The sequence below is a fragment of the Paenibacillus camelliae genome (assembly GCF_023715345.1).
GTDB lineage: Bacteria > Bacillota > Bacilli > Paenibacillales > Paenibacillaceae > Pristimantibacillus > Pristimantibacillus camelliae.
This window is the reverse complement of sequence record NZ_JAMBNY010000004.1, coordinates 1-225,900: the sequence shown is the minus strand read 5'-3', so window position 1 is coordinate 225,900 and position 225,900 is coordinate 1. Positions and strand designations below refer to the sequence as shown.

At 40.0% G+C, this 225,900-nt stretch carries 283 protein-coding genes and 1 pseudogene (1 of these 284 only partly in view); 26 read left to right on the top strand and 258 right to left on the bottom strand.

All coding sequences use genetic code 11. The features are described 5' to 3' along the window. On the top strand, positions 1–227 hold the end of the coding sequence (locus M3180_RS10585) for an exodeoxyribonuclease III (RefSeq protein ID WP_251667417.1). Its footprint begins 553 nt before the window's first position; the window shows 227 of its 780 coding nt (coding positions 554–780); its start codon lies beyond the left edge, outside the window; it ends in the stop codon at positions 225–227. Positions 228–297: 70 nt separating this feature from the next. On the opposite strand, the gene M3180_RS10580 is transcribed toward M3180_RS10585, so the two are convergent. The 3 genes from M3180_RS10580 to M3180_RS10570 are packed head-to-tail and all read right to left on the bottom strand — an operon-like array spanning position 298 to position 4,324. Next, complete coding sequence (locus M3180_RS10580) at positions 298–666, bottom strand: hypothetical protein (RefSeq protein WP_251667416.1); 369 nt, start codon at positions 664–666, stop codon at positions 298–300. 20 nt (positions 667–686) lie between these two features. Continuing rightward, positions 687–2,591, bottom strand: coding sequence for an ABC transporter ATP-binding protein (locus M3180_RS10575; RefSeq protein WP_251667415.1), 1,905 nt, complete (start codon positions 2,589–2,591; stop codon positions 687–689). After that, positions 2,588–4,324: an ABC transporter ATP-binding protein gene (locus M3180_RS10570; RefSeq protein ID WP_251667414.1), complete on the bottom strand. Its 1,737-nt coding sequence runs from the start codon at positions 4,322–4,324 to the stop codon at positions 2,588–2,590. The genes M3180_RS10575 and M3180_RS10570 overlap by 4 nt, the downstream gene beginning before the upstream one ends. A 254-nt stretch (positions 4,325–4,578) precedes the next feature. Here M3180_RS10570 and M3180_RS10565 point away from each other — a divergent pair, with 254 nt between their 5' ends. Both M3180_RS10565 and M3180_RS10560 read left to right on the top strand, forming a co-directional pair. Beyond that, positions 4,579–6,054, top strand: a complete 1,476-nt coding sequence (locus M3180_RS10565) for an ABC transporter substrate-binding protein/permease (RefSeq protein WP_251667413.1) — start codon at positions 4,579–4,581, stop codon at positions 6,052–6,054. After that, positions 6,047–6,769, top strand: a complete 723-nt coding sequence (locus M3180_RS10560) for an amino acid ABC transporter ATP-binding protein (protein WP_251667412.1) — start codon at positions 6,047–6,049, stop codon at positions 6,767–6,769. The genes M3180_RS10565 and M3180_RS10560 overlap by 8 nt, the downstream gene beginning before the upstream one ends. 382 nt (positions 6,770–7,151) lie before the next feature. Here M3180_RS10560 and M3180_RS10555 read toward each other — a convergent pair whose 3' ends face one another. Beyond that, a complete protein-coding gene (locus M3180_RS10555) occupies positions 7,152–7,409 on the bottom strand; it encodes a hypothetical protein (protein ID WP_251667411.1) in 258 nt (85 codons plus the stop codon). 171 nt (positions 7,410–7,580) lie between these two features. Here M3180_RS10555 and M3180_RS10550 point away from each other — a divergent pair, with 171 nt between their 5' ends. From M3180_RS10550 to M3180_RS10535, 4 genes are all read left to right on the top strand, one after another. After that, the gene (locus M3180_RS10550; protein WP_251667410.1) at positions 7,581–9,887 is read left to right on the top strand and encodes a helix-turn-helix domain-containing protein; all 2,307 of its coding nucleotides are present in this window, start codon (positions 7,581–7,583) and stop codon (positions 9,885–9,887) included. A gap of 358 nt (positions 9,888–10,245) precedes the next feature. Next, positions 10,246–11,859, top strand: coding sequence for an extracellular solute-binding protein (locus M3180_RS10545; RefSeq protein WP_251667409.1), 1,614 nt, complete (start codon positions 10,246–10,248; stop codon positions 11,857–11,859). A gap of 61 nt (positions 11,860–11,920) precedes the next feature. Next, positions 11,921–12,832, top strand: a complete 912-nt coding sequence (locus tag M3180_RS10540; RefSeq protein ID WP_251667408.1) for an ABC transporter permease — start codon at positions 11,921–11,923, stop codon at positions 12,830–12,832. 49 nt (positions 12,833–12,881) lie between these two features. Continuing rightward, a complete protein-coding gene (locus tag M3180_RS10535) occupies positions 12,882–13,775 on the top strand; it encodes a carbohydrate ABC transporter permease (protein WP_251667407.1) in 894 nt (297 codons plus the stop codon). Between the two features lie 190 nt (positions 13,776–13,965). Here the strand turns inward: M3180_RS10535 and cysI are convergent, their stop codons facing one another. From cysI to M3180_RS10510, 5 genes are all read right to left on the bottom strand, one after another. Next, positions 13,966–15,705: an assimilatory sulfite reductase (NADPH) hemoprotein subunit gene (cysI, locus tag M3180_RS10530; protein ID WP_251667406.1), complete on the bottom strand. Its 1,740-nt coding sequence runs from the start codon at positions 15,703–15,705 to the stop codon at positions 13,966–13,968. A gap of 69 nt (positions 15,706–15,774) precedes the next feature. Further along, positions 15,775–17,607: an assimilatory sulfite reductase (NADPH) flavoprotein subunit gene (locus M3180_RS10525; RefSeq protein WP_251667405.1), complete on the bottom strand. Its 1,833-nt coding sequence runs from the start codon at positions 17,605–17,607 to the stop codon at positions 15,775–15,777. Between the two features lie 642 nt (positions 17,608–18,249). Continuing rightward, positions 18,250–18,921: an SOS response-associated peptidase family protein gene (locus tag M3180_RS10520; protein ID WP_251667404.1), complete on the bottom strand. Its 672-nt coding sequence runs from the start codon at positions 18,919–18,921 to the stop codon at positions 18,250–18,252. Between the two features lie 67 nt (positions 18,922–18,988). Next, entirely contained in the window at positions 18,989–19,840 is an 852-nt protein-coding gene (locus M3180_RS10515; protein ID WP_251667403.1) for a helix-turn-helix transcriptional regulator, read from the bottom strand. A 68-nt stretch (positions 19,841–19,908) separates the two neighbouring features. After that, entirely contained in the window at positions 19,909–20,445 is a 537-nt protein-coding gene (locus M3180_RS10510) for a hypothetical protein (protein WP_251667402.1), read from the bottom strand. Between the two features lie 95 nt (positions 20,446–20,540). On the opposite strand from M3180_RS10510, the gene ilvA reads away from it, so the two are divergent. The 5 genes from ilvA (at position 20,541) to M3180_RS10485 (ending at position 24,644) form a co-directional block, all read left to right on the top strand. Next, the gene (gene ilvA, locus M3180_RS10505; RefSeq protein ID WP_251667401.1) at positions 20,541–21,806 is read left to right on the top strand and encodes a threonine ammonia-lyase IlvA; all 1,266 of its coding nucleotides are present in this window, start codon (positions 20,541–20,543) and stop codon (positions 21,804–21,806) included. A 525-nt stretch (positions 21,807–22,331) separates the two neighbouring features. Next, positions 22,332–22,895, top strand: a complete 564-nt coding sequence (locus tag M3180_RS10500; protein WP_251667400.1) for a TVP38/TMEM64 family protein — start codon at positions 22,332–22,334, stop codon at positions 22,893–22,895. Between the two features lie 133 nt (positions 22,896–23,028). Then, positions 23,029–23,496, top strand: coding sequence for a large-conductance mechanosensitive channel protein MscL (mscL, locus tag M3180_RS10495; RefSeq protein WP_251667399.1), 468 nt, complete (start codon positions 23,029–23,031; stop codon positions 23,494–23,496). Positions 23,497–23,691: 195 nt separating this feature from the next. Further along, the gene (locus M3180_RS10490) at positions 23,692–24,312 is read left to right on the top strand and encodes a TraX family protein (protein ID WP_251667397.1); all 621 of its coding nucleotides are present in this window, start codon (positions 23,692–23,694) and stop codon (positions 24,310–24,312) included. Positions 24,313–24,425: 113 nt separating this feature from the next. Further along, positions 24,426–24,644 carry a hypothetical protein gene (locus M3180_RS10485; protein WP_251667395.1) on the top strand — a complete coding sequence of 73 codons (219 nt, stop codon included), beginning with the start codon at positions 24,426–24,428 and terminating at the stop codon, positions 24,642–24,644. 162 nt (positions 24,645–24,806) lie between these two features. On the opposite strand, the gene M3180_RS10480 is transcribed toward M3180_RS10485, so the two are convergent. The 5 genes from M3180_RS10480 to M3180_RS10460 form a co-directional block, all read right to left on the bottom strand. Continuing rightward, positions 24,807–26,000, bottom strand: a complete 1,194-nt coding sequence (locus tag M3180_RS10480; protein WP_251667393.1) for a putative bifunctional diguanylate cyclase/phosphodiesterase — start codon at positions 25,998–26,000, stop codon at positions 24,807–24,809. 112 nt (positions 26,001–26,112) lie between these two features. Beyond that, positions 26,113–26,814, bottom strand: coding sequence for a response regulator transcription factor (locus M3180_RS10475; RefSeq protein WP_251667392.1), 702 nt, complete (start codon positions 26,812–26,814; stop codon positions 26,113–26,115). A 128-nt stretch (positions 26,815–26,942) separates the two neighbouring features. Next, positions 26,943–30,809, bottom strand: a complete 3,867-nt coding sequence (locus M3180_RS10470; protein WP_251667390.1) for a response regulator — start codon at positions 30,807–30,809, stop codon at positions 26,943–26,945. A 22-nt stretch (positions 30,810–30,831) separates the two neighbouring features. Continuing rightward, positions 30,832–32,268: an HD-GYP domain-containing protein gene (locus tag M3180_RS10465; protein WP_251667387.1), complete on the bottom strand. Its 1,437-nt coding sequence runs from the start codon at positions 32,266–32,268 to the stop codon at positions 30,832–30,834. A 38-nt stretch (positions 32,269–32,306) separates the two neighbouring features. Beyond that, positions 32,307–34,310 (bottom strand): bifunctional diguanylate cyclase/phosphodiesterase, encoded by a 2,004-nt coding sequence (locus M3180_RS10460; protein ID WP_251667379.1) that lies wholly within the window; start codon positions 34,308–34,310, stop codon positions 32,307–32,309. Positions 34,311–34,551: 241 nt separating this feature from the next. On the opposite strand from M3180_RS10460, the gene M3180_RS10455 reads away from it, so the two are divergent. After that, on the top strand, positions 34,552–35,616 hold the full coding sequence (locus M3180_RS10455; RefSeq protein WP_251667377.1) for a peptidylprolyl isomerase: 1,065 nt from the start codon (positions 34,552–34,554) through the stop codon (positions 35,614–35,616). 99 nt (positions 35,617–35,715) lie between these two features. Here the strand turns inward: M3180_RS10455 and deoC are convergent, their stop codons facing one another. The 9 genes from deoC to M3180_RS10410 all read right to left on the bottom strand — a co-directional run bounded on the left by deoC (position 35,716) and on the right by M3180_RS10410 (position 46,800). Then, complete coding sequence (gene deoC, locus M3180_RS10450; RefSeq protein WP_251667373.1) at positions 35,716–36,396, bottom strand: deoxyribose-phosphate aldolase; 681 nt, start codon at positions 36,394–36,396, stop codon at positions 35,716–35,718. A 658-nt stretch (positions 36,397–37,054) separates the two neighbouring features. Then, complete coding sequence (locus M3180_RS10445) at positions 37,055–38,032, bottom strand: diaminopimelate dehydrogenase (protein WP_251667372.1); 978 nt, start codon at positions 38,030–38,032, stop codon at positions 37,055–37,057. A gap of 32 nt (positions 38,033–38,064) precedes the next feature. After that, positions 38,065–39,342, bottom strand: coding sequence for a Glu/Leu/Phe/Val family dehydrogenase (locus M3180_RS10440; protein ID WP_432806926.1), 1,278 nt, complete (start codon positions 39,340–39,342; stop codon positions 38,065–38,067). A 530-nt stretch (positions 39,343–39,872) separates the two neighbouring features. Next, entirely contained in the window at positions 39,873–40,946 is a 1,074-nt protein-coding gene (locus M3180_RS10435; RefSeq protein ID WP_251667371.1) for an ABC transporter substrate-binding protein, read from the bottom strand. Beyond that, positions 40,943–41,746: an ABC transporter permease gene (locus M3180_RS10430; RefSeq protein WP_285855684.1), complete on the bottom strand. Its 804-nt coding sequence runs from the start codon at positions 41,744–41,746 to the stop codon at positions 40,943–40,945. Before M3180_RS10430 ends, M3180_RS10435 begins: the two co-directional genes overlap by 4 nt. Beyond that, on the bottom strand, positions 41,733–42,548 hold the full coding sequence (locus tag M3180_RS10425) for an ABC transporter permease (protein ID WP_251667370.1): 816 nt from the start codon (positions 42,546–42,548) through the stop codon (positions 41,733–41,735). The genes M3180_RS10430 and M3180_RS10425 overlap by 14 nt, the downstream gene beginning before the upstream one ends. Further along, positions 42,538–43,674: an ABC transporter ATP-binding protein gene (locus tag M3180_RS10420; protein WP_251667368.1), complete on the bottom strand. Its 1,137-nt coding sequence runs from the start codon at positions 43,672–43,674 to the stop codon at positions 42,538–42,540. Before M3180_RS10420 ends, M3180_RS10425 begins: the two co-directional genes overlap by 11 nt. 477 nt (positions 43,675–44,151) lie before the next feature. Then, the gene (locus tag M3180_RS10415; protein WP_251667367.1) at positions 44,152–46,152 is read right to left on the bottom strand and encodes a YhgE/Pip domain-containing protein; all 2,001 of its coding nucleotides are present in this window, start codon (positions 46,150–46,152) and stop codon (positions 44,152–44,154) included. Between the two features lie 72 nt (positions 46,153–46,224). Beyond that, positions 46,225–46,800 carry a TetR/AcrR family transcriptional regulator gene (locus tag M3180_RS10410; protein WP_251667366.1) on the bottom strand — a complete coding sequence of 192 codons (576 nt, stop codon included), beginning with the start codon at positions 46,798–46,800 and terminating at the stop codon, positions 46,225–46,227. Between the two features lie 169 nt (positions 46,801–46,969). Here M3180_RS10410 and ytxJ point away from each other — a divergent pair, with 169 nt between their 5' ends. Continuing rightward, complete coding sequence (gene ytxJ / locus M3180_RS10405) at positions 46,970–47,308, top strand: bacillithiol system redox-active protein YtxJ (RefSeq protein WP_251667363.1); 339 nt, start codon at positions 46,970–46,972, stop codon at positions 47,306–47,308. Between the two features lie 66 nt (positions 47,309–47,374). Here ytxJ and M3180_RS10400 read toward each other — a convergent pair whose 3' ends face one another. Beyond that, positions 47,375–48,157 (bottom strand): YheC/YheD family protein, encoded by a 783-nt coding sequence (locus M3180_RS10400; protein WP_251667362.1) that lies wholly within the window; start codon positions 48,155–48,157, stop codon positions 47,375–47,377. Between the two features lie 514 nt (positions 48,158–48,671). Between M3180_RS10400 and M3180_RS10395 the strand changes: the two genes are divergently transcribed. Together M3180_RS10395 and M3180_RS10390 are read left to right on the top strand one after the other, a co-directional pair. Continuing rightward, positions 48,672–49,325: a peptidylprolyl isomerase gene (locus M3180_RS10395; RefSeq protein WP_251667361.1), complete on the top strand. Its 654-nt coding sequence runs from the start codon at positions 48,672–48,674 to the stop codon at positions 49,323–49,325. A gap of 27 nt (positions 49,326–49,352) precedes the next feature. Beyond that, positions 49,353–49,811, top strand: a complete 459-nt coding sequence (locus M3180_RS10390; protein ID WP_251667360.1) for a DUF4395 family protein — start codon at positions 49,353–49,355, stop codon at positions 49,809–49,811. Between the two features lie 982 nt (positions 49,812–50,793). Here the strand turns inward: M3180_RS10390 and M3180_RS10385 are convergent. The 4 genes from M3180_RS10385 to modA all read right to left on the bottom strand — a co-directional run bounded on the left by M3180_RS10385 (position 50,794) and on the right by modA (position 54,053). Beyond that, entirely contained in the window at positions 50,794–51,609 is an 816-nt protein-coding gene (locus M3180_RS10385; protein WP_251667358.1) for a protein-glutamine gamma-glutamyltransferase, read from the bottom strand. Between the two features lie 77 nt (positions 51,610–51,686). Next, positions 51,687–52,466, bottom strand: coding sequence for a Cof-type HAD-IIB family hydrolase (locus M3180_RS10380; RefSeq protein ID WP_251667357.1), 780 nt, complete (start codon positions 52,464–52,466; stop codon positions 51,687–51,689). A 124-nt stretch (positions 52,467–52,590) separates the two neighbouring features. After that, the gene (gene modB / locus M3180_RS10375; protein ID WP_251667356.1) at positions 52,591–53,265 is read right to left on the bottom strand and encodes a molybdate ABC transporter permease subunit; all 675 of its coding nucleotides are present in this window, start codon (positions 53,263–53,265) and stop codon (positions 52,591–52,593) included. Beyond that, complete coding sequence (modA, locus tag M3180_RS10370) at positions 53,262–54,053, bottom strand: molybdate ABC transporter substrate-binding protein (protein WP_251667354.1); 792 nt, start codon at positions 54,051–54,053, stop codon at positions 53,262–53,264. Before modA ends, modB begins: the two co-directional genes overlap by 4 nt. Before the next feature lie 170 nt (positions 54,054–54,223). Between modA and hflX the strand changes: the two genes are divergently transcribed. Continuing rightward, on the top strand, positions 54,224–55,510 hold the full coding sequence (gene hflX, locus M3180_RS10365) for a GTPase HflX (RefSeq protein ID WP_251667353.1): 1,287 nt from the start codon (positions 54,224–54,226) through the stop codon (positions 55,508–55,510). A 306-nt stretch (positions 55,511–55,816) separates the two neighbouring features. Here hflX and M3180_RS10360 read toward each other — a convergent pair whose 3' ends face one another. Together M3180_RS10360 and M3180_RS10355 are read right to left on the bottom strand one after the other, a co-directional pair. After that, positions 55,817–56,242: a DUF3237 domain-containing protein gene (locus tag M3180_RS10360; protein WP_251667351.1), complete on the bottom strand. Its 426-nt coding sequence runs from the start codon at positions 56,240–56,242 to the stop codon at positions 55,817–55,819. Between the two features lie 88 nt (positions 56,243–56,330). Then, complete coding sequence (locus tag M3180_RS10355; protein ID WP_251667349.1) at positions 56,331–57,272, bottom strand: alpha/beta hydrolase; 942 nt, start codon at positions 57,270–57,272, stop codon at positions 56,331–56,333. 130 nt (positions 57,273–57,402) lie between these two features. Between M3180_RS10355 and M3180_RS10350 the strand changes: the two genes are divergently transcribed. After that, complete coding sequence (locus M3180_RS10350) at positions 57,403–58,158, top strand: helix-turn-helix transcriptional regulator (RefSeq protein ID WP_251667348.1); 756 nt, start codon at positions 57,403–57,405, stop codon at positions 58,156–58,158. Between the two features lie 24 nt (positions 58,159–58,182). Here M3180_RS10350 and M3180_RS10345 read toward each other — a convergent pair whose 3' ends face one another. From M3180_RS10345 to M3180_RS10285, 13 genes are all read right to left on the bottom strand, one after another. Next, a complete protein-coding gene (locus tag M3180_RS10345) occupies positions 58,183–59,709 on the bottom strand; it encodes a carboxylesterase/lipase family protein (protein WP_251667346.1) in 1,527 nt (508 codons plus the stop codon). 420 nt (positions 59,710–60,129) lie between these two features. Further along, complete coding sequence (locus tag M3180_RS10340) at positions 60,130–61,116, bottom strand: ABC transporter permease (protein ID WP_251667344.1); 987 nt, start codon at positions 61,114–61,116, stop codon at positions 60,130–60,132. Next, positions 61,113–62,633: a sugar ABC transporter ATP-binding protein gene (locus tag M3180_RS10335; RefSeq protein WP_349774477.1), complete on the bottom strand. Its 1,521-nt coding sequence runs from the start codon at positions 62,631–62,633 to the stop codon at positions 61,113–61,115. The genes M3180_RS10340 and M3180_RS10335 overlap by 4 nt, the downstream gene beginning before the upstream one ends. A gap of 178 nt (positions 62,634–62,811) precedes the next feature. Then, positions 62,812–63,927, bottom strand: a complete 1,116-nt coding sequence (locus M3180_RS10330) for a sugar ABC transporter substrate-binding protein (protein ID WP_251667343.1) — start codon at positions 63,925–63,927, stop codon at positions 62,812–62,814. Positions 63,928–64,251: 324 nt separating this feature from the next. Next, positions 64,252–65,940, bottom strand: a complete 1,689-nt coding sequence (locus tag M3180_RS10325) for a glycerol-3-phosphate dehydrogenase/oxidase (protein WP_285855683.1) — start codon at positions 65,938–65,940, stop codon at positions 64,252–64,254. Positions 65,941–66,086: 146 nt separating this feature from the next. Continuing rightward, positions 66,087–67,577: a glycerol kinase GlpK gene (glpK, locus tag M3180_RS10320; RefSeq protein WP_251667342.1), complete on the bottom strand. Its 1,491-nt coding sequence runs from the start codon at positions 67,575–67,577 to the stop codon at positions 66,087–66,089. Positions 67,578–67,600: 23 nt separating this feature from the next. After that, the gene (locus M3180_RS10315; protein WP_251667341.1) at positions 67,601–68,155 is read right to left on the bottom strand and encodes a glycerol-3-phosphate responsive antiterminator; all 555 of its coding nucleotides are present in this window, start codon (positions 68,153–68,155) and stop codon (positions 67,601–67,603) included. A 397-nt stretch (positions 68,156–68,552) separates the two neighbouring features. After that, the gene (locus M3180_RS10310; protein WP_251667340.1) at positions 68,553–69,689 is read right to left on the bottom strand and encodes a family 8 glycosyl hydrolase; all 1,137 of its coding nucleotides are present in this window, start codon (positions 69,687–69,689) and stop codon (positions 68,553–68,555) included. Positions 69,690–69,803: 114 nt separating this feature from the next. After that, positions 69,804–70,709: a carbohydrate ABC transporter permease gene (locus M3180_RS10305; RefSeq protein WP_251667339.1), complete on the bottom strand. Its 906-nt coding sequence runs from the start codon at positions 70,707–70,709 to the stop codon at positions 69,804–69,806. Between the two features lie 12 nt (positions 70,710–70,721). Next, positions 70,722–71,687: an ABC transporter permease gene (locus M3180_RS10300; RefSeq protein ID WP_251667337.1), complete on the bottom strand. Its 966-nt coding sequence runs from the start codon at positions 71,685–71,687 to the stop codon at positions 70,722–70,724. 98 nt (positions 71,688–71,785) lie between these two features. Further along, complete coding sequence (locus tag M3180_RS10295) at positions 71,786–73,501, bottom strand: extracellular solute-binding protein (protein WP_251667335.1); 1,716 nt, start codon at positions 73,499–73,501, stop codon at positions 71,786–71,788. A 106-nt stretch (positions 73,502–73,607) separates the two neighbouring features. Then, entirely contained in the window at positions 73,608–75,401 is a 1,794-nt protein-coding gene (locus M3180_RS10290; RefSeq protein ID WP_251667334.1) for a sensor histidine kinase, read from the bottom strand. Continuing rightward, a complete protein-coding gene (locus M3180_RS10285; RefSeq protein ID WP_251667332.1) occupies positions 75,401–76,972 on the bottom strand; it encodes a response regulator transcription factor in 1,572 nt (523 codons plus the stop codon). Before M3180_RS10285 ends, M3180_RS10290 begins: the two co-directional genes overlap by 1 nt. Positions 76,973–77,670: 698 nt before the next feature. Here M3180_RS10285 and M3180_RS10280 point away from each other — a divergent pair. Continuing rightward, a complete protein-coding gene (locus M3180_RS10280) occupies positions 77,671–78,108 on the top strand; it encodes a hypothetical protein (protein ID WP_251667330.1) in 438 nt (145 codons plus the stop codon). Between the two features lie 462 nt (positions 78,109–78,570). On the opposite strand, the gene M3180_RS10275 is transcribed toward M3180_RS10280, so the two are convergent. The 6 genes from M3180_RS10275 to M3180_RS10250 form a co-directional block, all read right to left on the bottom strand. After that, positions 78,571–79,653, bottom strand: coding sequence for a Gfo/Idh/MocA family protein (locus M3180_RS10275; protein ID WP_251667329.1), 1,083 nt, complete (start codon positions 79,651–79,653; stop codon positions 78,571–78,573). Between the two features lie 38 nt (positions 79,654–79,691). Beyond that, positions 79,692–80,912 carry a peptidase T gene (pepT, locus tag M3180_RS10270; protein WP_251667328.1) on the bottom strand — a complete coding sequence of 407 codons (1,221 nt, stop codon included), beginning with the start codon at positions 80,910–80,912 and terminating at the stop codon, positions 79,692–79,694. Between the two features lie 127 nt (positions 80,913–81,039). Beyond that, positions 81,040–81,918 (bottom strand): SMP-30/gluconolactonase/LRE family protein, encoded by an 879-nt coding sequence (locus M3180_RS10265; protein WP_251667326.1) that lies wholly within the window; start codon positions 81,916–81,918, stop codon positions 81,040–81,042. A gap of 56 nt (positions 81,919–81,974) precedes the next feature. Further along, the gene (locus M3180_RS10260) at positions 81,975–84,398 is read right to left on the bottom strand and encodes a sensor domain-containing protein (protein ID WP_251667325.1); all 2,424 of its coding nucleotides are present in this window, start codon (positions 84,396–84,398) and stop codon (positions 81,975–81,977) included. 527 nt (positions 84,399–84,925) lie between these two features. Continuing rightward, positions 84,926–85,267, bottom strand: a complete 342-nt coding sequence (locus M3180_RS10255) for a DUF1516 family protein (RefSeq protein WP_251667324.1) — start codon at positions 85,265–85,267, stop codon at positions 84,926–84,928. A 116-nt stretch (positions 85,268–85,383) separates the two neighbouring features. Beyond that, the gene (locus M3180_RS10250) at positions 85,384–86,748 is read right to left on the bottom strand and encodes an MFS transporter (protein ID WP_251667322.1); all 1,365 of its coding nucleotides are present in this window, start codon (positions 86,746–86,748) and stop codon (positions 85,384–85,386) included. 214 nt (positions 86,749–86,962) lie between these two features. Here M3180_RS10250 and M3180_RS10245 point away from each other — a divergent pair, with 214 nt between their 5' ends. Both M3180_RS10245 and M3180_RS10240 read left to right on the top strand, forming a co-directional pair. Beyond that, on the top strand, positions 86,963–87,622 hold the full coding sequence (locus M3180_RS10245; protein ID WP_251667320.1) for a response regulator: 660 nt from the start codon (positions 86,963–86,965) through the stop codon (positions 87,620–87,622). 37 nt (positions 87,623–87,659) lie between these two features. Then, entirely contained in the window at positions 87,660–88,133 is a 474-nt protein-coding gene (locus M3180_RS10240) for a glutathione peroxidase (RefSeq protein ID WP_251667318.1), read from the top strand. Positions 88,134–88,268: 135 nt separating this feature from the next. On the opposite strand, the gene M3180_RS10235 is transcribed toward M3180_RS10240, so the two are convergent. The 5 genes from M3180_RS10235 to M3180_RS10215 all read right to left on the bottom strand — a co-directional run bounded on the left by M3180_RS10235 (position 88,269) and on the right by M3180_RS10215 (position 93,338). After that, positions 88,269–89,987 carry an ABC transporter ATP-binding protein gene (locus M3180_RS10235; protein WP_251667316.1) on the bottom strand — a complete coding sequence of 573 codons (1,719 nt, stop codon included), beginning with the start codon at positions 89,985–89,987 and terminating at the stop codon, positions 88,269–88,271. Between the two features lie 208 nt (positions 89,988–90,195). Further along, the gene (locus M3180_RS10230; RefSeq protein ID WP_251667314.1) at positions 90,196–91,515 is read right to left on the bottom strand and encodes a sensor histidine kinase; all 1,320 of its coding nucleotides are present in this window, start codon (positions 91,513–91,515) and stop codon (positions 90,196–90,198) included. Positions 91,516–91,640: 125 nt separating this feature from the next. After that, a complete protein-coding gene (locus tag M3180_RS10225) occupies positions 91,641–91,823 on the bottom strand; it encodes a hypothetical protein (protein ID WP_251667313.1) in 183 nt (60 codons plus the stop codon). 195 nt (positions 91,824–92,018) lie between these two features. After that, complete coding sequence (locus M3180_RS10220; protein WP_340838517.1) at positions 92,019–92,399, bottom strand: VOC family protein; 381 nt, start codon at positions 92,397–92,399, stop codon at positions 92,019–92,021. Positions 92,400–92,570: 171 nt separating this feature from the next. Then, positions 92,571–93,338: a DUF4184 family protein gene (locus M3180_RS10215; protein ID WP_251667312.1), complete on the bottom strand. Its 768-nt coding sequence runs from the start codon at positions 93,336–93,338 to the stop codon at positions 92,571–92,573. A gap of 164 nt (positions 93,339–93,502) precedes the next feature. Between M3180_RS10215 and M3180_RS10210 the strand changes: the two genes are divergently transcribed. Further along, entirely contained in the window at positions 93,503–93,967 is a 465-nt protein-coding gene (locus M3180_RS10210; protein WP_251667311.1) for a cupin domain-containing protein, read from the top strand. 93 nt (positions 93,968–94,060) lie between these two features. Here M3180_RS10210 and M3180_RS10205 read toward each other — a convergent pair whose 3' ends face one another. From M3180_RS10205 to M3180_RS10190, 4 genes are all read right to left on the bottom strand, one after another. Further along, positions 94,061–94,381: a hypothetical protein gene (locus M3180_RS10205; protein WP_251667310.1), complete on the bottom strand. Its 321-nt coding sequence runs from the start codon at positions 94,379–94,381 to the stop codon at positions 94,061–94,063. A 53-nt stretch (positions 94,382–94,434) separates the two neighbouring features. Next, on the bottom strand, positions 94,435–94,590 hold the full coding sequence (locus tag M3180_RS10200; protein ID WP_251667309.1) for a hypothetical protein: 156 nt from the start codon (positions 94,588–94,590) through the stop codon (positions 94,435–94,437). A gap of 209 nt (positions 94,591–94,799) precedes the next feature. Beyond that, complete coding sequence (locus M3180_RS10195; RefSeq protein WP_251667308.1) at positions 94,800–95,342, bottom strand: AAA family ATPase; 543 nt, start codon at positions 95,340–95,342, stop codon at positions 94,800–94,802. Positions 95,343–95,837: 495 nt separating this feature from the next. Then, positions 95,838–95,984, bottom strand: coding sequence for a hypothetical protein (locus M3180_RS10190; protein ID WP_251667307.1), 147 nt, complete (start codon positions 95,982–95,984; stop codon positions 95,838–95,840). 211 nt (positions 95,985–96,195) lie between these two features. Here M3180_RS10190 and M3180_RS10185 point away from each other — a divergent pair, with 211 nt between their 5' ends. Next, positions 96,196–97,245 (top strand): flavin-containing monooxygenase, encoded by a 1,050-nt coding sequence (locus M3180_RS10185; RefSeq protein ID WP_251667305.1) that lies wholly within the window; start codon positions 96,196–96,198, stop codon positions 97,243–97,245. A gap of 59 nt (positions 97,246–97,304) precedes the next feature. Here M3180_RS10185 and M3180_RS10180 read toward each other — a convergent pair whose 3' ends face one another. The 21 genes from M3180_RS10180 to M3180_RS10080 form a co-directional block, all read right to left on the bottom strand. Next, positions 97,305–97,748 carry a VOC family protein gene (locus M3180_RS10180; RefSeq protein ID WP_251667303.1) on the bottom strand — a complete coding sequence of 148 codons (444 nt, stop codon included), beginning with the start codon at positions 97,746–97,748 and terminating at the stop codon, positions 97,305–97,307. A gap of 118 nt (positions 97,749–97,866) precedes the next feature. Then, positions 97,867–98,814 (bottom strand): aminoglycoside phosphotransferase family protein, encoded by a 948-nt coding sequence (locus M3180_RS10175; protein ID WP_251667302.1) that lies wholly within the window; start codon positions 98,812–98,814, stop codon positions 97,867–97,869. Between the two features lie 18 nt (positions 98,815–98,832). Beyond that, positions 98,833–99,198 carry an aromatic acid exporter family protein gene (locus M3180_RS10170; RefSeq protein ID WP_251667300.1) on the bottom strand — a complete coding sequence of 122 codons (366 nt, stop codon included), beginning with the start codon at positions 99,196–99,198 and terminating at the stop codon, positions 98,833–98,835. 175 nt (positions 99,199–99,373) lie between these two features. Then, on the bottom strand, positions 99,374–100,165 hold the full coding sequence (locus tag M3180_RS10165) for a GNAT family N-acetyltransferase (RefSeq protein ID WP_251667477.1): 792 nt from the start codon (positions 100,163–100,165) through the stop codon (positions 99,374–99,376). Positions 100,166–100,395: 230 nt separating this feature from the next. Continuing rightward, on the bottom strand, positions 100,396–100,902 hold the full coding sequence (locus M3180_RS10160; RefSeq protein WP_251667298.1) for a DinB family protein: 507 nt from the start codon (positions 100,900–100,902) through the stop codon (positions 100,396–100,398). 88 nt (positions 100,903–100,990) lie between these two features. Further along, the gene (locus M3180_RS10155) at positions 100,991–101,272 is read right to left on the bottom strand and encodes a hypothetical protein (RefSeq protein WP_251667297.1); all 282 of its coding nucleotides are present in this window, start codon (positions 101,270–101,272) and stop codon (positions 100,991–100,993) included. 19 nt (positions 101,273–101,291) lie between these two features. Beyond that, on the bottom strand, positions 101,292–101,954 hold the full coding sequence (locus M3180_RS10150; protein WP_251667291.1) for an HAD family hydrolase: 663 nt from the start codon (positions 101,952–101,954) through the stop codon (positions 101,292–101,294). A gap of 31 nt (positions 101,955–101,985) precedes the next feature. Next, complete coding sequence (locus M3180_RS10145) at positions 101,986–102,438, bottom strand: VanZ family protein (RefSeq protein ID WP_251667289.1); 453 nt, start codon at positions 102,436–102,438, stop codon at positions 101,986–101,988. 7 nt (positions 102,439–102,445) lie between these two features. Next, entirely contained in the window at positions 102,446–102,991 is a 546-nt protein-coding gene (locus M3180_RS10140; protein ID WP_251667288.1) for a hypothetical protein, read from the bottom strand. Continuing rightward, entirely contained in the window at positions 102,988–103,203 is a 216-nt protein-coding gene (locus tag M3180_RS10135) for a DUF4083 family protein (protein WP_285855689.1), read from the bottom strand. The genes M3180_RS10140 and M3180_RS10135 overlap by 4 nt, the downstream gene beginning before the upstream one ends. Positions 103,204–103,229: 26 nt before the next feature. Further along, positions 103,230–103,550, bottom strand: a complete 321-nt coding sequence (locus M3180_RS10130; protein WP_251667286.1) for an antibiotic biosynthesis monooxygenase family protein — start codon at positions 103,548–103,550, stop codon at positions 103,230–103,232. A 41-nt stretch (positions 103,551–103,591) separates the two neighbouring features. Continuing rightward, entirely contained in the window at positions 103,592–104,206 is a 615-nt protein-coding gene (locus M3180_RS10125; RefSeq protein ID WP_251667284.1) for a hypothetical protein, read from the bottom strand. Between the two features lie 90 nt (positions 104,207–104,296). Beyond that, positions 104,297–104,764, bottom strand: a complete 468-nt coding sequence (locus tag M3180_RS10120) for a GNAT family N-acetyltransferase (protein ID WP_251667283.1) — start codon at positions 104,762–104,764, stop codon at positions 104,297–104,299. Next, positions 104,761–105,252, bottom strand: a complete 492-nt coding sequence (locus tag M3180_RS10115; protein WP_251667282.1) for a GNAT family N-acetyltransferase — start codon at positions 105,250–105,252, stop codon at positions 104,761–104,763. Before M3180_RS10115 ends, M3180_RS10120 begins: the two co-directional genes overlap by 4 nt. Before the next feature lie 134 nt (positions 105,253–105,386). Next, complete coding sequence (locus M3180_RS10110) at positions 105,387–106,271, bottom strand: PhzF family phenazine biosynthesis protein (protein ID WP_251667280.1); 885 nt, start codon at positions 106,269–106,271, stop codon at positions 105,387–105,389. Between the two features lie 19 nt (positions 106,272–106,290). Next, entirely contained in the window at positions 106,291–106,569 is a 279-nt protein-coding gene (locus tag M3180_RS10105; protein ID WP_251667275.1) for a hypothetical protein, read from the bottom strand. Between the two features lie 43 nt (positions 106,570–106,612). After that, positions 106,613–106,870: a DUF2164 domain-containing protein gene (locus M3180_RS10100; RefSeq protein WP_251667274.1), complete on the bottom strand. Its 258-nt coding sequence runs from the start codon at positions 106,868–106,870 to the stop codon at positions 106,613–106,615. A gap of 21 nt (positions 106,871–106,891) precedes the next feature. Continuing rightward, on the bottom strand, positions 106,892–107,749 hold the full coding sequence (locus tag M3180_RS10095) for a pentapeptide repeat-containing protein (RefSeq protein WP_251667273.1): 858 nt from the start codon (positions 107,747–107,749) through the stop codon (positions 106,892–106,894). Between the two features lie 63 nt (positions 107,750–107,812). Continuing rightward, positions 107,813–108,457: a pyridoxamine 5'-phosphate oxidase family protein gene (locus tag M3180_RS10090; protein ID WP_251667272.1), complete on the bottom strand. Its 645-nt coding sequence runs from the start codon at positions 108,455–108,457 to the stop codon at positions 107,813–107,815. Positions 108,458–108,543: 86 nt separating this feature from the next. Then, the gene (locus M3180_RS10085; protein WP_251667271.1) at positions 108,544–108,738 is read right to left on the bottom strand and encodes a hypothetical protein; all 195 of its coding nucleotides are present in this window, start codon (positions 108,736–108,738) and stop codon (positions 108,544–108,546) included. Between the two features lie 23 nt (positions 108,739–108,761). After that, complete coding sequence (locus tag M3180_RS10080; protein ID WP_251667270.1) at positions 108,762–109,247, bottom strand: NUDIX hydrolase; 486 nt, start codon at positions 109,245–109,247, stop codon at positions 108,762–108,764. Positions 109,248–109,381: 134 nt separating this feature from the next. Here M3180_RS10080 and M3180_RS10075 point away from each other — a divergent pair, with 134 nt between their 5' ends. After that, complete coding sequence (locus M3180_RS10075; RefSeq protein ID WP_251667269.1) at positions 109,382–110,128, top strand: YqjF family protein; 747 nt, start codon at positions 109,382–109,384, stop codon at positions 110,126–110,128. A 22-nt stretch (positions 110,129–110,150) separates the two neighbouring features. On the opposite strand, the gene M3180_RS10070 is transcribed toward M3180_RS10075, so the two are convergent. From M3180_RS10070 to M3180_RS10050, 5 genes are all read right to left on the bottom strand, one after another. Next, the gene (locus M3180_RS10070) at positions 110,151–110,549 is read right to left on the bottom strand and encodes a hypothetical protein (protein ID WP_251667268.1); all 399 of its coding nucleotides are present in this window, start codon (positions 110,547–110,549) and stop codon (positions 110,151–110,153) included. 32 nt (positions 110,550–110,581) lie between these two features. Then, the gene (locus M3180_RS10065) at positions 110,582–111,334 is read right to left on the bottom strand and encodes a class I SAM-dependent methyltransferase (protein ID WP_251667267.1); all 753 of its coding nucleotides are present in this window, start codon (positions 111,332–111,334) and stop codon (positions 110,582–110,584) included. A 151-nt stretch (positions 111,335–111,485) separates the two neighbouring features. Further along, on the bottom strand, positions 111,486–111,869 hold the full coding sequence (locus M3180_RS10060) for a glyoxalase superfamily protein (protein WP_251667266.1): 384 nt from the start codon (positions 111,867–111,869) through the stop codon (positions 111,486–111,488). Positions 111,870–111,896: 27 nt separating this feature from the next. Continuing rightward, positions 111,897–112,544, bottom strand: a complete 648-nt coding sequence (locus M3180_RS10055; protein ID WP_251667265.1) for a hypothetical protein — start codon at positions 112,542–112,544, stop codon at positions 111,897–111,899. Between the two features lie 7 nt (positions 112,545–112,551). Then, on the bottom strand, positions 112,552–113,172 hold the full coding sequence (locus M3180_RS10050; protein WP_251667264.1) for an NUDIX hydrolase: 621 nt from the start codon (positions 113,170–113,172) through the stop codon (positions 112,552–112,554). Positions 113,173–113,303: 131 nt separating this feature from the next. On the opposite strand from M3180_RS10050, the gene M3180_RS10045 reads away from it, so the two are divergent. Continuing rightward, positions 113,304–113,987 carry a class I SAM-dependent methyltransferase gene (locus M3180_RS10045; protein ID WP_251667263.1) on the top strand — a complete coding sequence of 228 codons (684 nt, stop codon included), beginning with the start codon at positions 113,304–113,306 and terminating at the stop codon, positions 113,985–113,987. A gap of 61 nt (positions 113,988–114,048) precedes the next feature. Here M3180_RS10045 and M3180_RS10040 read toward each other — a convergent pair whose 3' ends face one another. The 15 genes from M3180_RS10040 to M3180_RS09970 all read right to left on the bottom strand — a co-directional run bounded on the left by M3180_RS10040 (position 114,049) and on the right by M3180_RS09970 (position 124,212). Then, on the bottom strand, positions 114,049–114,861 hold the full coding sequence (locus M3180_RS10040) for a hypothetical protein (RefSeq protein ID WP_251667262.1): 813 nt from the start codon (positions 114,859–114,861) through the stop codon (positions 114,049–114,051). A gap of 47 nt (positions 114,862–114,908) precedes the next feature. Beyond that, a complete protein-coding gene (locus tag M3180_RS10035; protein ID WP_251667261.1) occupies positions 114,909–115,784 on the bottom strand; it encodes an alpha/beta fold hydrolase in 876 nt (291 codons plus the stop codon). A 135-nt stretch (positions 115,785–115,919) separates the two neighbouring features. Continuing rightward, complete coding sequence (locus M3180_RS10030; RefSeq protein WP_251667260.1) at positions 115,920–116,378, bottom strand: GNAT family N-acetyltransferase; 459 nt, start codon at positions 116,376–116,378, stop codon at positions 115,920–115,922. Positions 116,379–116,399: 21 nt separating this feature from the next. After that, positions 116,400–116,864 (bottom strand): RidA family protein, encoded by a 465-nt coding sequence (locus M3180_RS10025; RefSeq protein ID WP_251667259.1) that lies wholly within the window; start codon positions 116,862–116,864, stop codon positions 116,400–116,402. Beyond that, positions 116,809–117,411: a histidine phosphatase family protein gene (locus M3180_RS10020; protein ID WP_251667258.1), complete on the bottom strand. Its 603-nt coding sequence runs from the start codon at positions 117,409–117,411 to the stop codon at positions 116,809–116,811. The genes M3180_RS10025 and M3180_RS10020 overlap by 56 nt, the downstream gene beginning before the upstream one ends. An 11-nt stretch (positions 117,412–117,422) precedes the next feature. Next, a complete protein-coding gene (locus M3180_RS10015; protein WP_251667475.1) occupies positions 117,423–118,259 on the bottom strand; it encodes an inositol monophosphatase family protein in 837 nt (278 codons plus the stop codon). 2 nt (positions 118,260–118,261) lie between these two features. After that, positions 118,262–118,900 (bottom strand): CPBP family intramembrane glutamic endopeptidase, encoded by a 639-nt coding sequence (locus tag M3180_RS10010; protein ID WP_251667257.1) that lies wholly within the window; start codon positions 118,898–118,900, stop codon positions 118,262–118,264. Positions 118,901–118,949: 49 nt separating this feature from the next. Further along, entirely contained in the window at positions 118,950–119,621 is a 672-nt protein-coding gene (locus tag M3180_RS10005; RefSeq protein ID WP_251667256.1) for an AlkZ-related protein, read from the bottom strand. Positions 119,622–119,646: 25 nt separating this feature from the next. After that, positions 119,647–120,333, bottom strand: a complete 687-nt coding sequence (uppS, locus tag M3180_RS10000) for a polyprenyl diphosphate synthase (RefSeq protein WP_251667255.1) — start codon at positions 120,331–120,333, stop codon at positions 119,647–119,649. A 123-nt stretch (positions 120,334–120,456) separates the two neighbouring features. Next, a complete protein-coding gene (locus M3180_RS09995; RefSeq protein ID WP_251667254.1) occupies positions 120,457–121,161 on the bottom strand; it encodes an HAD family hydrolase in 705 nt (234 codons plus the stop codon). Between the two features lie 9 nt (positions 121,162–121,170). Beyond that, complete coding sequence (locus M3180_RS09990) at positions 121,171–121,716, bottom strand: nucleotidyltransferase family protein (protein WP_251667253.1); 546 nt, start codon at positions 121,714–121,716, stop codon at positions 121,171–121,173. Positions 121,717–121,720: 4 nt separating this feature from the next. Continuing rightward, entirely contained in the window at positions 121,721–122,113 is a 393-nt protein-coding gene (locus tag M3180_RS22900; RefSeq protein ID WP_349774476.1) for a zinc ribbon domain-containing protein, read from the bottom strand. 5 nt (positions 122,114–122,118) lie between these two features. Beyond that, positions 122,119–122,523, bottom strand: a complete 405-nt coding sequence (locus tag M3180_RS09980; RefSeq protein ID WP_251667252.1) for a hypothetical protein — start codon at positions 122,521–122,523, stop codon at positions 122,119–122,121. 12 nt (positions 122,524–122,535) lie between these two features. Continuing rightward, entirely contained in the window at positions 122,536–123,234 is a 699-nt protein-coding gene (locus tag M3180_RS09975; protein WP_251667251.1) for a metallophosphoesterase, read from the bottom strand. Between the two features lie 33 nt (positions 123,235–123,267). After that, positions 123,268–124,212: an acetamidase/formamidase family protein gene (locus M3180_RS09970; RefSeq protein WP_349774475.1), complete on the bottom strand. Its 945-nt coding sequence runs from the start codon at positions 124,210–124,212 to the stop codon at positions 123,268–123,270. A 104-nt stretch (positions 124,213–124,316) separates the two neighbouring features. Here M3180_RS09970 and M3180_RS09965 point away from each other — a divergent pair, with 104 nt between their 5' ends. After that, positions 124,317–124,724 (top strand): hypothetical protein, encoded by a 408-nt coding sequence (locus M3180_RS09965; RefSeq protein ID WP_251667250.1) that lies wholly within the window; start codon positions 124,317–124,319, stop codon positions 124,722–124,724. Between the two features lie 201 nt (positions 124,725–124,925). Here the strand turns inward: M3180_RS09965 and M3180_RS09960 are convergent, their stop codons facing one another. The 159 genes and pseudogenes from M3180_RS09960 to M3180_RS23035 form a co-directional block, all read right to left on the bottom strand. Continuing rightward, positions 124,926–125,384 (bottom strand): hypothetical protein, encoded by a 459-nt coding sequence (locus tag M3180_RS09960; RefSeq protein ID WP_251667249.1) that lies wholly within the window; start codon positions 125,382–125,384, stop codon positions 124,926–124,928. Between the two features lie 33 nt (positions 125,385–125,417). Then, positions 125,418–125,876 (bottom strand): GNAT family N-acetyltransferase, encoded by a 459-nt coding sequence (locus tag M3180_RS09955; RefSeq protein ID WP_251667248.1) that lies wholly within the window; start codon positions 125,874–125,876, stop codon positions 125,418–125,420. 58 nt (positions 125,877–125,934) lie between these two features. After that, positions 125,935–126,105, bottom strand: a complete 171-nt coding sequence (locus tag M3180_RS09950; RefSeq protein WP_251667247.1) for a hypothetical protein — start codon at positions 126,103–126,105, stop codon at positions 125,935–125,937. 32 nt (positions 126,106–126,137) lie between these two features. After that, positions 126,138–126,683 carry a GrpB family protein gene (locus M3180_RS09945; protein ID WP_251667246.1) on the bottom strand — a complete coding sequence of 182 codons (546 nt, stop codon included), beginning with the start codon at positions 126,681–126,683 and terminating at the stop codon, positions 126,138–126,140. After that, on the bottom strand, positions 126,683–127,405 hold the full coding sequence (locus M3180_RS09940; RefSeq protein ID WP_251667245.1) for a class I SAM-dependent methyltransferase: 723 nt from the start codon (positions 127,403–127,405) through the stop codon (positions 126,683–126,685). The genes M3180_RS09945 and M3180_RS09940 overlap by 1 nt, the downstream gene beginning before the upstream one ends. 14 nt (positions 127,406–127,419) lie before the next feature. Next, complete coding sequence (locus M3180_RS09935; protein WP_251667244.1) at positions 127,420–127,785, bottom strand: VOC family protein; 366 nt, start codon at positions 127,783–127,785, stop codon at positions 127,420–127,422. A gap of 13 nt (positions 127,786–127,798) precedes the next feature. Beyond that, on the bottom strand, positions 127,799–128,587 hold the full coding sequence (locus tag M3180_RS09930; RefSeq protein ID WP_251667243.1) for a class I SAM-dependent methyltransferase: 789 nt from the start codon (positions 128,585–128,587) through the stop codon (positions 127,799–127,801). 83 nt (positions 128,588–128,670) lie between these two features. Beyond that, positions 128,671–129,174 carry an HIT family protein gene (locus M3180_RS09925; protein ID WP_251667242.1) on the bottom strand — a complete coding sequence of 168 codons (504 nt, stop codon included), beginning with the start codon at positions 129,172–129,174 and terminating at the stop codon, positions 128,671–128,673. 165 nt (positions 129,175–129,339) lie between these two features. After that, positions 129,340–129,984: an HAD family hydrolase gene (locus M3180_RS09920; RefSeq protein WP_251667241.1), complete on the bottom strand. Its 645-nt coding sequence runs from the start codon at positions 129,982–129,984 to the stop codon at positions 129,340–129,342. A gap of 68 nt (positions 129,985–130,052) precedes the next feature. Continuing rightward, positions 130,053–130,481: a GNAT family N-acetyltransferase gene (locus tag M3180_RS09915; RefSeq protein ID WP_251667240.1), complete on the bottom strand. Its 429-nt coding sequence runs from the start codon at positions 130,479–130,481 to the stop codon at positions 130,053–130,055. Between the two features lie 45 nt (positions 130,482–130,526). Beyond that, positions 130,527–131,162, bottom strand: a complete 636-nt coding sequence (locus M3180_RS09910; protein ID WP_251667239.1) for a histidine phosphatase family protein — start codon at positions 131,160–131,162, stop codon at positions 130,527–130,529. Between the two features lie 17 nt (positions 131,163–131,179). Next, on the bottom strand, positions 131,180–131,791 hold the full coding sequence (locus M3180_RS09905; protein ID WP_251667237.1) for a hypothetical protein: 612 nt from the start codon (positions 131,789–131,791) through the stop codon (positions 131,180–131,182). 71 nt (positions 131,792–131,862) lie between these two features. Further along, the gene (locus M3180_RS09900) at positions 131,863–132,339 is read right to left on the bottom strand and encodes a DinB family protein (protein ID WP_251667236.1); all 477 of its coding nucleotides are present in this window, start codon (positions 132,337–132,339) and stop codon (positions 131,863–131,865) included. Further along, positions 132,332–132,823, bottom strand: coding sequence for an NUDIX hydrolase (locus M3180_RS09895; RefSeq protein WP_251667235.1), 492 nt, complete (start codon positions 132,821–132,823; stop codon positions 132,332–132,334). Before M3180_RS09895 ends, M3180_RS09900 begins: the two co-directional genes overlap by 8 nt. 255 nt (positions 132,824–133,078) lie before the next feature. Beyond that, a complete protein-coding gene (locus tag M3180_RS09890) occupies positions 133,079–133,339 on the bottom strand; it encodes a hypothetical protein (RefSeq protein WP_251667234.1) in 261 nt (86 codons plus the stop codon). A gap of 23 nt (positions 133,340–133,362) precedes the next feature. Beyond that, the gene (locus M3180_RS09885; protein WP_251667233.1) at positions 133,363–133,845 is read right to left on the bottom strand and encodes a hypothetical protein; all 483 of its coding nucleotides are present in this window, start codon (positions 133,843–133,845) and stop codon (positions 133,363–133,365) included. A gap of 23 nt (positions 133,846–133,868) precedes the next feature. Next, positions 133,869–134,384: a GNAT family N-acetyltransferase gene (locus M3180_RS09880; protein WP_251667232.1), complete on the bottom strand. Its 516-nt coding sequence runs from the start codon at positions 134,382–134,384 to the stop codon at positions 133,869–133,871. Between the two features lie 13 nt (positions 134,385–134,397). Further along, positions 134,398–135,198, bottom strand: a complete 801-nt coding sequence (locus M3180_RS09875) for an aminoglycoside adenylyltransferase domain-containing protein (RefSeq protein WP_251667231.1) — start codon at positions 135,196–135,198, stop codon at positions 134,398–134,400. Between the two features lie 16 nt (positions 135,199–135,214). After that, complete coding sequence (locus M3180_RS09870) at positions 135,215–135,757, bottom strand: AAA family ATPase (protein ID WP_251667230.1); 543 nt, start codon at positions 135,755–135,757, stop codon at positions 135,215–135,217. Positions 135,758–135,791: 34 nt separating this feature from the next. Continuing rightward, positions 135,792–136,307 carry a DinB family protein gene (locus M3180_RS09865; protein ID WP_251667229.1) on the bottom strand — a complete coding sequence of 172 codons (516 nt, stop codon included), beginning with the start codon at positions 136,305–136,307 and terminating at the stop codon, positions 135,792–135,794. 69 nt (positions 136,308–136,376) lie between these two features. After that, entirely contained in the window at positions 136,377–136,901 is a 525-nt protein-coding gene (locus M3180_RS09860; RefSeq protein ID WP_251667228.1) for a GNAT family N-acetyltransferase, read from the bottom strand. 6 nt (positions 136,902–136,907) lie between these two features. Then, the gene (locus tag M3180_RS09855; RefSeq protein WP_251667472.1) at positions 136,908–137,471 is read right to left on the bottom strand and encodes a YdcF family protein; all 564 of its coding nucleotides are present in this window, start codon (positions 137,469–137,471) and stop codon (positions 136,908–136,910) included. Between the two features lie 43 nt (positions 137,472–137,514). After that, the gene (locus tag M3180_RS09850) at positions 137,515–137,946 is read right to left on the bottom strand and encodes an NUDIX hydrolase (protein WP_251667227.1); all 432 of its coding nucleotides are present in this window, start codon (positions 137,944–137,946) and stop codon (positions 137,515–137,517) included. Positions 137,947–137,988: 42 nt separating this feature from the next. Next, entirely contained in the window at positions 137,989–138,729 is a 741-nt protein-coding gene (locus M3180_RS09845; protein WP_251667226.1) for a class I SAM-dependent methyltransferase, read from the bottom strand. A gap of 271 nt (positions 138,730–139,000) precedes the next feature. After that, positions 139,001–139,861 carry an aminoglycoside phosphotransferase family protein gene (locus M3180_RS09840; RefSeq protein ID WP_251667225.1) on the bottom strand — a complete coding sequence of 287 codons (861 nt, stop codon included), beginning with the start codon at positions 139,859–139,861 and terminating at the stop codon, positions 139,001–139,003. A 61-nt stretch (positions 139,862–139,922) separates the two neighbouring features. Further along, positions 139,923–140,540, bottom strand: a complete 618-nt coding sequence (gene yqeK / locus M3180_RS09835) for a bis(5'-nucleosyl)-tetraphosphatase (symmetrical) YqeK (protein ID WP_251667224.1) — start codon at positions 140,538–140,540, stop codon at positions 139,923–139,925. 61 nt (positions 140,541–140,601) lie between these two features. After that, positions 140,602–141,270 (bottom strand): hypothetical protein, encoded by a 669-nt coding sequence (locus M3180_RS09830; RefSeq protein ID WP_251667223.1) that lies wholly within the window; start codon positions 141,268–141,270, stop codon positions 140,602–140,604. Positions 141,271–141,305: 35 nt separating this feature from the next. Next, complete coding sequence (locus tag M3180_RS09825) at positions 141,306–141,581, bottom strand: hypothetical protein (RefSeq protein ID WP_251667222.1); 276 nt, start codon at positions 141,579–141,581, stop codon at positions 141,306–141,308. Positions 141,582–141,627: 46 nt separating this feature from the next. Continuing rightward, entirely contained in the window at positions 141,628–142,086 is a 459-nt protein-coding gene (locus M3180_RS09820) for a hypothetical protein (RefSeq protein ID WP_251667221.1), read from the bottom strand. A gap of 52 nt (positions 142,087–142,138) precedes the next feature. Further along, positions 142,139–142,975, bottom strand: a complete 837-nt coding sequence (locus tag M3180_RS09815) for a YwqG family protein (protein WP_251667471.1) — start codon at positions 142,973–142,975, stop codon at positions 142,139–142,141. 268 nt (positions 142,976–143,243) lie between these two features. Continuing rightward, positions 143,244–143,675 (bottom strand): NUDIX domain-containing protein, encoded by a 432-nt coding sequence (locus tag M3180_RS09810; protein WP_251667220.1) that lies wholly within the window; start codon positions 143,673–143,675, stop codon positions 143,244–143,246. A gap of 2 nt (positions 143,676–143,677) precedes the next feature. Then, positions 143,678–144,205, bottom strand: coding sequence for a DUF4275 family protein (locus M3180_RS09805; RefSeq protein ID WP_251667219.1), 528 nt, complete (start codon positions 144,203–144,205; stop codon positions 143,678–143,680). 34 nt (positions 144,206–144,239) lie between these two features. Continuing rightward, positions 144,240–144,518 (bottom strand): hypothetical protein, encoded by a 279-nt coding sequence (locus M3180_RS09800; RefSeq protein ID WP_251667218.1) that lies wholly within the window; start codon positions 144,516–144,518, stop codon positions 144,240–144,242. Positions 144,519–144,532: 14 nt separating this feature from the next. Then, positions 144,533–145,051, bottom strand: a complete 519-nt coding sequence (locus M3180_RS09795; protein WP_251667217.1) for an HXXEE domain-containing protein — start codon at positions 145,049–145,051, stop codon at positions 144,533–144,535. Positions 145,052–145,104: 53 nt separating this feature from the next. Further along, positions 145,105–145,695 carry an AAA family ATPase gene (locus M3180_RS09790; RefSeq protein ID WP_251667216.1) on the bottom strand — a complete coding sequence of 197 codons (591 nt, stop codon included), beginning with the start codon at positions 145,693–145,695 and terminating at the stop codon, positions 145,105–145,107. A 114-nt stretch (positions 145,696–145,809) separates the two neighbouring features. Then, entirely contained in the window at positions 145,810–146,589 is a 780-nt protein-coding gene (locus M3180_RS09785; protein WP_251667215.1) for a class I SAM-dependent methyltransferase, read from the bottom strand. Between the two features lie 252 nt (positions 146,590–146,841). Further along, positions 146,842–147,036 (bottom strand): hypothetical protein, encoded by a 195-nt coding sequence (locus M3180_RS09780; RefSeq protein ID WP_251667214.1) that lies wholly within the window; start codon positions 147,034–147,036, stop codon positions 146,842–146,844. 54 nt (positions 147,037–147,090) lie between these two features. After that, positions 147,091–147,849 (bottom strand): class I SAM-dependent methyltransferase, encoded by a 759-nt coding sequence (locus tag M3180_RS09775; protein WP_251667213.1) that lies wholly within the window; start codon positions 147,847–147,849, stop codon positions 147,091–147,093. Positions 147,850–147,930: 81 nt separating this feature from the next. Then, the gene (locus M3180_RS09770; RefSeq protein WP_432806925.1) at positions 147,931–148,155 is read right to left on the bottom strand and encodes a DNA-directed RNA polymerase subunit alpha C-terminal domain-containing protein; all 225 of its coding nucleotides are present in this window, start codon (positions 148,153–148,155) and stop codon (positions 147,931–147,933) included. Between the two features lie 35 nt (positions 148,156–148,190). Continuing rightward, positions 148,191–148,580 (bottom strand): hypothetical protein, encoded by a 390-nt coding sequence (locus M3180_RS09765; RefSeq protein WP_251667212.1) that lies wholly within the window; start codon positions 148,578–148,580, stop codon positions 148,191–148,193. Between the two features lie 46 nt (positions 148,581–148,626). Continuing rightward, positions 148,627–148,992, bottom strand: a complete 366-nt coding sequence (locus M3180_RS09760; protein WP_251667211.1) for a DUF4180 domain-containing protein — start codon at positions 148,990–148,992, stop codon at positions 148,627–148,629. Between the two features lie 25 nt (positions 148,993–149,017). Next, positions 149,018–149,455 carry an oxidoreductase gene (locus tag M3180_RS09755; RefSeq protein ID WP_251667210.1) on the bottom strand — a complete coding sequence of 146 codons (438 nt, stop codon included), beginning with the start codon at positions 149,453–149,455 and terminating at the stop codon, positions 149,018–149,020. Position 149,456: 1 nt separating this feature from the next. Then, positions 149,457–149,819, bottom strand: coding sequence for an avidin-fold protein (locus M3180_RS09750; protein ID WP_251667209.1), 363 nt, complete (start codon positions 149,817–149,819; stop codon positions 149,457–149,459). A gap of 487 nt (positions 149,820–150,306) precedes the next feature. Further along, complete coding sequence (locus tag M3180_RS09745) at positions 150,307–150,843, bottom strand: hypothetical protein (protein ID WP_251667208.1); 537 nt, start codon at positions 150,841–150,843, stop codon at positions 150,307–150,309. A 72-nt stretch (positions 150,844–150,915) separates the two neighbouring features. After that, positions 150,916–151,299 (bottom strand): VOC family protein, encoded by a 384-nt coding sequence (locus M3180_RS09740; protein ID WP_251667207.1) that lies wholly within the window; start codon positions 151,297–151,299, stop codon positions 150,916–150,918. 58 nt (positions 151,300–151,357) lie between these two features. Then, positions 151,358–151,813, bottom strand: a complete 456-nt coding sequence (locus M3180_RS09735) for a GNAT family N-acetyltransferase (RefSeq protein WP_251667206.1) — start codon at positions 151,811–151,813, stop codon at positions 151,358–151,360. 147 nt (positions 151,814–151,960) lie between these two features. After that, on the bottom strand, positions 151,961–152,401 hold the full coding sequence (gene aac(6') / locus M3180_RS09730; RefSeq protein ID WP_251667205.1) for an aminoglycoside 6'-N-acetyltransferase: 441 nt from the start codon (positions 152,399–152,401) through the stop codon (positions 151,961–151,963). Positions 152,402–152,452: 51 nt separating this feature from the next. Next, a complete protein-coding gene (gene rpiA / locus M3180_RS09725; protein WP_349774473.1) occupies positions 152,453–153,130 on the bottom strand; it encodes a ribose-5-phosphate isomerase RpiA in 678 nt (225 codons plus the stop codon). An 86-nt stretch (positions 153,131–153,216) separates the two neighbouring features. Beyond that, positions 153,217–153,372 (bottom strand): hypothetical protein, encoded by a 156-nt coding sequence (locus tag M3180_RS09720; RefSeq protein ID WP_251667204.1) that lies wholly within the window; start codon positions 153,370–153,372, stop codon positions 153,217–153,219. After that, entirely contained in the window at positions 153,372–153,773 is a 402-nt protein-coding gene (locus M3180_RS09715; protein WP_251667203.1) for a hypothetical protein, read from the bottom strand. Before M3180_RS09715 ends, M3180_RS09720 begins: the two co-directional genes overlap by 1 nt. Before the next feature lie 79 nt (positions 153,774–153,852). Further along, entirely contained in the window at positions 153,853–154,323 is a 471-nt protein-coding gene (locus M3180_RS09710) for an NUDIX hydrolase (protein WP_251667202.1), read from the bottom strand. A gap of 80 nt (positions 154,324–154,403) precedes the next feature. Beyond that, entirely contained in the window at positions 154,404–155,000 is a 597-nt protein-coding gene (locus tag M3180_RS09705; RefSeq protein ID WP_251667201.1) for a chloramphenicol phosphotransferase CPT family protein, read from the bottom strand. Between the two features lie 239 nt (positions 155,001–155,239). Beyond that, positions 155,240–155,995, bottom strand: a complete 756-nt coding sequence (locus tag M3180_RS09700) for a class I SAM-dependent methyltransferase (protein WP_251667200.1) — start codon at positions 155,993–155,995, stop codon at positions 155,240–155,242. A gap of 15 nt (positions 155,996–156,010) precedes the next feature. After that, complete coding sequence (locus tag M3180_RS09695; protein WP_251667199.1) at positions 156,011–156,493, bottom strand: NUDIX domain-containing protein; 483 nt, start codon at positions 156,491–156,493, stop codon at positions 156,011–156,013. An 89-nt stretch (positions 156,494–156,582) separates the two neighbouring features. Beyond that, positions 156,583–157,002 (bottom strand): GNAT family N-acetyltransferase, encoded by a 420-nt coding sequence (locus M3180_RS09690; RefSeq protein ID WP_251667198.1) that lies wholly within the window; start codon positions 157,000–157,002, stop codon positions 156,583–156,585. A gap of 42 nt (positions 157,003–157,044) precedes the next feature. Then, on the bottom strand, positions 157,045–157,512 hold the full coding sequence (locus M3180_RS09685) for a VOC family protein (RefSeq protein ID WP_251667197.1): 468 nt from the start codon (positions 157,510–157,512) through the stop codon (positions 157,045–157,047). A gap of 31 nt (positions 157,513–157,543) precedes the next feature. After that, complete coding sequence (locus M3180_RS09680; protein WP_251667196.1) at positions 157,544–158,032, bottom strand: DUF6886 family protein; 489 nt, start codon at positions 158,030–158,032, stop codon at positions 157,544–157,546. Next, positions 158,001–159,125 (bottom strand): phosphotransferase, encoded by a 1,125-nt coding sequence (locus tag M3180_RS09675; protein ID WP_251667195.1) that lies wholly within the window; start codon positions 159,123–159,125, stop codon positions 158,001–158,003. Before M3180_RS09675 ends, M3180_RS09680 begins: the two co-directional genes overlap by 32 nt. 48 nt (positions 159,126–159,173) lie before the next feature. Beyond that, positions 159,174–159,920 carry a class I SAM-dependent methyltransferase gene (locus M3180_RS09670; RefSeq protein WP_251667194.1) on the bottom strand — a complete coding sequence of 249 codons (747 nt, stop codon included), beginning with the start codon at positions 159,918–159,920 and terminating at the stop codon, positions 159,174–159,176. A 16-nt stretch (positions 159,921–159,936) separates the two neighbouring features. After that, the gene (locus M3180_RS09665; RefSeq protein WP_251667193.1) at positions 159,937–160,290 is read right to left on the bottom strand and encodes a VOC family protein; all 354 of its coding nucleotides are present in this window, start codon (positions 160,288–160,290) and stop codon (positions 159,937–159,939) included. Between the two features lie 40 nt (positions 160,291–160,330). Further along, on the bottom strand, positions 160,331–161,188 hold the full coding sequence (locus tag M3180_RS09660; RefSeq protein ID WP_251667192.1) for a GNAT family N-acetyltransferase: 858 nt from the start codon (positions 161,186–161,188) through the stop codon (positions 160,331–160,333). Positions 161,189–161,261: 73 nt separating this feature from the next. After that, on the bottom strand, positions 161,262–162,236 hold the full coding sequence (locus tag M3180_RS09655; protein WP_251667191.1) for a serine hydrolase domain-containing protein: 975 nt from the start codon (positions 162,234–162,236) through the stop codon (positions 161,262–161,264). Positions 162,237–162,283: 47 nt separating this feature from the next. Next, positions 162,284–162,889 carry a class I SAM-dependent methyltransferase gene (locus M3180_RS09650; protein ID WP_251667190.1) on the bottom strand — a complete coding sequence of 202 codons (606 nt, stop codon included), beginning with the start codon at positions 162,887–162,889 and terminating at the stop codon, positions 162,284–162,286. A 338-nt stretch (positions 162,890–163,227) separates the two neighbouring features. Further along, a complete protein-coding gene (locus M3180_RS09645) occupies positions 163,228–163,626 on the bottom strand; it encodes an HIT family protein (protein ID WP_285855682.1) in 399 nt (132 codons plus the stop codon). Between the two features lie 29 nt (positions 163,627–163,655). After that, on the bottom strand, positions 163,656–164,195 hold the full coding sequence (locus tag M3180_RS09640) for an AAA family ATPase (RefSeq protein ID WP_251667469.1): 540 nt from the start codon (positions 164,193–164,195) through the stop codon (positions 163,656–163,658). Positions 164,196–164,222: 27 nt separating this feature from the next. Next, positions 164,223–164,747 (bottom strand): GNAT family N-acetyltransferase, encoded by a 525-nt coding sequence (locus M3180_RS09635; RefSeq protein WP_251667188.1) that lies wholly within the window; start codon positions 164,745–164,747, stop codon positions 164,223–164,225. A 33-nt stretch (positions 164,748–164,780) separates the two neighbouring features. Then, entirely contained in the window at positions 164,781–165,263 is a 483-nt protein-coding gene (locus M3180_RS09630) for an RNA polymerase subunit sigma (protein ID WP_251667187.1), read from the bottom strand. A 65-nt stretch (positions 165,264–165,328) separates the two neighbouring features. Next, on the bottom strand, positions 165,329–166,099 hold the full coding sequence (locus M3180_RS09625; RefSeq protein WP_251667186.1) for a nucleotidyltransferase domain-containing protein: 771 nt from the start codon (positions 166,097–166,099) through the stop codon (positions 165,329–165,331). Positions 166,100–166,879: 780 nt separating this feature from the next. Next, positions 166,880–167,380 carry an AAA family ATPase gene (locus M3180_RS09620; protein ID WP_251667185.1) on the bottom strand — a complete coding sequence of 167 codons (501 nt, stop codon included), beginning with the start codon at positions 167,378–167,380 and terminating at the stop codon, positions 166,880–166,882. Positions 167,381–167,412: 32 nt separating this feature from the next. Next, a complete protein-coding gene (locus M3180_RS09615; protein WP_251667184.1) occupies positions 167,413–167,859 on the bottom strand; it encodes a DUF1569 domain-containing protein in 447 nt (148 codons plus the stop codon). Between the two features lie 31 nt (positions 167,860–167,890). Then, entirely contained in the window at positions 167,891–168,307 is a 417-nt protein-coding gene (locus M3180_RS09610; RefSeq protein ID WP_251667183.1) for an NUDIX hydrolase, read from the bottom strand. Positions 168,308–168,347: 40 nt separating this feature from the next. Next, positions 168,348–168,785, bottom strand: a complete 438-nt coding sequence (locus tag M3180_RS09605; RefSeq protein WP_251667182.1) for a GNAT family N-acetyltransferase — start codon at positions 168,783–168,785, stop codon at positions 168,348–168,350. Positions 168,786–168,954: 169 nt separating this feature from the next. Beyond that, entirely contained in the window at positions 168,955–169,455 is a 501-nt protein-coding gene (locus M3180_RS09600) for a hypothetical protein (protein ID WP_251667181.1), read from the bottom strand. Continuing rightward, positions 169,452–169,733: a hypothetical protein gene (locus M3180_RS09595; protein WP_251667180.1), complete on the bottom strand. Its 282-nt coding sequence runs from the start codon at positions 169,731–169,733 to the stop codon at positions 169,452–169,454. The genes M3180_RS09600 and M3180_RS09595 overlap by 4 nt, the downstream gene beginning before the upstream one ends. Before the next feature lie 44 nt (positions 169,734–169,777). Further along, positions 169,778–170,209: a VOC family protein gene (locus M3180_RS09590; protein WP_251667179.1), complete on the bottom strand. Its 432-nt coding sequence runs from the start codon at positions 170,207–170,209 to the stop codon at positions 169,778–169,780. A 43-nt stretch (positions 170,210–170,252) separates the two neighbouring features. Continuing rightward, a complete protein-coding gene (locus M3180_RS09585; RefSeq protein WP_251667178.1) occupies positions 170,253–170,651 on the bottom strand; it encodes a DUF2500 domain-containing protein in 399 nt (132 codons plus the stop codon). A gap of 393 nt (positions 170,652–171,044) precedes the next feature. Then, positions 171,045–171,623, bottom strand: coding sequence for a hypothetical protein (locus M3180_RS09580; protein WP_251667177.1), 579 nt, complete (start codon positions 171,621–171,623; stop codon positions 171,045–171,047). A gap of 7 nt (positions 171,624–171,630) precedes the next feature. Beyond that, positions 171,631–172,443 (bottom strand): aminoglycoside phosphotransferase family protein, encoded by an 813-nt coding sequence (locus M3180_RS09575; protein ID WP_251667176.1) that lies wholly within the window; start codon positions 172,441–172,443, stop codon positions 171,631–171,633. Between the two features lie 108 nt (positions 172,444–172,551). Beyond that, positions 172,552–173,367 carry a GNAT family N-acetyltransferase gene (locus M3180_RS09570; RefSeq protein ID WP_251667175.1) on the bottom strand — a complete coding sequence of 272 codons (816 nt, stop codon included), beginning with the start codon at positions 173,365–173,367 and terminating at the stop codon, positions 172,552–172,554. 37 nt (positions 173,368–173,404) lie between these two features. After that, a complete protein-coding gene (locus M3180_RS09565) occupies positions 173,405–173,848 on the bottom strand; it encodes a hypothetical protein (RefSeq protein ID WP_251667174.1) in 444 nt (147 codons plus the stop codon). A 27-nt stretch (positions 173,849–173,875) separates the two neighbouring features. Then, entirely contained in the window at positions 173,876–174,358 is a 483-nt protein-coding gene (locus tag M3180_RS09560; RefSeq protein WP_251667173.1) for a hypothetical protein, read from the bottom strand. A 29-nt stretch (positions 174,359–174,387) separates the two neighbouring features. Beyond that, the gene (locus M3180_RS09555) at positions 174,388–174,912 is read right to left on the bottom strand and encodes a hypothetical protein (protein ID WP_251667172.1); all 525 of its coding nucleotides are present in this window, start codon (positions 174,910–174,912) and stop codon (positions 174,388–174,390) included. Between the two features lie 52 nt (positions 174,913–174,964). Continuing rightward, the gene (locus M3180_RS09550; RefSeq protein ID WP_251667171.1) at positions 174,965–175,975 is read right to left on the bottom strand and encodes a hypothetical protein; all 1,011 of its coding nucleotides are present in this window, start codon (positions 175,973–175,975) and stop codon (positions 174,965–174,967) included. Between the two features lie 82 nt (positions 175,976–176,057). Then, on the bottom strand, positions 176,058–176,966 hold the full coding sequence (locus M3180_RS09545; RefSeq protein WP_251667170.1) for a serine hydrolase domain-containing protein: 909 nt from the start codon (positions 176,964–176,966) through the stop codon (positions 176,058–176,060). A gap of 16 nt (positions 176,967–176,982) precedes the next feature. After that, positions 176,983–177,459, bottom strand: a complete 477-nt coding sequence (locus M3180_RS09540) for an NUDIX hydrolase (RefSeq protein WP_251667169.1) — start codon at positions 177,457–177,459, stop codon at positions 176,983–176,985. A gap of 58 nt (positions 177,460–177,517) precedes the next feature. Then, on the bottom strand, positions 177,518–177,898 hold the full coding sequence (locus M3180_RS09535; RefSeq protein ID WP_251667168.1) for a VOC family protein: 381 nt from the start codon (positions 177,896–177,898) through the stop codon (positions 177,518–177,520). A 132-nt stretch (positions 177,899–178,030) separates the two neighbouring features. Beyond that, positions 178,031–178,888 carry a transglutaminase domain-containing protein gene (locus M3180_RS09530; RefSeq protein WP_251667167.1) on the bottom strand — a complete coding sequence of 286 codons (858 nt, stop codon included), beginning with the start codon at positions 178,886–178,888 and terminating at the stop codon, positions 178,031–178,033. Between the two features lie 26 nt (positions 178,889–178,914). After that, positions 178,915–179,103, bottom strand: coding sequence for a hypothetical protein (locus M3180_RS09525; RefSeq protein ID WP_251667166.1), 189 nt, complete (start codon positions 179,101–179,103; stop codon positions 178,915–178,917). Then, positions 179,104–179,622: a DNA topology modulation protein gene (locus M3180_RS09520; RefSeq protein ID WP_251667165.1), complete on the bottom strand. Its 519-nt coding sequence runs from the start codon at positions 179,620–179,622 to the stop codon at positions 179,104–179,106. Continuing rightward, positions 179,619–180,122, bottom strand: a complete 504-nt coding sequence (locus tag M3180_RS09515) for a hypothetical protein (RefSeq protein WP_251667164.1) — start codon at positions 180,120–180,122, stop codon at positions 179,619–179,621. The genes M3180_RS09520 and M3180_RS09515 overlap by 4 nt, the downstream gene beginning before the upstream one ends. Then, positions 180,122–180,682, bottom strand: a complete 561-nt coding sequence (locus M3180_RS09510) for a 2'-5' RNA ligase family protein (protein ID WP_251667163.1) — start codon at positions 180,680–180,682, stop codon at positions 180,122–180,124. The genes M3180_RS09515 and M3180_RS09510 overlap by 1 nt, the downstream gene beginning before the upstream one ends. A gap of 39 nt (positions 180,683–180,721) precedes the next feature. Beyond that, on the bottom strand, positions 180,722–181,630 hold the full coding sequence (locus tag M3180_RS09505) for an MORN repeat-containing protein (RefSeq protein ID WP_251667162.1): 909 nt from the start codon (positions 181,628–181,630) through the stop codon (positions 180,722–180,724). Between the two features lie 39 nt (positions 181,631–181,669). Beyond that, complete coding sequence (locus M3180_RS09500; protein WP_251667161.1) at positions 181,670–182,578, bottom strand: alpha/beta fold hydrolase; 909 nt, start codon at positions 182,576–182,578, stop codon at positions 181,670–181,672. A 48-nt stretch (positions 182,579–182,626) separates the two neighbouring features. Then, positions 182,627–183,412, bottom strand: coding sequence for a Cof-type HAD-IIB family hydrolase (locus tag M3180_RS09495; RefSeq protein ID WP_251667160.1), 786 nt, complete (start codon positions 183,410–183,412; stop codon positions 182,627–182,629). A 26-nt stretch (positions 183,413–183,438) separates the two neighbouring features. After that, positions 183,439–184,002 carry a hypothetical protein gene (locus tag M3180_RS09490; RefSeq protein WP_251667159.1) on the bottom strand — a complete coding sequence of 188 codons (564 nt, stop codon included), beginning with the start codon at positions 184,000–184,002 and terminating at the stop codon, positions 183,439–183,441. Between the two features lie 20 nt (positions 184,003–184,022). Then, a complete protein-coding gene (locus M3180_RS09485; protein WP_251667158.1) occupies positions 184,023–184,433 on the bottom strand; it encodes a hypothetical protein in 411 nt (136 codons plus the stop codon). A 55-nt stretch (positions 184,434–184,488) separates the two neighbouring features. Further along, positions 184,489–185,262: a nucleotidyltransferase domain-containing protein gene (locus M3180_RS09480; RefSeq protein WP_251667157.1), complete on the bottom strand. Its 774-nt coding sequence runs from the start codon at positions 185,260–185,262 to the stop codon at positions 184,489–184,491. A gap of 38 nt (positions 185,263–185,300) precedes the next feature. Beyond that, positions 185,301–185,858 (bottom strand): HAD-IIIA family hydrolase, encoded by a 558-nt coding sequence (locus tag M3180_RS09475; RefSeq protein WP_251667156.1) that lies wholly within the window; start codon positions 185,856–185,858, stop codon positions 185,301–185,303. A 6-nt stretch (positions 185,859–185,864) separates the two neighbouring features. Further along, entirely contained in the window at positions 185,865–186,014 is a 150-nt protein-coding gene (locus tag M3180_RS09470; RefSeq protein WP_251667155.1) for a hypothetical protein, read from the bottom strand. A gap of 36 nt (positions 186,015–186,050) precedes the next feature. Next, positions 186,051–186,575, bottom strand: coding sequence for a phosphotransferase-like protein (locus M3180_RS09465; RefSeq protein WP_251667154.1), 525 nt, complete (start codon positions 186,573–186,575; stop codon positions 186,051–186,053). Between the two features lie 118 nt (positions 186,576–186,693). Further along, a complete protein-coding gene (locus M3180_RS09460) occupies positions 186,694–187,257 on the bottom strand; it encodes a histidine phosphatase family protein (protein ID WP_251667153.1) in 564 nt (187 codons plus the stop codon). Positions 187,258–187,304: 47 nt separating this feature from the next. Next, the gene (locus M3180_RS09455; protein WP_251667152.1) at positions 187,305–187,694 is read right to left on the bottom strand and encodes a tautomerase family protein; all 390 of its coding nucleotides are present in this window, start codon (positions 187,692–187,694) and stop codon (positions 187,305–187,307) included. Positions 187,695–187,794: 100 nt separating this feature from the next. After that, positions 187,795–188,283, bottom strand: coding sequence for a GNAT family N-acetyltransferase (locus M3180_RS09450; protein WP_251667151.1), 489 nt, complete (start codon positions 188,281–188,283; stop codon positions 187,795–187,797). A 28-nt stretch (positions 188,284–188,311) separates the two neighbouring features. Beyond that, positions 188,312–188,770, bottom strand: a complete 459-nt coding sequence (locus tag M3180_RS09445) for a GNAT family N-acetyltransferase (protein WP_251667150.1) — start codon at positions 188,768–188,770, stop codon at positions 188,312–188,314. Between the two features lie 229 nt (positions 188,771–188,999). Then, complete coding sequence (locus M3180_RS09440) at positions 189,000–189,182, bottom strand: PspC domain-containing protein (RefSeq protein ID WP_251667149.1); 183 nt, start codon at positions 189,180–189,182, stop codon at positions 189,000–189,002. 150 nt (positions 189,183–189,332) lie between these two features. Further along, positions 189,333–189,821 carry an NUDIX domain-containing protein gene (locus tag M3180_RS09435; RefSeq protein WP_251667148.1) on the bottom strand — a complete coding sequence of 163 codons (489 nt, stop codon included), beginning with the start codon at positions 189,819–189,821 and terminating at the stop codon, positions 189,333–189,335. Positions 189,822–189,972: 151 nt separating this feature from the next. After that, complete coding sequence (locus M3180_RS09430; RefSeq protein ID WP_251667147.1) at positions 189,973–190,758, bottom strand: sugar phosphate isomerase/epimerase family protein; 786 nt, start codon at positions 190,756–190,758, stop codon at positions 189,973–189,975. Positions 190,759–191,028: 270 nt separating this feature from the next. Further along, complete coding sequence (locus tag M3180_RS09425; protein ID WP_251667146.1) at positions 191,029–191,784, bottom strand: class I SAM-dependent methyltransferase; 756 nt, start codon at positions 191,782–191,784, stop codon at positions 191,029–191,031. A gap of 90 nt (positions 191,785–191,874) precedes the next feature. After that, the gene (locus M3180_RS09420) at positions 191,875–192,210 is read right to left on the bottom strand and encodes an NIPSNAP family protein (protein ID WP_251667145.1); all 336 of its coding nucleotides are present in this window, start codon (positions 192,208–192,210) and stop codon (positions 191,875–191,877) included. Positions 192,211–192,308: 98 nt separating this feature from the next. Then, entirely contained in the window at positions 192,309–192,692 is a 384-nt protein-coding gene (locus M3180_RS09415; protein ID WP_251667144.1) for a nuclear transport factor 2 family protein, read from the bottom strand. A 58-nt stretch (positions 192,693–192,750) separates the two neighbouring features. Continuing rightward, positions 192,751–193,509, bottom strand: a complete 759-nt coding sequence (locus M3180_RS09410) for a class I SAM-dependent methyltransferase (RefSeq protein ID WP_251667143.1) — start codon at positions 193,507–193,509, stop codon at positions 192,751–192,753. Positions 193,510–193,620: 111 nt separating this feature from the next. Next, on the bottom strand, positions 193,621–194,067 hold the full coding sequence (locus tag M3180_RS09405; RefSeq protein WP_251667142.1) for a hypothetical protein: 447 nt from the start codon (positions 194,065–194,067) through the stop codon (positions 193,621–193,623). 43 nt (positions 194,068–194,110) lie between these two features. Beyond that, positions 194,111–194,524 carry an NUDIX hydrolase gene (locus M3180_RS09400; RefSeq protein ID WP_251667141.1) on the bottom strand — a complete coding sequence of 138 codons (414 nt, stop codon included), beginning with the start codon at positions 194,522–194,524 and terminating at the stop codon, positions 194,111–194,113. A 580-nt stretch (positions 194,525–195,104) separates the two neighbouring features. Then, the gene (locus M3180_RS09395; protein WP_251667140.1) at positions 195,105–195,398 is read right to left on the bottom strand and encodes a hypothetical protein; all 294 of its coding nucleotides are present in this window, start codon (positions 195,396–195,398) and stop codon (positions 195,105–195,107) included. 199 nt (positions 195,399–195,597) lie between these two features. Further along, complete coding sequence (locus tag M3180_RS09390; protein ID WP_251667139.1) at positions 195,598–195,945, bottom strand: hypothetical protein; 348 nt, start codon at positions 195,943–195,945, stop codon at positions 195,598–195,600. A gap of 638 nt (positions 195,946–196,583) precedes the next feature. Then, positions 196,584–197,162, bottom strand: a complete 579-nt coding sequence (locus M3180_RS09385; RefSeq protein WP_251667138.1) for a hypothetical protein — start codon at positions 197,160–197,162, stop codon at positions 196,584–196,586. Positions 197,163–197,208: 46 nt separating this feature from the next. After that, positions 197,209–197,658, bottom strand: coding sequence for a GNAT family N-acetyltransferase (locus M3180_RS09380; RefSeq protein WP_251667137.1), 450 nt, complete (start codon positions 197,656–197,658; stop codon positions 197,209–197,211). Between the two features lie 24 nt (positions 197,659–197,682). Further along, on the bottom strand, positions 197,683–198,144 hold the full coding sequence (locus tag M3180_RS09375) for a hypothetical protein (protein WP_251667136.1): 462 nt from the start codon (positions 198,142–198,144) through the stop codon (positions 197,683–197,685). A gap of 100 nt (positions 198,145–198,244) precedes the next feature. Further along, positions 198,245–199,093, bottom strand: a complete 849-nt coding sequence (locus tag M3180_RS09370; RefSeq protein WP_251667135.1) for an AraC family transcriptional regulator — start codon at positions 199,091–199,093, stop codon at positions 198,245–198,247. 168 nt (positions 199,094–199,261) lie between these two features. Continuing rightward, positions 199,262–199,696, bottom strand: a complete 435-nt coding sequence (locus M3180_RS09365) for a hypothetical protein (RefSeq protein WP_251667134.1) — start codon at positions 199,694–199,696, stop codon at positions 199,262–199,264. Between the two features lie 118 nt (positions 199,697–199,814). Beyond that, positions 199,815–200,267: an NUDIX hydrolase gene (locus M3180_RS09360; protein WP_251667133.1), complete on the bottom strand. Its 453-nt coding sequence runs from the start codon at positions 200,265–200,267 to the stop codon at positions 199,815–199,817. A gap of 126 nt (positions 200,268–200,393) precedes the next feature. Further along, entirely contained in the window at positions 200,394–200,963 is a 570-nt protein-coding gene (locus M3180_RS09355) for a histidine phosphatase family protein (protein ID WP_251667132.1), read from the bottom strand. A gap of 450 nt (positions 200,964–201,413) precedes the next feature. Next, entirely contained in the window at positions 201,414–201,875 is a 462-nt protein-coding gene (locus M3180_RS09350) for a hypothetical protein (protein WP_251667131.1), read from the bottom strand. A gap of 107 nt (positions 201,876–201,982) precedes the next feature. After that, positions 201,983–202,486, bottom strand: coding sequence for a hypothetical protein (locus M3180_RS09345; protein WP_251667130.1), 504 nt, complete (start codon positions 202,484–202,486; stop codon positions 201,983–201,985). 182 nt (positions 202,487–202,668) lie between these two features. Further along, positions 202,669–203,376: a class I SAM-dependent methyltransferase gene (locus tag M3180_RS09340; protein ID WP_251667129.1), complete on the bottom strand. Its 708-nt coding sequence runs from the start codon at positions 203,374–203,376 to the stop codon at positions 202,669–202,671. A gap of 484 nt (positions 203,377–203,860) precedes the next feature. Then, on the bottom strand, positions 203,861–204,070 hold the full coding sequence (locus tag M3180_RS09335) for a DUF6366 family protein (RefSeq protein ID WP_251667128.1): 210 nt from the start codon (positions 204,068–204,070) through the stop codon (positions 203,861–203,863). Positions 204,071–204,205: 135 nt separating this feature from the next. Then, a complete protein-coding gene (locus M3180_RS09330) occupies positions 204,206–204,637 on the bottom strand; it encodes a DMP19 family protein (RefSeq protein ID WP_251667127.1) in 432 nt (143 codons plus the stop codon). 228 nt (positions 204,638–204,865) lie between these two features. Next, on the bottom strand, positions 204,866–205,459 hold the full coding sequence (locus tag M3180_RS09325) for a hypothetical protein (RefSeq protein ID WP_251667126.1): 594 nt from the start codon (positions 205,457–205,459) through the stop codon (positions 204,866–204,868). Positions 205,460–205,630: 171 nt separating this feature from the next. Then, positions 205,631–206,158 (bottom strand): GrpB family protein, encoded by a 528-nt coding sequence (locus M3180_RS09320; RefSeq protein ID WP_251667125.1) that lies wholly within the window; start codon positions 206,156–206,158, stop codon positions 205,631–205,633. A 256-nt stretch (positions 206,159–206,414) separates the two neighbouring features. Then, a complete protein-coding gene (locus M3180_RS09315) occupies positions 206,415–206,564 on the bottom strand; it encodes a hypothetical protein (protein WP_251667124.1) in 150 nt (49 codons plus the stop codon). A 103-nt stretch (positions 206,565–206,667) separates the two neighbouring features. Then, positions 206,668–206,904: a hypothetical protein gene (locus M3180_RS09310; RefSeq protein ID WP_251667123.1), complete on the bottom strand. Its 237-nt coding sequence runs from the start codon at positions 206,902–206,904 to the stop codon at positions 206,668–206,670. Positions 206,905–206,921: 17 nt separating this feature from the next. Further along, positions 206,922–207,227, bottom strand: a complete 306-nt coding sequence (locus M3180_RS09305; RefSeq protein WP_251667122.1) for a hypothetical protein — start codon at positions 207,225–207,227, stop codon at positions 206,922–206,924. 227 nt (positions 207,228–207,454) lie between these two features. Beyond that, complete coding sequence (locus M3180_RS09300) at positions 207,455–207,823, bottom strand: hypothetical protein (RefSeq protein ID WP_251667121.1); 369 nt, start codon at positions 207,821–207,823, stop codon at positions 207,455–207,457. 777 nt (positions 207,824–208,600) lie between these two features. Continuing rightward, a complete protein-coding gene (locus tag M3180_RS09295) occupies positions 208,601–209,176 on the bottom strand; it encodes a hypothetical protein (protein ID WP_251667120.1) in 576 nt (191 codons plus the stop codon). Positions 209,177–209,236: 60 nt separating this feature from the next. Beyond that, positions 209,237–209,662: an immunity 26/phosphotriesterase HocA family protein gene (locus M3180_RS09290; protein ID WP_251667119.1), complete on the bottom strand. Its 426-nt coding sequence runs from the start codon at positions 209,660–209,662 to the stop codon at positions 209,237–209,239. An 85-nt stretch (positions 209,663–209,747) separates the two neighbouring features. After that, a complete protein-coding gene (locus M3180_RS09285; protein WP_251667118.1) occupies positions 209,748–210,515 on the bottom strand; it encodes a nucleotidyltransferase domain-containing protein in 768 nt (255 codons plus the stop codon). Between the two features lie 207 nt (positions 210,516–210,722). Then, entirely contained in the window at positions 210,723–211,052 is a 330-nt protein-coding gene (locus tag M3180_RS09280; RefSeq protein WP_251667117.1) for a hypothetical protein, read from the bottom strand. Between the two features lie 358 nt (positions 211,053–211,410). Continuing rightward, a complete protein-coding gene (locus tag M3180_RS09275; RefSeq protein WP_251667116.1) occupies positions 211,411–211,605 on the bottom strand; it encodes a hypothetical protein in 195 nt (64 codons plus the stop codon). A 143-nt stretch (positions 211,606–211,748) separates the two neighbouring features. Next, entirely contained in the window at positions 211,749–212,258 is a 510-nt protein-coding gene (locus tag M3180_RS09270; protein ID WP_251667115.1) for a hypothetical protein, read from the bottom strand. A 241-nt stretch (positions 212,259–212,499) separates the two neighbouring features. After that, positions 212,500–212,667, bottom strand: coding sequence for a hypothetical protein (locus tag M3180_RS09265; RefSeq protein WP_251667114.1), 168 nt, complete (start codon positions 212,665–212,667; stop codon positions 212,500–212,502). Positions 212,668–212,908: 241 nt separating this feature from the next. After that, complete coding sequence (locus M3180_RS09260; RefSeq protein ID WP_251667113.1) at positions 212,909–213,334, bottom strand: hypothetical protein; 426 nt, start codon at positions 213,332–213,334, stop codon at positions 212,909–212,911. Positions 213,335–213,347: 13 nt separating this feature from the next. After that, the gene (locus tag M3180_RS09255) at positions 213,348–213,872 is read right to left on the bottom strand and encodes a GNAT family N-acetyltransferase (RefSeq protein WP_251667112.1); all 525 of its coding nucleotides are present in this window, start codon (positions 213,870–213,872) and stop codon (positions 213,348–213,350) included. 203 nt (positions 213,873–214,075) lie between these two features. After that, positions 214,076–214,591, bottom strand: coding sequence for a P-loop NTPase family protein (locus tag M3180_RS09250; RefSeq protein ID WP_251667111.1), 516 nt, complete (start codon positions 214,589–214,591; stop codon positions 214,076–214,078). Between the two features lie 20 nt (positions 214,592–214,611). Then, positions 214,612–215,568: a phosphotransferase gene (locus tag M3180_RS09245; protein WP_251667110.1), complete on the bottom strand. Its 957-nt coding sequence runs from the start codon at positions 215,566–215,568 to the stop codon at positions 214,612–214,614. A gap of 261 nt (positions 215,569–215,829) precedes the next feature. Next, entirely contained in the window at positions 215,830–216,285 is a 456-nt protein-coding gene (locus M3180_RS09240; RefSeq protein WP_251667109.1) for a GNAT family N-acetyltransferase, read from the bottom strand. A gap of 219 nt (positions 216,286–216,504) precedes the next feature. Next, positions 216,505–217,011 carry a DUF2569 domain-containing protein gene (locus M3180_RS09235; RefSeq protein ID WP_251667108.1) on the bottom strand — a complete coding sequence of 169 codons (507 nt, stop codon included), beginning with the start codon at positions 217,009–217,011 and terminating at the stop codon, positions 216,505–216,507. 205 nt (positions 217,012–217,216) lie between these two features. After that, a complete protein-coding gene (locus M3180_RS09230; protein WP_251667107.1) occupies positions 217,217–217,873 on the bottom strand; it encodes a 3'-5' exonuclease in 657 nt (218 codons plus the stop codon). Between the two features lie 25 nt (positions 217,874–217,898). Next, positions 217,899–218,396, bottom strand: coding sequence for a GNAT family N-acetyltransferase (locus M3180_RS09225; RefSeq protein WP_251667106.1), 498 nt, complete (start codon positions 218,394–218,396; stop codon positions 217,899–217,901). Positions 218,397–218,627: 231 nt separating this feature from the next. Beyond that, a complete protein-coding gene (locus M3180_RS09220) occupies positions 218,628–219,179 on the bottom strand; it encodes a GNAT family N-acetyltransferase (RefSeq protein ID WP_251667105.1) in 552 nt (183 codons plus the stop codon). Between the two features lie 219 nt (positions 219,180–219,398). Beyond that, positions 219,399–219,947, bottom strand: coding sequence for a GNAT family N-acetyltransferase (locus tag M3180_RS09215; protein WP_251667104.1), 549 nt, complete (start codon positions 219,945–219,947; stop codon positions 219,399–219,401). 199 nt (positions 219,948–220,146) lie between these two features. Then, positions 220,147–220,608: pseudogene (locus tag M3180_RS09210) on the bottom strand (YgaN family protein); the annotation flags it as partial. Positions 220,609–220,619: 11 nt separating this feature from the next. Next, entirely contained in the window at positions 220,620–220,766 is a 147-nt protein-coding gene (locus M3180_RS09205; RefSeq protein WP_251667102.1) for a hypothetical protein, read from the bottom strand. A 327-nt stretch (positions 220,767–221,093) separates the two neighbouring features. After that, complete coding sequence (locus M3180_RS09200; protein ID WP_251667101.1) at positions 221,094–221,372, bottom strand: hypothetical protein; 279 nt, start codon at positions 221,370–221,372, stop codon at positions 221,094–221,096. 215 nt (positions 221,373–221,587) lie between these two features. After that, positions 221,588–221,875: a type II toxin-antitoxin system death-on-curing family toxin gene (locus M3180_RS09195; protein WP_251667100.1), complete on the bottom strand. Its 288-nt coding sequence runs from the start codon at positions 221,873–221,875 to the stop codon at positions 221,588–221,590. Positions 221,876–221,967: 92 nt separating this feature from the next. Continuing rightward, positions 221,968–222,141, bottom strand: a complete 174-nt coding sequence (locus M3180_RS09190; RefSeq protein WP_251667099.1) for a hypothetical protein — start codon at positions 222,139–222,141, stop codon at positions 221,968–221,970. A gap of 821 nt (positions 222,142–222,962) precedes the next feature. Further along, entirely contained in the window at positions 222,963–223,457 is a 495-nt protein-coding gene (locus M3180_RS09185) for a DUF6933 domain-containing protein (RefSeq protein ID WP_251667098.1), read from the bottom strand. Positions 223,458–223,633: 176 nt separating this feature from the next. Next, on the bottom strand, positions 223,634–224,158 hold the full coding sequence (locus tag M3180_RS09180; protein ID WP_251667097.1) for a hypothetical protein: 525 nt from the start codon (positions 224,156–224,158) through the stop codon (positions 223,634–223,636). A gap of 222 nt (positions 224,159–224,380) precedes the next feature. After that, entirely contained in the window at positions 224,381–224,743 is a 363-nt protein-coding gene (locus M3180_RS09175; RefSeq protein ID WP_251667096.1) for a hypothetical protein, read from the bottom strand. A 665-nt stretch (positions 224,744–225,408) separates the two neighbouring features. Next, positions 225,409–225,762: a DUF3885 domain-containing protein gene (locus M3180_RS23035; protein WP_432806927.1), complete on the bottom strand. Its 354-nt coding sequence runs from the start codon at positions 225,760–225,762 to the stop codon at positions 225,409–225,411. Between the last annotated feature and the right edge of the window lie 138 nt (positions 225,763–225,900).

Sequence of the window (225,900 nt, the reverse complement as noted above, 5' to 3'; positions counted from 1 at the left end):
GATTTGTCGATAGCTTCCGCCATCTCTACCCAGAGGTGGAGGACCGTTTCACCTGGTGGTCCTTTATGGCTAAAGTTCGCGAGCGAAATATTGGATGGCGCATCGACTATTTCCTCGTATCAGAGCAGCTGAAAAGTGGGATTGTCGAGGCCACGATCGAAGATCATGTGATGGGCAGTGATCATTGTCCGGTAACATTAAAGCTTCAGCTCGATGAGCAAGCATAGCAGTAATAAAATAGGCGTCTCCTTTGACCATTGGAAGAATGGCTGGGAGACGCCTACTTTTATGATTAAACTACTCGCTTTGCTGGGGCTCCTGTGTTAACGGAATCCTGTACTCGGAATAGGTCTCAACGATATGCTCGCCTTGATCGAATACCCAGCTAAAGTGGAATGTATCACCTTCGTAGCCTGTACGATTACGAATATCAGGCACGATGACTTCATCCATGTTAGCTGCAATGATCTGCTCCATCTCCTTCAGTCGCTTCAGCGTTTCATGAGCAAGAGAGACAGCCTCCTCCTCAGGCAGCGATTGCGCGAAATATATTTCTGCTATATCCTCTGTCGTTAACCCATCCTCTAGCACGATGCCGCTTCCGCGAAAAACTTCCTTCACAATACTGACCCAATCTGCCACCAGGTCTATTTCGATGTTATACATTAGTCGTTTCCGTCTCCAATCTAACTTTGATACTCTTCCATTTCAACTTCACCAGCTCCACCATTGGCGAATTGGCTTTGGTACAAATCAGCATAAAAGCCCCCTGCAGCTAACAGCTCTTCATGCGTTCCCTGCTCGATGACCGATCCCTGATTCATGACCAGTATACGGTCTGCATCTTTAATTGTCGATAGTCGATGAGCAATAACAAAACTCGTTCTTCCCTGCATTAGATTATGCATCGCTTGCTGAATAAACAGCTCTGTTCGTGTATCGACACTGCTTGTTGCTTCATCTAGAATGAGCATCGGTGGATCAGCCAATATCGCTCGTGCGATCGTAAGCAGCTGCTTTTGTCCTGAGGAGATGTTGGATGCTTCCTCATTTAACACGGTATCATACCCCTCTGGCAGCGTACGAATAAAATGATCCGCATGCGCTGCCTTAGCAGCAGCGATAATTTCGTCCTCCGTAGCACCCGCTCGGCCATAGGCAATATTGTCTCGTATCGTGCCATTAAACAGCCACGTATCCTGCAGCACCATACCGAACAATGAACGTACGTACGAACGATTGAAGCTTTCGATCCGCTCCCCATCAATCGTAATCTTACCGCCTTGAATATTGTAGAAGCGCATAAGCAAATTAACAAGTGTAGTTTTCCCTGCACCCGTTGGACCGACAATAGCGATCATCTGACCGCTCTTCACATCAAGTGATAAATCCTTCATGAGCAGCTTATCGTCGCTGTATCCAAACTGCACATGCTCAAACGAAACATTTCCCTTCGGATTCGAGATTTTTTTCGTCGGTTGCGCTTGCTCCTGCTCCTCCTCTTCATCAAGAAGCTCGAATACACGTTCAGCAGAAGCAATGGTAGATTGAATAATGTTAGCGATATTAGCCGTCTGCATAATCGGCTGCGTAAATTGTCTTGCATATTGTATAAAGGCTTGAATGTTACCTACCGAAATATTTCCTTTTGTCATCTGGATACCGCCGACTACACAAATCAGCACGTAGCCGATATTACCGATAAAGCCCATTAACGGCCACATAATGCCAGAGATAAACTGAGCCTTCCAGCTTGAATGATACAGCACCTCGTTCATTTGGCGGAATTTCTCGACCGATTGTTTCTCTCGACCAAACGCCTTGATGATCGTGTGTCCTGTATACATCTCTTCAACATGTCCATTCAGCTGTCCAAGCTGGTCCTGTTGGCTTTTGAAGTGTTTTTGTGACTGCTTGGCAATTAGCGCAATGACGACAAAGCTAAGCGGTAGCGTAAGAACAAGGATCAATGTTAACAATGGACTAATCGTTAGCATCATAATAATAATACCGAGCAGCGTTACGACTGAGGTGATCATTTGCGTTAAGCTTTGCTGAAGGGTATTGGCGATGTTATCCACATCATTGACCATTCGGCTTAATATATCACCATTAGATCTTGCATCAAAAAACCTTAATGGAAGTCGTCCAAGCTTCGAATTTACATCTTCGCGCAGGTCGTAAACTACCTTCTGCGCAACTCTAGCCATTAAATACTGCTGTAGAAATGCAAAGAGTGAGCTGATGACGTAAAGGGCAGCAAGGATTGCTAATATATAAGCAATACGCTGAAAATCAATTGCTGCGCCTGGCTCATTATTGAATTTAGCCAACCATCCGTCCAGTAGTACGTCCGTCGCTTCCCCTAAAATCTTTGGGCTTATAATAGCGAAAAGAGTGCTTAGTATTGCCGTTATCAAAACGATAAAGAGTCTGAGGCGGAATGGTTTAAGATATCCCAACAGTCGCTTCAATGTTCCTTTAAAGTTTTTAGCCTTTACCCCAGGCATCATCATGCCAGGAGGACCACCTGGACCTCCCGGTCCTGGCGGGCGACTTGCTCCGCCACGTGCATTATGGCTTTTACTCATGCGCTCTCCTCCTCTGACAGCTGCGATTGAACGATCTCTCGATAGACATCGCTAGTTTCTAGCAGCTCTTGATGCGTGCCTTTGCCAACGATTTCTCCTTCGTTCAACACGATAATTTGTTCAGCATGCATAACTGTGCTAACACGCTGAGCAACGATAATCATTGCAGCATCCGTAACATGCTCCTTCAGCGCACTGCGCAGTGCAGCATCCGTCTTGTAATCAAGCGCGGAGAAGCTATCATCGAATAAATATAGAGAAGGCTTACGAACAAGGGCACGAGCAATGGATAGGCGCTGCTTCTGACCACCGGAAATATTGGTTCCACCTTGCGATAGCACCGTGTCGAAGCCATGCTCCATTCTTTCAATAAATGGGAGCGCCTGAGCAATGGCAGCTGCCTCACGCACCTCTTCCTCCGTCGCATCTTCCTTGCCATAACGGATGTTATCCGTAATGGTACCACTATAAATCATATTTTTCTGTGGAACTAAAGCCATCTGATTGCGAAGCTCCTCAAGTCCCCAGCGCTTCACATCCACTCCATTCAACATGACCTCACCCTCATCACAGTCGAAGAAGCGCTCAATTAAATTGATCAATGTTGTTTTGCCTGAGCCTGTTCCCCCGATAATCGCTGTCACTTCGCCTGGTTTACTCTCGAAGGATATGTTGTGTACGGCTGGTTTTTCAGCGCCAGGATAAGTATAGCTTACGTTACGAAAGGTTATCGTTCCTTTCATAGCAGGATTAGCAGCAATTCTATTGTGCTCATGGCTGTCTACAACAGAAGGCTCCGTATGGAGGACCTCATTAATCCTTACAGCAGATGCTTGTGCTCTTGGCAGCATGACAAACATCATGGACATCATCACTAATGAGAACATAATTTGCATCGCGTATTGAATAAATGCCATTAAATCTCCAATCATCATCTGTCCCATATCAATACGTTTACTGCCAAACCACACAATAGCAATAATACATACGTTCATAATCAGCATCATGACCGGCATCATAAAGGCCATAATCTGATTTACTTTAACGGCAGTATTCATTAGATCTTTGTTGGCATCGGTAAAGCGTCCTGCCTCGAACGAGGTACGATTGAAGGCGCGAATAACGCGTATACCCGTTAATCCTTCACGAAGCACTAGATTAATGCGATCTAGCTTTTTCTGCATAATCTTAAAGTGAGGCATGCCAAAGCGTACAATAATAAAGATGGCAAGCGCCAGCACTGGCAGAACAACTAATAATACCATCGACAGCTGTACATCCTTGTACAGTGCCATAATGATTCCGCCGATACACATAAGCGGCGCCATTACCATCATGCGCAAAATCATTAAAATAACCTGCTGCACCTGATTAATATCATTCGTTGTACGCGTAATTAATGATGCAGTACCGAGCTTGTCGAACTCCTGAAGAGAAAAACTCTCTACCTTGTCAAACACATCATGTCGGACTATCTTACCGAATGATGATGAAACCTTTGAGGCATACAGGCTTGCAAGCACGGATACAATCGTCCCGATGATAGACACTCCGAGCATAAAGCCACCCATTTTCCATATGTAGCCCGTATCGCCTGTGAGTATCCCATTGTTCACGATATCTGACATTAATGTAGGTAAATATAAATCCGCTAATGATTGCATTAATATCAAAATAATAATTGCGATAATCGTAAAAAGATACGGCCTCAAATAACGCATCAATTGAAGCATCGATCCATCCTTCTTTCTATGTATGGCACTTTGTCCATATATAATAGTAGACTTACGATGAACTGGATATAATAGGTTTCGTTAAGCCTAACGATCAAATTATATCAATACCAGCTCCTAGCATTCAACTTTTTAACTTTTTTTCTTTTTCCTTGCAGTCAGTCAAGCTAAAGCGCGCTTGCTAGACCATTTACAATCCTATCGTTTGCACCTATAATTGATTAGTTATATTAACAATGAAAGAAGAGGTCATCATGAATAAGCAGAAATTGTTTTATGTACCTATGATCGCTTTGGTGCTACTGTTCGCTTTGTTCAGCCCGATGTTCAGCGTATATGCACAAGAAGCGGCTGAGACGCCAAAGAAGACATTAATTATGGGTACCTCACCGGATTTCCCACCATATGAAAGCGTAGATGCAAAAAATAACGGTGAAATTATTGGGCTTGATATCGATATAGCTAAGACGATATTAAGCGAGCTTGGCTATGAGCTGCAAATCCAAAGCATGGACTTTAGCGGGCTAATTGCAGCAATGCAAACGGGTCGAGTTGACTTTGTTATGTCAGGCATGTCCGCAACAGAGGAACGCAAAAAAAGCGTAGATTTCTCTGATCCGTATTATTTCGCAAGAAATACGATTGTCTCTAAAGCTGACAATAATTACGAAACCCTCGAGTCATTAGAAGGTCTCGTTGTCGGTGCACAGCTTGGCTCTGTGCAGGAAGCTGTAGCTAATCAAGTGCCTAACGCTTCTGAGGTTCGCAAGCTAAACAAAATTGCTGACCTTATACTAGAAATTAACTCTAACCGTATAGCTGCTGCTATCGTAGAGGATGCAGTCGCTGTAGAAATGACGAATGCCAATCCTTCGCTGGTAATGAATTTTCTTCCTGCCGATGCCAATGACGGTGGTTATGCTATTGCCTTTCCTAAAGGCTCACCGTATGTCGAGGAATTCAATACAGTCATTGCTGACATGAAGGAAAGCGGCAAATTGGACGAGCTGCTTCAGCAGTGGTTTCCCGAGCCAGAGCCTAAAAAAGTTGATAGCGTTGAAAGCAGCAAAGCATTAATCGACTTTAGCGTGCTTCAAGGGTATGTCCCTTACATCCTGAAGGGTGTTGGCGTAACGCTGCTATTCACACTTGTTTCAGCGCTGCTTGGTCTAATTCTCGGCAGCATCCTATCGTTATTTAAAATTTCCGGCATTAAGCCGCTTAAGTGGTTCGCAACCGGCTATACTTCGATATTCCGTGGTACGCCGCTGCTTGTCCAGCTTACATTAATTTATTATGCTACACCACAGCTAACAGGCTATGATATACCACCTTTGCTTGCTGCAGGACTTGCCTTCGGTCTGAACTCAGCCGCTTACTTGTCTGAAACGATTCGTGCTGGAATTATGGCTGTGGACAAGGGTCAACAGGAAGCAGCAATGGCGCTAGGCATTCCTTACCGTAAAATGATGATCTCCATCATCTTCCCGCAGGCGCTGCGCAACATATTGCCTGCCTTAGTTAACGAATGTGTGGCTCTAATTAAGGAATCGTCACTTGTATCGATTATCGGGGTCGCTGATCTCATGCGTCGTGCTGATATCGTACGAGCGGATACCTTCCGTGCCTTCGAAGCACTTCTGCTTGTAGCAGCGATCTACTACGTGCTCGTGCTCATTCTTACATCATTGGCTCACATGCTCGAAAGGAGACTTCGTCGCGGTGATTAAAGTACAACAACTCACAAAATCATACGGAAAACAACAAGTACTTAAAGGGATCTCTACTTCAGTGAATAAAGGTGAAGTTGTCGCGATTATCGGCCCTTCCGGCTCTGGTAAATCAACCTTTTTACGTTGTTTGAATTTATTAGAGGTGCCGACAAGCGGTACGATCCTCATTGGTGATCAAGAGCTTACCTCGCCTAAGGCAGATGTCGCAAGTATTCGCCAGCATATCGGAATGGTGTTTCAACACTTTCACTTATTCCCGCATATGACGGTTTTAGAGAACATCACCTTTGCACCAACACAGGTGAAGGGCATCTCTCAAGAGGAAGCTAAGCGTAAGGCTATGGAGCTGCTAACGAAGGTTGGGCTTGCAGATAAGGCTGACAGCTATCCGTCCAAGCTTTCAGGTGGTCAAAAGCAGCGCGTTGCCATTGCTCGCTCCCTCGCGATGGAGCCTGAAATTATGCTGTTTGATGAACCAACCTCTGCACTCGATCCAGAGATGGTTAAGGAAGTGCTGAACGTTATTAAAGACCTTGCCGATTCTGGCATGACGATGCTTATCGTTACACATGAGATGAAATTCGCACGAGAGGCTGCAGATACGATCTATTTCCTAGATCAAGGCCAGCTTATAGAATCAGCTACACCGGATCAGTTCTTTACAAATCCGCAAAGCGAGCGTGCGATTCGTTTCCTTGAGCAAGTGCTTTAATTAAATCTAATTAAGGTTCAATAAGCTCGGCATTCAGCGCTCCGCTAACCATCTCTACGCTCGAACCTTCCTTCGTCAGGAGGTCGTTTTAGAGATGGTTAGCTCCGCTGGAGTTTTTCAAGTTCAAACCTTGGAGAGGTTCCTTCGTTTGTTCTTCATATTCAGCGCTCCGCTTACCTTCTCTACGCTCGAACCTTCCTTCGTCAGGAGGTCGCTTTAGAGATGGTTAGCTCCGCTGGAGTTTTTTCAAGATCAAACCTTGGGAGGGTTCCTTCGTTTGTTCTCCATATTCAGCGCTCCGCTTACCTTCTCTACGCTCGAACCTTCCTTCGTCAGGAGGGTCGCTTTAGAGATGGTTAGCTCCGCTGGAGTCTTTTCAAGATCAAACCGTGGAGAGGTTCCTTCGTTTGTTCTCCATATTCAGCGCTCCGCTTACCTTCTCTACGCTCGAACCTTCCTTCGTCAGGAGGGTCGCTTTAGAGATGGTAAGCTCCGCTGGAGTCTTACTAGAAAACGAGTAGCGCAGCGTACGTTCTTGGTACGTGAGCAACGTAGTTTTCGGTTGAACCTCATATTCGACGCCGAATAAACTTCCTGAAATTGCTTCGTCATCAAAGCCGAGAAGGGCTATCTCTCGCATTATCCTAAACGCCAGAGACAGCCCTTTCTATATGCGCTGTGTGTATGTATATTGGACTAGATATACTATATAATAGTAAGACACTCCCACTGATTTATTCATAATAATTCAACCAGTTCAGCGGTTTATGAAGTATTGCAATCCACTTAACCAACGATATGGAGAATGAATATGAGAATAAATATAAGGCTTCTTCATAAATTACTTGTCTCCTATGTCATGTTAGTCGTGCTGCCTCTGCTTATCATACTCGCCTTCTTCTATCCGTTTACGACAAACATTATTAAGGAAAAGTCTAGCGATTGGAACGAGCATTCTACGGAGCAGCTCATGCATTCGATGGATATTTTTACAAAGTATGTGTACAACCTTCCCTCTGAGATTTTACACAATCGCGACATTAAGCCCTATATGGTTGCAGACAACCCCTACCAGCACATCATCATTATGAATGAAATGAAAAAATACAATGTAACGGACGCTTTTATTGAAAATGCGCTTCTCTATCTAAAGGATGCGCAATATTTTTTCAGCAATAAAGGAAGCGCATACACGCTGAACGATTTTGATCGAAGAGGCGTTGGCTACTATTATGCACAGTGGCCTGTTTCGCAAATGGATGAGGAGCTGCAGCAGCTGACAAGCCCGATGGTTCGACCTGTTGAATCTGTCATTGTGCCTGGTGGCCATAGCGTGAAGCTTCTAAGCTTTGTTCTCCCACTTCCACTTGGCGGTGAGCAATCTCCTGGCTCGCTCCTCATATTAGTTAGAGAGCGTACGATTTTGGATATGATGAACTCTAGCGGCGAGGATTCTAATGGAATCTTCATTATTACAGATCACGATAAACGCTGCTTAGTTGCCTCCATCGGCTGTGAGGAGGTCGAAGCTACCGATTTTCATACGGTGCTGCAATCGGAGCAAGCACAGCTTCAAGGCACGATAGAAAAAACGATCCATGCCGACAAATACTTAATCTCTGAGCAAGTCTCAGAAAGCACGGGCTGGCATTATATTCGCTTGCTGCCTGTGACGGAGACCATTCAGGATGTTAGAAATATTCAATATATGACCTTACTGCTGCTGCTCATTATTGTCGTCATTACATCCGGCATCGTATATCTATCATTGCGTCATAATTACGAGCCGATTAAGCGCTTGGTTGATGCAGCTTCAACCCTGTTCGAGCCAACGAACAACGACAAGCTAAATGAAATTGATACGATTCATTACGCGCTCAATCAGCTGACCATAACGAGAGATACACTTGACGAGAAGATCAAATTAACAGAACCGAAAATTCGTGATCAAATAATACTAGAGCTGCTGCTAGGTCAGTACGACGATTGGGATAGCTTCTGCATCGACTCAAGTCCATACGATATTCACTTTCCATATCCGTATGTTACGGTAAGCACAGTGTTACTTGAGCAAGAGCTAGACAACGGTATGCTGCAATACTGTAGAGAGCAGCTAGAAGCAGCCTCCTCTAACGATGAATTGATGAGTATCCATATTGTCAGAAGCACATACAATCGTGAATTTATCATTATATTCAATCATCATAAGCAAGCTTCCCTCTTCCAAAGTGTTGAGGAGCTACAAAAGCAGCTCAAGCAGCAATACGATGTAGATTGCTTGATTGGCATTAGTAATAAGCATAAGTTGAACCATGAGCAGCCACAGTCCTTTTACGTTGCCTATCTTCAAGCTTCGCGCTGCCTAGAGCAAATACGCTTCCAGCGGACAACGATGATTATGGAATATTCTGATGCGCTTCAATCTTCACAAGGTGTGATCTCATATCAAACGGAGCTGATGCAATCGTTAGAGCTCGCTATTATTAAAACCGATGTCGAGCAGATCGAACAGCTAACCAAGCAAATACAAAGCTATATGAGCAATGATGGAATGCTGCCGCATATTAGACGAACGATTTATCTAAATACGATGAGCATTTTGTTCAATGCACTTGAAAAGCATCAGCAGGATAACAGCTCTATCCTCAATCATATTGAATTCGTGTTTCAGCATCGCTATACCCTTGATCAAATGCTCAATATTATGTCGGACACCTCGCGCAAGCTTTGTGAGCTTACGTTAGCGGCGTTGCCTAATACAGCAAGACGCACACCATCTGAGCAAATTATCGCCTTAATGGAGGAGCACTGGGCAGATCCAAATTTGTCTCTACAATTTATGGCTGACCAATTTCAAATGTCCCCTTCCAACTTTAGCTATCACTTTAAAAAGTCGATGGGGCAAAATTTTAAAGAGTATACAGATCAGCTAAGAATTCAGCAATCGATCCAATTGCTGAAAAGCACTGAGGAATCTATTGAAGCGATCGCACTTCAGGTTGGCTATATTAATGCTTCTAGCTTCATCCGCTCCTTCAAAAAAATTATCGGAATGCCACCCGGTCAATATCGTGAGCAAGCAAAATCGTCGGAACAATCCATGTACCACGAACAATAAAATAGTCGTTCAGAATCGATCGGCATCGTAACATCGATGTTTTGAACGATCAAAAAAGCAGGAGCTGTTTGCCAACGTTCATCATCGAACGCATACAGCTCCCTATTTTTTCTATGCTTATAAAGTAGAATATACAAAAATTAAAGCGATCTACATTTTTTGAAACGCACATACTGGAATGAAGCTGTAAAGCGATGGATTAGCTCTTAAGTTAAGCGCTTTCAATTTTTGTGGATCACTCAAATCTTGCTCGTTTACGAAGCGTATCGCGCTGCACTACACTGATATCGCCAGGCCGAATCCACTTCCAGCGAAAAAATAAAACGCTTGGCTTCCATTATGATTAGGGGGGTCGACTATGAAAAAGATGATGTACGTTTTACTTGTCTTCACACTTCTTGGAACACTGCTCGCTGCGTGCAGCAATGACAGCAGTAACCAGCCAAGCAACGGATCTGCAGCACCAAGCGGTAAGAAGGAGAAGCTCACTGCTATTGTGGTGAAGCATGCACTCACTAAACCTTTAGCCGAGATGGAATGGCTGCAAGAAATTGAAGAAAAAGCGAATGTTGATATCGAATGGCAGGAAATTACGGCAGATTGGGGACAGAAAAAAGGTCCGATGCTAGCAAGCGGCGATATTCCAGATTTATTTGTTGGACCAAACGTTATTACCGATGCTGATTTTGCTCAGTTTAATGGATTATTCCAGGATCTGAACGAGCTGCTCGATCAAGCGCCTAACGTACAGCAGATGTTCGAGGACAATCCTGCTACCCAGGTCATTGCTACACAAACGGATGGCCGGATATTAGGCTTGCCTAAATATCAACGCTTTTGGCCCGACTCTGTCAATCGTCAATACATTAACCAAACTTGGCTCGATCATTTGAACTTAGAGATGCCTACCAATTGGGATGAGCTGTACGATGTACTGCTAGCCTTCAAAGAACAGGATGCAAACGGCAATGGCGATCCTAACGATGAGATTCCTGTCGACTGGCCCGGTGGCATTGGCGGTTTTTTCAATCCAGCCGTAATGCTTGGTGGCATGGGCATCAACCTGTCCTCCGATGTTAGCGGTCAAGGCTACTTCGTGGAGGATGGTCAGGTCAAAAATTTCCTAGTGGATGAGCGCTATAAAGAGCTTGTGAAGTTTCTCAACAAGCTTTATGCAGCTGGACTCATTAACACGGAAGTATTCACACATGACTATACGAAATTCCAATCCGTTGCTCGCGGTGAAGGAGATATCGCTAAGGTCGGCTTTACATGGGGCTGGGTGGCATCTGACCGCTTCGGGGAGCAGCTAGCGCCGCAGTATACGTCGATGGCTCCGTTAAAATGGAGCGCCTCTTACAACGGTGATGTGTCGTGGAGCTATGACTTTAACACACTGAATTATGGTGCCAATGCGATTGTCATGTCCGCCAAGTCAAAAAAGAAGGATGCTGCGATGCGCTTCATTAATGAGCTGTATGCTCCTGAGGTTGGTATTCAAGTGCTGTTCGGATCAATTGGTCCTAACATCGCAGACAATGGTGACGGCTCGTATTCGGTACTCCCACCGAAGGATCCTCAGATGGACCCAGGTACATGGAAATGGACATCAACTTGGGCCGATAACGGTGCCTTCTATATCTCCGATGACATTAAGCTAACTCTCGGAACTGATATGCAGGAGGTGCTAGATCACTCTGAATCTCTGCAGGAAGCGCTGAGTCGTATTAACCCTGAGGAGGACATCTATCCGAGCGTCTTTATAAAGTACTCCAGCCAAGACAATAATACGATGAGCTTAAACAACACAAACCTAATGAATCTTGCCGATACAAGCTTTGCCAAATGGGTAACGTCTGGCGGGATCGAGCAAGAATGGGACAGCTATGTGCAGGAAGCTGAGAAAGCAGGCCTGCCGCAAAACCTAGAAATTATGCAGCGTTACTTCGAAGAATATAAGGCTAGAAAGTAAGCAAATGAACGTTAGGATGCTAGTACTGACCTACTAGCATCTTCCTTTTAGGAGGCTGCCTATGAAACCATCTATTATTCGCAACACCTTTATCCGTGATTATCAGCTATGGCTCATGGTGCTCCCTGCCATTGCTGCGATCTTTATATTCAACTACATTCCGATGTATGGCATTCAGCTTGCCTTTAAAGATTTTGACTTTAGTAAAGGGCTGACAGGAGGAGAATTTCGAGGCTTCGCTTACTTTCAGCAATTTATTGAAAACTATCAATTCGGCAGCTTGATGCGAAACACATTTTTCATCAGCTTCGCAACGATCGTAATTGGCTTTCCTGCTCCAATTATATTAGCGCTGCTGCTTAACCAAATCAGGATAAAACGTGCAAAGCAGCTGATGCAAACGACGGTTTACTTGCCGCATTTTATATCGGTGATCGTCCTAGTTGGTATGCTTAATGTCCTTCTCTCTTCAGAAACTGGAATCGTGGGACATTTTATGAAAGCGATTGGTCTTGGTCATATCAATCTACTCGCTTCAACCAATACGTTTATCCCTGTATACGTCCTGTCCGATATATGGCAGCATTGCGGCTGGAACAGCATCATCTACTTAGCTGCTCTGTCTACCGTTGATCCGCAGCTATATGATTCTGCCAAGATGGACGGTGCAAGTCGCTGGCAAATGGTCCGCTATATCGATCTGCCTGCACTGAAGCCAACGATCATTATTCTGTTCATCTTAAGCATGGGGAATATTTTAAGCACTGGCTTTGAGAAAATATTTCTGATGCAAAACTCATTAAACTTGCCTGTATCCGAGGTTATTGCAACGTATGTCTATAAGATTGGGATCGTGTCGAGTCAATTCAGCTATGCTTCCGCGATCGGACTGTTCAACACGATTATCAACTTTATTTTTCTAATTAGCATGAACGCAATCTCGAAAAAAATGTCTGAAACGAGCCTGTATTAGCCAGCGTTATCGGCTGCTGGTTGCACCATATATAGAAAGGAGCAGCGCGATGTCACTTCGATCAAAATCTATACCAGAGATCAGCTTCACCATCGTACTTGGACTGATCTGTGCCGCTATATTTTTGTTGATTGCGTACCCGCTGTATTTTATCGTCATCGCTTCGATCAGCGATTCTGTGCTTGTCTCGACAGGTAAAGTATTGCTGTTTCCCAAAGGCATTAGCTTTTTCGGATATTCTGAAATTTTTCAGGATAGCCGCATATGGACCGGCTATCGTAACACGATCTTCTATACTGCTGCGGGCACACTCGTAAATTTGCTTGTAACCTTGCCAGCTGCTTATGTATTGTCTCGTAAGGAGTTTAAGTATGGAAAGTACATCATGTTTGCTTTCGTGTTTACGATGTTTTTCAATGGCGGCTTAATTCCGACCTATCTGCTTATGAAGGATCTTCATCTGATTAATACGGTGTGGGTGTTCATTATTCCGTTTTGCGTTAATGTGTTTTATCTCATTATTGCACTTACGTTTTTTGAAAACTCACTGCCTAAGGAGCTGTATGAAGCCGCTGCGATGGATGGCTGCTCGCACTTTAAGTATTTTATGACGGTTGCTCTTCCGCTATCGAAGGCATTAATCTCTGTTATCGGCCTATATTATCTGGTTGGACACTGGAATAACTTCTTCACTGGTCTGATCTATATTCGCAGCAATGAGCTGCAGCCGCTTCAAATCGTGCTGCGTGATATTCTGCTATCTAATCAGGTATTCTCAGGAGGTGCAGGCACCGGAGGAAGTGCGGGCGGCTATGCACAGCGCTACGCCGATCAGATTAAATATGGCGTCATTATTATTTCTACGCTGCCAGTTCTGCTCGTCTATCCGTTTATTCAGAAGTACTTTGATAAGGGTGTGATGATCGGATCGGTGAAGGGGTAAATCTTACACCTATTCTGTTATGGTGATTCATCGCTTCGGAAGCAAAGCATTCCTCCAGTCGCTTTACGGAGCGAATGAAGGAAAACAAAAGAAGCTGAATGGAGAAACACCGTTTCTCTATCCAGCTTCTTTTCAATTTCGGACAGGACTATCGAGTCAAACTCATCACTTCACATTCCATTGCAAGCAATTATGCGCTATGGAAGTTTGTACCGTCCGTTGTTGCTTTAATGTAGCCTGCACGGATAACGAAATCTCCAAAATGCTCGCCCTTTTTGCGCTCTTTCGCATAGTGCGCAATGATTGGCTCAAGCGTTTCGAGTATTTCTGCTTCTCCAATGTTTTCCTTGTACATTTTGTTTAAGCGCTCACCTGCAAAGCCAGCACCCAAATACATATTGTATTTCCCCGGAGATTTACCGATAAAAGAGATCTCGCCAAGCGCAGGACGAGCACATCCATTCGGGCAGCCTGTTATACGAATATTAATCTCGGTATCAAGCAAGCCGTTCTTCTCAATGATCGGCTCTAGCTTATCAAGCAAGGATGGCAGATAACGCTCTGCTTCAGCCATGGCTAAGCCGCAAGTCGGCAATGCAACACAGGATAGTGCATTACGACGGAAGCCTGATAATTCCTCTCCGATAGAAATATTGTATTTTTTCAACAGCTTAGTAATCGCAGCCTTTTGCTTAGACGGTATGTTGCCAATCATTACATTTTGGTTAGCAGTAAGACGGAAATCGCCTTTAAGTACTTTGGCGATTTCACGCAGGCCTGTTTTAACCTGGCTCTGTTCTGTATCGTCAATACGTCCGCCACGTATGAACAGCGTCACGTTCCATGTACCATCATAGTTTTTCGACCAGCCATAACGATCGCCCGTGTTCTCAAAGTGAATCTCACGTGCAGGAGCAAGCTCCCAGCCAAGACGTTCATGCAGCTCTTCCTTGAACCAGTCTAAACCATGGCGATCAATCGTATATTTAAAGCGGGCATTTTTACGCACAGAGCGGTTACCATAATCGCGCTGGATCGTTACAACCTTCTCCGCTACCTCAAGCACCTGATCTGGTGTAATGTAGCCAATTACCTTGCCAAGCTGAGGATACGTATTTGTGTCACCATGGGTCATCCCCATACCGCCGCCTACCGTCACATTGAAGCCAACAAGCTTGTCGTCCTCAACGATCGCAATATACCCGAGATCCTGTGAGTATACATCAATATCATTCGACGGTGGAACAGCGATACCGATTTTGAATTTACGAGGCAAATACACATGCCCATAGATGGGCTCTACCGGATCAACCGCTTCGCCGTATGGCTTATATGGATTTTCAAGCTTCTCGCCATCCAGCCAAATTTCATGATAGGCTGGTGTGCGCGGAGCAAGGTGACGAGTCAATTCATTGGAAATATGATGAATCTCCTCATGCACCTTTGATTGTAACGGATTCGGATTACACATAACGTTACGACTAACGTCACCGCACGCTGCTAGTGTCGATAATAGCGTATCATTAATGCTCTTTATCGTTTTCTTTAGATTCCACTTCAGCACGCCATGCAATTGAAAGGCTTGTCGTGTTGTTGCTTTAATCGTTCCATTTCCGTACTTATCAGCAAGCTCATCAATCGTAAGCCATTGCTCTGGTGTTGCAACGCCGCCTGGAGTTACTACACGAAGCATAAACTGATACGCCGGCTCCAGCTTTTGCTTTTCACGTTCTTGACGTAAATCACGATCATCCTGCATATAGCTGCCGTGGAACTTTAACAGTCGATTGTCAAGCTCCGTCAATCCACCAGTTACGCGATTGTTTAGCTGCTCTGCTAATGAGCCACGCAAATACTTACTTGCTACCTTCAGATCCTCTACATCACTTGGTGTGCCGCCTATTGGCTCTACCTTCTTCTTGCTTGTCATCACGTTACCTCCCCCATAGCTCTATGAAACGACCTCGATCAGTTGTAATAACTGCTATTCTATTATCTATTAGTACACGTCACGTTGGTATCGCCCTGCATCCTGCAGCTCACTTAGATAAGCTGCTGCTGCTTCGGCACTTACGCCACGCTGCTCTTGAATAATTTGAAGCAATGCCTCATGTACATCATGGGCCATATGCTTTTCATCGCCGCAAATATATAGGTGCGCGCCTTCTTCTAGCCATGCATATAGTTCAGCTGCATGCTCGAGTAAACGATGCTGTACATATACCTTTTGCTCCGTATCGCGAGAGAATGCGACCTCTAAATTCGTCAATGCGCCCTCGTTTAGCATGCGCTGCCAATCTGTCTGATAGAGGAAATCCGTCACGTAATGGCGATCCCCGAAGAACAGCCAAGACTTACCGCTTGCTCCCGCTTCCTCACGCTCTTCCATAAATGCGCGGAATGGTGCAACACCAGTACCCGGACCAATCATAATGATCGGCGTTTCATGGCTTGCCGGAAGCTTAAAGTTTGGATTGGATTGAACGAATACGGAGACATGATCGCCAACCTCTAAACGCTCTGATACGTATACCGAGCACACCCCATTGCGCTGTCTGCCGTGTGCATCATATTGTACCTTGCGAATCGTCAAATGCACCTCATCCGGATGAGCGGCAAGACTGCTAGCGATTGAGTATAGACGCGCTGGAATTTTGCGAAGCACGCTAACCACATCGCTTGGCTGCCATGTAAATGGACCATAGTCTTGAATTAAGTCAAGTAAGTCACGGCCCTTCACATAAGCTTTAAGCTCAGCAGCATTACCCAATAGCTTTTTGAATTTATCATTTTTAGCAAATGGTTCAAACTTCTCTAGCAATGTTTTTGATAGAGTCGTAATTTCATATTCCTTCGTTAACGCTTCTTCAACAGACAGCGTAACACCATCTTTAGTCGTTACTTGCTCTGATGGCTTCCAGCCAAGCTCTTCAATAAGCTCCTTCACGAGCTCAGGATCGTTATGCGGCACAATACCGACCGCATCACCTGGCTCATATATAATACCCGAGCCTTCAAGCGATAGCTCAAGATGACGTGTCTCACGATCTGAGCCGCGTCCGTTCAAGTTTATGCTCTCAATCACTTCAGCCTGGAATGGTTTATTGCGAGTATATTCAACAGATGCGGGTGCAGCAGCTTCCGTTGCAACAGCTGCTTGAACAGCTGGCGCTGCTTGCGCGCTGTTAAGCTTCTCTGCGATAGCATTGATCCAGCCGCTTGCTGTCTCCTCGTAGTCTACATCACAATCTGCTCGCTCAACGAGCTGCTCTGCTCCTAGCTCCTTCAAGCGTGCATCAAAGTCCTGACCTGTCTTACAGAAAAATTCGTACGATGTATCGCCAAGCGCTAGCACGGAGTATTTTACATGTTTAAGCTCCGGTGCACGTTTGCCATGCAAAAACTCATAGAAAGAAACTGCATTGTCTGGCGGATCGCCTTCCCCATGCGTGCTTACAAGTACAAATAGGTTAACAACCTTCTTTAGATCGTTCGGTTTAAACTTATTCATAGCAGACACCGTAACGTCATAGCCGTCTGCTTTTAAGCGATCTGCTAATCTTCCTGCAAGTCGTTGAGCATTTCCAGTTTGTGAACCGAAAATAATCGTTGCTTCCTTAGGCAATTGAACAGCCTCTACGACAGGAGCAACTGCAAAAGCCGATCCTTGTGGTGCAGCAGCCTGTAATGCCCCCTGCACATTATTGCTACGATAAAAGGCTAAATATCCGCTCAGCCAATGGATTTGGGTTTCAGTTAAAGTCGGAAGCAGTGCATTAATATGCTGTAGCTGCTCTTCCGAAAACGGACTATTCGTGACTAATAATTGCAAGCTTTACACCCCGCATAATGATATATTTAATTCCTATCATATTACTCTGAATTATTCTATCATTAAAATTACCATATTCGGTCGTAGAGGGTCAATGTAAAGCGAAGGATTCGGTCTATAAGAAATATTGAAGAGATTTTAAGAGTTTTCTTATAGGTAATATATGGACATTTATAGGTAGGTTTTATTGTAATTTTTATTGATGTTTTTCTTGGAATTCTTGAAGTGAATTTTAGAAATCGGCTGGATTCAGTTGAGCGCAAGAATGGGAATGAATTTTGTATGTTTTTTCATACAAACGCGACTACTTTGCCCGCTGTGTGGGGGTTTTGTATGCTTTTTCATACAAACGCGACTGCTTTGCCCGCTGTATGGGGACTTTTGTATGCTTTTTCATACAAACACGACTGCTTCACCTGCTATGTAGGGGGTTTTGTATGCTTTTTCATACAAGACGACTATATATAACTGGTATACCAATGTGTTGTTCGATTTCTTCCTCCAATAAAAAGAAAGCTGTCAAAAAAGTCAGTTCATACTAACTTTTATGACAGCTAAATTTTTCACTTGCATATTTTCAAAACCATAGCTTGCAATAGATATGCTATCTTTTACAGCAATACATCAAGCCTGATTGCTTAATCACGCATAATCAATCTTCAGCTCACGGATGCAGTCTGGCGCGTCATATTGTTCATTGTGTACATCATTGGTTACAGGGTATGCCTTCAGCTGATAGCTTTCTAAGCGCGGTAAATATACTTGCAGCAAATCGATATTGCGTTCATGTGGATTAAGCCACGCTTCTACACCCTCTTCATCAAGCACGACTGGCAAGGTTGGCTGCCAATCACTCATATGACCTAGCGTTTCTTCCGTCAGCATTGTAAATACACGGTATTCCTTGCCTTGTGCATTGCGAAAGCAATCCATAATTCCAGCAATCCCGAACAGCGGTCTTCCCTGCATAACGATATGCATCGCGCGAGGATCACGCTCTTGTCCAACTAGCTTCGCACCATAAAATCCAGTGCATGGAATAATGCAACGGCTGCGTTTAGCTAATTCATGCAGAAACGGCTTGCGGCGAATATCAGCTTTGGATGTATTGACAGAGTCCTTCGCCCAAAACGGAAACATGCCCCATCTCGCTTCCTGAATGACGCGCTCTTGATGTCGATCATTCATAACGACCGATACGACTTGTGTAGGTACTACGTTGTAGCGTTCACTATGTGCTTGTTCAACCCGATTTACTCTAAACTGTTCTGCAACATCCGATACTTCAGCCTTTAACGAAAAGCGTCCAATCATCTAAAAAACCTCCTTGGCAATGGAACGAGTCATTCCAGTTTTTGTAGCAAGGAGGTAAATTATGCATCTAGTGTGTAAATTTCTTACGATAGCGCAGCGGTGACAATCCAACCTGATTGGCGAACAATCTTGAGAAATGCGCCGTTTGCTTGAAGCCAGATTCCAATGCAATTTGCGAGATTGGCCAATCTGTTTTGATCAGCAGCAGCTTTGCCTGGTCAATACGATAATAGAGCAAATACTGCTGAGGCGTACAGTCAAACACTTCACTCATGCTGCGCGTAATATAATTGATATGCAGCTCTAGCGCATCACTTAGCATCTGGTTGCTGATCGATTGGCGATAATTACGCTTTAGGAATGCAGCTGCTTTCTCTGCTACAATGACGGAAGCCTTTGCTGTATCGCTTCTCCAGCCTTCATCCAGCATTTGCAGCAAATGAAGAAAACGCTGCTGTCGATCCCAGAACGCACCATGTGAGCTATTCCTTGCTGCTTCATGCAGTGCCTCCAGCAATGATTTCATCTCGTTGGTTGCTTGCAGCTTTATATGCTTAGGCACCCGCAGCGCATATGTGTAATAATCACCGCGTAAGACGCCCTGCTCGCTGCTTTCAATCTCCTCCCAGGGACCAGCAGATTGGAAGTGAAGCCAGTCAAACGTCGTGCGTTCAGAGCACGGTGCATACGAATAATGCCAAGCATCGGGACGGAGGATTAACACTTCACCTCTACGAAGCTCCCATCGATGATCCCCCTCACCGATATATAAGCACCCTTCCCTTACATAAATCATATCGAACAAGCCAATGTTCGTTCGATTCGGATGCTCTTCTCCGACTTCATACGTATGTGAATTAGATTCTATGAAATAAGGAAATGGTGGCGACTTAAATGTAATGACTAATGATGATTCCAACTATACTCTCTCCTCTTGCATTATCTATAAGTCTACAGCGATTGTGTCATGCATATCGCCGCTGTTCATCATCTAAATAGATTAAATTTCAATCGAATGACAAGCTCATTGCCGATCGTACTCAGACGCTCCACAGATACAATGTCATTGTTCGTGTCATAAAGTTGAATAGCAATCTCCTTCAGTACTGAGGTTGGCAATGTTACTTGCTTAACCTTTAATTCAACAGGAATAAGCTTTAGCTCCGGCTCCTTCCATTCAATCAAGTAAACCGCAAGCAACTCCGCTCTTACAGCATCTAACGCTTTCACGTTCAGCTTGGCGTACAGCTTTTGATCACCTACTGTAAAATGAGCGCCTTCTATGACGAGCTGCTCATTAAGCTGAGTATCCAAATTCGACTTTATGATTGCGTTAATATCTGATTCGTTTAATATGATCTCAGGCTCCAGCCTACGCACAATATCTGCAAACTTCTCTTCATACTGCACGCGTGTGTAGTCCATCGTTAATTTTTCTTTAGGATAAATATAGACGAGTAGACCAACAACAAGGATGATTAAGCCTAACAATACCGACAACAGCAATATCCATCTTTTTTTCATAATTTTCACCCCTCTGCATGGTGATCTACCTAATGATATACTATTATTAAAGTAACAAGATATATATTAAAACAAGAAAAGGATCGATGTAACCTATGAACGAGTCCGAAACTCAGGTAAAAATTGGTTTAGAAGAAATCGTACAAGCCCATATGCATCTTAAGGATGTTATTTCACATACTCCCCTGCAATTCAATCGCGTACTTTCTGAGCGCTACGGCGCAAATATATATTTAAAGCGCGAGGATCTACAAATCGTCCGCTCCTTTAAAATTCGTGGAGCTTACCATATGATTCGTTCCTTATCTGAGCAAGGACCTCTAAACGGTGTCATCTGCGCCAGTGCAGGCAATCATGCGCAAGGTGTTGCCTACTCCTGTCAAACTCTAGGGATTCCAGGTAAAATCTTTATGCCTAGCACGACGCCAAACCAAAAAGTGAAGCAGGTTCAGTTTTTCGGTGGAAACTCCGTTGAGATCATACTAAAAGGCGATACATTTGACGATGCTTATAATGAAGCAGTTGCCGAGAGCGAAGCAAGCGGCTATACGTTTGTCCATCCATTCGATGACCGAATGATTATAGCAGGAAACGGTACGGTTGGGCTAGAGATTTTAAATGATATTGAGCAGGCACCGCACTTTGTATTTGTTACAGTTGGCGGCGGCGGGCTTGCAGCCGGTGTTAGCTCCTATATGAAAAGCATTGCTCCAAGCGCACAGATTATCGGTGTTGAGCCGGAAGGAGCTGCTTCGCTACGTTACGCGCTTGATCATAATGAAGTGCTCACCTTGCCACAGATTGATAAATTTGTAGATGGTGCAGCAGTTAAACGAGTCGGCAATCTCACGTATGCAGTGTGTAAGGAGCTGCTCGATGACGTTATTCATGTGAATGAAGGCAAGGTATGTACAACGATGCTAGATCTATACAATGAAAATGCGATTGTAGCTGAGCCTGCAGGCGCCCTGCCCATTGCAGCACTTGAGCAATACAAGGAGCAGATTCAAGGTAAAACGGTTGTATGTGTCGTTAGCGGCGGAAACAATGACGTAGATCGTATGCAGGAAATTAAGGAACGCTCCTTAATCTATGAAGGCTATAAGCATTACTTCATGGTTAGCTTCCCGCAGCGCGCAGGTGCACTACGAGAATTTCTAGTGCAGGTGCTTGGACCTAACGATGATATTACTCGTTTTGAGTATGTTAAAAAATCAAATAAAGATAATGGACCAGCACTTGTCGGCATAGAGCTAAAATATAGGGAAGATTATGCCGCGTTGATCGAGCGCATGGAAAGTAGGGGGTATCCGTTTGTTGAGTTGAACAAGGATCCCGTACTATTTAACATCCTAATTTGAGATGTGGTTCAATAATCCAACCTTGATCACGAAGTAGCACTGAGAGCCTATTCGACATCGAATCTTGAATTCAGCCGAGCCATCCGGTGCTCACGTACCAATTACGTACGCTGCGCTCCTCTGTCTCTAGCTTCTTTCAACCTTCTCGGTGCTGAAAGTTGAATTATTGAACATCTATTAAAAGGGGTAGTTCAAAATCACCCACTTTGATCACGAGGCGGAACTGAAGGCTTATTCGACTTCGAATCTTGAATTCAGCCGAGCCATCCGGTGCTCACGTACCAATTACGTACGCTGCGCTCCTCTGTCTCTAGCTTCATTCGATCTTCTTGGTGCTGAAAGCCGGACATTTTGAACCTTTATTTGAAGGGGAAATTCAATAGTCCAACCTTGATCACGAAGTGGCACTGAAGGCTTATTCGACTTCGAATCTTGAATTCAGCCGGACATTTTGATCACCTGAACACGTAGTAGATAGAGAAAATATATCCTATATTAAATTGCTGGAACGGAGAATCATATTGTATGACATTAGAGCAAATTGAACAATTTCTTGAGAGCCTATCGAGCCTTGGTCCCTTGCCTGGTATACTCGTTCCGCTGCTTGAGGCATTCCTGCCTTTTTTGCCTCTTATCGTCATTATTGCAGCAAATGTAAATATATACGGCTTTGGCTTCGGTATATTATTTTCTTGGGTAGGGATTGTCAGTGGAGCAATCATACTTTTCGGAATCTGCAGAAAATACGGTCACCGATTAAGGGAACGTCTGCTAAAACGATACGCTTCTACAGAGAAAGTATTTGGCTGGATTGAAAGCAAAGGCTTCACCCCTTTGTTTCTGTTATCCTGCTTCCCGTTTACACCATCTGTACTCATTACCATTGTCGCAGCATTAAGTAAGCTCCCTTTTCATTCCTTCCTAGTCGCTATTTCGCTTGGTAAGGCAATGATGGTGCTTCTTATCGCTTTACTAAGCTTTGATATTACGAATCTGTTCACAGAGCCATGGCGAATTATCGCGTCCATCGCGGGTATTGCAGTGCTCTGGATTGGCGGAAAAAAACTAGAGAAGCGTTATAATAAGTAACTAGTCGTATTTCTATTAATCCTTACGGCAATAAAATTAAATATTGATAAATTCAGCCGTCGGTGCTAGATTAGTTTCGTAGCTATAACTATGTTAACTACAGTCGTTGAAAGTTAGATTTGGAGGATATACTATGAAAATATTGCAGGAATTTAAAGAGTTTGCTGTTAAGGGTAATGTCATTGACCTTGCTGTTGGTGTCATTATTGGTGGCGCCTTCGGTAAAATTGTTACGTCACTCGTTAACGATATCATTATGCCCCCGATCGGTTATTTACTTGGAGAAATAGACTTTAAAGATTTAAAGCTGCCACTCGCAGATCCGAATACGTATGAAAACCCATCTGAGGCACCAGCGATTGCTTATGGTGCTTTCATTAATACGGTGCTAGATTTTCTAATCGTTGCACTCTGTATCTTCTTTATGGTCAAGGGCATCAATCGACTTCGCCGTATGACAGAAAAAGAGAAGAAAAAAGAAGAAGTTGCTGCAGCACCTACGGAGAAGGAATGCCCACATTGCTTATCACAAGTGCCAATCAAGGCAACGCGCTGCAAATACTGCACATCGGAGCTAAAGGCTACCTCAAGCAATGCTTAGTATATGAAAACGTGCGTTAAACACCCTCTACCTCTATTCGTGGTAGGACAAGCGGTTATTATAGTGCTTTGACATCACATCTCTACATTTCTTTACCTGTATGGTTAAGTGCTGGAATGACTCGTTTACAGTATCGCTGTAAGCTTGTCCTCCAGCTCTTTTTATTGCTCATAGTAAGTTAAAGGAGGAATGAGCATGCAATGGATTGCTATGCTTACAATGCTCATTGACCACATCGGCGCTGTCTTCTTTCCAGATCAGCAGTGGCTTCGTATCATTGGACGAATTGCTTTTCCGTTATATGCATACTTGATGGTCATCGGCTACCAGCGTACACGCAGTTACACAAAGTATGTGCTACGAGTTGCTCTGCTTGCAGCTATATCCCAGCCCATGTATCAATGGGCGTTTGACACGAAGCATTTCAATATTATCGTCACGCTACTTGTCGGCTTAATATTATTTAAGCTCATGGATGCAGCAGCCAAAAAACCGATCATTCAATGTTTAGGAGTAATCACTGCGCTTTTTGCCGCGGAATGGTTTTCCCTGGATTATGGGGCATATGGTCTTGCACTTATGCTCATATTTAGATACGCATCCAGGGAGCGTATGGTACTCTATCACGGCTTGCTAGAGCTCCTCTATTTATTAGTATGGGGGATTCAATTTTTTAGCCTAATTGTTACTTGCTTTATTAGCTTTCTGCCAAATTGGGTTAAGAAAGTCGATCAGATAAATGTTCCTCGCTGGTTATGGAGAAGCTTTTATCCATTGCATTTATTAATAATCGCAATAATTTCCTATAATATCTAAACAAATGTATTAGAAAAGTGTTAGATTAGTAAACGATTATTAAACGTATTATTCACTCCCTCTTAAATTTTTGTTTATATACTATAAACATAAAGTTTTAGGAGGTTCTCCCGATGATGAAAATTATTAAATATAAAAATCGTTCTGTTCCTGTGTACTTTCCCACAGAGAAGCCTCAAAATTACGATAAGCTGAACAATAAGCTGCAGGAACTTGAATACGACTTTTCCTTCCGTAAAAAGTGGAAAACGATCACCTCTGTCGAAATGGTCCGTGATGTAGCAATTTTCCAATATAATGATGGAACAAAGCTTTATCTAGAGGTTTCATAATTTCATTACTAACTATTAAAAACCCCCCAAATGGCTGAATGAAGCCCTGATCGTTAGTTTCCTTCTAACTCAGGGTGTGATTCACCTTTGGGGGTATTTGCTTTATATGAATGATATGCTTTATACGTTTTATATGGTTATGGTTTATATGCATTATATGATTTAAGCAATTTTGAAGTTTAGTAGTTTTGCTATAGTTGCGTGGCTTAGCTGAACCGTTGGGATCGGCTTACTCATATAATAGCCTTGAGCATATGTACAACCTAATATTGATAATAACTCATACTGCTCCTGCGTCTCGACACCCTCCGCAACAAGCTCCAGCCCCATCTCGTTCAGCATGCGTATCGTATGCTTCACAATGGTTAAATAAGCTTTGTTCGATTGGATCTTATCAATGAAGTGCTTGTCCAGCTTTACGCAATTAATTGGCATCGCACTTACGCTTTCTAGACTAGCATAGCCTGTACCGAAATCATCAATAGCAACACTAAATCCTGCACCCTTTAAGGCCGCAGCTGCTTCAATAACTTGTTCATCTACTAACTCCATCGTGCTCTCAGTGAGCTCAAACTGAATATAGGATGGGTCTAACCCAAAGCATTGAGCATACTTTAATGCAAGCTCGGCAACATTACAAAGCTTAAACTGAACAGGAGATACATTAATAGAAACACGCAAAGTTGATTGCCCAAGTCGCTCATGGATGCTTACGAGCTGTCTACATGCTTCTTCGATAATCCACTCTCCAAGCTCCGAAATAAAGCCATTCTGTTCTGCTAAAGGAATAAATTGAATCGGGCTTAATAAACCTAGCTGAGGGTGATGCCAGCGCACCAGTGCTTCAAACCCAACTAACTCCCCGTCTATCAATCTATAAATAGGCTGAAAATCTAAATGAAATTGTCTATTGGCAATGCCGTTCGATAGCAGTGATTCAATGAGAATTTCCTGATTGTACTGCTCAGCCTGCTCTTGAACCATAACCTGGCTTCGTTTGACACCTTGTTTCTTCGCTAGCTGCAATGCATACTTGCTCCGCAGAATATCACGCTCGTCGTAAGCATGCTGCTCATCATAGTAGGAACCGATATAGAGCCGAATGGGATAGATTCGTCCGTCGATCGTTAGCGTCTGACCAATGCATTTTCTTATCGCGCCCTCCACCCGCTTAAGCGAGGAGCTCTCTATCTCAAGAATCATGACCAGCTTGTGTTGTCTTTCCTCAATATGTCGAATAAAATCCCGAAAAATCCACTTCGTGGTGATTAGCTTTTCATGAATAGCCGATCTCATTTTCATCTGATCGAACGGGGCATCTAAGCCTGCTTCCCAATCTATGGTAGTAATTAGCAAATCACCACACCTCACAGTTGTAATCTCTAGATAGTCTACTGTTATTTTACATCATTCGGCTATAAATGGTATAGCTTATCATAAAAAAAACTGCCCTTTGTTAAAAGGACAGTCAAATTATGCTAGGGGTGTATTTATACCCAAACCCCCATACTGTTTTTATTAATTTCGGTTCTTTCGGATTGTACTCAATTTTTTTACGTAAATTAACGATATGTACGTCAATTGATCGATCTGTAACGAACGAATCAAAGCCACGTACAGCGCTAATCAACTCATCTCTGCTAAATACTTTGTTAGGAGAGGTAATGAACAGCTTCATAATTTCGTATTCTGAAAATGTCGTTTCGACAGGCTCTCCTCTAACGAGTAGCTGCCTGCGCTCATAATCTAGCATGATCGAGTTATCTGCCCCGGATTGCAAGCTAGTCTCCTCATATGTCGTATTCATATGAATTGATCTACGGATAAGCGCCTCTACTCTAGCAGTCAGCTCATGCATGCTGAAAGGCTTGCACAAATAATCATCAGCACCCGCCTTTAGAGCGGATACACGTTCTGAAACTTCATTCTTCATCGATAGAATCATTATCGGCATCATTGATTCATCTCTAACCTTAGAGCACAAATCAATCCCGTTCATATCTGGCAGCATGAGATCTAACAACAACAGATGCGGCTTAAACTGCTCAATTAGCTGAAATCCCTCAGTTCCATCAAAGGCTTGCTTTACCTCATAGCCTTCCTCCGATAAATACATGGACAGCATATCACTCATCATAACGTCATCTTCTACGACTAACACTTTATACATGGACGTCACCCTTATGATTTGTTCAGTTCTGCGTTCCTTATATTGTCTCGTTATCTAATACTATACAACATCCCACTCATTACGACAACGATTTGTTAGATTTCTATTAAGAAATTGTTAGACAACTATTAAGGGTGCTCTAAAGTTGTTGAAATCTCATATAATGCAGCGTTTAATGCCGATTCCAGCTCGTTAATATATGTTGGAAGCATCGAAGATTGCTTCTCACGTAATATTCTTTTGCCCTCTACTGTCAATGAAACAATATGATGTGCTCCAAGATAGCTTGATGCACCTTTCAACGTATGCAGTGCTCTTGTTATCTCATCGTAATCGTTGCTTTCATAATACTGCTTAAGCTTTGATATAAAGAAAGAATAATCATCTAAAAACTGTTCAAGCATATGCATATAAATATTAATTTTCCCATTCACGCGCTCGATTGCAGTTTTTGCATCAATGGATGAGAGTGATTCCAATTTAATAAGAAGCTCTTCGTTGGCAAGAACAGGCTGAGCGTTTTGCTTACTCTGCTGTGACGCTTGCTTCTGCGTATACTGCTGAATAATCTGCTCAAGCTGCTGCAGCGTGATCGGCTTCGTAATGACAGCATTCATCCCTTGCAGCACATACTGCTCATGGTCAGAAGCCAATACATTTGCCGTTACAGCAACAATAGGAAGCTCACGATACTGCTCCTGCGAGCGAATATACCTCGTTGCTTCAAGCCCATCCATCTGCGGCATATGAATATCCATAAGGACAAGATCATACGACTGCTTTTCGATCTGCTGTATGGCTTCCAATCCATCATTAGCAATCGTTACCTTACAATTGCAATGCTTTAACATCTCCGCTGCAACAAGCTGATTTATTTTATTATCCTCCGCGAGCAGCACCTGCAGCTGAGGCTCATCAAGCTCGATGAGCTCTGCTGCCTTATTACTTGTCAGATTCTGCTTCAGCTCGGATTCATGCTTAGGAGCTTGACGACTTTTCGTTTTTTCATACAGCACATGATCAATCGCATCTTGGAACCGTTTCTGCGTGACAGGCTTCGTTAATATCGCTTGTGGCTGCAGTTCAGGCTCCAGCAGTAATAGCTCCTCACGTCCATACGCTGTAGTTATCGCAATGATTGGAATATTTCGTTCTGCAGCAGCTTCCTGAAACTCTAGCCATGTATCCATACCGTACATATCGTTCATCTCCATATCGACGATAATGAACGCAGGGTAAGCCCCTTCTCCTAAGCGCATTAATCGCAGGTAAGCCTTTTTCCAGGATCGTTTCTTTACAGCATTATAGCCGCAGCCAGCAAGCTGCTGGGACCAATAATTAGCCATTAGCTCATGATCCTCAATGATCCATGCAACACTTTCAACTTTCACTGACTGCTGCTTCTGCCGAATAGGCTCTGGTGTATATTGATACGCTACTTTCTTAAATGGCAATGTAAATGTAAATGCACTACCTTCGTGCAGCTTACTTTCAGCGTGCAGCTCCCCGCCAAGCAGCTCAACTAGATTTCTCGAGATAACTAAACCGAGACCAGTTCCCCCGTATTTTCGTGTCGTTGAAGAATCGGCCTGCGTAAATGGCTTAAAAATATATTTCAGCTGTTGCTCCGACATACCAATTCCCGTGTCTCTTACGAGGAACTGCAGATCTATTTCATCATCGCGATCAGCTGCCACAGTGATCGTGAGCTCTACAAGTCCGTGCTCAGTAAACTTTACAGCATTGACGCAAAGATTAGACAATACCTGCTCAAGTCGCAATGCATCTCCGATTACACTGTGCGGTACATGCTCATCAATTTCGATTTTAAATTCAAATTGCTCCTTGCCCCCAAGGAAAACATTTAATTGGTCAGCAAGATGATTAATAAGCACATGCATTTGGAAGGTAGATAAGTCTGGCTCGATCTTTTTCGCTTCAAGCTTAGAGAAGTCGAGAATATCATTTACGATATTTAGAAGCATACTTGATGAGTCCTTCATATGCTGTACATAGTCATGCTGTACATGATCGAGATCCGTTTTTTGCAATAGCTGAGACAGTCCGATGATGCCATTAAGTGGCGTACGGATTTCATGACTCATCAGCGCAAGGAAATTACTTTTGGCTTTGTTAGCCTCTTCAGCCACCTCGGTCGCATGGACAAGCTTACGCTGCACCTCTAGCTGCTCCGTAATATCCCTCGAGATGCAGGAAAACATCGTTTCTCCTGTCATGGAATCCTCATACGTCACGATAATGATGGAGACATTAATAAACTTACCAGCAATATTTTGGAACTGAGCCTCGCACTCAAAGAATCCCTGCCTACGAGCAATAATAGCTCCCCTCAGCAGCAGCTTGTACATGTGCTCAGGCAGCAAGCTTTTTAACGACAGACCGCGCAGCTCCTCTTCGCCTAGGCCAAGTATGTCTCGACCAGCTTGGTTAATAAAAATAATGTTCGAGTTTTGGTCTACGGATGCAATGAGGTCCTTCGCGGAAGCAACGACCATCTGCAGGCGGTTATTATCAGTCTCTAATTGTCTTTGCTCTGATAGATCCGTTAGGAGAGCAATAATGCCCGAGTAGCGGCCACTTCTATCCTTCAAGCTGCTTGAGCGATTGAATACAGGGGTTCTGCGTCCGTCACGGTGCAATATAGTCAATTCATATTCATAGTTTGGATAATGCTTTCTGAGCTCTATAAACAGCTCCACACCTGGCTGAACCTCTCTTCCAATTTCCTGCGAAAACTTTTCAGCCAGCTCATTAACCTCATCCATATCCATAAAGATCAAGGGGGTCGCCTTGCCAACCAATTCCTCTGACGTGTAGCCAATCATTTCTTCGGCTGCTTTGTTGAGATATGTAATGTAATAACGTTCATCCATGACGAACACTGGATTTTTATTCTGGTTAATGACAGCATCAAGTCGGTCGAACATAAGCTGCAATCGCCTCATCATGCCATTTACCGTTTTAGCTAAATTACCGATCTCATCCTGTGTAGATGCATTTAGGTGATCTCCATCAAAGTTACCTGCTGCTGCTCTTTTCGTAACCTGTAAAATCGCTTTAAGACGAGTAATAATAGATTGGAAGTATAAATAAAACACTACCGCTATTAAGCCGATGGCTAACGCAACAACGAGCAGCATACGCCATAAGGTAGGTGCCGCCAGCTTGTTGATTGAGCCAAGATCCTTGACCTCCATAATTACCCAGTTTGTTCCACCGATCTTCTGATAAAAAATGATATAGTCCTGCAGTGAAACAGATACTTCCTTGTTGCCCACTGGATCGATCAAGGCTAGTCCAGCCAGCTCTTTTAGATGATTACGTAACACGATATCCTGCTGATTCGAAAACACGGTGTGTATATGATCATAAATGAGCTGCCCACTATGATTGTATAAATACAAATTGCCTTCCTCGATTTGCAGCTTTTCACTATATGCTGCAGGTGGGAAGGCATACGCTGCGAATAACGCACCTATCAATTCATTAGATTCATCCATACTATAAACAGGCACACTAATATAGCCTAACCGCTCTTCCGCACCGGTAGATACGGGGTCAGTTAAAACGATATCGCCTCGTAACGATCTTGCTATCGGCAGCTGCTCTTTTAGTGTACTCTTTTTTCCAGTTAGACTCGTAATGATGCCGTCTTGAGTAACAAAGCCAATTTCACTGTACTGAAATTCATTAAGAGCACGCTCACGCTCTAAGTAACCCTTCATAGCGGCCGTGTTCCCAGATCTTACTTCATTCGTGCGACTCATAACAAGAACTTCAGATTTACGTATATCAAGCCAGGATTGAAGAAATAAAGACCGACTATCCTGCTTCAGTCGAATATTATCTAATTCTGTTTCAATCATATCATTTTTAACAGATGTATAATTAAAAAGACCGACTATCAACAGAGGCACCAATGATATTACGATAATAATAATTAAGCCCTTTGTGCGGAGAGATAATGTATTCATCGGTCAATCCTCCCATCTATCGCTAGCTAGTAGCGCTACTTGGCTTGCTATGACTAGATAGCATTTGTTCAAAGAAATCTTTTTCTTCATCTATGAGCTTCTTCCAAGCTTCAACACAGCGCGGATCAAAATGCTCTCCGCTTTCCTCATTAATGATGCTCATCGCTTTCTCTAATGACATTGCTCTTCGATAGGAACGTGATGATGTTAACGCATCGAATACGTCTGCGATCGCTGTGACGCGAGCGACTAGAGGGATAGATTCTCCCGACAGCTTGTCTGGATATCCTGTGCCGTTCCACTTCTCATGATGGGAACGAATGATAGCCAGCTCCTCAATCATAAATCCAATCTGCCTACACATGTTATAGCCATCCAGCGGATGCTTTTCAATTAGCCTGCGTTCATCATCGGTTAGCTTACCAGGCTTATTAAGCACGTAGTCGGGAATAAATATTTTCCCAACATCATGGACTAGCCCACCCTGCGCAATCGACTTTAACTGCGATGAGGAAAGTCCCATCTCCTCACCTAGCTTCAAAGCATAGACCGTTACGCGGTAATTATGGCCCGCAGTATAGGCATCCTTTGCTTCTGTTTTCTTCACTAGCTCACTAACACTTTGCGTCATATAGGTTTGAATCCATCGATCAGGATCGGCACGATACAGCTGCTTCACTAAATCCTTAAGTGATTCATTGTTCGAGTATTCATTCACGATAACGATCATCAGAACCATCATGGACAAGAACAATAGTATGTGATGCACCCACCAGCCGATGCCGTTAGGAGAAGTCGTAGCAAGCACCACTTGAGCTGTATTCAGCCAGCCTGTACTGTACACGATAGCGAGCTGTATAGAAAACCGTGAAGCCATATAGGTAATGAGATGCCGATAAACGGTCCACGTGTTCAAGAGCAAAATGATGAGCGTCGTTAGACGAATTGTATGATCATGGAATAAGATAACGTTACCTTCATTGCTTTCAGCGATCCAGATAACTAAACCGACAACGACCATAGCTGCGCACGATATTGGCATCAGCTTTTTTCTATGCTTAATCAAGTATCTGACAAGCATATGATCTGCTGAAAGTGAGCTCAGCCATAGCCAGCATGACGATAGCACTAATGCAAGCTGTGCGTACAAGTAAAAATGCTGCTCTGATACTGCTCCAAGCCTCGGTATCGATAATCCGTGAAGAATGAGCATACCGCCAATCGATGCATAAGCAAGGGATACAAACAATACCTTTATATTTCTAATTTGATGAGCGACTACTCCTATCACAACCGAAATAATGATAGCTAACAAGGCCACCATACCTATCATATATATGAAAGAGGAATGCTTGATTGTATCATGATTAAAGGGCAGTTGTTGCAACCAATAATAAATAATAATAGGTATAATCATTGCTAGTCCTAGCTGAAGCAGCACGAGTCTGCGAGAACGCATAGATGTTCCTCCGTTCCTATTCTCTATCTCAGTTCGTCTTACAGCTCCTTAATCCATGTTCCAATCTCATTGAACGGCATTGGCCTCTTAAAGTAAAATCCTTGCGCCAAATGACAGCCTGCTGCTTGTATAAACTGCAGCTGCGACTCTGTCTCCACACCTTCCGCAATAAGCTGAATTTGCAATTGCTTAGCCAGCCCTATAATAGAGCGCACAATGGCTTGCTTTGTAGGCAACTCAAATTGCTCAATATACTTTTTATCGATTTTTAATGTTTGAAATTGAAGCTCCTCGAGCGACCCTAAGAAGGAATAACCCGAGCCAAAGTTATCCATCGACAATTTAACACCTAGCTTCTGCAACGGTTCGATTTGTTCCTTCACAGCAGCTCCACAGTTCATCAGCATCTGCTCCGTAATTTCAAGCTCTAATAGATGTGGAGATAGCTTTGTTTGTTCTAGTGCACGTTTTGTCATGTCACTTAGACGGTTTGACTCTATTATTTTACTAGATAAATTGACAGAAACGACTAATTCATCATCACTATCTATATTCCACTCATAACAGTCCTTGCATGCTGTGCTAAGTGCCCATTCTGTTATGGGCAATATAAGCCCCGTTTCTTCAGCAATCGGGATAAATTCATCAGGCGTCACAGCACCGATCACCGGACTAGTGTAGCGAAGCAGTGCTTCAAAGCCTATCGGACGATTCGTATTAATGTCCCATTTGGGCTGATAATATAATTGAAATTCTTTCTTCGCAAGAGCGTCGCGCAGCCCTTTTTCAATCTCGAGCCTGCGTATCACTTTATCTTCCATTTCCTTGGAGTACTCGCAATATTGGTTCTTACCTAATTTTTTCGAGTAATACATCGCCGTGTCCGCTGCTTTCAGCAGGCTATTCTTCGTAATTCCGTGCTCTACTGCATAGCTCACACCAATGCTGCAGGTTACTTCAAGCTGGTGCTTTCCTAGTAATATAGGTGAACTAATTTCCTGCAGCAGCTGCTTCGCTGCTTGATGAACCTCTTTCTTCTCGTTATATGGAATGACAATCATAAATTCATCTCCGCCCATGCGAAATACTCGCTTCGGAGGTTCTGCATACCTTCTAAGCTTATCACCCACATGCTGTATTAATTGATCTCCGACATCATGTCCTAGTGTGTCATTAATGTATTTGAATTGATCCAGATCAATAAACAGGACAGCTTGCTTACGATTTACTAAGGAGGTTGTTTTGAAAAATTCGTTCATGGCATGTCGATTATTAAGTCCAGTCAAGGAATCGGTATATGCCATTCTCTTATAAATTAATTGCTCCCATACTTGCGCCAGCCAGGTCAGCAAGATAATAACTACAATTACAACAAGTACAGTAATGAGCAATCTAGCAGGAGCCTGCATCTGTGCCTGCTGGGTTATATATGCGGGATCAATGCACCAGAAAGAGCTTGCCTCCATCCCTACATAGTGCATGCCAGTTACTGCAAAAGCCATAAGCAATGCAGCAGCTGCTCGATGAAGGAAGCTTCCTTTCTTCTTCATTCTCATAAAGAGATTTAGTGCTGCATAGGAGGCTATAAATGCAATAACTGCTGAGAGAGTCCACATGATAGGATCATAGCTAATTGTCATAAATTCATTCATCATAGAGGACATACCGACATAATGCATCGTTACAATGCCTGAGGCCATAAAAAGACTTGCAAGCAGCAGCTTGCCTTGAGATGCTTTCTTACTCGTCACGTAAAATGCTAGCATTGATGCCCCGATACTAGCCAAAACTGATATAAGAGATTTTCCAAAATGATAGTCTATCGGAATAGGCAAGTGAAAGGCAATCATTCCAACAAAATGCATGGTCCATATGCCACAGCCCATAACAAAGCCTGCAATAATTAACCATATCCATGTAATTTTATGTTGTAGCATCGTAACCTTTTTTGTAAGCCCTAATGCTTGGTACGATGTAAAAAAGGCGATAATAAGCGACAATGCGACGATCCATATGTTGTAACTTCCCGTTAATAAAACCAAAATAACCCTCCACTACGATCCGTAAATAAAGATTAATGCAACAATTATATACAACATTATAACCTTTAAATAGCGCTTTACAATTACCTTCGAGCAATAAATTGTCGATTTTTTCGACATTATTCGAGTTTATTCGTCATATCCCTAAAGCGCTTTATTATTTAAGCTTATATTAATGTTTTTCGTAAAGAAATTTGTTATAGTATTAACAGACTTTTATATTTGAGAGGAGTTCAATTGAATGGATAATAAAGAAACGCAATCTCAGCAATTCTCAGAAAACAATGAGGTTGCGGGTAACGCACCTATCGTTAACAACAATGAAAGAAACGGTGGGGGCTCAAAAAACAATCCTTTTTGGATGATCGCATCCATCATATTAGCGATAGCGCTAATATTAGTGATTATCTTCCCAATCGGGGGCAACAAGGAAGAAACACTTGCAACAGTTAATGGTACGAAAATTACACAAAAGGATTTACTTGGCACACTTCAGCAATATTATGGAGACAGCATTACAAGCGTGCTTGATCGTATGATTACGGAAGAGGTTGTTGGACAAGAAGCTAAAGCTAAAAACATTAAGCTTACAGATGCAGACCTTTCAGCTGACATTGCAGCTCTAAAAATTGATTACGGCTCTGAAGAGAATTTCCAAAGCTTCCTATCTTACTATGGCATGACTGAGGACGATCTTAAAAACGAACTTAAACTACAAACCCTTGTACGTCTATTGCTTCAAGATACTGTTGAAGTAACAGATGAAGAAGTTCAAACGTATTTCGATGAGAACAAAAGTAACTTAGGCGGTTCCGCGGAAAAGGTTAAAGCTTCTCATATCCTTGTAACGGACAAGGCACTGGCTGAGGATATTCTTGCTCAATTAAAAGATGGAGCAGACTTTGCTGAATTAGCAGCGCAGTACGGTACTGATGGCACTGCGACAACTGGCGGCGATCTTGGCTTCTTCACTTATGAGGAGATGGTACCTCAATTCTCTGAAGCGGCATTCGCGCTTGAAGTTAATGAGCTAAGCGATATTGTGGAAACGGAGTTCGGTTACCATATTATCCTTAAAACTGACTACCAAGAAGCGACTGAGGCTAACTTTGATACGATGAAGGATGCTATTAAGGTTAAGCTAATTAATGAAGAAATTTATGCGAATAATAGCACATATACAGAGGATCTTCGTTCTAAAGCAAAAATTACGAATAACCTTGTAGAAGATAAAGCAGCTGAAGTACCAGCAACAAACGATACTCCAGCAAACGACTCTGCAGCGAATGAACCTGCAGCAGAATAATTTTGGACAAGCAAAAGGCTTGCGTCACTGAGGACGCAAGCCTTTTGTGTATATATTGTACGCGAGCCTCCGCGTAAGAACGAAAAACCCTTCGTTATATTAATAACCGTCTTGCTTTGCGTCCATTCTATTCACAATTGCTACACTGCTGCTCGCACCGATTCTACTTGCACCAGCTTCCAGCATCGCAATTGCTGTTTCATAATCCCGAATACCGCCTGATGCCTTAACACCGATATTTGGACCTACGGTGGCACGCATTAGCTGAATATGCTCGGTCGTCGCACCGCCTGAGCTAAAACCAGTCGATGTCTTTACATATTGTGCTCCAGCTTCTACTGAAAGCTTACACGCTTCAATAATTTCATCATTGGTTAGTAAGCATGTTTCTAGTATAACCTTAACAAGTGCTCGATCACCCGCAGCAGCAACAACCGCTTCAATATCTGACTTAACTGCGTTTAGCATCCGGCTTTTTAAATAGCCGATATTTAGAACCATGTCAATTTCTGTTGCTCCATCCTCAACCGCCTGCTTCGTTTCCATAGCCTTACTTGCACTGGAAGCAGCTCCTAATGGAAATCCAACAACAGTCGTAATCCCAACTTGCTCAGCGCCTTGCAGTTGCTTCGCAGCAAGCTTTACCCAGCAAGGATTAACACAAACCGTTGCAAAGCTATGTTCAGCCGCCTCCTCACAAAGCGATATAATCGCCTGCTCGGTTGCATCTGGCTTGAGCAGTGTGTGGTCGAGGGTTGATGCTAGATCTCTTCTATCCACATTCATTCTTCCTTCCTTTAGGGGATGTTTAAAAAGCCCAGCTTTGATCACGATGTATTGCAGATAGCTTACTCGACTTCGAATCTTGAACTCAGCCGGGACTTACAGTGCTCACGTACTAATAACGTACGTTCCGCGCTTCACTCCCTAGCTTCATCCAACCTTCTCGGTGCTGAAAGCTGATCTTTTTAAACTTTTATTGGAATAGGTTGTTCAAATCGCACACCTTTGATCACGAGGTTGAACTGTGAGATTACTCGACTTCGAATATTGAATTCAGCCGGACCTTCCAGTGCTCACGTACCAATAACAAGCTCATGCATTCGCCGCCGTTTCCTTCGAAAACGTGTAGCTGCGCTTCTCAGTTCCTAGCTATATTCAACCTTTATTCCACCATTTTAACAGATTCGCTCATCGGTAGCATATGCTTTGGTGCTTAATGTTTATATGTACAGCAAAGCTCAACATCTCTATCACTACCTCATCCCATTGGAATGTGAAGTGATGGAAATGTTGAGCTGATCATTCATTTATGACTTGAATTAAAGAAAGGATGGGTTCACGTTATTAGACAAATGCAAATTTCTATTCACATTATACAAATGAAGAGTAAAAGCATGGTCATGATACCCTGCTTATCATGACCAGCTACTGCTTATTACAATAATTCCTTACGAAGCTCTGCAGCAGATTTAGGTGACAAGTATCCAAGTGGAATATCGAATACCGTTTTAGCACCCTTCTGCCCTTCTTTATGCAGCTTATATGCTGCACGCGCATATGCAACAAGCACACTAGAGGTAAACTCTGGGTTGCTGCCTAGCTTTAAGCCGAACTCCATAATTTGAGTAGAATCTTGACCAGTTTTACCACTGCGAAGCACATAACCACCATGCGGCATTGCAGAATGGTTCTGCTTCAATTCTTCCTCAGTAATGAAATGTACGATGGTTTCATAATCCGCGAAGTAGTTAGGCATTGAAACAATCTCATCCTTAATCTTCGCAAGATCAGCACCTTCCTCAGCTACGACAAAGCACTCACGCAAATGCTTTTCACGCGTTGTAAGCTCCGGGTTTTCACCGTTACGAACACGCTGCACCGCTTCCTCCATTGGAATCGTGTATTGCTTGCCGTCTTTAACTCCAGCTACTCGGCGGATGGCATCTGAGTGACCTTGGCTAACGCCTTTGCCCCAGAATGTATAGCCATTCCCTTCAGGTAGAATTGATTCAAACAGCAATCTATTCATTGAGAATAAACCTGGATCCCAACCAGTCGAGATCACTGCAAGCTTACCGCCTTCTTGTGCAGATGCATCGACTGCATCAAAGTATTCAGGAATACGCGCATGCGTATCGAAGCTGTCTACTACGTTAAACATTTTAGAAAACTGTGGTCCTTGCTCAGGTAGATCTGTTGCGGAGCCTCCGCATAGGATCATGACATCAATGTCATTTACAAAACTTGCTGCCTCTTCAATCGAATATGCTTTTGTGCTCGAAGAGATCGTTGCAGGGTCTCTACGAGTGAAAATTGCATCCAACTGCATATCCGGATTTTGCGCGATGGATAATTCAACTCCACGGCCCAAATTGCCGTATCCTACGATTCCAACGCGAATCCGATTTGTCATAACGTATAACTCACCTTTCTATGTTGTAAATATTAAACCCAACCTCTTGCTTCCATAGCAGCAGAGATGCGTTTGATCGCGATCATATAAGCAGCCTTACGTAGATTTACATCATATTCTTTCGCAAGATCGCGCACTGCCTTATAAGAGTTAATCATATTTACTTCTAGTTTTTCAAGTACTTCTTGTTCGCTCCAGTAATAATTCATCAAATTTTGAACCCATTCGAAGTAAGAAACTGTTACGCCACCTGCATTTGCAAGCACGTCAGGAATAACGATAATTCCTTTTTCCGTTAGAATGCGATCTGCACCTGGAGTTGTTGGTCCATTCGCAGCTTCGGCTACGATTGCTGCTTTAATATCATTTGCATTTTTTGAAGTAATGACGTTCTCAAGTGCAGCTGGCACAAGAACAGTAACGTCAAGCTCAAGCAATTGCTCGTTCGAGATATGATATTGTTGACCGTAATCTAGAATGGAAGCATTATCTTTAAGCTCTCCAACTTTCGCAAGATCTAGTCCATTTGGATCGTAGATGCCGCCTTTAGAGTCAGAAACTGCAACAACTTTGCAGCCAGCTTCGTCAAGCAAACGCGCTGCAATACGACCTGCATTACCAAATCCTTGAATTGCAACTGTTGCATCAGCTGGTGATTTCCCCATATCCTCAAGCGCAGCAAGAATCGTGTAAACACAGCCTTGTGCTGTCGCTTCGTTACGACCTTGAGATCCACCAAGGATAATTGGTTTTCCTGTAATTACACCTGGAGAGTTAACGCCAGCAAGCTTGCTGTACGTGTCCATCATCCAGCCCATTGTTTGAGCGTTTGTATAAACGTCTGGAGCTGGGATATCTTTTTGAGGACCAACAAATGCTGCGATAGCTTCCATAAAGCCGCGGCTAATACGCTCTAGCTCACCTTTGCTATGCTCGCGAGGGTTACAAATAACGCCACCTTTACCGCCGCCATAAGGTAAACCTACTACACCACATTTAAAGCTCATCCACATAGAAAGTGCTTTAACTTCGTCCAATGTCACATCCGGATGGAATCGAATTCCTCCTTTAGTAGGACCGATCGCATCGTTATGCTGTGAACGGTAGCCTTCAAACACACGTACAGAACCATCGTCCATTTTTACTGGGAAGTTTACTGTAAGCACACGCATTGGGCGCTTTAACACGTTCGCAATATGTTCTGGCAAGTTTAATAGAGCTGCTGCAGCATCTACTTGCTGTTGTGCAATCTCATAAGGATTAAGAGTTTCTTGAATAACGGATACTGTCATATTAGATCTGCCCTTCATTTTAGAATTCGATCACCTGATCGTGTCGTTACATACAGCATACTCCTAAATTTAGATTTTGGGAAGATTTTTGTGTGCATTTAGTGCAAATTTTTTTTGGAAAAATCCATTGTCAAATTAACTAACACTATTATGTTATATTTAATCATATTAAGCATCATGTTTGTTAACGTTACTGAGATAAATTGAAATTTCACCCAGAATCGATGCTTGGACACCATATTCAATCCACACATCATGTCAGTTATTTATAGTTTTTCTACTAAAGAAAGTATTGGACAAAGAATTTCAACTCATTAACTATCAGAAATGATTCCTAATTCGCATGCAATACTACTTCTTTTATCTCATGTCCATATCAGTAAGTTCACAATTCGTTCACAATTAACCGATAGGTAAAACAAATGTGCAGAAAGTGCAAACGATCAATAAAATATATTTTTAGTGCAAATAAAAAACACTTATCCGACTGTATAAGAATCAGTCGGATAAGTATTATTCGTAGGTTTGTATTATAATGTGTCATTATTCTACTTTCGATGCATCTTGAATTCTAAGAACAAATCGTTATAGTGAGACAGCATTCTAGGGCCTAAATTCTCATATACCTCAAGCCTTGCGGTTAGCTCCTCATCTGGATAAAAACGCTCGTCACCAGAAATCTCTTCATCTAAAAGCTCCAAAGCTGCCGCGTTTGGTGTCGAATAGCCAACATACTCTGTATTTTGTGCAGCAACCTCAGGATCGAGCATGAAGTTAATAAACTGGTGAGCGCCATCAATATTTCTAGCCGTAGATGGGATGACCATGTTGTCAAACCATAGATTAGAGCCTTCACTTGGCACAATATACTCCAGTGCCTCGTTCTCCCACATAATTTCGGCAGCGTCTCCAGACCACACTAATGCAGCAGCAGCTTCTTCACCGGCCATAAGCATCTTGATCTCATCGCCTACGATTGCTTTTACATTCGGCGTCAAAGTAGAAAGCTTTTGGAGCGCTTCCTGTAGATGCTCTTCATTCGTGTCATTGAGTGAGTAGCCTAATGAGTTTAAGCCCATCCCAATTACCTCACGTGCACCATCAAGCAAGAAGATATTGTTTTTAAGCTGCTCATCCCATAGATCGTCCCAGCTGTCAAACGTCAAGTCACCTACAAGATCTGGATGATAAACGACACCCACCGTCCCCCAGAAATAAGGAATCGAATACTCATTCCCTTCATCAAAGGACAAATCTAAAAATCGTTGATCGATATATTGTAGGTTTGGCACCTTGCTATGATCGATGGGCAGCAATAGATTCTCATCCTTCATCTTCTCAATCGCATACTCAGAAGGGATGCTAATGTCGAAGGTGGTGCCGCCCTGTTTAATTTTAGTCATCATCGCTTCATTAGAATCAAAGGTTTGATAGATAACCTTTAGCCCACTCTCTTCTTCAAAGCGTTCAATGAGCTCAGGGTCAATGTAATCGCCCCAGTTATAAATCGTAATCGTATTGTTTCCAGCATAGCCTTCACTTCTGTTCAGCATATTGACCAGATAGATCAGGGCAAAGCTGGCGATGAAAATAAGCAGAAATATTCTCGTTAGCTGCTTCATCCTTGAGCACCTCCATTCGCTGGACGCTGATTACGGCGCTCGATGTAATAATAGCCAATAACAAGAACAATCGTGAACAAGAAGATCAACGTTGATAGAGCGTTGATCGACAAGGACACACCTTGACGTGCTCGAGAGTAAATCTCAACCGCTAGTGTAGAGTATCCATTACCTGTTACGAAGAAGGTAACAGCAAAATCATCAAGCGAGTACGTTAGCGCCATAAAGAAGCCTGCATATATTCCCGGCTTAATATAGGGCAGAATAACACGCGAGATCACATGCCATGGGCTTGCGCCTAGATCTCGGGCAGCATCAATGAGAGAATTGTTCATTTCCTGTAGCTTAGGTAGTACCATGACGACAACGATCGGTATGCTGAATGCGATATGTGATAGCAATACCGAAGTAAATCCTAGCTGTATGCCAACGATGGTGAACAGAATCAGAAATGACGCACCAATGATAACGTCAGGACTTACAATTAACACATTGTTAAGCGTAAGCAGCGTCGTTTTTGATTTTGATCGTAGAAAATGAATCGCGATCGCACCAAACACGCCGATAATTGTCGCAATAGCTGCCGACAGCAGTGCGATGATAAAGGTATTCAGCACAATAATTAACAGTCTTGTGTCCTGAAGAACCTCCGAGTAATGCTCAAGGGTAAAGCCCTCGAAGCCTTGCATCGTGCCACCGCTGTTAAAGGAATAGATCATTAAATACGCAATAGGTGCGTACAGTACGATAAACACTGCAATCAGATAGAGGTTAGAGAGCTTAAATTTAGCGTTTGACAAGATCTAGCCCTCTCTTTCTTAAGCCCAACAGTCCCATGACAAGAGCCATAATAATGATGAGGAATACAGCGATCGTTGCACCCATTCCCCAGTCCTCCGTAACGAGGAAGTGCTGCTCAATGGCAGTACCAAGCGTAATGACGCGATTACCTGCAATGAGACGAGTCAGCATGAACAGTGATAGGGCAGGAATAAATACCGCGATGCAGCCAGCCTTCACACCGTCAAGCGTCAGTGGGAATATAACCTTACGGAATGTTACCCATGATGAAGCACCCAAATCCCGTGCTGCGTAGATAAGGGAAGGGTTCATTTTCTCAAGTGCATTATATATAGGTAAAATCATAAACGGTATAAAAATATAGACCGACACAAACACAAAGCTAAAATCTGTGAACAGAATCTGCTGATTGCCGATGCCAACAACCTCAAACAGCGCATTAACAATACCGTACGTGCCAAAAATCCCGATAAAGGCATACGCTTTTAATAGTAGGTTAATCCAGCTTGGCAGAATAATTAGCAGCAGCCAAAGCGCTTTATGCTTTGTTTTCGTTAGTAGATAAGCCGTTGGATACGCGACTGCCAATGAGAAGAAGGTGATCAGTAGCGCATACCAGAATGAGCTTAGCGTCATTTTCATATAGACTGGTGTAAAAAACTTCTCGTAATTCGCAAACGTAAATTGTCCTTCTACATTAAAGAAGGAGTAATATACAATAAGCAAGATCGGCGCCACGACAAATAGAACCAGCCACATAAAATATGGGATCAGATATATCGTGCGAGTTCTAGCTTCCATGATTCATCTCCTCGCCAGCGCTGTCTTTAGAATCCACTTCTTCATAGGACTCAAGACGCTTATCAAATTCTTCCTCCGTCTCACCTAGACGCATAACGTGAATCGCCTCAGGCTCAAAATACAACCCAATTCTTTCTCCGACTGTCGCTTTACGTGTACTGTGTACAAGCCATTCATTATTGTTGTCATCATAGCAGCAGATTTCATAATGAACACCGCGGAACAGCAAAGAATCAACTCGCGCAGGCAGCTGACTTGACTGTGGACTCACAATCTCGATATCCTCGGGACGAATAACGATATCGACAATCTCGTTCGGATTCAAGCCTTGGTCTACACACTCGAACTTTTTACCGGAAATCTCTACTTCGAAATCTTGAATCATCTTACCTTTAACAATATTCGATTCCCCAATGAAATCAGCAACGAAGCGATTGATCGGTTCATCGTAAATGTCGATTGGCGTACCCGATTGCTGGATGACCCCTTCATTCAAGACGAATATCTCATCGGACATCGCGAGCGCTTCCTCTTGGTCATGCGTAACAAATATAAACGTAATACCGAGACGACGTTGAAGCTCGCGCAGCTCATACTGCATTTCGGTACGCAGCTTTAAGTCAAGCGCAGATAGCGGCTCGTCAAGCAATAAGATCTCAGGCTCATTGACGATCGCACGTGCAATCGCGACACGCTGACGCTGACCACCAGACATTTCGGTAATTTCTCTATTTTCATAGCCGCTCAGGTTAACAAAGCGAAGCGCCTCAGCCACCTTTTCTTTGATGACAGATTCCTTCAACTTCTTAATGCGCAGGCCAAAGGCAACATTTTCAAACACATTCAGATGCGGAAAAAGCGCATAATCCTGAAATACGGTATTCACTTGGCGTTCATTAGCAGGCTTATTGTTAATGAGCTTGCCGTTAAAGTAAATCTTTCCTTCGGAAGGCGCTGTAAAGCCTGCGATTAGACGTAAAATTGTCGTTTTACCGCAGCCTGAAGGACCAAGAAGCGTATAAAATTTACCACGTTCAATTTCAAAGCTGACATTTTTAAGTACAGCCGGTTCTTGGTCGCTATATCGCTTCGAAACATCCTCAAAGCGAATAATCGTTTGGTCCATTATCATAACTCCTTTATCAGTGCAATTAAAGTGATTATACATGATTACTCACAAATTGTGTTAAAATTCGACACGATCAAAAAATGCATTCGTTTACATTATGTCAATAACTGTATCATTGCATACAAATTAGAGGAAACACCGTAGTTTTACTGCATTTTTGGTTACTTATTCGCATGTTAAACGCTACTTTTTTAGCATTTAGATCTACTTCATTCAAGTACATATGCATGTGCTAAAACCTAGTGCTGTCTCCATTGCTTTTTACTCGCATATGACAGATTACTTGGATGAAATCTGAGTCTTATGTAAGCTTAAGAGCTAGTTTAAAACAGAAGGAACAATCAGCATGGAGCATCAAGTAGCAGTGCCTCCAACGTTAGAATATGTGTTCTAACTTCAAAGGGTCACTACAAAGATGCCTCTACGATTGTTCCTTCTAATAAGTTTTGTTACAGCTTTTATTTCTATCCCTGTCTATTGCTCTGCCGATATTGTTTTACGGTAGCTAAAACGCATAAATATAAATGTGAGTGCAGAGCACACTAGGGCAAATCCGATTAATACGAATGCATTATCCCAGAACATAGCCATATTGCCGCTAGAGATTGCCTGCTTGAATCCTAGTACAGAATACGTCATTGGCAGCAGTGGATTAATGGCTTGCAGCCATTCGGGTACTAGCTCCAGTGGGAATGTACCTGCTGAGCTTGTAAGCTGCAATATTAATAGAACAATAGCAATAAAGCGACCAACATCCTTTAAGGTTACGCATAGCAGCTGGATGAGCATCATAAAGGAGACGCTTGTTATAACCATAAACCCGAAGTATGCTCCCATATTAGCTACCTCTAGATTAAGCACAAGCAGCATCGCTGCTCCTAGCACTAACGCTTGTACAACGGAAATAAGCAAGGTTACAGCCGTTTTCCCCATGTACCAGCTTGTACTATTGGCTGGCTTCAGTGCTGGCTCGCGCATAGAATAAACAATCGTTAATAGCATGCAGCCTACATATAAGCCCAGTGAGATAAAGTACGGTGCAAAGCCCGTTCCATAGTTAGGTACGACTGTGTATGCTTCCTTAACAACCTCAACCGGCTTCGCAAACTGTTGCTTCATATCCTCAGTGAGTGTAAGATTTAATGCTTCACCATCCGCACTTCCTAAGCCCGCTGCAAGCTCATTTGCGCCATCATCCAGCTTAGCAAGTCCAGTTGAAAGCTCCTTGCCTCCAGCAATTAACGAATCGTTACCTGATATTAATTGTGCAATCGAGCTTGGCAGCTGTCCTAGTCCTTCTGCTAGTTGACTAGCACCAGTAGCTGCAGAGTTCGCGCCATCCGCTAGGCTGCCTGCTCCTTGACCTGCTTGATCCACTGCCGCTGTGAGCTGCTCTGCTCCAGCCGCAAGCTTGCCAATACCTGCTGTTACCGCTTGTGAACCAGCTGTAAGCTCTGCTTCACCCTGCTCTTTAGCAAGCAAGCCCTCCGCTAACGCTTCACTACCGGCCAACAGCTGTTTAAATGCTTCACTGCTTGCTAGCTGCTCGTTCTGCTGAGCCAGCTGCTGCAACCCAGCCTGAAGCTTCAGTGCACCTTGCTTTAAGCTTGTTGTTCCTTCACTTGCTTGCAGTAGTCCAGCATCTAAAGCTTTATATTGCTCACTTAACTCTGCTGCACCATGGTTGAGTGCTTGTCCTGCCTGACCAATCTCATTCAGGCCATTATTAAGCGATTGACTTCCCGATTGTAGTGCAGATAAGCCTTCCGACAGCTGTTTACCTGCATCATTCAACTTACCAGCACCTGCTTGCAGCTTAACTAAACCAGCGCCTAATTGCTCCTGACCAGTGATAAGCTTATCGGCACCTTCCTTGGCGTCACCTGCACCACTCGCGATCTGCACCGCACCCTCGCTCGCCGATTGTATGCCTTCGAGAGCATCGCCAATTTTGTCATAAATGGTTTCAAGATACGTCTCTGTTATAGATTGGTTCAACACGGAAGCTAACTCGGAAACAGCAGTATCCCCGATCTGAGAAGCTAAAAAGTTATACGCCTCATTAGGTGTATAGAGCAGCTCCGCTTGCTGTGGTTCATCTGTTGTCAGTGAAACGGCCTGCTCTGAAAATTGCTCCGGAATTTCAAGCATCATATAATATTCATTTTCATCTAAGCCCTGCAACGCCTCTTCTTTTGTTACGAAGCTCCAAGCAAAATCATCTGATTCCTTTAGCTTTTCAACAAATTCATTACCAATGGATAAAGTGTTTTCTTCAAATTCAGCACCCTTGTCTTCATTGACGATCGCTACGGGCACTTTATCAAGCCGTGCGTACGGATCCCAAAAAGCACCTAAAAATAACGCCGAATATAATAAAGGCACGAGCATTACCGCAATGACTGGAATAACAACCTTAGGATTGCGCACAATACTGCCTAGCTCTGCCTTTACTTGATTATTTTTTCTTGCCATGATCTCTCTCCCCTGTCTTATCTAAGCTGTTTAGTTGTGTTGATTGTTAATGAAAGAAAAGAGGGCATCCTCTTAAGAAGATGCCAGTCCTTTTTCCAAGTAAAATCTTAGCTGGGAGGCAATTTCATTTTTTTCCATTGCTGTATGCCGATGCCCCCACTCAACCGCTAGTGCCATATATAGCTTTAAGATGACAAATGCTGTGAGTTCTGGATTGCAGGGTTTAATTTCTTGACGTTCAATCGCTATCTTCACCTTGTCTGCAATATGCTCAATAATTAGGTACTCCATCTGATTAATGGCATCTAGTGCCATTGGTGTACCGATCTCACGCACTTCCTGTGTAAGCTTAAGCGCGAGCTCATGATCCTCACGAAACTCCAGCAATACATTAAGCGCCTCAGACATTTGATTAAAAAAGCTCGACTCCTTGTCCATCGCATTGTCAGATGCAGCCTTCATCTCCTTAAGCATTCGATTAAGCACTTCCTGAAACAGTTCTTCCTTATTTGCAAAAAATGTATAGATCGTGCCTTTACCAACATTAGCAATCTTGGCAACCTGATCCATCGTTGTAGCTTTGTATCCGAACATTGCGAACGATTTACTAGCTGCTTCGACGATAAGTGTCCGACGATCAACATTCATACTTATCACCACCATATCAAAATGACCGAATGACCAAATTCATTTTCTGGTCAGTTCCAGTAACATTATTCTAATAGATGCTTCGTTAGTTTGCAACATTTAATTGTGAACTTTGCGATTTGGTATGTAAAAGCTATAATAGAGCTATGACTTAAAGGAGGTCTTGAAGATGAACGTTACAGAAATTACGACTGCCGAGCAATGGGAGCAAGCATTTGAACGCTCTAAGGAGCATCCTATTGTTGTATTTAAACATAGTACAACCTGCCCTGTCAGCGCTAACGCTTATGAGGAGTTTTCTAATTACTTAGCAGATAAACCGCGCAGTGATGCGGAATATTGGCTCGTTAAAGTAATTGAATCACGTCCAATTTCTTTACAAATTGCAGATGACACTGGCATTAAGCATGAATCACCACAAATCATGCTGCTGCAAAATAAAGAAAAGGTTTGGAGCGCATCACATTGGTCAGTAACAAAGGCTCATATTACAGCTGTATTGGACTAATCAATGCTTATTGCTTAACAAAAAGGAAGTGTGCTTGGGTTGCACACTTCCTTTTTGTTAGTCATTTTAATGAAATAGACGGTATCTTTTACCGTATCTCGCACCATAGTGAATAATACGTGCTACCGCTTGACGGTCTCTCAGCACTACAAACATTAAGTGATCTGGATTAGTATTATATTCAATAATCCATGGCTTTAAATTGTAATCGAGGGCAATATCAAGTCCAATTTCATTTAGCGATGGCCAATGCTTTCGCACCTCATGCATAACGGCAAGACTTAAAGTCTTCATACGCGGCAATGCAACGTTACGTTGATAAGGTGTAAGCAGGCTGTCAACCGAACCTACCGATCCCCCACCCGCTCCATTGCTTACCACTCTGCCTCGCTTAGAAATGCGTCCTGCTATGCCTGTAACCTCAAATCGTCCATTAGGACTGCGCTGTACCACTACACGAAAATCGTATATTTTTCCGTGGTAACGAAGTGAATGTATACCCTTTTGTACGATATACGATTCACCCTTCGTCTTCTTTAAAATAGCTGAATACAATTCATCGAAGCTTTTATAGCTTTTCACTTTTGCACCTGTATGACAGGAATAGCGCAAACCTTGTTTCTTAATACGAATTACACCACGCCCCATGGAACCATTCCGAGGTTTAACATAGACCATTCCATATTTGTTTACCATTCGCATTAGTGAAGCTCTCGTCATATAGCTAGTTGAGGGAATATGAGCACGAATAAACTCGTTACCTAATAGAATCGATGTTTTAATGAGCTTATTAGAACGTCTTCCCTTTGTCTTTCTTTTAGCCGAAATCATTGCTCTAGGCTGCTTCATCGCGATTACTCCTTTCTCGAAGAAATCCTCTTATAGCATATGTTTCTAGAACAAGATTCGATATGGACATCAACCTGCTCAGCTAGTGCATCCTGTATGAAGATTTAAATATCCATCTTTCAATGAAGATCGTTCGCAACTTGTAAGCGAGCAGCGCAGCTTACGTCTTTGTTACGTGAGCCCCACAGTCTTCGGTTGAACCTCATATTCGATGCCGACTAAGCTACAACGCATTCCATTGTCATCAAAGTTGAGCATTTTAAATATCCTCTTTCCAATGAAGATTTAAAATCTCGGCTTTCAGGACCAAGAAGATGAGGTGAAACTAGAAAACGAGGAGCGCAGCGTACGCCATTGGTACGTGAGCACCACAGTTTTCGGTTGAACCTCATATTCGACGCCGACTAAGCTACAACGCATTCCATCGTCATCAAAGTCGAGCATTTTAAATATCCTCTAAAGCTGTGTTAAACTATATGTAACTTAATAATCTCAGCCAAAAGGAGTAGAAACAATGCGTTATAAACATCTAGCTTTACTTATCAGCGTATTGCTTATTTTAAGTGGGTGTGGAAACAACAATGAACAGCCACAGGAGACTACTGAGCCTCAGTATTCCAATGCATCACTACAGCTGCTTGACTCCAACAAGCATCCAGAAATAACCATTGAGATGAGTAACGGGGGAATTATTAAAATCGAGCTTTATCCTGAAATTGCCCCTAACACGGTGAGCAGCTTTGTATCGTTAGTCCAGGAAGGCTTCTACGATGGGGTCATATTCCATCGTGTTATTCCGGGCTTTATGATTCAAGGTGGAGATCCGACTGGAACGGGTACGGGTGGCCCAGGATACACAATCAAAGGAGAATTTACAGCTAATAACTTTGATAATCCGATGGTGCATGCACGCGGCGTTATTTCTATGGCTCGAACATCACAAAGCATGGATAGTGCGGGCTCACAGTTTTTCATAATGCACGCTGACTCTCCTCATCTAGACGGACAGTACGCTGCATTTGGTGAAGTGACAGAAGGTATGGAAGTTGTAGATGAAATCGCAGCGCAAAAGCGTGGTGCACAGGACAAGCCTTTAGAACCACTTGCGATGAAAAAGGTAACGGTAGACCTGCGCGATAGCGAGCTCCAGGAGCTTGTTAAAGAGTAGAGCTTGTTACAGGGGAGGGGAAATCTGATGATATTAAAGGATGCCAACGATAAGGGAGCTCAAAAGGAAGTCCCTCTTTCTAAAGTAAGGAGCAATCAAATTGGTATTGTTATCAGTATAGCGATTGCGATTGTATTTGATTTACCATGGGTATTTGCTGTTTTATGGCTAATCCAAGTGCTGACATTGCTGTTCGGTCCTGGCGCTAATGTATTTGTTACACTGCTTGAACCTTTAGCGAAGTCCATCTACGGAAAAAAGAACACCGAGGCTGCTGAGCTTGTCAAATTCAACCTCAGTATCGGATTCACCTTCCTTACACTATCTATGTTGTGCTTGTCGCTACAATGGACACTTGCTGCCAACATCATCGCTGGTCTAATGGGATTAGCGGCACTAGCTGCATTACTAGGCTATTGCATTGGCTGTACGATCTACTTCCAATACAAGAAGTACAAAGCGCTTCGAGGACAGACAAAATCTTAATGATAAAAGCAAGCTGGGGTATTCTCACAGGACATGACTTCATGTCCAGAGAACACCCCAGCTTTTTTTACTTCCCTCTCATCGACCCACTACAACACAGCCCATCGTCATCAAAGGCCGTTTTAAATTACCCCTCCATTAGAGATTTAAAACGCTCGGCTTTCAGCGCTCGAACCTTCTTATGGAAGGAGGGTCGCTTATAGAGCGAATGAGCTCCGCTGTCGCAATTACTAGAAAACGAGTAGCGCAGCGTACATTACCTGGTACGTGAGCAACGTAGTTTTCGGTTGAACCTCATATTCGACGTCGAATCCTCTTCAAAGAAGTTCCACCTTCATCAAAGGCGTGCGTTTTAAATTACCCCTACAATAGAGATTTAAAACGCTCGGCTTTCAGCGCTCCGCTCATTCCCTCTATCGCTCGAACCTTCTTATGGAAGGAGGGTCGCTTATAGAGCGAATGAGCTCCGCTGTCGCAATTACTAGAAAACGAGGAGCGCAGCGTACGTAATTGGTACGTGAGCACCGGAGTTTTCGGTAGCGTGCAATATTCGACGTCGACTAAGCGACAAAGCAATTCCATCGTCATCAAAGGCGTGCGAGTTAAATGACCCCTACAATAAAGATTTAAAACGCTCGGCTTTCAGGACCAAGAAGATTGCACGATACTAGAAAACGAGGAGCGCAGCGTACGTAATTGGTACGTGAGCACCGGAGCTTTCGGTAGCGTGCAATATTCGATGTCGACTAAGCTACAACGCAATCCATCGTCATCAAAGGCGTGCGTTTTAAATATCCTCTCCAATAAAGATTTAAAACGCTCGGCTTTCAGGACCAAGAAGATTGCACGATACTAGAAAGCGAGGAGCACAGCGTACGTAATTGGTACGTGAGCACCGGAGTTTTCGGTAGCGTGCAATATTCGACGTCGACTAAGCTACAACGCAATCCATCGTCATCAAAGTCGTGCGTTTTAAATTTCCTTATATGACCTCTCCAAGTGGCTGTTCTTCTGCTTCTTCAAGCACCAACACCCCACTCTGCACCGCCAGTCGCTGCTCGTAGACAATTAAGCTGCGCAGCCTCTCAAAATCAGGACGCACAATTAAGTTCTCCATATAAGCAGAACGGCGTGCAAATGGTCTGCGTGCACGATTCAAATTCGCAATGATGCCAGCTGAGTTCTGAATCCCTACACCATGTCCAAAGAATAAGTCATAGTCCAGCATGACAGCATTTTCACCCTGCCATTCTGGATGTCGCGGATGATGATCTGGATTGCGGAAATAGCATACATCTCCAGGGTAGACATCACTTAGATCATAGCTAGCGACAAGCTGTAGATCGTAGTCCTTTTGCCATTCTCTCAAGAACAGGTTCTGAAAATAGTAGTTGAAGGTCGCATCGCCTATCGTTTCTAGTGCTGCTCGATAATATAAGATGATAATGGCACCTGAGCATTCAAATGCATACAAATGACCATTGATAAATATATCTCGAATCGCATCGGATGGTTTTACATCTCCACGCAGCAAAAATCCTCCATTACGGGTCCGAATCCAATAAGCTGGATTACATCTCGAATTAAAAAATGTCGCGAACTGGGCCCCGCTTTGAAACATCGCATATGAAGCCTCTACTGTATGTCTTCTCATTTTTAGCTCGAACTTCAGGGCAGCCAATGAGGAATACTCATAGCGATTACGGCTAGCTATTTTCCAGCGTACGATTTTTTGCTCGACTTCTGGTAAGCTGTCAATATTCAGCTCATTGAGTGAGCCTGCTTTAAGTACGATCACGTCAATAACCTCCTATGCCTATGCATCGTTAGGTTATTGTACGCCCGCTTCTAGTAAATGGTGAATAAATGCCTAATTTATTTATCCAAGATACCAGCCTTGATTAGTCCATTGCGAATCCCTTGCTCATCTACATGCGTCGTTACATAATCCGCATAAGGAATCACTTCAGGATGCGCATTGCCCATCGCGATCCCAAAGCCAACATACTCAAGCATCTCTTTATCGTTCAGGCCATCTCCGAAGGCAATGGCTTCAGACTTATCGAAACCTAGCTCAGCGAGCATCGCTTCAATGCCCTTTGCTTTTGAGCCGCCAATAGGCAGCACATCAAGTGCATCCTCATGCCAACGGATAAATGTTAGGCGATCATGAAATGGCTCATAGTGTGCTTCTTCATCATGCAGCGCATGAAGGAACATTTGATAAATTGGCTCCTTTGTCCAAAAATCATGCTCATGCTCAGGAAAATGTACCTTTAATGAACCAACAGAACGCAGCACCCGTTCATTGTCCACTTGATCCGTCGTGTAGCGCGTCTCACCTTCAAAGCAAAGGGCATGTCCCTGCTCACGCGCAACGGTTACGAACGCTTCAACTGTCGCTGGATCAATCGGATTATGATAGATCGGCTTCCCCTTATATACGGCATATGCACCGTTCAAGCATACGAAGGATTCAATGCCAACCTCCTCGAGCAATGATTGCAGGAAGTAAGGAGCACGACCTGTTGCGATGACGGGCTCTACCCCTTTCGCCTTTGCTTCAGCTATGGCAGCAATCGTATCCTGTGGAATAACTTTTTCTTCATTAACTAGAGTTCCATCAATATCAAAAAATGCGATTTTATAAGTCATGTTCTCTCTCCTATGTTCTATATCTATCTATTATTTTATTCTTCTTTATGAACCATCTTCCTCAAAGTATAGCGAACAGCTGCTTAATAAAGCAATGACAAACACTTCCTCAGGGCGCATAGTATTAACTTTTTGCGGGCTGTCTCACAATAAGCAGCAGTAAAATGGATATCAAAATCATGACGATAACCCAGCCAAGCGCAAGTGAGGTTTTTCCGCTATCTGCTGCGATATAAATCGCAGTAGCGATCGTCTGTGTCCGGCCCGGAATATTGCCCGCGAGCATTAGCGTTGCACCGAACTCACCGAGTGCCCGAGCAAAACCGAGCATATAACCGACAAGCAGCATGCGATAAATTAGCGGCATTGAGATGTAACGCAGCACCTGCCATTCGTTAGCTCCTTGTGATCTAGCGACGTCCTCCAGATCACGATCTATTCCATCGAAGCCAGCTTTTATCGTTTGATAAACGAGTGGAAAAGCAACGACCACTGCGCTAATAACACCTCCCCACCATGTAAACACAACAGAGAAGTCAAACACTTCATAAAGTAGCCGTCCTGCGAATCCCTGCTTCCCGAATGCATATAATAGTATAAAACCAACAACGGTGGGCGGCAGCACAAGCGGCAGCATAAACAATACATCAATCCATAGCTTCCCTCGAAATGACGATCTGCTCATCCATCTGGCAGCAACAAGCGCAAGAACGAAGACAATAACACTAGCAAGCAAAGTAATTTTTAAGGAAACAATGACAGGAGTAATAAAGGATTGCCAGCTAAATACTTCACTCATTGTGCAACCGTAAACCCATACTGCTTATAGATTGCTATCGCTTGCTCCTGCTGCAAGTAGTCATAAAATAACTGAGCAGCCTCTGGCGCTTTTGTCGTAGAAACAACGGCTAATGGATAAATGATCGGATCATACAGCGCTTCATCTACGGTTTGAATAATATTCACCTGGTTCGAAGACATTGCGTCTGTTTTATATACAAAGCCAAGATCAGCATTTCCTTGTTCAACATAGGCAAGCACTTGGCGCACATCCTTTCCAAATACAACATACTCTTTCCAAACAGACCATATTTGCTGGCTATCTAACGCCTGCCTCGCATACTGACCAGCAGGAACCGTGTCGGGCTCACCCATCGCTATAAAGGAAGGGTTAGTCTCTTGCAATAGCTGCTCCAGTGTGTCTGTCGTGAGCTGAAGCGTTGATCCTCCAACGACAACAAGCTCATTACTAAGCAATGGAACGACTTGCGTAACGAGCCCCTGATCAACTAGTGAAGTCATCTGCTTCTCGCCCGCTGATATAAAGAGATCGGCAGGTGCACCCTGTTCAATTTGTCGCTGCAATGTACCTGAGGAAGCATAATTCACTTCAATCTTAATATTGGAGTGCTCCTTATGAAATGAGGCGATGACCTGATCCATCACTTCACTCAAGCTTGCTGCTGCAGATAGAAGCAGCGTTGCTGAACCAGCTTCAGATGTACCGCTGTCGCTTGTAGAGGAGCAGCTTGTACAGACTAGGAGAAGTATTGCGACCGTGAGAAGGGATTTTATCATTCTATTCATAGCAAACCTCCTTGCTTCTCATGCTGCATTGCTATCACTAATAACATTCACAATAGCACGAAATTGGTCATAATGGTAGCTGTGTAGACACGGAAAAGCCGGGTATACTATAGGTTGCTTGCACTTTTTTCATATGCTACACTGTTTCCAACTCGGATGGAGGGATATTTATGAGTGAACAATTAGAGCAAGCCATTATTGTAGGCCTGCATATTAATGATCGACCACAGGCTGATTTTGATTACAGTATGGATGAACTAGCTTCTTTAGCTGAAGCTTGCCATATTAGTGTAGTAGATCGGCTGTCTCAAAAAGCGCAGCGTATTAATCCTTCCCATTACATAGGCACGGGAAAAATTGACGAGCTGCGTGCGATGGCAGAAGCCCATCAAGTAGAAACCATCATCTTTAATGATGAGCTGTCCCCTTCTCAAATCCGCAACCTAGAGGCAGAGCTTGATCGTAAGGTTATTGATCGTACGATCCTTATACTAGATATTTTCTCAGAGCGCGCACAAACGAGAGAGGCTCAGCTGCAGGTTGAGGTTGCACGACTTCAATATATGCTCCCTCGTCTTGTTGGCTTGCGTGCCTCCCTTAGCCGTCAAGGTGGTGCCGGTGGCGCAGGCTTGCGCAACAGAGGTGCAGGGGAAACGAAGCTGGAGCTGGATCGTCGTCGTATTGAAGAGCGGATCTCCATGCTGCAGCATGAGCTTGAGCGTCTCGTTGCAACAAGACAAACTCAGCGTTTGAAGCGCAAGAAGAATGAGGTTCCTGTTGTCTGTCTTGTAGGTTATACGAATACAGGGAAATCAAGCTTAATGAACGCCCTACTGCGTTATACTGACCCGGATACGACAAAGGAAGTTTTTGTGAAGAACATGCTGTTCGCTACGTTAGAAACGTCCGTACGCAATATTGAGCTGCCCGATAATAAAAGCTTCCTGCTCACCGATACCGTGGGATTTGTTAGCCAGCTGCCGCACCATCTTATTAAAGCGTTCCGATCTACGCTCGAAGAAGTGACTGAGGCTGATCTGCTCGTGCATGTCGTAGACTATTCGAACGAGGACTACGATAAGCTGATCGAGGTGACAAATCAAACGCTAGAGGACATAGGAACAACGGGCATCGACATGATCTACGCCTATAATAAATGTGATCTAACCGATACACCGTATCCTGCAGTAAATGGCAACTCAATCTACATGTCCGTGCGCGATGGCGCAGGATTAGAGGAGCTCATTCAGTCGATTCGAGCACAGCTATTCAGCAATTATGTAAAATGCAGCGTACTTATTCCATATGATCAGGGCGGTATCGTCTCTTATTTTAATGAGCATGGCCAAATTTTCTCCACAGAATATGAAGAAAACGGCACCCGACTTGAGATGGAATGCAGTCAGATTGATTTTGATCGCTACAAGGAGCACTTTATTGAGCATGCGTTAAGCTAGTCATGCATCCAATATGGACGGCATGACTTAGCACCAAGCATATCATTAACTCATTAACAGTCTGTTTAATAAGTCTCTATAACGAAATACAGCTGAGCTGGGCAGAAAGCTTCTTGTTATTCTGTCCAGCTTTTTTATTGCATCTAACACTCAATCAAACATGATCATTTTAATAGATTATAAGTTTGATCGTATATAGAAGATAATTAGATAAGCGATCTCTATCTCATTGTATTAGTTAGGTAGACATAAAAAACGACCACCATGTTGTGGTCGTTTCATCTCGTTTCAGCCCCTATACGAATACTACACCCATCTACGGATGACAATATCTATCCCGATTTCTGTCGGTATTCCTTCACCAACACATAGTGCTTCATTCAAGAAGGAAAGCGAAGGACTATCTGTAATAAGCTTGGGCGTCGTTCGAAAAGCATATGCAGCAGCATCATGATTATGAATATGACCGTTATTCTCCACATAAATTGTGCAGCTATTGCCGGTATGGTCCTTTCCCTTCAGCATATATCTTGCAGATAATGTATGCGTATCCTTGCCAATGATTTGTGTATCTACTCCGCCCTCAAGCACCTCTCCTTCAAAATACGGTCCTGTGACAGTCCCGCCAAAGGTAATCATCACTACAGAAAGCCCTTCTTCCTGCTTCAGCTCTATCGCTTTGTCAATTCTGACATGTACGGTAAATATATGCTCCAGCTTCAACCTTATCATCTCCAGTGTAATGTCTCTATCTATTGCTATGATTGCTGTTATATTTTATATATTAGACTAGCGTAAGCCTTCAATCATGGGACACAGGTTATTCAGCCTCTACTTCATGCTGGAAAGGCGGCTTTTCAAGCATTGGGCGATATAAATGTGCCGATAAAAATTTTTCGGTAACATCAAGCACCTGTGGATGCCACACTCCCATCCCATGCTCCCCGCCGACAACCTTATAAAAAAGCGCTTGTTGACCGTGCTCCTTGAGTGCTTTATACATCTCTACGCTTTGATTAATATGTACGATGCTGTCGCTGTCACCATGTACGATAAGAAACGGAGGCAGCTCCTTGTTCATATTTTGATAGATAGGACTCGCTTTTTTAGCAAGCTCGATATGTTCTTTTACTTTTTTGCCGCCAATGAATAATCCTTCTGGAGAATCCGCTGCATCATGATCAAGAATATCATTATACCGGCCTAGCGTTAGGAGGTCTGAGACACCATAATAGTCCACGACGGCGCTAACTTCATCCGAATAATCTTGGTACAGCCCATTATTATACTCGCCAATTGTAAGTCCAGTCATTAAGGATAGATGGCCTCCAGAGGAGTCTCCCCATACCGCTACTCGCTGCGGATCTACACCATATTGCTCTGCATGCTTTCGCATATAGCGAATCGCGCATTTCACATCCTCTAGCGCTGCCGGGAAAGGAGCGATATCTGTCTCTCTAATCTGGACACTTGCAATGACATATCCCTTTGCTGCAATATGACTAAGATTAGGTATGGCTGCGTACTTGTCCTGCTTTCTCCATGCTGAGCCTTGAATAAACACAACTAAAGGAAACTTTCTCCCCGCACAATGTGGCACAATGAGCTGAAGCGTTCTCTCTATCCCATCGTATTCAGCGTAGGTTATATTCGGGATGTAGCTGCTAGAATAATAGACCCCTCTCTCAGGATACTGACCGTAAATCAATTGTGTTCCTTCTGGCATCTCATTAGCTGCAATCGCTGCTGCTTTTTTATCCATAACAATCATTCCTTTCCTTAGTTGTTATTAGTAGTACTTCTGAATTACCCTTAAATATCCTCCCTTAGCACGCTATCATTGCACATACTCTCCTATGCTATAATAGATTCAATAGATAAGGGGGATTAGGATGACGCATATTTACTATGTTGAATGTAATCGGACACATGCTAGCGATTTCGTAATCGATGTTCCTGTAGGCTATCATTGGCTGCTCGTTATGACGAAAACACCTGCTGAGTTCTGGGTCGACGGTACTCTTCAACAATACCCCGCTCATAGCGCTATCCTTTATCGTCCGCAGCAAAAGGTTTATTATAAAGCTTGTGCTGACGAATTCACGAATGACTGGCTTCGCTTTGAAACGAAAGAGCCGTACATTACAGAAACGTCTCTCCCGCTCGGTGTACCATTTTCCTTAAACGATCCTATCTTCTGCCATAAGCTAATGGAGCTATTAACGATAGAACACAATTATGATAGAGACTACAAACGTTCCTCCATAGATTACTTGCTTCGATTATTGTTCAATAAGCTGCTCGAATCCAACATCCAAACTAAACTCACACCACAGTATTACAATCTATTACAGCTGCGTAACGCAATTCAAAACAATCCTAACGATTACTGGACGGTTCAAAAAATGGCGGAGCAGCTAATGATCAGCCCCGGCTACCTGCAAACGATGTATAAAAAAGCTTTCGGAGTAACCTGTATGGAGGATGTTATTGAAAGCCGTATTAGTCTAGCTAAGGAGCATTTAAGTCATAGTACGGATAGCGTTACAGAGATTGCTTTTCGATGCGGATATCAAAATGTCGAGCATTTCATTAGACAATTCAAAAAGGTGACCGGTGTTACGCCTAATCAATTTAGGAGCAGCTAGTATGCTGCCCCTAAATTGATTAGTTTATTGTTTGTTTCTCTTAAAATATTGCTGCACAAGAAACTGCATCATATCACTTGGCTGCTGCTCCAAAAACGTTGATTTATCCGCAAAAAGCATTCCGTATGGTGCATCTGACGTATAGGGTGCCCATGTCGGTAGCTGGTCACCCGTGCTATCCTCACCGTTCGGATCACCGCTACGAATAAAGTTCGCCCAGTAATTACACATCTGACGTGCTAGATCGTAATGCTTCCCGATAAATGGACGCCAGCACTTAGCAAGCGTTTCGAAGAAAAACCAAAGATCGACCGAATGGAATGTGCCCGGATTGTCCCAGCCCGGTATGTCGGCGTCAAAGTTATAATAGTACATAGGCGTATTCGCACCAGAATTGGTGTTTTCATGACCCAATACCCGTATCGCGTATTCAATGCTGCTCACCGCAGCCTTCTCCTTAGACAATGCAACATTAGCTGAATCAACCTGACATAGCTTTAAAAAGTTCTCAGCATCATCGCCGAACATTTCCTCAGCCATTTGTCGCAGCTCCTCAACACTGCTAACATTCGGAGCACTGAAGAATTCTGAGGAGGTATGTCCTAGCATTACCGGCACCATTAGGCGCTTATTCTCCATAAACAACTCAAATGGGTTGCCTACGCTGAACTTCTGATCCTCCACCGTCCCCCAAAAGCCTTTATAAGCGACCGCTTTGTCACGTAAATAAACGGCATCAAGCTCACGTGCCTCTGCAAGAGAGGACACACCTAAATATTCGAAAAAGGTAACGCCTTCCTGCTCAGCCTCTGCTAAGGTTCTTCTAAATCTAGGCATTCGATTCCCCGGATACAATGGTGTAAATACGCCGCTTTGAACAATCGCCTTCTGAAACAATCCCTCGTTCTGTGGCGAGGTTAGCTGGCTCATGACGCTTCCTCCACCAGCAGATTGTCCGCCAATCGTCATATTGTCAGGATCACCACCGAAAGCAGCTATATTGCGCTTCACCCATCTTGTGGCCGCCTGCTGGTCGAGATGTCCGAAGTTAGCTGGCGCTTCTGGTGCCTCTGCCGTAATGTCTGGGTGACTTAAAAAGCCAAATACATTTAGGCGATAATTGATCGTAACGACGACGATCCCTCGTCTAGCAATACGCTCTCCGTCAAACTCCATCTCGGCAGTATGACCAACCTGCAGTCCCCCGCCAAAGTACCATACAAATACGGGAAGCTTCTCAGAAGGGTCCTTCGCGGGTGTCCATACATTTAAGTAAAGGCAGTCCTCGCTCATGGCAATGTCCGGCTCAACTGCCCATTCTCGTGTGTAAATATTGTTATCATCTATCTCCTGTCTAACCTGCATAGAAACCGGAGCAAAGGCATACGCGTTATAAATGCCCTCCCAATCCTCAGCAGGCTGAGGCGCTCTCCAGCGATTCTCACCTGTTGGCGGTGCTGCAAACGGGACTCCTTTAAAGCTTGTAATGCGGGGATCAGCTGCTGGTAAGCCTTGCACTAAACCATTCTCAACTTTAACTAGCCTTAACATGACTAACGCTCCCTTCTACTACACATACTTGCTTAAACATGTCACAACACGGAAAACGCTTACACATCTCACTACTCTTTCAAGTTAGACTTTAATGGACACCCCTTATGATTACAATGATGCATTCTCATATAAAATTGATATATTCTATGGTCGTTGGTCTAACAAAATAATGGTGCGTTCATATATGGGACGAAATATGCGTAGACGTGATAGAACGTAAGGAGCTAGAATAGACGTCAGAGCTATAAGAGAACATATAAAGACCATCGTTAAGTCGCACAATAAAATAACGACCACCACTGCACTACAGGTCAATGGTTAGATGTGTCTAACCATTGGCGTGCAGTGCACAAAGGCAGTCGTTTTCTAGTAGAAGTCGAATTAGAATTGTAAAGCCGTACGTAGCTGTCAAACCTATTAATGCTTACGCTTATAGTAGGTAATGCCAAGCGCTAGCGCGAGCACCGCTCCCTTAACAATGTCCATTGCATAATACGGTACAGACAACATAATGAGACCATTCGATAGTATCCCGATCAATACAGCACCAACAAACGTACCGAATGCGTTCGGCTTACCAGAGCCTAACACGGAGTAGCCGATAAAGGCTGCAGCCACGGCATCCATCAAGTACGGAGCCCCCGCATTCACTTCAGCTGTCATAACACGTGCAGCTAGAACCATACCGCCAATTCCAGCAAACAATGCTGCTAGCACGTAAGCAATAAAACGATATTTTTTCACCGGAATCCCAGACAGCTTAGCCGCTTCAGCGTTACCACCAATCATATACATATAACGGCCGTGCTTCGTTTTCGTGAGCAATAGGTGAACAATCAGTACGGCAACGAGCATAATAATTATGATCCATGGTTGTTTTCCCAATTGTCCAAATACTGCTGGAATGGAGCCTGGAGCGTAATCACCGCTAGGCATAATCATATTTTTTGAGATGGTTGCACCACGTGTATACGTTAAGGCAACCCCTTGAATGACAAACATCGTAGCAAGCGTCATAAGCATATCTTGAATCTTAAAGCTCGTGACAAGAAAACCATTAATGACACCAACAAGCACGCACAGCACAACGACGACAAGGATGCTTACAAACATGTTTTGACTGTGCCACACAAACATAGATATAACGACTGCATTCGCTAATGAAGCGGTAGAGCCTACGGACAGGTCAAAGCCACCGACCGCTAAGGACAGCGTTAAACCAATCGCAATGATCGTTGTAATCGAGATGTAGCGAAAGATTCCGATAATACTTTCCTTCGTTAAAAAATTATCTGTAGCAAGGCCAAAAAATGCTATCAACAATACGATGGTAATTAATGTTCCGTACTTGTAAAGAAAATCAAACCAATTGATTCCTTTGCCGCTGACTTTTGCTGCCTTCATCCTGCTTGTCCTCCAGTACTATAAAACATAATTTCTTCCTCTGACGTTTGAGCAGTTACGAGCTCCTTCGCTACCTTCCCGTCATACATGACGTACATTCGATCGGTAATTCCGATCATTTCATCCATTTCACTTGAGGCGAAGATAACGCTTTTCCCTTGCTCAGCAAGCTCAGCGATCAGGTTGTAGATATCCCGCTTCGCTCCGACATCGACGCCTTTGGTCGGCTCATCAAAAATATACACCTCGGCATCAGCGAGCAGCCATTTGCCAATGGCGATCTTTTGCTGGTTACCGCCAGATAAGTTAGCGACGCGCGTTGTGTCATTAGGCGTCTTAATGCCTAGCTTACTAATCATCGATTGTGCAGCGAGTCTTTCCTTCGCTCGGCTAAGCCACGTCTTCGCTCTCGTATGTGGCGTAAGATTAGCAATCGTTAAATTCACACCAACCGTATCCTCAACAAATATTCCTTCACGGCGACGCTCCTCAGGAATCATTGCTATTCCGTGTGCAACCGCTTGATGCGGAGCTTTATAGCTGATCCGCTTGCTGTCTAACCGAATGTCACCTTGTGTTTTAGGTGCTGCTCCGAATAATATACGGCACAGCTCCGTTTTTCCTGCACCAACAAGACCAGCGATGCCCACTATCTCTCCCTTACGTACATGCATAGAAACGCCATGAACCTTATCACCGTCTGCTATGTTGTCCGCTTCGAAGGCAAGCTCGCCTGCATGGGAGGATCGTTCAGGGAATTGTGCTTCTAGCTGTGTGCCGAGCATATGCTGCGCAACCTGTGCTTGATCCATCGAATGAATAGGTGCGGAGATTACGTGCTGTCCATCACGTAGAATGGTAATGTCATCACAGATTTGAAACAGCTCTGGTAGACGGTGGGATATAAATATAATGCCGACTCCTTCTTGCTTCAAACGCTCAATTAATGCAAATAAACGAGACGTTTCACTATCGCTAAGTGGCGCGGTCGGCTCATCAAGGATAAGGAATTTACAATCCATTGTTAGCGACCGCGCGATCAGCACGAGCTGTTTTTCTGCTAGTGTTAGCTCCTGAACGAGCTTTCCTGTTGGCAGCTCCAACCCAACGCTTTTCATAATCTCTGCGGCTTCCTTGTGGATTTTTTTCCAGCTTACAACGCTTTTCCCCTTGTAGTCATGCACAAGCTTCTCCAGCATAATATTTTCTGCTACTGACAGATTTGGAATAAGCAGCATGTCTACCTCTTGATACACAATCTGTATCCCATAATCCTTGGCATCCTTGGGCTTACGGATTGGCAGCTGCTTCCCATCCAAGGTTATACTGCCAGTGTAATGGTCATACGCTCCAGCTAGCACCTTCATTAGCGTTGACTTACCCGCTCCATTTGCGCCTATTAATGCATGTGATGTACCTGACATCATCTGAAAGTTTACAGAAGACAATGCTTGTACACCAGGGAAGGCAATCGATATATCGTTCATTTCCAGCTTGACTTTTTCGTTAGGCTTCAACTGCTCCCACCACCTTCAACAGGATATAGAGCGCCTTCCTCATAGCTAGAATGAGAAGGGCGCTCTACGCATTGCTATATTGCTATTGTACGATGAAAAGCTCATTATTAATATTGATTATTAACGATTACTAGTATTTTGGTTCGTATACGCTGAACTCATATAAATGATGCAAGCATTACTTCTCGTTTGCTGCCTTAAGGTCCTTCATCCAATCCTCAAGGAATGCATCGCTAGTGCCCCAGCTTGGAATAATAGAGCTCAGCTCATCTTCCTTCACTGGCTCAGCTGCAGCTGCCAGATCGGCTTGTTTAATTAGGCTTGCTTCAAGATTATGCGTTGGAGGCGTCTCTTCTCCAGCAAGCTTCTTAGCAGCTAGACGTACATTGATTGCACCGATTAGCTTTGGATCAACAGCAGCTGTAGATACCCACGGGCTGTTCTCTGCTTGAATAGCTTCTAGATCCGCATTAGACACGTCAATACCATAGATTTTAACTTCTGTACGACCCGCTTCTACGAGTGCTCGGTAAGCACCAATCGCAAATGCATCCCATGTTGCAAAGATCGCATCCAGCTCACCCTTTGGATATCTAGCCAAAAGCATTGCTACCGCATCTTGCGTATCGACAGAAGTATTAGCGCTAGCTACTCCGAAACGTTCAAGCTCTACGATGCCAGGATTAGCAGACAATACTTCTTGATATACTTCGTTACGGCGTACCATGGCTGGGAAACCATCTACCCAAAGATAAAAAATGTTAGCCTCGCCGCCTGTTTCTTCAAGCAAATGATCAAGTGCAAGTGTAGCTAGTGAACGATCATCCTGAGAAGTCGTCGTCACACCTTCTACAGATTGCATCTCATCAAGTGAGTCAAACGTGACAACCTCAATGCCTTTATCTCTAATATTTTGAACAAGCTCTACTGCTGTTTGATCGTCACCGTGTGAAACAATGACCGCATCAGCATCTGAATTAGCTGCCTGCTCAAGTGCTTCATGGAACTTTAATGTATCGCCATTAGCAGAAAACGTATCGACTTGAAAACCAAGTGATTCTCCTTCTTTCTTCGCTCCTGCTAGAAATTGTGCTGTATGATCGTCGCCACCGATTTTACGGATGACTTTAATTTTAATATCTCCCTTTTCAACTAATGCAGCTGGAAGGTTTTCTACTTCAACTTTAGGCGTATTAGATGAAGATGAGCCGCCATTATTACTTCCACATGCAGTAACAACCAATACGGCTGCCAGTAATAACATTACTAATGAATACAACTTGCTAGATTTCATTTAACTCTCCCCTTTATGTCTGTTCCTAGTTATTCATTGCTTAAAGTCAATGAAGTAGTTAATACACAGTAATCCTATCGGATTTAGAATAAGGTGTCAACATATTTTTTTATAAAGATACTATTATACTAATTTTTATGCATAATCATACAAAAAAAGGGATTACCTATCGTAGCGCAATCCCTTTCCACTCATCTATGCTCTCTAATCCTGCCTGTCATTTTGAGCTTTAACTACTGATTACTATTTATTCTAGCTACCCGTATATTTACTTTCCATATACAACGAGTCTAGTTTTCTATTATGCATACAACGTTATACAACTTACCGATCCGGATGTGCTTGCTTTGCCTCGGCAAGCTTGCGTTCAAGCTCTGTGCGATATTGCTCTAGTTGTTCACTTGACCATCCAAGCTCAGCGGCCATCGCCTGAAGCACGGGCTCCTTCCAGGTCTCCACCTCATTAATGCGGAAAAACAGATCCCCAGTTCGTCGAATGAAATAATCATCTGGTTTAACCGTCATCTCGTACTGTAGCGAATATTTAAGCATGATCGCTTGTAGAGTAGACAGCTGGTACGCCTTGCCCCAAGCAATCGCGTCTTGCGCCATCGAATAGATCGTATCGATATTCGTACCGTAACGCTTGACTAGCACAGCAGCGTCCTCTCTGCTGATAGGCATCAGCGTAAGCTCTTCAATTTTAGTATCCATATAGGCTGCCATGTTGTGGGAGCCGCCGAATTCCCCACCGGAAATAGGAATGTTCCGCGTCGAAGTGTTCGACACCTGTAATGGACGACCCTCGCTTGCGAGAAGCTCCAGTGTTTTATTGACAACATTCTCTGCCATTTTACGATAGCCGGTCAGCTTGCCTCCTGCTATCGATATAAGCCCCGTATCCGAAACGAATATCTCGTCTCTGCGGGATATTTCAGACGGTGATTTGCCTTCCTCGTGAATAAGTGGGCGCAGTCCTGCCCAGCTAGATTCTATATCTTGATCCTGCAGCTGAAGACTCGGAAAGATGTTGTTCGCCGCAGCTAGTAAATAGCTGCGATCCTCTGCTGTTATCATTGGACTTGCCGCGTCACCTGTATAATTCGTATCTGTCGTTCCGAAATAGGTCTTCCCTTCACGTGGAATGGCAAAGGCCATACGCCCGTCAGGAATATCAAAATATATTGCCTGCCTTAGCGGAAAGCGAGACTGGTCGAATACAAGATGAACTCCCTTCGTTAGACGCAGCGTCTTTCCTTTCTTCGAGCCGTCCATCTCACGAATCGTATCCACCCAAGGGCCCGCTGCGTTAATCATTTTCTTAGCATATAGCTTATAGGTTTGATCGGTCGTAACATCACGCACCTGAACACCGACTAGCTTATGATTATCATCATACAGCAGCTGCTCAGCCTTTACATAGTTCACAGCAAGGGCGCCAAGCTCATACGCTTTCTTCATTACCTCGATCGTTAAGCGAGCATCATCCGTTCGATATTCCACATAGTAGCCGCCGCCTTTAAGACCTTCCTCCTTCAGCAAAGGCTCCTTAGCCCTCGTCTGCTGAGCAGTAAGCATCGCTCTGCGCTCATTTCGTTTTACACCTGCTAAAAAATCGTAGACTCGCAGACCGATGGATGTTGTAAAGGGGCCAAATGTACCTCCCTTATATAAAGGCAGCAGCATCCACTCTGGCGTTGTCACATGAGGTCCATTTTCGTATACGATGGCCCGTTCCTTCCCTACCTCAGCGACAACACCAATCTCCAATTGCTTCAAGTAACGCAGTCCACCGTGTACAAGCTTTGTAGAGCGGCTCGATGTGCCGCCTGCAAAATCCTGCATCTCGATTAAGCCTAGCTTTAGACCTCTTGCTGCGCCGTCAAGAGCTATACCTGCTCCAGTGATTCCCCCACCGATGACTAGCAGATCAAGCTGTTCACTAGCCATCCTCTCTAGCGTTTGCGTACGATGCAACACACTAAACTGCTCTTCCTCACGCTGTCTTCTCATGCTCTCATCTCCCTTAATTCGTGCAGATAAAACAAAAAAGAGAAACCTCGGAAGCCGTTCTGTACGAGCATAAAAGCTCATATGAACGGCATTCGCGGTTTCTCCATATCTCCAACCATTATTAACTTGTCGTCAGTATATCACAATTACTCACAAAATGCCATTGCCGCCTTCACAGCACGAAGCCAGCCCTTGAATAGCTGCTCTCGCTTTGCTTCTTCCATTTGCGGTATGAAAACACGTTCACTTTTACGCAGCGTAGTAAGCTCTTCCTTGCCACTCCAGTAGCCTACAGCAAGACCAGCCAAAAACGCTGCTCCAAGTCCAGTGGATTCACTTGCAGCTGGTCGTTCTACTACTACGCCTAAGATGTCACTTTGAAATTGCATCAGAAAATCATTGCGAATTGCACCGCCATCTACTGCCAGCTTCGATAGCTTAACGCCTGAATCCTCTTGCATGACCGCAAGCAGCTCACGAGATTGATAAGCTAGCGATTCTAGTACTGCTCGAATCAAGTGTGCCTTCGATGTCCCTCTTGTGATCCCAAACATCGCACCACGTACATCGCTGTTCCAATACGGTGTGCCCAGCCCTACAAAAGCAGGTACAACATAGACGCCTTCTGACGATTCTAAGCTAGCTGCAACCTCTGAGGTTTCTGCAGCATCCTCAATCAGGCGCAAGCCATCACGCAGCCATTGAATCGCCGCACCAGCTATAAATACACTTCCTTCCAGTGCATACTCTAGCTTACCATCAATCTCCCAGGCTATCGTTGTAAGCAGACCATGCTTAGACGCAATCGGCTTCTCACCCGTATTCATTAGCATAAAGCAGCCTGTTCCGTACGTGTTTTTCGTATCTCCGACATGATAAGCCTGCTGGCCAAACAGCGCCGCCTGCTGATCACCTGCTGCGCCAGCGATGGGAATCGGGTAGCCTACCACACCCTCATCAAGATAGCCATAGACTTCGGAGGAAGATTTCACCTCAGGCAGCATAGACGATGGGACTGTGAGCAATTGCAAAAGCTCCTCGTCCCATGCGCGAGTATAAATATTAAACATCAGAGTCCGAGATGCGTTCGATACGTCAGTAATATGCACCCGGCCGTTCGTCAGCTTCCAGATCAACCAGCTCTCCACTGTACCAAACAATAGCTTTCCTTGCTCAGCAAGCTCCCTCGCACCATCAACATGCTCAAGCACCCATCGAACCTTCGTGCCAGAAAAGTAAGGATCTATGACGAGTCCTGTCTTCTTGTTAAAGGTCTCTTCATGCCCTTCTGCTTTTAGCTGCTCACATAGCGCTGAGGTTTGACGTGATTGCCATACTAGACCATGATAGATTGGCTTCCCTGTCTCTTTGTTCCATATAATCGTCGTTTCCCGCTGATTCGTTATCCCGATCCCTTGTACGGCCTTCGCCTCAACGTTAGCTTTTTGTAACAGCTGTCGCACTACACGCAAGGTTGACTCCCATATGTACTCCGCATCAACCTCTACATGCCCAGGATGAGGATAAATTAATGGCAGTTCTTCCTGTACAATCTCAATAACTTCGCCTTGCTTATTAATCAATAATGCCCGTGTACTTGTTGTCCCTTGATCAATCGACATCATGAATGTTGCCATACGAACTCCTCCTTTACTCTCTATCATTTGCGATAGGTCCATAATTCCTTTCGAGAGGTCGTAATCGCTGCTGCTCCTGCATCTAATGCTTCCGTAATATGCTGATGCGTCTTAATCAAGCCTCCACCAATAACAGGGATGCCCGTCTGTCCCTTCACTTCCTGAATCATCTCCGGAATAATGCCTGGCAGCACCTCGATGTAATCAGGACTTGCCTTCTCAATCACACGATAGCTCCGCTCGATCGCATCACTATCAATTAAAAACATACGTTGAATGGCTATTAACCCTCTCTGCTTCGCTCGCATGACAACGCTTGCTCTTGTTGAGATAATACCTGCTGGACGAATCGATTGACATAGAAAATCAGCTGCATGCTCATCGTTTTTCAATCCGTCTATCAGATCAGCATGAAGAAAAACTTGCTTGTTATGTCCTTTGATCAAGTCAACGATCGCCTTTAACTGTCCGATGTGACCGCCAAGCAATACCATATAGTGATGAGAAGATTCTAGAACAGCCTCTACATCCTTCATCTTGCGAGCAGCTGGAAGTACAGCCTGATTAAGTTGGTTCATCGATCCCTCTCCTTACAGTGTGCTATTCATTGGCTAGTGCTTTGTTATAGAACATCGTTATGGCGATATTGTGAGAATTCATTGTGACAATCATAATGGTTTGTTCATCTGCACAAATGATAACGAAGCGAACAACAGTTACTTAAATGGGAATGTAAATGCTATCATTCGTTATTCGACAATATTATGAATGACTACGGCTTACTGCGTCAAGTACCAATACTAAAAGGCGATTATTGGTAACGAGCTCTGCTACATCGCTGTAGCTCTACTGGCCTGCGATAATGAAGCTGCAAAAAAGGCCTATCCGACAGCGTTGAATTAGCCGTGGATAAGCCTCTTTAAATGGAAGCAGTTGTTGATATCGTAATTGAATCGTTATTGCTGCAAGATATTATTATGCATAAATACGGTAGTTACCGCTTAATGCAAGGATCGCAAAAATATAAAGGCAATTGTCATAGTAGCGGCGATCACCTGTACGTGGCGGTGTATTCCATAATAATTCAACAGCTGCTTTTGCCAATTGCTCATCGCTAGCTGCTAATGCTGCTTGAGCATTGGTCGCCAATAATCCTACAGGGTGAAGCGACTTTTCTTCGAAAGGCTTCCCTTCGATGGTATAGCGGCGATAATCATCCGGCTCTTTGTCTGCAAAAAATGCAAGAATCCGATTAGCAATATCCTGCTGACGAGCATCAACGCCGAACCATGCATAATCTAAGCCGATATTAGCAGCAACACGATACGCATCACTGAAGAAATAACCAAAGCCGCGAATATGATTCGGAGTACCGTCATAATGTGCGTATTCAGGAGCAAGTCCTGTAACCGGGTGACAGCTTATATTAATATAATCTCTACTTGCTTGCGCAGCTTCCTTCCAGAAGGTACGATCCTCTTCATGTGCCCACAGCGCAAACAACTCATAGAAGTTGGGCAGGTGATACGACGGATCTGAGAATTCCACCTCTGGTACAAACTTAATCAGCTTGTTTTCTGGATTCCACATTGGAAAGCCCGGTGGCTGCTGATGAAGACAAGTACGAAGTAAGTCCTTCGCTTGCTCGCTATAATTGTAAGGTGCCTCACGATCTCCCCAGCGCTTGCTAGCGAAAAATAGCGCCATCGCGAAAAACTCTTCACCATCTGGTGCTGGCCCTTGAGCATTACGCGTCCCATCAGGCTGGCAGGACCATGCAAAGTAGCCTTTGTGAATGCCCTCAGTCATGTACATGAAGCTGTATGTCCAGTTCCACAGCTTATCGAAAATATCCTGACGGTCATATTGAACGGCCATCATCATTCCATAAGACATGCCTTCAGAGCGAACATCATGGTTACCTGTATCTAGCAAATAGCCTTTGTCCTCGTCCAGCTCATAGTAAATTTTCGTTGTCTCGTCATCGCCAAACAACGCATCCCATGTGTGCTGAAGCTTTGCGGCAATATCTGCTTCACTGTAACCGTATTCAGCAAACAGATTGCGATATTGTCCCGTATAGTAAGCACCTTGCTTTACTGCATTCGTCATCTGCCATCATCCATTTCTATTTATTTTAGTTGTAAAATAGCTTGAATGTAGACCATTATAAAGCAATTCGAGCATCATTCGAACGTGTCAAAGTATAGATGTTACTGTGTAAATTTAACCTTTTACGCCACCGACCATCATACCTTTAACAAAGTATTTCTGTAGGAATGGATAAACCATAATAATTGGCACAGATGCGACGATCGTCATCGTTGCCCGAACAGCAGTAGGTGTTACCTGACCTTGGTTTTGCATCGCCCCCGCGAACGCATCTCCTGCTGTCTTCTGTGTCATTGAAGCATTAGAGTTTTGCAGAATCTTTTGCAGCTCATATTGCAGCGTACTTAGTTCAATCGTAGAGGAGTTGTATAAGAACACGTCAAACCATGAGTTCCATTGAAACACACCACTGAACAGCGCAACGGTTGCAAGCACGGGCACACATAACGGCAGCACGATGCTGAAGAACGTACGATAGTCACCAGCTCCATCGATTCTAGCTGATTCCAGAATGCTTTCCGGAAGTCCGTCAATAAAGGAGCGAATAATAATAAGGTTGAATACCCCGATAATACCTGGCAATATATATACCCAAAACGAATCTAGTAAGTTAAGGTCACGAATTAATAGGAAGTTAGGAATCAATCCACCGTTAATATACATTGTCAAAATAAACGCAACTGTTACGAACTTGCGCAGAACAAAATCCTGTCTGCTGATCGCATACGCTACCATAGCAGAACAAAAAACGGTTACTACTGTACCAATTACTGTTCTTAGGATAGAAATGACGGTTGCGTTATAAATGCTTTTTTCTGAGAGGACATAACGATAATTGTCCAATGACCATTCTCTTGGCCATAGATAAATGCCACCACGAATAGAATCCTTCGCATCATTAAATGAAATGGCTAGTGTATTTAAGAATGGATAGAGCGTTACAATCATTAATAATGTCAACAAAGCATAGTTTACGTAATCAAATATTTTATCGCTTGTCGAAAAATTTGTACGCATCATCTCACCTGCTTTCTAGTAAAGTCTCGCTTCGCCTAAGCGCTTCGCGATATTATTGGCTGCAAACAGCAGAATGAAGCTGACAACTGTTTTAAACATCCCTGCAGCTATCGATAAAGAGAAGTTACCTTGTGCTATCCCGTATTTCAACACAAAGATATCTATATTCTCTGAATAGTCTACGTTCATACCGTTTCCTAATAGGTACTGCGGCTCAAAGCCAGATTCTAGAAGATAACCAATATTCATAATAAGCAGGACAACGATTACGGACTTAATTCCTGGCAACGTAATGTGCCACATTCGTTGTATTCGACCTGCACCATCGATCTCTGCGGCTTCATACTGTGCCGGATCGATCATTGTCATGGCAGCTAAATATACAATTGTATTCCAACCTACATCCTTCCAGACATGTGCAGCTCCGAATATCCCCCAGAAGTACTCACCAATACCAAGGAATAATATATCTTCTTTAATTAATCCAAATCGCAATAACAGTTCATTAATAATGCCATCTGGCGATAGCGTCTGCTGTACAATCCCTGCTGCGACAACCCAAGAAATAAAGTGAGGCAAATAACTTATCGTTTGTACTACCCGTTTAAACACAACAACGCGAACTTCATTTAATAAAAGTGCTAATGCAATGGCTGTGACGAAACCTAGTACTAGATTAATTCCACTCATTGCTAATGTATTGCGCAATACTCTTAAAAACCGCTCGTCCTCAAACAAAAACGCAAAGTGCTGAAAGCCAACCCATTCCTGTTCCGCAAAACTTTTACTTGGTCTATAGTTTTGAAAAGCAATGGTCCAACCCCATATTGGTAAATACTTAAATATAAAAAGCCATATTAAAAATGGAATCGTCATTACTAAAAGTGCATGTTGTTTTCCGCATTGCTTCAAAAATTGCAAAAACTTATTTGGCGACTTTTTCGGATAATGAACAGTTTCAGCTACCTCCACTTTTTCCATTGTGAATTCTCCTCTCTCACGTCAAGCAATCTATGGTTGAAAGAAGGGACCGCAGCGATGGAGGCTCACTCCACCGCATGGTCCCACTTAAGCTTCAATTATTTCGCTTCTTCAACAAGCTTTTTCACTTCTGCAGTTACGAATGCTTCATAGCCTGCTGTATCCAGCTTATTGAACTCGCTTAGATACTCTTCCCAGTTGCTTTCGAACTTGCTTGGATCCTCAAGAACGAGTTTAGGGAAATACTTACGAGTAATTTCAGTTTTCTTCGTTTCATAGAGTTGCTCTGGTGAGCCTTGCTCTTTCGGAATTCCCCATGCTGGGAACCATGGACGCTCGTCTGGGTTAGCAAACATTTCTGCGTAAGTTTGTGCGCCGTAAGCGTTAAGAATTGTTTTATCAGCCTCAGTTAAGCTCATTTGGAATACTTCTGGTTGAACACCTGGTGCTGCAGCGTTACCATTTGACAACGTGGAGCTTGTTGCATAGATTGGCCAGTTCCAGTCATAGTATTTGAAACCAAATGATTCGCGGAAAGACTCATCGATTTTAGCGATTTGCTCAGCTGTACGATAGTAACGACCATTCTCATCGATTTCGAATGTTTCGCCTTCAATACCCCAGCCTCTTAGAATTTGGTTTTCTTCTTTTAGAAGATTATCAAAGTATTGAACGATACGAACTGGATCTTTCGCACTGATCGTAATACCGATACCACGGTTTTTAACAAAGGATGGCGGATCTAGGTATTGATCTTTTTGTCCATCAAATGTTACTGGAAGTGGGAAGTATACAAAGTCATCTTGTGATGGATCAGCTTTCGCTGCATCCGTTAACACGTTTTGCGCATTACCAATTTGCCAGCCGTAATCGAAGAAACCGACTACTTTTCCACTCGTTAGTTTCGCCAAGTATTGATCATAGTTGTCGATGAATGAAGATTTATCAAACAAGCCTTCAGCGTTAAGCTCGTTCAATAATTTCAGATAACGCTTTGTATCCTCATTAGCTGCATATACCTTAGCTTCATGAGTGTTCATGTCTACGATTACTTCACCATCGTTAGGATAACCAGCCAAGTGCATTGGAGGGTTAGTCGTAGCGAAGAATCTCCAGTCATGCGTTAGTGCAATAAAGCCTGTTAAATCCTCTTCCGGATGATTTTTTACGTAATCACGAACGAGTTGGAAATACTGATCAATCGTTTTAATTTCTGGATAGCCTGCTTCCTTCAATACACGACGTTGTACCCAGAATGCACCTTGACCAATGTTAGGGTCTGGAATAAACTCTCCAACCTGTGCAGACATCGGCAAGTAGTAAAGCTTACCGTCTTCTGTTTTTAGACGCTCTAAATCATTGCCAAATGCTTTTTTAATGTTTGGACCGTGCTCCTCAATAAGATCTGTTAGGTCGATAAAACCTTCAGCTCCTAGAACTTCATCAATTGCAGCATCTGGAATTAGTACATCAGGGTACTTTCTTGATGCTGTCATCGTACCGATTTTCGTGTTAAGGTCACCAACAAGGTTTTCAATTTTGAAGTTAACACCTGTTTGGTCCTCTAGAATTTTACCGATTGTTGTTTCATTCGTATTAATATCTTTCGCTGCACCAGCACCATTGAAGTAAGTAAATGTTACTTTTTCTAATGGTTTTTCATCACTGCCACCCTCACTGTTAGAAGGTGTTGTAGTACTTGAGTTGTTGTTAGTAGTCGTGCCACCACTGTTATTGCCAGAGCAGCCCGTAATAACTAACGCAAGCACAAGTACGAGCATTGCTGCAACATACACCGGAGTTTTTCTTTTCATGCGACTCATCCCCTTTAATATTTGTTGTAAGCACTTACATTGTAACAAGAGGAGCCAACCATACGCAGTGAGAGAACTTTAGAATCTAATATAAAAACTATAGTTTCTAATGGTTCACAGGAATGATGAGATGGATCGAAGTACCTACACCTTGTTCGCTTTGCACGGTAAAAGTGAATTGGTCTTCATAAAACAGCTTTAACCGATAAATTACATTTTGCATGCCAATCCGTTCGCCAAGGTCCTTCGTTTCCTCCAGATAAGAATAGATACGCTGTACCTGCTCCTCGTTCATCCCCGCACCATTGTCATGGATGTGAAAATGCAACTTGTCTTCTACAAGCTTGAGTGAGATGGTAACCTTACCGCCTTGCTTTACCTTCTCAACACCGTGAATACATGCATTCTCAACGAAAGGTAGGTATATCATCTTAGGAACTAGGCAACGTTCAGCCTCTGGATCAAGCTCGATGCTATAATCTAAACGATCAGCGAAGCGATATTTTTGAATTTCTAAGAAGCAGACAATAAAATCGACCTCTTCCTTTAGCTTCACCTTATCGCGCTTCCAGGTTAATGAACTGCGAAAAATCTTCGCCATATTGTGTATAATTTTGGCTGTTTCCGTCTCGTTTTTCATCATACTGCGCATACGAATCGTTTCCAGCGCGTTGAATAAAAAGTGTGGATTGATCTGGCTTTGCAGTGCATTTAGCTGAGCATACCGATGCTCCAGCTCCATATTCTTTTCTTTAATATCTGCTACGTACACGTCATTAATGAGCGAGCTGATCTGTAGCGTCATTCGGTTAAATTCGCTCGTTACCTGTCCGATTTCATCGAGCGCATCCCTATTATTGACAATGTCGAAGTTACCGTTCTTCACACGCTTCATCTGACGGAGCAAAAAGCCAAGCCGCTTCGTAACCGAACGGGAGATGATTACGATAATGATCGTCGCCAGCAATATGTTGGTGATTGCAATCCATAGCACGTACTGTCTTACCTCTGGCGCCTCATGCATAATTTGAGACTCCGGCACATGGGCTACAATGTTCCAGCCTTGCAATGGCAGCATATCGTAATGTTCGCCTTCAAACACAACCGTGTGACTGCCTGTATGAAGCGAATCGATAGCTAATTGCTCCTCTCGCCAATTAATGTTTCGGTTCGTCGTATACTGGATGATACCGTCTGGATCAACCAAATACACACTTCCAGGAATATTCAAGTTACCAAGTATGACGTCAAAAGCTTCCGTCTTAAGCTCAATCTTCAATACTTTATCCCACGTACCGAGCGAGTCGAAATAATCCATCACACGAATGATATTAAAGGTGTCCTTAAATTGCTCCGTTCGACCAGACGATATGCTATCTTCCTTGTAGGCCTTCACGAATATTGCCTCACTCGGCGTTCTGAGATCCAGCGTTTTATACCAATCAGTATCACGTACTTTATTCGATAGGAATGCGACACCACCTGAATGCAGCACCATAGGATTATCGACATAGATCTTTATATTTTGCACGGAGGTATATACTGGCGTGTAGCTGTTTATGACGCGACGCATATAGTTGTCATAGGCTTCTACGAAATCAGCAGGATTACTATAATGTGCATCCAGCATGGAATATAGCGTGTAATCGGTGTAGAATACCCAGGATACACTGACAGCTGCTTCAATCATTCGTTCAAGCTCCAAATGAACCTGATCTAACGATAGCTTAATGTCCACCATCCGCTGCTCCTGAACATTACTACTCATTAAATTGTAAAAGATGACATTCGTGAGTATGATTGGAATAAATACACATAGGATATACATCATAAAAAATTTGTTACGCAATCGGATATCATCAAGATGCAGATTCTGCTTTATACGATGGATTAGCTTCATTATTGCTCACCTGCATTACTCTTAAATGTCTGACGGTATGCTGTGGGGGAAAGCTTTTCATGCTTCTCGAATTGAGATACAAAATATTCAGGATGGCTGAAGCCTACGCGTTCAGCTACTTCATAGATTTTAAGATCCGTTTGGCGAAGCAGCTTTTTTGCCTCTTGGATACGTAGCTGCAGCAAGTATTCATTGAAGTACAGCTGGTAGTTTTTCTTAAACAGCTGCCCTAGATATACTGGGTTAATGTAAAAATGCGCTGCAATTGATTTTAAGCTGATCGGTTCCGCGTAATGCTGATCAATATACTTCTTAATGCGCTGAATACCACCTTTCGCCATTTCCTTTCGTTCCTCTGCAATGCAGTGGCTGCAATCCAGGGCGAATGAGAGTAGCAGCTCACGCAGTGTCGTTCGATTCATATAGGATGAATCCCAGCCAATAAGCTCATGCAAATGACTAAGTCTCTCCTTATCAATTTGCATCGTTTGTACGATATGGAGACAATCCGCTACTAGCTTGTGAATGGTAGCCTTAATTGCTTCAACGGAGCAGCGCTGCTTGCCGAATTGCTCCAGCAAAGCATCAAGCTCCTGTTCAATTCTTTCCCCATCGTTGCTTTCGATCTCATGCAGCAGATCCTTATACGTTTCCGATGGAAGCATAATTGTACGGAGATCCAGCTCCTTTAGCTGTGCATAATCAAACAATACACGATCGTCGATATACTTGAACTGCGAGGCATGAAGCGCCTCCCGATATGATTTTGGTAAAAAATGTACGCCCGTACATTTATCGCTATAAAAAATATACAGCTCCTGGTTAACAGCTAAACGATTGTAGAGCTGCCTTACAAGCATCTCGATCGAGGAATGCTTATGGAGAAACGAATATGGCACAATAATGCCAAGCTGACCTCTCTGCGGAAATATTAGCTTCATGCCTAAGTCGGGAAGTAGTGCCTGAATCGTATGCACCATGTGCTGAAGCTGATTGTAACCTAGCAGCTCCTGCTTACGGCTTTCCGCAGTTGGATGGTACTCCATTAATACGAAATAATGATCGCTGTCATAATCAAGCCCCAATCTCATATAAATATCGATTAGCTGCTCGTCTGTAAGTGCAGCGTGCTCCAGCTGGCTAAGCAGCTCTTGATTTTGATGGGTTATTGATTTTTCCTGCTGGCGTGATTCCCGATGTATAGATTCAGCAAGCTGCTGCAAGGTTTCCTCCAGTCCAGCCTCATCGATAGGCTTAAGCAAAAAATCACACACGCCATATCTGACTGCCTGTTGTGCGTACTTAAATTCATCGTAACCGCTTACAATAATAAACTTTGTATTTAGCTTCTCTTCTTGGACCACCTTATGAATCAGCTCGAGCCCATCTACCTCCGGCATGCGGATATCCGTAATCACAACATCAGGCCGTTCCTTCATAATAAATTGAAAAGCATCTTCTCCATTATCCTCTTCACCGATTACTTCGTAACCGCACGCCTGCCAATCTACAATCGCTCGCAGGCCTTGACGAAAAAACGTCTCATCATCCACCAATAACACACGCAACATGCAATTCACCCCCGAAACGTTTTTGTATAATGTTAGTGTTCAAAAGTAATCTTTAGGCATATAAGTCACTTAGCCAGTAATTTGGATTCTATGCCATTATCATATAATTCATAGTGAAAATTGTCTACTGCGCTGCGTGCATGCTATGGCTCCGATTGCTGTTGTCAGCGCTCCGTACATGCTGTGGCTCCGATTGCTGTTGTCGTATGGTTTCTAGAATATATATCAATGTAGAAACCAGACGACAAAGGCAAACGCTTTGCTTCTTCGCTCTCACCATTACTCCGCTGGAGCTCTTTTTGGGGTGACGCTTCGTGAAATTGCCCTCGCCGTTTCTTCGCGGGCAAACGCTTCGCTTCAGCGCTCCGTACATGCTGTGGCTTCGTTTGCTGTTGCCCTCTGATTTCTAGAATAATTATCGAGGTAGAAACCAGACGACAAAGGCAAACGCTTTGCTTCTTCGCTCTCACCATTACTCCGCTGGAGCTCTTTTTTGGGGTGACGCTTCGTGGACTTGCCCTCGCCATTTCTTCGCTGGGGAGCTTCATGGGTGTCGCTTTGATCGTTGTATATCTATTGTCTATTAACGATACTAACGCTACGATACAAAGGGCGGTTGTTTATCTAACTATAACTGATTTCCATTGATCGTTAGGAACTTTAAGATGAAAAGCTTTTTTATAGAGGGGAGATTCAATATGCCAAAAAGAATATCTGATGAGGAAGCTCGGGAATTAGGCGTTGAGACGATGCATCATCTCATGGACAATGGCGAAAGACGATTCCGATTAAGAAGCTCTGACGGAACATCATATATAAGAACAGAAGCAGCAAACGAGGGTGGGTGGCAAAATAGTCATTTCCATAAAAAACTCACTGAGTTATATGTGGTTCAAAGCGGATGGCTGGTGTACGCCGAATTGTCTAATGAAGATAAGCTTTCTATGAGAAGTCTGAAACAAGGAGATTTTATTTTAGTAAACCCGTTCATCCATCACAATTTATACATGTCTCCGTACACGGTTACTCATGTAATTAAATATGGAAGCAACGTCACTCACACAGACTGGTTTCCGTCATATAAATTAGACAAGCTGACCAAGCACATACCCGAATCGGAGCTGCTAAAGATATAGACCTCATGCCGTTTGCTTAACCTTAGCATTGAAATTAAATATAGATAAGACAAAATAAAAACCCTAGAATGCTATTATATCAAACATTCTAGGGGTAAGAAATGAAGATTTAAAATGCTCGGCTTTCAGGACCAAGAAGCTGCGGTAAAACTAGAGAGCGAGTAGCGCAGCGTACGTACTTGGTACGTGAGCAACTGAGTTCTCGGTTGAACCTCATATTCGACATCGAATCCACTTCAACGCATTACATCGTCATCAAAGTCGAGCAATTTTAAATTACTCTTACAATGAAGATTTAAAATGATCGGCTTTCAGGACCAAGAAGATGGCTCGCGACTAGTAAGCGAGGAGCGCAGCGTACGCTATTGGTACGTGAGCACCACAGCGCACTTGAGCGTGACATATTCGACGTCGACTAAGCTACAACGCATTACATCGTCATCAAAGTCGAGCAATTTTAAATTACCTTTCCGGCATTGCTGAAGGTCTGTCGCACTGGTGTTGGACATTGTAATGCCTACCCTCTGCTGAAGCAATATGAACACCGTGCATGATTTCCAGCACCTGCAGCGCAAGCTCACCGCTAGCACGATGTGGGCGATCTTCTCTAATAGCAAGCGCCATATCGAGTAGACCGACACCACGGTCTGGACCATCATACGGATGCGTCAATGGAATCTCTTCGAATTGATCACTGCCTGCTCTTCTTAGCTTAACCGGACCCGAGAAGGTGTTAGGGTCAGGAACAATTAATGTTCCTTCGCTGCCATACAGCTCGATATTAGGAAGTGTGCTGCCCCCCTTAATGTCAAAGCTCGTCGTTAGCGTTGCTGTCGCACCGCTCTCAAAGTCAATTACACTGTTAATATGCGTCGGAGTTTCTACCTCAATCATTTGCCCGTTAAGTGGCTGACTCGTAATCTCCCGCTCCGGATAGGAAATAACCGCTGACCCGGTTACACGTTTAATCGGTCCAAGCAGCGTAATGAATGCGGATAGGTAATACGGACCCATATCAAACATTGGGCCAGCACCTTTCGCATATAAAAATGCAGGATTCGGATGCCAGCTTTCTGGACCGCCCGATAGCATAAATGCAGATGCAGCAATCGGCTTACCAATTACGCCATCATCAATCAGCTTGCGGCACGTTTGAATACCGGCTCCTAATACCGTATCTGGAGCAACACCAACACGCAGATTACGCTCCTTCGCCTTAGCAATGATGCGCTGACCATCCTCTACCGTTACAGCAAGCGGTTTTTCTGAATAGACATGCTTCCCAGCTTCAAGCGCTGCAAGGCTAATTTCCGCATGCGCTTGTGGAATCGTTAGATTCAAAACAATTTCGATGTCTGGATCTGCCAGCAGCTCATCGGTTGTCATGACCTTTGTTATCCCATAGGTTGCTGCCTTGCTGCGTGCCAGCTCTAGATTAAGATCTGCTAAAGCAACGACTTCCAAATGCTCGTAGTGAACGCAGTTTTTAAGATACGCGTCACTGATGTTTCCACAGCCTATAATACCTACTTTTACTTTCTGCACGTTATTGCTCCCCCGTTAAGTAGATTGGGTAATATCCCTTATTTGCATTTTGCAATTTCTACAATGACTTGTACAGCTTTTTCCATCGTGTCGAGTGAAATATATTCATATTTACCGTGAAAGTTTTCGCCGCCAGCAAAAATGTTCGGAGTTGGCAGCCCCATGTAAGAAAGTCTGGAGCCATCTGTTCCACCACGAATAGGCTGGACAAGCGGCTCTATGCCAAGCTTAACCATCGCAGCATGCGCACGATTCACAATATCCATATTCCCCTCGATCTGATCTCGCATATTGAAATAGCTGTCGGTAATGTCCAGCCTTACTGCCTGCTCACCATATGTATGCTGTAGCTGCTTAGCCACCTGCTGCATAAACTGCTTACGTTCCTCATACTTGTTTTTGTCAAACTCACGAATCAAGTAATGTAGAGTCGTTTGCTCTACCCCACCTTCAATATGGTTCAAATGATAAAAGCCCTCATAATGCTCCGTATGCTCAGGCGTTTCTAGTGCAGGCATCACTGCTTGAAATTCAAGTGCGATTCGCGTTGAATTAATCATCTTTCCTTTAGCAGTACCTGGATGTACACTGCGTCCATAGCAGGTCACCACAGCGGTGGCAGCGTTAAAGTTCTCATATTGCAGCTCTCCAAGTGGTCCACCATCCATCGTATAGGCAAAGTCTGCCCCAAACTTGGCAACGTCAAAGCGATCTGCACCTCTGCCGATCTCTTCATCTGGTGTAAATGCCACTTTAATCGTGCCATGCTTAATCTCAGGATGCGCCTGTAAATAAGCCATTGCTGTCATAATTTCAGCAATACCTGCCTTATCATCAGCACCGAGCAGCGTATTCCCATCCGTCGTAATAAGTGTTTGACCGACGTAGCCGCTAAGCTCAGGAAACTGCTTTGGCGAAAGGACGATTTGCTGAGAGGCATTCAGCACGATGTCTCCTCCGTCGTACTGTTCAACAATTTGCGGGTTAACGTTGGTCCCCGTAAGCTCTGTTGCTGTATCCATATGGGCTAAAAACCCGATAATTGGCTCATTCTGCTCGCAGTTAGCCGGCAGCGTGGCCATTACATAACCATGATCATCTAGTGTAACATCAGATAGTCCAAGCTCCTTAAGCTCCTCCACCAGCTGTCTGGCAAGCACCCACTGTCCCTCCGTAGATGGGCAGCTCTCGGAGCTAGGATCAGACTGTGTCCCTATCTGAACATAGGATATAAAACGCTCTAGTAATTGTTCTCTCATGATTGATTGCTCCTTTGTCAATAGCGTTACTGCTCCTATTGTACATGAGCGACATTCAATAGTGAAATTTTGCAGCGATCAGAATAAGCATTTCTCACTCTTGCCGCGTCACTTAGTCAACATCTAATTATTTGCTTATTTTAAAGCGAGGATTTAGCTTTCCAACCGCATCAACCTCAATGCTGAACACCGAGCCTGCAAGCGGCTCTTGCTTTAAACGCTCTTCGCTAAGACCAATGTTAGCTGTGGTAATAAACAGTGTACTTAGATTAGGTCCGCCAAAGCAGCAGGACGTCACCTGTGATGCAGGAAGAGAAATGCGTTGCAGCTCCTCACCCGTAACAGGATCGTGACACGTTACACAGTATCCTCCCCAATGGGCTACCCATAGTCTGCCTTGTGCATCTGTGCACATGCCATCCGGCACCCCTAACGCATCCTCAAATTGCACAACAGGGCGGCGATTCGTAATTGTGCCACTGGATGCATCAAAGTCAAATGCATCGACACGCTTAGTAGGCGAGTCGATAAAATACATCGTACGTCCATCCAAGCTCCAATCCATCCCGTTAGAGCAGCCTAGCTCCTCTACATGCTTAATAATCGTTCCCGCTTCGTCACAGCTGTAGAGAGCACCGCTCCATGCTGCTCCGCCCATTGGCATCGTACCGATCCAGAGCCTTCCCGTCTCATCCACTTTCCCGTCGTTGCAGCGATGATTTGGATTATCACTTTCAAGCTCCGTAAGCTGCGTCAATGACCGGTCAGGCTGAAGAAGATAGATCCCATCCTCAAGCGCACAAACAATAGAGCCATCCGTTGCAGGAATCGCAGCTCCAATCCTCTGCGGCATAGGAATGACCTCATGCTCCTCTGAGTTCAGCGTGACCAGATGTATAGCTCGCCCTTCAATATCTACCCACAGTAATTGATTCGTATCCTCCAGCCATTGTGGTCCCTCCGCGAGCTGGCAAGTAGTCGAAGTGACTAATTTTAATGGATTCATAATGAAACCTCCCACACGATTATGCTTCAACCTGATTATGTCACAAATTCTCAAAATTAACTATGCCTTACAATGTAAGAAGGAATCTCGTGCCTTGGCAGCGGCTTGCTGTAATAATAACCCTGCGCTTCCTGACAACGATGCTCATTCAGAAATTTTACCTGTTCCATCGTTTCTACACCTTCGGCAATGACTGTGATTCCCATATGATTAGCTATATCAATAATTGTCCGTATAATGGCCTGATTGCTGGCATTCAGATTCCTTACAAAGCTCTGATCAATTTTCAATCGGTCAACCGGAAACTGACTTAAAGAGCTGAGCGAGCTATAGCCTGTTCCAAAATCGTCAATGCTGACGCCTACGCCAAGCTCTTTAATTTTTTTCAGCGCACGAATGGCATACTCTGCATCCTGTGCAACACTTTCAGTAATCTCCAGCTCTAGATATTGAGGTGGAAGTCCCGTCTCCTTCAGCACGCTCGCTACCAGATCAGGGAATTCATGATCTGAAAACTGTCGAAAGGAGATATTTACAGCAACAGTGACATGTCTCGTACAGATTGACAGCCACTCCTTCATTTGACGGCAGGCTTCATACAGCACCCATTTACCGATCGGCAATATCAGGTTAGTTTCCTCTGCAATGCCAATAAATAGGTTAGGGGCTACAATTCCTTGCTCCGGATGATTCCAGCGCAGCAATGCTTCTAGCCCAATAATCTCATTGTGCTTTAAATTCATTTTCGGCTGATACCATAGCTCTAGTTCTCCGCGCGGAATTGCTTGCCTTAGATCCCGCTCCAACTCCATCCGCTCTGTAATTTTCTGATGCAGCTCTTCAGTAAAAAAGCAATAATGACTCGTACGTTCATCTTTAACAACATACATCGCGGCATCCGCACATTTAAGCAGCTCGTCAATGGTCTTTCCGTCATCAGGGTACATGGATATGCCAATACTAGGTGATATGTAAACTTCATTGTTGTGTAAAATGAATGGAGCTGCCATCTGTTCAACAATAAGCGTTGCCAGCTCTTTAGCCTGCATGCGATCCGCATAGTCTAGATATAGTGTAAATTCATCGCCGCCCTGACGAGAAACATAAGCGTGCTCTGGCAAATGATCTTTCAAGCGTTGTGCCACCTGCTGCAGCAATTCATCCCCCATGGAATGTCCAAGTGAATCGTTAACAAGCTTGAAGTGATTAAGATCCATAAACATAACCGCAATCTGGTGCTTATCCTTTTCTGCGACTTTAATTGCTTGATGAAGCTCCTCATTAAAAAGGGTCCTGTTCGGTAATTGCGTCAAAGCATCGTAATGAGCCATGTAGTAAATCATCTCTTCCGCTTGCTTTCGCTCCGTGATATCCATCATGGAAGCAACAACTTCAACAACGGATCCGTTCTTAGCTATAGGAGAAAGAGAAATATAAAAAAAGCGCTCACCATAGGAAAGCTCAAATTGTACACTTACACCGCTAAAAGCACGCTCAAAATATTGCTCTACCTCTTCAAAACGCTTTCCCCATACCTCCTTCAGCATCCTGCCAGCTACGAGCTCTGTTGTCATGGACAATTCCTCAGCTATTTTGCCTTCACTTAAAGTAAAGATGATGTGACCCTTATCGTTCTTTTCTGTTTTAAAGATACAGTTTTGAAGCTCTTTTATTGTACGTCTAAAATCATGCTCCATCGCTTTTGCTAGCTCGGTCTCTGCCGCAATACGATCTGTAATATCCGATCGAATCGATACATACTGATACGGCCTGCCACCTTCGTCTAAAAAAGGCACAATCGTCGTATTCATCCAGTAATAGCTTCCATCCTTAGCCTTGTTTTTCACTTCACCCCGCCATACGTGGCCTTGCTTTATCGTGCTCCACATATCCTTAAAGAATTGCTTCGGATGATGCTTGGAATTAATAATGCGATGTGTGCGACCGATCAGCTCAGTCCGATCGTACTTGGATATTTGGCAAAACATATCATTAACATACGTAATGACGCCCTTCGGGTCGGTAATCGCAATAATGGATGCCTCATCGTAGGCTTCCTTCATATGTGTCAGATCCCGAAGCTGTTCTAATTGCCGATCCAGCTCATCATATTGCTTCGTTCGATTCTCACCGATTACATAATAGCCCGATAAATCTTCCTTTTGTAGAATAGAAACATATAGCACTAGCCTTGCGCTAAACTGATCAGACAAATAAATATACCCTCGCCAAACACCATGCTCCTTGACTTTATCCCATACATATAGCCACCCTATCTTTTGATTTGTTAATAGATAAAATGGCTGGAAGCATTGATTAATCGCGCAACCTTGTATGAAGTGATCGTTAGTCAAACTCCGGAAGCTATCGTTCGTCGCTATAATGCGGTGCTGATTATCTAGCTCTGCTAATAAATATAGCTGATTCCATACCTTAGCATCTATATGAACACTAGCAACGGACTTATCCATCATCATCATCCCCTAACCCTGCTGTCTACAAAGCTACGTGCATATGTTGTATTACAAGCATTATACATCAAACGATTAACATATTACTGGTGAAATTTTCCGTACAAATGCTAATCACGAATGCCAAAAAGCCTGACTTTACTAGAACATACGTGAGGGACAAGCAACAAGTTGCAGACATAACTGCTAGTAAGTGGGTAGGTGCTCCGAAGCATCGACTACACTAGAGGCTCCAGCGAAGATCCGCCAGAGAGCGGAAAGCGAAGCGCGCGGCCCTGTTCGAGGATTTATCCCAAAAAGTTATGCTAAATACGAGAACAAAAGTCGCTGGAGCCCTCTGAGTGGAACGGAGCGCTGCACAGCTAGAATTCGAAGCGTTACTTACAACAGTGCTTCGAAGCAACACCCGCAGCAGTGCTCCAAAGCAACAACTGCATAGAGTGCTCCAGCGCAACACCAACTAAAAAAGCTGCAGCGCCAAGGGTCCCCCTCAGCACTGCAGCCTTCGTTACATTGCTATTACGATGTAAATGAAATTACGATGTAAATGAAATTACGCCATAGCCGATCAGTACGACTACAACGAGTAATACGACAAGCGCAATCCAGAATGGCAATACGCCTTTACCCTTTTTGCGTCGAGCAAGAAGCATTTCCATCATACCGATCAATAGAATCGCCAGTACCGCCTTCAAATGATAGGTACCACCGTAGCCTCCAGTGAACAGCATATATCCACCCGTGAAAATCATAATCAAGTAGAACAAACGCAGGATCATTGGCAGTACTTTGTTTTTTGGAATGAAATAAGAAATCAAAAACAAAATAACGAGCACAACCCACGAACCAGCATGCGTATGATAAATTGCAGAATCCATCGTCTTACCTCCTTCGATTCATTTTCTATGACCTATGTATTGATTTTAACCATATCTCTTAAAATTATATCAGTTCTGTAGCAATAATCAAATGACGACCATAGACTGATAGTCTGCTATTGCTTCACATCTAACATTTCTGCCTTCTCTTGATTAAGGCGCACATACTTTGCGACCTCTGACTCATCCAGTCGATAAAAATATATCGCAACTAGCATCGCAGCATAGCCGATGATCGGTACAAGTGTAAAGATGATCCAGATTCCTTCAAGCGCTTTATTCGTCTGCTGGGCTGCCTGTTCTACATAGCCAAAATAAGCGAGAAGAGCTAAGCATAGTGAGGAAGACAACGCACTTGCCAGCTTCGTAAACATCGTCTGGACGGAAAAAGCGAGTGCTGTTGTACGTTGACCGGTAACGGCATTGCCATATTCGATACAATCAGCCGTAAACATTCCATATAAAAGAAGTGGGACCTGCATAAATAGCACACGGATGGCAGCGATGACTAAAAATAATGTGAAATGCTCATAGCCGACTGCATACTGAATTATGCATAATACAATGGTAGCTATGCAGCATATAATCATCAGTTTTTTCTTGCCAAATGCGATGATTAGCTTCGGCAGTAATGGAGATACGATGACGATCGGCAGCACAAGCACAGCTAATAGAACCGTCAGCATCTGCTCATTGCCTAGATTAGAATTGGCGAAATATGCCGCAATGGTCTGCAATGTATTCGTAGTACTCATGATGAGATAGCCAAGAAAGAAAATAAAAAAGTACCTATTGCGTAAGAAGGAGCCTGCTAGTTTCCAGAATGAGACAGCTTGTTCTTCCTTATAGGTGACACGTTCCTTCGCGACGAATGGAAGCGGCAGCATGGTGAGCAAAGCAACTGCACAATAGACCCCCACTGCACCCATCCAGCCTATGGAGCCTTTTATTAGCATAAACAATGCCGTCATAATCGCTGCTATCGCACCTGTCATTCTAGCATTTGCAATTAATCGATCACGCTCATACACGCTCTGACTCATAACAGTAGATAGGGAAAACATTGGAGAATCGGATACGGTGTAAGCCATTCCCCATATGATATAGGTGACATAAGCAAATACGAGTTTTGCAGAATAGCTGGCATCAAGATTGATAAATGCAAACAGCATCGTTAAAGGAACGATAAGACTAGTCACCTTCAGCCACGGGATGTACTTACCGCTTTTAAACTTGCATTTGTCCACGATCACACCCATCATTGGATCATTTAGCGCATCCCAAAGCTTGGCTACAAAGAGCAGCGTTGCAGTAGCTCCTAAAGACAGCCCTACTTCTTCGGTATAGAAGTAGGTCAAAAATTGCAGCTGCAGCATATAGATAAGATTTTGACCAAAAGAATAACCACCGTAGCTTAAGCGCTCTAGCTTTGTCGTAGAAGTACTACTCGTGTTAGAAGCATAATGCTGCGAATATGCCATAGAATATCTCCCTATCCATAACTTAATCTTGATTACTGGCTCAAGGAAGTTAATATCATGATGACGATCGTATTTATACTACAAATTGTTAAAATAAACAATTTTATATAGTTTATGATATACTATCTATAATGTTTATGTAAATTATTGTTTATGCTTTTATATTATTCTTACAGATGACTATATCTGCTATGTAAGGAGAAATTTATAGCCTATGCTAATAAAAATACTACTCATTGAAAAGGACGAGCATATCGCTCAAAAAATTATCTCTTTATTAGAACCTATGAATCATATAGTAATCTGTGGCTGTGGAACATCTTGGGATGACAGTATAGAATTGATAGAATCAGAGGAGCCTCACATTGTTTTACTAGAGCTCAATCTAAACGAAGATCATGGTGTCACGCTTTCTGCAAATCTTAAGAAGCGCTATCCCCAGCTTCATATTATTGTTTATACTGGCTACGATTACGCCCCATTCTTTAACCAGCTCATTGAAAGCGGTGTTAGCGGTATGCTTACGAAGTCAGCTTCTGCTACCGAGCTTGCAGAATTGCTTACTGCTGTCATGCATGGTAAAACCGTGATCCCCCTCCATCTATTCCAACAAATAAAGCTGCACCGCTCCGAGCATGATAAGCATTACTGGGAGATTGATTTGACACCTACAGAGCAGCATATACTGGAGCTTATATATAAACGCTACACTAATGCGCTTATTGCTAAAAAGGTGCATTTAAGTGAAAGCTCAGTTGAAAAATACTTACGGAAAATATACGATAAATTAAGAGTTCGAAACAAGATTGAAGCGATCGAACGAATGCAGCAGGATCAAAGTTTTCGTCCCGTAAGTCAGCACTATAAGCTGTAGCAAGCTAAAATAGATCGATAGGAGGGCCACGGACCGTATGACCATTTATCAGTATGAGGTTAAGGATACGAAAGGCGAGCTTCGCTCCTTGCGTGATTATGAAGGCAAGGTCGTACTCATCGTCAACACGGCAAGCAAATGTGGATTCACGCCACAGTTTGAAGGCCTTCAGGCACTTTATAACAAGTATGCAGAACGAGGCCTTGTCATTCTTGGTTTCCCATGCAGTCAATTCAATAATCAGGAATTTGAAGAACTGGACGAAACAATGCAGTTCTGCCAGATGAATTTCGGTGTTACTTTCCCTATGTTTGCGAAGGTCGACGTCAATGGCGATGCAGCCGATCCACTGTTTAACTACTTAAAGGAGCAAAAGCGCGGTTTACTTACTCGCAAAATTGAGTGGAACTTCACTAAGTTTTTAATCGATCGTCAAGGCAATGTCGTTAAACGCTTCGCTCCAACAACAACACCCGAAAAGCTTGAAGCAGATATTGAAAAACTACTATAAATTTAATCATTGCAGTGACATATAAATAGGGCTTGATCCAAGGCTTTGCACTCAAGTGTTCTTGAAGCACAGCCTACGATCAAGCCCTTTTTTCTTCCTTCCAATATTACATAACGCTATCACTTACTTTATCAATTATTGCAGTCCGAATTGTGCTTCGTACAGCTTCGCATACGCACCACCAGCATCTAGCAGCTCAGCATGACTACCTTGCTCGGCAATGCCCTCCTCGGTTACCACAACGATCACATCAGCGTTTTTAATGGTCGCCAGTCGATGTGCGATAACGAGCGTCGTTCTACCTACTGACAGCTCAGCTAGCGACTGCTGAATGGCAACCTCCGTTTCCGTATCTAACGCAGAGGTCGCTTCATCAAGAATAAGAATAGGTGGGTTTTTCAGAAACATACGAGCGATGGCAATCCGCTGCTTTTGACCGCCTGACAGCTTTACACCACGTTCACCGATGACGGTATCTAGTCCGTCTGGCTGCTCCTTCAAGAATGACTCAAGCCGTGCGCGTCGTGCTGCTTCCCATATTTCCTCTTCCGTCGCATCCAGCTTTCCGTATTGGATATTCTCACGAATAGTTCCAGCAAATAAAAATACATCCTGCTGTACGATGCCGATATGCTGTCGCAAGGACTGCTGAGTATACTCCCTTATGTCCACACCATCAATACGAATGGAACCCTCACTCACCTCATAAAAGCGTGGCAGCAAGCTACAAATCGTTGTCTTACCAGCACCGGATGGTCCAACGAAGGCTACCGTTTGTCCCTGCTTAATTGTTAAGTTAATATTGTTCAATATTCGTTGATGAGATTCATAACCGAAGCTAACACTATCAAACCTGATCTCATTCTGGAAATTCGTCAGCTTCTTCGCTTGTGAGTGATCCTTAATGTCTGGCGCAGTCTCCATCAGCTCGACATAGCGCTTAAAGCCAGCGAAGCCTTGTGGGTAGCTTTCGACTACTGCATTTATCTTCTCAATCGGTCTGAAAAATACATTTGTAAGCAGTATGAATCCGATGAATTCACCGTAGCTCAGCTCCCCGCGAATAACGAACCAAGTACCACATACCAAAACAAATAATGTAACAAAGCGCATCATCATATAGGTAATCGAGCTGCTTTTCGCAATTAACTTATAGGAAGACAGCTTCGTAAACTTAAATTGCGCGTTGTTGCGTGCAAATTGTTTTTTCTCAAATGCTTCGTTCGTAAAAGCTTTAACGACACGAATCCCTCCAACATTGTCCTCGATTCTTGCGTTAAAGTCTCCAATATCCTTATAAAGCTGGTGTATCGCTGCCGTCATTTTTTTATTAAAGTGAATAACAACGATGATAATTAACGGCACAACGATAAAGGTCAGCACGGCAAGCTTCCAGTTGATCGTTAGCATAATGACAAACGAACCGACTAGCGTCATGATTGCAATGAATAAATCCTCCGGTCCATGATGCGCCATCTCACCAATCATATTCATATCATTCGTTAATCTACCAATTAAATGCCCTGTCTTCGATTGATCGAAAAATCGAAAGGATAGCTTCTGGATATGAGAGAATAAATTTCTACGCATATCCGTTTCAATGCTTATGCCGAGTGTATGTCCCCAATAATTGACGATATACATCAAGACCGTATTGATAATATATAGCACCAGCAGAGCTAGTGAAGCTGCGACAATACTGCCCCACTGCCCAGTTGGCAATAGTGTATCCGTAAAATATCTCACAGCCAGCGGAAATGCAAGCTCAAGTAAACCAGCAATGATTGCACAACTAAAATCAAGTATAAATAGCTTCTTATAGGGCCGATAAAAACTAAAAAACTTTGCAATCATATATGTCTATTCTCCCTTTTATTCATGCGAAGATTTTAATGCGATTAATAATAGTTGAGTATAGACAATGATTGCCAATGTTGCAAGCTTAAGAAAAATTATCTATCAATTTCATGCTTCATTCGTTGGACAAGCCATGCAAGTAAATAAAACAGGCTGTGATCACTAGTGGACCACAGCCTGTTTTACTACGAATGCGGCTACTGCATCAAGCGGTGCCTGATGCAGCCGCAGCACTTGATGAAACAGCAGCTTCGATTGTAAGCTTTTGGGTAAACCAGCCTGGTTCACATAACGTCTCCAGATGAGCATTTGGGTATTGATGAACGATTCTATTAACCGTAGCTAGCCCAAGTCCACGGTTTTTACCCTTTGTTGAATAATGCTCTTCAAAGATCCTATGTACGTTACAGCCCTCTAACGTTGCACGATTTTCAATAACGATGACAATCGCACCATTAACCGTATCAATGATAGCAAGATTGATGCTTGGATGCTCGATGCATTCACTCGCTTCAATTGCGTTATCAAGTAAGGCTCCTATCACTCTAGCTAGGTCGATCATATTCATATCAATCGAGGTGATGAGATCCGGAATCTCAACATTTACAACAATGCCGTTCTTCTCTGCCGTAATTAGCTTGGTCGCTATAAGCCCCTTCAGCTCTTGAATCTTTATGTTTTTGAACTGCATAAACATTAAATGATGCTGAAGTGTTTGCTGCTCCACCTTCAAGATATGCTCGTGAAAGTATTGACGCAGCCCCTCGAGGTTATTGTCATCTAGGTAACCTCGCATAGTAAGCAATATATTTACGTAGTCATGCCTGAACTTGTGCATATCATGATTAACGAGCTCAAGCTCACTCATATAGTGAAGAAACTGCTCCTGCTCCATCTCTTGAAAATGGATGGCATTGCGTTTCTTCATATATAAGATCAATAGACTACTCAGCACGATCATAGAGATGAAATAGCTTATCTGTATCACGAGATTCATCAATATAATTTCACTTGTGCTATCGCGAGTGTCGAATATGTTCATATAGACAACAACAATTGTGCTAAGGAGAATGGCAACTAACAGCGCCTTAATATACCATGGCGGCTCAAGTGCCTGAAACTGTCTATACATATATTGCTTGTACCAATATATCAATAGCGTAAACATCAGCACAAAAAAGAGCAGTGTCAGTGCGAGTGTGCCGCTGCTGCCTAATACTTTACTGAAGGTTGGCTGCAGCAGCATGGAAAAGTAATCCGATATAATGGTGCTAACGATAATGACAGAACAGGATATAATCGAAAAAATCGTTCGTTCAAAGTAGTAGTATAATAGATGTGCTGAGATCACGAGATAGGCGATGGCTATGTACTGTGGAGTAAGATACATCAAGATAGTTGTCGGTGCAACGATTATTCCTATATACAGCAGAAGCTGCTTTCGAGATGGCTTCTTATCGATGATGTAGAAGAATGCGAGAAGCAAAAGGATATGCTCCATTATTCCATAAATGATCAGAGTCATAAATGATCGAGCTGCCTTTCTGTTCATATGTTAGAGGAATTTTACCTTCATAATAACAAATCATTCGACAAAAAGTTCAAATTCTCTTATGTGAACGATTTTCAATCCTACTTGATAACGTATTTTTATTTTTTCAGCTTGTTTTGATTAAGTGTTCTTTGCTTTGCTCGATGCTTTGCGTCTCGAATCATTGCCTCCTCCACATAATCTCGTTCTGGTATACTCATTCTTAAATCAATAAGCTGACATATAATGACGATATTAAGCGCAATAATCAAGTAAACCATCCAATTCCCACTCTCCTTCATCGGTTTCCCTTTTCCCTATCGTATGCTTGTCTTGCCGAAATAATGAGTATGTTCGAATATATAAAAGAGAGACTTTAGGCATCATCATATAATGATGTCCAAAGTCTCTCAGTCCAGTTTAATAGATATAGCCTAAGACATATACTGAAGCTTAATATTATATTTCAATAGATATGGTCTAAGCTCGCTGCTCTATCAGCTGCAATAGGTGAATGCACTTATTGGCATTATAAACTCTAGTATATTGCCAAATGGATCGAAGCATTCGAACCTTTCGTAATCTGGAATAGCCTTGCATTCCTTAAGCAATATTCCATAGGATTGCAGTCGCTCTCTCATATCATCAATATTTGCGACCTCATAACTAAGATAAGCGTTTCGTCCCTCTGTATCAGATACACCGACAAAAAGTGTACGATCGCCGGCTTTTAGCCAAAAGCCTTCACGATCAATCAAGCTTGCAGGCTTGCTAACTTCCTCTAGTCCAAGTACATCACAATAAAAGGCTCTCGCCTCTTTTTCGGCACCAGTAGGAATAGTAATTTGTGCGTGAAGCAAGCCCTTAATCATATTCATTCATATCCACCTCATTCAACATTGTCACGATGCACTCCATCATGTCTCGCATCGCGCAGTCGCTTACGCCAAGAGCAGTCCAAGACAGCTTCAAGAACGCAGCAGCTTTACTACCCTATCGCCGAAAAGGAACAAATATATCTGCCAGATGTGAACAATATGTGAACGCCCTTATTTTCTAAATGCTTGGTATGTAGGAGCCAGCGATGCCACAACAATGCCTAGTACTAGACCCGAGATCGGTGCTACGACTAATATTCCGAGCGTATTACCACTCGCACTAAAAGCTAGCTTAAGCAGCGTCGTTACAATGGCAACTAGGACAGCTATTGACCAGTACATTAACTTCTGCTTGCTGCTAATCTTGGAGACATGGAGCTTACTGAGCTTGAGCTTATCCTGTTTAATTCTCGATAGACTTAACAGCAGTATCACCACCATCCCGATCAATCCGACGAGCGAGGTGCTGTACTGCAGTACTTTGTATATGGGTAGTGAGAGCAGCGATTCATTCCAAATCCATGGCAGCAGTTCGATGAAGGAGCTATGTGCATGTGTCCATTCATCCAGTGTGATATGAGTAACGAACCCTATGATGGCGGATAATACAAAGATCGACCACGCTCGCCATGAACGAAGCTGCTCTTGCTGCAGCATGGCGTAGCAGCGAGCGTCCAGCTGCCATATGCCCGGAAGGTGAATAGACAGCGGCTTCTTCACTACATAATGGAACAAGGCTGCGAGAATGATACTTAAGGGTAATGCTTGCAGCCATAATCCTTGCCATGTATGACCGATGCTCCGATAAGGCTCAAGGTGCAGAAAGTATTCTAGATCAGGTGACATACTGCCTAATATAAGTCCTGTAGCACTAAAATATTTTGGCTTTATATAGCGGATCGGCAGTGCATAAAAAGCATGCGCTACAGTAAAGGGCATAAGCTTGTCTCCTTTCAATAGCGATTAGCTAACATTAATATTTATGTTGGATAGAAGAAGTTGCTATGTACATTTTCATCAATTTACGATATAAAGATAGCATTGTAGAATAAGAAATGATAATAGAAAGCTTCACCGTAGAAGCTAATGATAGGAGTGTACTCATGCAAGCAGTTCAACAAAAACGTTCTCCACTCGTGGAGCAGCTCGGACTTCAACCACATGTTGAAGGTGGCTGGTATAAAGAGCTTTGGAAAGCAAATTTTACGATTCCTCAGCATGTGCTTGGCGAGCCTTATTCTGGTCCACGCCCAGCGGCAACTTCAATCTACTTTTTACTACATCCTGATGAATTTTCTGATTGGCATAAGGTGTACTCTGACGAGCTGTGGCTATGGCATTCAGGGAGCCCGTTGCTTCTAACGTTAGGTGGTACAGATAAAGACCCCGCTATTAGACAAGAAATTATCGTTGGGCCGGACATTGCTGCAGGACAGCAGCTACAAGCGCTTGTACCTGCCAATGAGTGGCAAATGGCCAAGCCACTCGGTGATGAGCCTGTACTTGTTTCCTGTGTCGTTGCCCCAGGCTTTCATTACGACGACTTCAAGCTAATTGATAGAAGCTAATATCAACGATGTATACTAAAAACGTCCATCTATGTGACATCACTTCATAGATGGACGTTTTTTATCATAAAGAGGTTGCTGTATCATCATTCATTAGTACAATCCGATAACGATCCAGTATGAGGCAATGACTACACAACATGCGACGCAAATTAATTTCAAAAAGCGAATGGCTGGTCGATCACTTGCGATCAACTCATTCTGCTGGTCAAACCCAGCGATCAATATCGCTAGCAACGAGCACGCAGCAGAGAAGCGAAGCAATTGAAAAATATACTGATCTAGTGAATCATAATAGATCGTATAGCTAGAACTGCTATAATAGTCCACAGTGTAGCCCTTAAACACAAATAAGCCTACGAGTAGACCAAGGATAAAGCTGTATATTCCTGTTTTTACGATTTTTCTTTCCATCGTTTTCCCTCTTCCCTTTGATGCATCTGTTCTTTTCTTATCATCTAGCGAGACTACTTTTTCATTGATTCAACCGTTTGGTGCAATTGCTCTAATGAACGGTGAGTTTGTTCTAGCTGTCGTATGGTCGTTGTTTGATTACCGATGACACCTGCAAAACCAATAATTAGCACAATTAACATTATAATGGCCAGTATCTCCAACGTCATTACTCCCCCTTGTTCTCTTTGTATTGTCGATCTCTCTCCATCGCCTCTGCTACATAATCACGTTTTTTGATAGGTCCCAGCTTAATAATGACTAGAAGCAGAATCGTAATTAGCATATTCTCTCCCCTTAATGATAAAAACCGAAACACCAGCTAATAACAACACTACTCAAGAGGAATACGGCATTTCGGCTTTATGTAGTTATCGTGCTACTGCAATTGTTGGTACACAGGTAGCTGATTCATAATAACACTAACAATATCATCTGGGCTTTTATCATCTGTTTGAATAAATTGCTCGAAGCGATGATGCTTGAATGCTTCCGTGCATTTTAAAGTTTGCGTGTAAGTCCATTCGTTAAGCTCATCTCCTCTTTTCTTCAATCGCTGGTAGATCGTAGACTCAGAGGCTTCTAAGCAAAAATGATAAAGCTCTGAATCAATCGCTTTTAATTCCTTTACGATAAATTCAAAGATCTCCGATTTATAAATCGTTGTAGGAATAATTAAATCTGTATTGTATCTTTCAATCATTTCGCGTGCTGTTTTTACCGTCAGTATCCTCCATAACTCCATGTCTTGGTAGTCACCTGTTTGTTCTTCTTTTAGCCTCACGTGATCTGGAATGATCCTTTTAAGCATGCAGCCTATTTCTTCAGGATCAAAAATAATGCTTTTCTCAAGCATAGGTTGAAGCATATATGCTACTGAAGTTTTTCCAGAGCCAACTGCTCCGTTAATCATTATGATCATGATGCACCTCCACCGTAAACATTTTATTAAAAATACGTTTATCGTTAACCTGGATGTTAACATCAAATACCCACCTAATATTAACATAAATGTTATCTTTTAAGGCGGTTTTATTTCAAATATTACACAATTTTTATTGAACCATAAAAAGAGCTGCAGCGTGATGTAGGAATTGCTGCAGCTCTTCTTTTTCACAAAATAACTAGTGAGGGTACGTGGAGTCAAGGGCAGGCTATGCTTAAGCATAGTTTATCGAGGGGAAGTAGTAATTATTTATAGATTGCACACACTTATCGGACTGTTTGTTATCCGCATTCGAGGTAGGACAATAAGCGCAATCCTTTAGACCTATTTTAACATCAAATCAATATAAATTGACAAAAATGTAATCAAACACTCTTTTTTTGTCATATCATGCATTTTATCTGGTGATCAAGCAACATTTTAACCAAGTTTTTACATTTTATTAAGAAAAAATATAGGTGATCATTTGTACTACGGTTTGTTTTTCGTAATTTCAATGAGTTTATTTATCGCCTCCTCTAGCGCTTTTGACTGATCAAGCTTTTTTTTCAGTAAACGTTCGATTGAAAGCAATGAAATGAATATAAAGACCAACATAAATATAAGAAATAATTCCATTCACTACACCTCACAGTAATGTATCAAACCTATTTGTTTTACAGCACCAGCTGAGATGGATCGTCATTCATTTTAAGCTATCCTTCTCTACGGTCATGTTATATTGAAGGCATCATACGTGGTAAATGTTGACACAAACGATGTTTCGACATAAACTAAATATGAGCATATGTTCATGTTTGGTTTTACAATCCATGTAGAGGTGAAAATAATGATCCAGGCTTATGATGTTATTATTATCGGTGCTGGCCAAGCAGGTCTTGCCGCAGCTTATTATATGCAGCAGGCGGGGATTCGTTATGTTGTACTCGGTAAAGAGAAAAGAATAGGTGACAATTGGCGACAGCGCTATGACTCGTTAATATTGTTCACTCCTAGATGGTACAGTCAGCTGCCTGGTCTGCCGCTTGATGGATCACCACATCAATATCCCTCAAAAGATGAGATCGCCGATTACTTGGAGCGCTACTCGGTACAGTTTCAACTCAATATTGAGCTCGATATAGGCGTCGAGTCCTTAACAAAGGAGGCCAATCAATTCCTGCTTGATACAAGCAGAGGACGATTGGTGGCAAAGCAGGTGATTGTTGCAACTGGACCATTTCATAAGCCTTACTTGCCTACTTTCTCTTCTGAGGTGGATCCTGACATCTATCAGCTGCACACGTCACAATATCGTTCCCCTTCTGACTTAAAGCCTGGACCCGTGCTTATTGTTGGCGGAGGTAACTCGGGCGCCCAGCTTGCCGTCGAGCTTAGCGAGGATCGCGAGGTAACCTTATCTACGAATCGCAAGCTCTTGTTTTTCCCACTACAGATAGGGAAGCGAAGCATTTTCTGGTGGCTTCATAGGCTTGGCTTGCTGCGGGCATCGGCAGATAGCTTGTTTGGCAGATGGTTAATAAGTAAAGGTGATCCTGTTTTCGGAACTGAATTAAAGCAAGCATTAATGTGTGGTATTGTACAGCTAAAACCACAAACAGTCGCTGTACACAATGGTCAGATTGTCTTTGCAGATCAAAGCAAGCTTCATGTGAAAAATATTGTGTGGGCAACTGGATTTCGTGCCGACTACAGCTGGATTAAGCTTCCCCAAGTAGTCGATGATGCCGGCAAGCTTCTTCACGTTAAAGGAGTTACACCAGTAGAGGGCTTATATGTACTCGGTTTACCTTGGCAATCCCATCGTGGGTCTGCATTAATCGGTGGAGTGGGTAGAGACGCTAGCTACTTATACAGCGTCATCGCTAGTAGGTTATAGCATCAACAAAAAGAGCACACCAGGGCATTCCATTGCTCAGCTGTGCTTCTTGTGTGCTTCTATTCAGCGTTAACGAAAAAGTTATCTTTCAACTCATCCTCCATATCCCATATCGACCAAGCAGCCTCAAGCAGATTCCCCTCATTATCTCGGAAATAAAAATATTTAGCTTCACCCTTTCCTAACGTATGCAGCTCTTCCACATCAAGCTGCGCGGCTCTAAATTGCTGGTGTGTTTGCTCAATGTCGGTACAGTTGATGGCCATGATCGGAAATGGTTTTCCGTTACGATTAATTTCCAGTCGATGGGGCTGATCTGTCTCTATAAGCAGCAGTGCAATCGAATGCCGATGTGGATGATGCAGCACAGCTAACATGGAGCCACGATCCTCAAACTTATTCATCAGCTTAAAATTAAGGTGCTTGGCATACCAAGCAATAGAAGCTTCCATGTTAGAGGTCGGTACGTAAACGTATCCAATTCGATTGAATTTAATGTCCATGCGATACAACTCCTTAACCTTCAAGCTAATCACCGCCTGAAGAATATATATTGTATTGCCTCACTGGAATAATGACCTGCGCGGCATTGTGTCACACCTGACTTCAAGCTACTGAAAATTACAGCCAGCCTGTATGGTCAACGTACCACTTTGGTACGACAGATGCAAAGTGATGATGATCCTCAAGCACTTGCTCACAACGAATAAGCATCTGTTCACTTTCCTCAGGCTTCACACTTGTTATCCACACCATTGACGCGATCACACTCATCGCCGTATACAGGGAATATAGCTTCCAAAAATGCTCCGTGGGCTCTTGGTCACCATGATAGCCGCGAATCTGACCGATGGAGAATGGAATACTAACCGGCACACTGAAAAAACCTACCTTAAGAAACTCATGGATCGGATCGCCCCAATCCATCCGATTAAAGTCAATGACACCCGCTAATTGCTCGTTCTTTACAATGAGATTGCTAGCATGAAAATCATCATGCTGCAGCAGGTTAGGTCGTCCTTGCATAAGATGCAGATGCTCTTCAATAAACGAGATTATCTGTTCATCAGAGGATAGTTTCAGACTACGCTCTAATGATTGGTAGCGCTCCAAGTATCGTTTATGCTTATTAAGCTTTCGCTCATCCCATGAAGTCATCGTAGGAGGCGCCTTAATTCGATGGATCAAGCGCAATTGCCTGCCTGCTTGTTGACCTATACGGTACTGAACACTGTTCGAATAATGCGGAAGAAGCTCTGACGCATCTTCACCTTCGACATAGCTTAATACGAGATAACCTGTGCCTGTTAAGCCATTCACCCCTAGTGCGATAGGTTCTGAGCAATTCACACCTAGCTGTCGTAAGCTGCCTAGCACGTCATATTCTTCTTGCTTAGCAGTGAACTGTCTCTCCTCGAACAGCTTAACTAGGTATGGACGCTGCTCGTATGTAACCCTATACTTCATGTCATTTGAGTAGCCCTTAAGAATGGGCTCAATACTTATTGGCTCATCATGAAACAAAGGAATACTCTGGATTTGCTTAATATGTTGCTGAACATCTACCATCGTTAGGTTCCTCCTGAGCTATTTATATTGATCCGATCGATGAGGCCGTTTGTTTAATAGATCATTATGATGCTTCTCATACTGCTCGAGCTCTTTTTCAATGCTTAACTCATAATCAAAATTCTCTTCTGCCTCGACTTGCTCCTGCCTTATCTGCGTTTGCCTCACTCCTGCACGTTCTTCCTCATTAAGCTGATGCTTAATCGTATGTACATCTTCAATTCCGAGCTTTATTTTAATTTTTTGAGCATCAGCAAATAGCTTCTTCTGCTTGAAGTACATACTTATTACTAATCCAAATGCAATACAAATAATGATAGCAAAACCATATTCACCAAAAAAATATGTCGTTATTAACGCAAGAAGTATACCTAATATCGCCATTACCTTTCCTCTCTTATATCTATAGTTACAATCGTTTTGAAAGGCTTGCCTATTTTATATGCTATATTTGATCTGCTTCGCCTCGTTCGGCGTAATGATGAGGCAGCGGTTCATCTGCTGTAAATTGTCTATCATGCTGCAGTACAGGTACATTCCTCATAGATTACCTCCTTATTTATACTTGAGTCCAAGTGGATCGCGTATAAGCGAGCTTCATACCTGCTCGTTCCATATTACGGTGACTCCCGGAGCAATAAGCGCATTGTCCGACAATTAGCTTACAGCCATGTCGAAGCGCTTCCTTCATGCGATAGAGCAGCAGCTCCGTATGCAGTCCCAATTGTCGATATGCTGGCAATGTTGCAGCAAAGGTTAACGAGGCCACCTGATCCTTCATATGCATAACAGCGACGGCCGCCGGCTCTTCATTATAGAAACCAATATAATATCGCCAGCCTTTACGGCCATGCAGTACACGATTGTTGCTGGCAACAGAGGATTGACCATCTAGGGAAAGCCCTGTACCAAGGCAATGAATTTGGGCATATAATTCAAATTCGTCCTCGTGCAGCTCACGCACGAGTAGCTGCTTATTGTTAGATAGCTCGATCTCATGAAGCAGTTCGCGATACATTGAAGTATGGAATCCCGCTTGATAGAAGGACCGATCATGCAGCAGCCTAAAAACAGCTTTATTCGCCTTGCTTGGAATGAATTGAAGCTCGAACGGTCTGCTTCTTTCCTCATAAAACCCAATAATAGCCTCAACATCTTCTTCTTGAATCGTTCCCTTTACATTATTGAACAAGCCCCACGGCATCGTTCGGCTGTAAAACGCAATGGCGTCATGAAAACGTCGGATCTCAATTCCTTCAGGGTTTCCATCACGTTCCTTGATCGCTTGCATTCTATCGAGCATATAGTCAATCTCTGCTTTCTCGATGATTGCTGCGAGCGATGTATTCATCGGCAACTGCTACTCCCCCTTATTCCTTCGTTAAATTAGGCAGTTTTTTACAGTTAATATTCCCAAAAATAAACGTCTACCTAGATAATAGCAATCATAGGTAGACGTCCGAGCTGTCTCACTTTATGTAATTATGTTATATATGTATATGGTATTTTACTACCTATACTAGTTTACCATAAAATTTGGTAATGGAAATATTCAATATTTAATAAGGTAATAATATATTTCTAAGATTTAGATAGAGAAAACAAGTAAAACATATAATCGGTCGGAACACCTTTCTGCCCGCATTGATGGAGCATCGCTGTAATATTACCTCGGTGATAGGTACCATGATTGACAACATGCTGGACTAAATCAGTCATTGCTGTTGAAACAGTTCCAAAGGCGGGATGTGAAATCGCAATGCTTGTGTCTGTGTCTAGTGAGGAAATAAAACGGCGGTAGTCAGTTGCAAGCAGCGAATATCGCTCCTGCATATGCTGAATCGTTAAGTTTGAAGATTGGCTCAGCTGTTCGACGACTACAGCTCTAGCTTCTTCGAACGTTCCACCTTGCATCACATTAAGCCACATCGCATCCATAGCATAAATATGTGACATCGTTGCTTGAATGGAAGGGAATACACTATTTAATGCTTGACTCCATATGTCACCAGGCAGCTTCTTAAGATGCTCAAAAACAAGCTCATTCGCCCAAACATGATACCCATGTAATGTCAGAGTTTGACTCAACTTTATTCACTCCTTGATTTAATGATGTCATGTAGTTAGCCGAGTTAATTATTCATTGACTTAGCTAATCCATTAATAAATTCAGGCTCTAAATTATGCTGGAATCAAAGCTGCTCCATGATAATGCTAAACATACTATTCCGAGTACGAAAAATACAGCCGATACTTTCACATTTCTTCTTAGCTTCAAGCCAAAAACTAAAAAGAATAAAGCTGCTGATAGTTTTGCGAGGCTATCATAGTTAGAGTTATAGGAGAAGAGTGAGCTGCTGAACAATAGTGAAGCGATGAACGTTAAAGGGATTAGAACCTTAAACCATAGTGGTTGCTTCATAAACAATCTGTAGTAAAATTTTACTCTTTGTTTCATCAGGATACCTCCTATTGTTTTATAGAATGGTAAGCAGCTCATCAAGCCTTGTAATCGTATGTATCGGCTTCACCTTCACTTGCTCATTCCAAGGTTGATTCACCTTGATCCATATTGTATTCATTCCTATCGCTGCAGCACCTTGCACATCATTCACTGGATGATCACCGATATAGATACAATGCTCAGGTTGCAGCTGTAATCTCTCTAATGCCATACGGAATATGAGTGAATCCGGCTTTTTAACCTTTGCTTCCTCCGACACGAGGATCGCATCGAACTGATCTCTCATGCTGAGTCGATCAATTTTACCGTATTGTATCATCGTTCTGCCATTGGTAATGAGTGCCATCTTATACTTTTCTTTTAAAGAAGACAGCACCTCATGAGCATGAGCCATCGCTACTGCGCTGCTAACATATTCCGATTCATAGAAAGCCATCAAATCCTGTACTGTCGGTCTTTCCTTCCACGGGAATTCATCGATTAGCTGCGCGAACAGTTCTTTCTTATCCTTATACCCGTCCTGATCAAGGTCGATGATCATATCATACAGTTCTTGTTTCTCTTCCATATGACTAAAATACTGCTGTAAAAACTTCGTTGTAAATTGACCAAACGTCTTCGTACGATCCAAGAGCGTATTATCCAAATCAAATATAATACCCTTCAGTTCCTTCATGTCCGCCTCCCTTTCACAAAAAAACGCCTCTCTAAATATCAGATCTAGATGGGCGTTTCATGTTCATCTTTATTAAATATAACAGTCTAAAAATTCCGTATCCAAAAAAGAAACCTACTGAATTTAATATAAAGTCATCGATGTCAAAGCTTCCTCTTCTCGAAACGAGCTGCAAGCCTTCTAATATAAGCAGACCAACAAAGAAAACAAAGTACGTTTTACCGATTCGTTTACCGAATACAATGGGGAGCAGCACGCCAAAAGGTACAAACACAGCGATATTGCCAATAAGATTCACAACCCATATCGATGTATTAAAGCGATCAAACTGCATAAAATGAGAGATCATCTCAAATGGCCTGAGATTAATCATATAGTGATTGGAGGTGGACCTTCTCCCAAACCCAATTAGCATCCAGTAGCTTAACAATAATGTATAAAATCCTAGTAATGCAACAGCTATTTTCACAAATATTTTATTCATATCTCGCCTAAGACTGCTCCTTTAAGCCAACACTTCTAATCTTCCTAAGCAGGCGGGCGAATCCTTCCGCTTTAACGAATAGCACGATTCCAATGATGAAGCGCAAGCCCTGCTCGACAATTGAATACAGCTGGACTTGATTCGTAAATGCGAAGCCCTGCTCAGTTGGAATAACGAAATACGTCAACACTAATCTAAGCATAGAAGTAAATGAAAATACGGCTAGCAGCAATCCAACCACTGCTAAAATATAGCCCTCCAGATACTTAACATGGACGATATTCAGTTCTTGCTCAGCTGGAGCCACTTTAGGTAATAGAAGGGATGATATTCTTCCAGCTAGCAACCACATAACGATGCTCACGATAATGAGAATACATGCCGGTATACCAACCATTAAAAATGCTTCAAAAAATGAGAGATAATCAACAATGCTCATATAGGATGGGATAGAAAACTCTAGTAAATTCATCAGATGATTCAATCCAAATAAAAAGAATACAATCGCCAGCACTCTTATGATGAGATAAGAAAGCTCATTCAGCTTAATCATTCCCCTACTCCCTTCCTATTGCTCGTTTTAAATTCCACAGCTCCTTCTTCCTTGCTTAATTGACTTAGTATAAGATCCAGTTTATGCTCTATATTTTGCAGGGAGCTCACTGTGTTACGTCTACTAGTTATTAGCCTATTAATAAAAAGGTAGAAGCTGACTAGAAAAAGTATCATAAGACCAACAACGATAACAGGGTATATAACGCCCATCATTCTATAGAAATCGAAACGCACCTCTACACCTCCCCACCTCGATTAGCTGTTTGTGAGTATATGCTCGTATAATGCTCGACAACTGGAAATGGATCATAGTAGTGGTGTAGAAGTTGCTTCCATTCCTGATATTGATCTGACTGTCTAAAGCCGATCTCATGTGCTTCAATCGATTCCCACTTTACTAATAATAAATATTGATTAGGTGTCTCTACACATTTCTGCAGCTGATGCTCAATATACCCATCCATGCTCGAGATGATCGTAGATGCTTTTTGGAACGATTGCTCGAATGAATCGCACAGCCCTTGCTTAATGTTCAATATGGCTAATTCAAGTATCATAAGCTTCTCCCCTATCCTTATTTACTCCCGCTTCGTATTATTTATTCCACATACACAACCTGCTGTGTGCTCGTATCATATAGAATGGAACGAATATCATTCCTAGACACAAATATTTCGCTGCCATCCTGTGCGATGCCATACGCAATAGGAATCGATATACCACAATTTCGATATGAACCATCTGCGTGACTTGCACCAATGATTACGGCCTTACTCTCAATCGCCAGTCTTTTCGCTTCAGTCAGCCACTCATCGAACTGCTCATCACTAAACATACCTACACCAATCGGGTGAATAATGAGATCAGGAGCTGTTCCTGTAATTTTACTTGTCCCTTGCAGAACTAGCTCGTCACAGAGCATAAACCCGATATTGTAATTATTTATTTGTACGACAGGAGACGCTTCATATTTTGCTCGATTAAGTATGATTTCCCCTACGTCATTGATGATAATCGCCCAGTCCTTTGGCTTTCTATATCCTGTAATGATCGAGGTGCTATAGGCTTTTGCAAGCTCTTGAGCACCTTCGATATTTTCATTAAGGTAGCCTTCAGGGTAGATTATGACATCAATATCTGTATAATTTCTCATGGCTTGCTCAAGCTGCGTAATGGTCTTTTCTAATTTCGGTTGTCCAATGTATAGCTTCATCGTTGTTCACCTACTCCAATGTTATTGCACTCATATAAGGTGCACAGTAAAATGTTTAACTCAGTTTGACCTTACCTTGCATGTTGAAAACTAAAGTGTTTTAACTATATGATAGTCGCCCGGAACAGGTTCAAATCCCATTTTGTCCCGATTGATACGCAGCATGGGGGCATTAAGCGAATCGTTATTCGTCCTCATAACCTTCACTTGTAATTTCTGTGCTAGCTCAATACTTTTCGCTTTCAAAGCTAATCCAATACCTTTGCCACGGTAAGCCTTTCTTACACCTGTATATTCAAAATACATACTCTGCGTTGATTCATTGTATAGTAGCTGCGTCACCCCGACAGGTTTCTCCTCATCCATCGCCAGCAGCACATATTCAGGCTTAGAGCCGGGTAAGTCGAGAGTCCATTTTCTCCATTCCGCGTAGTCAAAATAATCACCGCTAAAGCCTGGAATATCGAAGCTAGTTTCGCGATAAAGCTCATACAGCTTCTGATCAATGTCTGGCGACGATACTTCAGAATAAGGGGTTATGATGATTGCCTCATTCAAGTGAACGAGTATAGGCTGATCATACTGTGATAAATCCAGTACCGATTCAAAGTAATGTCTTTGAATCTTAAAGCCTCTGTGCTTGGCAAATTGTATGGATTCTGGTGCATTGTCGGGTACTTCAAATCAACCACATTATTTGGTCTATGACCGATCATCAATCGATCGCATGCATAGTTTTCCTTCATATACTGAATGAGTTTGATCATAGCTGCCTTACCATAGCCCTTCCGTTGAAACCTTGTATCCATCATTAACGCAGGTATCCAATAGTTCCCGTCATGATCTGGAGCAGTGCAGTATACAGCGAAACCTACAAGCTCCTCATCGTGATACACGGCAAGCGGCTCATATTCAGGAATAACCTTCGATTCTGCAATCCAATATACAACTGGAGCAGGAAACATCTCTTTTTGCTCACTGGTCACTTCCAGCTGCGTGCACTCAAACCAATTGTTTCTCGTTACAGCTCTTAAACTAATACCCATAGCGATTCCTCCAGCATTGAATTTACAGAGGAATCAGGTTGCATCCTATTCCTCTGTATTAATAGAGATCACCTTTTCTATCACGCATCGCCCAATTTTTCATACCACATCACTCCTTTCAACATGATAAGCATCTAATCTATCGTAATCTGCCCAACATAAGCTGCTGTTCCTGATATGTATACGTCAATCGATGAGTGGTCATTACGAATCGCTTTTACAAATACTCGCCCATCTCTACCGATTTCCTGTCCTTGTTCAACGACACACTGTAGCGATCGTGATTGCGTATCCATATACGTTAAATAATATGCGCCCATCACACCAGATGCTGTTCCAGTTACAGCATCCTCAATCGTTCCAGAATAAGGTGATGAAAAATGCCTAGCATGCATCATCGCTGCCTTGTCTATGGTTTCAAAGCAGAATGGATGTACGGATGCTTTAGAATTCTCTATTAATATCTCAGGAAACCGTTGATTGTCAGGCTTCATTCTAGGGAAGCTGCTTAACCTCTTAATTGGAACGAGCAATGTCCACGTGCCGGTACTTCCGTAGACAATCGGTTTCGCGAGATCGATCTCCTCCAGCGACAAACCAAGCGATGCTGCGAGCTTGCCCACATCACCTTGAAAAGCTTGAAACTGCGGCTCATCCTGCTTCATCGTGATCACGAGTTGGTCTTCTATCGTTTCAAATGTAACGGGCAGTACGCCAACATTCGTTTCGATCGTTATCGTATTCGCTTCGATTAACCCCTTCGTCTTAAGACAATATAGGGAAGCAATCGTTGCATGACCACATAGATTGATCTCATGACCTGGTGTATAATATCGCAATCTAACATCTGCAACCTGTGAGCTCAGTACGAACACCGTCTCATTAAAGCCCACTTTCTTCGCAATACGCTGCATATCCGCTTCCGTTAATTGGGGGCTATCTATGACGACCCCTGCAGGGTTTCCTTTGTTCTTCTCAGCGGAAAACGCATCATAGTGCAGGACTTGTATACTGTTCATGCAACCACCTCCTCTAAAATCATTTACCTGTACGATTAATCACCATTCGCACTCCATAATAAACAACAGCCAACAATAAAAAGCAGCCAAGCAGCACAGCCCAATCTACCTGATTTGTATACACGAACGCTACCTCTGACGGCAAATCAAACGTTGTGTTAACACTTGGCGCCACAGCTGATGAAATTATCTTTTTCGTAATCATATAGCCTTGAACGATCTGCCATATATAAAACATAACGATTAGAAATGCGGAAACTATTACGGATTCTATCCATAAACGCACATTCTGTCTCATCTTGCTAACCTCCTGGAATGAATAATTAGTTTTATACTCCGACTTATCTTCTACGTTGCTGTACCGGTTTTTCTAGTATGTAAAGTTCATCATCTAATTGATTGATTTTTTCATGCAGCATTGCTCTAGCATCCGTTAAGGCTTGATTATACATGTATGGTCCGAGCTCATTCATCATAAAATCGATGAACTGCTCAGCAGCGAGCTCACCAATCGTCTCTGAGCGCTCCAGTTCAAAATATGCTTGTACATTATGGATCATCATTTGTTTATCTACTTTAGGTATGTTTACTCTAAGCATATGATCATTCTCCTACTACTATTAAGATTTCCTAGCATCTAACCAATGTGATGGCACCTCGAGATGAGCTGGCAGTTTCGTCCGCTTATCACCGAGCGCGGAATTAATTTGTGCTTGGGTTAGAAACAGCCCTCCGCTGAGGTCAGCACCACGTAGGTTAGCATCTCGCATATCTGCCCCTATAAAATCAGCTCCCCGCAACTCAGCTTCTGTTAGATCGGCCCCAATGAGGAGAACGCCTCTTAAGCTAGCACCGATGAGGCATGCTTTATTTAAGTTAGCACCAATATAGTCTCTCCCCTGTAAAGCTTGCCGCTTAGATTGATTCGTCTTATTCTGTGCTGCCCGAACGATCGCACTTACCTTTATGAGCACTTCATTTACATTTTTGCGATGCTCGTTCACGTCCAGCTTAAGAATTGATGCTGGTGATTGCAGCGTCAATGCCTCTGTTTCACTCATCAACTGCTCGATCTGTTCATGCAGTATAGACACTTCTTTCCGCATAAGGGACTCCTGTAAATAGTAGAGCATCTCATGAAGCTGTTGAACGACGGGTAATACTGCAAACATCTCTTGTGCTTGTTGTTGTTCTACATGTCTCCAGTCAATTCCGCTATATAGCTGCTGAGAAACCTTTTGTCCTGCACCATAGCATTCGTACACCGTACAGCCCTTGAAGCCTTTGCTCCGCAGCTGTGTATGTATGCCACAACGAAAATCGTTCTGTAAATGTCGACATGGCTGCCCGCCATCCTTATCAAATGCGAAATCCGCAGACTTTGCGTATGGAAGTGCGACACAGCATAAGCCGAAACACTCCTCACACTTCGCGGAATATCGAGCTTCCAATGTATAGGTATAATCTGCTACTGACATTGTTGCCACTTCCTTTTTCTGGTTACATCATTGAGTCTAGTGTTACGAGCAAGGTTAGCTCGTTTAGTACAACCGATTTTTATAGGTATCCTCTAGAGATTTTTCAATCTGGTCAGCGGTTACCTGCATTTTTTCACTTACATGCGCAGCAATTATTTTAGAAGCTGAAGGCAGTTCATTTTTAGGCAGCCACTGCTCAGCATCCCATAAGCCTGATCTCTTAAATGCTTTGCCACAATGCATGTAGCATTCTTCAATCTCGACGCCAATGCCCATCTTCGGCAGCTTCCCATTCACTGCTGTTTTACTTAATAACGCCTCATCACGACTAATGCATGCTCTTCCATTTACTCGAAAGGTCTCATCCATTCCAGGTATGATGAAGATGATTCCGATATGAGGGTTCTGCAATATATTTTGAATAGAGTCCATTTTTCTATTGCCGGGTCGCTCTGGTATAAACAGATGCTTCTCATCTATGATATGTACAAAGCCCGGACGGTCCCCTCTAGGCGATGCGTCACAGCGTCCTTTGCCATCCGACGTTGCGATGACGATAAATGGAGAATTACTAATAAAATCCTTACTAGTTGACTCTAATGAATGAATGACTTTATTGGATACAACGTTACTTGGTTGTCCGAGCTCTGCCTGCAGCTCGTTGAATTCCTCGAACGTTTCTATTACATTTCTAAAGATGCTGTTCATCGTAATCCACCCAATCTATTAGAAGTTTCAAGTCGTACATATAGGTTAACATAAATTTCCACATTTTTCTCTAGCAGTACTAACGCTTAGTAGATTCGATTGTATAGCCAAGTGATGATTCCAAACGTTGCTATAACGATCAGGGATACAAACAGGATATAGCCTTTCTTCGTACTCGTTCGTGTATGTTGGTCGTAGAATTCAGGTCTTCGGTCGAACCCTGTCCACAATTGGGCAACTAAATTAACGACAACGAGAATAAAGCTTTTTGCGAGCCTCATCTTATCCCTCCTCAACACCGTTATTATCTATTTTCATTAGAGAGCACATCGTTGATCAGCTTCTTTTGCACATCTGGCATGCCTTCTGGCCAGCGATCAACATCACAGTACATAATCTCTGATATTTCAGAGCTAGGAGCAAACGTACCTCCGACAATTTTTCCTCTAAATACTAAATCTACTCTTACAGGCTTCTCGCCGTATATCGCCTTAGCAAGTCCTGTGATTTCAACGGTTAGCTTCGTTTCTTCATATACCTCTCTTGCCAGTGCCTGCTCAGGCTTCTCCAGCTCCATCCAGCCGCCTGGCACTCCCCAGGGCTCATCTCGATAAACATGCTTTAGCAGCAGCACCTGACCTGCTTCATTCGTAATTACGCCAAGAACAGAGACTAGAAATTTATGCTGCGCACGATATACAATCCAGTTTTTTAATTTATCAAATGGCATATGCTTATACATATACACTAGCCAATCACGCGGTAATCGATTAATAAGCCTCGAAAACAAAACATCACCTGCTTCTTATGTGAGATGGAATAGGTTATTTCCTACTTTATGATGAACATTAGGTTTATTGATTGATGTAACATTTTATATTTGATAATATTTAACATATTAATCTACTGTAGGAGTGAATGACAATGCCAACCGATCATACAAACGATCTATGGGACGCTAGTCATCGTCCCTGGCCACTTCCAAAGCTACCTTGGGGGATGCAGCAATCCTGGAATCATGCGCTGTTTATTCATTATCCGATACAGCTAAATACACTCCGTAAGCTTGTTCCTGACACACTTGCTCTAGACAGCTATGATGGCTGGGGCTGGATTGGCCTCGTTGCTTTTGATATGGATAACGTGAAGTTTCGCGGACTTCCAGCAGCTCCTTCTTTCCCTGAGCTCAATGTACGGACGTATGTAACGATAAATGATAAGCCTGGCGTTTATTTTTTCAGCCTTGATGCAACCAACTTGCCTATGGTTGTCTTTGCCCGAAAGCTTTGTCATCTCCCTTATGCCCACGCGAGCATGGAGCGGCAGCAAAGCGAAAGCGAGCATACACATCACTTTAGCAGTGCTCGCAAGTCAGATCCATCGATCCTACTAGATTGCAGTTATCGGAAGATCTCAGAGCCTTATCTGGCAGAAGCTGGCTCATTTGACGAGTGGCTGACTGAGCGATATTGCTTCTATACCACTTCTCGAAATGGAAAAATTGTTCGTTGCGATATTCTTCATCGCCCTTGGCCCCTTCAGCATGCCGAAGCGGAAATTCGCGATAACACAATGCTATCCGGTCAAGGTATTCATGTCGAGTCAGTACCACCCATACTGCATTATTCCAAGGGCGTAGATGTTCGGGTATGGCCATTGCTTCGTGCATAAAGTGGATTTAGAGATCTTCATTCTACCTTCGTGTCCTATCATATAGAAGAAGAGAATTGCCGATGAGCGTACCAATCAATAAGCACATGGCATTGTAAACAAATGTAGTGATTCCGTAAAAGCCTACTGAATAATCGTCTCCTTCAATTGCAGTCATACTGCCAAACGCAAGTAGCATAATGACATATGCGATTGGACAAAGCAGCAAGCTAAGCAGAGATACGTACCAAAGCTTGCCGCGAAATCCAAACCAGATTACCGCTGTATATATTGCCATTAGTAAAAGGGTAATAAGCGTAATATATACAGGGTTTATGTCATAACCAAATGTGTACGTGACATAAAAAAGCAGCTCCGTGATGCCCCAAAACATCGCGCATAAGACAATTAGCCAGAGCAAACGCTGTAAAAAGATCTTCATGGTCGATCAATATTCCTCTCGTTTCTTAGTCCTTATTTATCTGCTACGATTGTAAATTCCCATGGTAGGTTTTCATTGTTCCAGCCACGATGCTCATCGAACTTTCTTAGCTGGAAGCCAGCAGACAGTGCAGCATTGATGATGTCACTGAGCGTATAGAGCCTAAGCATTACATCTGGAAAATCAGCCTGTTCTTCTTCCTCGAAATATCCTTTGTAAGCAACGTCCCCGCTTCTAAACTCCGAGTCAAAATAATTAACTTCTCCATTACTAACGATGCACTTGGATAAAGGATGAAAATCACTAAGGATGAGCCTTCCATCCACCTTCAATATGGTATGGAGAATCGTCATAAATAAATGCAGATCACCGAAATAATGCAGGATGCCGCCTTCTAAATATAAAAGGTCAAATTGTGCTCTATACTTCTCGAGATCAATATCATAGATATCCGTAACAACATAATCTATCGTCGTATGAGCACTCTCAGCCAGCTCTAGAGCGTACTTTTTGTTTTCCTCGGAAATATCAAACACCGTTACCTCTGCGCCAAGTAAAGCGAGTGGAACAGCTTTTCGTCCATTCGATCCGCATAGGTTAGCAATTTTCAATCCTTCAACCTCTCTAAAGTAATCCTTATGCTTCTTAAGACAGGCTAGCGGATTTTCCATCATTCGTGATGCACTTTCCTGGGGTGATCCATCTCTTTTATGCCAAAATTCATATGCACGGTGCTCCCATGCTTTTTTATTGGTTTGGCCTTGCTCTTTCAGACGGTTATTCAATGTGATCACTCCATTTCGATTTTTATAAAAATAAAAGAAACCGTCTAAGATAGCTATAGTTCTTAGACGGTTTCGATTCTGGGTAGTTTATTCCAATATTATACATCTTTTTCTAACAGATCTCACTAACATATTTTTAAAGGAGTTTTTGTCAGCTGACATGCTGATTCACTTTTTCATATTCAAAGAAAATAATACGATTGCCGAAGGGGTCTGTGACCGTGCATTCCTTACTGCCCCAAGGGGTGCTCTCTAGCCCAGGTCTAGCGAAACGATAGTTTTTACTTACAAGCCTGCTATGAAATTCATGTATCCCCGTTACTTCTATTCTTATTGCAGCGCCTGGGCTGCAATCTCCATGATGCTCACTTAGATGCAGCTGTGTATGATCTCTGGATATTTGCAAATATAAGGGCATGTCATCCTCAAAGCGATGCTCCCAGTCGAGCTTAAAGTCTAAGTATTCTAAGTAAAATTCCTTTGCCTTAGTAATATCAAATATGCGAAGAATAGGTATGATTCCGCTAAGCTTCATTACTTCCCCTCCCTTTAAATGTACGATTCAAATTAAAGATTCGGCTAGCTCAATGAGATCTTTTTGCTCAATATTCTGGCCTGAGATTTCATATTGCAATGGCTTTCCGTTAACATCCTCTTCGATCCAAAGTAATCTATTATATTCTGGATCAGAAATATAAAATGCATCATAGCCTCGGATATGAAGTGCGGTTACTGTGGCTTGTCCGTTATAAGAATGTTGAATGCGTGTTTTCGTCGTACCGAATAGGTGAAAAAGAAATTTATCATACATCACTCGTACACCAACGATGTTATTATTAGGTATTAGATCTCGAATCACAACGTTGCTTCCAGTGCTTTTGCATTCCTGCGCCATCTCCTCGATTTCTTGAGGAGATAAATTATTAAATCCGTAGTAAATCTGTATGTCCTGTGCAATGTGTTTCTTAGGAAATCGAGGCTGCCATGGAAGGAGTTTTTCTTTTAAGATATCCATGCCTTGATCCCATGGTGTTGCCGCATAGTTCGTTTGTTGAGTAAATTGGTGATCGGGAGCAGCATCCGCAACATAAATTGCTTTTCCCTCGCCAGGCTGGAGATTCATAACGATTTCATTTAAAGCAGTATCTTTTTCAGAGGATTCAATCTGTATCTTTCCAATCACATTTCCACTTTTATTTTTGATCTCCATGCTCGCTCTATAATACCTCCTTTATTCGACCTAAGATTTTCTGGTAGAATACCTCGTTGTGCGGGACAAATTGCTCTCTTCCTACGTTCTTTTGCATTTCGATTCTATGTCCCTGTTCATCTAGCACAAACCCTTGAATATCGATATCGTTCTTATTACTCGTCCACATCTCGTAAAAGTCATCAAAACGCACCATAAATACGCCTGCAACCTCTTCTCGTTGGAGTGTAAACTCATCTAGCTTCCCATTGAAACGATGGACATGTACATGAGCAAACTCTTTGTCGATCAGTTGACCATGTGTCACCTCATAATCGACAACGCCTAGCGAAATAAGCTCCTCATACGAAATGTCGATACCAAGCTCCTCATTCACTTCTCTTACCCCATCCTCCACTGTCTCATCAGACAATAAATGTCCGGCAGCTGTTATATCTAATAAGTTTGGATAATCTCTCTTCTTCTCGCTTCGCAGCTGAAGGTAAATATAATCGACGTTATCTATGTTGTTAACTAACCAGCAATGAAACACTTCATGCCAATAGCCTTGTTTATGGATTTCCTCACGAGTTGCCACACCTATCGGTTCTCGTTGTTCATTTACAATATTAATTAGCTCAGATTGCATCGCTATTCTCCCTTGGCCATGTGGTATTGATCGTTCTAACCTATTACTGTTATTAAATCCATATATTAGACAATCGTATTTGCTTACTATACCATATAAACAAACGATACAGGGGAGGAGGATTCGTAATAATGAATGATCGACAGCATATAAGAACACAATTTAATAAACATGCTCAAAGTTATGACGAGCAGCGCAAAAAACTCATACCTTGCTATGATGATTTTTATAAGATCGCTACTGCTTTGGCAGAGGTTAGCAATGATTGTCCTCGTGTTTTAGATTTGGGGGCTGGAACGGGCTTGTTTTCTTCCTTTGTTCTGCAGAAATATCCTAAATCACAGTTAACTCTAATTGATTTATCTGAGAGCATGCTCGATATTGCCAAGATTAGATACCAAGAGGTACCTAATATCCAGTATATCGTTGGAGATTATTCGTCTTTTAATTATCCTCAAAACTATGATCTAGTCATATCCTCTCTATCGATTCATCATTTATCCGATGCTGAAAAGAAATATCTATTCCAAAAAATTTACTCGATCTTGAATCATGGCGGTGTATTTGTAAATGCAGATCAAGTCCTCGGTCATACTGACTTTATAGACTCGCTCTATAAGTCAGATTGGAACAACTATATTGAGCATAGCGGTTTATCTCAAGCAGACATTTCTGCTGCGCATGAACGAACGAAGCTGGATAAAATGTCCACCCTAGACGAGCAATTAGAGTGGCTCACTAATGCTGGCTTTTCAGACGTTGACTGCGTGTATAAGTACTACAACTTTGTAGTGATGTACGCGAAAAAAACTTAGCTTTTTCTGGAAGACCCAGCCCAACGGACTACTGTACACTCGGCTGGGTCACATCACGCCATTATTGAAGCTGCTTCTTCACTTGCTTTATCCAATCTTCAATTTCGCTAGAGTTCTTTTTTTCCTCAGCAGTACCATGCTTGGACTCTAATTTCATAATATCCTCGTAGGAGACGTCTTCCACATTGCCCCATCTCTTCCATGGTGCAACATCATACCGGTAATGTCTATAATATTTCAAAGGATGTAAAGATCCTGGTGCGTAATTATACGTTCCCATATTCACAGCATCAGTGACCAGCTCCTCTGTCTCTGCGTTATATACCACTTCAAATCGTCCATCTGCTGAGATGAATTTAACATTTAACGCTGCATTCATGTCCTCTGAATGGTATCGATGAAACCTCGCGCTAAATAGCCTCCATTTCCCTTGAGCCGTTAACTCAATCATATCGGTTAATCGTTCTGGTGCTCCACTGTATTCGTTCAATACATTTCTAAAATAATGGATCTCTTGAGTGATATCACCTAATCTTCTTATATTTTTATCAAACATCTCAAAGAACAGATGATCGTTTACATGGTTCATTAATGCTTCAGGTTGTTTCACTAGATCTTCCATCATCTTATCTACAACTGCTTTCGCAGCCACTTGTTTAGCATCATCGAAAATATACCATTGTTCATTGTTGAGTCGGATTCGCTCATACAATTGCTCCAGCTCATGGAAGTATTGACTCGATAGAAAGGCGCCATCGTTATTCTCGCTACTTCCCTCAAGCTGTGGGTTCCATACGGTTCTATATTCATTACTTAATACGAACAGCATAATAATGACGATGACTGTATAGATGACTGTCTTTTTCTTAAGCATACTTTCCTCTTTTCTAAGGCTATGTACATTAACAGGAATACGCACTTCTATAGAATATGTTCCATGATTTCCTTGTTAATGAGGCTTGGTTGCTCATGATTAATCGCATGCCCTGCATCTTTAATAATTTTGTAATTCATATCATAATGGACAAGCCTTTTTATTGCTTTAGGGTAATGTGATAGTCGGTCTTGCTCCCCAATAATAAATAATGCCTTGCTCCTTGTATCCGATAGATCCATATTATTGTCGATGTTGATCTTGTGCTGCATCATCGATTGGTTATTAAAGTACTTCAATAAATAATACCAATGCTTCATTAATAGTTCATTATTCTCAAATGATTGATAATTAGCCCCGCAAAGCTTCCTTAATAGCTTTTTGCAGCTCTTCTCCGTTGGGAACATTGCCTCCGGCAAAAAAGCAGCCATCATCTTCGTAAACACTTCAAATTGACCTGCGGGAATACCACCCGCTAAGCATATCGCTTTATTTATACGATTAGGCCTGTTTAAGGTATAATAATATGCCAGAAATGCACCATACGATACGCCGCATATATTAGTCTTACCGATCTTAAGCGCATCTAGAATCTCATCTATCCAAGTAATCTGATTAAAGCTCTTATAGTATTGCTCATTTGGCTCGCTTTTTCCAGAGCCGCCGATAGCATCGACAGCAATGACATAAAAGTGCTCACTTAATTGCTCAATATTATAGATCCACATCATGGCCGAATTATCCGCCGTTCCGTGTAATAGCAATAATGGTGGATTTTGAGGATCACCTGCTTTAATGATATGCGTATGACCATATGTAGTCTCTATATCCTTCTCCTTTATACTCACGCCCCAGTCATCAAGAAGCTTGTCATAGGATTCGAATATCAATTGTCTGCCTAGTGGACTTTTATATCGTTTCATTGCTTTCTGCACCCTCTTCCTAATTGCTTTCAAACTGTTCTACGGTCGCATCTATAAGAGAAACCTACCTAATGAGCTTTTTAGGTAGGTTTCTATGCTGGATATTTTTCTTTCTTACATATTGTCTGTTGCAAACTATACCATTAATTTGTATATCATTTCATCGTAAGCATTTGTCTTATTCTCACTAACAAAAAACAGGCTTTCGTACAAGCTTTGGGCTCTATCGTTTGCCTTTTCTACAGTTAATGAAATCTCTTTACAATTTGGATGCTGTTGCGTAATAAAGTCGATTATGGTCTTCATGCTTTGTTTACCGTAACCTTTACCTTGAAACTCCTTTGCAATTTGGAAACCACCAATCCAGTAATTATCTTCGCTTCCCGGCGTGTAACTTAAATAGAAAAATCCAATGATAGCTCCGTTCAAATCTATAATATACGGATCTAACGCTTCATCCCAAGGTTTAATATGTGCATACGCAATACCTTCCATGACAGAGGGTACCCAAGGTTTCTGATACTCCGCTACCGTTATCTTTATTGCATCTTCCCAATTGTTTCGAGTTATTGGTCGAATCGTAATGCTGTCCAAGTGATCACCTTCTTAAGCTTGTTAGTTAGATATTTCATCTTCAACTTCAAATATGGTATCGACGATAATAGGGAGATTATCCCTTACCGAAACTGCACCTAGCACGGATCTGGCATGTACTCCCTTCTGTTCAAACACTTCATACATAAGCTCAGAGAATCCATTTAATACTTTGTGATGTTCTTCAAATTGGGGCTCGGCATTAACGAAGCCTTGTACTTTTACCACTCGCTTCACTCGGTCCAGTGTACCTAATTCTTCTTTGACAACAGCGAGAACCTCCAGACCGGCCTGTCTTGCATAGGTATAGCCATCCTCTGTCGTAAATTCTTTTCCAAGCTTTCCTTTGACGTGATCGGTCGGTCCTTTTCCTGACACATACATCAGTCCATTTACAATAACAACGTTAGTATAGCTTGCTGCTGGATTGCTAGCTTTCGGCAGTATGATCCCAAGCTCCAGCAAACGTTCTTCTATTCTCCCCATCATAAACACCCTTTTCTTTTTTGAAGATATATACCCTTCCATTTTCCGGTTTATAAAACCTATCTCCTATATAGCCGCGCTCAATTAGAACTTTTCTTAAAACCATCATAAATGCCCCGTGAGTAACGATTAATACATTTCTCCCTTTACAGCCTTCTTCGATCTCATTTAATATGTGGTTAGCTCTGTTGCTTGTTAAGCTTCTACTCTCCTGTGAAGAATGCTTAAAGATCCAGCCCGCTCTCCCTAAAAACAGCCACATATTTAAGTGCAGCTTCAATTTCGTCTGAAACAGCGGTTTAATGTCGATTTCTCTTAAATGCGGAGTAATGACTGGCTTTCCTTGATAGAGCCTCTCTGTCGTTTGAAGTGCTCTGTCCATATCACTAGAGTAGCAGCAATCCCAATCTGAGGCTGTTATCATTGTGTTTTCTTCAATGCTAGCACGATTATAATGATCAACCCACTCACTGAACTGCTGTGCCGACATCCAGTATTTCGTTGTATGTTCTTCTACCTTAAAATGTCGTACAATTCCGATTTTCATGATACGTGCGCTCACCTCGCACGAAAGCTACCACTTTCGAGGTGTTGGTAGCTTAGCCCTTCTCTGACGATAGCTAGTAGATCCTCTTTATGATCTGGATGGCATGCGATGAGATATGGCTGCTCGTTCATCCCTTTGAATGGATTCCCTTCAAAATCGATAACAACACCACCCGCTTCTTGCACCATGAGAAGGCCAGAATATAAATCATCGCCTTCAGAGTTATAGAGCACAATTCCATCAATATCTCCTTTAGCGAGCATGCACCATTGAAGGGTCGGCGCCCATAGCCTCATCATTCTTTTAAATTTGAGGTCGATATGCTGTCTTAGCTTTGTAGCTCTGCTATCATTCTGTACGACGTGACCTTGGATCCAGCCTATATTCCCTTTAAGTAGATTCGAATTACTTCTCACCTGCAGAGGACGCTCGTTGCAATAGCTGCCTTGGCCTATAACCGATACAAACAATCGGTCTGTTAACGGCTCATAGATGACTCCAAGCACAGGCTCTCGCTGATACATTAATGTAATGGATGTCGTAAATATAGGAAGTCCTATTGCAAAATTGTTCGTACCGTCTAATGGATCGATTAGCCATAACCAATCGTTCTCTTGTCCGATGCTCCCGGCTTCCTCGCTATGTATCTGATGATCTGGAAATGCTTCTTGTATCGCATTAATAATAATCTTCTCTGCAAGGTAATCAACCTCTGTAACGACATCACCATGCTGATCCTTCATACTTATCTCATTAAAGTTATCGAATTTTTCTTTAGCAATAAGACCAGCTTGACGTATGACCGTTATAGATAACTCTTTTGCACGTTCAATCGTATTGTAATCCAGCACTATGCACCTCTTATCTTATTTTTATGTTTTTTAGCAAAGTATATGGCTAATACGTTAAATTCAATATGGAGCAGCAATGTAAACATAATGGACTGAGTAAGGTCCGCGATAGCTCCGAAAAAGATCCCACCTATAAAAGCAAACAACATATACCGAATACTTTGTGAGGAGAGCTTATAGTATTGCAGGTGTGCTATCGCGAATAAAAAAGCTGTAATGATGATTGGTAGACTAACAGGCATATACAATATTTCAACAAACTCTGTAGTTTCTAAAGCTTGATTCAAATAAGGAAGCAACATTCCTCGGAAAATAATCTCCTCAATAATCGGATACGTAATCGCAAAGTTCACAATGTTAAACCTACCTACGGGATCATACCCTGAGTACCGTGAGACGATATAATTTACGATAAATATAATGATTAAAGCTGGAATGACAGTAGTGATGTTTATAGGTAGATTGAATACAATATTACCTTTTAAGATAGGTAGAAGCAGCAAGATCAGCGCGACCCATGTATAGAGAACATAGCGTGACTGTAGCGTACCTCCGCCTAATTTGTAGCAATATTCAACTAATTTATAGGACCACGTAAGCAATATGGATACGGCTAATGCAACCAACAGCAACAGCAAACAACCCCTTCCCCTTTTTAGTCGAATGTTGATTTCGAGAGAAAGTAAGTTACTTGCCAGCGTCAAGCTGCAACTTTTTCGCAAAATAACGATAGGCTTTCGTCGAACAGTTCTCGATCAGTTGTGCGCTGAGCAATTGCTTAGCCTCTTCTGCTGAAAGATTAGCTTCATTGATATGCAAGGAATTCAACCAAAGCTCGGAAGGCTGATAACACATACTGCTCCAGCCCTCTACATCTTCATTCTGTTTCACAGCTCCTGTGATGACGATGTCACCACTATTTTGAAGCTCCACAAGTGACTTTTCATATTCCTTTTTGTCCTCTTTGGCACCTAGTCCCGCTTCCTTACGTAAACGGCGAGAGTCAATAATGTTATGCTCACTTATTATGTTGTAAAGCTGATAAGCCGTTCGTGACATTAGCCCATCGTTGTAACGCTTCCGTACGTCTCGGTTGGATGTAAGTATCGTCCGAACAAGCGGGAAAGCTGGTGCATGAATAAAGGTCGCCTTTGATCCGAAAAACTTACCGTACGCGGCGATCCCATCTTGAACAATACGAACGCGCCATAGCCATGGATCTGATTCCTGATCGGTATGCCAGTCATTGCTAGCTGCAGCAACCGTTAATGAAGGATACTCTGGAACAAATTCTGAGAAAGGAAAAATCTTATATTTCTCTACTAATTGTATAAATTGCTCGTAGCTTATCGGTGGCATAGTATCTCATCCTTTATTGATATTTTTATATTGAAATTCTACAGTCTTCAATAGCTTCTAATAATAAAGTTTTTGTAAAATCAGGCCATAGCGTTTTAGTGAACCATAAGCTGGCACTTGAACATTGCCATAACAAAAAATTGCTGATTCTTTGTTCACCACTTGTCCTAATGATTAAATCAGGCATTGGTTGTCCTTCAGTATATAAGTAGCTTTCAATTACCTCTTGGGTTAACGATTCTGGAGCAATGTTATCGGATACTATCTTTTTTACTGCATTCACGATTTCCATTCTCCCGCCATAATTCATAGCAAAGTTAACGACCATTCCGTTATTGTTCTTTGTTCGTTCTTCGATAGCAAAAAATGATTCAATTAATTGTTTGGGAAATTTAGTGGTGTCCCCGATAAACTTAACGCGCACATTATTTCGATCGAATTCATTTAAAGTGGCTTCATCTAAAAATTTCATTGGTAAGCTTAGAATGTATTCCACTTCCTCAGGTGGGCGTCTCCAGTTTTCTGATGAGAAGGCATATAGCGTAACATATTTTAATTTTAAGTCATGACAATCACGGATGATTTTTCGCATCGTTTGCATACCAGCAAAGTGACCGGCTGATCTTGGCAATCCTCGTTTTTTCGCCCAACGTCCGTTTCCATCCATCATAATAGCTATATGTTCGATTTCTTTTGGAATTACCGCTACCATTACTTGACCACCCTTCATTAATCTCCGAAAATAACCACTCATATCTAATCGAGGTCATCCCACACACGCAAAACGCTCACCTTAATGAGCTTTCGTCCAAGGTGAGCGTCTATGATTGTTATGTTATTTTATATGATGAACTCCAGATGTAATGAAATCCAGATCCAGCAGTTCAGCTGGTTTATTCAGCTTAATATAGTTGCTGCTAATATGAGTATTGAACCATACAGCATGTACTGGTGTTAACCCTGCTCGTTCTGCACCTTCTAGTTCGCTAGAGCCGCCATCGCCGACAAACATAGCTTCAGCTGGTTCAACCTGTAATTGATCACATGCTAGCTTATATATTTCACGATCTGGCTTAGCTAGCCCTGCTTGATAGGAGAAAATAACAAGATCCATATACTTGGCTAGCTCGCACTGATCCCATAGTCTAACTTCTTCCTCGGTGCAATTACTAATTAAGCCTAGCTTGAAGCCTCTGCTTTTCAGCTCTGCAAGCATCGTCATCACTTCTTGCTGAGGTTGATAAAAAGGAATTTTCTTCTCCTTGATTCTCTCTTCATATAAATAATAAATCTCCTCTTCCTTGTTGTCTATTCCGTAGCCAGCTAATATGTCTTTAACGACAGCAGGATAGTCTAGAAATGCTCCCGTCATTCTTGCCTGACTTCGGAGTCTCCACTCCTTCTTATATTGCTCATGAGATAAACCAAGGAGCCTTGGGTAATCATAAGCTCTTTCGGATATACGTTTCCCTTCAGAAAATTCAGTGACTAATGTTTCGAACAAGTCAAAAAATATAGCTTTAACACCGACAACCATCATCGCGCCCCCCTATGTAATCATCAGCTTGGGCCAATATGTACTCCACCCCTTAGATCGTACGCGCTCACGGTAATAAGCTTCATCTCTAAAGAATTCGCTTTTTCGAACGACTAGATTAAATAAATCGTCTAAGCCATGCGGTGCGATGACCCTTATCTCATTGGTATCGCTTAATGTAATTCCTACAGCTGTCGCTGTTTCCGGCCATCGTTTCATGGAATCCTCAACACTCTCAAAGGGATGGACGTTGTTCTTCACATGCATTCTAGCTTGATTCTTAATTGACCATTGATACATTGGCTTTTTCTCTAGTAAGCTAGCTTCTAGCTCCGTTTCGAGACTCATTGATATATTATTTGGGTCATAGTAGACAATATCCACATCATTGAGCGGAGTGTTCTGCTCATAGCCGTGTAAGTAATCCCATACATAGTTCCTAACATAGCCAGCAGCTATCCACCAATGAGGTATATTCAGTTGTTGTACAAGCTGTAAATCTTCCATTACATTCTCGTTCGTACGCATAATATCTATTAGCTTCGTCTCTAGCTGCATTACTCTAGCCTCCAAATAACACATCCATAATCGTGCCTAATTGACCAGATTTCGTTCCTCTTAACACATCTGGATCATAGATCTCTGTAATTCCACAGTTCAAGCATGAAACAAACAGAAAATGCTGATGCTGAATATCTAATAGCTTACTCAAGCCTGTTCCAGTCATCGCTACCTCTTTCACGTTACACTCATCATGCTTACACTTTGAGCAATGAAACCTATTCATAAGTATCTCTTTCACATCAAGATGACTATAATCGTTAGTATCATTTTCTTGTTGATGATCTCCGTTAAGCGTTTCATCTAAATGCTCAGGTAAAACTATGTGTTTACATTCTGGACAAGTGGAATGAACTAATTGAACATGGTTACTGCACCAAGGACATTGGATCACAGAGATCACTCCTTTTTATTAAATTTCTCGGTGTACAACTGCTGTAATATGCCGTGCAGCTGCTCATTCAACAAATAATACGTCTCGTTCATGGCAGTCGGTAAAAAATCGAGCGTCAACCGCTCTTCCTCGTATAGTACCAATCTATAAAGGTATCCCACTCTACCTTCTTGATTAGGATCAGGCTCCAAGACCAAATCTTTTATATCATGTAACAAGCTATCGATTTCACTTTTGCGCGTCAGTTTTACTCGTTCACCCGAGCTCCCATCAATAAGCTCAATCATGGTAACATCCATCATATTACCTGGATATGCTTCTTCGATGGTGATCGGTAATAATGTCGCTTCGTTGTTGCTCTGACATGCAGCTAATAACAATAGTATGAGGAGGAGTAGAATACGTTTCATCGCATCTCCTTTTTATACAATGTTAGCCTTCTTTATTGAAAAATTCTCGTATTTAGTACCATTAAATATTAAGGCATTTAACTGTAATCCGTAAGCGCAACCTCCATCGATCCCAATCTTATCGTCTGAAAACCAAACATCTGGCGTACCATGAATATCGATGGTTTTGGTATGACCAAAAACTATCTTCCTATCCTTCACCGTTGTTTTGTTACGAATAAACAGCTCCTTAATATAGAGAAAGTCATGTTTCGATGTAAGTCTCCAATCCGCAACAGAAGGATTAATTCCTGCATGTACGTAAATATGATCCTGATCCTCATAATACAATGGCAACGACGATAAGAAGTGAATATGGTCGAAATAATTGTCTCGGATAAATTCCATTGCTTCCTCTAGCGTAAAATCCTTGCTATTCGTGTAGCTAGTAATTGTTTCTAATCCGCCGTGCTCGATGAACTTTTCTTTTACGTCTCGATTGTGAATTAAGTCTGCCAGCCGTTGATCGTGATTACCTTTTATAGCAATAGCTCCGTGTTCATTCACTAATTGCATAATCTGTTCTACTACCTCTTTACTTTTCGGGCCCCTATCTACGTAATCGCCAAGCAGTACTAACTTATCACGCACAGGGCTGTACTCTACCGCATGAAGCAGTGCGTTCAATTCATCCAAGCATCCATGAATATCACTAATCATTATCGTTCTCATGTTTTTTCTCCTATTAGATGGCTAGGTAATTCACTAATGTGATCGCAATGCTCCGTGAGCGAGTATAGAATGAACACCTTTAACACCGTTAACAACCTGAGTAATTCTTAAATCAACTATTGTACTTGCGAGCGCAATCGCTTCAACACGATTGACGTTATAAAGCTTGCACATCAGCTTAAGCATTTCATCCATCGCTTGTACGGTTGCTTCATTCAAATCTTCGTGAAACCCGAAGCATATCCAGCCACTTGGTGTATTGGCTATTGGCATGTTAAGACTCATATCTTGATGTACGGTAAATGTAAGATCGACTAGCTCCATCGGACATTCAATGGCCTGACAGCTAATCTCACCATCCCCTTGTGCGGCATGCCCATCCCCGACAAAGAAGTAACCTCCATCTACTGGAATAGGCAAATATAATACACTGCCTTTCGTTAATTCTTTGCAATCTATATTTCCACCGCAGAAACGTGGCGGCCAAGTACTATGTATACCCGCTTCCTCTGGCGGCATTGCATAGATACCCATAAATGGGTATAAGCCTACGTAAAATGTGCGACCATTGATCTCCGTGACACCGACCATATTTTGACGATCTAGTGTCCAATTAAGCGTTATTTCTTTATATTGTGTTAGGTTAAGCTTTTGGTTCTGCCAATTCGGATACTCACCTGCAGAATTAAATCCATATGGGCCAGGAATAATGTCATTAATTTTTACCTCTAGAACCATCCCTTTTTTTGCCTCTTTTATCTTGATCGGTCCACTAAGTGCGTGTCCTGGATCTAATCCATCTCTTCTGTCAAATGGCTTTATTCGCTTTCCTTCCTCAGACGCTGTTCCCCAGCCCGCATCAAAACATGAATATCGAACGGTATCTCCAGACTTAATCGTTAGTGACGGTTCAAATTCAGCAGACAGTGATCCGTATAGATTATTTCGAGTAGCGTTAATTGTATAAACTGCCATCATTAATCCTCCTTTTATTTCGTGGGATAAATTGACTTAGGCAATGCTGCTAGAATAATTTCACTCCAGTTGGAAACAATCTATAGCGGCGGTGATGAAAAATGCGAATGAACCAACGTATACTATGCTGCATCTTTATACTCATGATACTGCTTACAGCCATTCCTCGAGCCACTGCTAATACTGAATCTAGAGCGTACCTATTAGAGCAAGCATTGCTTCAGCAGCTGCATGCTACGATATATCAATCGCTTCAAGAGCTCTATCAAGAGGAATACCCGCAATTTGACGAAGTAAAAATCATCAACATTGAGTCCTATATAACTGGTAACATCCTTTTTCCTACAGATGCCGACCGCAAAGCATCAGCGAGTGGTGGAGCAACCGTATACAATATTACAGTTGAAGTAAAGGCAATTCATCATGACGAGATCGTGCAGATGGTTATGAATAATGAGCAAGAAGGTTATATGTATACCGTGAAAGAATTAAAGACAAGGAAGCTTGTGGATTAATGGTATAGCTTGCTGAAGTGATCGTAACTAAACACTCTAAAAGTAAGTTAATTTATTTCGGTTCAACTCTTTCTACTATTTCAGCGTAATTTTGATCTATGATCATCATCTGTTCTGTTAACTCATCAATAACTAGGACGGGGTGCGGGGCTCCACTCTCTACCGCTTCATATAGCTTTCGAAACACCATAATAATAGCATCTAATTGCTCAGCTTTTCATCACTAATGTCATATGATCTTTGTACTAGAAAGTCTGTATTTAGTCCACTTAAGATTCCATTAACACGATGTAGGCTATGAATAAGGAGGCTCCACTTCGGTCTTAAATCTTTCATGAGATGTGGGCTCAATCTTGCCAAATAATAGCTAATGTTGTTACTCTCTCCATGAGCAACTCTCCACATATCAGTTTGTAGCAAATGCCGCTCTTCATTACTTTCAATATCTTGGTCAGTTACTGCTTCAATGGAATAATTCAAGAAGTTCTCTAAATGATTGGCTAAGTTATTACCGACAAGTGCAATAAACTCCAAGTCTTGTTCACTATGCCATCTTTTTTGACTAACAGCATGCTTATCTTTCATGTAATAACTAATATTAATCAGTACGGATATCAACAACAAAAATATAAGTAATATTCTTAGGTTGCGTTCCTTCACTTGAAACTCCCTTCTATTGCATGTTTACATTTGTTAATGCAGCTCATATGAATAATGGTAGTACTCATTATCTTTCCGATATCCCTTTTGTTCATAGAGCTTCTGTGCAGTTTCATTATTTATAGCGGTAGAAAGGCTGATTCTTGCTGCATTTGTTAATACGCCATAGCTTCTTGCTTCCTCTAGCAGTAGTGAGGCAACACCTTGCTTTCGATGTGATTCAAGCACATATAAGTCATTCAATATCCATATTCGTTTCATCGAAACAGAGGAGTGCGACGGATAAAGCTGCGTAAAGCCGATTGCTTTGTTCTCTTCCTCATCTATCACTAGAAATATAACAGAATCCCGTTGCTGGAATCGTTCCAGTATAAATTGCTTAGCTCCGTTCAAATCCGTTGCCTGCTTATAAAATACGCGATATTCATTAAACAAGTAGGCGATATCATCGATCTGCTCGATCGTCGCTTGTTTCACTGTTAGCTTTGCCATTGTTTTTCACATCCTCCTTTGAATATTGGCTCAACCCTCGTATTGATAAAATGCGATTCTATTTATTTTTCTTGCTGTCATTAATAATTCCAAACACAATCAATAGAAAAGATACAATATAGAATATGGCCGAGATTACACTATCCCCGGTTATCCGGCTTAAGAAATAGGTTAATATTAAGCCAAGAAATCCCCCTATAAACATAATTAATCCATAGATATCCTTCATAGCCGCTTCACCTAGTTTCCCTGTTATTTTTATCACTTATCCGACGAGCCGGGTTTCCAGCCTACTTCTTGAGACCATATATGTGCAAGTTTAATAATATCCCATACGATAGGTCCTTTGCCTTCCACGTACTTTGGTCGGTCATGCTTATATAAGCTCATTAATCTATGTTTTTCTTCAGCATACCTTTGACAATCCTCTGGGTGCACTCTTAGGTAATCTCTAAACAGCAAAGTCACCTGCTCCGAAAAGCTTCCTGCTTGCCTCACGTGGATATGTGTTCTTCTTTCTCCCGGTATTTCTCTAAAGTATCTTTTCGTTTTATCTGGATTTTCTTCGCGAAGTTGAAATCCGATAGATTCAATATTTGACTTATAACTAAAGACATCCTCAAAATTTACAACAGATATTTGAATATCAATGATCGGTTTAGCTTCGAGACCTGCAATTGATGTAGAGCCAACATGATCGATTCGAACAGCTTGCTCCTGCAATACCTCTCTCAGCTGAGTACCTATATCATCGAATAACGTGATCCATTCCGTATTGTATGGAGCTATTCTCCACTGATCTTCCATCAATTAATCTCCCTGCAGCACACATTTTGGACTACCCAAGTGACGACATCACTTTCTAATCTAACTCGTTGACCTTCTCTTACAATCTCAATAGCATAAGGCCTAACTGTAAGCTTGATGTGATGCCAGCCTTTATATACCCGCTCAAGCTTTTCGATTAAGTGATTTGTTTCGAACAATATTTCATACATCGGCTCTATGCTTTCACCTGTATCGATCATCGTTTCCTTAATTCCTGTGCTGATGATGATACAGTTTATCCCGTCAATCTGTGTACCGAGAATCATATTCTCGATTACCTCATCAAAGGTTCTCTCAGAATCGACATGCTCCAGTGCTGACACCGAGACTATCAAATGAAATTCGTTATGTGGAATAGAGTATTCTGATATATCTGACAGGACAGGATGAATTTTATGGCTAACATTATACTGCTCACTATATTGCCCTAGCTTCTTAATCGCAGACTCCAGAAAATCGACACATACAACTTTTCCAGCCTTCTCTTTATAATAATCCGCAATCGGTATACTATTCCTGCCAACACCACTACCTAAATCAAGCACATTTACGTCCTTGTTATGTTCAAGCATCGGAAGGAGCTCCATTACCGTCTTGACTGGTTTATGCAGCCATGATCCTGGCTTGAATAACTCATCATGCTCATAACAATGGTCATGATACTCTCTCTCGCTTTTCCTTATCAGCTGAAGGCGATTCATCTCGCGTCCTCCTATTACCAATGGGCTTGCAGCTTATTACCACACAAATCATAAAAGCAGAAATAATAATGCCCCTCATCCTCTTGCATCTCTTCCACTCTTACCTCTTGCTCTACTAAATGAGAATAAAACGTATGGATGTCTGGACAAGTAAAGCCGATCGAAAATTGTTCGATGCCGTCTGCGGTAAAATGGCCTATAAACCCTTCATCTGCCTTTACTAAAATTAGCAGCGGACCTTCGGGTAGCTCCATCACTGCTAGTTCGTCATCCTTCCTTCTACGAAGCTTCAGCCCTAAACAGGTCGTATACCAGCTAATGGCTTCTTCAAGGTTCGCTACTGGTAATCTGAAATAGTGCATCTCGTTAATAAATGACATCTATATCTCTCCCTTATTTTTGTAGGATGACAACCGAATATTGATGCGGAATGCTTAACGGCTCAGAGTATGAAATCAAATATTCCTTAACCTTATTCATAATCCTTCCCTTTACTTCCTCATTCTCGTTCGTTAACCATGACAGTGATCGCACCTTACCGCACCATTCATCTATTCCAAAAACTAGCTGATAGTCATATTGCCACTCGTCGATTATCCGAAAACCAATCCTTTCCCATTCACCAAACCAATTAACTGGAAGCCCATTTCTACGTTCTTTAGCCTCTCCCATGGAGCCAGCAGGCTTCAAATCAGGGATACATTCCTTTATAGCTCTGATAGTTTCCTGAGCTTCTTGTGAATGCTGAGGAACGAATGCTGAATGAATAACAATGAGATATCCTTGCTTCCTGAGATGTTGCATAACTACATGATTGACGATATCCCGGTTAAACCAGTGCCATGATCTTAATGCCGTAATCATGTCATATTGATCGATCGAATTATGAACTAATGACATGCTCTCAGCACTCGTATGAATATACTTAATGGTTTGCCCGATGGATTGATCCATTATCTCAGCTTGATTAATTAGATTTTGTTCTGGCTCTATTCCTGTTACCGTAGCGCCTTGCTGCGACATAGCTCTGCTAAAAATCCCACTTCCAGACCCTAAGTCTAGTACGTACTTGCCTTTAAAGCTGATGTTTCTTTCAAGAAGCTGCTGAAAGATGATACTCGGCAGCTCATCGCGATATTTCGCATAGTCATGTGCTACGTGGCCAAAATTAACTCTCTTCATTGTAAATTCACCTCTGTTTAGAATTTACAATTTCATACAGATAAAGGAAAGTTTATTAATTTAATCATCTCGATAACATATTTTTATGACCCATCTATCTCGGCTCGGAGTGCTTCCCTAAGTAAGTGAATTCCCTCCATAACGCCCTTCATATTCTCTTCAGTATTCATTTCATTCCTAGCGTGCAATAGTACTGGCCGTAATGATTCTACTGACCGTCCTAAGCGATTCATCCACTCATACCTAGGTACCATCCACAAATGAAAATGATGCGTCGTATCTTCGTTATAAAAATAATAAACCTTTTCAATACCAAGTCTTTCTCTTTGCTTTTGTCTAACCTTATGTATTAACGCCATATATTCACTCTGTTCTTCTTCGGTAAGCTCATCTATACAATAAAAATGACGCTTAGATGCGATAATGACAAGGCCTCTAATTGGGTATCCAACGTCTTGATGAACATGGAAATTGCTAGACTCAAAGATGACACCACCAGTCGGAGTAATTAGTCCACTTGTTAAAGCACAGCTTAAGCAATCCACCTCGACGCTTCTTCCATCTGCTAGTAATATTTCTCTTGGCATAAAACACCTCATCACAGTAATCTATGCTATGTTATAAAAAAGACCCAGCCACAGTTTACACTTATATTGGCTGAGTTTTATGTGTCTGTATTTTCTACCATAATTATACATTGAGTGACTAGTCAACGAAAGCTTTATCTCATAACATTAAACGTATTAGGTGGGTTATATAAACTGCATTAATTCTCTAATATCTTTAATCTGAGCGTCTGGAAATACACCCATCTGATTCATCTTTGATTGATCTCCATTATAAGATAGAAAAGTAATCCCCGCTTCTATAGAGGCTTTCCCGTCAATCCATGCATCACCAACAGATATCCATTCAGTCGATAACGTATCGTTATATACATTCAGCACCTGTAAAAAACCATCGGGAGACGGTTTAAGTGAAGCCATCATTTCTCTTCCAATGAGATGGTCGAAATACTCCATAATGCTGTTATCCTGCAGCGCTGCTTCAGCCGCTTTCATAGAGTTATTCGTCACAACAACTAGATGATACTTGCCTTTCATACTCTCTAAAAGCTCCACAACTCCATGCTCTAGCTTAGCCTCTTGCATGCCAATTATTTCGTGTTTCTCAGCGATTTTCCACATTTCCTTTATTACATCCTCTGTCATCCGATTCGTTAGAAGTGCCTTCTCAATAATTGTTGAAGTGGTATGCTCCTGCAAATTAAGATCTGTAGGTAGTATCCCTCTAGACGTTAGAAATGCATATGTCTCCTTCTTCATCACTTCAAAGTCGATATTGGATCGCAATGTATTATCCATATCAAAGATGATCCCTTTTATTGTACGGTTCATATTCCCCTCCTCCTAATGAAGGTTGTGGTCAACCTAACAATGATAAGTACATCGAGCACTTGCGAACATCACTTGATCTCACCACCATGAATAACACCGAACATTCCTGTCATACCTTCATGCTTGTTAAATCCGTGTCTATTGTAGAACGATTCTTTGCCCTGGGAGGAGAACAATCCCACAAATGCTTTCTCTGGTGCATGCTCCTGTAAATATTGTGTAATGGCCGTCATAATCAAGTCACCAATCCCCCTGCTCCGATGCATAGGCACGACAGCAATATCTTGAATATAAAAATAAATAGCACCATCACCAACTACTCTACCCATCCCCACAACCTCACCTCGGAATTCAACAACTACACCAAATAGCGATTGATCGAGAGACTGCTCAGCAACCTCAAAATTAATATAGTCTTTCCAGCCAACCTCAATACAAATCTTCTCATACTCTTGAATTGTTGGCACTCTTCTATGTGTAATATATTCTCTATGCATCGTATCCCCCACCAAATCTTACTAGAATATAATTCGTAACAATCGCTAATTGAGATGTTCTACTGCTGCGAAACGAACGAGGTTAAAGCTACCGTCTTCATATACAAGCTCGGTAATAGAGCACTCCGGTACGAGCTGACTTTGCTGGGAAATAAAATGAGTGTGAAAACGATTAAGGTCGCTTTCCGGAAACGTATTGGCCAAATAATCCGTTATTAACCCGCCATGCGTAACGATGACAATGTTACGATCTGAAGCATCATTTCCTAATTCTGTTGATTCTACCTCTGCCTCTACTAAATCTGCTAGCAAAGAAGATAGTCTCTCACAAGCTTGTCTTGCAGAATCCCCTATAGGCGGGATGTAGTCAGGGTCTCGCGTACAACGATCCCACATTTCCACAAATTCCTCAAACGTTTGACCAGGTAAGTCTCCCCAGTTCGCTCGCTCTCGAAGACGATGATCAATATTCACCTCTATATTGGTAGATGTAGATATATGCTGTGCAGTGTCTGTTGCCCTTCTAAGCGGGCTAGCAAGGATAGTATGAATTCCCAAGTTGCTGAAATACTGTGCTGTTCGTTGTGCTTGTATCTCGCCTTCTGACGTAATAGGCACATCACCTATCGTTCGTTCTTTAATGGCATGTCTCACCAGATAAACGGTTACTTTATTCATCATCCTGCTCCTTCTCTAATCTATGGTTCAACATGTAATGTGAAGATAATTGCTTTTTCAATTCTAGCTAAAGATTCAGGAGATAAGTCTCCGGTACGTATACCGTTCGTGCTTGTTGCATGTAAGCCGAATACATGAATGGACTCATTAGCTTGAAAGGTCATAGGCCGGCTATGCTGTAACAAGCCTTGTAGGCCATATTTTTCATCCCACGGTGTCGTTAAAGTGAAAAAGCTGTATCCAGAGTTATGCATAACATTAATATTAATTTGCTTAAACGTCTCCTCGTTCTGCAATGATACCTCCTCAATTGAAATGATGATTTCAATATCATCACTAGCTGTCTGCTCATCTGTAGAAAAAAATAAATCGCCTACTGAGCCTGAGGAAGATGCTTTTTCGCCGTTCTCCCAAATATCGATATCTAATTGTGCATTTGGCTTAGTGCCTTCATAACGGAGCTTAAATGCTCCAGACATCGAGCCTAGGAAAGGCTTGAATTTCTCGCCACTACCTTGGAATAGATCAACAGGAGTTAGCTTTATAGTCGTAGGCTTTACTTTTGAGCTGGGTTCCGCCGTACAACCGACCAAAAAACACATGATGAATAACAGTGAAGCAAGTTTACGCATAGGAACCTCCGTATTTTTACTTCGGCGCAGCTTGTATGTGCACTTGAAAGCTTGTTTGTCACTATTCCATACTACTTCAAAGATTTCATATACTTCTCAATCTGCTTTTTATGATGCTTATCGTGAGAGATAAAGCTACGCAAATAACTATGAACAGAAAACTTCTTTTTATCTCCGTCTTTATAGCTCTTTAAGTAAGCATCCTCAGATAATCCGGAGATACTATTTACAATGTTCGTTCGATATTCAATAAACTGAGCAATAAGTTCATCCTTTGTTTGAGTTTTAGCATATTCCATAGCATTCGCATTAAATTCATCAAAGTCGAGATGCCTAACCGTTAACGGTTGTTCAAGCTCAATCTTCACTATGGCTTCTTCATAGAAGTACTTATCCCACAGCATGATATGGCTCATAATGTCCTTCACGGACCATTTCCCTTCAGATATTGGCTGACTCCAATCCTTCTCATCGAGTGCTTTTAGCCCTTCCACATAATCAATAAATGCTCTAAATCCTTCGATCATTTCTTCAGCAGTTTTAGCCATTAAGCTCCCTCCTCATTTGATTAAGATAATACACAATTCCTGCTCTATCGATCTCTGAAAATTGCTGAGGCTCCTCATCTAATAGATCGCTTACATCTTGAACATTCATCCACCTGATGCCTGTTGTTTGATCTCCGGCAATTAATAGTTCTCCTTCTGCATTGCATCGAAAGTAGTATCCCAGCGAATCAACGGGACCTTTTACTGTCTGGAATGCTGCAAATGGCCTCACACACTCCACATTAAAATGCGTCCCTTCTGTAACGATTCTCAAATCTTCCCCTTCAATCTCCGTCACGTCTAAGCCCGTTTCCTCTTTGACCTCTCTTCTCAGTGCATGGATTAGAGATTCATATAACTCGATGCGTCCTCCAGGAAGCTCGATCGTAAGTGGCTCATTCGGCTTAACGCGATTCTGTATGACAATTTCTATATGACCATCGTTAACTCTCTCAATGATCGCTCTTGCATTGACATAAAACATCTGTCTCACCCCTTCTAATGTTCCTATTTCATATCTACCCTCTTGAATCTAATTAAGTATGGTGACAAAGCAAGGACATTTAATAATGGAATGAGCATAACTCCAAATGTAACTCTAAATCTAGAGCTGATCTAAAAACCCAGATTTCAATACTTGTTTGTAGCCCAATTTTTCCTGACACTTCATGCATTTCTGCATAGTCTCACCTTAATCAGCTTTATTTAATTTTGAGTAATACGTAACAAGATGCGTTTACTATTGATTTCTTAAATACAACCCCGATCTTATACGACGAATAATTCCTACAATGAACAAATACACCAGCATACTTACAGCAAAATCTCTTAAGAAATCAATAATTGTGTAGGAATACCAGTAGGCAACATGTACATTTCCTTGACTATGCGGTAGCAGTGAACTCTTATACGATGTGCTGACATCTAAGGTAGTAACATGAATAATTGGTACTAGTAATGAAAGAACAATTCCAATAAGCACGACCTTACCTTTACTCATAATTCCCCCTATGCACGCAAAAGCTATAATTGTTTTTCCGTTCGCAGCTTAATTACGTTAATCATTAACGCTATGAACATCGAGAAGCTAACAAATAAGAAGCAAGTATTCCAGTTAAAATATTGATTGTTAATATGAATGGAGAGCCCACTTGTGATTGAATTAATATATTCCCAGTCTACAGATCCAAATTGTTCTGCATGGACTTCTGCCAAATAGTCCCGATACTTACGGTAGCTTGCAACTTGGTAGTAGAAGCCCGCTATAAAATGGCATACCAATACAAGAAGTGTAATAATGGTGACTTTGATATGTGCTCTTTTCTTAATGAGATTAAACCATTGGACTACTAAAACGATGAATAAGATACCTAAAGGTACAAACAGCAGAATGGCGGGATTTCCATTACCAGAAGAGCTCCCAGGGCGAGGCGTCATTCCATTTCCAAACATGAACAATAGAAATATAACGACAAGATTCAAAAGAAGATATATTACTTTCTTCATATTCCCTCCCCATTCTGACTCTTTTACAATTCTTTTATTAAGTACATTAACAATTCATCATCGACCATAACAGTCTGGCCTGGCTCAACTTGAGTATTGTTATAGGACAATCCTTTTCCATCCATTACATAACCACGCTTACTATACATAATTTGTGCATTTCCATAGTCTCGATAAAGACCTACGCCTAGCCCGACATATTTAGATTTTTTGGATGCTATACTTTCTAACTCATCAAACAGTCTGCTTGCAATCCCTTTTCGCCTATACTCAGGAAATACATTCAAATCATTTATTTCAGGAATATTCTCGTTTTGAAAGCTGGGATACTCAGATACGAATAACAAGTGACAACAGCCTGCTGCTCTTCCCTTGTAGAAAGCTAATAACGTTATACGATTATTTTCGATATTTTCTTTAAGGCATCGCTCATAATAATCACCTGAACGGTACCATGGATAGCGTTGAGTAAATTCATAGTCTAGCAGCTTCGCTTCATCATGATTGGATAGTTGCTTTATTACAATATCAGCTGTCATGGTTTACCTCTTCCTAATCTCCAATGTATTGACTAATGTAGCTTTTCATTAGCGAAGCATATTGGTCTATATCCGCGACACTCGCTTCAACCATTTCCTCTCTTGACCCTTCATGAACCTCGACTGCACTTATGACCAGATACTTTAGATGATCAGGAATTTTTTCGAGTGCCCATAGACCCGCCTCTCGCTTGGAGATGATCTCCTTACGTTCAAGATAAGATAGAATTCTACATAATGTAAGGATCTCGTAAACAGGATTAGCTAGTATTGCACGAGCTGTATAATCGATCCCATTGAGAATAGAGGAGCGGAAGTCTGCTTCAGGAACTTCGGGGAAAACGTCAGCGATCGGTTCACCATATACGCATATTCCCTTACTTCTTATTAACGTGAGATGACACGCTAAATCACTATCTGTTGGTGTTTCCGCCCAAAAGCTTTTGTCGCCTGCAGCTACGCGTTCTTCATATTTAGCTCTCCAATATTCACTGCTATGTAATTCAAAGGGGGTAGGGTGTTGCCATGGCTTGATGGCGGCCTTCGTAATAAAGCTGATCTCAATCGGTGCAGGATTGTTCGAGATACGCAGCAGCTCCTTAATTAACACGAATCTGGTATCAAGATCTAGCTTATCATTCAGGAGCACAATCATATCGATATCGCTGCGTTTCGGATTGAAGCTATCAAGTGATAGCGATCCATGAATATACGTCCCTACTAGATTTTCACCGATATATTGAATAAATTTATCATTCAATAGAGTTACTTGATTCCTAATGTCCTGTGGACAGTCTTCCCAGCCATACATCATTAACGTGCACCTCTGTTCAATTTGGATATCGCCCTTCCTGTTCTAATCTAGCCATTATGTCAGTAAGCGTTTCTGCAGGCGTTTGGTTCGAAGAATCAATCCATAGCCCGATGCGAGGTGTTTCCTGCAATACTTTATTCAGAGCTTCTACCGTCCAAAGGCCATAGCCTTTCTTCGATCTAGTCGCTTCCCGAATAGATACTGTCTCCTCATTCGGACATAGAATGACGACATATAAGGGACGATTGCGAATATAAGATATAAAGTCCTCTAATACTGGACCGATGACAACATCTTGAACGATGACAGTAAAGCCAGCTTCGTAATAAAGATCTGCTGCTTGTGCTGCAAGACGATAACGAAGCTTTAATTGTTCCAGCTCGGCTTCCTCGGCATCTGGACTAACCTCCGTTCGATTATTCACAATCATTTTACGAAAAATATCTCCTCGCAAATGAACAGAGTATTCCATCTGTTCCGCAAGTAATTGTGCAATCGTTGACTTACCGCTAGCCATTATCCCTGTAATTAATATGATGCTAGGCTGATTATTAAACATTTATATACACAACCCTCTATTGTCTTGTAGTCAATTATTGTATCCCTAAGTATTTGGACTTTATAATGTTGAGATGATGAGTCTCGTGCCCAGCTATAACATAGGCGCATGCTCTCGCTGACAGCTTATGATCGCTAAACTCTCCCGTTCGGAGCATAGCTTCATCTGGAAGGTTATCGATTAAGCTTAAGGTCGCCTTGCGTACCGCCGTATAATCCTGAAGCACCATGTTAAAAGTTAGCTGATCACAAGCTGACATTTCGGCAAATATGTCTCGATCATATCCTGCAAATTCTCTTGCGTCACCGCGCGCAATTCTAAATAGTCTGTAGCTCCATAATCTTTCTACATCAGCGATATGTCCTATAACCGTTTTAAGTGACCATTTATCTGGTGCATATCGACCATTTGCTTGCTCTTCTGTTACGGTATTCAATAACAATAAGCTGTCTGTATTCTGTTTATTTAATATCTCACTAATATTGCCCTCTGGAACTAAATCAATATATTTCTGAGCTATTGGCGTATATTCGCGTTGATCAGGTCTCATAGACGCACCTCCTTATACTAATGGCTGAGCTAATTTTGTTGATCATTGATCGAATTGCTCATTGTTCACCTATTGCTTAAGTAAAGTTTCTAATCTTGTCTTAACTGCATCCCATTCATCGTCAATAATACTGTAGATGACATAGTCCCTGTTGTTATACTTTTTTCTTAAGACACCTTCTTTAGTTGCCCCGATTCGTTCTATCGCTTTCTGTGATGTCAAATGATCTGTCGTCGTTATCAATTCGACTCGTACTGCTTTCCACAACTCGAATGCCTGTGTTAACAGTAAATATTTTGCTTCTGTGTTCACCCTTGTTCTCCAAACCTCTTCGGCATACCATGTTAAGTATCTAGTTGTACCTATGATTCGACTTGTTGTTTTATCTATCACCACATACGGAAATTGTTCACCTGACTCTCTGCCTGTTATGGCGGCTTGAACAAATTCTCTCATCTCGTCTAATGTATTAACTTGGATTGGCAGCTTCTCCCACAGTTTTTCATTCCTAGAGCAATGAAACAGCGGGTCAGCATGCTTGATTTCTATTGGCTGCAGTTTGACCCTTTCACCTTCTAGATCACCAAAGCTCATCAATCATCACTTCCTTACAGCTCCTACTTGATAGATAGCCTTTCGAAAATATTTCCCCGTCTTCTCCAATTCGTTCATTACGACATTAATTCTTCCTTCATGTTGAAACCAGTTATCCTTGGTAATTCCTGTTTTATCAACTACAGGAGCTACATAAAACTCTGTATCTGGGGGAAATACAAACTGATACGTTAGCAATGCTCTGCGAGCATGGTAGTTTTTACACACTAATAACACCTTCTTAGCATCTATCTCTGCTTGTTGTAACACTTTTAATGAATTTCGAGCATTTTCGAAAGTATTGGTAGCTTGATCTTCTTTCAAGATGGCTTCAGAAGGCACGTCTAGCGCTAGGCCTACATCTCGTAAAAATTCCCATTCGGTTGGTTCTGAGTTTTTCGATTGACCACCTGAAGGTAAGATGATCGGTGCCAATCCTTGATGATATAACTCAGCTGCCCTTTGCATAAGCTGGGGCTGTCTTGCACCTGGAATCAAGATCACATCGCTAGGATGTAACGCTGTATCAAAAAACATAAAATCACGAATACAATCAAAGGGATATGTCATCATAGCACCCTCCTGCAGCTCCGCTTCTTATCCAAAACACCCTCTATTCTAGCCACTTTCTTGGACCAATGACATGAAATAACTGCTGAGCATCGAGCCCAATGGCATCATGAATTCGCCGCACTGTAAAGTCGCTAATTGGCTTCGGAAGATCTTCTACCGAGAAATATCCGCATTCTAGTATCTCTGGAGAGCTAGGCTTTGGCATGTCATTCTCCCGAGTAGCTGCTGTAAATACAAAATGGTGCATATCATATTCTGCATCATAATAGATCCCTGTTAGCTGACCTACCGTGACCTCCAGTCCAATCTCCTCTAGCGCCTCTCGCTTTGCCGTTTCCTGCGCTGACTCGTTGATTTCAGATTTTCCACCAGGTAGATCCCAATTGTTCTTTCCGTAGCTATGCTTCACTAGTAAAACACGATCCTCTTGATCCAATATGACAGCTGCTGCGCCCATTAACTTTCCAGACATATTAGCACCCTTCTTTCTATTAAACTAGCTACAAATGTGGTGTTATTGCTCCCTTACCATTCGCTTAGCCTTAATGACGATAAACGAAGGTCTTTTTCTTTCATTCACCATTCTAGGCATTTTCACAAGACCTTCCTTGGTCGCTTCAGGCTCATCGATCTCTTGAATGACTAGCCCATGTCGTATGAGTGTATTCACGAGCGTTGATAGCTTTCGATGGTATTTAATGACACCGTCTATCCCCCAAAACTGGCTTCGCTCTCCTTCCTCGCCATAGTTATCCATTGGCCAATAAAGCGGCTGCTCATTAGCATCTCTTATCCAGCCTGTTTGACTTTTATGTGCTAATATGACGGGATGCTCGGTCGAAAACACGAGATAGCCATTCGGCTTCATCCACTTCGTAATGCGCTGAATTAACGCTTCGAAATCTTCTACATAATGAAAGGCTAATGAGCTGACAATGAGATCAAATTGATTATGCTCAAATTCGATATCTTCCATTGAGCTTCGTACGTATTGAATTCGCTCATGTTTTTTGGCATGCTGCAGCATGTTTTCCGATAGATCAACACCGACCACCTGCTGCGCCCCGTTCTCGACTAGATACAAAGCGAGATCTCCGAAGCCACAGCCCAAGTCAGCAATCGTTAGCCCCTCCACTTCGGGAAGCAGCCTTCTCATTGCCGGTTGTTCTATAAAATCGTTATAAGTAATCTTCGAGTCTCTTAATGTTTTATACATATTGAAAAACTGTGGATCGTCATAAAGATTCTGCTTCATCACAAACCTCCTTATCCTCTAATGCCGAGCCGTTCCCTATCAGTAACCTAATGTATAAATGACAAAACCCAGCCCTTAAATAGTGTTAGGCTGGGTCATTTGTTGAAGTGTTACCATTATTATACATCCACATCAATATAAATCAAAGAAGGATTTCTTCGATTTTGCTAGCTATCCTTCCCGCACCATTATTCACATTACCTATAATATGAAGGTTCATATATTGCTTACACATCCTCACGGTTATTCTTCACATGATGTGTGTTGCAATCTACAGGAGCTGCTCATGAATTAATCCATTGTCTTGTATTAGTTTTCTTATTCGTTTTAATGTGTTGGGGTCTCTTGGGATATCCGTTAATCGGCTTAGTAAGATCCAGCGCAAGCAAGCCATCGCTTCAAAGGCTTCCAGCTCTTCAGAGGAGTAGTCTGTTAGCTTTACAAATTCTGAAAAGTACATTCCTCCATAGCGAGTGCCAGCATAGAGCTTCATTAAAAATACAGACCATGCGATATCATATCTTGGATCTCCTAGCTGTCCGTTAGTCCAGTCAATGATTGTAAGTTGACCCTGTTCTTCTAGTACATTTCCTAGATTATAATCACCATGGATGAAGTGTTGCTGTGAGAGTTCTACGGAATTCAAGATGCCCATTAGCTGCTCATAGATATCACCATGCTTCTCTATTCCTGGATAAAAGTAATCAACAAAGTCATAGCTAGGAGTAAGCCTAGCATCTAAGATCTTCACACGATGAACATCAACAAGCATTTGCGCTAATTTCTTTATCATACTCTTATCTAGCTTCGTCATAGGCTTGCCATCGTAGCTCATCAGTAAGACGGAGTGACGATCCTCATTCACTCCCCAGCCATATGGTTTAGAAACTGAGATGCCTTGTTGGAACAGGTTAGCTAGGAGCTCATACTGCCTGCCCACGTCAGGCAATGAGTGTTTATTCCAAATCTTCAGAACAAAGGACTGGTTATGGTTACTCATAGGTGTAAAATTTAGCTGTACTACCTCAGCTTCAAGCCCTGGCGATAGAGGTATTCGCTCATAGACTGCTGTTGTTAATAAGTTCAACGCTTCTTGCTCAATTTCCATCCACTGAATCAACTGGATATTCATAGGAGTTCCCTTCCTCCATGCCGAGAATCTTTCTATTATTGATCTTCATACAATAGACGCCTTATGAATTTAACTTGCTCAGAAGCTGTTCCCTAGCTGCTATTAACCATGGATGTACTAATTTCAGTTTTGATCTTTGCTCCCAAATATGATTTAAGTAAATGATGATTCCTGCATCGAGATTGCCATTATATACTTCTTCCCGAATATCCAGTAGATATTGATGCTCACCATCCCAAGATATTTTATCTGATATAAATAGCACTTTATCGAGTAGATGTGAGCCTGACTTCAAGGTTGTATGACATTCAATCGCATCAAGTATTTCTTGATCCTTAATGTTAAATAGTTGTTCCGCCATAGCTTTAGATAGCTTTTGGTGAACGATGCGAGCATACTGATATTCCTCTTCCATGATGTCGATCGACAATGCTTGGGCGATCGAAAGCATTTCTCGAACAGGTACCGCATTACTAATATCGTGCAGAAGCGCTGCTTGCTCGGCCTTAGAAGAATCCACTCCGTAGTGTTCAGCAACCCGCTTAGCTTCAGTCGCAACCTTTAACGTATGCTTCCATGTTTCCGGATCGTTATGTGCTGCGAAAAATGACTCTACGTTCTGTGCAAGATGATTGGAAGAGCTAAAATTGAGAGCGTATGGTTCAAGGATTGAATGCATATTAACCTCCGTATGTAAGAGCTACATAAATTTTTATCCATATAACGAATTAAGTAATTGATCATTCATCATAACGATCACCTTGTTTCTTATTCCTCGTTCTGCGTTTATAGAGCAGCCAGGTTTTAATGAGTGATTCGTGAGCTTGATGAGTTGCAACTTTATTCTTATATATAAAATCACTTGCATTAACCTTAATCTTACCTAATGGCTTAACGTAGTCATGACAAATCCATTCGTCGAAGTGCAGTTTTTTCTGATCTGGCTGCACAAAGGTATCTCTAGGTAGAAGATAAATGACTCCTTCCGTCCATGGGTCGTTGTTTTTTGTAGATTCATTAAGTGAATAAAAATGATACTTTTTATTTTTATATACAAGACATCCGTTGCGAAAGCTCCCTACTAATTTACTCCGATCAAACACCGCATAAAATATAGACCACATCGGCTCTGACGATGCAAACACAGCTTTAGTTAATTTATTATTATATAAGGTCTGTTCCCTCGGCTCGAATTCATCGATAGAAGGATGATTGGAGCCATGAAATAAATAATTGTGATGCTGCGACAGATATAATAATAACCGATACTTTGAGATATGGTGGTCAAGGGTTAGCAGCTCACCATTTTTTATCGTTGAATTTATCTTCTCGTATTCCTTAATCTCAGCATCACTAAATATCACTTGTGGCGCATCGTAGAGTAGTGTTCTAAGAACTAGTGAGAGCATCAATATATCTCCCTTCATAGGGCTGTTATAATGAACTACTTACCTAACCGTTTGACATAGAGAAACCACATCCACAAGGACCAAATGATTCCTATGATACTCCATTTAATATAGGTTTCGAATACTGTTCGTCCCCAACCCTCAGTAAAATAATTGGAATAGTCGAGCCCGTATATCCAAACTCTATCAACAAAAAATGCAATAATCGTTGCAACGATACCAAACAATAGAATTCCATAAACAACTATAAATCGAAACAGTCCTTGTTTCTTGATCTTCTTCCATCTCTGCATGCTCTTACTGCTCGTCATTATCGTTATCCATCCTCTCTACTGCTTTTAAAGCAATAACACCTCTTTATAGCCACTTTATAATTCTACCTCGTACGACGGGGATTCCATGTAGCTCAGCCCATTTCTTTAATTCCTCTATATGCTTTTCTTCATCCTCTTTAAACCTAAAGTGTAAGTCCGTCTGTATCAGCTTTCTTCCAATTCTTTTAATGCCTACGCTCTCTATGAAATACCCCTGTATAATGATCTTTTCAATCTCTGTAACAGCAATATCACTTTGCTTCGTTATAATACGCTCAGGCGTAATGGAGATTTCCCTGCCAAAACGAAGAAGTAAGTATATTTGGGTGATGATGATGACTACAATGAGGGACATTATCACCCACTTTAATGTATACAATAAGTTAGCTTCTTTACTTGATGCATATAAAGTCACCAATGTATGACTAGTCAATATAACGAGAAGTCCGAACATTTGAATATAGTTAGATCGCGGCGCTTTTATTTCATATCTTTTATTCAAGCTGCATAACCCCTTATAACAATATCATCTGAACTTTAAACTCAAAAAACTACTAAGTACACTCCATTACAGCATAAGCATCAGCTACATTTATCCGCTTAAGCTTCTCGATACAGCCGAAAAAGTATATTCTCCCCGTGTCTCCCCACATCGTGCCTACAAGGTTATCAGAATCGATCTGTAATAGTAGATTATGATCGCCATCTACATAGCCTGATTGGACAGGATCATGATTTCCTAAAAATCTATGTATAGGTTCATGCCATTGACTACGATTATGAAATTTATCAATAAAACGAGATTGGAAAACAAAGCAGTATTTATCGAACACTTCTCTGTTGTGGTTCCAGCCCATACCTAACCCCTTACTGATCTCATATGTCTCGGAGCCAGGAATAGTCCAATCAACAATGTACTTGACCTTACATGGCTTAAACCAAAACTCCTCATGCTGCTCAAAGGGTGCAGCTGTTCTAGTAAGCGTCTGCTGATCGTCAAAGTAGAATACTTTAGCCGTGTCCTTGCTCCTATAAAACAGCTCACACTTATTCCCATACATCGCATCAGGATGAGCGGTATAGAAAAATGATAATATTCCCTTACTAGGGATATCGTAATGCTGCAAAACCTCTTTACTCAGTGAGGCTAAATTAATTTGAGCGATAAAAGACATCGGGTACGTTTTCCACCTAGGCCACGTATAATCAGGTGGTAAATCTGGGTTTCCACCTATTTTTGTTTCACCGACCATTATTTCCTCATCCGATGCTTGCATGGTCTCCATTCTAATAGAAGGTGTTATATACTGTTCAAATTCCTTCTCGTACTCTCCTAGACCAGCCTCTCTAAACAAACGTAAAATATGTTCTTTTGTTGCATTCACATTCATCACGATCTCCATTCCTTAATTACTTCTTCTTAGATCTCAGCTTGAATCTGATATAGGTAATAAGCATGAACAAGAAAAAAAAATAGCCGGAGTACACCATAAAGTTCCCCAATTGTAACGGACTAAGTACATCACTAGCATAGAAACTAAATATAATGAGCGCGACGCAACTAATTAAATAAAACAGCACATTAATCACTGTAGCTAGCCTTCTCAGTAACGTTCCCTCCTGTTGTTCATTGAATTAGAGCAAGAACCTTAGCCACACTTACTCTAGAATATGATAGGTGGCTCGATCTTCTTCCTTAAATATTGCTTTAGTGCTCGTGACCGCATCTCTTAAGCGTTGTGCTGTAAAGCTCGATATAGGCCTAGGTAAAGAATCGATATCAAAAAAACCATGTTCATCAATCTCCATATGGTCAACCTGAATATCACCCACATACTTAAAGGCTTTAAACGTATAAATATATCTGTTTCTATGCGGCTGAAAATATACCCCCGCTAGTTCTATCGCTTCAGCAGCAATATTCGCCTCTTCCTTCAGCTCCCTTTCTGCTGCTTGCCAAGCACTTTCTCCTGGCTCCACCATTCCTCCTGGTATGGACCATACCTTCCTTCCATAGGTTTGATGAACTAGCAATACTCTGTTGAGTTGATCAATTAGTATAATGCCTGAAGCATCCTGACCCTTTTCCATCGTTACCCCTCTCCTTCATTTGATATCATGGATACAGAAGTAAAATACGGCCCGCAATAGGATTCATGCGTATGGACATAGGTCCATGTACAGCTTGTGTCAAAAATATATACATCCTGTTCGCTATCAAAGTCCAAAGCGACCACATCCTTAGCATTGCTTAACCGCGTTATAAATGGACGGCCCTCATACATGAGATAGAGTTCATCTTTTCGTATTTCATTAAATGCACTTCTAGCTTCGTCTTTTGTTAGGCTATGCACTTTTTCATAACTAAAGATATGCCACTTAAACTGATCATAATAAATACTTTTTTTAGTCTCTTCACTAAGATGGCTTGAAAACTTATACTCCCATAGCGCTATAATTTTCTCTGGTTCTTCGAATACATCGGTTATTTTTACGCCCTTGCCAAATAAGTTCCAATTAAATTGATACCTTCGCTCAATAAGCGCTGCATAATCTAATACGTGCTGCTGTTCTTCCTCTGGCAGGCGATCTAATATTTCTATTATTTTATCTTTAATCACATTCTTTCCTCCTAGCTGCTTTGTAGATTAAGAATCACTTCTGTTTCATAGATACAAGACCGTATCGTAAACCATAATAAGCTGCTGCAGCTAGAATTGAACATATAAACCTAAATCCCCAGCCCGTATGATTGATTGTTCCAAAAGAAACGCTAGATTGTAGGTGATCAACGGATTCATAATTAGCTACAACGTCAGGAACATGATTGTTAGTAAGTAACATTCCCTGCACGATTGGCCAGATGTAAAAAATAGATAGTGTCACTATAGCTACGATGATAGCTTCAATTGTGAAACGCAAACCCCTTTTCATAGTATAAATACCTCCTACCTCACCAATTTCTTTCCAAGCTCATGACCAACTAATACGATTGGTATTATCAATAGTCCAATCGGAATACTTAACAAGATTTCTTCCCATGTTACTAATTCCTTTGCAAGTAAACTATGTAGTACATACAAAGTATACGGAAGAACAAAAATCACTGCACTAACTACCCCTGGTGTATACATTCTTAGATACAGGGATTGACCTACATGAGTGAATACGTGCAGTAAAAAGATAGTGTTCATTGATAGGTAGATCAGATAAACTCCTTTCTCCGCAGCGAGATAAGTAAATGGAATGAAGATAATAAATTCAAGTAAAACAGCAAGTGCAAATTGACCGCTTGTAATAGTAAGCATCTTATCTAATCTACGCTTTATTGAAGTGGGTACCACATTCATCACATGTTGTTTGTTTTTCTTAATCCAAGATTCAACCCATATGATTTCCTCTAAATCATGAAGTAAAAAGATCACAATGAACAACCAGATTAATGTTTGTAATGACATCTCTGGCATACTAGATCACACCCATTCAGTCTAATTTACTTATTATGCTTGCTCTTTTGATACTAGATTCTTATATGTTTTAATTGATTCATCCAACGATCGATTTTCTTCTTTACAGCGCTTCTATGATCTGGCTGTAGCTCAATATTGCAGGCTTCTGCTATTAGCTCGATAATTTGTTCTGTAGTTAAGTTGTCTGTCTGGATATGCTGCTCGAATAATTCCTGCGATAAGCTAGCCATACATCTGTCAATTTGCCTCGCTGGCCATGTATTTTTATGATCTCCTCTGCTCCGTAGACGCTTTAATAACGTTTCGCGGCTTGCTAGAAGAGCGAAGTGCTTAACCTCTACTCCGTTTGACCGCAGCTTTGTGATGATTTCATCAAAATACTTAGGATTAACAATGGTCATAGGAACGATAATTATTCCGTCATAATCATTGCATATCGTCTGAAGCATGGAGTAGTTCATCTCACGCCATATTGTATGATCCTGAAAATCACCCTTTAATATTGATTTAGGAGCATTTTTTCTAATAAAATATCCTACATTCTCCGGGTCGTATATAAATGAATTCGGCAGCCTTCTGCTTAACTCGAAGCAAGTCGTTGTCTTTCCCGCTCCAAAAGCACCGTTAATCCAAATGATCAATAGTATCACATCCTGCTGTATTATTTGTATAACATTAGCTGAATAATAGCGTCCTATCGACTACTTACTATCTATCAAATTGTTCTCATCTATTTAATTACAATCAATAAAAATTTAGCTTGACTCATTAACATCAACTGCCTTAATGGCTTCATATGTCATCATCTGTCCAGCTACTGTAGGGCTATTCTTGTAGCAATAATCAGCAGAGATTGTAACCTCTTGATAGCCTAACTCTTTTAGCATGAATTCGAACTCATAGCGACCGTACCAGCTTAGTGGTAAACGCTGCAGCTCAGATTTTATTAGCGATCCATCTCTCCATTTCTCATACTTTAATAAGGACACCATCTTCTGCTCTAGTATGTTACATTCAATACGTTTGTCCTCTAACACAATAACCTCTTGATTGGACGTTTCATACGTTTTCGTAATCGTCATGTCTGTATTAAAGTCACTTGGGATGAAGAGGTCCATAATTAAGCTACCTCCAGGTGACAAGCATGCGTGAAGATGTTGAAGTATTCTCATCGCTTGCTCTCGGCCTTCTATTAATTGGAACGTTCCGCCTGGAATGATAATGGAATCATATTGACTAGTTATATTAAAATCGTGCATCTCACCTTCAATTAAGTGGGGTGAAAGATTCAATTCTTTGCACCTGCTGCGACAGGATTCCAGCATTGGTATTGAATGATCTAAACCATCAACTGCAATTCCTGCTTGCAGTAATGGAATCAGGACCCTACCTGACCCACAACCTACTTCAAGCACCTTCCCTTTAACATGTGAAAGTCGCTCTATATAGTACTTTACATCGCTAGATGTTGGGTTTATCGGTTTGCTAAGGTCATAAACTTCTGTGCAAAGTTCCCCGTATGAGCTGTACATCATGCATTCTCCTTTTTGTATATATAATTAAGCTATTATTTACTTCTTAAGACAAATACTCATATTTCTCTTCTTTCCTTTTTGGAGATAGCCCGATTTTGTTTATTGTCATCACTCCCTAAGCCTATGAAAACGACCGAGCCTCAGATAGCTTTATCTTAGGCTCGGTCGTCGTTTGCATTAGTACGCTTATTCCATTATTATACATTATTTTTCTATTTGTGACAGTCTTTGCTTATTTTCTTAATCAATAATTTAACCTGCACCGAGCAAAATCGTGCCACTCAGCGTCCACATCATAAGGGCAAAGCTAATTCCGCAAACAACTTCAACACCTTGAAATTCCTTTCCTGCCTTTAATTTTTTCAATAGATTAAAGAGGGATGCAATAAACACCATGGCATAGATAGGCATAAATATTAAAGCCGAATACATGATAACAGCTTCCATTTCATTTAACCTCCATTCTCCACGTTTTCTGTGAATACATATAATTTTTATCGCCTACTGCCCACGTTTATAAGCTGTTATTATGTATCTTTTTGAATTCGTTTTTATTCCTTTAGAATGTTGATTATCAGCAATGAATTTTTCAAAAATATCGAAATCTTGCTCTTCAATCCCAAAGGATGGAATGATAGGAGTGTGCTTCAACAAGAAAATTAAGTCTTCAGCTGAGTGGTAATACTCCGTTACATCATATTCATGAACCTCAATATTAATAAACCCAGCTTCTTGAAGTTGATGAACAAACACTTTCTGCTGTGCTCCATTCGCTTCACCATAAGATTGTCCACGGTTAAACGCTTGTTTCAAATTATATTTATCATGCTCGCTGACCTGCTGCGTTATAAACAGACCACTAGGTGCTAATACTCTCGAAACTTCATTGGGATCAAAAGGAGCCTGTCTACAAGACACCATGTCAAACATATGGTCTGGAAACTTTAAATCTGTGCAATCCATTTGAAAGAAACGAAAATTACTATGTTCACTGGCCTTCAAATTTGTATTGGCAGCATGAATCATTTCATATGAACTGTCAATCCCGACCACTAATTGAAATGCTCGACAATGCTCTAATACCTGCTCTCCGCCACCGGTCCCGATATCTAATAACAGCTTTTTCTTAGGAGAATGCTGGGCTGCAAGATGATAAAGGTTAGGCATCTCTCCTTCGACTGTACATTGGACTTTACTAAAATCCCAGCCGTTCTGTTTTCCAACCCTGTCATAAAATGCTTTATAGTTAAAGGTGCTCATTGATCTCTCCCTTGTTACTTACTTTATATCATTAATAGAAATGCCCCTCTTAGATAACTACCATCTTAGAAGGGCATCATGCTAGTTTTGTTTAAAGGATAAGCCAGCTTCTTCTAGTGAAGCCCGCATAATCGGTAGGGATGCGGGTCCAATACCATGCAGCTTAAGGATTTCCTTCTCCGTATATTGGGCCAGTTGCTGCAATGTCTCGACGCCTTCGTTGAGCAATGCGTTTCGTGCAGGTGCACTAAGCTTCGCAAGGAATCCACTTGCATCTATCTTCACTTTATTATCTTTCATTGTCATTCCTACCTCTTCAGTCAAAGTTCAATTAAAAACATCTATGTTTTTACAATCGCTATGCTTTTTACTGCTTTGGTTCTTATATAATATTTCACTTCAATTGCACTATCTTTATTAATATCGTGTATTGGTCTTTCATACAGTCTGAGCTTGTGTGACTTACCATAGTCATCTTCAACAACTAATAAGCTATTGGATAGGGTAATTAATTTCCCAACTATCGTTCTGTAATCCCGCTTCATTAAATCCATCCCTGTATTAAATGCAAGATACATTAGAATGGCAAGAGCAATATAGAGTAGAGTCGTCAGACTTATAACTTTGTAGCCCACATCCATTATAATAATAAACGCCACGCCTAATATCAGTTGAATCATTAATGTAATTAATTTGATCGTTAAATGCTTTTCTGTTTTTCGTTCACTCATTGATTAACTCCTTTAATTAATCTAAGCGAAGTATGGCGTTCTAGTTCTAGTGCTTACTTAATTTTTCAACGGCTTGATCTTTATCGGGCAAAAAGAATAGATCCCGTCCATTGTTACTTTCATAGATGAAATCCTTCAGGCTTTTGCTTTGGTAAGTTGAAAAGTCACCCACAATAGCAAGCTTCGTCTCATAATTTATGAATTTTTGAAGGATCTCTCCTGCGATACGTGTACTTAAGTCAAAGAATTGTTCATCTATTGCTGATTTATCGATAATGATCCGATTAGTTCTCGCTTCATAGCCAACCGTTGCAAGAAGGTCTAATGCTGACTGAACATCAGTAATTAATAATTCATCACTCGTCACTAATGCAATGTCTACCCCATTATGATTAATCTTCGTAATTTTCATCGTCATCCTCCTAATTAGCTTACTTTCATTCAGTACGATATGCGTTAAGTATTGATGCTTTATAATTAGCCCACTCGAAAAAAAATGGACCTATGTTGATGGTAATATTATTCGGCTCTAGCTTAAAGTCTTTCCATATGACATAGTCTTCATGTCTCTCGATAAAAACCGAAATAAAACCGCATTCCTCATCCCCACACCAAGGGCACACAAGTATGGGGTATCTATAGTATAAGTTGGGATGCATTTTGTTTAATACGAAATAATCCTGCATTTGCTTCTGATGCACTTGACTGCCCCACCCTAAAGCTGGAACCATATCATACTTTTTGAGCCTATGATACAGTGATTGACCATCGATAATAAAATCAAAAAACTCTGTGTTTTTATTACCTTCTTGCGCAGGATCATTGCAATCATATCGACTAGAACGTACTGTAGTTAAGTGATTTATATGCTTCATTCTATTCCTCTTTAACTTCTTCCACTATGGATTGCCCCTTGGATTGGTCTTTACATGTCCATTGCCAAGATTCATATAATCTCATGCGGCCATCGGATAATATTTCAGGGATAGATGTACACTCACCCGTCATTAGCTCCCCTGCTTCATTGATATGATGATATCTCATCTCTAGAGTACCTCTTTCATCTACTACTCCAATTAGATGACCAAGTAAGATGCCACCACCTGAATAATCTGCCCAAACGATATGATCTTGCTGCTTGTAATGAAATACAGTTTCTCTTGATACTTCACCGTTACTCGTATTTTCTATCGATACAAATGTTTTATTGTTATAATGAATTGCTTGAATAATGAACACCTCATTTAAGCAAAAATTGGACCGAGCCCCTATATGTTTTCATATCTACCTCGCTTAATCTTACGAAAAATAAATTCCAGTATTCTTATTACTATAAGGTATGTCAGAGACATTAATCCTCCAAGCACCAACATCCATCTTATACTAACGAGTCGAATAGAATGACTTATTAGCAAGCTAATGGTAAGTAAGCTTATGGCTCCTCCTGCAATGTATAGAAGGGCAGCAAATCTTTCTCGACTTAAACGACTCCATTGTAAACCTTCCATCCAACGATCTACAAACAAGGAATATGGTACAGTGATAACTAAAAATACAAAGGTTATCGGTATAAATAAAACTAACAATTCTACTATAAAACTTGTAGAATCAAGATTTGTCTCTGATTGATTTACCGAGTTATTCCCACTCAAAACCACCACTAAGCTAATGATGAATGAAGTCACTAATGCACTTATCATCCTTATCCATACCATAATAATCCCCTTTACAGCCTTTTACCTGTAATTCTTCGATCCAAGTAGTAGTAAGTCTCTACTATTCTAATTTCACCTGATTTCAAATACTCTAATATCTTTGTTGCTTCTTTCACAATAAATTCTCTTTCCTTAAAAAATCCTTCTAAATCATCTGGTTGCTCTAACCGATGATCGTAATCGTAGCATATTGCAGTAAGTGCAATATCCTTGAAAAAATCAAAACCGTTACAGTAATGTTCATATATTTGACGGCAGCATTTTACATATGCGTCTTTATTCTCTAGTAACTCTGTAAGTAGAGCGCACATTGTTTCGTGATCATATGTTGGGGTATCAAGAATCAGCTTTACTTGCTCTTTTATGTGATTAATAGCACTCGTTGTCGTATAATCAATCGCTAGTAAACGCTGATATTCATTCATTCCGATGTAATCTTCCAGTAGCTCTTTATTAGTTGTTATCCAACTCTCAAATTCCCTTGGACCAACATCATCGTTCATAACGCCATGTAAGAAGTCATCTATGTGTCCATTATAATAATACATACGGATATAACCTCCACTTCCCCAGGCACACTCACATTACTATAACTACAGCGTCTACAGCATAAATATGAATTAAAGCCAGCCTGACCACACATCAAATCGATGTCCATTGAGATCATAGAATCTAAAACATTTTCGATTGCCGTCATACATTTTAATATCTGATACCTTTACTCCTCTTTCCTTCAAGGTTTCATAGGTTTCTTCGATATTAGGCGATTTGTATGTAAGGATATACATTTCGAAATCTTCGCCTTCCCAGTGGTCCGTATTATAAGTTAACTTTACATCTTCTTTATTATTGACGTTCACTAGCATAATGTCTGGCCCGTATCCAAGCTCAAAGCAATGCCCATTCCAATCAAACCCAAGCTTCTCTTGATACCACTTTATTGTTTCCTCTTGATTCAACACAGGTAAATAAACGCAATCTATATAACCAACGATATTGGCCATTTCGCCGACCTCCATAGCTTTTATTATTTCTTAATTGGAAAGTGAACATTGAGCATTTTTATAAATGATTCTCCATCACCTCAAGGGCTTTTTCGAATCCATGTCTTTCATAAAAATCAACACTTGTCTCACTTGGCCATACCATTAGAAACGTTAACTGATTCTGCTGCGCCCAGCGATTAAGTTCCTCCATGATTCTACTCCCGAACCCTTGAGAACGATATTCCGGTATGGTATAAACATTCGTAACGTACCCATAAGGGGATCGTTGTCTCCCTGGCCTAGGTATCGTTTCAATAATTTGCAGGAAAACATGTGCTATGATCCTACCTTCTATCTCTGCAACCCAAACCATCCACTGATTAGAAGCGAACATATTTTCAAAAAACTCTCTGCATTCATGTGAAAATGCCTCGTATACACCGGGATCTACTGCCTTGTATTCAGCAGTAAAATCATATCTCAGCTTTATTAGCTGATCGATATCATTCCTATTGCTAGCGCGAATAATCAATCGTACACCTCCATGAAAAAAGCCCACCATCGATAACTAATCTTAGGTGAGCGTCTGCGTTGGTGAGCTTAGGCTTGCTCTATACTCTTCGATGAATGATATATTACTAGCTCTGTGCTTGTTCTACCGTTGTTACTATTAGATAGCTTATTTAATAGTTTTAATAAATGCTACGATTTTCGCTACTTCCTTAAATCCCATTCTTTCATGAAATTGTTGGCTTCCAACGTTATGCAGCTCTGTATCTGAGGCTATTTCTGTACAGCCTAACGATTTTGACCAAATCTCTCCTGCTTCAACGAGCATTTTAGAGATGCCTTTGTTTCTGTAGTTTTCATCTACATAGATTCCTTCAATATATCCAACAGGACTTGTACTCGAGCCTTCGACATAGTCATATCTGAGCGACATATGTATAAACCCGACATAGCGACCTTCAGTGATCGCTAGATAAACAACGTCTTTCTTGGAATCTAACTGTTTCTCAAATTCAGCCCTGAGCGCACTCCATATGTTCTCTGGCCACAGCTTTATCGCTAAGCTGGTTACTTCATCGAGATTTTTCTTATTTGCCTTCTCAATGATCATAATGAACACATCCCTCTATGAAATTAGGGAAACCTTGCAAATCAACATAATTTAGCTTCTTTTCTGAATTTCCTTTACTTCACCATTTTTATATCCGACGATTACCTTCTTCGTCATATCAATAAATAACCCATTATTTACAACCCCCGGTATAAGGTTAATGCTATGATGAAGATTTTCTGGATTTTCTATTTTGGCAAACTTACAGTCAACGATATAATTGCCGTTATCTGTTACGAAAGCTTCGTTGTTCAACTTTCGTAAATCAGGTTCACATCCTAATTGTTGAAGCTTTCTTATCGTTATTTCGTAACCAAATTTTACGATCTCTATGGGTAGCGAAAACTTACCGAGATGCTTTACTACCTTACTCTCATCGACCACAACGATAAACTCTTTCGTTGCTGCAGCCACAATCTTCTCTCGCAATAGCGCTCCTCCGCCACCCTTGATCAGATTAAAGCGATCGTCAACTTCATCAGCACCATCTATTGTGATATCAATTTCGCTAATCTCTGAAAAAGAAATCATTGGAATTCTAAGCTTTTCCGCTAGCTCTTCAGATTGTTTAGATGTAGCAATCGCTCTAACATTAAGACCTTCTTGTATTTTGGAGCCTAGTTTTTGTATTGCCCAATAGGCGGTTGAGCCAGTACCTAAACCTACAATCATATCGTTCTGTATGTAATCAACAGCTCTTTCAGCAGCAATTCTTTTTGCTTCCATCATGTCCTCCCAAGGATATATACGAATCTCCCTTTACGTCTAATGACGTCCCACTTTTCCATTCTAGATCATCTATATTTTTCATAGTTCTATTCCTTTTGATCTAATAAACGATCTATCTTTTCTTCAATTCTTGCTTTTCTCTTTTTTGAATTGATCAACAATACGATCAGCAAAGCAATACTACCTATTACAATTGCTGCGGCGATTAGTGTAATAATTGTACTAGACCAGACGATATCCATTAGTAGCTCACCTCTTTACCTTTTATAGCGATTTTTAATACTGCATCAACAAGCCATAAGACTGCAGCCGCGGTAATGATCGAATACACAAAAATATTGCCGTACTTGAGAACCACCATGATTCCACCAGGTTCGTCGAAAGAAAGCAGAAGAACAATAATTCCCGCTGGAAATAGATGTAACGCTAAACCTATTGATAGGCGTAAAATACTCTGCTTCACCCTCATCACTATGAACTCTGCTAGAATAGAACAAGGCATTCCTATTATTAGACAACCAATTGCGCTGTACATAAAATAGACTAAAAAAGGAGCATATCCATGGACAAACACGAGTATGATCGATAATATTACCGCTGTAATCATGCTAGAGATAAACTTTCTCAATATCCCAATTTTCATGAGTTTTGCCCCCTATCTCGTGCAATCTTGTTGCTTTGTTACGTATATTATGGTCTCTGATACGTAACGCACCCGATATTTATCTTGTTCGATAATGTTTAATCTCGCTTAACTTGCTATCATTTTCTTCTGTTAGGATTGTCATTAAGCCTTCTGGGACCAATTTCCTTTTATCATCTTTATTGATGGTAGCAAGGTCTATCCAGATGGCATTAAATGACTCTTCCCCCTCAGTTCCAATTATCTGTTTTCTAGTGTAGAAGCTTTCATCTATAAAGCCAGCTTCATAGATGAAATTAATATCATGTCCTATACTTGTTCCATAAGGATAAATATTTTCAATGACCGATACTAATATGGGCTCACTAATTTCGGCACTTATCTCTTCTCGTACTTCACGTATTACTGTACTCTTGCTATCTTCTCCGTATTCAATGGTGCCACCTACAGGCCTGTAATAGGTTACATCTAATACTTCATCATACTTTTCAACAAGTAAATATTGATCCTCTCTTCTCACAATGCATAGTGCAACAGCTCTGTACTTCATTGGATTGTCTCCTTTTTTGACAAAACTAAATGTGTAGCCTTTTTAAGGCTATCTGACTTTACTTCTTCACAAAATAAAAATCACTGTTTTCTTTTCAACTTTATGAAAGCAGAGCCTTCTTGGCCAGAGCCAATAAAGTTGATAATCTTACTAGCACATTCATTTGGTTTCAGCGTTTCTGTATTTACTTCTATGTCATAATCGCTGAAGCGGTATACCTTGTCATACTGCGAAATTGCTAGTCCTATGTTCCTATCTCCTCTAAGCTGTTCTCTTCTAACAAGCTCTTCCTTCGAGCATGTTACCCCGACAAATAAAATGGGGTGGTCAGCTAGTAAATCAACACAGGCATTAAAACACTCGTCTTGATCTATCACAGTATCTACGATGACATTCATCCCTAAAGCTGAAAAAAGCTTAATTGTAGAATAATATAAAGAAATCATTGGATTTGTAATGATTTGAGCTACCTTGGGCCCATCCTCTTCTGCTGTCGGTTCAAGATCTGGATAAATTTCGTTTATAAAATCAATATAATTTAGGAACATTCCGTTGCAAAAATCGTCTACTGAAAGATGATAGATCGGAACTTCACTTTGTTTTTTCAATTCAATGGAGATGCTTGTTTTTCCTGAACTCGATGTACCATTGAGGAATACTATTATTCCTTGCTTCAAATGTGTTCCACCCTCTCATACGGACTTCATATGTTCTGCCAGATGTTCCACCATTAATGACAGACCCCCACCTTAGATAGTTTTTATCATTTAGGTGGGGGTCTGTGTTGGCGAGCTTGCTTGTTTTTTTATATACGATCAATCACTATTAATGCCTATACAATTACCTGATACTCCTCCCTATTGTACCATTATATTCCATACTTAAAAAGATCTTGCTTATGTTCTCTAGAAGAACTTTATATTTCTCCGAAATATAGCTCTGTCTCATACTGTAAGGCAACTTTACCGTTTTCCTCATATTGTTCGAATAACCTTTCTAACTCTTGCACCATAAGTCTGTAGTTAGGATGATCAGGCATAGGAGTATAGGAAGAGGACAAAACTCGTCCGAGCAGCCCCTCATACTCCAACAACTGCTGTAACTTAAAAACGGATTTAACCATAGTATTTTCTTTATAGAATGAACGCAATTCATCTTCTGTAATGTTCTTATGATTGACCTCGGCGTAATCGATGCCGTAGTTATGCAATAAGCGTTCTACCCCTTCTAGAAACGGCGTACCCGTCGTTTGACGTGTGTTCCAGATTAAAATAACCTTACCGCCTTCTCTTAGAATCCTCTTAAATTCTAACTTTGTTACATTACGATCGAACCAGTGGAAGGCTTGTGCACATACGATAAAGTCCACGGAATGATTATCCAAGCCTGTCTTTTCTGCTGATCCCGCTACAGCACAAAAGTTTGGTTCATTGCCAAGTAATTGTTTGGAAGCTGCTCTCATTTCCGCATCAGGTTCTACTGCAATAATAGGAGTACCTCTTTCGATGAGTAACTTCGATAACTTCCCCGTACCAGCTCCAATATCAGCTACAGTCGAATTCCTATTGATGTGGACAATATCATATAAGTAATCTATCGCTTCTCTTGGATATGTTGGACGATACTTCACATAATCATTGACCTTGTTTGAGAATGACTGCTTGATGCTCACCACTAGACCTCCTTTTCATTTAGAGTTACGTTCAAAATGTGCTCGTTCATCTTGTTGAGATCTAAATATGTATGTTGGGTAGTTATTTTCTATTGGAGGTATATTATTTTCAGAGAAATACTGCAGTTCTTTCATTTCCTCGTTATCACTGTTTAAATTTCCACCCTTAATGCTACATTCGAACACAATTGTTAAATATTCAACTTTGTGGCCATTTTTATAAATAAAACGATGATCTCTTCCTCCGTAAATCCCATTAATTCGCTCTGGTTCTATAACAAGTCCTGTCTCTTCAAAAGCTTCTCTTACCATTGCTTCTGCGGGCGTCTCTCCAATTTCAATAGCTCCAGCAATTAACCCCCAATTAGATTCATTATGTTTTCTACCGAATAAAATCTCTTTTTCTGCATTCCTTATAATTCCTGCTACAGCTGGCATAAATATTAGTTCGTCACCAATAAGTTCTCTGAGGTCTTTATAATAATCAGACATTCCCACAGATAACACCTCCATGTAACTTATTATTAGGGAGGGATTACATACTTGTTATAACTCCCCATGAATTACTGCTTCGGATTGTCCGTACATTAAGTGGATTCATTGGGTCTTTTAGCCATAAATCTTTCCGCATTTCTTTCAAATCCATATTGTTCATATAACCCGTGTGCATCGGCGGTTCCTAAATATCCAGATAAATCTCTTAATTCTTCACAGTCAATGATTGTTTTTACTAGCTTTTTTCCTATTCCTTTTCCCCTATGCCTTTCGTCAATGATCACATCACATAACCAATACATCGTAGACCAATCTGTAATTACCCGCGCAAAGCCTATCTGCTCACCTGATTGATATACCCCAAAACACAATGAATGTTCTATTGAGTTAACTATCCTCTCTTTACTTCTATGACTAGCCCAATATGATCCTGATAGTAAATCATATATTACATCATAATTTAACAATCTTTTATCGGAGCTAATCATATATTCTTCAGTTATAACTTCCATAAACGAAACCACCTTATACTTAATTTAATGAGAATATCATTTTTATGGTTGCCAAACCTCCCAGACGTTACCGTCAGGGTCAGCGAAAGTTATGTTGGGTCCACTTGTCATCCGTTCGCTTATAATATGGACTCCGTTATCCTTGAAACGATTAATAAGCTCCTCTATCCGTGGAGTGATAAAGCACGCCATTGCATGCGGTTTATCACTGTCGTCCATTGACCAGGTAAAGCGAAGTCGCCCACTCTCTTCATCTGATTGGTGAAGGAACAATGCAGGCACTACTTGCCTTAAACCGGGTATAGGCATATCTCCATTGCGATTAGGAATATTTAGTATAGCCGTGACCATCCCTGGCTCCACTCGTTCTTTGTCTGAAGGCTGGTATCCTAAATTCTCCTGGTACCACTTAATAGACTTGAAAACATCGCTTACCGGAACATAGATACAAGTTACACCGGTAATGTCCTCTAGTCTTTCTCCCACTTTAGCTTCCTCATTTTCACCCATTGTTTTTCCTCCTCTTTTTTATATCACAGCATTACTGCTTAGCATTTCTAAATCTAATGATGGAATAATCATCGATTGATGACGATAAAATCGACTCCTTAATTGGGTAAAGGTTTGGTGTGAATCTTAGCTCAACTTTCCGTTTTACGATCTCTAGTAGTAGATTTTCTATCGGCTCTATCCTCAGCGGTTCAACCGATACTGTTGAGATATAGTAGCCAGCAATGCCATCTTCCATCTCAAAGCTTTCTTTGGGAAAGGTGTATCTAAACAGCTTAGTATTGCTTATTTGCTCCAACCAGTCATTCTCGACAGCTATAATTGTGTCAGCATGACTATCCCTGAAAAAATGCAACTCATCCTCCTTGCTCATACGTTCAGACCTTCTAAATATTACTCTTGGACAATCCCTTGGGAATAAATAATTGACGGAATGCTCCTCATCTATCGCCCAAACGACAGGTGGCAAATGTTCATGATGCAAGCTTTTACGAGGGTGAAATATTTTTATGAACTTCAATAATATGCTCCAACTGGTTAAATCTTGCTCTAAGCGTCACATTATTGGGATCTTCCGCTAATTGAGAATGGATCTGAAGAAATTGCGGTACTTCCCAAACACTTCTTAACGCGGTGCTTATGAAGAATCCGTATTGGGCCATTCTTGCATCACCCTGCCATCCCATATCTCGCAAGCCTTCTATGTAGGAAGTAAATAAAGCATCCTGAAACTCCTGATATTGACTAGGTGGTATAATACCCAGACTCATATTTACCCCAAATAATTTGCCCAAGTCTTCACCAATACCGGAGATACTCATAAACTGCCAGTCGATTAGTACTAGACGACTTTCGCTAGATTCTGTGTTAACGAGCATCATATTCAACTGACTTAAATCCTGATGTGCAAGCACACGCGGCAACTGCTGCAGCGAGTCTAAGTATGCATCAATATCATTAAGCAGCTCTTGATACCAAGTCCAAGTGTTCTGAATACTCTCTGCTGATAATCCACTTACATACGACTCCATATTTGGAGCATAGTGGCGACTTGCAGTCGTCCATGATTTGAGCCATGCTCTGCATATCCACTCATGCTCAGGCAATGTATTAACGCCCTGTAGATACGCCCCATTAAACCTCCCCAATTGTCGGGCTATATATGAGAATTGCTCCACAGTACAAGCAAATTCACCCTCAACATATTCCATCCAGAGCCAAATGGTACCGTCCTGTTGTTCTTCAACTAAATAGCATTTAGCATGGTTAATTGAATGAGGAAGCTCCTGTAATACTCCTGACTGTAATACAAGTGCTTCACGACGCCAATAGTTGTGGTGTTCGAGACAGTCTTTCTCCTCAGTGTCTGGTTTAATGATTTTTAAGACTAAAGACCATGATTTAAGCTCATGGTTCACCTGCACTAGACCATGAAGATGTAATATGGCAGTCGTTGTGAAATTCGGGGTATTGTAACCTAGACCATCACAAGTTATAGAAACAAGTTCAATCGTTTGATGGTCAAATATAGATTCAATGCAAGCTATAATCTGCTCAATCTTGTTCTCGATATGAATAGTAGAGTTATTTTTCAGTATCATATTTGGATGCATTTATTAATTGCTCTTCCTCTCGAACTTATTGACACTTTCTTCAGTAGGTTAAAGCTTTCTTGCCTTAATAACGAAGGTGACTGGAAACATCCTCGCTCTTTTTGCAAGACGATCATTTTCATCGCGAAGCGGCATCAATTCATCGTCCGTTTCCTCAATCATTTGTTCAATGACAAACCCTGCCTTCGCTAACGCATTTACATAGGTTGATAGCTTGTGGTCAGATAAGGTTAATGCTCCTTCACAAAAGTCAGGAGATACGGAATACCAGGAATCGTCGAAATAACTTTTGTTAAATACAAAACGATCACTTTCTTCAACAACACATTTGTGTATAGGATGAGACCAACTGAAAATAAATACACCATTCCTTTTTAGATAAGAAGCAACCCGAGAAAAAGTACCTTCTAAGTCGGTTGTCCAGCCTAGGGCATAAATCGAGTATACAAAGTCAAAATAATCGACAGGTAAGCCACACTCTTCTTCCATAGGCGTACAGATTAACTTTGCCGAAAGTCCACAGTCAGTCAAATGCTGATTTGCCTTTTCAATTTGTTTTTCTGATATATCTATTCCCCATAGTTCGGCTGCTTTACGCTCTCCGTGATACTGCAAGGAGTGTCCGTTTCCACACCCAATCTCTAACATGTTTTTCCCTGTGACATCCCCAAAAAGCTGATGTTTGTCTTCTGAGATATATGCTCCATAGAGTGGAAGCACGATTGCTCCTAACACGTCATTGCCTTTTGTATTCCAATAATCGCTGTTAGTTTTATGAATGTTATATTTGTTCATAACGGTGAGCTCCCTCCTATTCAGTAATGTGCCAGAGAACACCTGCAGTATCGATAAGATGGATAGCACGTTTCCCATATGGCTGAATCTGAGGGGGCTTCACTCTAATATCGTATTTGTTCACTAACTCGGAGTCTTGAATATGCTGCCACCATGCATCCAAGTCCTGAACGCATAGTTCAACCATGTAATTATGTTGTAATTCTGTGTTTTGATAGTTCTGCAAATGAAATTCTATATCATCGAATTTGAAGATTGTAAGCTCATCACTGTAATAAACCTTTTCAAAACCAAGGTCGATATAAAATTGTACGGCACGAGGGTAATCCGTGCCAGACGGAATGAAGGGACGTAATTTCATGGCCTTCATACAACTCAGCTCCTTTGATATATTTTTTCATAGTTCAGCGTTATCTTTTGCTCATATTTGCGAATCGCGGTCCAGGTTGAAATCCTACTTTTCGGTAAAGATTTTCTGCTTGATTCCCCACAGTTACACAGAGTTTAACAACCGGTGTGTAATCAAATGCAGTCGCAATAATATGTCGGAGCATAAATTCAGCGATTCCTTTATTTCTATACTGAGGTAAAACACATACTTCGCCTATTTCTGCAAAGCCTAATGGCATGTTCTCACTAATACCAGCAATACAAAGCGCTACGATTTCCTGGTTCATTTCATTGACGAAATAAATAGATAGATTTCTATGTTTATAAACTTCCATTAGATATTTATTGTCCTTTATTACTTGATCCTCATTAGGAACACCATAGATCTCATGATCAATTCCTCCAGCATAGCCACTTATTATAACTTTTGATAATTCATTAACATGAACGGCTTCATTCAACGCATACATTGAAAATCCATCCGGAAGATCTACTTTATTGTTTGCATCAGCTGGACGACACATAACCTGCCGTATTACATTCACCTTAAATCCTGACGAAAGCAATATGTTAACATCATCGTGTAGCATCCCATTAATATGCTTTATCTCCTTACAACACTTTAATAGAATGTCCCAAAACTTGAATCTGTCTGAAAAAGGAGGAATGATAAATGGATACATTACTGTATCGTTATTGATTATTGCTCCACCTATCTTGCCACCGTCATGCATTAACCAATAGCATTGATCAGTAAACTTGGTATCGTTCAGGCGAGTATTCCAATCAAACCACATTTCAATATCTGTACCCGAGTAAACAACCTGATACACCGCGAATACATCCATATCTGCTTTCTCTAAAGAGTACTCCACCATAAAGCTCACCTCACATCATTTTTGAAAGTACCCTTTACGATCACTTGCACGTCGTTAGACTATTGATCCGTGATCATCGAAGAATCATTTGTGAAACTTGAACAGCAATACCGCTAATATCCTGCGAATAGTTATTTAAGGCAATAACACACACTTGTTCTTCAGGAAATCTACAAATAAATGAGCTAAACCCATGAATTCCTCCTGTATGAAACAGCACTTTCATATTTCCAAAATACTGCACCATCCAGCCATATGCATAATTTTCGATGTTAGGAGTGAAGAAATCCGCTCTAATCTTCTCACCCAACAAATTGTCACCATATAGTGCTCGATCCCATTTATATAAATCTTCTATTGTGGAATAAAGTCCTCCCGCTCCTTGCGGAATACTCATATTGATGTAGGGCGCATTATTAAGTATCTCATCTTTATAATAGTAGCCAGTAGCACGATTGATAATTATTTCTGATTCATTGTCATATCCAGTATCGTTCATTCCAAGAACATTAAATATATTATTTTTGAGATATACCTCATAGCTCAATCCAGATACTTGTTCAATAATATACGTTAATAGAACATAATTTGAATTTGAGTATTCGTATTTCTCGCCAGGATTAAAGCTTGTTGGTTGGTGCTGAAAGCTATCAATGGTTTCTTTAATTGTCATTGAGCTTTTGTACCATTCCATAATGTCGCTTCGATTCGAAAAGTTATAGATCCCCGAAGAGTGCGAAAGTAGTTGATGAATGGTGATTTCTTTCCCCCTAGGATAATCCGGTATAAAACGATCTAACGTATCATTTACGGTTAGGTGATTATTCTCGACTAGTTGTAAAATGGATAAAGCAGTGAACTGCTTAGTCAGGGACCCGATTCTGAATTTTGTTGATGTTGTATTTCGAACATTAAGTTCTGCATTAGCTAATCCGTAGGAGCCAGCATAAATGATACCTTCACGATTAGCAGCCAAAAAGCTTCCTTTGAAATTGGCTTGTTCAAGAACTGTTGAAATTTGATCTTTAATATTATTCGTCGATATCATATATGCCCCCTAGTTTTCTAGTTTTGTTTCATGCAGCAATCCACCATTCACTTTCTTAACACTATGCCTTGAAAATCTAACTTCATCCCATCCAGTGGAACAGTTCTAAACTCTTGAAGTGTGAATACTTGGGAGACTATCTCTTTCATTGCTATCTCATCATAAAAGGAAAAGAAGCGCTGTGGCTGGTATGGATCATCCTCCCAAATTCCTTCGCTATTATATCCGCCATAAACCCCCATATAAAAAACACCACCAGGCTTCAGTACGCGTCTTATTTCTCTAAGCACATTTAATAAATCTGCCTTGGGAATGTGAAGCAATGAGTTTAACGCCCATATACCATCAAAAGCATTGTCCTCAAAGCTCAGACGATACATATCCATTTCGAAAGCTTTTAGTCCCTTTTGGATACATGCATCAACCATGTTCGGACTTAGGTCAACACAGGTAACGTCAAAGCCATGATCCGCCATATACCTTCCATGTTGACCAGTACCTGCCCCCAAGTCTAAAATAGTCGTTTGTTCTCTCTTATCTAGGAGTGAAAGAAAATGATCACGCTCTATTAATTTCCAAGGAACCACATCAGGTTTATCTCTTAATTTTGCATTTTGATTGTAACTGCTTCTAAGGGTTTCTTTGACATTCATGTTAACTAGCTCCTCCTTTAATTCTTATCCCAAGTGCTTCTCGTATGCTCATTAGTTGTGATTCATAGAACCAAGTAATTTATAACTATTGAATACATTGGAGATTTGCTTTTACTCATATATCCGCCCCATTCTATATATACTTAACGATACTAATAATAGTTTAATAGCTCTTTATCAATTTCATTGATATAGCCTATGTTCGTTACGCCATCCCAAAAAGTAATACTGTTCGCTTCATTATTCACTATAAATGGTCTTGGGTTATCTATATCTGCACTGAATGTGTAATCGGGAAATCCAAATTGAGCCGGAAATTAACATAGAATTTCACTCCTCTAAAAACATTGAATAAGTTTATTTTTTACTTCATTCAGTGATATGGATTGTTCTATGTTAGGCTCTGTCCATCCAAATCCATCTTCTAGGTATCGCGGAAATACATGCATATGATAATGATTAAGATCATTAAATATTCCGTTATTTTGAATGACGGTGATACCATCTGGTTTATATCGTTTCGTTAATGCTTGAGAAATTTTAATAGAAGCGTTCATGATTGCCTGACTAAGCTCATTATTTAATTGACGTAAATCTTCAATATGCTTTTTAGGCAGAATCAAAGTATGTCCTTCTTGTATAGGATCAATATCAAGAACACAAGTTATCCATTCATCTTCGTAAATTACATAGGCTTCAACTTCTTTGTTCGCCAACTGACATCCTATACACTTCATATGAACCCTTTCCTTCCACTCTCTCCACTCTAAATATTGAGCAGCTTTAAAATTTCCATATTGCTTTTAACAATATGTCGCTTTTCTGCAAATCGTGAGGTTGCTTCCAAAATGTCATAGATATTTTTTCTTTCAAAATCACGATTCCAGCGGAACATGACCAATAAGTTCTTTATGTCCTGCGTATAGTTACGCTCTTCCATTCCCAATCTTGTTTTAATAAATCTCGTTAATGTTCTCCTATTTCGAATAAACAGACTAGGTTTTATAATGAAAATATAGTCTGCCTCTGCGAAGCTACTATGTACCCACTCTTGATGTACACCTTCAACGATCCACGAATCTTGTAGGATTATATTTTGAAGAAGTTCATCTCTGATACTTTTAGGATATTTGATATGATTATTGGGATCACTTCGATCCCACACTAGATTATCTGTTTGATAATGTTCGATTCCTAGTTCCTTAGAAAGTCTTTTAGCTATGTATGTTTTCCCGCTTCCGCAACCACCAATGATGTGGATCCGCATAATTCTTACCACCTCTTGAACTACTGCTTTCCATTTCATCAATCCTAAGACATCAACTAATTTTCATTATGCTTTCAACCAGTATCTTTTAATGACATTTCCATCCTCTTCAACGTAGTCCGAGTCTGGTATTCCTCCGTTTTTTACAATAGCTTTTTCCGAGCCTATATTATTGGCATCACATACAACTAGCACGTCATCTATGCCGAGTTTTTTAGCCTCTATAAGGGCTAACTCCAATATTTTAGTAGCGTTTCCCTTGCGTCTTTCTGACGGCCTAATGCCATAACCTATATGTCCACCCGCATTGAACAAAAATTCGGTTAACTGGTGTCGAATGTTTACAACACCTAGTATGCTGCGATTGGTATCGATCAACCAAAAGGTAGAGCACGGTACCCATCCATCAGGCAAACCTTTGCCAATCTCATGGTCAGAAAGCCAGTTCAGCATTGTTGAAAAATCGCTTGGATCCTTGCTTATAACCCAAGGAATCATCGCTTCCCCTGAGTCTTTCCACTCTTGATAATAAGATAAATACTCATCTTTAAGCTCCGCTTGCGGCTTTACCAAGATTAAATGATTATTCATAAGACTCATCCCTTTTTAATGTAGTCCAACTTTCTATTGAATTGGCATGAATGATACCTTCCATATCCCATTTTCATCTTGAATCATTCCAAAAAAAGACTTCTTGCCCTTCTCAGCCTCATACTCTATATACCCTTCGTAATCACACGTTTGCACAAATCTTCCATCTTCAATATTGTTGTAAATATCTTTAATTTTCTCTTTCGTTCCCCGATGCTCTACCGGTATTTGCTGATCCTCCTCTTTTGTCCATGCTACATACCCTTCTCTTTGGGTATACAATTCATATGTGACATCATAGCTAGATTCATATAGGGATAATACATAGAGCTTTGCAATAGTTAGCGGATCGACACCATGTAGCACAGATACATCTGAATCCTGTTTCAGACTTTCGTATATTCTCGTTTCATCCTTACTTAATTCGAATTGTGTGCTAGACTTCGACTCGGGAGAAACACAACTTACAGTCATTAACATTGCTGAAGTAACCATGATAGCCGCTAAATATCTCACTTTACACCTCTCTACGTTTTATTGAGATGACTAACCGAGCAATAATGCCCCCACAAGGCTTACGCTTACAGAAGGCTCAACTCACTTTGTATTTTCCAACCATCTATATCGAAACCGCCGAATGTATGAAGCACGTGCTCTGTTAGCTCTGTAAAGATCCTAATTTTTTCATCCTGATTTTCTGCCGTCATTGCATTTATAAAACGTTGAGAAAAGTACATATCGGGAAACGGTTCCTTCATATACTTTTTTAGATAGTTAGGATCAGTGAAATAACGGGATAACTGGTAGTATGGAATCTCCTCGATACATAGCAATGAGGAGTAGACGCAATACAGCCTTTGTAGTGCATGATAAAACACTACGTTAAAATCGCTTCTGCCTTCTTCGTAACAATCTAATAAGTTATCAAGTGTATCCCACAATTCGTACTTTTTTAATTCGGCTGTTGGCGCTTTTACTGGTTCATACTGCTTTTCCTTCCAAACATGTGCCTCTTCTATTAGTTCTTTTACCACTCCAACTTTATCCTGAATAACTTTACCTGTCATAAATTGAACCATCGACATGGTTCTGCGGTCATTAAAGTCTTCTACGTAGTAGCTTCTAATCTGCTTAGGTGGATTTACAAAGTATTCGATCAAGAACCCATTCACGACCTGATTGCCACGTTCTCTCCAGTCGCATTCATCCTGTATAATAATATGTACATCAATATCTGAGCGTTTCGAAGGATTTCCCGTGATATAGCTGCCACATACGATTATCCCAATAACCTCTTTTCTGTGCTTCCAATTAACAAGAAATTGATCTAATGCTGTTTCCCAAGACTTCATTCATCCACCGCCTTTAATCTAATTCTGAGTAGCTTCATCTACCCCGTATGCATATAGACGGACGCCCACCTCAGATTGCTCTTATCTCTTATCTTAGGTGGGCGTCCGTGTTGGTGAGCTTGCGTGGTACATATCTTATACTCATTTGGGCAGTTGCAGTTCATCATGATTACATTACAATATATAATTGAGTAGACCAGCTAAAATTAAGACAACTACAATAACTACTGTAAAACCTATTAGTCCGTATTTTAATGTGTCGATATACGGCTCAGGAGATCTTTCTCCACAATGAGGACAAAGTTTTGCATTTGATGAGACTGTGTTTTTACATACACGACAATTGATAAGAGTAGCCATTTTAGTCTTCTTCCTCTTTCATTTTAATTTATTTCGTCATTATAAAACGTCCATTCTTCTCCTCTTCCAAATCTAGCTTTTACATGAACATTATTGATTGTTTTAGAGGAAAGATACTCCGCATAGTACATCTTTCCGTTCATTTTATACTTTATGTTGTAATGAATAAATTTTCTTAGAATATAACTCTCGATTGTAATTATTTCTCCCCCTTTCTTGTTAATTACTCTATTAATTTCAGCCGTGTGCGCTCTTATTATGCTTCTTTTAATAAGTATGGATATCAAGTACACGATAGCAATAGTAAGTAATATTACTGTAATAGCCAAATCATTACATCCTCCGTGTCACATTCTTTAATTACTTTCAGGTATTTATTAAGTGATGCTAGCGACTGTTTAGAGATGTTCATCGTTCTTACTAATAAGCATATTGAAGCACCCATTCTTTTATCTGGGATGCGACCTCAGTTACATCTGTATTCGACGTGTCAACTGTAGGCATAGGCGGGCTGTATGCCTCATCGGCAATCTCTAGCAATCGTTTTGCAAAATGCTTATGATTTTCTATTTCTTCATCTGACCAGTTTCTTTCACGTAAACGCTGCTCACGTATTTCTTCATTACAATGTAAGTTTATATAATATACATGATCAAAAAATGGAAAGTCTACACATTTTTCAATATCCCAAGGCATCATCGTTCCACATAATATCGTCATTCGACCACCTTGAGCGATATTCCGTGCAACGCGCAGCCATATATTACGCATTTTTTCCCAATCATGCCCGATAAACTCTACAAGATGATCTGGATCAAATATATCAAAATCTGGAAGTATTCTCCGTAGTTCTTTTATCACAAATGTTTTACCTGACCCGCTTGCACCCGTTACGATAAACAAAGGTAATTTTCTCTCCACTACTAATATCCCCTTCTCTTCTTTCACATACATTACACACCAAATTGTCTTAAATGATGATCTAAATGTTTATATATCCCCTTACCCCATTCATCCGTTGAAAGTTTACCGAAAAATGGATGTGGAGCTGTCCATTGATCTCGTCCATTATGTTGGAACGTAATGATTTTTTGGATTAAGGATTCCCTCTCTAGCTCGAAATCTCTCTCGTCTGTAATCATAATATCAGGAATGGTGGACATGTTTTGCGGCAGTGGCTTATCGTTATAAAACATGGGCTTCACAAATCTTCCTATTACCATTCCAAGCCAGCTTCTTGCAGAAGTTAAATCCCCCGTTGCTATGTCCTGAAAGGATGAGCAATGAGCCAGCATTTGTGTGACATTCATTTTCCCCCAAAGGGGCTCTGAATCTGGTCGTAATTGTAGAATACGATTGATAATTTCATCGGTCCGATCCTGTTCGAATATGTTATACATACATTTAACTCCTTCTAAGAGCGTCTATTCTCTAAAAAACTTCCTTAACAAATGGTGTCGTTTCCATATGTTCAAGCTCTTCAATTGGTACCCACTCGGCACCCAAAGAATCCTCTCCATCCCCATCTATCTTAAGCTCAAAATCTTTACTAGTTAACTCCACATCATAGAGGATACCTATATGATGCAATTCTTCTAATTGATTCTCTTTAATCGGATATATTAACGTATATGACTTTGCAGCTCTAAGCGTTGCAGAAAACTGTTGTATACCCGTTTCTTCATATAGCTCTCTGGTTAGTGCTTCATATGGTTCTTCCCCAAATTCAATCGATCCTCCCGGCAAATCCCACTTCCCCTTATGCGGACCTCTAGATTTTTTTATTAGTAATATCTTTGCATCTTTAATTAGGATGCCGTATACGCCCAAATGCGTATGTCTATTCATGACAATTCCTCCTTTTTCTAATCTTTATCACCATCAGCATCTAGCGCATCGTTACCATTTTTATAAATCTGTAGCCTGTTACTTCGAATCCTAATGCTTTGTAAAATTCATGTGCTGCTTTTCTACTTTCTTTAATACCACTATTTAAAACAATCGTTTCCGATCCATTATTCCTTGTCCATTCTTCAACATAAAGTATAAGTGCTGTCCCAATTCCTTTTCTTTGGTACTCTTTTTTTGTAACTAATGCGTTGATTTGTGTCGCCACTTCATCTATTTCATATGAATACAGCTGCCTAATACCTATCATTCCCACGACTTGACTGTGCACCTCTGCTACAAATGTAAAACACATAGGATCATACTCTATTCTTTCCATTCGCTTTTTCAAGATCTCTTCTTCTGTCGGATAACCTAGCTCGCCCATTAATTCAACTAATGCATGGAGATCATTGCTATTGTATTCTCTTATATTCATTTAGCTTTTCTCCTTTAGTGAAATGGTTTAAGCATAACTGTTACTAACATAATGACAGACACCCACCGTAGATAGTCTCATCTAGGTGGGCGTCTGTGGTTGTGTATTTATGAGTTTGCTCATTTTTTCTAGCACAGTGATGAACGTTTGATATCAAAATTGGCAGGTTTCATTCATTTATGTTAGCTGATAACTTTCTTAATTTAATTATAGTGTCGCTCCAGTTCTCTGAGATCGTCTCACTTTCATCAAACCCTGATAATTTTATAGATTCACCAATCTTGATAATCTCAATCCATTCACTCTCTGAGTAAATTACACCTTCACTCTTATCGACGTAATGACTGAAATGTTCATATAAAGAAAAGAGTAGTTCTTCGTCTTCTTTACTTATCCCTTTAGCTAGACTGGAAACCGACAATGTTATAGCTATTCCTTTAGTCAGATAATCAAACTTTTCATTTATCTCTTCATAATCAATCGAATGACTTGTCGACTGTTCCTTTATCACATTTTTAAGCTCGATCAACTGTAATTGGATTAAATTAAAGGTTAGTCTTTCTTTAATAATATCTAATCTTTCTCGCTCACTTTTTTGATAAAGCAATAACATGATTACAGCAACGATAAGTATAAAAATAACTAGAACTAAGATTACGTTCTTTTTCATTTCGACTTCAACCCTTGTTCTATTTCTCTAACTTCATTCCTATATTTAGCTATGTATTTCCACGATAAAGCAATCAGCCCAATAATCGAAAGCAGTATTCCTAAAGTAAATGTGAGTGTCGCTATATTCCAAATTTCATTGGGGGCTATCATTTTTAAGGTCCGATAATCGCCTACCCTATCATGCAAAGCCACATAAATTATAATTCTTTCTAAGCCGCTTAAGCCAACTAGCATTATTCCTGTGATTAAAAGAACTAATCCATAGAATTTCTTCAATTTTCCCCTCCGGTCTTACTGAAATTTCATCAGTAACAAAGAAACTAAAAGCTTATCATTGCCCCACGCTCATCAAAGATCGCGGTTGGATTCCAAGCAATTTCCCAAGCGTTCCCTTCCGGGTCCAGAAAATATGATGTTCTTCCTCCCCAGAATGCATCGCTAGCTTCTCGTATTATTGTTCCTCCTGCATTTCTAACCTCAGTCGTAACCCGATCTACTTCCTCAGGCTGATCAACATTAATTGCGAGTGTAATACCCTTGAAGCCGTCCGTCATTTGATCTGGATGTACACCTGCGTCCTTTAACAATTCTTCAATAGGGAAGAGAGACAATAGAACACCTGCTGTCCTAAATACGCAATAGTCATCTGAGCTAATTTCTGTCTCACGCCAACCTAATTGCTGATAAAATTTTCTTAACGCAGGAAGATTCTTTGCACCAATTGTTACTAGGCTCACTCGTTCTGGAACCATAATATCTGCACCTTCTTTTTATTATTTTGTACTATCTCGTCGACTATATTGTGTTGTTATGACCATCAATCACTCTATTAAAGCCTAGAAATCGGGTCCCCTGATAAGCCAGCTCACCGCTATCTCCAATGACTAATAATCCAAACTGACTTGGCTTCACATAAAACTCTTTTCGAGTACTATCATTAAATTCAAATGTTACATAGTAATTTGTTCTAGCCCTTGAATTGCCGGAGCCTCCCCAGACTTCCGTTCTTTTATCAACAACTTTACATGGAGTATATATTCTCTCTGCACTATTGTTTGATGTCCAAGTGCTTAAGCCTTTGATAATAACGAAAAGAAAGCCCCCAATGACTATTAAAAATATAAGTCCTCCGAATAACTTAAACATTGGTGGTGTTCCATTAACAAAGCCAGAAAAACTATCATTATAATGCATGTTGTGATCTTCTCCTTTAAGAATTGATCCATTAAATATTTAACTGTATTAACGATAAAACGATCTCAATCTTATAACGTATTTAGTTTAACATATGTTTCCATATATTGTTGCATTCGACTAACTTTTCTTCTTTGCCAGGAAAATATTCAGGCCAGATATCACGCATATGAGAAATAACAACAACAATCTTAACCAGTCCATCAGACTCCAGAAGTAACTTCCGCTCACAACATTTGTGCTCAAATTATGTTCATCTACAAAAACACCCAAATTCCAAAATAACTTCAAAGAAATCAATAGGGACACAAAACTCAATATAAATACGATAGTAGAAGCTACTCTCATTACTAAGCCCTCCTTCGACACTTCCATATTTCTCTGAGACCCTCTTTATTTTCGTTTTCTATAAACGATATATAGAACGGCAATCATGAATGCACATATAAGTCCAATGACGAGATAATTCCAGCTGCTTGCTGTATCATCTTTCTCTAAACCTTTATCAGGTGAGTAACTGTTTGTATTTTTCAGAAATTGAGAGAAGAATTCTCTATCATTCTCATCATGATGCTGAATTTCGTTGTTCTGCATATGAATCATTCCGTTAGGACCACCTACAGGAGTTAAAAAATCGACTCCATCCTGCTGTTCCAGAAATAAAACGAAGCTTCCATGTTCTCGTTGAATAGCGTCTACCCAGCCAGTATCATTCCCATCTATACCAGCGATGATTGTACTGGAAGCACTGCCTTTATACACCTGTTCTACATTAAATGCATAACCTATCCAAATAGAATTGCTTCCTTTCAACTTCTTAGAAAAATCATATGTTCCTTGAACAATAACTGTCGCCCTTTCAAGGACTTCCTCTGGCTTTAGATCAACCCAGCTTGTAGCCTTTACGGTATTAAGGAGTAACATGGATAATATTGCAATAGCAATGACGTATTTTGTTAGGGCTCTAATCATTGAACGGCTACCTCCCTTCACTCAAGCGCTCCCTTATAATCTTTATTAACTTTTCTTTTTCTTCATCAGGTAACCATTCCGTTAATCTAGCGGCAGCTACAGGTATTATCCAGCTCTCAATATCAGATAAAGCAAGTCCACTCCATCTCATATAGTGCTTTAAGTACACCGATTTAATTCTGTTACGAAGCTTCGTAACCATATTTTTTACCATCTGTGGACTTTCTTCAGGCATGGTTCCAATACTAAGCAGTAACGCTGTTCGAGCAACATCTCCTGCTGGGTTACCAGACATCCCCGTCATCCAATCAATAATAATCGTTTGCTCACCAACTAGCACATTGTCCGGATGAAAATCACCATGGCACAGCTTACTCTTCGTAGGGAGCTCCTGAAGATACGCAATGATCTTCTCCTTTTCATCTTTGTCTAGCAAGGGGGCTTTATTAATATTTTCTATTAAGCATCCCTTTTGATCTCTCAATTCCCCGCTTACATCAGGATGACTATGGATGTCATAGTGCAGCTTCGCTAATGTCTTTGAATGTTTATCTATTAACCACGGCATTGTCGTTATTAACTTAAGTAGCGATGTTCCATGAATTCTCTCATAGACTATGCCCGTTCTACTGTCAGCTTGGGTTATTTTCACCGGGAGTGGGGTATTAATACCAAGCGAATAAACGAATTTACTTACTTCAAATTCTTGAACAATAGCGTCATGCGGGAAACTCTGCTTGTAAAGTTTGATAATCGTATCATCTTGAAATTCATATATATCAGCTGTTCGACCTTGTCCTATAAGTTTCAACTCTTCCATTATCGATACTCCTTCATAAGATATGAAACGACCTAGCCATAGATTGCTCTTATCTTAGGCTAGGTCGTTTGTTGTCTGAGCTTAGAGTTTGTTCAATAATCAGTTTTCTTACTCCTCCAGCATAAATGCATACACTGGATAGCTATCGTGTACCTCAAATCCTAATTTCAACGCCAGCTTATGAGATGGAATATTCTGATGCGTCGTCTCCCACAACGGAAACATTTTGTTATCCAGTAAATGATCAATTAATCGCGCTGCAGCTAACGTTGCGTACCCCTTGCCTCTCATTTCTTCAGCAAAGGTATCCACGTCAATAAAATACTCATTCCCGAACACAAAGCCGTTATTTCTGCATACTGCGATTCGTACATCTTCTCTTCTAAGCTCGACACCTATACAAGTTTTTGTCATAAACTTATCAGCTACGTATGGTAAATAGCGTAGCTTTTGAGGAAGGATTTCAAACTCCAATAGGTCAATTGTTATATCGTCTAGTGATCTAGTATTCCTGTTGTTAAGCTTCATATATTTTTCTAAATTGAAGGTATACACTGACTCATAATGCTTATCTGCTTTAAGACGATGTAGGTATGTATTATTTAGCAGAAGATCATCCCAGCACTCATTATCTGAGGTATAGATCTCGAACCAATTTATGTTTTGCTGCTTACAATCGGGCACCACTACATCGTGAATAAAACTGCTCAGTTCTACTTTATCATCCTCACTATTCATGCAGCCTTCTAAATACATCCATCTACCCGTTGCCCATACTATGACGATACTAGGCTCATATATTCGATTAACAAATACCCTGCCTGGAAAATTCTCATGAATAACAGATAAAGCCGGAATATATTGCTTCTTCATTGCGAACAATGACTCGACAAGAGCATAGTCCTTTGGGTTCAACTCGATCATAATCGTTCACTCGTTTCGTTATTATTTGAAAGGATGTTCAGTGTTTTTCCAATTCAATATCATTCTCTTTCGCCCACTTACTGATCCGTGAAATTATTGAAGCGGCCTCTTCACCTTTAGCCTGGATGGCTTCAATTCTCCTTTTCTTCATTTCTTTAGAGTGAACCCTGTGAAAGTAAATAGTGATTGGTTGATATATAACAATTTTATGCAGTGAATCTTTTTCAAAGCTTTCTTTACCTATCGTTATTTTATCCTGCAAAATTTCTAACTTATGTTTAGCTAATTTGCTTTTCGCTGACATAATCATAAATGGCAAAGAAATAATTGCAAATACGATGACAAACATACCATTCAAGTCTATAAATGCATTTAATCCGATAAAGATGCTGTTAACACACAAGAATAAAGGTAGAATAAAGTGAAATTTATTACCATATAAAAAAGTTACATAATCCTTATCTTTTTCTTGTACATTCATATTGAACTCACCTGCTTGGATTCACTATTAATTTCCTCGTATATCAAATAGTGCTGGATAGCCTCCATCATAGATCGTCACAAAATAATAGTTAGAGAAATCATTTATATTCTCGAGCTTATTGAATTTCAACTGTCTATGCTCGAGGTACTTAGAGTGTAATACTCTATCCTCAACCGTAAGTACTTCAATTAACACATTTCGTTTCTCAACCTTTGCACCTGCATATTGTGCATGTTCATAGTAATGCGTTAGCTCATCCTTCGAGAGCTCACTCTGGATTAGTAATCCAACAAAAAAATCTATGCTATTTCCGTTACCATTGAGCTTCCCCACAACGGATTTCACCTCTATTAAGGAAGTCTCTTCTGGTAATGGATATCTCTCGAACTGTTTCTCGAACTTGCTCAAACTGATGTTGTTTAGTATCGGAAAAACAACAAAGAGAGAAGCAATAGATAGCGGAATAAGCAATACAATTATTAAGAGTACAATCTTGATCTTCTTCATAAGAACCTCAGTCATACGTTTATTTGGATTTATTTCAACTCAATATGGTCCGCTATATTTAACTCAATCCTTTCACTCTTCTCTTCGCCTTTACTATCTGTCCAAGCTACAATCATATAAGATCGTTCAAAATCATCTTTTGTCATTTGTTTCTCACGTGGGGATAATGGTCCACTTATAGATCCTAATTTATCAATATTCCCCAGTATATTTACACCTTCATTAGTTGATGAGTTAGATGATCCCGCCAATACTGTTTCTGTCTCAGAATCCCCTTTAACCTCAACGAATTGATAGCTGAAGTAATTTGAATCTATAATGTCTTCCTCATTTCCTAAGAAGTGCAAACCTGCAGAGCCTCTCCAAATTGTACTTTTAGTTCTAATCACTTTATGGTTCTCCACGGTCCAATATATTCCCTCACCATTTAGTGTAAAGACTTCAACGTTTGATTTGGTGTTCTTCCCATTTAAAAATAGAAAAAGGAAGATGATATTTGTTGCGAGAAGCAGCACTATGAAAAGATAAACCGCTTTTATTTTAATTCTTCCCACCTCCTGATACCTAACGTATGCTTACAAAGCTATGTATAACTTTTCCACGCTATTAATCAAAATTTATTAATTCATTATTTCTCATCACATGAACTAGCCAGTCGCCATAACCTTTCCATTCCGGTTTCGTCTCCGGCTTCTCTTCCCTTAATTTTATGTAGATCACCTCGGAAAAAGGCATGCCCCCATTCTGACTCCTTAAATAATTGATACATTGCGCGTAGGAGCGGATACCTAGCTTTTCAGTAATATATGTCTCCGCTGCTATAACAAAAAACTCTTCCGGACCACTCTTCCATGTCGTTATCATTTCTTCATACTTCTTCATCAGCGGCGGATATTTTTCAAGATAAATATTCTGTTCACTCTGCGCTTCATCATTCTCTCTGAATCCATGTAAAGATTCATGAACAATGACACTTAATAGATTAGATAGTAACGGCATGTAACCTGGCGGCCCTTGATGAACTGCCATAGCGTTTTGGCTTAACTGTACTGCTATTGGCTTTATGTATGTACACATGTAAATGGAATAGTCTGATTCTACTACAGGCTCTCCTAGAAATTTAGATATCAATAGTTGAAATGATTGCAGCGAGTAAAGTTCGGAAAGAATGTGTGTGTACTGCTCGGTAACCATTTTAATCTGTGGCTGTATGCTCTCTCTCCAACGAAGATGTATATTGTGTTGTTGGATGATATGAAAACTATCCACTACATCATCTCGGTGATTACATAAAATCTTAAACCAGCTTTCAATTCTACTGTAATCCGTCCCTCGTACATTGGCCTGATAGCTTTCATCCATGTGAGTTAGAAATTCAATAATGTGTTCAAGTGTGCTCACATTAAAGGTACTAAATACTGTGGCGAGAGCTGAAACAGGCAAGATTTGCGTTATTTTTGTAATCCTACTATACTCGCTCTCGGATAGTTTTTGTAACCAGCGCATTTGGACGTCTTGATAGTGAGCGTTATAGAATTCATCAGGCGATATGGCATTAACAAAAAAGGTGAGATCCAGTGCTTCATTGGGCTCAACCTTCCAAGCTCGTTTTGACATTGATCCTTCTCCAATCGTGACATGTCGGTGTCTTACCGTACTAACCTTCATCTATAGTAGCTGATGTTTAGACTTCTAGACATCATGCTTGAAGGCAATGATAAAATAGCTCATTAAATAATTCTTGATCCACCGTATAATCTTCTGTGTATTTATTGAGCATTCGAACTGCTACTGCATTGAACTCGGGAATAATTACACAGTGACAACCTGCTGCACCAGTAGCATAGTAGCACTTATCCTGATAGTACCATCCAAAGATTCGATGCTTATCTACTGTATCTAATCTCAATTGCTCACTGAGCGCAAATACTTCCTTAGGTACTAACTGAATAGCATGATGCTGTCCTCTATTAAGATGTAAATTACCCCATTGAGCAAGCTCTCTCGCACTCGAATATAGGTTTCTTTCGTGACCTTCATTGGATCCAATTCTTACGGATGCATAGCCGTCCGCAGCTTGAAAGTCACATACTAATCTTTCTTTCGGAACTGAAATCCACTCCGTATTAGTTAATTTCATCGGTTGAAATATTCGTTCTCTGATTAATTCAGCGATATTATAGCCTGTAAGTTCTTTGATGAGATAACACGCTACTTCCTCGCGTTCGATCCTATCTGCTCCAAAGTATTTAGCACCTGTTTTTGTTGCAAGATCTCTTACTGTGGTGTGGCCGAGTTCTAATTCAGGCTTAGTTAGGACATCTGAAAGCTTGCTGTCAATGGATATTTCACTCTCTACAACTGCAATCGCAGTTGCTAGGCCTACATAGGTCTTCCTTAATGAATATAAATTAAACATAGAATCCGACGTTACTTCCAGAGATCCTTTCTTGAAGTGATGCTTACCAGAATACCATTCAGCTAATATTCTATTGTCTTGAAGGATAACAATAGACGCGGCTGAAGCCCCAAACTTCTCTTTAGCATTTTCTGTATATGTAATTAATGCTTTGAATTTGCGATCACTAAGAGTTCTCGTATCCATCATTCAGTGCCTCCAATTATTACCCACGGTTAATAATATGTTTCACTTCATTGGTAGTACGAAGCTGTTCTACATCAATCCCCTGTTTGACGAAATCAGGAACGACTGGATGCTGGTTTAACTCACTGATGCGAAACCACCTACTTACAGAGATTCCTTCTAGGCAATGAAAGTCACTTTCCGTAATTTCTAATTCATCTTCAACCTGTACCAAAAAGTAGAATCCCAACTCATGAAATTCTATGTTATCTAGGTTGAAAAAGTTTTCTACAATCCATACCAGCTTTTTATTTTTGATGCTCCATCCATATTCCTCACTTATTTCTCTTTCAATGGTTTCATGCAGCTCTTCCATCATTTCAACTCTACCGCCAGGCAAAAACCAGTAATCACTACTGTTGAATTGCTGGAACAGTATTCGGTCTTCCTTGATGATTATAGCAACGGCTCTTAAATTAAACTTCTGTGATTCACCTACATCAAATGATATCATCATAGAAATCACATCCTTGTCTAGGAAAATTGGTTATACCTCATTTGATTTATCTCTAGCATTAGCTAAAGCAAGTACAAATCATAATGATATTTCCATCCGGATCTTTAAAGGTGAACTCAGATAGATCTGGAAAATGCTGAATGTCACTTAAGAATTTGGTGCCAATATCTTTTACATGCTGATATGCTTCATGTATATCTGAAGCACTCAAGTTAAAGAGTGGTTGGTTCAGGGGTTTGAGTTCGTAACCTTCATCAAAGCAATGATTATCAAGCGTTAACCCAGGTCGCCCCTCTCCCATATTGAATGTATATATCGGCCCATGAACTTCACCTTTAACTTCCACACCTAGCAATTGGCTATACCATTCTACTGATTTCTGCAAATCCGTTACATGAATAAATATGGTATCTACTCGATTGGCTATTGGCTTTTTCATAATCATAGACCTCCAAAGTTAAGTTAATGTTGCTTTGCAATGCGCTAATTACATAGTATTTTTACATTAAACGACAGACGCCCACCTAGATAACTCTTATCTTAAGTGGGCGTCTATGTTGATGTTGGTTAGTTATTTCTCGGAATTAATTGTACTTATTAAATCATTAAAATCAGAAGCTTTTGGTGGAATCCAAAAGTCACGAGGATTCCTGCAAATAGTATATTGAAAATTATCATTTTCTTTTAGTTCAAGCGGCATGAATTTCTCCGGTAATAATAAGGCGTACTTTTGCTTGTTACCTTCATGTAAAATTCCGTTGTCGTATTCACTATCAATCGGACAATAAAACCAGAACATATTTTTAGCCATATATCCCTTGTAGAATTGGCTCCATTCTGTCTCAACTGGCTCTCCGTTTACCCAGACAGGAAGATTATTGGATATTCGATCGCGGAATTCCTCCAAACTAAGCATTGCACCTATATCATCGGTTATGAAGCAACTCCATGACGGGTCGAAAAACACCCATTTACCTAATGTCCTCAAATATACGGCAGTTACAACGTGACTATCCAAATCATATGCATCGTAAGATCTGCAATGTACTCGCCGAGACTGAAAACCTAAACTAAGGAATATTTCATTGAGAACTGTTGCCAGTACATAACAATTCATAGGGACCTGCTTATCATCCGACTGTTCTAGCACCGCTAATGCATTGCACACCTTAGGCGGGGCAACATTACCATGAGGATGGCGGCTATTTAACCAACGAGTAAGATTCTTCAACTGATTGATTTCATCGGTTTTTCCTGCAATAGTTTCCAACTTGTACTTTTCTCGTAGTTGCACTAGTTCTTTGCTACTCTTTAATTGATATGTAAACTTATTAAGGTGATCACTCTCATTGCTCACCTCATAAGAGGTATATTCTAAAAGTTTTCTATAATAAAAATCGAACTCCTTCAGATATCCAAAAATGAGCAATACCTCCTATGTTTGTTCTTCGCAACTTAAAGATTTTCTCCGAGAGCATCATTAAAGCCTCTAATAAAATCCGGAACGCCTAATACAATGGAAGCAATTAATATTCCAATACCAATGCCGAACATTGTATTTTTCTTCTTAAGTTTTCCTACAATAAGAAGTACAACACCTACTACTAAAACTAAAATTTCAGTAACGTACATCAAGTTATCCATCTAACTACTTCCTCTCTTAATCTCTTCAATAAGTCTATATACCTCAGCTTGATTTCTTAAAACAATGATTCTCTTATCGTCTTTAACTTTCTCAAGTCTTTCAAGTATACCTGGTCGTTTATCCCTTTTATAGTTCCATATCCATTTCAGAAACTCCAGACTAATTCTCTCTGGACAGCCTTCATGTAAGTCAGGCCGCGTCTTGCCGTGATACTTAATTCTACGTTTTATCACTCTGTAAATGGGTATTACTCTTGGGAAATCAAAGAAGATAATGGTGTCAGCTTCTGAAAGTCGAATATCAATGGTGCGACCATAATTCCCGTCGATGATCCACTCATCTCTTTTTATCAATTCCTTTTGCAAATCATCCCACTCATCATCTGGAGTTGGAACCCACCCTTGCTTCCAATGTAATGCGTCTAGGTGATAAACGGGTAGCTTTAATAACAGACCTAGTTTTCTAGATAAAGTAGATTTCCCCGAACCACCAGGCCCGATTAGCATCACTTTTTTCATTCTTTATCACCCTTAGTTTGTTTTACAGGAAGCTTTAGCTCCATTCTCTTATGATTATTCTGTTCTTTCCACTCTACTAGTATGGTAGATGTTTCGATGAATTGATTCAGATCCTCCATATTAGCAAATGTATAATGCCCCATTAATTCATAAACGGTATCAACTTCAAGTTCTTTACCATCTACTCCCTGACTCATTGATCCGTTAATATGCAAGCTCGGCTTCGCACCAATCAATGTCACTTTGAAATCTTGAGCTGGTTGACTCCCTCTATTCTCAAGTCTAATCCAAAAATTAATTAGAATAACTCCTTCAGACGATTCAGGCTCAATGGCTCTTATCGAATTTATATCTGAAATAACTTCATATTGCATACTATTCCAAATATCAATTTCTCTTGTCGCATCCGTTAAATTAGTTCGTAGTTCAGTAGTGTTACTTTTGCTGCATGCTGTGAGAATTAAAATAAATAATAAGCTTAATATTACCTGCTTCTTCATTACGTGTTCTCCAAAATCTTGCTCTCAATATTTCTACACATGACGTTCCCGTCTACATATTCGATTTCTACTAGAACTAATCTTTCAACTCTAGTTGCTTGAGGATTAAACCTATTCATAATGAACTCGACGGTTTCCCTTCGTTCCTCAGATGTATTATTTTTCGCTACTGTAACGTGTGGAAACCATCTGTCGGGTGAGTAATACACGTTACATTGGTTCCTAAAATCTCCAAAATAATCATGAATATTGATCATTAAATCTACTAATTCTGGCTTTACATTAGGTTGTAAGAAAGTCACGTTTGAGGTTGGAAAGATCGCTACCGCATCAAACACTAACTCAAAACTAACTAGATCTTTGCTAGCAAACTCTTTAAATTTCTTTGATATACTCTCCAAATCAATATTTTCATATAGGGCAAGTGCTATATGTGGTTCGGTACCCTCAACCTGATTCATAAATGATGACAGATTATGACGATCACATTGTCTCCAAAGTTCGCGAACGTATGTAGCAAACGCTTGATCAAAAAATACTTCAATTGCATAGTGCTTCATTCAATCACCTCTGAAACTTCAAATTTATTGGACAATTTATTAGTTACTGGCATCATTTAATTGATCTGCTAAGTATCCAAACTCACCATAAGTCCAAAAACCTCGAGTTTTTATACCCTTTGCTGTAGTTTTAATCCCATAACCATGCTCCAATCCATCTTTCCATTGCCCTTCATAACTCTGTCCATTTTTCCAGACGTATGTTCCTTGGGCTTCAAAGGCTCCATTCTTCCAGTATCCTCGATAAATATCACCATTCGCATATAACTTCTCACCATAACCATGTTCAAGATCATGACGCCAATATCCTATATATACTGTACCGTCCACCCAAGTATAAATTCCTCTACCATGCTTCATCTTCTTAGTTATCTGACCTTCGTACCGTTCACCGTTCTCATAATTAATAATCACATAGTTGTCGAGCTTCTTTAGGCTATCCACCCATTCACCTTTATGTACCGTTCCATCAATCTTTATCAATTGAGCGATTAGTTCTATTTCCGTTTCTTGCCGCATGACCAGTGGGCTACTTTCTTTAATGAAAGGATTAATAAATGCGTTGGGGACAAACGCATCATCTACATATGTCTTATAAAACCAAACAGTAAAATCATGCATTCTAAAGAAATGATGTTCGATGTTAGATGGATCAATTAATATCTCACTTTCTCTACTATCGAAAAGCTCAATCTCCCTGAATACTTCATACATTTGATCCGCTATCAGTTTATTCTTCCATAAGTAATGAATAACACCATCCATATGAAGATCTCTTGTAGCCAGACCTGTATTTCCAACTATATAATGAATCACGTTTCTCATTATTTGCTGAATATTAATCATTGCTGCAATGGGGTCTGTTGAGATCATATCTTCGGTATCTTTTGCTAGGTGAAATAGTTCAGAGAAGTTGCTCTTTAGAAAGTCAAAATTTGAATAGCTCATAACTTTACACCCTTTCATCTTAAATAAAGTTATGTCGGGTTACGTTTCAATCTCGAGGATAAATTTTAATACTTCGGTCGTATACTTTTCAGGTTGTTCCAGTCTTGGAAAATGAGCACTTCTCTCAAAATTTATAATTTGACCATTCTGGATGTTATTTAAGTATCCTGATTGTTGCTCACCACAGCAAACAGGGTCATAAGTGCCAGCTAGTAATAATGTTGGGTGTGATATTTTGGGCAGTATAGGAAGTAGATCTTCAAAAAAACCTCCTTCATCTTGTAATTTTTGATTATGTATTATGTTTTTTTCCCATAATTCATTTGAACATATTTGACTCTCTATAATTTCGTTATATCGTTGCGGTGTTATGCTATGTAAGTATAAGAGATCCTTATCTTCGCCTAGAACTTGAAAAACCTCTCCTAAGGCATTCCACATTACATTCGCACTGTTGTTTTCAGATAAATAGTAATCACATACATCAGCTAAATCCGCCATCCGATTTTTTATGCTATGATTTTTAGCCATAGATATTATTGATCTAGTAGCTTTTAACACATCAAAGCAAGGAGCTTCAAATATGATTTTTTCAATTGAATTCGGATAAATAAGTGCATACTTAGCAGCTAAATATCCTCCGAATGAATGCCCTAATAGTGTCCACTTACTTATATTGAATTGAATTCTTAACTCTTCAAGATCTTGAATAATATCATTTATTCCAAATTGCTCATCGATGCCGATCGGGTCAGATCTTAAAACACCTCTTTGATCTAACGCAATTACTCTAAGTGATTTAGATAATGCTTTAGCCTGATAATAGGAAAAATCCACACAACTCGCCCCAGGCCCACCATGCAAATAGAGCAAAACCTCGTTGCAATCAGAATTATAATCTTCAACATAAATTTGCGTTCCACGAATTGAAATTTTAGATGAATTCATACGCTCTCCAGTCTGATGAATCATTCTCCAGGTTCATGACCACTTGGGTCAAATGGCTCCCCAAATCCGATCTAATTCAATGGCAACTCCATCATTATCGTTGCTTTCCGTAATATTACTTGCAATATCTTTCAATTCTTTTATGGCATTCCCCATTGCAACTGACCACCCACAAGTGGTGAATAGTCCAATATCATTATGATCATCGCCAAAAACAATAACCTCTTCACTCGATATCCCTAATCCTTTAAGTAATCTAGCTACTCCAAGTTCTTTTGATGCCCTCTTCGACATGATTTGAATCAACTGTCCACTATCCGTTACTATGATGTTTAAGTCTGAATCGAATTTTCCCCTGAGCCCCTCTACATTCATGTCTCCAGTTATCAAAATTTTTGTAGCGTCTAGCTCTTTGAGATCATTAAGAGACCTTACCGTTGGGCTTTCTTTCACTCCTGTGACAGCAGAGTGGTCAATATGCTTCAGACTAAACCATTCATCTTGTACTTCAATCCCTATTTCAATATTTGGATTATCGTTTATGCAATAATCAAGAACTTCTGATGAAAGAAACGAAGGAATAGGCTCATGAAGGTGCGTGCCTAGACTAGCACTGGAAATTAAGGCTCCATTATAAAATACAAATGAGCCGACATCTAATAATTCCTTTGGTAGAAAACGATATACGGCTCTTGGAGGACGAGCAGTAGCAAAGATGACATGCATTCCTCGCTCAAGACAAGCCATGACACTCTTGTAATTCCTGTCTGAAATCTTCTTTTCTGAATTAAGTAGTGTTCCATCTAGATCTAAAACTATTGCAGAGTACACCATGATTCACCCGCCTTTCTTCCTCTAATTTAAACAGGATACCATTTCAAATCCTCTAGTCGTATAATGTTAGACTTTGCATAACGATATTCATAGATAACTTCGCCTTCGCCGTTTAATGCCTTCGGGTTCAAGTCATTCCATTGAATATGTACGTCCCATGAGAATGTGATCGGTTCTCCTAGAATGACCTGCTTTTGTTCCCGATGCGACTCTGGTCCAGCCTCTATATAAGCAACATCTCGATCCTCAACCATCACACTGAATACTGTTGCTTTTTCTTTCTCATTAGCTAAACTAACCCCACCAATTGTCCTAATTGGGTCTTCGTTACGTAAAAAATATACTGACGTATCTGAAATCCAGAGGAATCCAAGTTTTTTCATACTAATAGCTGTCATAGGTTTTTCAGGGGAATCAAATATATAAACGGTGCCCCATTTATAATCGACTTGATCTTGTAGTATGGAGTCCTTAGGGACGGATGAATTTGCTCTTGCAGCCGTTAATCCATCTAACCTAAACCCCATAAAGTATATAAAAGAACATACCAGCAATACTGGTATGAACGTTGCTAGTATTTTGGATTTCATTTTTCCCTCCATTACATCATTTATCTCAATATGATTTGTACGTCTTTATCTTTTGTCACTTCCTTTATCCTTCTTACAATCTCTGATTTATCTTCTATTTTTATTTTGAAATAAATGAACATCCATCTCTTCTTATGTCTTGTTATTTCTAAGTAGTTTTCAAAAAGGATTACTTTCTTCATATCACTGAAATAATATTTCTCATCTGCAACTTTAATTGCATCTTCTGTTAGTTCCATCACTAAATACTTTTTTCTATCTCTTATAAACCAAATCAATTTATAAATAAAAAATACGATATACATCGCTAATAAGATGATGACCACCTTCTGAAACATTCCCTCTAAACTAACAACTAACATGATTAAACTAATTAGAAGGCATAGCATCGAAATTAACGGTGGATTTTGCACTCTAACCTTAAAATTCATCTTATTCACAGCTACCTTTCATATTAGCCTTCATGCCTATCTTCACTTCTCTAACCTACGTTGACCATACTTCCTTGAGTGTTTCCCTAAATAGCTGGTCTAATTTATTTGTCGGATCCATTGGCTCATGATCCATATGCTTTGCGAACGCTTCTAGGCTTTTCAGTTCACTTTCAATATACCTATTTATAATGTCAATTTTTGATTCTAATTCCTTTGCAGCTCCACTCATTTTTCTATGTAGTAAGGAATCAATTTGATCACGTAGCTCACTTTCTGGAAGGATAGCTTGTAGTAATTCATTAAATAATAGTGGTGGCATTGTGCTGTATTCTTCTATCCACCTGCTTGCCAATAATGGACGTAAAACATACAAGTATCTTTTAGATTTTACTTGTTCTCCTTGAAGGTACTTGTGATAATTGCCTTTGGCCATACTCAGGTAATGATGAACACATGCCATTGGAGAAAACACCTCAGAGCGTAAATCCTTCACTTTATTGATAAATGAATTTCTTTGGTCATATACAATTCCTGATTGCAGCCACTCTTGAAGGGATGGGTTAGATTTTCTGAATAATTTAAGTGCTTTCCTAATATCCCAGCCGTTTATATCTAATAAGCCATTAACAGGTAGCTCTATCACATCTCTTTTTTCATCTATAGATAGATACCAATCTGGATGATGGATATAAACGAATCGCACATCGTAATCACTGTCTAGAGATGGAACTCCCCATGCTCGGCTACCTGACTCGCACGCATATAGTATTTTTATATTGTTCTCCGTTTCGATTTGCTTAAGAGATTGTAATATCGTGGTTTTCACTTCAATTCTCTCCTCTTCGTTTCGTCTAGCGTTCTGTGTTATGAGGATTCCTTGCATTGATTTAAGATCCACTGGGCCGCATCTTTAATGTTTGCTGCTATATAGTCTGGATATGCTTCTTTATACTTACCAAAATACTGTCCATCTTCATATTTCTTCAGATCTTTTTTTTCTGCACCGGTTTGTACTAAGATCTTGATAGACCCCGCTTCTTGGGCTGATACAAGATCTGTCCAACGGTCCCCTATCACTACACATTTACGTAAATCCAAATCATTTTCTTTAGCAGCTTGTAACAGCATTCCTGGCAATGGTTTTCTACAATTACATCCTGTGTTATGCTCGTGCGGACAGAGATATATCCTATCGAATCCGATGCTTTTTAATTCAACCTCAAAATCATCCCTATTCGCTTCCCCTCGTGAAATCCCAGGTTGATTAGTGAATGATAAAATGAGTAACCCTTTCTCTTTAAGCCTCTTAATCGATTCCTCCACTTCAGGAAAAATTATCATTTCATTCGGATAGAGCACCTTATCTTCTACCCCGCCAATGGTTCCATCACGATCGATAAAGACTGCTTTAATCACACCCACTACCAATCACTCCACTTTCTTTGTAACCATTTTTTCTAAATTTTGATTTAACTTATCCAACGAGTTTTGTAGTTTATCCATCCTTTTCAAGCTGGAATATTGGTTGCTGATAATAACTGATACAACAACTGCTGCAATTATTATTAGTAATTCCATTCCTATTCTCCTTTTATTTCAGTTACAATTGTTCATTTATGTCGTGACATCCCCAAAATATGTCTTTATAATAATTTCAGCACACTCTTCTGGTGAATTCACACTGGTATCAACAAAGCAACTATAGTTAATGTTTTCCGCCATTATTCTACTTTGCATTTCTGATTGATCCTCTGTTCTGTCACCACGCTCTATATTCCGTTCACGACATATATCTAACGGGCAGTAAACTTCAACGATTTCTAACGGATACCCATCAAAAATGTCTTTCACTTTATCGTAGTGTGGCTTTAATTCAGGTCTTTCAACAAGTATTCCATCAATTAAGATATTCTTCCCGCTATCTGAAAATGTTCTTGCTATTTGATACATCATAATAATTACTTCACTTAAATGCTTCCAATAGTCCTCCTGCAGATGTTTGTCTCCTACCATTTGTTCAAAAAGATCATTAGCAACAACATAGAAAAATGGTTCAGAATAACCCTGCATAGCTTCCACAATAGATGTTTTTCCAGAACTTGTTACACCGTTTAAGAATATAATTTTTCCTTTATCCATTTTTGTATCATCCTTTAGATTGAAGTGTTTTTTGACTATATTAATTAAACGTAATAATATTTCAGCATGTGCAATGTGCAGCTTCATTTAGTTTATTTAGCTGTGTAACATAATTTTCCTATTGATGCTTCCACATTCTTATAACCTCAATGAGCTCTGATCCCTTGAAGCCTGCCTTATAGATATCAGGCATTGATGTGGATAACCAAAAATTATATCCAAAACGTTTATCAAAATTATTCAGCATTAGCGTCATAATATCGCCGTGTGTGCCAATGACGATCTTCTTTCCTTTATGTGCATCAACTATTCTCTCAATTACATTCGAAGCTCTTTGTTGTGCGAGTATACTAGATTCTCCGTTTGGGAAAGCAAATTGGCATTCTTCGTAAACACGTTTTTTAGCTTCTGTAAATGTCGCTGGTGCAAAATCACCAATCATTCTCTCTCTTAAATCCTCTTCTATTAAAATGTCTTTTTGATGCAATAAAGCTGTAGGACGGATCGTATCAATTGCTCTCCCGTATGGACTTGAGATAAACAAATCTATCTCTTCAGATTTCAGTGTTTCTTTAATAGTTTCTGCATCATTTGTTCCTTGGATTGATAATCCCCTTGTTCTTTCTTCGCCTTCTACATAAATCGATTCAGCATGCCTAACAAAGTATATTATCGTTTCCATTAACGCTGTTTCTCCCTTTCGCAGCTATTTGCTAATTGTATGCGCACTTAGATCTTCACTTTATAGTTAAGCTGCAGTTCATCGCCAGGTAGACCTCTGATCCCCCAGTTATGTTTCGGTGTCTCAAATATAGTAATCTCAAGATCGTTCTTATCGATTTTCATTGCGTTGCAAACTCTTTCAAATAATAAGTGAATGAGTCTTTTTTTCGCCTCTACTGATCGCCCCTCGAAGATACTGATCTCAATAATCATGTATCTTTCTGTACGATCTTTCGAGTAAATAAAATCTTCTCTCTCTAAGTTAAAAAAACGTTGAAATTTCTTTTCAACCGGATATTCAAACGCCTCGACAATACATGAATGAATTGCCTCGGATACATGTGCTTGATTAGGTTTTAAGTGTTCTTTCAGTCCATATACTTTGACTTGAGCCATATCTACTTCACCTCTTATTTAATATTGAATGCTTTACGCTAATCTTACTTACTTCCTGCCACTCTAAAATAACAGACGCCCCCTTAGATAGCTCATTATCTTAGGTGGCGTCTGTGTTGGTTAGCTTCTTTTCATAAAAAACAATAGACATTCTATGATTGATTTCTTTTACTTCCCCTGTCTGCTGATATCCTAATTTCTCATATAAATAACAATTTCCTTTTTCCTGTGCTATGGTGTCTAGCTCCCATTTCCTTGCGTTATTATATTTCTCTTCGATTAAGGCAAATACTTGTTGTGCGATCCCTCTACCTTGATATTCGGGCAAAATAAAAATAGGACTTACTCGGTGCACTTGATTCTCTTTTCTAACGATCCGTATTGCTCCTACGTTAATATCCGATAGCCTTATAAGGTAATAATCCGTAAATGTTTGATTCAACCTATGTATGATTCTATTTAACGGTTCATTAGCAGGACTTGTTTCATAGTCAAGGTACTTATTTAACAATGGTAAAAATGCTCTTACTTGCATCTCGTGAATAATAGTTGCTTCATTCAGACCTGCTCTACATAGCGCTATATCCATCCGCTATTCACCTCTTATTCAGTGATTCTCAAATATCTAATCTGAATCTAATCATATCCCTGCATTGTATGCCGTTCTCATATATCTCTTCACTGTAGTTTCTTGCAAAAAAATCTTGATCAATTCCAACAATCCGAAAACCGCATTTCTGGTATAGTGCAATTTGGTTTACGCTCGAGTTTCCTGTACCAACTTCAATAGTTTTTGCCTGTTTCTCCTTGGCTTTTTCTATTGCACTTAAGACTAATTTCTTTCCAATCCCTAATCCTTGAAAATCCTCTCGAACTGCGACATTAGCAATTTCCATTGTCTCTGGTTTGGTTGTTAAGATGACAAAGACCCCTATCACTTCATCTCGAAAAGATGCGGTGTAGCAAATACCTCTCTTAATATAATTATCAACCATTTCTTTAGAAGGGTCCGCGAGTAGCAATAAATGATAAGGTATGCTCTGCCCTTCAGTTAATTCCTTTATGATTACTTCCATTGATCTTACTCCATTCAATATTCATTCGTCCGGTTCTTGCATTTACGAAAAGCCCCAACCTTAGATAGCTCTTATCTTAGGTTAGAGCTTTGATTGTCATTCTCTGAGCTTAATTCCTTAATTATACATCTGACTATTAGCTTGCGAAAGCCCTTATTCACTTAAATGTTTTTGAGAAACACTACTGTTATCTCAAACGCGTGCATCACGAGCCTGAAAGGCTTATGTCTTATAAAGTCCTTCTTTCTTCATCCATTGAGTTATGCAATATGATGTATATTAAGATCGATGTTGGTAACGTGATTAAAAATATTAATCGTATACTTAACGCGGAAATACCTAAAAAATCAGCAATTCCACCACAAATTCCAAATATGGATTTATGTCTCGCGGACTTTCTAAGTTTTTTCAATTATGAATGACCACCTTTCTGTTAGACGATGACCTTGATCTTCGAAAGACTAAAGTTTCTTAGATATTATTCCTATGCGAAAATCGTTTTCGTAGGTCAACATTCCGGGAATTACATGACTTTACTTGATCTGCTTATCTCTTATATTAGCTATTCAATATTGCTCAAATAACTCTTTAATTGATGATCTTCTATTAGCTCAATATTTCTTCTCGTTTTTGAGTACTCAACTATATGTTCTCTAATGTTAGGATATAGGATTATTGAATCTAGTTTATCTATCGGTATCCATCGTACTCCAACTTGATTGGGGTCTGGACTTTCGGGTAACTTTGCTATGAATCCATCCTGAATTTCACAGTCAAAAATAATATTTAGTACTGGGGTCTCAGAGTCATAATCTCCTGATTGCTTGTGGGGACAGTACTCATATAGAAACGCAATCTTCCCAATTTTGATTTCAACATTTGCTTCCTCTAACAATTCCCTCCTAAGCGTATCCGTAACCGACTCACCCTGTTCAACTCCACCACCAGGTAAATTGTAATGATATTGATTGTTCTCTTGATATTCAATTAAGAGAATATGTCCTTCATTCATAATAAGAGCAGTTGGTCTAATACGAATATGAGATGTCACAAATTCCCTCCTAAAATTTGCTCGGGCGGACTAATGCGCGCGTCTAAGCGACCATGGCAATAATACTGTTTTATCGGTTGTTGATGATTTCACGAGTCGCACCCTAGAGGGTTTTCCTATTCTTTTTGCTCGTGCATATGCTGATTATTTTTTAAGCCTCAAATTTTAAAGCTTCCAGCTTTCTTGCTCGTTCAGACGCTTTATGTAGGAATTCAATAGCTGTTAATTCCTTATAATCCCAATTCATAGCCTCTATCGCAATCGCACCCGAGTAATTTATGTTAGCAATCTTCTGCATAATTGTAGACCAATCAATCGTACCGTCAAAGGGTAACCCGTGTTGAGCATAACTTCCATTATTATCATGTAAATGTAGTGCCATCAGCCGAGAACTATACTTGGATAATAAATCAATTTCCGGATAATGGCGGTAGTGGTGTCCGGAGTCATAACAGAAACCTATACGCTGGGAATCCACCTGATCCAGCACATATGATAAATTGGATATGTTCCATAAATTCTCGAGTGCAACATTAACACCAAGTTGTTCAGCTTTTTCAGTGATTCTCTTGATTCTATCCAAACCGAGTGTGTTACATGGATTTTCCTCGTTAGGCAAGTGCAACACCATTGTTGGTATTTCGAATTCGGCACAATCCGCAATACATTGCAAATAGCAATCGGTAACCATTTCACCTTCTAGATTATCAAGCCAGAGGTTGTTTTCACTTTGGACAGGTGCATGGATATTTTCTATAAATAGACCGACCTCTCGCGCAATTTCCGGTCCTTTACGGTAATCGTTCTGGCCAAAACAGTCACGCTCAAAACCATTACTCCACCATAATAAAACCCCGTCAAATCCAGCATCTTTTATAAGTCGAAAGCGTTCCCTATTCGGCAACTGATAGCCAAACCAATCATAAATAGTAAGCATAAGCCATCCCTTTCTTATTTCTTCTAACCTTAAGAGTGTGCATATCCCCAACATAAAAATTCATTTTGACGAGCATTGCAATGAAGCGCTAAACCGATTCGAGCAAAACAGCCTTAGTCCGTTCGGACGCTCACCTTAGATAGCTTCTTTTCTCATGTTGGCGTCTCTATTGTTTAGTTGCTTCTCTGCTATTCATCATTCAACCAAGGAGCGTCATGCAGCACCTATTGCACGTTAGGAGATGTGAACGATTTCCTTGAATGACTTACGTCAGGGTTTATAGCTTTTAATAATAATGTCGGGCGGAAGTATTTTTGCCTTTTCGGCAGAATACCACTTATGTGGTTCACTATTATCGTTTTCTGGTATTCTTGTCTCTTCAATGACTTGATCAATAATAAAACCAGCCTTTATAAGTGCATTGAGATATGTGCTGATTTTCCGATTCGTCATAACAATCGGGACCTTTTTCCAAGACTCATGTTTTACTGGTTTTTCATCTAGGTAAGATCGGTACAACATCATCCTTCCATCTCGATACTCTAATGAACTATGTATTGGATGTTCCCAACTAAATACAAATACTCCTCCAGACTTCAATGAGTTAAAGATATTTTTTAATGTTTTTTCAAGATTTACAGTCCATCCAAGTGCATATATAGATATTGCACAATCAAAATACTCATTTGGTAAATCCGTAATATCTTCCATTGATGATTCAATAAATGTTATCGGAATATCAATATTCGAGGTCACTTTTTTTGCTGTTTCTATTTGTGTTGTCGAAAGATCAATACCATAGAGTTCTCTCGCCCCTCTGTTGGCTAGGTACTCTAGGGTGTGACCACTTCCACAACCAACTTCTAAGATTGTCTTCTCTCTAATTTCACCTAGCAAATTAAGTTCTTCTTCAGATGGTGAGTACACGCCATATATTAAAGAATCGAATGATTCTTCAAAAAAATGATGGGCAACTTTATTCCATCCATCCTTATTAATTTTTAATATGTCTTTCTCTTCTAACATTCCTTGATCCCTCCATTTAATCTACTGTTAATGTCTATGCACAAAGCACCACTTGTGACTAAATAGCATAGTGACGATGTACTACTGCGGTCACACCGTTGAAACTAATTCCTCTTCCTTAATCTCGATTAAATATTCCTTCATTACATAATCTCTGCCGCCATGATCTTCATACCATTTCTTAATCCGTTTAAGATGTTTAATATCACTTCTAACATTTCTTTCAATTTCCTGATACTTTTCATAGCTCTCATATTCCCAAATAGCAAATATTTCAGTGGTCGTATCCGAATGAGGAACCATCCATCTCCCCACTAATTTAGCTCCATATTTAATTTGATTAGGCAGGTTAGTCTCAATGAAATGTTTATTAAAAATATCTACAAACTCATTTTTTAAGATATAAAATTTTCTTCGATAAAACATAACGTCACATCCTTTATCTTCTTTCTTCGCTATTTTTCTTTCCTTATTACAACAGCCGCCCACCTTAGAGATGCGTCTGATCTAGGTGGGCGGCTGAATTAACTATAATCCTCGATTATCGATATTTTCCCATTACAAAAATGAAAAATCGATTTACCTTCTAAATTAACTCTTTCCCCCACTTTAAGTCCATTAGGTAAGTCGATTGCAAGTACTCCGATGTAATCAATTAGAACTTCGGCGACTTCACTAGAGAATGATATTTCCTTTATTTTCTGCTCTCTGGAAGTAAATAAAGTCTTAGATTGTTCTGCAACTTGTCGAAACTCACTGATTCCTCTAGTCTCAACATTAACTTTTCCGTTAGAATAGTTTCTAAAGATAACATCCCTATGTAGAAGTTGAATCATCCCCTCGACATCGAAAGAATTGTATGCCTTAACATACTCTTGAACCAGCTTTGTCATCGTATTTCTCATCATAAATTATCCTCCAACACTTTACTCTCATGCTATCTTCCGGAGTTACTGATACTATGTTTTATGGAATTAGGGGTGTTTGATATTCATTTATTTTATCAGCTACAATTGTATAAAATGCTGGTGCACCACTACTTAAAGGATGTGGCTCCTCTTCTAATTTTCTTAAAACCATGTTCTTATCTGCTAATGTAGATAGAATTTCACCCATCGTCCATTTTCTCAAAAGAACTTTTGGTTGGTCTTTACGTTCTTCTTCTGATAGGAAGTCTGAAAAAGCTATCTTCTCTTCTACCAGACTAGAATCGAAATAATTAGAGCCTTTGCTTGAAAAAGGGTGAAAATCCGTCAATATCAGTCGGCCATTGTTTCTTAGTAAGTTATTAACTAATTCAAATATGGGATTCAAGTTAGAAAAGTAATGTAAAATACCAAATTCCATTAGCACTAAATCATAATTACTAAGATTCATCTCAGCTGGTATATTTAGAACATCCGCCAAAACATAATTAAGTTTCACATTAGCATAACGAGCAACTTCTAGAGCATATCGTTGGTTCTCATTGGAAATATCAACAATCGTGACATCTGCGCCGAGCAGCGCCAATGGAATAGCCTTGCTTCCCGTTGAACCAAGAAGATTAATAATTTTCTTTCCATTTGGATCGCCGATATACTTTAACCATCTACGAAGCTTATGTGATCCATTGAGTTTTAAGTTTTCTGCTTGTACTTCAGGGTGTCCATAATGATTTGTCCATGCTTCATAAGCATTTGTATTCCATGCTATGCTATTAGTCGTCGTTTGTTTTTCTTGCATTAGACACCTCTTTCTAATTTGGAGTTTGGGTATTTGGTAACCTCCTGCATTAACGACAGACAACCGACTTAGATGAGATATTTCAAAGCACAGCACTCACTAATAAGTGACCTACAACGCTTTTCTAACTTTTATGTCGTTACTCTTTCCAAACTCATTTAATATACATTTTAGCTGTTCAATTTCTTTGTTATTTCGTAGCGAAATCATTACGTACTTTCTAAGTGTGCTTCTGTTCCTACGTTTGATATAAATAATCCAACTGTTGTAAATGATTTCTTCTACTTCTGACGACCTGATTTCATCGATCCCTATTAGTAATCTATTATTCTCAACGATCAACATTGTACTTTTGAATAATTCCCGAATACTAAATAAAGCTAAAGTAAGAAAAATCAGTAGGCTCATAATTTTTACTAGAATAGGAATTTCATAAAAAATAGACGTAGCATAAAAACTTAGCAGTACTAACATCATGCCTAGATTCAAATAAAGACTTTTGGTTGATAAGCTATTTGACAGAACAAATGAGTTGCTATTTCCTCTTAATTCATCCATTCACTCATCTTCTTTCATACAAGCTAGAGTTGAATTTCGTATCCTAATGACCGAGGTGCGAATCCGGAACATGTGTTATGTCGGCCAGACCTTCTATTAGTTCACTTAATAGAGCCATTATAGGTTTTGTATACGTATCAAATTTATTTTCATCATCTAGCGATACCCACTTAACTTCTAGAATATCTTCATTGTCCTTAATGGTTTTATCAAGTACTACTCTACCCCTTATCTTATTGATCAAATAAGTGTACTTCTCGTCTTCCACATGTATTAATTTCAGTTTTGTGACTTCAAGTCCTGTCTCTTCTTTGACTTCTCTAATACATGCTTCTTCAGGAGTTTCATTTTCTTCAATTCCTCCCCCTGGAAAATTCCAAACAATGTCTCCTCTTTGAACGTATTGACGAACCATTAAGATTTTATTGTTCTTTATGATCACTGCTTGAGATATCATACAGAACCTCTCCCTACTGTGTGTTAATCATTTTCTATTTAAGATAGGTACTTCTTTTTTATTTCTGTTATCTATTCATAACTAAAGCCGCTTCTCCAACTCGTATATAAATGTAGTCCTAATTTCTATGTTTTCTTTCAGCTCTTTTCTATAATTCTTGTCCAAAAACAAATTCAATATATTCTCATCCTTTAGGATTACTTTTAAGTATCGAGTATCTTTTTTTATTTCTTGCACCCATTCATGCTTTTTTGATTTAGTTAGATAAATTAACCTGGCTCTGATTTTCTTTACGGATAATATTGATTTGTCATAAATTGAACCAAATAATAATTCATGCAAACTATCTATTGGCTATTCATCCTCTCTTTAAAGGTTTTAATTGATATCTCCAAGATAGGTTGCAGTGTATGTACTTGTATTAAGCTTTTTAAGTTCATTAATCAAGTCTCTAGGATAAAAATTATTTCTTTCTAATTCATCTTTTTTAAGCCATTCTCCGAATCCTGCCCTCCTCCAGGCATAATAAATATAATGGCATTCTCCTCTTGTTTCTTTATCGTTAGAATCTCAGTGTGCCTCATACTAAATCCATCAAAATAATTACATTAGCAAAGCAACTTAAAATAACTAAAAATCCAAACAACGATACGACAATTACTGGTTCTATCCCCTGCTTAATAAAGTTTCTTTCTGCCTTTCCCCTAGTAACCAAATAATATAGAACCACCATAAATAATTGTCCCCACAGCACAGACGTATCCATCTTTGACGTTGAAAATAAATTTACAATCAACATCAAGATCGTAATGAACCCAATCGGAAATACGACATAGTCGAATTTTTTATGAATGAGCAGTGAAATAATTCTCATGGCGTTTGTTCCTCCTTAAATCTTTATCTAAATTTAATGAGAATCATTTGATTTTATCCTCTAAGTTCCTAATTCTCTTTTCTAACTTCCTATTTTTTAATTCAACTTCAACAAAGGCACCAATTGCTATAGATATCGCAATCAAAGATATGAGCCAATCCAATATTATTCCCCCATTCAAATTGAAAGAAAGTGAACATTAATCTTTACTTTTATTTAAAGTGATCTTATTTCTCCACATTTTGTATAACCCAAAGGCTAAAATTCCAAAAGCAACGAGGTCTATCATTATGGGGAATAACGTCCACCAACCAACAACTTCTCCAATCGTCATATTCATCGGAAGAGGCTTATTCCTGGTTGCAAGTGAATCAGTTAATTTTTTTAGTAACGGTATGTAAACGTAAGATGCGATCTTGTGCACAATTAGGATAAGAAAGAAGTAAAATCCTTCTTTAAATGAATTTTTTCTGCATAGTACAAGTCCAAAGATCAAAAAGGCGAGGTATAAAACAGTGATTAACATGCTTACTATGATTAACAACATGCAACTACACCTCCCTTTATTATCAATATTTTGTCGTAATTGTCGCTTTTCATTTGTATCCTCTAAAGTTAGCTAAGCTCGGATGAGTAAGTATATGCTTTGCGGCTATTTCTCATAACGTCTCGCATGAACAACAAACGCCCATCTTAGATAGCTCATATCTTAGGTGGGCGTGTGCATTAATGTGCTTGCTTGCATCTCTGCAAATACCGAGGAGTGCATGCTGCGAAGTGTTATTGTTGCGTTATACGATGAACTATGAGCGATTACCTCGAATTAAGCACAACGGCAGCCTCATGTTTTTAATCATCAAATAATCTTATGTCTTCTATTTACGGGGGTTACATCTAAGGTAGGCATCGGCTTCAAACTACAGCCTCTTGTGGTTGCGTTGCTTAATGAGTAATAACCAAATAATATGTTCTTCTTTTTAGGTTTTCAATAATGATAACAACCTTATTGGAGGTTTAACTTTGTTTATTTAATATTAACATATGTTTCCAGTTACTTGGTACCTTTAATTTTTTCTTCGCACTTTTCAAGTAAATCATTCGTATTCACTTCAACAAACTCGCCTTTGTGGACGCGAGGAACATTCTAAACATTTTGATCATATATATTCATTTGACCGAGTTCCATTATGTTATTAATGTTTTGTTCCTCCTATCCCTTAAATACATATACAAACCGATTAATAAAAATGGAATCGATACTAAAACATGAATACCTATTCGCTTAAAACCTGAAAGTATAATACCTTTAAAATTAGCTAATATGCTATATTGAACTTCTGTATTCCATACATTATTCTTATCGTCTAATTCAACATTGTACATACCGCTTTTTTCAATATTAAAACTATATAACGACTTGCCTTGAATCGTATGATCTGTAAACGTCATCGACTCGTCTTCTTTAGCTACAATCTCTAATTGATCCTCGACCGCAAATATTTTAATGTTGAGCGAATCAGGATTAATTTCTATTGTTCTTGTAAAATTAACAATCCCAAAATCCCTTTTGTTTGTGTCGTACTCATAAAACAAATTATACTCACCTTCTTGAAAATAAAAGGAATTTATTTCATTAGAAGTCAAACTCTTTTTGTCACTAAGAGGTGGATTTAAGAATAAATCGATCCCTTGCAAGACAAATCCAAGAATAAAAATTAATCCGGCAATTAAGAAAAAAATATACTTTTTTAATCGTCTCTTCATAGATTTCTCCTACCTGTTAGGCTGTCACCGCTTCTTTGATCTAACTTCACAACATTTTTTTGATAAATGCTGTTTTATCCCCTTTTTCAAAACCACATTCTTCATAAAATCTATTCGTTCCTTCCATTCTAGAGCTTGTCATTAACATAACTTTATAACAATTATGCTCTTGGGCGAGTTCAATTGATTTCTGAAGGACTAATCTTCCGTAACCTTGTTTTCTATAATCTGAATGAGTAACAACATTTTCAATTAACCCGTAAGACCTAGCTCCTCTTGTAAGATTTCTAACTAACACTAAAACACATGACGAAACTATCTTTCCATCACACTCAACAACAATGATCTTCATTAACGGGTCACTAATTATTTCATTCCAATGATTATGAATCTCGCTAATATTCAATTCTGGGTCATCCGGGTTTAGATGTTTATACAATGCTAGTAATTGATCTAATTCATTCGGTTTTATGACTCGAACAGATATATTCTTCATAAGAGCTCCCTCATTTTCTTGAGTCTATGTTTTATTTGCTCTAACTGCACCATAGATAAACCCAATAACGTAAATGAAAAACATTAAAATATATGACGTGATCAACACCTGGTTACTATCAATGACCTCTCCATATGCCATAACAATTTTTGTTGAAAACAATACTGTAAATTGACCATAACATTGTGAAACTATTGCTAAAAACATATTTCGTTTCGAATCATCCACAAGTAGGAATTGCCAAATGAAAAGTACAAATGAGATTGCCCATAAAATATTGCCTAAACAAAAGCTTAATAGCTTATTTAAGCTTAATTGTCCAAACTGTTTACCTACCCAAAACCAATATAAAACGAAACCAATACTTAAAAGCCAAATAATAAAAACATAGAAAGGCAAATAAACTACAATATAGTTGAGTAGCAACCCTAGAATAAACGGTAATAACTGCAAGATTATGAGTCTGTTGTTCTTCAATATTTCCAAATCATCAACTCCTGTTCATTAGCCGTTAGTCGAGCAGTTTTGTTGAACGCAGAAGAAGCGATGGATCGGATCCATCGCCGCACTCTCTTACCCGCAATCATTACTTTTTCTTTACAGGTATCCATATTTCACCCTGTGTATGCCCTTGCATTCCATAATACATTTCGAATTGAGGACCCTCAACCTGTTCATATCCAGATGTCGGAAACCATTCCGAATATATACGTTCCCATAGTTTTTGCAAATCACATTGTGGCTCAGGGAATATAGCCCAGGTTAACGCAGGGACAGAAAGCTGTGTAAATCTATCTGGAATTTCAAGTCCCTTTGGTAAGTGATAACAGACCATGTACTTGAACGATTCTCCCGTATGATCATATAAGGCAGCGTGCAACACAGTATTACCAAAGCGCCCCAGAAGCTCGTTCATTAGGTCTACACTGCCGTCTTCATCACATTGCTTACGAAACGCTGGAACTTTTATAAACGCTGTTTGCAAATTCTGACTAACAACACCATGAACGCCGAACATCTCAAATGTCCCTCTTTGCTCAATACGATAATCCATCTCGACATCTCCCTTTATAGAAATATGAAAGGACATCCGAGGATAGGCTTTTAAGGAAACACCTTTATCGCGCGCAGATATTGGCATGATTCCATGGAGATTCTTGAACGCCCGTGCGAATGCTTCTGGCGATTGGTATCCGTATTTCATGGATATATCGATAACCTTTGCTGCCGTTGTCTGCAGTTCAAATGCAGCCAATGTCAATCGTCGACGCCGGATATACTCGGATAACGAAATCCCCGTAATGAACGGAAACATTCGTTGAAAATGATACGTAGAGCAACAAGCGATTTTCGCTATGTCATCAATCGAAATGTGATCCGTCAAATTCGATTCGATATAATCCATAGCACTATTCATCCTCTCCAACCAATCCATCGTTCTCCCTCCCTTCGAGTTAAATACTACAGCAGTTAGAGATGACTTACCGTGCATTTCCTGCACGAAATTGTCAGTACCGTTGAGCTATGTTTCCCGTTAGCTTATCATTCTTCTACGCGTTGAGACGAATTGTTATTAGAGAGCTCGGTCTTCTTCGAAGTCATCCTATCCCATTTGTTTTTCTATTGTAATTCCATGTTCTTTCGCAAATTTCGATAAGTGCTCAGTTATTGACTTCAATTCTTCCGAATGAACAATACGAATAAATATAGCTTTTCTGAAAAGCATCTTTTCTGCCTGAGTCAACTCTATCTGTTTATGAGTAATCGTAATCTTTACTAAATTATCAGGATTAACCACGCTTGAACCTAAAGTGATTTGATCTCTATTGAATTTGAATAGCTTTACTGTACGTGACTCAAAAACGATCCCAACTAAAAATATTAATAAAAAAATTGATAACAATAATGAAAACCATTCACCTTGAAATGGTCCACTGAAGAAAATAGCTGTCAATACTACATTGAGTAACATCAATATGCACATTATTAATAAGCCTTTTGTAGAGATAAATGTTGATCTTACTTGATATTGCTTCATTGATTCCCTCCTATAGAAACTGATGCTGAGATGTCTTCTAACGGTCTCATATTAAAGAACCACGTCATCTTGAATCTAGTTTCTTCTTTGGCTAGTATCAATTCTGTTCTCCTATTTATTACATCTCTATTCGTCTTAAAAATTCTTGAATAGTAGGTTTATCCGGAGGGCTTATATTCTTAGGGATATTATTAATATTAAAAAACTTAATCTCATCTACTTCGCGATGATCTTTTTTTATGCTTCCATCAAATTCATTACATATATAGGCTGCAACTACGTTATAGACTTCATCACCGTGTGGATACTTGTAATAAAGGTCTTCACCAGAGAAAACATTCATTAATTCAAGACTTTTCGCTCTTAATCCCGTTTCTTCATAAAGCTCTCTTACAGCTACTTCTTCCATAGTTTCTCCTGGTTCTAACGAGCCTCCTGGAAGTCCCCACAAGCCGTTATCAGTTCTTTTTTCCAACAATAACGTACCATCACGTATTAAAAGTACACATGCACCGGCCATAATTATAGGTCTCGTTCCAACTATTTTTCGCAAATCCATAATATACCCCAATACAATCCCCTTCTTTCATATACTTTGATAATTGTTGCCCTTTCTAATGTTTTGCATTAACCGAGGACTGTATGCGAATATGCATTAGCGCTGAGTTATAGAATAATGATTACTTAGGTACATGCACTATCTCCATAACCTTACAACTTGTATTAATTGTTCTTCTCTGAAAGTCATTTTGTAAATATCAGGTTTTGTTGTTTGTTTGAAGAATTTATAATCGAATTGTGAATCAAAATAACCCATTAATGCAGTCATTATGATTCCATGAGTTCCAATCACCACTCTCTTCCCTTTGAATTGATCTAGCATTTTCATAAATACAGGTAGTGACCTAGCTAAAAGCTGCTTGTTTGACTCTCCACCAGGTAATGAAAAGTATTGATCGGAGATTATTCTTTCGATGGATACTGACAAATCATCATCAGAAAGATTATAGTCTTCTGAACAAAAATGATGTTCTCTTAAATCCTCAAAGATTTTTATTTCTAAACCAAGTATCTTTGTGATCGGCTCCACCGTTAACACTGCACGAGTATAAGGACTTGAAACGATCACATCTATTTCTTCACTTTGAAGTATTTCAGTTACGGTTGCTAAGTCCGAGTATCCTTTAGTAGTCAGACCTCTTGTACGTTCGTTCCCCTCTGTATACGGAGATTCCGCATGTCTCACCAAATATATATAGGTTTCCATATATCCTCCTTAAATTTATCCGCATTTTCTGGCTGCGATTGTAGAGAACGTCATTACATAACAAACTCGAAAGGCTTAAGTGGAGCGTATGCGAGACGGGTCGTATACTTGCCTTGTGGGGGCACTTGAATGTACTTATCTGCCAAAAGCAAGTTTTTTACTTCTCATTTTTTCTTCTTAAAAATTAAATAAGTAAAAAATACAATTCCTCCGAAACCTAATAACATATTCGCACTGAATATTATCCAAACTAAATTAATAATTGTATCACTTGGTCCATTTCCAACGGGCCCAACCTTTGGTTCAAAGAAATTGTTTAATTTCCAAAAACCATAAATAATTAATAGAAAGGATACTGTGAGACCCATGAGATATCTTAGTTTTATACTCCCCCGCCTCCTTATATGAACGATTGATGTTTCAGTACTCCCAAACAATTATTATGCTCGGCTAACTTCCACTTCCACTTCCATTACTCAAGATTATTTCTTCTCCATTATTAAACACCACTTTAAATGTATTTAAATCTAGCAAGAGGTGATTTAATTCCTTTTCTTCTAAGGTGCTTGTATCAACTATCATTTCTCCTTCTATTAACAATTCATTGCTCTTAGATAGAGTCTTTTCTACTGATATATTTATAGAATTACTTAACAATATATTTTCAAGTTTCTCGTTTAAGATCGGTTCAATACTTTTAATCTTAAAATTCTTATTACTAAGTGTGGAGAAATTTAAATTATAATTAAGAACCTCCATCTCGCTTGGAGCTGAAGAAATAGATGCTCCCAATCCACTAATATAAAATAATTGATGATCCTCTTTTTTTGGTATTATTAATGAAAACAATAGTACTAATCCAATTAAAAATAAAATCAAGCCTACTAGCTTTTTGTTCTTTAGTTGAATCATTAGATCAATCCTTTTTCTTATAATTTGATCTTTATTTTTGGTTTAATGTAAAGGTATTCGACGAGTATATCGACGATGCGTTAATGCGAGGTAACAAGGAATCAACTTCATTGATCATTCTTTGCTCCTGTATTAAAGCTTGCTACCTTTGTTACTCCAAAATACTTAAATTTAATATAAACGGTTTTAACATCGGTACTATTTTTTATTTGTAATCCATAACGTATTGGAATAGTTTTATTCCCGTTTTCTATTAATTCGCTCATTTCTTCAGTAGATAGCCTTGGTTTAATAGGTTCTGAAGTCAACTCTACATACGTTGTAAGATTATCATCTTCTATGTCTCCTGAGACCATTCTACCCGTATAGCTAATTCCCAAATTTGAATAAACTAGCTTCTCGTTTTCATTGATTCTAACCTCAATCAATTTAACATCTGTATATCCTTCATTAATAACCTCTAATACTATATGTTTGTGCTCATCGTTATAAAAATAAATGCCATAAGATTTTAGTGGATCGCTGTAAGCTACATATAAATATCCGGATAGAATAGTCACTAATGCAATCGTCAAAAGAGATAATTTGATCGATAACTTCCTTTTATTCATCGAAACACCGCCAATTTAATTATTGGACTCATTCGTTTAACGTTCTTGCATAATTGAACCTACGAATAGTAGGTTTCACATGAGTCTTCTTCCTGCCAAAAACATGACCAGTCGCACAGGAGCTTATGCGATGATCTGCTAATGCGGTGTTAGGTGAGGTTGCTGGCTCCCCGAATTTTCTATCAATCTTTCCTTAGTTTGACTAGTCTTAATAAACCATCACCCGCATGAGCTTCGTCCGTATCAAATTGTTCTATTAGAAACTCTGTATTACTAAGCTCATCTAATAATTGTTTCTCTGTAAACCAATGCACATAACCATCCCCTAATGGGAAGTTATCGCCTTGTTCTAAGCTCGTGAAATGTGATGCCGAACAACCTTGAAAATACTCATCCCGGGCTTCATCTATATATTCTTCTGGAACAATATTTTGAGTTATTAGCAATATACCTCCCGGCCTAAGAATTCTATATAAATTTTTGAGGTAATCATGTCTTAATTGACTTGTAGGTATGTAACATAAGAACTTAAAACCAACTATAAAGTCATATGTTTCACCATCAAATGGTAGCTCTATTCCCTTTGTAACAATAAAATTAATATCAAGATCTTTCTTCTTCGATATTTCACGTGCCTTAATAATAAGACTTTCACTAACATCTACTCCAATTACCTTATAGCCTTTCTCCGCTAAAAACATACTGATTCTCCCTGCTCCGCAACCAACATCTAATATAGTCCCATTTTCAAATAAATTATTTAATAAATATCGTTCTGCTTTTGTTGGTCCATCGGATACTTCAGTGAGATAATGTGAAATCTGATCAGGACGATTAAACCATCTCTTCACAAATTGAAGTAAAACTTCTTGCTCCTTTGAAATACTCATTTATTCAACACCGCCCGAGTATGTCTAATGTAATATTTTCGATGATTTCTCCAAACATGCTTGAATTAACGAACCCAAAAGGCTTAAGTGGAGCGTATAACTTCCTCGAATCAAACCATGAACTGCGGCACTCACGCTATTAATCAATTCCTAAGTACTCTTGTGTCTTTTGTTTATGAGATTAATATTAAAGTAGGTTTGAGCTTCAAAAGCAGCCCTCATTGTAGATGCATAATAAAAATTAAAAAAACATGTTCTTTTCAGGTTTTCAATGAATAGCGATAACAACCTTACTTCTCGAACATGCTGGGAGATCGATCTTTGATTATTATATTTTAACATATGTTTACATTTTTGGGTGGCGTTAATTATCATAACCTTTTGCTTTTCAAGTAAATTAATATTTTGGCTTGAAAGCAATACGCATAATAGTATTTTTCAATATTTATTAAGAATGCTTGTAAATGCACTATATTCTTCTTGTTCAAGAAAAATATTTATAAAGTAAATACCCTATAATTATTAGAATTAAAATTCCTGTGCCTTTCCAGCCCATTCCTCCAATTAAATCAGCAAAATTTCCTGATCCAGCCCTGTTTAATCCATCACCAAACGCTCCACTGGGATTGTTCTTTAATTCTTCTTGTCTTAAACGTTCTCTTTTTTCTTCAGGTGTCTCCTTTTGAAGCTCCATGTACCCACCTCCTGATAAAATTCAATACTTCTGCAACTAGATTCTCTCTCGTTGACTTCTGATCTGAAAGATTGCGACGAAACGTTAATGCTGTGTTATGTGGTGTCTCCGTATACTTGAGTTACTTTCTAGCACTTATAAGTTTTGTCTTACTGCTTTCTCAATTATAATTTCTAACTTCTTCTCTATATCAGCTTGGATAGCATAAAACTGATCATCTAGGTCTTCGAAATAGTCATTTAACTCATCATGATTCCATGTATCAATTATTTCATTTCGCTCATCTATATTCCGTGGAGGTTTCCCATTAGGGAACAGTTGACTCATCTGATTCAGTATTTTGATCGCATCAGTTGCATTTATCTTTTCGAGGTCTTCAATAGTCTCATCATAATCGTCAGCACCATGATTATAAAAGAAACTAATCAAGCCTCCTCCATTTACATCGCTAATTAATCCGTCCACTGTTACCCATATTCTTTCATGCTCTTCTAAACTAGATATACCTCTCTCATCAACCTTTTCCCAAAGCCTTTTCCAGGTTGTTTGTTTTAATTCTTTATCCATAATGATATACTCCTTACTACATGTTTTTGCTTTACCGAGATGACGCATTACGTTTGTATTCGCGACGTCCTGCCGATTTAAGACTCTGCCAGTTGCCGGCTGCACTTGCCGCAGTTATTCGGTGCGGATGAGTCCAACTGATTACGCTCGCGGAATTCCCTTCCGAATCGACTAACTTCTGTCGAACCGAGGGTGAATGCCCGTTGCATTAATATGGTATGCCTGATGTTACCCACTTCTCGAAGTACCCTCATATTCACTTGATACTATGTCTAATGCGACTATTATTCTTACCCATTTATCACTCTTAACAAATGGATTAGTATTATATTTTCTTATATCTCTTTGATTTTCTCTTGTAATCCCAGTATATTCTTGTGAAATTTCAATTATCCATTTATCTAGTAGTTCACTTAATTCACCCAACTTTTCTTTTTCGTTGTTTGATATCATTGAGATGTCATTGTGTTCAAAATATCCCGCAAAATCATTTGATACACTCGAAGTTTTGTTTTGTAGCTGTATGCCTTTGGCTAGATCAAAATTACCAATATAGTAATCAAGATCCTGTGAAATCCTCGAGATTGTATATAGTCTTTCGACTATTATTTCATTCGTAATAGAATCAGTGTGGTTGTTAAGTAAAGAAGTTATTTCATCCTTAAGAGTAAATATACTTCCAATAAGTGCATTGTGCTTGTTTGATATCTCTTGTGAGAGATACATTTCGTACTTTTTATTTTCTTGACTTTCTTTAAAGTACAAAATAGTAATACTTAAAAGTAATAACCCAACTATGCAATGCTTCCAATTGATTTTCATTTATTTAGCTCCTTGGGTAATGTCAGATAACGTTCTTGTGTTCAGTAGCCTGCGAATGTAAGGTTGTCACGTGAATTCACTTCTCTGCTAAAAGCATTACTGATGAACGAGGAGCTTATGCGACGATAAGTTAAGCTGTGTTAGCAGAAGTGGCAGCCTGCTTTGCGGTACTTACAAACTTTCTTTATTTGTTTCAAACTTAATTTTTTTCATTATTCCTTCTATAAATGGTTCCTTTGCTTTGGTATACCCTACCCGATCATGCTTATATTGCTGTTCTAATTCTTTCTTTAACTTACTATATTCTTCTTTTGCTTCTCTGTTGTTAATCAGATATTCTTTAAAAAACAAGTTATTATTCCAATGAACTCCTTCAAATTCGTAAATATGCAAATGATGGGTTCCCGCACGCCATTCTCCTTTTCGAAAAAATCTCCTATGTGGGAAATTAGCGTGTTCAACATACTCATATCCAATAATATATAATCCTTCTTTGTAAACATCTGTTACATCCTCTAGTGACTTTACCCCAACCATGATATCTATTATAGGCTTTGCAGATAACCCTGGGATGGATGTGCTACCTATATGTTCGATTCCAATTAAAATGCCGTTGAGCTCTTTAATAATCTTTTCTCTTTCTGTTTCATATTCCTTTTTCCATAATGGATTATAATCAGATACAGTTACTATTTCCATTTGGTTAACTCCTTAATTTTTAAAGCTATGTTGCAGCCATTTCTGATAGTGGTCTTGAATAATGACGGACGCCCACCTTAAATAGCTCTTATCTTAGGTGGGCGTCTATGTTGGTGAGCTAGATTTTTTTGTAATACCTCATTCAACCAAGGAGCGTATGCGACGCAGAATGCTGTGTTATAGGTGGTTGTGAACCGAATTTCTCGAATATAGAAAGGACGTCTCTGAGCGTTTTATTTTATTTTGTGGTCTCTATTTATTCTTTATCCTTTTGTTTTGTAATTTCTATCAATCGATATATTGCATGTTCAATATCTTCTGATTGTTTTAATTGCTTATGACCTGTAACACTAATATCAAGAACAGCAAAAAATATTAAAATTAATATGATAATAATTACTATCATTTCAAACCACCTTTAAATTATTGTAAAAGACGTTGTGATCGTAATACCGTATAACGTCCTTGTATTAACGAACTCGAAAGACTCAAGTGGAGCGCATTGATAATTAATTAATCCTTTTTTTTCTTTTCAAATAATCCCAATAAGAATGTCCAACTAATAAAGCTCCAGGACCAAATATAAAAATAATATTTGTGAAAATCCCATATGCAACAAAAAATAAGAGACACCATAAACCTATTAATATATTTCTTTTTATTTTCATTCTTTTATATTTCTCTTTTTTACTCAAAACACTGCTAACAAATAATCCTATTATCAAAGTATTTATTATTTGAATCATATACCCTCCAGATTTGTTTAAGTATTGTTTTCATCTTTTTCTTCATATTTCGGATATTTGAAGTATGCAATAATGATTTCTATTAAATATAGTCCTAACACTAATAATCCAATAATCAACGGTAGACAAAGAATTTTGTAACTCTTTGTTTCAGTAATAAATATTAAATGGAATTTCTCAAAACTCGTATTAATAATTTGAAGGTTTGAAATTTTTATATACAATATTTGCTTTTGTATTTCACTAATAAAACTGTAAAAAGAACTAATAAAACTCATTACATAAAGCAGTTCCGCCCATTTATCAAATCCAAACTTCTTCATCTTTGAACTCCGTTCTACTATTTTCAGTACTTGCAATTAACATTCTTGCATTAACGAACCTGCGCAAAGCAGGTTGCTCTCAGCTCCAACACCCTCAAGCTCACGTCAGCGAACAAGGGCCGTAAGACCCGTTGCGTGAATGCGTTGTTAATTGATGTCAGCGACTTCTTCAAGTTACTTCAAAGAATTATTTCTTTCGCGTTCGATGTTAAACTAACTATCGTTCCTCAATCTTTGAGGATCTTCCTCAAAATTTCGTCAACTAACCAAAATAAAAGTGCAGCTATTATTGTTACCCCAACAAGAAATAAACTCTCAAAGAAAAAAGAAATCACTAATCCAGCTATTAAACCAAATGTACTATGAATAAATAATGCCACTAGGTTTCTTTGTATTCCGTTTAATTTTTTTGTTAGATAATCAGAAAAGCTAGATACAGGTACCCCAATTAAAAGGATAAATGGAAAAGCACCTGTAAAAAGAACTCCAATTGCTAAGAAACTTGTACCTTCTGTTATCGAAAAAAATAAAGTAAGAAATATTCCAATTAACAAAGTAGTTAAAACAAACCCTAAAGATTTCCTTAAAAATATCAAAATACCCCACCCTTATCTTAAAGAGTTTGATTTTATTAATTAATAACCCTCACAGGTCCTCCTAAATCCATAGTCCTCTATGCCGATATTCTTACTTAATACCTTTCCACCGATTTCTTATGATGTTTTTGCATTCACGAACCCGAAAGGCTTAAGTGAAGCATAGCGCAACGGGACGACATACTTAGCCTTGCAGGGTACTCTCCTCTGCCAAGTGCATCACCGAGGAGCGAATGGCCCGATGCGTTTATGCTGTATCAGAAACTATGACCGACTTCCTCGAATTAAGCCATGGACGGCGGCCTTCATGCTTTTTACTCAAATCCTAAATACTCTTGTGTGATTTATTTATGGGGGTTAACATCTAAGGTGGGTTTCGGCTTCAAGATATAGCCTCATTGTGGACTTCTTGAACATGCTGGGGAACCAATTTTTGTTTATTATATTTTAACATGTGTTTCCATTTTTTGATGCTCTTAATTTTCTTTATCTTTCGCTTTATCAGATGGAATCAGCCCTTTTTGAAATACTTACAAAATCCTTGTCAATTCTAGACTTGCAAATGTTTTTTCGGAATATATTTTATCTCCATGCATTCCATTAACACTATTAAATCCTTGGTTGATCCAAAATCTTAAAGCCGGCCAATTCTTTAAGATACATTGCAGGGTTGTCACGTAAATCAGCTTCTCAGACGAAAACTTCACCAGTTACCGAGGAGCTTATGCGACGACGAGCTAATGTGGTGTTAGAAATGTTGGTGACTTCCTGAAATACTTAACAATCGCTGCGTTCTGCAAGCATTTCATTAATATCATGTAATTCAATCCTATCTCCGAGTTCCCTTATATCAATATATTCATTTTCAATCACAATTCTCAGTTCATTATTTGCAAAAAATCGCAATATTCTATTTGCTTCTTTGTTTATCTTTTCACTGTAGTCTTTTAACTTGACTTTATCTTGTTTCAAAACTTCTATATATTCATCAGATGTCGTGATGTATACTAGTGCTATGTATCGAAGAAAAGTATATCCATCACAGTAGTCATCATACAAAGCTTCCAAATTCTCTAAGTATCCTTCTGAAGTATCAATTAATTTCTCTAGACTATTAATGATACGTTCTTGTTCAAAGAAGCCTATATTTATTAGTCCTTTTATCTGTTTTTTTGTATCTTCTAATGCATATTTGTTCTTATAATCTCTAGATATCAATTCGAAATATACAGATTTCCCAAGGATTTCTTCGAGCTCTTCATGGTTGTATAGCCATTGCTCTAACTCACTTAATGTTATTGTTCCTTTAAGGAATTTATATAAATATCTATGGCATTCTATTTCGTCAATCATCTATTTATCACCAACTTTCAAATCTCACCGATTTCTCATAACGTTATTGCATTAAAAAATTTATTCACCTTTTAGAACCCTATGTATGCCTCTTCCAATTGCTCCATAACTAGCTAACCCGTAGAATGAAGCATATTTCGGTTTATAATCTATCTTTTCTCCATTAATATCATAAAAGGTATTTCTGTTTTCATAATTATCAAAAAAACCAAATTCAGTGTTCTCTTCAAGATCAGAAACGTTTAAGTTTTGTACCGTCTCGTAATAGCCCTTTAGCCATCCTTGATTATTCACTACCGTTGGAGGTAATAAAAAAGAATATCTATCAAGATCATCCGGAACTTCTTTGTTTTTTGACTCATAATTGTAAATGTAAATTAAATTCATATTTTTGTGATTTTCATTCTTAGTCTGTAACTTAGTTTTTATTACTTTACAAAAATAATAGGATCCTTCGAAAGGTTGAACAACAAAAACATCACCCACAACCGGTCTTTTCCTGCTTTTAGACATCTGAATTAATTCTGTAAACTCACTATTCAGTTTGGTTTAATTCTCATTTCCCCCTCTTTTAGCCGAAGGAAGTTCTGGAAGCAGCCATTGCATTTAAGACGTTCTCAAAATAGCTATATACTTCGTCTGCAATTCCCAGAAACTCTTCAACAGGCACATCACTATCCAAGTAACAAGCATACAGATAATCAACTAAAACGGAGTCAATCTCGCAATAGTTGTTTATGGCATTCTTCATCTTAATAATGTCATCTTGCCATACACCTGTATCTTCTAAAACCAAAGAATATAATGCACGAATTAATTTCTTAGAGTAGCCTTTAATATATCTAGTTTTCATTGTTGTATCACTAGCATTAGAAAGTAAATGATGTATTCGATCTATTTCTTTCTTGGTCTCTGTATTTAAATCTAGAATGAATTCTGGAGAGATATTTATCGGTGGTACTTTTTCACCAACGTCTTGACCATATATGCATACACAAATTATCTTAACCCAAAAACCCCACTCATTAGGTTTACTTAATACATCGTCAATCGAGCAAATTATCGTATCAATCTTAGTTACTAATGGATATTCTTCCAAAAGCCTGTCTTTAATATTTGTCAATCTTTCGTAATCAATATCTTTGGGATTTGCACATACAATAGTAAAGTCTGCATCTGACAAAAAAGGTTTAGCCGTTCCTTTTGGAATCGAGCCACACATATAAATGCTATCAATCTTATCTTTAAATTCGGTAAGTATATTATCTAGATACTGATCAACAAAATCCCTATATTCACGTTGTATTACAATTCTATTAATAACTTTTTCTAATATCATATCGACTCCTCCTAAATTAAGTACTTCTTTCGGCTAGCTTTCATGCATTAACGACAGACGCCCACCTTAGATACGCATATCTTAGGTGGGCGTCTGTGTTGGTAAGCCGACTTCTCTGCTAATTCTTCCAACAGAGGGTCCAAGCAACGATGCGTTAATGCTGTGATAATTGAAGCTACCGCCTTCTGTGAAAAATCCATAAACTCGTTACTCATTTTGATTTTTCTTATTATCTTCTGTTTTAGTATATTCGTCAAACTCATTCTCGATATGCTTATTTTTCTCATCATTTTCTTCTTCATTTAATAACTCAGATTCTAATTCCTTTTCGATCTCTTCATTTGATACCTTAGCTTCTTCTCTTTCTTCAATTCCTAGTTTTTCTTTGATTTTCTGAAGATCCGTTTCTATTCTTTTATTTCTTTTATAATTACTTACAACCACACCACAAATAACACTTAACACAATCAACACTCCATAAGGACCTAAATAAATTGAAATCAAAAACGTTAAGATAATAATCACTATTGTCGTCATTTCAAGTTCCTTAATAAGGTAATTTAATTTATGAATGTAATACATCTTCCTGAGAAGCATACTTAATTAAACTGTTTGCTGGTATTTTCACTTAACGTTCTTGTATTATCGAACCTGCGCATAGCAGGTTGTCACGTGAATCTGCTTCTCTGCGAAAAACATCACTATTAAGCGAGGAGCGAATGTGACGTGGCGCTAATACTGTGTTAGCTGTATGTAGTTATCTAGCCTTCTCTGATTTACGTTCAAAACCATTCGTATCATTTTCTTCATGTTTGGATTTTTATGTTTTCATGCTTTTCCAAAATTTATATTTCACCTTTCAACTTTTGGGAGCATCTTAACTTCAAACTTGCTTTTAATTGGACTCTCTTTTCTCTTTGTCTTTACTGTTTTGATCACTTAATTTCTTTAAAATTTCTTTTTGAACCCTCAACATATTCGTTAATGCCATTAAAATAATTCCTAACATTATGAATGTTACAATCTCTCCTGTGAAAAATGAGACCACTCCTAGAGCCAGCACATAAATTACATAAATATAATCTTTCATCTTCCCTTCATTACCTTTCTCTTTATCTATTGAATCTTCTGTCAGCTGCCAAAAGCATCAAAGTGACCAACGCTCAGCCGCTGCGTGAAAACTGAGTTAGCTGATGCTCCTTTTTCCTCGATTCACCTATCCATATAATCATTTCAATACCATCCCGGTCTTGTTTCTCCATTTTTATAAATACGTACCACATCAGGATCATAATTAACTGGAGTATCAGAAAAACAAAACCATATTGGACCTTTTGATGTCGGAATAATCGTTGCATCTCTTAATAACTGGTCCTTGTATTGGATCTTTAACTCTTCAATATCTTCATCATTCATTACACCAAAAGTTAACGATACAAGTTCATCATCGTTTGCAGATTCCTTAGTAGGTAAATTTGTAAAAGCTCTTGTTAGGATTTGATCGGTTTCATTAAATTGTTTACTACCAAACCCATATATCCATTGATATTTCGATCTATTTTTTGTTACTAATCCAACCGAGAATATATCATCTTTTCCGTAAAAAATAATATTATTTCCTATGTTTTCAATAATGTAATAAATCTCATCATAATCAATACCCGAATAATTCATCGCTTCTTCTACTGTTGTGTGGTCATTTGGTTTAACTTTTTGAAGATTAATAAAAATCAATGCAATCAATAATAGAAAAATTATAGATGTGACTGCCTTAGGCTTCAGGTAACTCACCTCTTTTTATGTTATTTAAGTTTAACAGAAGTAAATGCCTTCTCGACTATTCTCACAAATATGATTCTTCATTTTTATAAGCCAACGTCTTTATCTTGTCTTACATTACGTTTTGAAAACTTACTATATAACTTAATAATTATGAGAAGAAGTGTATAAATGATAAGTGCATTGATAAAGTAATTAAGAATGTTTAGATTAACCCTCTAATAAGCCAACGATCTTGGTGATAATATGTTATAAATGAAATTGGAAAATCATATTTTATACCCTTCACACCTTCAGGACTACCAGGAAAGATAAGCATTGTTATTAAAGAAATCCAAAGAGAATAATTTAAAACCTTTGTATTTACATTCATAAATACCTCCTGTTTTTTAACTTCTTTAGTATCTTCATTAATTTTGAACTCATTTCTGCTAACGTTTCTTGGATTCACGAAGCCGAAGGGCTTAAGTGGAGCGTAGCGTAACGGGTCGCAGACTTTGCCTTGCTGGTTTAGCATGTGAATCTGTTACCTGCCAACTGCATCGCCGTGACAGAGGAGCGTTAACGACGATGCGCTAATGCGGTGTTATCTGAAGTGACAATACATCTTTGTATCAATCATTATAAATCCATTCTTCTTTATAAAATCTACCCCTTGTACTAGTTAAGTCCTCTTCAATATTTGTTACAGGTATATCAACTGACCGATACCATGCTGTAAAAACTTCTTTACCCACTTGGTATTTAATTTCACAAATAGTGTTATATCTTTCAACTTTGTCCTTAAATGGAGTATTGTCACTTTCATTCTTATTGATAGATATGATGACACCATTTCGAGCACTTATTGACTCCTTTATTGTATTTTCTATAGAATTCTTCATTCCTATATACAAGGGTATCGATAATAGAAAACATATGAAAATAGTTAAAAAACAAATCCCAAAAACTTTTTGTTTATCATTCCTGTAATGAAATAACAATACAAATCCTGAAATCATAGTGATTATAAGTAAAAAAACGAATATGCTCTTTATCATTTGATATCTCCATCTATTTGATTTTATTGCATTTCAGAATTTCAAAAGTTTGGGTTATTACTTTATGTACTCCTTGTAAGCCTTCAATCTCAATATTTTCTTCCTCTTCAACAATCTTTAGATTGTATTTTTGGTAGTATTTTCTCCAAAAAGTAACTGCTGGCTTATTCGCCTCAAGCTGACTAATACTAAACTTTCCTTCAAACTGTTTTAATACCTTTGCTACACCTTTAGAAGCAAGATTCATGCCTCGATACTTCTTTAGTAAAAATAACTCTTGTACAGTATAATCAATTCCCTCGGGTACAAACGGAGGTGAACAGATTAATATAAAACCAATTGCTTTTTCTTCGTACTGAAGAAAGAAGGGATACAACTCCTCCCTCTCTAAGTATAAATAAGTATTGGTCGGATCAAATTCACCGTTATCTTGCGGGTCTTCACCTGTATACTGCGATAAATCATACAGATAAAGATTATATAGATTTAGGAATTTGTCCTTTTGGTCTAATTGAATTCTTGTTACTTCTATATTCATTAGATATCACCTTTTTTTTATAATTTGCTTCCATTTCATATATCGTTCTTGCATTAACGGACCCGAAAGGCTTAAGTGAAGCGTAGCGTAACGGGTCGGTAGACTTAGCCTTGCAGGGTTGTCACGTGAATCAGCTCTCCATAAATTCTCCTTCCTTCGAAGGGTCAACACCTAGGCTTTGAACGACGATGCATTATGTGATGTCACTTGCCTTCTTCTAGTGATCTAATAATTTTCCTGTTGGTTTTTAATACTTTTACTTTAACTTTATAGGGGGCTAAGAAACTACAGATTTGTTTGCGGTTTGTATTATTAAATTTATGATTCCAGATGAGCATTTTTATCAGACCTCCTAATGTTTGCTTGTATGTAGATCTTTCGACGCCTATTCGTTGTTTAATAAATCTCATAATGATTCTGATGTGTCGAATCATAACATTAGTATCCAGGTAATAAATTATATCTGCTCTTGAAAAGCTATCGGAAAGCCATTTATAATAAACTCCCTCTACAATCCAACTATCATTATCAATTATTTCATGTAATAATTTATCCCTTACGTCTGGAGAATTCTTTCCGGCGAATTCCACTTTACTACTCCACATTACTGTGTCTAGTTCATAATATTTTATATTCAACTTCTCTGACAAAGCTTGAGCGAGATATGTTTTTCCGCTACCCGTTGAACCTATAATATGGATTCTTAAAAGTCTAGACATATTTAAATTCTCCTGTTTATTTAAACCAAATAATTGGATTCCCATTCCCTTAAAAATTGTATTGTACGATCGAAATAATCATCATTTATCCAATCTAACCCCCAAACATCACCATTACCCATATGTAACCCCATCCACCACAGTTGTCGTATTGAAACAAACAAAGGGACAATATTCAAATCTATTGCTCTTAAATGTTTTATTTCCTTATATCCTTTAAGAAATGCTTCCCATATTTTATCCTCTTCACTATTAGGCTCCCCACTTTTTTTTGTATCCCATCTATATACTGCGATATCGTAGCCTCTCCATCCAACTCCACAGCAATCAAAATCAAAGAAAGTTAAATTCTTTTGGTAGAAATGAACATTTCCATTACCTAAGTCCCCATGACAAATACCCCAATCTAAATGATTTAAGGATAATTTTAATACTTGTTCTTTAAGTTTCTCTCCAAGAGTTTTCAAATATATCCAATCAGAGGGACGTTGTTTTAAGAACGGTTTAATGGTTATGAGAGGTCTATCGATCAAATGCTCTAAATCTATATCAAATCGATCATATTTACTTTGAAAGTCTTCGGTTAACGTATGGAATTGTGCTACCTTTCTTCCAAACAAATAACTATTCTCTTCATTTACTAAAAAGGGTTCTCCTGGCACAAAGGTAAATAATACAGCAATTCTGTTAATCCCATTTACTATGACTTCATTTATTAGGGTCCCATCTTTTTTAGAAATTGGTGTGGATAAAGAAAAACCTTTTCTTTGAAGATGCATTAAAAGTTCTAACTCGAAATTAATCTCATTAACATTCCTCCACTTTGGTCGATAAACCCTTAAAATAAATTGATTATCATTTTTTATTGATACTAAATAGGTATCATTTAATCCCTGACTAATTAATTGAAATTCATTAACCTCATGAAATCCGTAATTAGCCATAATTTTTGAAACATCAATTTTCTCTAATGCCATTCTATAGATTCCTCCTAAAATTTTTTAGGACATAATGGATTGGTATCTCTAAACTCCGATTGATATTTCTTTCTGATAAATGGTATTTTCACCCGTTCTTCCGAATGTCGTATAACATTGTTGCATTCACGGACCTGCGCATAACAGGTTGTCATATGAATAAGCTTCCCTGCCAAAAGCATCACCAATGACCGAGGAGCGCATGCGACGGTGTGTTAATGCTTTGTTATAAGATATGCTGGCTTCTATGGTATCCTTACACTAGAATGTATCTACTTCATAGATTTGACTAGTTTGATTCCAAGGGTGATAGCCTTCACCGATTTTCTTCCAGTCATACTTTTCATAATATCCCTTGTGTTCCGTGCATAAATACAACTTATCAAACCCTAATTTTTTTGTTTCTTTCCTACCGTGTTCTAACAATACGGATCCTAATTCCTTCCCTCTCATATCTTCTTCAATATATAGTGCGCATAAGTATGGAAATAAATCTTGTCTACTTACAAAATCATTCGTTACTAATCCATATCCTCCTATTATTCGAGCACCTTCAAGCATTAAATAAAAACGAGGAAGACTACTTTGGGTTGTTAAACTGTGAATAATACAATCTCGATAAATTCTTTCATCAATTCCCCAACAGTCAGTAAAATATTTAATTGCTTGTTCAACATAATTTGGGTTATCTCTAATTCCTATAATACAAAGTTTCATTATTTTCTCTCCTAAAGGTTTTTGATATATCAGCCATTTCTTAAAACGTCTTTGCATTAATTAACCCAGGAGCCTTAAGTGAAGCAAAGCGGAACGGATAGATATATTTAGGCTCGCAGGCTTATCAGCAGCATCTACTTCTCTACCAAAAGCTTCTGCTGACCGTGGGACGAATGTCCCGATGCATTAATGCAGTGTTATACGATATTAATGCCTGATTCATCTTACAAACGTGTTTTTCACTCTAACTGATTTCAAAAAATAAGGTATCCAAATTAAACATATCAAAGTAGATTGAAATAAATCTCTAACAGAACTACCATCTTCTAATTCCTTAGCTAAAGGGATCATTTGCATTAGAATATAGTCAATTACACCTATTAATAAGCTTCCAGCGTAAAAGATGATCATTAGTTTAGGAAGCATACGTTTCTTAGAATAAAAAGTGAATAATACATAAATACAAAATCCAATTAATAAAGTGTTATAGATTACTTCAAATATAATTAATGGCCCCCATAATTCGTGATAAAATTCAGATTCTCTTGATGTTAACATAGACCATGTCTCAGAGTTCAATGTTGGAATTGAGTAAATGAACAATTGTATACCTGTTAAAATTAATGTCCCAAAAATTCCAATTTGAACAAGAATAAGCCAGCCTCCAAAACCTGATATCCCAAGTGGCTTTGAAGCATTTATATTTTCTTCACGTTTCGTTTCCATCGAGTAACACTTCCTATCTTTTATAATTGCTTTGCATGAACCTGAAAGGCTTAAGTGTAGCGCATGCGAAACGGGTCGTAGACTTAGCCTTGCAGCGTTGTCACATGAATCAGCTTCTCTGCCAAGAGCACCACCTGTGACCAAGGAGCGTGTGTGACGATGCGCTAATGCGTTGTTAGCTGAAGTTATTACCGTCTCTAATCTACTATTCCAAAGGTGTAAGCCTTACTTTCTTTACTTTCAAATTATTGAATCTAATCTGATCAATACCCTTGTCCCAGCATTCATCCATCATCTTGTTAAAAATTCGCGATATTAGAATGCTGTCCCCCAATGCGTCATGCCTTTGAATGTCCGTATCATCGATCATATAATAATTAATCAAGAAGTTAGTTGAAACAATTTCAGTATATTCTGGGTGTAAGTATGTAAACAGTGCTTTCGTATCTATTACTAGGGGAGCTTCCAGTGGTTTATTATTTCTTCTACACTCTTCGAGTAAGAGTGGGAGATCATATTCATATCCAGCTTGTGTTACTAATACGCATCCACTGAAGAAAGTAAAGAATTCATCTATAACATCTGAAAAGGAACGAGCGTTTTCCACATCCTTGTTAAAAATGCCGGTTAGTTTTTCAATGAGTTCAGGTATTGGTTTTGGTGGTCGTACGAAAGTCTTATATTGTTCAACTATTAAACCATCTTTACCAAGTATCACTGCTCCAATTTGCGTTATAAAATCATTCAACTGATCCGGTCCAGTTGCTTCAAAATCAAACACACAGAATTTTCTTGTTCCTATCTCTTCAAGAGAAAACTCATTAATGACATACTCACTTTCAGATAGATTTATTACGTTCATTGCTTCCCCTCTTTCTTCGTATTACTTAAATTTTACGTTCAATACTATATAGAGATTGTTTCGCATTGAATCTATATAGATTACTTTCTAATATCATTCCGACTCTTTCTAAGAGTCTACAAGACGATATATTTGCTGTTTGTGTTTCAGCCACTAATCTTAAAAGTCCCAATTCCTTAAATGAATAATCAATTATTGTTTTAAGTACTTCTGTAGCATATCCAGAGCCCCACCATTCCGGTAGAAATTGATAGGATACTTCAATATTCTTTCCATCATGATAATTATCCAATGTCACGAGACCCATAAATTCATTATTAGCTATTAATCTGATAACCCAATAGTTAACATAGGTATTGCTCGAGTTTCCTAAAATTTCTTCGAACTTATTCCTTAATAGAATCTCATCATCAGTTGCTCCTCCGAGATACTTTCTAACTTGATGATTTGTATATAGTTTTTTCAATTCATCATAGTCACTGTCTTGTAATTTAAATAATCTACATCTATTTGTTTCTATCATGATATTCTCCTATCAGATATTGTTTTATGATTTTACGAAGATTCCTTATAACGTTTCCGTGTTCACGACGTCCCAACGACTTAAGCGAACGATAAATTGAACGACAGCGATGCGGTTAGTCGGTGCGGATGTGTCTCGGCAATTACTTTTCCGAACTTAACTACCGTGACTAAGGGGCGTATGCCCCGATGCGAGAACACATTGTTATCTGATGCCGACGACTTCATCGATTCACTTACAAGGCAGTTCTTCAAATTCTTCTTTCAATATTGCCATTCTAATGACATCCCGATATCGGCCATTTTTAAATAGTTTTTGTCGCATTCTTCCTTCTTCCTTAAATCCACATTTAAGATAACATTTATAGGCTCGAGCGTTATAATCATAGACATCAAGTTCTATTCTATTTAAATTTAATTCCTCGAAAGCAAACTTTTGTAATACTCGAATTGCTTCACTGCCATATCCTTTACCTAAATATTCTTTTTTCCCTATGACGATAGCCATTACAGCAAATCGGTTCTTCCAGTCAAAGTTAAATAGATCTATTTGACCGATGTATTCTAAAGAGTCTTTTTCTGCGATGACAAAACTTTTGGTACTAGATTTTCCTTCCATTATCACGTTTAAGTAAGTCTCTGATTCATTCCTTGAATGAGGATACAAGAAAACATCAGATAAAGTGTTAGTTATTTCAGGATCATTAACCCATTGGCTTATACTATCTAAATCCGAAATCCGATATTCTCTAAGAGCAATTCTGTCGCCAAGTAGATGTGGCATGTCTAAAACATCCTTTCAAGTTTTTTAACTTTATCGTCGGTTTCATAACGCTCTTGCATTAACGACGTATGCCCACCTTAGATAGCTCTTATCTTAGGTGGGCATCTGTGTTGGTGAGCTTGCATCTCTGTAAATACCTCTTTCAACCAGGAGCGCATGCGATGATGAGTTTATGCAGTGTTATAAGATGTGGGGGCCATCGAAGCTTTGCTTACAAAATTAGGTATCCTTACTTATTGAATAGAACAATTCCCCGTTATAAAATTCAAATTCTTCCGGCAATTCTGAAACCGTATATTCATAACTAAATCCTAATTTCTCTAGTACTTTCTTAGACGATATGTTTTCTGGCTTTACTACTGCAGTCAGTTTATTCAATCTAAGGTTATTAAAACAATAATCAATTAGTCCTTGAAGTGCTTCTGTCGCATATCCTCGACCCCAATAATTCTTACCAATTAGATAAAACACTTCTTTACAATTGTGGTTAAAATCTAAGCATCCAACTCCACACCATCCAATATGACTTCCGGTGTCTTTATCCGTGATTACAAATGAATACTTAAACCAATCTGCTGTAAAGTTAACTTCATAGCAACTAATCAACCAACTAAAAAGATCCTTGTATTCTTCCAAAGGCATAACATCCATTGGCAAGAATTGGAATAACTCTTTATCTTGCATCAAGTGAAAGGCTTCCAAGAGATCACTCTCTTGATATGGTCTAATAATTAGTCTATCTGTTTGTATATTTGTCTCTTTGATCATGCTTCACTACCTCCTTAAATATTATCAATTCTTGTGGAGGTTATTTTATTGGTTTCAATCGCATTGCCCCATTTCTTATAACGTTCTTGTATTCACGAACCCTCACTGCCTTAAGCGCGACTGCGCGGGTCCGACGGATACCTCCCGGCGAGGGCGAATGCCCGATGCGTGAATATGGTGTTAGGCGATGCACCTTCCCTCAATCAAACTTGCATCTTAAAACATAAACTTCTTGATTTTCTTTAATAACACTCTTTATATCATTGCTTGATGCCATATGGTCTTTCCCATTATTTCTTATGATCATTCCTAAATCAGTAACTTCATTTATTCCTGTTGATATTTCATTTAATGCATGAGTCATTGTACTTTCAAATTCGTTAATCGTATTCTCGTATTGTCCACTACTAACGTTTCCATTTTCTCTTAATGCCAACGTCCATATTTCTTGACTAGAATGTACTCCAGTTGTTGTTAAGTACAACCTATACTCTCTAGATTCAGATAGTTCTGGAACTTGACTTCCCATATTCAATATTGTTTCGTACAATTCCCCATCTCTATAATAATCAATCCAATAGTTAATTTTTTGTACATTTACATTCCCTAAACTAATTTGAAAAACCATCGAATTGTTTGTACCTGCTGCTTTTAGTATCGAGTATTCTTCATCTAGGCATCAATAACTATATGATTATTAGTTTTTGTTTGGCTAGTAATCCTTTCATTACTATTAATCGTATTATTTACGTTTGCCTCACATCCTACCAACAGGCATGTAATCACAACTATAGAAACTACTACAATAAATTTTTTCATTTCAAATCTCCCCTGGTTTTCACTTTCGCAAGTGGTTTCACCTAACGTTCTTGCATTAACGAACCCGAGAGGCTTAAGGCACCGGGTCCAGCGGACTTGGCCTCGCAGAGTTGTCTGCCTGAACCCTCTTCTCCGGATTCCAACGGGCAGACCGAGCAGCCAAAAGAGCTACGATGCGTGAATACAGTGTCAGCAGAAGTCCCTAGCTTTCCCGAATTGATGAGATAATTGCACTAACTCGCCTTTATATCCGATCTTTTAATCTAACTTAATTTTCGTTTATTTTATTTTGTATTGATGATCAAAACATTCACTCGATGTTACCGATTAATCATGTTTAGCTATTTTTCTTTTATGTAATATTCTCACACAAATAACACCGACAATGATATATATCAAAGTAACCCAAAATGAAAACAAGTTTGGGTTTTCAGTTGCTGTAATCCAAAGTGGTGGTGAATTAGTCTCCAAAGAATCTATCATATGAGGGTCAAAATTACTCTCACGATATACAATTGCCCATATTTGATAAATCTTTGATATTACGTAACCTATAACCAAACCAATCAATGCTCCTAAATAATAATGTGGGTGAATCTTTTCCATAAAGCACCTCTCTTTCTCAAAAGTGATTTATTATATGTTCTCGAGGATTTCTGCTAACGTTCTTGCATTAGCGAACCTGCGCACAGCAGGTTGTCACATGAATCTCCTTCTCAGCCAGAATCATCACCAGTGACCGCGGAGCGTATGCGACGATGCGTGAATATGGTGTTAGACGAAGTAACTGACTCCTTGAAATACAAAAAGACACCAAGCTCTTATACCTGATGTCTTTTAATCCAGAGTTCAATATCAACTTCAGTTAAGTTACCTTCTGCTATGCCAGTACCTAAATCAACTAATTCCTTCTGAGTATATTCAATTCTTATTTCATTTAATTTTAGTAGTAAAATCATGGTTGCAATACCTATTCGCTTGTTTCCATCTACAAATCCGTGGTTTTTTATTAAAGCGTGTGTTGTTACTGCGATCTTTTTATATACATCAGGGTATAAATCTTGCCCTTCGAAAGTCACAAATGCTCGACCAATAGCACTCACAATCATTCATCGATCTCTAATCCCATCACTTCCACTAGTTGGTTAATAATCTTTATGGAAATGTAGAAGTTGTTCTATAGTTATTGTCATTGTCTTCATTATTTCGCTAACTCATCAAGTGCTTCTTTATTTTCATGTATGATGCTGTCCATTAAGCTTTCAATCTGTTGGTCATTCTTTCTATTCAAAAACTCAACAAAATCAATTATTTCTAGTTGTTTTTCGTGGGTTAGTTTTAAAAAATCTTGAACTAATTTCTCCTCAAGTCTCATTCAAAATACCTCAAATCCATTTACTTACATTATACTCTACATGTATAAAAAATACACTTCTGGTCAATCAATTTAGAATCCTGTTATTTCATATAACGTTCTTGCATTAACAAACACGAAAGGCTTGAGTAGAGCGTAGCGCAACGGGGCGACAGACTTAGCCTTGCAGGGTTGTCACATGAATGAGCTTCTCTGCCAGATGCATCACCATTGACCGAGGAGCGCATGCGACGATGCGTTAATGCAGTGTTAACTGAAGTTGCTACCTTCTTGACTACGCTTGATTTCTTTAGTTTCCTTATACCTTCTAAATAAGTTTTTAATATCTTGGTCATTGTTTATATAATTTTTGAAAACCCCACTCCAATGAATAAAATTCTTGATTCTAACAATATTAATGTTGCAAAATATCAAAACTTTTAATATAAGTTTCGGTCGAAGACTATCTTGGATCGTCTTAAGTCTTTTAATCCCCATTAATAATGTTTCATATGATACCACTACTACAAAAGCATAAATATAAAATACAAAAAGAAGCGACAATGCAATGGGTAACATTAAATCTTCAATACATCAAGAAATATCAAGTTTTCAAATTCTAAAATAAATTTTCGTACAGAGTTAATAAAAATCACTAAGACCAATATTGATAATAAAGTATTAAAGAAGTTCTTTAATATTTTGTCTGTTCTTGTCCTGATATTTAGGAGATGAATGGATAAGAGAAATAAGTATAGAAAAAAATGTTCGGAGGAAGGGGCGCGACAGCGGCCCGCAGCGTGAATGCGGTGTTATGCGATGCCAGTGCCACCTCGAGTTACTTACAACGTATTATAGTTATTAGGATCCTTTAAAACTTCCTTAAATAGTTTAATTGGTTCCTGGTAGTCTATAGGTTTATGAATGAATCTGTTTAACCACTTTAACCGTTCAAAGTCACTCTTAAAATCATCCTCAACAAAGAACGTAACTTCTTTCATTGTTCCTAAAACACTTCGATTATTTGTCTTTGAAATAACGATTTCACTGCAAAATTCAAAGTATTCAATAATGTGAGCCTTATTAACACCTTCTCTGAGTAGGTAGTCTTTAAGAGTATCTAGAAATTTCTCTTTCAATCTCTCTAACTGACCGGTTCTTACTCCATTAATAATGATAGATAATTTCGTCATATCATTCACAAAGACAATGTGTTTTCGTTTATTCAAATTGTATATATTCACATGCCAACTCAATAATCTAGGAGCATTATCAACTTCAATCGGTAATGTCTTCATATCTTTCAACAGATCTTTTGTTAGTCTAAGAGTGAGCACTTCGTCACTCTCCTTTCTGGTTCTGGTTTCGCATAACGTTCTTACATTAACGAACCTGCACTTAGCAGGTTGTCACGTGAATCACCTTCTCTGCCAAAAACATCACCAGTGACCGAGGAGCGTATGCGATGATGCGCTAATGCTGTGTTATATGATGGAGTCACGCCCTCATCGAATTACTCTTCAGGTAGGTTTATTCTATATATTTCATTTCCTTTTCTATCAAAAATGATCTTTGCTTTTGTAAATTCAAGCTCTGTTTCCTTAACTGGTTCTAATACTAAGAAGTACTCTCCATCGGGAACATCAATTTCATATATCTCATCATCAATACAAGCTTTGACTTTTCCGATGTTTTCAATGTTTCGACCAGCAAGTTTCAAATATTGTCCTTTGTTGGTTTTAATTATTCTTTCTCTTATCGAATTTGTCCCATGTCCTACAGATTCAAATTTATATTTGTTATTCCAGCCTCTTCTTAGTTCTCCAGATCCCAATACTCCATTCATATCAAAAACAAAGTGAAATTTATTATTAGTTAATTGATATATCTTAATTTCGATGTCAGCTTCTAATCGTTTTTCAATTTCCTTCTCAATTTCAAATATATTATTATCAATCGAGTATTTACTTGAGAAATCCAAATTAAAGATTGAACCAACTATAATCAGTCCTACTATTATAAATAGAGTTTTTTTCATATCTCTCCTCTGAAATGCAATACGGATTTGTATACGACTCTTTCATACAACGTTCTTGCATTAACGAACCCGAAAGGCTTAAGTGGAGCGCAGCGCAACGAGTCGGCAGACTTAGCCTTGCAGGATTGTCACGTGAATCAACTTCTCTGCCAAGTGCATCACCAGTGACCGAGGAGCGCATGCGACGATGCGTTAATGCGGTGTTATATGATGCCAGTTCCTTCATTGATTATCTGCTTCCACAATACTTAATACTTTTATATTCTTTGCATAAATAGTTAATAAAGAATAATCTCCCCAGGAACTTATAAAGGAATATTTCTTACTTTCATTTAATTCATCCTCAGTTATTGAATCAAATTCAATCATTATTGTTCTTAAATCTTCACTGTCATCCACTTGTATATGTTCAACATCATTCCCAATAGATCTGTTATCAATCATTCTTATATAGCCAATAAACTCAATTACGAGTAAGTTCTCATTCCATGTTTTATACGATATTTTTACTTTTTCATTCATAGGTTCTATCTTAATTACTTCTCCATCTGCTAAAGAAATATTTAGTAAGTGGGTAATTATCATTCATAAATTCCCTTCTAGTGAGGTGTTGACTTTATTGCACTGGTTTCATATAACGTTCTTGCATTAACGAACCTGCGCACAGCAGGTTGTCACATGAATAATCTTCTCTGCCGAAAGCATCACCAGTGACCGAGGAGCGCATGCGACGATGCGCTAATGCTGTGTTAGACGGAGTGCCTCCTTCGAATTACTATCGCAAAATCTTTTAACTTTAATCAGTTCTCGTGTGAGAACATTCCTTAGATAAAAACGCCCTTAACTTCAATCTGTTCTCGTGTGAGAACATTCCTTAGAAAAAACGCTCTTAACTTCAATCTGTTCTCGTGTGAGAACATTCCTTAGAAAAATGCTCTTAACTTCAATCTGTTCTCGTGTGAGAACATTCCTTAGAAAAGTGCTTTTAACCTCAATCAGTTCCCGTATGGGAACATTCCTTAGAAAAGGCTTTTAACCATCATATAGTTTTTAACCTTCGCATTACGTCTAACGTTCTTGTATTCACGACGTCCAACTCCCTTAGATAGCTCTTATCTTAGGGAGTTGGATATGTCCGGCTGACTTTGCTTCCTTGCAAATGAATCCACTTCTTGGAAATCTCATCTTCCTGCTTTGGCCGGACCAAGGAGCGATAGCGACGCAGCGTGAATACGGTGTTAGACGAAGGATCACACCTCCTTGAATACACTGTCAAAATACTCTCTATAATAATTCACTATCCATTCATTGAATTTAACATATAGATCTCTTAGTTTTTCCTTATCTTTCGAATGAATGATACATCCACGATCATCATACATATGAAATAATATTTCCTTCTCTTTGCTTATAAAATATACGCTTTGACCTATTGATGGCTCTCTTCCCTGTTCATAATGACTTATACCTTCAAGAATTTCTTTATATGGTAATGAAGCAACCTCATCTGCCAATACACTGACTTTATACTCATTTTTTATTTCTATTTTATTCCCTTCATTATCCTCGTCTTCATCTAACTCAAATAATTTTTCCTCTTCAATTGTTTTTCGATTGAATCAATTTCATAATGCACTTCTCTAAATAAAGTCAGACGAACAGAATTTCTGAAATCTCATTTTTGAAGCTTAAGCTGCTTGTTGGTTGAATTGTTTATTGATGCGATCTACTGCTAATTTCGT

What these genes read in the sequence shown, in the direction of transcription:
- M3180_RS10580 (WP_251667416.1), bottom strand. Translation starts at nt 666, where the DNA reads ATGTATAACATCGAAATAGACCTGGTGGCAGATTGGGTCAGTATTGTG.
- M3180_RS10575 (WP_251667415.1), bottom strand. Translation starts at nt 2,591, where the DNA reads ATGAGTAAAAGCCATAATGCACGTGGCGGAGCAAGTCGCCCGCCAGGA.
- M3180_RS10570 (WP_251667414.1), bottom strand. Translation starts at nt 4,324, where the DNA reads ATGCTTCAATTGATGCGTTATTTGAGGCCGTATCTTTTTACGATTATC.
- M3180_RS10565 (WP_251667413.1), top strand. Translation starts at nt 4,579, where the DNA reads ATGAATAAGCAGAAATTGTTTTATGTACCTATGATCGCTTTGGTGCTA.
- M3180_RS10555 (WP_251667411.1), bottom strand. Translation starts at nt 7,409, where the DNA reads ATGCGAGAGATAGCCCTTCTCGGCTTTGATGACGAAGCAATTTCAGGA.
- M3180_RS10550 (WP_251667410.1), top strand. Translation starts at nt 7,581, where the DNA reads ATGAGAATAAATATAAGGCTTCTTCATAAATTACTTGTCTCCTATGTC.
- M3180_RS10545 (WP_251667409.1), top strand. Translation starts at nt 10,246, where the DNA reads ATGAAAAAGATGATGTACGTTTTACTTGTCTTCACACTTCTTGGAACA.
- M3180_RS10540 (WP_251667408.1), top strand. Translation starts at nt 11,921, where the DNA reads ATGAAACCATCTATTATTCGCAACACCTTTATCCGTGATTATCAGCTA.
- M3180_RS10535 (WP_251667407.1), top strand. Translation starts at nt 12,882, where the DNA reads ATGTCACTTCGATCAAAATCTATACCAGAGATCAGCTTCACCATCGTA.
- cysI (WP_251667406.1), bottom strand. Translation starts at nt 15,705, where the DNA reads ATGACAAGCAAGAAGAAGGTAGAGCCAATAGGCGGCACACCAAGTGAT.
- M3180_RS10520 (WP_251667404.1), bottom strand. Translation starts at nt 18,921, where the DNA reads ATGATTGGACGCTTTTCGTTAAAGGCTGAAGTATCGGATGTTGCAGAA.
- M3180_RS10510 (WP_251667402.1), bottom strand. Translation starts at nt 20,445, where the DNA reads ATGAAAAAAAGATGGATATTGCTGTTGTCGGTATTGTTAGGCTTAATC.
- ilvA (WP_251667401.1), top strand. Translation starts at nt 20,541, where the DNA reads ATGAACGAGTCCGAAACTCAGGTAAAAATTGGTTTAGAAGAAATCGTA.
- M3180_RS10500 (WP_251667400.1), top strand. Translation starts at nt 22,332, where the DNA reads ATGACATTAGAGCAAATTGAACAATTTCTTGAGAGCCTATCGAGCCTT.
- mscL (WP_251667399.1), top strand. Translation starts at nt 23,029, where the DNA reads ATGAAAATATTGCAGGAATTTAAAGAGTTTGCTGTTAAGGGTAATGTC.
- M3180_RS10490 (WP_251667397.1), top strand. Translation starts at nt 23,692, where the DNA reads ATGCAATGGATTGCTATGCTTACAATGCTCATTGACCACATCGGCGCT.
- M3180_RS10485 (WP_251667395.1), top strand. Translation starts at nt 24,426, where the DNA reads ATGATGAAAATTATTAAATATAAAAATCGTTCTGTTCCTGTGTACTTT.
- M3180_RS10475 (WP_251667392.1), bottom strand. Translation starts at nt 26,814, where the DNA reads ATGTATAAAGTGTTAGTCGTAGAAGATGACGTTATGATGAGTGATATG.
- M3180_RS10470 (WP_251667390.1), bottom strand. Translation starts at nt 30,809, where the DNA reads ATGAATACATTATCTCTCCGCACAAAGGGCTTAATTATTATTATCGTA.
- M3180_RS10465 (WP_251667387.1), bottom strand. Translation starts at nt 32,268, where the DNA reads ATGCGTTCTCGCAGACTCGTGCTGCTTCAGCTAGGACTAGCAATGATT.
- M3180_RS10455 (WP_251667377.1), top strand. Translation starts at nt 34,552, where the DNA reads ATGGATAATAAAGAAACGCAATCTCAGCAATTCTCAGAAAACAATGAG.
- M3180_RS10445 (WP_251667372.1), bottom strand. Translation starts at nt 38,032, where the DNA reads ATGACAAATCGGATTCGCGTTGGAATCGTAGGATACGGCAATTTGGGC.
- M3180_RS10440 (WP_432806926.1), bottom strand. Translation starts at nt 39,342, where the DNA reads ATGAAGGGCAGATCTAATATGACAGTATCCGTTATTCAAGAAACTCTT.
- M3180_RS10435 (WP_251667371.1), bottom strand. Translation starts at nt 40,946, where the DNA reads ATGAAGCAGCTAACGAGAATATTTCTGCTTATTTTCATCGCCAGCTTT.
- M3180_RS10425 (WP_251667370.1), bottom strand. Translation starts at nt 42,548, where the DNA reads ATGGAAGCTAGAACTCGCACGATATATCTGATCCCATATTTTATGTGG.
- M3180_RS10420 (WP_251667368.1), bottom strand. Translation starts at nt 43,674, where the DNA reads ATGGACCAAACGATTATTCGCTTTGAGGATGTTTCGAAGCGATATAGC.
- M3180_RS10415 (WP_251667367.1), bottom strand. Translation starts at nt 46,152, where the DNA reads ATGGCAAGAAAAAATAATCAAGTAAAGGCAGAGCTAGGCAGTATTGTG.
- M3180_RS10410 (WP_251667366.1), bottom strand. Translation starts at nt 46,800, where the DNA reads ATGAATGTTGATCGTCGGACACTTATCGTCGAAGCAGCTAGTAAATCG.
- ytxJ (WP_251667363.1), top strand. Translation starts at nt 46,970, where the DNA reads ATGAACGTTACAGAAATTACGACTGCCGAGCAATGGGAGCAAGCATTT.
- M3180_RS10400 (WP_251667362.1), bottom strand. Translation starts at nt 48,157, where the DNA reads ATGAAGCAGCCTAGAGCAATGATTTCGGCTAAAAGAAAGACAAAGGGA.
- M3180_RS10395 (WP_251667361.1), top strand. Translation starts at nt 48,672, where the DNA reads ATGCGTTATAAACATCTAGCTTTACTTATCAGCGTATTGCTTATTTTA.
- M3180_RS10390 (WP_251667360.1), top strand. Translation starts at nt 49,353, where the DNA reads ATGATATTAAAGGATGCCAACGATAAGGGAGCTCAAAAGGAAGTCCCT.
- M3180_RS10380 (WP_251667357.1), bottom strand. Translation starts at nt 52,466, where the DNA reads ATGACTTATAAAATCGCATTTTTTGATATTGATGGAACTCTAGTTAAT.
- modB (WP_251667356.1), bottom strand. Translation starts at nt 53,265, where the DNA reads ATGAGTGAAGTATTTAGCTGGCAATCCTTTATTACTCCTGTCATTGTT.
- modA (WP_251667354.1), bottom strand. Translation starts at nt 54,053, where the DNA reads ATGAATAGAATGATAAAATCCCTTCTCACGGTCGCAATACTTCTCCTA.
- hflX (WP_251667353.1), top strand. Translation starts at nt 54,224, where the DNA reads ATGAGTGAACAATTAGAGCAAGCCATTATTGTAGGCCTGCATATTAAT.
- M3180_RS10360 (WP_251667351.1), bottom strand. Translation starts at nt 56,242, where the DNA reads ATGATAAGGTTGAAGCTGGAGCATATATTTACCGTACATGTCAGAATT.
- M3180_RS10355 (WP_251667349.1), bottom strand. Translation starts at nt 57,272, where the DNA reads ATGGATAAAAAAGCAGCAGCGATTGCAGCTAATGAGATGCCAGAAGGA.
- M3180_RS10350 (WP_251667348.1), top strand. Translation starts at nt 57,403, where the DNA reads ATGACGCATATTTACTATGTTGAATGTAATCGGACACATGCTAGCGAT.
- M3180_RS10345 (WP_251667346.1), bottom strand. Translation starts at nt 59,709, where the DNA reads ATGTTAAGGCTAGTTAAAGTTGAGAATGGTTTAGTGCAAGGCTTACCA.
- M3180_RS10340 (WP_251667344.1), bottom strand. Translation starts at nt 61,116, where the DNA reads ATGAAGGCAGCAAAAGTCAGCGGCAAAGGAATCAATTGGTTTGATTTT.
- M3180_RS10330 (WP_251667343.1), bottom strand. Translation starts at nt 63,927, where the DNA reads ATGAAATCTAGCAAGTTGTATTCATTAGTAATGTTATTACTGGCAGCC.
- M3180_RS10325 (WP_285855683.1), bottom strand. Translation starts at nt 65,940, where the DNA reads ATGAGAAGACAGCGTGAGGAAGAGCAGTTTAGTGTGTTGCATCGTACG.
- glpK (WP_251667342.1), bottom strand. Translation starts at nt 67,577, where the DNA reads ATGGCAACATTCATGATGTCGATTGATCAAGGGACAACAAGTACACGG.
- M3180_RS10315 (WP_251667341.1), bottom strand. Translation starts at nt 68,155, where the DNA reads ATGAACCAACTTAATCAGGCTGTACTTCCAGCTGCTCGCAAGATGAAG.
- M3180_RS10310 (WP_251667340.1), bottom strand. Translation starts at nt 69,689, where the DNA reads ATGACGAATGCAGTAAAGCAAGGTGCTTACTATACGGGACAATATCGC.
- M3180_RS10305 (WP_251667339.1), bottom strand. Translation starts at nt 70,709, where the DNA reads ATGATGCGTACAAATTTTTCGACAAGCGATAAAATATTTGATTACGTA.
- M3180_RS10300 (WP_251667337.1), bottom strand. Translation starts at nt 71,687, where the DNA reads ATGGAAAAAGTGGAGGTAGCTGAAACTGTTCATTATCCGAAAAAGTCG.
- M3180_RS10295 (WP_251667335.1), bottom strand. Translation starts at nt 73,501, where the DNA reads ATGAAAAGAAAAACTCCGGTGTATGTTGCAGCAATGCTCGTACTTGTG.
- M3180_RS10290 (WP_251667334.1), bottom strand. Translation starts at nt 75,401, where the DNA reads ATGAAGCTAATCCATCGTATAAAGCAGAATCTGCATCTTGATGATATC.
- M3180_RS10285 (WP_251667332.1), bottom strand. Translation starts at nt 76,972, where the DNA reads ATGTTGCGTGTGTTATTGGTGGATGATGAGACGTTTTTTCGTCAAGGC.
- M3180_RS10280 (WP_251667330.1), top strand. Translation starts at nt 77,671, where the DNA reads ATGCCAAAAAGAATATCTGATGAGGAAGCTCGGGAATTAGGCGTTGAG.
- pepT (WP_251667328.1), bottom strand. Translation starts at nt 80,912, where the DNA reads ATGAGAGAACAATTACTAGAGCGTTTTATATCCTATGTTCAGATAGGG.
- M3180_RS10265 (WP_251667326.1), bottom strand. Translation starts at nt 81,918, where the DNA reads ATGAATCCATTAAAATTAGTCACTTCGACTACTTGCCAGCTCGCGGAG.
- M3180_RS10260 (WP_251667325.1), bottom strand. Translation starts at nt 84,398, where the DNA reads ATGATGATGATGGATAAGTCCGTTGCTAGTGTTCATATAGATGCTAAG.
- M3180_RS10255 (WP_251667324.1), bottom strand. Translation starts at nt 85,267, where the DNA reads ATGGATTCTGCAATTTATCATACGCATGCTGGTTCGTGGGTTGTGCTC.
- M3180_RS10250 (WP_251667322.1), bottom strand. Translation starts at nt 86,748, where the DNA reads ATGGCATATTCGCAGCATTATGCTTCTAACACGAGTAGTACTTCTACG.
- M3180_RS10245 (WP_251667320.1), top strand. Translation starts at nt 86,963, where the DNA reads ATGCTAATAAAAATACTACTCATTGAAAAGGACGAGCATATCGCTCAA.
- M3180_RS10240 (WP_251667318.1), top strand. Translation starts at nt 87,660, where the DNA reads ATGACCATTTATCAGTATGAGGTTAAGGATACGAAAGGCGAGCTTCGC.
- M3180_RS10235 (WP_251667316.1), bottom strand. Translation starts at nt 89,987, where the DNA reads ATGATTGCAAAGTTTTTTAGTTTTTATCGGCCCTATAAGAAGCTATTT.
- M3180_RS10230 (WP_251667314.1), bottom strand. Translation starts at nt 91,515, where the DNA reads ATGACTCTGATCATTTATGGAATAATGGAGCATATCCTTTTGCTTCTC.
- M3180_RS10225 (WP_251667313.1), bottom strand. Translation starts at nt 91,823, where the DNA reads ATGAAGGAGAGTGGGAATTGGATGGTTTACTTGATTATTGCGCTTAAT.
- M3180_RS10220 (WP_340838517.1), bottom strand. Translation starts at nt 92,399, where the DNA reads ATGAATATGATTAAGGGCTTGCTTCACGCACAAATTACTATTCCTACT.
- M3180_RS10215 (WP_251667312.1), bottom strand. Translation starts at nt 93,338, where the DNA reads ATGCCCTTTACTGTAGCGCATGCTTTTTATGCACTGCCGATCCGCTAT.
- M3180_RS10210 (WP_251667311.1), top strand. Translation starts at nt 93,503, where the DNA reads ATGCAAGCAGTTCAACAAAAACGTTCTCCACTCGTGGAGCAGCTCGGA.
- M3180_RS10205 (WP_251667310.1), bottom strand. Translation starts at nt 94,381, where the DNA reads ATGGAAAGAAAAATCGTAAAAACAGGAATATACAGCTTTATCCTTGGT.
- M3180_RS10200 (WP_251667309.1), bottom strand. Translation starts at nt 94,590, where the DNA reads ATGACGTTGGAGATACTGGCCATTATAATGTTAATTGTGCTAATTATT.
- M3180_RS10195 (WP_251667308.1), bottom strand. Translation starts at nt 95,342, where the DNA reads ATGATCATAATGATTAACGGAGCAGTTGGCTCTGGAAAAACTTCAGTA.
- M3180_RS10190 (WP_251667307.1), bottom strand. Translation starts at nt 95,984, where the DNA reads ATGGAATTATTTCTTATATTTATGTTGGTCTTTATATTCATTTCATTG.
- M3180_RS10185 (WP_251667305.1), top strand. Translation starts at nt 96,196, where the DNA reads ATGATCCAGGCTTATGATGTTATTATTATCGGTGCTGGCCAAGCAGGT.
- M3180_RS10180 (WP_251667303.1), bottom strand. Translation starts at nt 97,748, where the DNA reads ATGGACATTAAATTCAATCGAATTGGATACGTTTACGTACCGACCTCT.
- M3180_RS10175 (WP_251667302.1), bottom strand. Translation starts at nt 98,814, where the DNA reads ATGGTAGATGTTCAGCAACATATTAAGCAAATCCAGAGTATTCCTTTG.
- M3180_RS10170 (WP_251667300.1), bottom strand. Translation starts at nt 99,198, where the DNA reads ATGGCGATATTAGGTATACTTCTTGCGTTAATAACGACATATTTTTTT.
- M3180_RS10165 (WP_251667477.1), bottom strand. Translation starts at nt 100,165, where the DNA reads ATGAATACATCGCTCGCAGCAATCATCGAGAAAGCAGAGATTGACTAT.
- M3180_RS10155 (WP_251667297.1), bottom strand. Translation starts at nt 101,272, where the DNA reads ATGAAACAAAGAGTAAAATTTTACTACAGATTGTTTATGAAGCAACCA.
- M3180_RS10150 (WP_251667291.1), bottom strand. Translation starts at nt 101,954, where the DNA reads ATGAAGGAACTGAAGGGTATTATATTTGATTTGGATAATACGCTCTTG.
- M3180_RS10145 (WP_251667289.1), bottom strand. Translation starts at nt 102,438, where the DNA reads ATGAATAAAATATTTGTGAAAATAGCTGTTGCATTACTAGGATTTTAT.
- M3180_RS10140 (WP_251667288.1), bottom strand. Translation starts at nt 102,991, where the DNA reads ATGATTAAGCTGAATGAGCTTTCTTATCTCATCATAAGAGTGCTGGCG.
- M3180_RS10135 (WP_285855689.1), bottom strand. Translation starts at nt 103,203, where the DNA reads ATGGGCGTTATATACCCTGTTATCGTTGTTGGTCTTATGATACTTTTT.
- M3180_RS10130 (WP_251667286.1), bottom strand. Translation starts at nt 103,550, where the DNA reads ATGATACTTGAATTAGCCATATTGAACATTAAGCAAGGGCTGTGCGAT.
- M3180_RS10125 (WP_251667284.1), bottom strand. Translation starts at nt 104,206, where the DNA reads ATGAAGCTATACATTGGACAACCGAAATTAGAAAAGACCATTACGCAG.
- M3180_RS10115 (WP_251667282.1), bottom strand. Translation starts at nt 105,252, where the DNA reads ATGGGTATTAGTTTAAGAGCTGTAACGAGAAACAATTGGTTTGAGTGC.
- M3180_RS10110 (WP_251667280.1), bottom strand. Translation starts at nt 106,271, where the DNA reads ATGAACAGTATACAAGTCCTGCACTATGATGCGTTTTCCGCTGAGAAG.
- M3180_RS10105 (WP_251667275.1), bottom strand. Translation starts at nt 106,569, where the DNA reads ATGAGACAGAATGTGCGTTTATGGATAGAATCCGTAATAGTTTCCGCA.
- M3180_RS10100 (WP_251667274.1), bottom strand. Translation starts at nt 106,870, where the DNA reads ATGCTTAGAGTAAACATACCTAAAGTAGATAAACAAATGATGATCCAT.
- M3180_RS10095 (WP_251667273.1), bottom strand. Translation starts at nt 107,749, where the DNA reads ATGTCAGTAGCAGATTATACCTATACATTGGAAGCTCGATATTCCGCG.
- M3180_RS10090 (WP_251667272.1), bottom strand. Translation starts at nt 108,457, where the DNA reads ATGAACAGCATCTTTAGAAATGTAATAGAAACGTTCGAGGAATTCAAC.
- M3180_RS10085 (WP_251667271.1), bottom strand. Translation starts at nt 108,738, where the DNA reads ATGAGGCTCGCAAAAAGCTTTATTCTCGTTGTCGTTAATTTAGTTGCC.
- M3180_RS10075 (WP_251667269.1), top strand. Translation starts at nt 109,382, where the DNA reads ATGCCAACCGATCATACAAACGATCTATGGGACGCTAGTCATCGTCCC.
- M3180_RS10070 (WP_251667268.1), bottom strand. Translation starts at nt 110,549, where the DNA reads ATGAAGATCTTTTTACAGCGTTTGCTCTGGCTAATTGTCTTATGCGCG.
- M3180_RS10060 (WP_251667266.1), bottom strand. Translation starts at nt 111,869, where the DNA reads ATGAAGCTTAGCGGAATCATACCTATTCTTCGCATATTTGATATTACT.
- M3180_RS10055 (WP_251667265.1), bottom strand. Translation starts at nt 112,544, where the DNA reads ATGGAGATCAAAAATAAAAGTGGAAATGTGATTGGAAAGATACAGATT.
- M3180_RS10050 (WP_251667264.1), bottom strand. Translation starts at nt 113,172, where the DNA reads ATGCAATCTGAGCTAATTAATATTGTAAATGAACAACGAGAACCGATA.
- M3180_RS10045 (WP_251667263.1), top strand. Translation starts at nt 113,304, where the DNA reads ATGAATGATCGACAGCATATAAGAACACAATTTAATAAACATGCTCAA.
- M3180_RS10040 (WP_251667262.1), bottom strand. Translation starts at nt 114,861, where the DNA reads ATGCTTAAGAAAAAGACAGTCATCTATACAGTCATCGTCATTATTATG.
- M3180_RS10035 (WP_251667261.1), bottom strand. Translation starts at nt 115,784, where the DNA reads ATGAAACGATATAAAAGTCCACTAGGCAGACAATTGATATTCGAATCC.
- M3180_RS10025 (WP_251667259.1), bottom strand. Translation starts at nt 116,864, where the DNA reads ATGGGGAGAATAGAAGAACGTTTGCTGGAGCTTGGGATCATACTGCCG.
- M3180_RS10020 (WP_251667258.1), bottom strand. Translation starts at nt 117,411, where the DNA reads ATGAAAATCGGAATTGTACGACATTTTAAGGTAGAAGAACATACAACG.
- M3180_RS10005 (WP_251667256.1), bottom strand. Translation starts at nt 119,621, where the DNA reads ATGCCACCGATAAGCTACGAGCAATTTATACAATTAGTAGAGAAATAT.
- uppS (WP_251667255.1), bottom strand. Translation starts at nt 120,333, where the DNA reads ATGGTAGCGGTAATTCCAAAAGAAATCGAACATATAGCTATTATGATG.
- M3180_RS09995 (WP_251667254.1), bottom strand. Translation starts at nt 121,161, where the DNA reads ATGATGGTTGTCGGTGTTAAAGCTATATTTTTTGACTTGTTCGAAACA.
- M3180_RS09990 (WP_251667253.1), bottom strand. Translation starts at nt 121,716, where the DNA reads ATGCAGCTAGAGACGAAGCTAATAGATATTATGCGTACGAACGAGAAT.
- M3180_RS09980 (WP_251667252.1), bottom strand. Translation starts at nt 122,523, where the DNA reads ATGAAACGTATTCTACTCCTCCTCATACTATTGTTATTAGCTGCATGT.
- M3180_RS09975 (WP_251667251.1), bottom strand. Translation starts at nt 123,234, where the DNA reads ATGAGAACGATAATGATTAGTGATATTCATGGATGCTTGGATGAATTG.
- M3180_RS09970 (WP_349774475.1), bottom strand. Translation starts at nt 124,212, where the DNA reads ATGATGGCAGTTTATACAATTAACGCTACTCGAAATAATCTATACGGA.
- M3180_RS09965 (WP_251667250.1), top strand. Translation starts at nt 124,317, where the DNA reads ATGAACCAACGTATACTATGCTGCATCTTTATACTCATGATACTGCTT.
- M3180_RS09955 (WP_251667248.1), bottom strand. Translation starts at nt 125,876, where the DNA reads ATGGCAAAGCTAACAGTGAAACAAGCGACGATCGAGCAGATCGATGAT.
- M3180_RS09950 (WP_251667247.1), bottom strand. Translation starts at nt 126,105, where the DNA reads ATGAAGGATATCTATGGATTAATTATGTTTATAGGGGGATTTCTTGGC.
- M3180_RS09945 (WP_251667246.1), bottom strand. Translation starts at nt 126,683, where the DNA reads ATGGAAGATCAGTGGAGAATAGCTCCATACAATACGGAATGGATCACG.
- M3180_RS09940 (WP_251667245.1), bottom strand. Translation starts at nt 127,405, where the DNA reads ATGAATCGCCTTCAGCTGATAAGGAAAAGCGAGAGAGAGTATCATGAC.
- M3180_RS09935 (WP_251667244.1), bottom strand. Translation starts at nt 127,785, where the DNA reads ATGTCATTTATTAACGAGATGCACTATTTCAGATTACCAGTAGCGAAC.
- M3180_RS09930 (WP_251667243.1), bottom strand. Translation starts at nt 128,587, where the DNA reads ATGAAGAGAGTTAATTTTGGCCACGTAGCACATGACTATGCGAAATAT.
- M3180_RS09925 (WP_251667242.1), bottom strand. Translation starts at nt 129,174, where the DNA reads ATGCCAAGAGAAATATTACTAGCAGATGGAAGAAGCGTCGAGGTGGAT.
- M3180_RS09920 (WP_251667241.1), bottom strand. Translation starts at nt 129,984, where the DNA reads ATGAACCGTACAATAAAAGGGATCATCTTTGATATGGATAATACATTG.
- M3180_RS09915 (WP_251667240.1), bottom strand. Translation starts at nt 130,481, where the DNA reads ATGCATAGAGAATATATTACACATAGAAGAGTGCCAACAATTCAAGAG.
- M3180_RS09910 (WP_251667239.1), bottom strand. Translation starts at nt 131,162, where the DNA reads ATGATGAATAAAGTAACCGTTTATCTGGTGAGACATGCCATTAAAGAA.
- M3180_RS09905 (WP_251667237.1), bottom strand. Translation starts at nt 131,791, where the DNA reads ATGCGTAAACTTGCTTCACTGTTATTCATCATGTGTTTTTTGGTCGGT.
- M3180_RS09900 (WP_251667236.1), bottom strand. Translation starts at nt 132,339, where the DNA reads ATGGCTAAAACTGCTGAAGAAATGATCGAAGGATTTAGAGCATTTATT.
- M3180_RS09895 (WP_251667235.1), bottom strand. Translation starts at nt 132,823, where the DNA reads ATGTTTTATGTCAATGCAAGAGCGATCATTGAGAGAGTTAACGATGGT.
- M3180_RS09890 (WP_251667234.1), bottom strand. Translation starts at nt 133,339, where the DNA reads ATGAGTAAAGGTAAGGTCGTGCTTATTGGAATTGTTCTTTCATTACTA.
- M3180_RS09885 (WP_251667233.1), bottom strand. Translation starts at nt 133,845, where the DNA reads ATGAAGAAAGTAATATATCTTCTTTTGAATCTTGTCGTTATATTTCTA.
- M3180_RS09880 (WP_251667232.1), bottom strand. Translation starts at nt 134,384, where the DNA reads ATGACAGCTGATATTGTAATAAAGCAACTATCCAATCATGATGAAGCG.
- M3180_RS09875 (WP_251667231.1), bottom strand. Translation starts at nt 135,198, where the DNA reads ATGATGTATGGCTGGGAAGACTGTCCACAGGACATTAGGAATCAAGTA.
- M3180_RS09870 (WP_251667230.1), bottom strand. Translation starts at nt 135,757, where the DNA reads ATGTTTAATAATCAGCCTAGCATCATATTAATTACAGGGATAATGGCT.
- M3180_RS09865 (WP_251667229.1), bottom strand. Translation starts at nt 136,307, where the DNA reads ATGAGACCTGATCAACGCGAATATACGCCAATAGCTCAGAAATATATT.
- M3180_RS09860 (WP_251667228.1), bottom strand. Translation starts at nt 136,901, where the DNA reads ATGAGCTTTGGTGATCTAGAAGGTGAAAGGGTCAAACTGCAGCCAATA.
- M3180_RS09855 (WP_251667472.1), bottom strand. Translation starts at nt 137,471, where the DNA reads ATGACATATCCCTTTGATTGTATTCGTGATTTTATGTTTTTTGATACA.
- M3180_RS09850 (WP_251667227.1), bottom strand. Translation starts at nt 137,946, where the DNA reads ATGTCTGGAAAGTTAATGGGCGCAGCAGCTGTCATATTGGATCAAGAG.
- M3180_RS09845 (WP_251667226.1), bottom strand. Translation starts at nt 138,729, where the DNA reads ATGAAGCAGAATCTTTATGACGATCCACAGTTTTTCAATATGTATAAA.
- M3180_RS09840 (WP_251667225.1), bottom strand. Translation starts at nt 139,861, where the DNA reads ATGAATATCCAGTTGATTCAGTGGATGGAAATTGAGCAAGAAGCGTTG.
- yqeK (WP_251667224.1), bottom strand. Translation starts at nt 140,540, where the DNA reads ATGCATTCAATCCTTGAACCATACGCTCTCAATTTTAGCTCTTCCAAT.
- M3180_RS09830 (WP_251667223.1), bottom strand. Translation starts at nt 141,270, where the DNA reads ATGCTCTCACTAGTTCTTAGAACACTACTCTACGATGCGCCACAAGTG.
- M3180_RS09825 (WP_251667222.1), bottom strand. Translation starts at nt 141,581, where the DNA reads ATGACGAGCAGTAAGAGCATGCAGAGATGGAAGAAGATCAAGAAACAA.
- M3180_RS09815 (WP_251667471.1), bottom strand. Translation starts at nt 142,975, where the DNA reads ATGAATGTGAATGCAACAAAAGAACATATTTTACGTTTGTTTAGAGAG.
- M3180_RS09810 (WP_251667220.1), bottom strand. Translation starts at nt 143,675, where the DNA reads ATGGAAAAGGGTCAGGATGCTTCAGGCATTATACTAATTGATCAACTC.
- M3180_RS09800 (WP_251667218.1), bottom strand. Translation starts at nt 144,518, where the DNA reads ATGAAAAGGGGTTTGCGTTTCACAATTGAAGCTATCATCGTAGCTATA.
- M3180_RS09795 (WP_251667217.1), bottom strand. Translation starts at nt 145,051, where the DNA reads ATGCCAGAGATGTCATTACAAACATTAATCTGGTTGTTCATTGTGATC.
- M3180_RS09785 (WP_251667215.1), bottom strand. Translation starts at nt 146,589, where the DNA reads ATGATGTACAGCTCATACGGGGAACTTTGCACAGAAGTTTATGACCTT.
- M3180_RS09780 (WP_251667214.1), bottom strand. Translation starts at nt 147,036, where the DNA reads ATGGAAGCTGTTATCATGTATTCGGCTTTAATATTTATGCCTATCTAT.
- M3180_RS09775 (WP_251667213.1), bottom strand. Translation starts at nt 147,849, where the DNA reads ATGAGCACCTTTAACTATAAAGCATTTTATGACAGGGTTGGAAAACAG.
- M3180_RS09770 (WP_432806925.1), bottom strand. Translation starts at nt 148,155, where the DNA reads ATGACAATGAAAGATAATAAAGTGAAGATAGATGCAAGTGGATTCCTT.
- M3180_RS09765 (WP_251667212.1), bottom strand. Translation starts at nt 148,580, where the DNA reads ATGAGTGAACGAAAAACAGAAAAGCATTTAACGATCAAATTAATTACA.
- M3180_RS09760 (WP_251667211.1), bottom strand. Translation starts at nt 148,992, where the DNA reads ATGAAAATTACGAAGATTAATCATAATGGGGTAGACATTGCATTAGTG.
- M3180_RS09755 (WP_251667210.1), bottom strand. Translation starts at nt 149,455, where the DNA reads ATGAAGCATATAAATCACTTAACTACAGTACGTTCTAGTCGATATGAT.
- M3180_RS09745 (WP_251667208.1), bottom strand. Translation starts at nt 150,843, where the DNA reads ATGTATTATTATAATGGACACATAGATGACTTCTTACATGGCGTTATG.
- M3180_RS09740 (WP_251667207.1), bottom strand. Translation starts at nt 151,299, where the DNA reads ATGGCCAATATCGTTGGTTATATAGATTGCGTTTATTTACCTGTGTTG.
- rpiA (WP_349774473.1), bottom strand. Translation starts at nt 153,130, where the DNA reads ATGATGGAAGCAAAAAGAATTGCTGCTGAAAGAGCTGTTGATTACATA.
- M3180_RS09720 (WP_251667204.1), bottom strand. Translation starts at nt 153,372, where the DNA reads ATGGATATCGTCTGGTCTAGTACAATTATTACACTAATCGCCGCAGCA.
- M3180_RS09715 (WP_251667203.1), bottom strand. Translation starts at nt 153,773, where the DNA reads ATGAAAATTGGGATATTGAGAAAGTTTATCTCTAGCATGATTACAGCG.
- M3180_RS09710 (WP_251667202.1), bottom strand. Translation starts at nt 154,323, where the DNA reads ATGAAGTACAGAGCTGTTGCACTATGCATTGTGAGAAGAGAGGATCAA.
- M3180_RS09690 (WP_251667198.1), bottom strand. Translation starts at nt 157,002, where the DNA reads ATGGAAGTTATAACTGAAGAATATATGATTAGCTCCGATAAAAGATTG.
- M3180_RS09685 (WP_251667197.1), bottom strand. Translation starts at nt 157,512, where the DNA reads ATGGGTGAAAATGAGGAAGCTAAAGTGGGAGAAAGACTAGAGGACATT.
- M3180_RS09675 (WP_251667195.1), bottom strand. Translation starts at nt 159,125, where the DNA reads ATGCATCCAAATATGATACTGAAAAATAACTCTACTATTCATATCGAG.
- M3180_RS09670 (WP_251667194.1), bottom strand. Translation starts at nt 159,920, where the DNA reads ATGAACAAATATAACATTCATAAAACTAACAGCGATTATTGGAATACA.
- M3180_RS09665 (WP_251667193.1), bottom strand. Translation starts at nt 160,290, where the DNA reads ATGAAGGCCATGAAATTACGTCCCTTCATTCCGTCTGGCACGGATTAC.
- M3180_RS09660 (WP_251667192.1), bottom strand. Translation starts at nt 161,188, where the DNA reads ATGGTGGAGTACTCTTTAGAGAAAGCAGATATGGATGTATTCGCGGTG.
- M3180_RS09655 (WP_251667191.1), bottom strand. Translation starts at nt 162,236, where the DNA reads ATGATATCGACGAATAATATTAAAGATCAAATTTCAACAGTTCTTGAA.
- M3180_RS09650 (WP_251667190.1), bottom strand. Translation starts at nt 162,889, where the DNA reads ATGAATGTCAAAGAAACCCTTAGAAGCAGTTACAATCAAAATGCAAAA.
- M3180_RS09645 (WP_285855682.1), bottom strand. Translation starts at nt 163,626, where the DNA reads ATGAAGTGTATAGGATGTCAGTTGGCGAACAAAGAAGTTGAAGCCTAT.
- M3180_RS09640 (WP_251667469.1), bottom strand. Translation starts at nt 164,195, where the DNA reads ATGAAATGGAAAGCAGTAGTTCAAGAGGTGGTAAGAATTATGCGGATC.
- M3180_RS09635 (WP_251667188.1), bottom strand. Translation starts at nt 164,747, where the DNA reads ATGAATAATCATTTAATCTTGGTAAAGCCGCAAGCGGAGCTTAAAGAT.
- M3180_RS09625 (WP_251667186.1), bottom strand. Translation starts at nt 166,099, where the DNA reads ATGAAGTCTTGGGAAACAGCATTAGATCAATTTCTTGTTAATTGGAAG.
- M3180_RS09615 (WP_251667184.1), bottom strand. Translation starts at nt 167,859, where the DNA reads ATGTATAACATATTCGAACAGGATCGGACCGATGAAATTATCAATCGT.
- M3180_RS09610 (WP_251667183.1), bottom strand. Translation starts at nt 168,307, where the DNA reads ATGAATAGACATACGCATTTGGGCGTATACGGCATCCTAATTAAAGAT.
- M3180_RS09605 (WP_251667182.1), bottom strand. Translation starts at nt 168,785, where the DNA reads ATGAATATAAGAGAATACAATAGCAATGATCTCCATGCATTAGTTGAA.
- M3180_RS09600 (WP_251667181.1), bottom strand. Translation starts at nt 169,455, where the DNA reads ATGAAAAAGAACGTAATCTTAGTTCTAGTTATTTTTATACTTATCGTT.
- M3180_RS09590 (WP_251667179.1), bottom strand. Translation starts at nt 170,209, where the DNA reads ATGGTTCCAGAACGAGTGAGCCTAGTAACAATTGGTGCAAAGAATCTT.
- M3180_RS09585 (WP_251667178.1), bottom strand. Translation starts at nt 170,651, where the DNA reads ATGCATTATAATGATAGTTTTTCTGGCTTTGTTAATGGAACACCACCA.
- M3180_RS09580 (WP_251667177.1), bottom strand. Translation starts at nt 171,623, where the DNA reads ATGATTAGAGCCCTAACAAAATACGTCATTGCTATTGCAATATTATCC.
- M3180_RS09575 (WP_251667176.1), bottom strand. Translation starts at nt 172,443, where the DNA reads ATGGAAGAGTTGAAACTTATAGGACAAGGTCGAACAGCTGATATATAT.
- M3180_RS09570 (WP_251667175.1), bottom strand. Translation starts at nt 173,367, where the DNA reads ATGATCGAGTTGAACCCAAAGGACTATGCTCTTGTCGAGTCATTGTTC.
- M3180_RS09565 (WP_251667174.1), bottom strand. Translation starts at nt 173,848, where the DNA reads ATGAATGTACAAGAAAAAGATAAGGATTATGTAACTTTTTTATATGGT.
- M3180_RS09560 (WP_251667173.1), bottom strand. Translation starts at nt 174,358, where the DNA reads ATGAAGAAGATCAAGATTGTACTCTTAATAATTGTATTGCTTATTCCG.
- M3180_RS09550 (WP_251667171.1), bottom strand. Translation starts at nt 175,975, where the DNA reads ATGTCAAAACGAGCTTGGAAGGTTGAGCCCAATGAAGCACTGGATCTC.
- M3180_RS09545 (WP_251667170.1), bottom strand. Translation starts at nt 176,966, where the DNA reads ATGATGGATACGAGAACTCTTAGTGATCGCAAATTCAAAGCATTAATT.
- M3180_RS09540 (WP_251667169.1), bottom strand. Translation starts at nt 177,459, where the DNA reads ATGATGATATCATTTGATGTAGGTGAATCACAGAAGTTTAATTTAAGA.
- M3180_RS09535 (WP_251667168.1), bottom strand. Translation starts at nt 177,898, where the DNA reads ATGAAAAAGCCAATAGCCAATCGAGTAGATACCATATTTATTCATGTA.
- M3180_RS09525 (WP_251667166.1), bottom strand. Translation starts at nt 179,103, where the DNA reads ATGGATAACTTGATGTACGTTACTGAAATTTTAGTTTTAGTAGTAGGT.
- M3180_RS09520 (WP_251667165.1), bottom strand. Translation starts at nt 179,622, where the DNA reads ATGAAAAAAGTGATGCTAATCGGGCCTGGTGGTTCGGGGAAATCTACT.
- M3180_RS09515 (WP_251667164.1), bottom strand. Translation starts at nt 180,122, where the DNA reads ATGAAGAAGCAGGTAATATTAAGCTTATTATTTATTTTAATTCTCACA.
- M3180_RS09510 (WP_251667163.1), bottom strand. Translation starts at nt 180,682, where the DNA reads ATGAAGCACTATGCAATTGAAGTATTTTTTGATCAAGCGTTTGCTACA.
- M3180_RS09505 (WP_251667162.1), bottom strand. Translation starts at nt 181,630, where the DNA reads ATGAGCTATTCAAATTTTGACTTTCTAAAGAGCAACTTCTCTGAACTA.
- M3180_RS09500 (WP_251667161.1), bottom strand. Translation starts at nt 182,578, where the DNA reads ATGAATTCATCTAAAATTTCAATTCGTGGAACGCAAATTTATGTTGAA.
- M3180_RS09495 (WP_251667160.1), bottom strand. Translation starts at nt 183,412, where the DNA reads ATGGTGTACTCTGCAATAGTTTTAGATCTAGATGGAACACTACTTAAT.
- M3180_RS09490 (WP_251667159.1), bottom strand. Translation starts at nt 184,002, where the DNA reads ATGAAATCCAAAATACTAGCAACGTTCATACCAGTATTGCTGGTATGT.
- M3180_RS09485 (WP_251667158.1), bottom strand. Translation starts at nt 184,433, where the DNA reads ATGAATTTTAAGGTTAGAGTGCAAAATCCACCGTTAATTTCGATGCTA.
- M3180_RS09470 (WP_251667155.1), bottom strand. Translation starts at nt 186,014, where the DNA reads ATGGAATTACTAATAATAATTGCAGCAGTTGTTGTATCAGTTATTATC.
- M3180_RS09465 (WP_251667154.1), bottom strand. Translation starts at nt 186,575, where the DNA reads ATGGATAAAGGAAAAATTATATTCTTAAACGGTGTAACAAGTTCTGGA.
- M3180_RS09460 (WP_251667153.1), bottom strand. Translation starts at nt 187,257, where the DNA reads ATGGAAACGATAATATACTTTGTTAGGCATGCTGAATCGATTTATGTA.
- M3180_RS09455 (WP_251667152.1), bottom strand. Translation starts at nt 187,694, where the DNA reads ATGGCTCAAGTCAAAGTATATGGACTGAAAGAACACTTAAAACCTAAT.
- M3180_RS09450 (WP_251667151.1), bottom strand. Translation starts at nt 188,283, where the DNA reads ATGGATATAGCGCTATGTAGAGCAGGTCTGAATGAAGCAACTATTATT.
- M3180_RS09445 (WP_251667150.1), bottom strand. Translation starts at nt 188,770, where the DNA reads ATGGAAGTAATCATAAAGGAATTAACTGAAGGGCAGAGCATACCTTAT.
- M3180_RS09430 (WP_251667147.1), bottom strand. Translation starts at nt 190,758, where the DNA reads ATGCTTACTATTTATGATTGGTTTGGCTATCAGTTGCCGAATAGGGAA.
- M3180_RS09425 (WP_251667146.1), bottom strand. Translation starts at nt 191,784, where the DNA reads ATGTTAGAAGAGAAAGACATATTAAAAATTAATAAGGATGGATGGAAT.
- M3180_RS09420 (WP_251667145.1), bottom strand. Translation starts at nt 192,210, where the DNA reads ATGTTTTATCGAAGAAAATTTTATATCTTAAAAAATGAGTTTGTAGAT.
- M3180_RS09415 (WP_251667144.1), bottom strand. Translation starts at nt 192,692, where the DNA reads ATGATGAGAAATACGATGACAAAGCTGGTTCAAGAGTATGTTAAGGCA.
- M3180_RS09410 (WP_251667143.1), bottom strand. Translation starts at nt 193,509, where the DNA reads ATGCAAGAAAAACAAACGACGACTAATAGCATAGCATGGAATACAAAT.
- M3180_RS09405 (WP_251667142.1), bottom strand. Translation starts at nt 194,067, where the DNA reads ATGGATGAATTAAGAGGAAATAGCAACTCATTTGTTCTGTCAAATAGC.
- M3180_RS09400 (WP_251667141.1), bottom strand. Translation starts at nt 194,524, where the DNA reads ATGATATCTCAAGCAGTGATCATAAAGAACAATAAAATCTTAATGGTT.
- M3180_RS09395 (WP_251667140.1), bottom strand. Translation starts at nt 195,398, where the DNA reads ATGAGAATTATTTCACTGCTCATTCATAAAAAATTCGACTATGTCGTA.
- M3180_RS09390 (WP_251667139.1), bottom strand. Translation starts at nt 195,945, where the DNA reads ATGTTGTTAATCATAGTAAGCATGTTAATCACTGTTTTATACCTCGCC.
- M3180_RS09385 (WP_251667138.1), bottom strand. Translation starts at nt 197,162, where the DNA reads ATGAAGAGACGATTAAAAAAGTATATTTTTTTCTTAATTGCCGGATTA.
- M3180_RS09380 (WP_251667137.1), bottom strand. Translation starts at nt 197,658, where the DNA reads ATGAAGAATATATCTGTTCGAGTCATAAAACCGAATGAATTAGATCAA.
- M3180_RS09370 (WP_251667135.1), bottom strand. Translation starts at nt 199,093, where the DNA reads ATGGATTGGTTGGAGAGGATGAATAGTGCTATGGATTATATCGAATCG.
- M3180_RS09365 (WP_251667134.1), bottom strand. Translation starts at nt 199,696, where the DNA reads ATGAAGCAATATCAAGTAAGATCAACATTTATCTCTACAAAAGGCTTA.
- M3180_RS09355 (WP_251667132.1), bottom strand. Translation starts at nt 200,963, where the DNA reads ATGGAAACCTATATATATTTGGTGAGACATGCGGAATCTCCGTATACA.
- M3180_RS09350 (WP_251667131.1), bottom strand. Translation starts at nt 201,875, where the DNA reads ATGATTCAACTAAAGAACAAAAAGCTAGTAGGCTTGATTTTATTTTTA.
- M3180_RS09345 (WP_251667130.1), bottom strand. Translation starts at nt 202,486, where the DNA reads ATGAATAAAAGGAAGTTATCGATCAAATTATCTCTTTTGACGATTGCA.
- M3180_RS09340 (WP_251667129.1), bottom strand. Translation starts at nt 203,376, where the DNA reads ATGAGTATTTCAAAGGAGCAAGAAGTTTTACTTCAATTTGTGAAGAGA.
- M3180_RS09335 (WP_251667128.1), bottom strand. Translation starts at nt 204,070, where the DNA reads ATGGAGCTTCAAAAGGAGACACCTGAAGAAAAAAGAGAACGTTTAAGA.
- M3180_RS09330 (WP_251667127.1), bottom strand. Translation starts at nt 204,637, where the DNA reads ATGGATAAAGAATTAAAACAAACAACCTGGAAAAGGCTTTGGGAAAAG.
- M3180_RS09325 (WP_251667126.1), bottom strand. Translation starts at nt 205,459, where the DNA reads ATGAAAATCAATTGGAAGCATTGCATAGTTGGGTTATTACTTTTAAGT.
- M3180_RS09320 (WP_251667125.1), bottom strand. Translation starts at nt 206,158, where the DNA reads ATGGAAATAGTAACTGTATCTGATTATAATCCATTATGGAAAAAGGAA.
- M3180_RS09315 (WP_251667124.1), bottom strand. Translation starts at nt 206,564, where the DNA reads ATGATAGTAATTATTATCATATTAATTTTAATATTTTTTGCTGTTCTT.
- M3180_RS09310 (WP_251667123.1), bottom strand. Translation starts at nt 206,904, where the DNA reads ATGATTCAAATAATAAATACTTTGATAATAGGATTATTTGTTAGCAGT.
- M3180_RS09305 (WP_251667122.1), bottom strand. Translation starts at nt 207,227, where the DNA reads ATGAAGAAGTTTGGATTTGATAAATGGGCGGAACTGCTTTATGTAATG.
- M3180_RS09295 (WP_251667120.1), bottom strand. Translation starts at nt 209,176, where the DNA reads ATGATTGACGAAATAGAATGCCATAGATATTTATATAAATTCCTTAAA.
- M3180_RS09285 (WP_251667118.1), bottom strand. Translation starts at nt 210,515, where the DNA reads ATGATATTAGAAAAAGTTATTAATAGAATTGTAATACAACGTGAATAT.
- M3180_RS09280 (WP_251667117.1), bottom strand. Translation starts at nt 211,052, where the DNA reads ATGACGACAATAGTGATTATTATCTTAACGTTTTTGATTTCAATTTAT.
- M3180_RS09275 (WP_251667116.1), bottom strand. Translation starts at nt 211,605, where the DNA reads ATGAAAGATTATATTTATGTAATTTATGTGCTGGCTCTAGGAGTGGTC.
- M3180_RS09265 (WP_251667114.1), bottom strand. Translation starts at nt 212,667, where the DNA reads ATGAATGTAAATACAAAGGTTTTAAATTATTCTCTTTGGATTTCTTTA.
- M3180_RS09260 (WP_251667113.1), bottom strand. Translation starts at nt 213,334, where the DNA reads ATGATAAAGAGCATATTCGTTTTTTTACTTATAATCACTATGATTTCA.
- M3180_RS09255 (WP_251667112.1), bottom strand. Translation starts at nt 213,872, where the DNA reads ATGAATATAGAAGTAACAAGAATTCAATTAGACCAAAAGGACAAATTC.
- M3180_RS09250 (WP_251667111.1), bottom strand. Translation starts at nt 214,591, where the DNA reads ATGTCTAGACTTTTAAGAATCCATATTATAGGTTCAACGGGTAGCGGA.
- M3180_RS09245 (WP_251667110.1), bottom strand. Translation starts at nt 215,568, where the DNA reads ATGGCATTAGAGAAAATTGATGTTTCAAAAATTATGGCTAATTACGGA.
- M3180_RS09240 (WP_251667109.1), bottom strand. Translation starts at nt 216,285, where the DNA reads ATGAAACTTTGTATTATAGGAATTAGAGATAACCCAAATTATGTTGAA.
- M3180_RS09235 (WP_251667108.1), bottom strand. Translation starts at nt 217,011, where the DNA reads ATGGAAACGAAACGTGAAGAAAATATAAATGCTTCAAAGCCACTTGGG.
- M3180_RS09230 (WP_251667107.1), bottom strand. Translation starts at nt 217,873, where the DNA reads ATGAACGTAATAAATCTATCTGAAAGTGAGTATGTCATTAATGAGTTT.
- M3180_RS09225 (WP_251667106.1), bottom strand. Translation starts at nt 218,396, where the DNA reads ATGATAGAAACAAATAGATGTAGATTATTTAAATTACAAGACAGTGAC.
- M3180_RS09220 (WP_251667105.1), bottom strand. Translation starts at nt 219,179, where the DNA reads ATGCCACATCTACTTGGCGACAGAATTGCTCTTAGAGAATATCGGATT.
- M3180_RS09215 (WP_251667104.1), bottom strand. Translation starts at nt 219,947, where the DNA reads ATGATCAAAGAGACAAATATACAAACAGATAGACTAATTATTAGACCA.
- M3180_RS09205 (WP_251667102.1), bottom strand. Translation starts at nt 220,766, where the DNA reads ATGAAAAAATTTATTGTAGTAGTTTCTATAGTTGTGATTACATGCCTG.
- M3180_RS09200 (WP_251667101.1), bottom strand. Translation starts at nt 221,372, where the DNA reads ATGGAAAAGATTCACCCACATTATTATTTAGGAGCATTGATTGGTTTG.
- M3180_RS09195 (WP_251667100.1), bottom strand. Translation starts at nt 221,875, where the DNA reads ATGATTGTGAGTGCTATTGGTCGAGCATTTGTGACTTTCGAAGGGCAA.
- M3180_RS09190 (WP_251667099.1), bottom strand. Translation starts at nt 222,141, where the DNA reads ATGAGACTTGAGGAGAAATTAGTTCAAGATTTTTTAAAACTAACCCAC.
- M3180_RS09180 (WP_251667097.1), bottom strand. Translation starts at nt 224,158, where the DNA reads ATGAAAAAAACTCTATTTATAATAGTAGGACTGATTATAGTTGGTTCA.
- M3180_RS09175 (WP_251667096.1), bottom strand. Translation starts at nt 224,743, where the DNA reads ATGATAATTACCCACTTACTAAATATTTCTTTAGCAGATGGAGAAGTA.